The sequence below is a fragment of the Inquilinus ginsengisoli genome (genome assembly GCF_031453975.1).
GTDB lineage: Bacteria > Pseudomonadota > Alphaproteobacteria > DSM-16000 > Inquilinaceae > Inquilinus > Inquilinus ginsengisoli_A.
The window spans coordinates 444,076-633,008 of record NZ_JAVDPW010000004.1 but is presented as its reverse complement, the minus strand read 5'-3'; the positions used below and the strand labels follow the sequence as shown (position 1 = coordinate 633,008).

General features: G+C 69.8%; 156 protein-coding genes, 1 tRNA gene and 2 riboswitches (1 of these 159 running past the window's edge). Of the genes, 74 read left to right on the top strand and 83 right to left on the bottom strand.

Features of this window, described 5'->3' with window-relative positions:
• Window positions 1–138 precede the first annotated feature (138 nt).
• Window positions 139–813 carry a nitroreductase family protein gene (locus tag E9232_RS14455; RefSeq protein ID WP_309794854.1) on the bottom strand — a complete coding sequence of 225 codons (675 nt, stop codon included), beginning with the start codon at window positions 811–813 and terminating at the stop codon, window positions 139–141.
• A 65-nt stretch (window positions 814–878) separates the two neighbouring features.
• Entirely contained in the window at window positions 879–1,727 is an 849-nt protein-coding gene (ypfJ, locus tag E9232_RS14450; RefSeq protein WP_309794853.1) for a KPN_02809 family neutral zinc metallopeptidase, read from the bottom strand.
• Window positions 1,728–1,880: 153 nt separating this feature from the next.
• Here ypfJ and E9232_RS14445 point away from each other — a divergent pair, with 153 nt between their 5' ends.
• The 8 genes from E9232_RS14445 (at window position 1,881) to E9232_RS14410 (ending at window position 10,112) form a co-directional block, all read left to right on the top strand.
• Complete coding sequence (locus E9232_RS14445) at window positions 1,881–2,582, top strand: potassium channel family protein (RefSeq protein WP_309794852.1); 702 nt, start codon at window positions 1,881–1,883, stop codon at window positions 2,580–2,582.
• Window positions 2,579–3,718, top strand: a complete 1,140-nt coding sequence (locus E9232_RS14440) for a trypsin-like serine peptidase (protein WP_309794851.1) — start codon at window positions 2,579–2,581, stop codon at window positions 3,716–3,718. The genes E9232_RS14445 and E9232_RS14440 overlap by 4 nt, the downstream gene beginning before the upstream one ends.
• A 3-nt stretch (window positions 3,719–3,721) precedes the next feature.
• Window positions 3,722–4,978, top strand: coding sequence for a trypsin-like serine peptidase (locus E9232_RS14435; RefSeq protein ID WP_309794850.1), 1,257 nt, complete (start codon window positions 3,722–3,724; stop codon window positions 4,976–4,978).
• A 105-nt stretch (window positions 4,979–5,083) separates the two neighbouring features.
• The gene (locus E9232_RS14430) at window positions 5,084–6,232 is read left to right on the top strand and encodes an ATP phosphoribosyltransferase regulatory subunit (RefSeq protein ID WP_309794849.1); all 1,149 of its coding nucleotides are present in this window, start codon (window positions 5,084–5,086) and stop codon (window positions 6,230–6,232) included.
• An 18-nt stretch (window positions 6,233–6,250) separates the two neighbouring features.
• Window positions 6,251–7,543: an adenylosuccinate synthase gene (locus tag E9232_RS14425; RefSeq protein WP_309794848.1), complete on the top strand. Its 1,293-nt coding sequence runs from the start codon at window positions 6,251–6,253 to the stop codon at window positions 7,541–7,543.
• Window positions 7,544–7,562: 19 nt separating this feature from the next.
• The gene (locus E9232_RS14420; protein ID WP_309794847.1) at window positions 7,563–8,180 is read left to right on the top strand and encodes a phosphoribosyltransferase family protein; all 618 of its coding nucleotides are present in this window, start codon (window positions 7,563–7,565) and stop codon (window positions 8,178–8,180) included.
• A complete protein-coding gene (locus E9232_RS14415) occupies window positions 8,177–8,575 on the top strand; it encodes a VOC family protein (protein ID WP_309794846.1) in 399 nt (132 codons plus the stop codon). Before E9232_RS14420 ends, E9232_RS14415 begins: the two co-directional genes overlap by 4 nt.
• A gap of 496 nt (window positions 8,576–9,071) precedes the next feature.
• A complete protein-coding gene (locus E9232_RS14410) occupies window positions 9,072–10,112 on the top strand; it encodes a WD40 repeat domain-containing protein (RefSeq protein ID WP_309794845.1) in 1,041 nt (346 codons plus the stop codon).
• Window positions 10,113–10,183: 71 nt separating this feature from the next.
• Here the strand turns inward: E9232_RS14410 and rpoH are convergent, their stop codons facing one another.
• Window positions 10,184–11,068, bottom strand: a complete 885-nt coding sequence (gene rpoH / locus E9232_RS14405; RefSeq protein ID WP_309794844.1) for an RNA polymerase sigma factor RpoH — start codon at window positions 11,066–11,068, stop codon at window positions 10,184–10,186.
• Between the two features lie 87 nt (window positions 11,069–11,155).
• Window positions 11,156–12,220, bottom strand: coding sequence for an RluA family pseudouridine synthase (locus E9232_RS14400; RefSeq protein ID WP_309794843.1), 1,065 nt, complete (start codon window positions 12,218–12,220; stop codon window positions 11,156–11,158).
• On the opposite strand from E9232_RS14400, the gene E9232_RS14395 reads away from it, so the two are divergent.
• The 3 genes from E9232_RS14395 to E9232_RS14385 all read left to right on the top strand — a co-directional run bounded on the left by E9232_RS14395 (window position 12,213) and on the right by E9232_RS14385 (window position 13,729).
• Window positions 12,213–12,476, top strand: a complete 264-nt coding sequence (locus tag E9232_RS14395) for a hypothetical protein (protein ID WP_309794842.1) — start codon at window positions 12,213–12,215, stop codon at window positions 12,474–12,476. The genes E9232_RS14400 and E9232_RS14395 overlap by 8 nt on opposite strands.
• Window positions 12,477–12,505: 29 nt before the next feature.
• Complete coding sequence (locus E9232_RS14390; RefSeq protein WP_309794841.1) at window positions 12,506–13,582, top strand: threonine aldolase family protein; 1,077 nt, start codon at window positions 12,506–12,508, stop codon at window positions 13,580–13,582.
• A 71-nt stretch (window positions 13,583–13,653) separates the two neighbouring features.
• Window positions 13,654–13,729, top strand: a tRNA-Glu gene (locus E9232_RS14385).
• A gap of 201 nt (window positions 13,730–13,930) precedes the next feature.
• On the opposite strand, the gene E9232_RS14380 is transcribed toward E9232_RS14385, so the two are convergent.
• Window positions 13,931–14,818 (bottom strand): GntR family transcriptional regulator, encoded by an 888-nt coding sequence (locus tag E9232_RS14380; protein WP_309794840.1) that lies wholly within the window; start codon window positions 14,816–14,818, stop codon window positions 13,931–13,933.
• 186 nt (window positions 14,819–15,004) lie between these two features.
• Here E9232_RS14380 and E9232_RS14375 point away from each other — a divergent pair, with 186 nt between their 5' ends.
• From E9232_RS14375 to E9232_RS14360, 4 genes are read left to right on the top strand one after another with little or no spacing between them, the layout of a single operon-like run.
• Window positions 15,005–15,736 (top strand): ATP-binding cassette domain-containing protein, encoded by a 732-nt coding sequence (locus E9232_RS14375; protein ID WP_309794839.1) that lies wholly within the window; start codon window positions 15,005–15,007, stop codon window positions 15,734–15,736.
• A 28-nt stretch (window positions 15,737–15,764) separates the two neighbouring features.
• Window positions 15,765–16,745, top strand: a complete 981-nt coding sequence (locus E9232_RS14370) for a substrate-binding domain-containing protein (protein WP_309794838.1) — start codon at window positions 15,765–15,767, stop codon at window positions 16,743–16,745.
• A gap of 58 nt (window positions 16,746–16,803) precedes the next feature.
• Window positions 16,804–17,817, top strand: coding sequence for an ABC transporter permease (locus E9232_RS14365; RefSeq protein ID WP_309794837.1), 1,014 nt, complete (start codon window positions 16,804–16,806; stop codon window positions 17,815–17,817).
• Between the two features lie 42 nt (window positions 17,818–17,859).
• Window positions 17,860–18,873: a zinc-binding alcohol dehydrogenase family protein gene (locus E9232_RS14360; RefSeq protein ID WP_309794836.1), complete on the top strand. Its 1,014-nt coding sequence runs from the start codon at window positions 17,860–17,862 to the stop codon at window positions 18,871–18,873.
• A gap of 53 nt (window positions 18,874–18,926) precedes the next feature.
• Here the strand turns inward: E9232_RS14360 and E9232_RS14355 are convergent, their stop codons facing one another.
• Genes E9232_RS14355 through E9232_RS14345 form a run of 3 tightly spaced genes read right to left on the bottom strand, consistent with a single transcriptional unit; the run spans window position 18,927 to window position 22,238 of the window.
• Complete coding sequence (locus E9232_RS14355; RefSeq protein WP_309794835.1) at window positions 18,927–19,139, bottom strand: MEKHLA domain-containing protein; 213 nt, start codon at window positions 19,137–19,139, stop codon at window positions 18,927–18,929.
• Between the two features lie 36 nt (window positions 19,140–19,175).
• The gene (locus tag E9232_RS14350; RefSeq protein WP_309794834.1) at window positions 19,176–20,924 is read right to left on the bottom strand and encodes a thiamine pyrophosphate-dependent enzyme; all 1,749 of its coding nucleotides are present in this window, start codon (window positions 20,922–20,924) and stop codon (window positions 19,176–19,178) included.
• 51 nt (window positions 20,925–20,975) lie between these two features.
• Window positions 20,976–22,238: a LeuA family protein gene (locus E9232_RS14345; protein WP_309794833.1), complete on the bottom strand. Its 1,263-nt coding sequence runs from the start codon at window positions 22,236–22,238 to the stop codon at window positions 20,976–20,978.
• A gap of 697 nt (window positions 22,239–22,935) precedes the next feature.
• Between E9232_RS14345 and E9232_RS14340 the strand changes: the two genes are divergently transcribed.
• On the top strand, window positions 22,936–23,562 hold the full coding sequence (locus E9232_RS14340; RefSeq protein ID WP_309794832.1) for a hypothetical protein: 627 nt from the start codon (window positions 22,936–22,938) through the stop codon (window positions 23,560–23,562).
• A gap of 219 nt (window positions 23,563–23,781) precedes the next feature.
• On the opposite strand, the gene E9232_RS14335 is transcribed toward E9232_RS14340, so the two are convergent.
• Window positions 23,782–24,741 (bottom strand): helix-turn-helix transcriptional regulator, encoded by a 960-nt coding sequence (locus tag E9232_RS14335; RefSeq protein ID WP_309794831.1) that lies wholly within the window; start codon window positions 24,739–24,741, stop codon window positions 23,782–23,784.
• Between the two features lie 922 nt (window positions 24,742–25,663).
• Here E9232_RS14335 and E9232_RS14330 point away from each other — a divergent pair.
• Complete coding sequence (locus E9232_RS14330) at window positions 25,664–26,569, top strand: helix-turn-helix transcriptional regulator (protein ID WP_309794830.1); 906 nt, start codon at window positions 25,664–25,666, stop codon at window positions 26,567–26,569.
• Between the two features lie 19 nt (window positions 26,570–26,588).
• Here the strand turns inward: E9232_RS14330 and E9232_RS14325 are convergent, their stop codons facing one another.
• Window positions 26,589–27,680 carry a LacI family DNA-binding transcriptional regulator gene (locus E9232_RS14325; RefSeq protein WP_309794829.1) on the bottom strand — a complete coding sequence of 364 codons (1,092 nt, stop codon included), beginning with the start codon at window positions 27,678–27,680 and terminating at the stop codon, window positions 26,589–26,591.
• A gap of 269 nt (window positions 27,681–27,949) precedes the next feature.
• Here E9232_RS14325 and E9232_RS14320 point away from each other — a divergent pair, with 269 nt between their 5' ends.
• The 9 genes from E9232_RS14320 to E9232_RS14280 all read left to right on the top strand — a co-directional run bounded on the left by E9232_RS14320 (window position 27,950) and on the right by E9232_RS14280 (window position 51,119).
• On the top strand, window positions 27,950–28,885 hold the full coding sequence (locus tag E9232_RS14320) for a helix-turn-helix domain-containing protein (protein ID WP_309794828.1): 936 nt from the start codon (window positions 27,950–27,952) through the stop codon (window positions 28,883–28,885).
• An 831-nt stretch (window positions 28,886–29,716) separates the two neighbouring features.
• On the top strand, window positions 29,717–30,508 hold the full coding sequence (locus tag E9232_RS14315; RefSeq protein ID WP_309794827.1) for a SapC family protein: 792 nt from the start codon (window positions 29,717–29,719) through the stop codon (window positions 30,506–30,508).
• Window positions 30,509–30,576: 68 nt separating this feature from the next.
• Entirely contained in the window at window positions 30,577–31,710 is a 1,134-nt protein-coding gene (locus E9232_RS14310; RefSeq protein ID WP_309794826.1) for a helix-turn-helix domain-containing protein, read from the top strand.
• A gap of 718 nt (window positions 31,711–32,428) precedes the next feature.
• Window positions 32,429–46,594, top strand: coding sequence for a hypothetical protein (locus E9232_RS14305; protein WP_309794825.1), 14,166 nt, complete (start codon window positions 32,429–32,431; stop codon window positions 46,592–46,594).
• Between the two features lie 13 nt (window positions 46,595–46,607).
• Window positions 46,608–47,174 (top strand): invasion associated locus B family protein, encoded by a 567-nt coding sequence (locus E9232_RS14300; protein WP_309794824.1) that lies wholly within the window; start codon window positions 46,608–46,610, stop codon window positions 47,172–47,174.
• Window positions 47,175–47,222: 48 nt separating this feature from the next.
• On the top strand, window positions 47,223–47,861 hold the full coding sequence (locus tag E9232_RS14295; RefSeq protein ID WP_309794823.1) for a hypothetical protein: 639 nt from the start codon (window positions 47,223–47,225) through the stop codon (window positions 47,859–47,861).
• 46 nt (window positions 47,862–47,907) lie between these two features.
• Window positions 47,908–48,747, top strand: a complete 840-nt coding sequence (locus E9232_RS14290) for an OmpA family protein (protein WP_309794822.1) — start codon at window positions 47,908–47,910, stop codon at window positions 48,745–48,747.
• Between the two features lie 234 nt (window positions 48,748–48,981).
• A complete protein-coding gene (locus E9232_RS14285) occupies window positions 48,982–49,785 on the top strand; it encodes a hypothetical protein (protein ID WP_309794821.1) in 804 nt (267 codons plus the stop codon).
• 74 nt (window positions 49,786–49,859) lie between these two features.
• Window positions 49,860–51,119 (top strand): LacI family DNA-binding transcriptional regulator, encoded by a 1,260-nt coding sequence (locus E9232_RS14280; RefSeq protein WP_309794820.1) that lies wholly within the window; start codon window positions 49,860–49,862, stop codon window positions 51,117–51,119.
• An 84-nt stretch (window positions 51,120–51,203) separates the two neighbouring features.
• On the opposite strand, the gene E9232_RS14275 is transcribed toward E9232_RS14280, so the two are convergent.
• The 9 genes from E9232_RS14275 to E9232_RS14235 form a co-directional block, all read right to left on the bottom strand.
• Complete coding sequence (locus tag E9232_RS14275; protein ID WP_309794819.1) at window positions 51,204–52,217, bottom strand: ABC transporter ATP-binding protein; 1,014 nt, start codon at window positions 52,215–52,217, stop codon at window positions 51,204–51,206.
• Window position 52,218: 1 nt separating this feature from the next.
• Window positions 52,219–53,238, bottom strand: a complete 1,020-nt coding sequence (locus tag E9232_RS14270) for an ABC transporter ATP-binding protein (protein WP_309794818.1) — start codon at window positions 53,236–53,238, stop codon at window positions 52,219–52,221.
• Entirely contained in the window at window positions 53,238–54,122 is an 885-nt protein-coding gene (locus E9232_RS14265; RefSeq protein WP_309794817.1) for an ABC transporter permease, read from the bottom strand. Before E9232_RS14265 ends, E9232_RS14270 begins: the two co-directional genes overlap by 1 nt.
• 12 nt (window positions 54,123–54,134) lie before the next feature.
• The gene (locus E9232_RS14260; RefSeq protein ID WP_309794816.1) at window positions 54,135–55,085 is read right to left on the bottom strand and encodes an ABC transporter permease; all 951 of its coding nucleotides are present in this window, start codon (window positions 55,083–55,085) and stop codon (window positions 54,135–54,137) included.
• A gap of 30 nt (window positions 55,086–55,115) precedes the next feature.
• Window positions 55,116–56,795, bottom strand: coding sequence for a peptide ABC transporter substrate-binding protein (locus E9232_RS14255; protein WP_309794815.1), 1,680 nt, complete (start codon window positions 56,793–56,795; stop codon window positions 55,116–55,118).
• Window positions 56,796–56,872: 77 nt separating this feature from the next.
• Window positions 56,873–58,201: an NAD(P)/FAD-dependent oxidoreductase gene (locus E9232_RS14250; RefSeq protein ID WP_309794814.1), complete on the bottom strand. Its 1,329-nt coding sequence runs from the start codon at window positions 58,199–58,201 to the stop codon at window positions 56,873–56,875.
• A 37-nt stretch (window positions 58,202–58,238) separates the two neighbouring features.
• The gene (locus E9232_RS14245; RefSeq protein ID WP_309794813.1) at window positions 58,239–58,937 is read right to left on the bottom strand and encodes an SDR family NAD(P)-dependent oxidoreductase; all 699 of its coding nucleotides are present in this window, start codon (window positions 58,935–58,937) and stop codon (window positions 58,239–58,241) included.
• Window positions 58,938–59,189: 252 nt separating this feature from the next.
• Window positions 59,190–59,723 (bottom strand): MarR family winged helix-turn-helix transcriptional regulator, encoded by a 534-nt coding sequence (locus E9232_RS14240; protein ID WP_309794812.1) that lies wholly within the window; start codon window positions 59,721–59,723, stop codon window positions 59,190–59,192.
• A gap of 107 nt (window positions 59,724–59,830) precedes the next feature.
• Window positions 59,831–61,147 carry an NAD(P)/FAD-dependent oxidoreductase gene (locus E9232_RS14235; protein ID WP_309794811.1) on the bottom strand — a complete coding sequence of 439 codons (1,317 nt, stop codon included), beginning with the start codon at window positions 61,145–61,147 and terminating at the stop codon, window positions 59,831–59,833.
• 375 nt (window positions 61,148–61,522) lie between these two features.
• Between E9232_RS14235 and msrA the strand changes: the two genes are divergently transcribed.
• A complete protein-coding gene (msrA, locus tag E9232_RS14230) occupies window positions 61,523–62,140 on the top strand; it encodes a peptide-methionine (S)-S-oxide reductase MsrA (protein ID WP_309794810.1) in 618 nt (205 codons plus the stop codon).
• A gap of 42 nt (window positions 62,141–62,182) precedes the next feature.
• Here the strand turns inward: msrA and E9232_RS14225 are convergent, their stop codons facing one another.
• Both E9232_RS14225 and pobA read right to left on the bottom strand, forming a co-directional pair.
• Window positions 62,183–62,872: an endonuclease III domain-containing protein gene (locus E9232_RS14225; RefSeq protein WP_309794809.1), complete on the bottom strand. Its 690-nt coding sequence runs from the start codon at window positions 62,870–62,872 to the stop codon at window positions 62,183–62,185.
• Window positions 62,873–62,961: 89 nt separating this feature from the next.
• Window positions 62,962–64,134 carry a 4-hydroxybenzoate 3-monooxygenase gene (gene pobA / locus E9232_RS14220; protein WP_309794808.1) on the bottom strand — a complete coding sequence of 391 codons (1,173 nt, stop codon included), beginning with the start codon at window positions 64,132–64,134 and terminating at the stop codon, window positions 62,962–62,964.
• 166 nt (window positions 64,135–64,300) lie between these two features.
• On the opposite strand from pobA, the gene E9232_RS14215 reads away from it, so the two are divergent.
• Complete coding sequence (locus E9232_RS14215) at window positions 64,301–65,266, top strand: helix-turn-helix domain-containing protein (protein WP_309794807.1); 966 nt, start codon at window positions 64,301–64,303, stop codon at window positions 65,264–65,266.
• Here E9232_RS14215 and E9232_RS14210 read toward each other — a convergent pair.
• Window positions 65,185–65,979, bottom strand: a complete 795-nt coding sequence (locus E9232_RS14210; protein ID WP_309794806.1) for an SDR family NAD(P)-dependent oxidoreductase — start codon at window positions 65,977–65,979, stop codon at window positions 65,185–65,187. The genes E9232_RS14215 and E9232_RS14210 overlap by 82 nt on opposite strands.
• A 38-nt stretch (window positions 65,980–66,017) precedes the next feature.
• Window positions 66,018–66,731 carry an SDR family oxidoreductase gene (locus E9232_RS14205; RefSeq protein ID WP_309794805.1) on the bottom strand — a complete coding sequence of 238 codons (714 nt, stop codon included), beginning with the start codon at window positions 66,729–66,731 and terminating at the stop codon, window positions 66,018–66,020.
• Between the two features lie 120 nt (window positions 66,732–66,851).
• Here E9232_RS14205 and E9232_RS14200 point away from each other — a divergent pair, with 120 nt between their 5' ends.
• The 3 genes from E9232_RS14200 to E9232_RS14190 all read left to right on the top strand — a co-directional run bounded on the left by E9232_RS14200 (window position 66,852) and on the right by E9232_RS14190 (window position 69,930).
• Window positions 66,852–67,766, top strand: coding sequence for a LysR family transcriptional regulator (locus E9232_RS14200; RefSeq protein WP_309794804.1), 915 nt, complete (start codon window positions 66,852–66,854; stop codon window positions 67,764–67,766).
• A gap of 124 nt (window positions 67,767–67,890) precedes the next feature.
• On the top strand, window positions 67,891–68,952 hold the full coding sequence (locus E9232_RS14195) for a dipeptidase (RefSeq protein ID WP_309794803.1): 1,062 nt from the start codon (window positions 67,891–67,893) through the stop codon (window positions 68,950–68,952).
• 48 nt (window positions 68,953–69,000) lie between these two features.
• Window positions 69,001–69,930, top strand: a complete 930-nt coding sequence (locus tag E9232_RS14190) for a DUF1186 domain-containing protein (protein ID WP_309794802.1) — start codon at window positions 69,001–69,003, stop codon at window positions 69,928–69,930.
• Window positions 69,931–69,988: 58 nt separating this feature from the next.
• Here the strand turns inward: E9232_RS14190 and groL are convergent, their stop codons facing one another.
• From groL to E9232_RS14135, 11 genes are all read right to left on the bottom strand, one after another.
• Complete coding sequence (gene groL, locus E9232_RS14185; RefSeq protein ID WP_309794801.1) at window positions 69,989–71,620, bottom strand: chaperonin GroEL; 1,632 nt, start codon at window positions 71,618–71,620, stop codon at window positions 69,989–69,991.
• 28 nt (window positions 71,621–71,648) lie between these two features.
• The gene (locus E9232_RS14180; protein WP_309794800.1) at window positions 71,649–71,966 is read right to left on the bottom strand and encodes a co-chaperone GroES; all 318 of its coding nucleotides are present in this window, start codon (window positions 71,964–71,966) and stop codon (window positions 71,649–71,651) included.
• A gap of 327 nt (window positions 71,967–72,293) precedes the next feature.
• The gene (locus E9232_RS14175; protein WP_309794799.1) at window positions 72,294–73,157 is read right to left on the bottom strand and encodes an alpha/beta fold hydrolase; all 864 of its coding nucleotides are present in this window, start codon (window positions 73,155–73,157) and stop codon (window positions 72,294–72,296) included.
• A gap of 203 nt (window positions 73,158–73,360) precedes the next feature.
• Window positions 73,361–73,642, bottom strand: coding sequence for a hypothetical protein (locus E9232_RS14170; RefSeq protein ID WP_309794798.1), 282 nt, complete (start codon window positions 73,640–73,642; stop codon window positions 73,361–73,363).
• Window positions 73,643–73,997: 355 nt separating this feature from the next.
• The gene (locus E9232_RS14165; protein ID WP_309794797.1) at window positions 73,998–75,044 is read right to left on the bottom strand and encodes an ABC transporter substrate-binding protein; all 1,047 of its coding nucleotides are present in this window, start codon (window positions 75,042–75,044) and stop codon (window positions 73,998–74,000) included.
• Between the two features lie 31 nt (window positions 75,045–75,075).
• On the bottom strand, window positions 75,076–76,215 hold the full coding sequence (locus E9232_RS14160; protein ID WP_309794796.1) for an NAD(P)/FAD-dependent oxidoreductase: 1,140 nt from the start codon (window positions 76,213–76,215) through the stop codon (window positions 75,076–75,078).
• On the bottom strand, window positions 76,212–77,591 hold the full coding sequence (locus E9232_RS14155) for an FAD/NAD(P)-dependent oxidoreductase (protein WP_309794795.1): 1,380 nt from the start codon (window positions 77,589–77,591) through the stop codon (window positions 76,212–76,214). Before E9232_RS14155 ends, E9232_RS14160 begins: the two co-directional genes overlap by 4 nt.
• Window positions 77,588–77,872 (bottom strand): (2Fe-2S)-binding protein, encoded by a 285-nt coding sequence (locus E9232_RS14150; RefSeq protein ID WP_309794794.1) that lies wholly within the window; start codon window positions 77,870–77,872, stop codon window positions 77,588–77,590. Before E9232_RS14150 ends, E9232_RS14155 begins: the two co-directional genes overlap by 4 nt.
• A 13-nt stretch (window positions 77,873–77,885) precedes the next feature.
• A complete protein-coding gene (locus tag E9232_RS14145; protein ID WP_309794793.1) occupies window positions 77,886–78,680 on the bottom strand; it encodes an ABC transporter permease in 795 nt (264 codons plus the stop codon).
• Window positions 78,681–78,690: 10 nt separating this feature from the next.
• Entirely contained in the window at window positions 78,691–79,560 is an 870-nt protein-coding gene (locus tag E9232_RS14140) for an ABC transporter permease (protein WP_309794792.1), read from the bottom strand.
• Window positions 79,557–80,630: an ABC transporter ATP-binding protein gene (locus tag E9232_RS14135; RefSeq protein WP_309794791.1), complete on the bottom strand. Its 1,074-nt coding sequence runs from the start codon at window positions 80,628–80,630 to the stop codon at window positions 79,557–79,559. The genes E9232_RS14140 and E9232_RS14135 overlap by 4 nt, the downstream gene beginning before the upstream one ends.
• Before the next feature lie 187 nt (window positions 80,631–80,817).
• Here E9232_RS14135 and E9232_RS14130 point away from each other — a divergent pair, with 187 nt between their 5' ends.
• From E9232_RS14130 to E9232_RS14115, 4 genes are all read left to right on the top strand, one after another.
• Complete coding sequence (locus tag E9232_RS14130) at window positions 80,818–81,651, top strand: IclR family transcriptional regulator (RefSeq protein ID WP_309794790.1); 834 nt, start codon at window positions 80,818–80,820, stop codon at window positions 81,649–81,651.
• 142 nt (window positions 81,652–81,793) lie between these two features.
• Window positions 81,794–82,576 carry a creatininase family protein gene (locus E9232_RS14125; protein WP_309794789.1) on the top strand — a complete coding sequence of 261 codons (783 nt, stop codon included), beginning with the start codon at window positions 81,794–81,796 and terminating at the stop codon, window positions 82,574–82,576.
• A gap of 39 nt (window positions 82,577–82,615) precedes the next feature.
• The gene (locus E9232_RS14120) at window positions 82,616–83,659 is read left to right on the top strand and encodes a class I SAM-dependent methyltransferase (protein WP_309794788.1); all 1,044 of its coding nucleotides are present in this window, start codon (window positions 82,616–82,618) and stop codon (window positions 83,657–83,659) included.
• Window positions 83,656–84,366, top strand: coding sequence for a pseudouridine synthase (locus E9232_RS14115; protein WP_309794787.1), 711 nt, complete (start codon window positions 83,656–83,658; stop codon window positions 84,364–84,366). Before E9232_RS14120 ends, E9232_RS14115 begins: the two co-directional genes overlap by 4 nt.
• Window positions 84,367–84,370: 4 nt before the next feature.
• Here E9232_RS14115 and E9232_RS14110 read toward each other — a convergent pair whose 3' ends face one another.
• From E9232_RS14110 to E9232_RS14080, 7 genes are all read right to left on the bottom strand, one after another.
• Window positions 84,371–85,429 carry a sensor histidine kinase gene (locus E9232_RS14110; RefSeq protein WP_309794786.1) on the bottom strand — a complete coding sequence of 353 codons (1,059 nt, stop codon included), beginning with the start codon at window positions 85,427–85,429 and terminating at the stop codon, window positions 84,371–84,373.
• Window positions 85,426–85,872 carry a response regulator gene (locus E9232_RS14105; protein WP_309794785.1) on the bottom strand — a complete coding sequence of 149 codons (447 nt, stop codon included), beginning with the start codon at window positions 85,870–85,872 and terminating at the stop codon, window positions 85,426–85,428. The genes E9232_RS14110 and E9232_RS14105 overlap by 4 nt, the downstream gene beginning before the upstream one ends.
• Complete coding sequence (locus E9232_RS14100) at window positions 85,869–87,338, bottom strand: sensor histidine kinase (protein ID WP_309794784.1); 1,470 nt, start codon at window positions 87,336–87,338, stop codon at window positions 85,869–85,871. Before E9232_RS14100 ends, E9232_RS14105 begins: the two co-directional genes overlap by 4 nt.
• A 262-nt stretch (window positions 87,339–87,600) precedes the next feature.
• Window positions 87,601–89,184, bottom strand: a complete 1,584-nt coding sequence (locus E9232_RS14095) for a helicase HerA domain-containing protein (protein ID WP_309794783.1) — start codon at window positions 89,182–89,184, stop codon at window positions 87,601–87,603.
• Between the two features lie 116 nt (window positions 89,185–89,300).
• Window positions 89,301–90,188 (bottom strand): DUF72 domain-containing protein, encoded by an 888-nt coding sequence (locus tag E9232_RS14090; RefSeq protein WP_309794782.1) that lies wholly within the window; start codon window positions 90,186–90,188, stop codon window positions 89,301–89,303.
• A 135-nt stretch (window positions 90,189–90,323) separates the two neighbouring features.
• Window positions 90,324–91,499 (bottom strand): porin, encoded by a 1,176-nt coding sequence (locus E9232_RS14085; RefSeq protein WP_309794781.1) that lies wholly within the window; start codon window positions 91,497–91,499, stop codon window positions 90,324–90,326.
• A gap of 336 nt (window positions 91,500–91,835) precedes the next feature.
• Window positions 91,836–92,969 (bottom strand): porin, encoded by a 1,134-nt coding sequence (locus E9232_RS14080; protein WP_309794780.1) that lies wholly within the window; start codon window positions 92,967–92,969, stop codon window positions 91,836–91,838.
• Between the two features lie 403 nt (window positions 92,970–93,372).
• Between E9232_RS14080 and E9232_RS14075 the strand changes: the two genes are divergently transcribed.
• Window positions 93,373–94,962 carry a gamma-glutamyltransferase family protein gene (locus tag E9232_RS14075; protein WP_309794779.1) on the top strand — a complete coding sequence of 530 codons (1,590 nt, stop codon included), beginning with the start codon at window positions 93,373–93,375 and terminating at the stop codon, window positions 94,960–94,962.
• A gap of 162 nt (window positions 94,963–95,124) precedes the next feature.
• On the top strand, window positions 95,125–95,862 hold the full coding sequence (locus E9232_RS14070; protein ID WP_309794778.1) for a creatininase family protein: 738 nt from the start codon (window positions 95,125–95,127) through the stop codon (window positions 95,860–95,862).
• Here E9232_RS14070 and E9232_RS14065 read toward each other — a convergent pair.
• Window positions 95,835–97,601 (bottom strand): VanW family protein, encoded by a 1,767-nt coding sequence (locus tag E9232_RS14065; protein ID WP_309794777.1) that lies wholly within the window; start codon window positions 97,599–97,601, stop codon window positions 95,835–95,837. The genes E9232_RS14070 and E9232_RS14065 overlap by 28 nt on opposite strands.
• A gap of 176 nt (window positions 97,602–97,777) precedes the next feature.
• Between E9232_RS14065 and E9232_RS14060 the strand changes: the two genes are divergently transcribed.
• The 3 genes from E9232_RS14060 (at window position 97,778) to E9232_RS14050 (ending at window position 100,732) form a co-directional block, all read left to right on the top strand.
• A complete protein-coding gene (locus tag E9232_RS14060; RefSeq protein WP_309794776.1) occupies window positions 97,778–98,734 on the top strand; it encodes a GlxA family transcriptional regulator in 957 nt (318 codons plus the stop codon).
• Window positions 98,735–98,841: 107 nt separating this feature from the next.
• The gene (gene cdhC, locus E9232_RS14055) at window positions 98,842–99,765 is read left to right on the top strand and encodes a 3-dehydrocarnitine:acetyl-CoA trimethylamine transferase CdhC (protein ID WP_309794775.1); all 924 of its coding nucleotides are present in this window, start codon (window positions 98,842–98,844) and stop codon (window positions 99,763–99,765) included.
• A complete protein-coding gene (locus E9232_RS14050) occupies window positions 99,755–100,732 on the top strand; it encodes an L-carnitine dehydrogenase (protein ID WP_309794774.1) in 978 nt (325 codons plus the stop codon). Before cdhC ends, E9232_RS14050 begins: the two co-directional genes overlap by 11 nt.
• A 186-nt stretch (window positions 100,733–100,918) precedes the next feature.
• On the opposite strand, the gene E9232_RS14045 is transcribed toward E9232_RS14050, so the two are convergent.
• Window positions 100,919–102,040 (bottom strand): lipase family protein, encoded by a 1,122-nt coding sequence (locus tag E9232_RS14045; RefSeq protein WP_309794773.1) that lies wholly within the window; start codon window positions 102,038–102,040, stop codon window positions 100,919–100,921.
• Between the two features lie 150 nt (window positions 102,041–102,190).
• A complete protein-coding gene (locus tag E9232_RS14040; RefSeq protein WP_309794772.1) occupies window positions 102,191–103,111 on the bottom strand; it encodes a DMT family transporter in 921 nt (306 codons plus the stop codon).
• A 346-nt stretch (window positions 103,112–103,457) separates the two neighbouring features.
• Between E9232_RS14040 and E9232_RS14035 the strand changes: the two genes are divergently transcribed.
• From E9232_RS14035 to E9232_RS14020, 4 genes are read left to right on the top strand one after another with little or no spacing between them, the layout of a single operon-like run.
• Window positions 103,458–105,017: a sugar ABC transporter ATP-binding protein gene (locus tag E9232_RS14035; protein ID WP_309794771.1), complete on the top strand. Its 1,560-nt coding sequence runs from the start codon at window positions 103,458–103,460 to the stop codon at window positions 105,015–105,017.
• Window positions 105,014–106,000, top strand: a complete 987-nt coding sequence (locus tag E9232_RS14030) for an ABC transporter permease (protein WP_309794770.1) — start codon at window positions 105,014–105,016, stop codon at window positions 105,998–106,000. Before E9232_RS14035 ends, E9232_RS14030 begins: the two co-directional genes overlap by 4 nt.
• Window positions 105,997–106,974, top strand: a complete 978-nt coding sequence (locus tag E9232_RS14025) for an ABC transporter permease (protein WP_309794769.1) — start codon at window positions 105,997–105,999, stop codon at window positions 106,972–106,974. Before E9232_RS14030 ends, E9232_RS14025 begins: the two co-directional genes overlap by 4 nt.
• A gap of 47 nt (window positions 106,975–107,021) precedes the next feature.
• Window positions 107,022–108,023 (top strand): substrate-binding domain-containing protein, encoded by a 1,002-nt coding sequence (locus E9232_RS14020; RefSeq protein ID WP_309794768.1) that lies wholly within the window; start codon window positions 107,022–107,024, stop codon window positions 108,021–108,023.
• Window positions 108,024–108,244: 221 nt separating this feature from the next.
• Here E9232_RS14020 and E9232_RS14015 read toward each other — a convergent pair whose 3' ends face one another.
• Entirely contained in the window at window positions 108,245–109,276 is a 1,032-nt protein-coding gene (locus tag E9232_RS14015; RefSeq protein ID WP_309794767.1) for a LacI family DNA-binding transcriptional regulator, read from the bottom strand.
• A gap of 199 nt (window positions 109,277–109,475) precedes the next feature.
• Between E9232_RS14015 and E9232_RS14010 the strand changes: the two genes are divergently transcribed.
• The 4 genes from E9232_RS14010 (at window position 109,476) to E9232_RS13995 (ending at window position 117,817) form a co-directional block, all read left to right on the top strand.
• The gene (locus tag E9232_RS14010; RefSeq protein WP_309794766.1) at window positions 109,476–110,570 is read left to right on the top strand and encodes a hypothetical protein; all 1,095 of its coding nucleotides are present in this window, start codon (window positions 109,476–109,478) and stop codon (window positions 110,568–110,570) included.
• 204 nt (window positions 110,571–110,774) lie between these two features.
• Complete coding sequence (locus tag E9232_RS14005; protein ID WP_309794765.1) at window positions 110,775–112,025, top strand: glycerate kinase type-2 family protein; 1,251 nt, start codon at window positions 110,775–110,777, stop codon at window positions 112,023–112,025.
• 187 nt (window positions 112,026–112,212) lie between these two features.
• Window positions 112,213–114,921 carry a hypothetical protein gene (locus tag E9232_RS14000; protein WP_309794764.1) on the top strand — a complete coding sequence of 903 codons (2,709 nt, stop codon included), beginning with the start codon at window positions 112,213–112,215 and terminating at the stop codon, window positions 114,919–114,921.
• Between the two features lie 244 nt (window positions 114,922–115,165).
• Entirely contained in the window at window positions 115,166–117,817 is a 2,652-nt protein-coding gene (locus E9232_RS13995) for a hypothetical protein (protein ID WP_309794763.1), read from the top strand.
• Window positions 117,818–117,864: 47 nt separating this feature from the next.
• Here E9232_RS13995 and pdxR read toward each other — a convergent pair whose 3' ends face one another.
• From pdxR to E9232_RS13905, 18 genes are all read right to left on the bottom strand, one after another.
• Window positions 117,865–119,379: a MocR-like pyridoxine biosynthesis transcription factor PdxR gene (pdxR, locus tag E9232_RS13990; protein ID WP_309794762.1), complete on the bottom strand. Its 1,515-nt coding sequence runs from the start codon at window positions 119,377–119,379 to the stop codon at window positions 117,865–117,867.
• Between the two features lie 151 nt (window positions 119,380–119,530).
• Complete coding sequence (locus tag E9232_RS13985; RefSeq protein ID WP_309794761.1) at window positions 119,531–120,379, bottom strand: endonuclease III domain-containing protein; 849 nt, start codon at window positions 120,377–120,379, stop codon at window positions 119,531–119,533.
• A 246-nt stretch (window positions 120,380–120,625) separates the two neighbouring features.
• On the bottom strand, window positions 120,626–121,381 hold the full coding sequence (locus E9232_RS13980) for an SDR family NAD(P)-dependent oxidoreductase (RefSeq protein ID WP_309794760.1): 756 nt from the start codon (window positions 121,379–121,381) through the stop codon (window positions 120,626–120,628).
• A 25-nt stretch (window positions 121,382–121,406) separates the two neighbouring features.
• Window positions 121,407–123,017, bottom strand: a complete 1,611-nt coding sequence (locus tag E9232_RS13975; protein WP_309794759.1) for a GMC family oxidoreductase — start codon at window positions 123,015–123,017, stop codon at window positions 121,407–121,409.
• Window positions 123,014–123,835 carry a carbohydrate ABC transporter permease gene (locus E9232_RS13970; RefSeq protein WP_441721663.1) on the bottom strand — a complete coding sequence of 274 codons (822 nt, stop codon included), beginning with the start codon at window positions 123,833–123,835 and terminating at the stop codon, window positions 123,014–123,016. The genes E9232_RS13975 and E9232_RS13970 overlap by 4 nt, the downstream gene beginning before the upstream one ends.
• A gap of 9 nt (window positions 123,836–123,844) precedes the next feature.
• Window positions 123,845–124,726 carry a carbohydrate ABC transporter permease gene (locus tag E9232_RS13965; RefSeq protein ID WP_309794757.1) on the bottom strand — a complete coding sequence of 294 codons (882 nt, stop codon included), beginning with the start codon at window positions 124,724–124,726 and terminating at the stop codon, window positions 123,845–123,847.
• 196 nt (window positions 124,727–124,922) lie between these two features.
• Window positions 124,923–126,245, bottom strand: a complete 1,323-nt coding sequence (locus E9232_RS13960; RefSeq protein ID WP_374710616.1) for an ABC transporter substrate-binding protein — start codon at window positions 126,243–126,245, stop codon at window positions 124,923–124,925.
• Window positions 126,246–126,853: 608 nt separating this feature from the next.
• Window positions 126,854–127,402, bottom strand: coding sequence for a hypothetical protein (locus E9232_RS13955; protein WP_309794756.1), 549 nt, complete (start codon window positions 127,400–127,402; stop codon window positions 126,854–126,856).
• 160 nt (window positions 127,403–127,562) lie between these two features.
• Window positions 127,563–128,138 (bottom strand): hypothetical protein, encoded by a 576-nt coding sequence (locus E9232_RS13950; RefSeq protein ID WP_309794755.1) that lies wholly within the window; start codon window positions 128,136–128,138, stop codon window positions 127,563–127,565.
• An 11-nt stretch (window positions 128,139–128,149) separates the two neighbouring features.
• Entirely contained in the window at window positions 128,150–128,962 is an 813-nt protein-coding gene (locus tag E9232_RS13945; RefSeq protein WP_309794754.1) for a DUF899 domain-containing protein, read from the bottom strand.
• A gap of 231 nt (window positions 128,963–129,193) precedes the next feature.
• Window positions 129,194–129,637: an SRPBCC family protein gene (locus E9232_RS13940; protein ID WP_309794753.1), complete on the bottom strand. Its 444-nt coding sequence runs from the start codon at window positions 129,635–129,637 to the stop codon at window positions 129,194–129,196.
• Window positions 129,547–129,966 (bottom strand): ArsR/SmtB family transcription factor, encoded by a 420-nt coding sequence (locus E9232_RS13935; RefSeq protein ID WP_309794752.1) that lies wholly within the window; start codon window positions 129,964–129,966, stop codon window positions 129,547–129,549. Before E9232_RS13935 ends, E9232_RS13940 begins: the two co-directional genes overlap by 91 nt.
• A 259-nt stretch (window positions 129,967–130,225) precedes the next feature.
• On the bottom strand, window positions 130,226–130,978 hold the full coding sequence (locus E9232_RS13930; protein ID WP_309794751.1) for an ABC transporter permease: 753 nt from the start codon (window positions 130,976–130,978) through the stop codon (window positions 130,226–130,228).
• A 204-nt stretch (window positions 130,979–131,182) separates the two neighbouring features.
• Window positions 131,183–131,995 (bottom strand): ABC transporter ATP-binding protein, encoded by an 813-nt coding sequence (locus E9232_RS13925; RefSeq protein WP_309794750.1) that lies wholly within the window; start codon window positions 131,993–131,995, stop codon window positions 131,183–131,185.
• Window positions 131,992–133,011, bottom strand: coding sequence for an ABC transporter substrate-binding protein (locus E9232_RS13920; RefSeq protein ID WP_309794749.1), 1,020 nt, complete (start codon window positions 133,009–133,011; stop codon window positions 131,992–131,994). The genes E9232_RS13925 and E9232_RS13920 overlap by 4 nt, the downstream gene beginning before the upstream one ends.
• Before the next feature lie 11 nt (window positions 133,012–133,022).
• Window positions 133,023–133,463, bottom strand: a complete 441-nt coding sequence (locus tag E9232_RS13915; RefSeq protein ID WP_309794748.1) for a VOC family protein — start codon at window positions 133,461–133,463, stop codon at window positions 133,023–133,025.
• Between the two features lie 259 nt (window positions 133,464–133,722).
• The gene (locus E9232_RS13910; protein ID WP_309794747.1) at window positions 133,723–134,586 is read right to left on the bottom strand and encodes a helix-turn-helix domain-containing protein; all 864 of its coding nucleotides are present in this window, start codon (window positions 134,584–134,586) and stop codon (window positions 133,723–133,725) included.
• Window positions 134,587–134,766: 180 nt separating this feature from the next.
• Entirely contained in the window at window positions 134,767–135,480 is a 714-nt protein-coding gene (locus E9232_RS13905) for an SDR family oxidoreductase (RefSeq protein WP_309794746.1), read from the bottom strand.
• 154 nt (window positions 135,481–135,634) lie between these two features.
• Here E9232_RS13905 and E9232_RS13900 point away from each other — a divergent pair, with 154 nt between their 5' ends.
• Window positions 135,635–136,189 (top strand): TetR/AcrR family transcriptional regulator, encoded by a 555-nt coding sequence (locus E9232_RS13900; RefSeq protein WP_309794745.1) that lies wholly within the window; start codon window positions 135,635–135,637, stop codon window positions 136,187–136,189.
• 31 nt (window positions 136,190–136,220) lie between these two features.
• Here the strand turns inward: E9232_RS13900 and E9232_RS13895 are convergent, their stop codons facing one another.
• Window positions 136,221–136,961, bottom strand: coding sequence for a dienelactone hydrolase family protein (locus E9232_RS13895; RefSeq protein WP_309794744.1), 741 nt, complete (start codon window positions 136,959–136,961; stop codon window positions 136,221–136,223).
• A 209-nt stretch (window positions 136,962–137,170) separates the two neighbouring features.
• Entirely contained in the window at window positions 137,171–137,602 is a 432-nt protein-coding gene (locus E9232_RS13890) for a DoxX family protein (RefSeq protein WP_309794743.1), read from the bottom strand.
• A gap of 98 nt (window positions 137,603–137,700) precedes the next feature.
• Between E9232_RS13890 and E9232_RS13885 the strand changes: the two genes are divergently transcribed.
• Window positions 137,701–138,630, top strand: a complete 930-nt coding sequence (locus E9232_RS13885) for a LysR family transcriptional regulator (protein ID WP_309794742.1) — start codon at window positions 137,701–137,703, stop codon at window positions 138,628–138,630.
• Here E9232_RS13885 and E9232_RS13880 read toward each other — a convergent pair.
• Entirely contained in the window at window positions 138,614–139,759 is a 1,146-nt protein-coding gene (locus tag E9232_RS13880) for a winged helix DNA-binding domain-containing protein (RefSeq protein WP_309794741.1), read from the bottom strand. The two genes, E9232_RS13885 and E9232_RS13880, sit on opposite strands and share 17 nt — an antisense overlap.
• Before the next feature lie 191 nt (window positions 139,760–139,950).
• Between E9232_RS13880 and E9232_RS13875 the strand changes: the two genes are divergently transcribed.
• From E9232_RS13875 to E9232_RS13865, 3 genes are all read left to right on the top strand, one after another.
• Window positions 139,951–140,931: a S1C family serine protease gene (locus tag E9232_RS13875; RefSeq protein WP_309794740.1), complete on the top strand. Its 981-nt coding sequence runs from the start codon at window positions 139,951–139,953 to the stop codon at window positions 140,929–140,931.
• 13 nt (window positions 140,932–140,944) lie between these two features.
• Window positions 140,945–141,748: a DUF6597 domain-containing transcriptional factor gene (locus tag E9232_RS13870; protein ID WP_309794739.1), complete on the top strand. Its 804-nt coding sequence runs from the start codon at window positions 140,945–140,947 to the stop codon at window positions 141,746–141,748.
• An 86-nt stretch (window positions 141,749–141,834) separates the two neighbouring features.
• Complete coding sequence (locus E9232_RS13865) at window positions 141,835–142,188, top strand: VOC family protein (protein WP_309794738.1); 354 nt, start codon at window positions 141,835–141,837, stop codon at window positions 142,186–142,188.
• A 173-nt stretch (window positions 142,189–142,361) separates the two neighbouring features.
• Here E9232_RS13865 and E9232_RS13860 read toward each other — a convergent pair whose 3' ends face one another.
• Window positions 142,362–143,396 (bottom strand): LacI family DNA-binding transcriptional regulator, encoded by a 1,035-nt coding sequence (locus tag E9232_RS13860; protein ID WP_309794737.1) that lies wholly within the window; start codon window positions 143,394–143,396, stop codon window positions 142,362–142,364.
• Between the two features lie 159 nt (window positions 143,397–143,555).
• Between E9232_RS13860 and E9232_RS13855 the strand changes: the two genes are divergently transcribed.
• The 3 genes from E9232_RS13855 to E9232_RS13845 all read left to right on the top strand — a co-directional run bounded on the left by E9232_RS13855 (window position 143,556) and on the right by E9232_RS13845 (window position 147,852).
• Window positions 143,556–144,722, top strand: a complete 1,167-nt coding sequence (locus E9232_RS13855) for an acyltransferase family protein (RefSeq protein WP_309794736.1) — start codon at window positions 143,556–143,558, stop codon at window positions 144,720–144,722.
• A gap of 141 nt (window positions 144,723–144,863) precedes the next feature.
• A complete protein-coding gene (locus E9232_RS13850; protein WP_309794735.1) occupies window positions 144,864–146,129 on the top strand; it encodes an ABC transporter substrate-binding protein in 1,266 nt (421 codons plus the stop codon).
• A gap of 31 nt (window positions 146,130–146,160) precedes the next feature.
• Window positions 146,161–147,852 (top strand): acyltransferase, encoded by a 1,692-nt coding sequence (locus tag E9232_RS13845; RefSeq protein ID WP_309794734.1) that lies wholly within the window; start codon window positions 146,161–146,163, stop codon window positions 147,850–147,852.
• Here E9232_RS13845 and E9232_RS13840 read toward each other — a convergent pair.
• Both E9232_RS13840 and E9232_RS13835 read right to left on the bottom strand, forming a co-directional pair.
• Window positions 147,849–148,760, bottom strand: a complete 912-nt coding sequence (locus tag E9232_RS13840; protein ID WP_309794733.1) for a LysR substrate-binding domain-containing protein — start codon at window positions 148,758–148,760, stop codon at window positions 147,849–147,851. The genes E9232_RS13845 and E9232_RS13840 overlap by 4 nt on opposite strands.
• A 55-nt stretch (window positions 148,761–148,815) precedes the next feature.
• Window positions 148,816–152,715: a hypothetical protein gene (locus tag E9232_RS13835; protein WP_309794732.1), complete on the bottom strand. Its 3,900-nt coding sequence runs from the start codon at window positions 152,713–152,715 to the stop codon at window positions 148,816–148,818.
• Between the two features lie 302 nt (window positions 152,716–153,017).
• Here E9232_RS13835 and E9232_RS13830 point away from each other — a divergent pair, with 302 nt between their 5' ends.
• Window positions 153,018–153,209: a hypothetical protein gene (locus E9232_RS13830; protein WP_309794731.1), complete on the top strand. Its 192-nt coding sequence runs from the start codon at window positions 153,018–153,020 to the stop codon at window positions 153,207–153,209.
• On the opposite strand, the gene E9232_RS13825 is transcribed toward E9232_RS13830, so the two are convergent.
• Window positions 153,172–153,783 (bottom strand): acetoacetate decarboxylase family protein, encoded by a 612-nt coding sequence (locus E9232_RS13825; RefSeq protein ID WP_309794730.1) that lies wholly within the window; start codon window positions 153,781–153,783, stop codon window positions 153,172–153,174. The two genes, E9232_RS13830 and E9232_RS13825, sit on opposite strands and share 38 nt — an antisense overlap.
• A gap of 168 nt (window positions 153,784–153,951) precedes the next feature.
• Window positions 153,952–154,144, top strand: a riboswitch (cobalamin riboswitch).
• Between the two features lie 112 nt (window positions 154,145–154,256).
• Between E9232_RS13825 and E9232_RS13820 the strand changes: the two genes are divergently transcribed.
• From E9232_RS13820 to fdhA, 5 genes are all read left to right on the top strand, one after another.
• A complete protein-coding gene (locus E9232_RS13820) occupies window positions 154,257–157,223 on the top strand; it encodes a ribonucleoside-diphosphate reductase subunit alpha (RefSeq protein WP_309794729.1) in 2,967 nt (988 codons plus the stop codon).
• Between the two features lie 163 nt (window positions 157,224–157,386).
• Window positions 157,387–157,593, top strand: a riboswitch (cobalamin riboswitch).
• A gap of 122 nt (window positions 157,594–157,715) precedes the next feature.
• On the top strand, window positions 157,716–158,960 hold the full coding sequence (locus E9232_RS13815) for an aromatic ring-hydroxylating oxygenase subunit alpha (RefSeq protein WP_309794728.1): 1,245 nt from the start codon (window positions 157,716–157,718) through the stop codon (window positions 158,958–158,960).
• A 13-nt stretch (window positions 158,961–158,973) separates the two neighbouring features.
• Window positions 158,974–160,086 carry an FAD-binding oxidoreductase gene (locus E9232_RS13810; RefSeq protein WP_309794727.1) on the top strand — a complete coding sequence of 371 codons (1,113 nt, stop codon included), beginning with the start codon at window positions 158,974–158,976 and terminating at the stop codon, window positions 160,084–160,086.
• A 2-nt stretch (window positions 160,087–160,088) separates the two neighbouring features.
• Entirely contained in the window at window positions 160,089–160,346 is a 258-nt protein-coding gene (locus E9232_RS13805; protein ID WP_309794726.1) for a hypothetical protein, read from the top strand.
• A gap of 70 nt (window positions 160,347–160,416) precedes the next feature.
• On the top strand, window positions 160,417–161,607 hold the full coding sequence (gene fdhA, locus E9232_RS13800) for a formaldehyde dehydrogenase, glutathione-independent (protein ID WP_309794725.1): 1,191 nt from the start codon (window positions 160,417–160,419) through the stop codon (window positions 161,605–161,607).
• A gap of 82 nt (window positions 161,608–161,689) precedes the next feature.
• Here the strand turns inward: fdhA and E9232_RS13795 are convergent, their stop codons facing one another.
• Both E9232_RS13795 and E9232_RS13790 read right to left on the bottom strand, forming a co-directional pair.
• Window positions 161,690–162,106, bottom strand: coding sequence for an organic hydroperoxide resistance protein (locus E9232_RS13795; protein WP_309794724.1), 417 nt, complete (start codon window positions 162,104–162,106; stop codon window positions 161,690–161,692).
• Between the two features lie 10 nt (window positions 162,107–162,116).
• Complete coding sequence (locus E9232_RS13790) at window positions 162,117–162,662, bottom strand: helix-turn-helix domain-containing protein (protein ID WP_309794723.1); 546 nt, start codon at window positions 162,660–162,662, stop codon at window positions 162,117–162,119.
• A gap of 272 nt (window positions 162,663–162,934) precedes the next feature.
• On the opposite strand from E9232_RS13790, the gene E9232_RS13785 reads away from it, so the two are divergent.
• The 3 genes from E9232_RS13785 to E9232_RS13775 all read left to right on the top strand — a co-directional run bounded on the left by E9232_RS13785 (window position 162,935) and on the right by E9232_RS13775 (window position 168,439).
• Window positions 162,935–165,718 carry an ATP-binding protein gene (locus tag E9232_RS13785; RefSeq protein WP_309794722.1) on the top strand — a complete coding sequence of 928 codons (2,784 nt, stop codon included), beginning with the start codon at window positions 162,935–162,937 and terminating at the stop codon, window positions 165,716–165,718.
• Between the two features lie 289 nt (window positions 165,719–166,007).
• Window positions 166,008–167,138 carry a ribonucleotide-diphosphate reductase subunit beta gene (locus tag E9232_RS13780; RefSeq protein ID WP_309794721.1) on the top strand — a complete coding sequence of 377 codons (1,131 nt, stop codon included), beginning with the start codon at window positions 166,008–166,010 and terminating at the stop codon, window positions 167,136–167,138.
• Window positions 167,139–167,239: 101 nt separating this feature from the next.
• Window positions 167,240–168,439 carry an NAD(P)/FAD-dependent oxidoreductase gene (locus tag E9232_RS13775; protein WP_309794720.1) on the top strand — a complete coding sequence of 400 codons (1,200 nt, stop codon included), beginning with the start codon at window positions 167,240–167,242 and terminating at the stop codon, window positions 168,437–168,439.
• 4 nt (window positions 168,440–168,443) lie between these two features.
• Here the strand turns inward: E9232_RS13775 and E9232_RS13770 are convergent, their stop codons facing one another.
• The 3 genes from E9232_RS13770 to E9232_RS13760 all read right to left on the bottom strand — a co-directional run bounded on the left by E9232_RS13770 (window position 168,444) and on the right by E9232_RS13760 (window position 171,573).
• Window positions 168,444–169,610: an adenosylhomocysteinase gene (locus tag E9232_RS13770; protein WP_309794719.1), complete on the bottom strand. Its 1,167-nt coding sequence runs from the start codon at window positions 169,608–169,610 to the stop codon at window positions 168,444–168,446.
• 101 nt (window positions 169,611–169,711) lie between these two features.
• Window positions 169,712–170,602: a LysR substrate-binding domain-containing protein gene (locus E9232_RS13765; protein WP_309794718.1), complete on the bottom strand. Its 891-nt coding sequence runs from the start codon at window positions 170,600–170,602 to the stop codon at window positions 169,712–169,714.
• A gap of 17 nt (window positions 170,603–170,619) precedes the next feature.
• Window positions 170,620–171,573 (bottom strand): sugar-binding transcriptional regulator, encoded by a 954-nt coding sequence (locus E9232_RS13760; RefSeq protein WP_309794717.1) that lies wholly within the window; start codon window positions 171,571–171,573, stop codon window positions 170,620–170,622.
• Window positions 171,574–171,821: 248 nt separating this feature from the next.
• Between E9232_RS13760 and E9232_RS13755 the strand changes: the two genes are divergently transcribed.
• Entirely contained in the window at window positions 171,822–173,084 is a 1,263-nt protein-coding gene (locus tag E9232_RS13755; protein ID WP_309794716.1) for a L,D-transpeptidase family protein, read from the top strand.
• 91 nt (window positions 173,085–173,175) lie between these two features.
• On the opposite strand, the gene E9232_RS13750 is transcribed toward E9232_RS13755, so the two are convergent.
• The 3 genes from E9232_RS13750 to E9232_RS13740 form a co-directional block, all read right to left on the bottom strand.
• Complete coding sequence (locus tag E9232_RS13750; protein WP_309794715.1) at window positions 173,176–173,625, bottom strand: DoxX family protein; 450 nt, start codon at window positions 173,623–173,625, stop codon at window positions 173,176–173,178.
• An 87-nt stretch (window positions 173,626–173,712) separates the two neighbouring features.
• A complete protein-coding gene (locus tag E9232_RS13745) occupies window positions 173,713–174,180 on the bottom strand; it encodes a tetratricopeptide repeat protein (protein WP_309794714.1) in 468 nt (155 codons plus the stop codon).
• Window positions 174,181–174,234: 54 nt separating this feature from the next.
• Window positions 174,235–175,128, bottom strand: a complete 894-nt coding sequence (locus E9232_RS13740) for an MBL fold metallo-hydrolase (protein WP_309794713.1) — start codon at window positions 175,126–175,128, stop codon at window positions 174,235–174,237.
• A 563-nt stretch (window positions 175,129–175,691) separates the two neighbouring features.
• On the opposite strand from E9232_RS13740, the gene E9232_RS13735 reads away from it, so the two are divergent.
• From E9232_RS13735 to E9232_RS13710, 6 genes are all read left to right on the top strand, one after another.
• Window positions 175,692–176,798 (top strand): hypothetical protein, encoded by a 1,107-nt coding sequence (locus E9232_RS13735; RefSeq protein WP_309794712.1) that lies wholly within the window; start codon window positions 175,692–175,694, stop codon window positions 176,796–176,798.
• Window positions 176,799–176,806: 8 nt separating this feature from the next.
• A complete protein-coding gene (locus E9232_RS13730; RefSeq protein ID WP_309794711.1) occupies window positions 176,807–177,634 on the top strand; it encodes an FAD binding domain-containing protein in 828 nt (275 codons plus the stop codon).
• Window positions 177,631–180,330, top strand: coding sequence for a molybdopterin-dependent oxidoreductase (locus E9232_RS13725; RefSeq protein WP_309794710.1), 2,700 nt, complete (start codon window positions 177,631–177,633; stop codon window positions 180,328–180,330). The genes E9232_RS13730 and E9232_RS13725 overlap by 4 nt, the downstream gene beginning before the upstream one ends.
• Window positions 180,327–181,277 carry an antibiotic biosynthesis monooxygenase gene (locus E9232_RS13720; protein WP_309794709.1) on the top strand — a complete coding sequence of 317 codons (951 nt, stop codon included), beginning with the start codon at window positions 180,327–180,329 and terminating at the stop codon, window positions 181,275–181,277. Before E9232_RS13725 ends, E9232_RS13720 begins: the two co-directional genes overlap by 4 nt.
• A 176-nt stretch (window positions 181,278–181,453) precedes the next feature.
• A complete protein-coding gene (locus tag E9232_RS13715; protein WP_309794708.1) occupies window positions 181,454–182,500 on the top strand; it encodes a sugar phosphate isomerase/epimerase family protein in 1,047 nt (348 codons plus the stop codon).
• Between the two features lie 16 nt (window positions 182,501–182,516).
• Entirely contained in the window at window positions 182,517–183,827 is a 1,311-nt protein-coding gene (locus tag E9232_RS13710) for a Gfo/Idh/MocA family protein (RefSeq protein WP_309794707.1), read from the top strand.
• Window positions 183,828–183,839: 12 nt separating this feature from the next.
• Here the strand turns inward: E9232_RS13710 and E9232_RS13705 are convergent, their stop codons facing one another.
• Both E9232_RS13705 and E9232_RS13700 read right to left on the bottom strand, forming a co-directional pair.
• Window positions 183,840–184,439: a putative adhesin gene (locus E9232_RS13705; protein WP_309794706.1), complete on the bottom strand. Its 600-nt coding sequence runs from the start codon at window positions 184,437–184,439 to the stop codon at window positions 183,840–183,842.
• Window positions 184,440–184,530: 91 nt separating this feature from the next.
• A complete protein-coding gene (locus E9232_RS13700) occupies window positions 184,531–185,121 on the bottom strand; it encodes a GNAT family N-acetyltransferase (protein WP_309794705.1) in 591 nt (196 codons plus the stop codon).
• A 92-nt stretch (window positions 185,122–185,213) separates the two neighbouring features.
• Here E9232_RS13700 and E9232_RS13695 point away from each other — a divergent pair, with 92 nt between their 5' ends.
• Window positions 185,214–186,026: a hypothetical protein gene (locus tag E9232_RS13695; protein WP_309794704.1), complete on the top strand. Its 813-nt coding sequence runs from the start codon at window positions 185,214–185,216 to the stop codon at window positions 186,024–186,026.
• A 179-nt stretch (window positions 186,027–186,205) separates the two neighbouring features.
• Here the strand turns inward: E9232_RS13695 and E9232_RS13690 are convergent, their stop codons facing one another.
• Together E9232_RS13690 and E9232_RS13685 are read right to left on the bottom strand one after the other, a co-directional pair.
• The gene (locus E9232_RS13690) at window positions 186,206–186,661 is read right to left on the bottom strand and encodes a GFA family protein (RefSeq protein WP_309794703.1); all 456 of its coding nucleotides are present in this window, start codon (window positions 186,659–186,661) and stop codon (window positions 186,206–186,208) included.
• Window positions 186,662–186,754: 93 nt separating this feature from the next.
• Window positions 186,755–187,159: a VOC family protein gene (locus E9232_RS13685; RefSeq protein WP_309794702.1), complete on the bottom strand. Its 405-nt coding sequence runs from the start codon at window positions 187,157–187,159 to the stop codon at window positions 186,755–186,757.
• A gap of 88 nt (window positions 187,160–187,247) precedes the next feature.
• On the opposite strand from E9232_RS13685, the gene E9232_RS13680 reads away from it, so the two are divergent.
• The gene (locus tag E9232_RS13680) at window positions 187,248–187,952 is read left to right on the top strand and encodes a helix-turn-helix transcriptional regulator (protein ID WP_309794701.1); all 705 of its coding nucleotides are present in this window, start codon (window positions 187,248–187,250) and stop codon (window positions 187,950–187,952) included.
• Between the two features lie 28 nt (window positions 187,953–187,980).
• Here the strand turns inward: E9232_RS13680 and E9232_RS13675 are convergent, their stop codons facing one another.
• Window positions 187,981–188,933, bottom strand: the 3' portion of a protein-coding gene (locus E9232_RS13675) for an ABC transporter ATP-binding protein (RefSeq protein WP_309794700.1). 688 nt of this gene lie beyond the right edge of the window; the window shows 953 of its 1,641 coding nt (coding positions 689–1,641); the start codon falls outside the window, past its right edge; its stop codon occupies window positions 187,981–187,983.

Sequence of the window (188,933 nt, the reverse complement as noted above, 5' to 3'; positions counted from 1 at the left end):
CCGCCTCATTCCATTCCTGTCATGCCAGGGCTCGACCGTGGCATCCAGGGGCAGCCAGAGCGGTTCTCCGTGGCCCCTGGATTGCCCGGTCAAGCAATGACAGGAAGGGCCGGCCCGCTGGTGGTCCCAAGCCGACCCTCAGATCCAGCTCGCGATCTCTCCCAGCGGCTTCTTGAGGCCGCCGTGCCGCGGCACGGTGCAGCCCTCGACGGGATAGCCGACCACCAGCAGGATGGTCGGCTTCTCCGACTCCGGCCGGCCGCAGATCTCGTTCAGGAAGCCCATCGGGCTCGGCGTGTGGGTCAGGGTCGCCAGCCCGGCATGGTGCAGGGCGGCGATCAGGAAGCCGGTGGCGATGCCGACCGATTCCGGCACGTAGTAGTGCTTGGCGCGGCGGCCGTCCGGCAGGATGCCGAAGCGCTGGGCAAAGATCGCGATCAGCACCGGCGCCGTCTCCAGGAACGGCTTGTGCTCGTCGGTGCCCAAGGGCGCCAGGGCGTCGAGCCATTCCTGCGGCGCCCCGCCGCTGTAGAACTCCCGCTCCTCCACCTCCGCCGCCTCGCGGATCCGCCGCTTCACCGCGGGGTCCTCGATCACGGTGAAGTGCCAGGGCTGCAGGTTGGCGCCGGACGGGGCGGTGCCGGCCGCCAGCAGCGCCTGCTCGATCACCGCCCGCGGCACCGGCGTCGGCGCGAAGTCGCGCACCGTGCGGCGGCGGCGCAGGTCCTCGTGGAAGGCGCGGGCGCGGGCCTCCATCTCGTCGGGCGGATAGGCGCGATAGTCGGGCAGCGGCTCCAAGACGGGCGCGTCCATGGCAGGTCCTCCGAAATCTCTCCGGCGGACCGTGCCCCGCCGGGGCCGGGGCGGCAAGAGGCGCGCTACAGTGTCCGGGCGGAGAAGGTGTCGCAGGCGGTCGGGTCGCCGCGGTCGTAGCCGAGGCGGAACCAGCGGGCGCGCTGCTCGGCGCTGCCATGGGTGAAGCTGTCCGGCACGACATAGCCCTGGGTCTGCTTCTGCAGCGTGTCGTCACCCACCGCCGCCGCCGCCCGCAGCGCCGCCTCGACGTCGCCGGCCTCGATGAAATGGCCCTGCTGGTCGCCGCGCTTGGCCCAGACCCCGGCGAAGCAGTCGGCCTGCAGCTCGACCCGCACCGACAGGGCGTTGGCGTCGCCCCCGCTGCGGCGCTGGGCGTCGACCTTGCCCATGATGCCGAGCAGGTTCTGGACGTGGTGCCCGACCTCATGGGCGATGACATAGGCCGCGGCGAACTCGCCCGGTGCGCCGAAGCGCTGGCTCAGCTCCTGGAAGAAGGCAGTGTCGAGATACACCTTGCGGTCCCCGGGGCAGTAGAACGGCCCCGCCGCGGTGTCGGCCAGGCCGCAGGCGGACTGGGTGCGGCCGGAGAACAGCTCCAGCTTCGGCGCGGTGTAGCGGCTGCCGGCCTGGCTGAAGATGGTGCCCCAGGTGTCCTCGGTGCTGCCCAGCACGGCGGCGACGAACTGCGCTTCCTGGTCCGACCCGGCACCGACCGGGGCCGAGGCGGTCTGCGAGGTCGGGGCCTGCCCGCTGTCGAGGGTCTGCAGCAGCGCCGAGGGGTCGACGCCGAAGAACAGCGCCACCAGCACGACCACGATCGCGCCGACGCCGCCCACGCCGCCGATCGCCGCCGGGCGCATGCCGCGCCGGTCCTCGACATTTCCGCTGCGTCTCAGATCCTGCCACCGCATGGATGCCCTCCCTCGTCGCGCGCCTTGGGGAAACCCGCCGCGATCCGTCCCGGTTCCTATCCTATGCGACAGCGCCCGGTTTCGCGATCCGCCTTCGTTTCGCCCCGCTGTTCCGCTTAGGATGATGGATCGCTCCGTTCGGGATGAATCGTCTTGGCCCAGGCGTCCGTGATCACCGCCGCCCCCGCGCATCCGGTCATCCAGGACAAGAGCCTGAGCGCCCTGGTGTTCTTCGAGGTGCTGGCGATCTTCGTGTTCGGCCCGTTGGCCAGCATCCACGACGCCTCGCGCCACATCTTCGTCTTCAACTCCTGCTTCATCGTGCTGGCCGGGATCTTCGCGATCTCGCGCCACGCCCGGCTGGCGAAGACGCTGATCGGCCTCGGCCTGGTGCTGATCCCGCTGCAGCCGATCAGCCTCTATCTCGGCGAGATGTGGCTGACCTCGGCCTACATCCTGCTGTTCGTCGCCTTCCTCGGGCTGCTCAGCTGGATCATCCTGAACCATGTGTTCCGGCGCAGCCGGATCAACCTGCACTGCATCCTCGGCGCCATCGCCGTCTATCTCCATATCGGCCTGGTCTTCGCCCTGCTCGACACGCTGCTGGTGCTGCATGTCGGCGACACGGCCTATGTCTTCGCCGAGGCGCTGGAGGCCGAGCATGTCCGCCTGCTGTCGCGCATGATCTATTTCAGCTTCACCACCCTGACCTCGGTCGGCTACGGCGACATCACGCCGGTGTTCCCGCTGGCGCGGTCGCTGGCCAATCTCGAGGGGCTGTGCGGCCAGCTGTTCCCGGCGATCCTGCTGGCCCGGCTGGTGTCGATGGAGATCGAGACGAGGCACGCCGATTGAACCTGCGCCTGTTGATCGCCATCGCGCTGCTGGGCCTGGCCGCTGCCGCCCCGGCGGTCGCCGGGCCGAAGGTCGGCGCCAACAGCTGCCGCTGGGCCTTTGACGACCGCTGTGACGAGCCGGGGATCGGCTCGGGCGACTGCGCCGCCGGGACCGACACCGCCGACTGCCGTGCCGTGCGGGCCGGCGGCGACGACAGCTGCCGCTGGGCCAACGACCACAGCTGCGACGAGCCCAACATCGGCTCCGGCCTGTGTGGCGACGGCACCGATGCCAGCGACTGCCGGCCGCTCTACAGCAGGCGCAACCGCGACAACAGCTGCGCCACCGCCTTCGACGACATCTGCGACGAGCCCGGGACCGGCACCGGCCGCTGCAGCCCCCGCAGCGACACCGCCGACTGCCTGGGCCGCGACACGCCGGCCGGGATCCGCGACCACTTCTTCGGCCACGACCACCGCCGCCTGGCCCGGGCCGACCGCATGCCGTGGAGCGCCATCGGCGTGCTCAGCTTCGGCGAAGGCTCCTGTTCCGGCACCATGGTCGGCCGGCGGGTGGTGCTGACCGCCGCCCATTGCTTCATGCGCGACGACGACACGCTGGACCGGCCGCGCAGCTTCCGCGCCGGCCGGGTCGGCACCCGCGAGGTGGCCGAGGCCGGGGTGGCCGGCTTCTACATCCCGCCGGGCTTCCGCGAGGGGCGCAGCGGCGGCGGCGAATCCTGGTACCGGCTCGACTGGGCCTTCGTGCTGCTCGACGCCGACATCGGCGACGTCACCGGCACCATGGCGGTGCACCGGCTGAAGCCGGAGGACCAGGCCGACATCGCGGCCGGGCGCTGGGTCCGGGTGATGCAGGGCGGCTATTCCTGGGATGCGCCGAACCGGATGACCGAGCATGTCGGCTGCCGCATCGTCTCGCTGCGCCCCGACGACACGCTGCTGCACGACTGCGACATGACCAAGGGCGACAGCGGCTCGCCGATCTTCATCAAGCAGGGCGGCGGCTACGCCATCGTCGCGGTGGTCAGCCGCTTCTATGGCGGCGATGACGGGCAGCGCTCGGACTATCTCGCGGTCGACAGCCGGGCCTTTGAGAAGGCGCTGGCCAAATATGTGGGATCCCATGGCGGGTGAGCGGTGAGCCGACGGGCGGCTCTCGGCGCCGCGGCGGCGCTGGCGGTCCTGCTCGGCCTGGCCGGCCCGGCGGCCGCGGATGATTCCTGCCGCTGGGCCCGGGACGGCAGCTGCGACGAGCAGCGCTTCGGCGGCTCGGGCCAATGCGCCGCCGAATCCGACGATGCCGACTGCGCCGGCTACAAGACTGGCGACAACAGCTGCAAATGGGCGTTCGACGGCCAGTGCGACGAGCCCGGGATCGGCACCGGCGACTGCGACGAGGGCTCGGACACCACCGATTGCCGCTCCCTGCGTGCCGGCGGCGACGATGGCTGCCACTGGTCGCGGGACGGCACCTGCGACGAACCCGCCATCGGCACCGGGGTCTGCCCCGACGGCACCGACATCAGCGATTGCCGGCCGCTGTATCCCCGGCGCAACCACATCAACAGCTGCGCCACCGCCTTCGACGGAATCTGCGACGAGCCGGGGATCGGCACCGGGCATTGCGCCGCGCGCAGCGACACCGCGGACTGCCTGGGCCGGGACACCCCGGCCGGGATCCGCGACCATTTCTTCGGCCATGACGACCGCCGCATGGTCCGGCCCGACCGGATGCCGTGGACCGCGATCGGCGAGATCGCCTTCGACAGCGGCGGCACCTGCACCGGCACGCTGGTCGGCCGGCGGGTGGTGCTGACCGCCGCGCATTGCTTCTTCCGCGACAACGGCAAGCGCGACACGCCGGTCAGCTTCCGCGCCGGCCGCGACGGCGACGACAGCAAGGCCGAGGCCGGCATCGCCTCCAGCCTGCTGTCGCCGGACTACCGCAACGACAGCGATGACGAGGAGGAGGATCCGGGCTCCGCCTTCGGCACGGATTGGGCCTTCGTCCGGCTCGATGCCGATATCGGCGATGTCGCCGGCACCATGGCGGTCCATCGCCTGACGGCCAAGGACGAGGCCCTGATCGCGGCCGGCGCCTGGGTGCCGCTGATCCAGGCCGGCTACGCCTGGGACGCACCGGACCGGATGACGGCCCATTCCGGCTGCCGGGCCCTGGCGCTGCGCCGCGACAACACGCTCAAGCATGATTGCGACATGACCAAGGGCGACAGCGGCGGCCCGATCTTCATGAAGGAGGCGGGGGGATACGCCATCGTGGCCGTGGTCACCCGCTTCTTCCGCGACGGCGGCAACGACAACGCCTACCTCGCGGTCGACACCCGGGCCTTCGCCGACGCGCTGGCGAAGTACATCGCCGCGAACGGCGGATAGCGCGCGCCGCCGCCAACGGCGCATGGGGGGTGAGCGCGCGGCGAGGGGGCCGGGCGAGCTTCTTCGTTGCACCGCGGCCGCGAAGGCCCTAGCGTGCCGCACGCCATGACCGACGCGCTCCACGCCGCTCTTCTTCCCGAGGGTTTCTACGACGTCCTCCCGCCCGAAGCGGCTCAGGAGGCGGCGGTGATCGAACGCATGATGACGGTGCTGGGCGGTCACGGCTACGACCGGGTCAAGCCGCCGCTGGTCGAATTCGAGGACACGCTGCTGTCCGGCGTCGGCGCCAGCATGGCCCGGCACACCTTCCGCCTGATGGACCCGATGGGCAGTCGCATGCTCGGCCTGCGCGCCGACATGACGGTGCAGATCGCCCGCATCGCCCGCTCGCGTCTCGCCGCCGCGGCCCGGCCGCTGCGCCTGGCCTATGCCGGGCAGGTGATGCAGGTGCGCGGCACCCAGCTGCGGCCGGAACGGCAATTCGCCCAGGTCGGCGCCGAGCTGATCGGCGGCGCCCAGCCGGCCGCCGATGCTGAGGCGGCGCTGCTGGCGGTCGAGGCGCTGCAGGCGGTCGGCGTCGATCGCCTCGCCCTCGACCTGACCGAACCCACTTTGGTGCCGGCGCTGCTCGGCGCCCATGGCGTGGAAGGCGAGGCCGGCACCGCGCTGCGCCACGCGCTCGATCGCAAGGACGCCGCCGCCATCGCCCAGCATGGCGGTGCCGCCGCCGTGGCGCTTGGGGCGCTGCTCGCCGCCTCTGGCCCGGCCGACGCCGCCCTGGCCGCGCTCGGCGGCATCGACCTGCCGGCGGTGACCCGGCCGCTGCTCGACCGGCTGGCCGAGGTCGTCCGCCGCATCCGCGCCTCGGCACCGGAGCTGATGGTGACGGTCGATTTCGTCGAGCATCGCGGCTTCGAATATCACAGCGGCGTCGCCTTCACCCTGTTCGCCCGCGGTGCCCGGGGCGAGGTCGGCCGCGGCGGACGCTACCGCGCCAATGGCGCCGAGGGCGAGGAAGCCACCGGCTTCACCCTCTACATGGACACCGTGCTGCGCGCGGCCGCGCCGTCGACGGCGCCGCGCCGCGCCTTCCTGCCCTTCGGCACGGCGCATGGCGCCGGCGCGCCGCTGCGGGCCGAAGGCTATGTCACCATCGCCGGGCTGGAGCCCGGTGCCGATCCTCTCGTCGAGGCGCGCCGCCTCGGCTGCGGCTGGGTTCTGCGGGACGGCCGGCTCGACGAGATTCAAGACTAGTCAGTACGAGGTATTCCGATGGCGAACGTGGCCGTGGTCGGCGCCCAGTGGGGCGACGAGGGCAAGGGCAAGATCGTCGACTGGCTGTCCAGCCGGGCCGATGTCGTGGTGCGGTTCCAGGGCGGGCACAATGCCGGCCATACCCTGGTGATCGGCAACAAGGTGCTCAAGCTGTCGCTGCTGCCGTCGGGAATCGTCCGGCCGGGCAAGCTCGGCATCATCGGCAACGGCGTGGTGGTCGACCCCTGGGCGCTGCTCGCCGAGATCGAGCGGATCCGCGCCCAGGATGTCGAGGTCGGCCCGGAGAACCTGCTGCTGGCGGAGAACGCCGCGCTGATCCTGCCGGTGCATGGCGCGCTGGACCGGGCCCGCGAGGCGGCGCGCGGCGAGGGCAAGATCGGCACCACCGGCCGCGGCATCGGCCCGGCCTATGAGGACAAGACCGGCCGGCGCGCCATCCGGGTCTGCGACCTGGCCGACGAGGCGGCGCTGCCGGAGAAGATCGACAACCTGCTGGCGCACCACAACGCGCTGCTGCGCGCGCTGGGGGCGGACGAGGTGGACCCGGCCGAGCTGCTGGCACAGCTGCGCGAAGTCGCGCCCAAGATCCTGCCCTATGTCGGCGTGGTGTGGGAGCGGCTGGACGCGCTGAAGCGCGAGGGCAAGCGCATCCTGTTCGAGGGCGCCCAGGGCGCCATGCTCGACATCGACCACGGCACCTATCCCTACGTCACCTCGTCCAACACCGTGGCGGGGCAGGCGGCGGCGGGTTCCGGCATCGGGCCGAAGGGCATCGGCTATGTTCTCGGCATCACCAAGGCCTACACCACCCGCGTCGGCTCCGGCCCGTTCCCGACCGAGCAGGAGAACGAGATCGGCCGCCGGCTGGGCGAGCGCGGCCATGAATTCGGCACGGTCACCGGCCGGCCGCGGCGCTGCGGCTGGTTCGATGCGGTGATGGTGCGCCAGGCGGCGAAGACCGGCGGCATCGACGGCATCGCCCTGACCAAGCTCGACGTGCTCGACGGCTTCAAGACTCTGAAGATCTGCACCGGCTACGAGCTGGACGGGCAGGTGTTGCAGCATTTCCCCGCCGGCCAGACCGCCCAGGCGCAGGCCAAGGCGGTCTATGAGGAATGGGATGGCTGGGAGGAAAGCACCAAGGGCGCGCGCTCCTGGGCCGACCTGCCGGCGACGGCGATCAAGTACATCCGCCGGATCGAGGAACTGATCGAGGCGCCGGTGGCGCTGCTGTCGACCAGCCCGGAGCGCGACGACACCATCCTGGTCCGCGACCCCTTCGCCGACTGAGGCGGGGCCGCTCGCCGGCGTGGGCACGGATGATGCGATCGGGCGCGAACTGCGGGCGGCGGTGGCCGCCACGCGGGGGCATTTCCGCTACGAATCCGGCCATCACGGCGACCTCTGGCTCGACCTCGACGCGCTGTTCGTCGATGCCATCAGGATGCGCCGCTGGGCTGCGGCGCTGGTGGCCGAAGCGGCGTCCTGCGGTGCCGAGGTGGTCTGCGGCCCGCTGACCGGCGGCGCCCTGCTGGCCCGGGTGATCGCCGCCGAGCTGCATCTCGACTTCGTCCATGCCGAGCGCCACGTCGAAGGCGGCGCCGTGCGCTACCGCATCCCGGACGCGCTCGGCGCCGTGGTTGCCGGCCGGCGGGCGCTGCTGGTCGACGATGCGATCAATGCCGGCTCGGCGGTCGGCCTGACCCTGGCCGAACTCACGCGCCACAGCGCCATTCCGGCCGGCATCGCCTGCCTCCTCACCCTCGGCGAAGCCGCCGGGCGGATCGCGCGAGAGCACGGGGTGCCGCTGGTTCGTCTGGCGACGCTGGACCGCGGAATGTGGCAGGCTGGGGATTGCCCGCTCTGCGCCGCCGGCATGCCGCTCGAGGAGCAGGGGCTGGGAACAGGAGGGCAGGGATCATCATGACCCGCCAGCACATCGGCGCGATCACCCTGGTGGTCCGCGACTATGACGAGGCCAAGGCCTGGTACACCGGGGTGCTGGGCTTCGAGCCGGTGGCCGACACGCCGCTCGGCGACGGCAAGCGCTGGCTGCTGGTGGCGCCGCCGGGCGGGCAGGGGCCGTCGCTGCTGCTGGCCCAGGCCGCGACCCCGGAGCAGGAGAGCCGGATCGGCGACCAGACCGGCGGCCGGGTGGCTTTGTTCCTGCATACCGACGACTTCTGGCGCGACCACCGGGCGATGACCGCGCGTGGCGTGGTGTTCCGCGAGACCCCGCGCGAGGAAAGCTATGCCACCGTCGCGGTGTTCGAGGACCTCTACGGCAACCTGTGGGACCTGCTGCAGCCCAAGGCCGGATAGGCCTGCCCTGGGGCTATGCCGGCAATATGCTATGCTTGGACGGGTAGATGCAGGAGGTATCCGTGCATACGGTCGGTCCGGGGCTGTGGGGCTGCGCGGCGGCCCTGGCTCTCATTACCGGGGCGATTCTGCTGGGCGTGGTCGACCAGATTCGGTGGTTTCGCCGGCCACCGGGTTGGGCCCGGTCCCTCGCTTGCGTGTGCTTGCTCATCGCGACCGGCTTCGCGGTCTGGGCGGCGACGCGCTATTCGGATGTGCAAGTGGCCGCCGCGGGCTTCGGCCCCGGCTGGAACTGCCCCCCACTTCCGGGCGGAGGCGCTGTCGTCTGCTTTCGGGACAGACCGGCTGTGCCGCCGAACAACTAGGGCCGATCGACGCGGCTGCGAATGCCGTGCTGGAGATGAAAGCGGCCGGATAGAGAGGCCTGCCTCCCGGATTCACGAAAACGCCCAGAATCATCGGCAGGATCGTCCCGGGCGAGCTTGGGGGGGGCATCATGCGGGTCTGGAAGCGCGTCACGGTGGTGGCGCTTGCGGTCGCGGCAGTGGTCGGCGGCGTTTACGCCTGGGGAGAGGGGGCGTTCTGGCCCTGCGGGCCGATGGATCGCCTGGTGCAGGCCAGCGCCTGTCGCGTCGTCGCGGTGCTGGACGACCAGGATCTCGGCGTGCTGAGCCCGGCGCCCGATGGCACGCTGCTGGGGGTGGTGCGGCAGCCGGGGCTGGGCCGGGAGGCCACGCGCCCACAGGAGCTGCTGCGGATCGATCCCGCGACCGGGATGGTGCGATCCCGCATTCCGCTGCCGGATGTGCCAAAGGATGCGAGCTGGCTGGGCCTTGCGGTCTCGCCCTCGGGCGGCCTTGTCGCCGGCGGGTTCTTCGAGGGGCCGATCCAGATCATCGACAGCCGGACCGGCGCCACCCTCTCCAGCATCCGGCGCGGCGCGACCGGGCTGGCCTTCGTCGCCGACGACCGGATCATGATCGACATGGGCTGGGGCAGCTTCTGGGAGGGCCCGGGCGAAACGGCGGTGCTGTCGACCGCCGACGGCAGCGAGGTCGCGGGGACCGTGCCCGTCCCGGGATCGCTGCGTGCCACCGGCGTGTCTTCCGCCGTCTCGCCCGACGGCACCCTGGCGGCGGAGCATGTCGAGACCCGCGGCGACAGCGGCGTGGTCACCATACGCCTGGCCGACAATGCCCGCCGCAGCCTGTCGGGTCGGCTTCTGGTCGGCGCGCTGTCGACCTGGCGGGACAATGGCTCGCACCTCATCCCGCTGCTCGCCTTCAGCCCGGACGGACGGTCCCTGGCCGCCAGCTTCGACGACCCCGGTGTCTGGGGGCGGGAGACGGCGGCTCTGTTCATCTGGGATGTGGCGGACGGAAGGCTGCTGCGCCGGATGCCGACCCGGTCGCAGTGGCGGGACCTGGTGTGGAGCGCGGATTCGCGCAGCCTGATGGCCACCCGCTACACGCCGGACACCTACACCGGGCCGGTGAAGACCGGGGTGTCGGAATTGGCGCGGATCGATCTCGACTAAGTCGCGGCCGGCACAAACGAAAACGGCCGGGGCGATGCCTCGGCCGTCTCAGCCTCAATCCGATCCGTCGCTCAGTGGGCCAGCTTGGCCTCGACCGCGGCGTTGCGGATCGCCTTCTGCAGCTTCTCGAAGGCGCGCACCTCGATCTGGCGCACCCGCTCGCGGCTGATGCCGTATTCCTGGCTCAGATCCTCCAGGGTGGTTGGCTCGTCGCGCAGGCGGCGCTCGCTCAGGATGCGGCGCTCACGGTCGTTCAGGTGACCCATGGCGTCCTTCAGCAGCTGCTGGCGCTTGCCCAGCTCCTGCTTGTCGGCCAGCATCACCTCCTGGCTGTCGCGCTCGTCGACCAGCCAGTCCTGCCACTCGCCCTCGCCATCGACCCGCAGCGGCGCGTTCAGCGAATGATCCGGCGCCGCGAGGCGGCGGTTCATCGAGATCACGTCCTGCTCGGGCACCGACAGCTCGGTGGCGATCTTGGTCACCGTCTCCGGCTTCAGGTCGCCGTCCTCGATCGCCTGCAGCTGGCCCTTGAGCTTGCGCAGGTTGAAGAACAGCTTCTTCTGCGCCGCGGTGGTGCCCATCTTCACCAGCGACCAGCTGTGCAGGATGTATTCCTGGATGGCGGCGCGGATCCACCACATGGCATAGGTCGCCAGGCGGAAGCCACGGTCCGGATCGAACCGCTTCACCGCCTGCATCATGCCGACATTGCCCTCGGAGATCAGCTCCGAGATCGGCAGGCCGTAGCCGCGATAACCCATCGCGATCTTCGCCACCAGCCGCAAATGGCTGGTCACGAGGCGATGCGCCGATTCCGTGTCGCCATGCTCTCGCCACGCCTTGGCGAGCATGAACTCCTCCTGCGGCTCCAGCATCGGAAACTGACGGATTTCCTGCAGGTAGCGGCTCAGGTTGGATTCAGCGCCCAGCATGGGCAGACGCGATGCTTGTGCCATAAATCTTGCTCCCTCTCCGGCGCCCGGTCCCTGGGAGGGGCGGGCGCCCGCCGGATCAGAGTCCGGACACGCTCATAATACCCGACCTCAGTAGTCGGGTATACGGTCTTCCCCTGCGAGGGAGACGAGCAAATCTCGCATGTCTCCCGGAAGGGGCCTTGTGAATTCGAGTTCATTTTGATCCGCCGGGTGGCGGAAGCGTAACTTTGCCGCATGCAGCGCCTGCCGCGGGAAGCTGCGGGCCACATCGCTGCCGATGGCCGAGCGCGGCCGTCGGCCATAGACCTGGTCGCCGATCAGCGGGTGGCCGATCGAGGTCATGTGGACGCGGATCTGGTGGGTCCGCCCGGTGTCAAGCCTGCAGGCGACCAGGCTGGCCTCCAGCCCCGCCGGGCGCAGCACCTTGTAGTGGGTGCGCGCCGCCTTGCCGCCGGCCTTGACGATCGCCATGCGCTTGCGGTCGCGCGGGTCGCGGCCGATGGCGCCCTCGATCGCGCCGGCCGACGGGTTCGGCCGGCCCCAGACCAATGCGAGGTAGGTGCGCGACAGCGTCCGGTCGGCGAACTGGGCCGACAGTGCCTTGTGCGCGGCATCGGTCTTGGCCGCGACCATCAGCCCGCTGGTCTCCTTGTCCAGCCGGTGGACGATGCCCGGCCGGGCGACGCCGCCAATGCCGGAGAGCTCCCCGCCGCAATGGGCGAGAAGCGCGTTGACCAGGGTGCCATCGGGATTGCCTGCCGCGGGGTGGACCACCAGTCCGGCCGGCTTGTCGATGACGATGAGATGGGGGTCTTCGTACACGATTTCAAGGTGGATTGCCTGGGCCGCGGGCTCGGCCGCGACCGGCGGCGGCACCCGTATCTCGAAGGCCTGGCCGGGTTTGACCTTGACCGAGGCGTCTTCTACTGTCCGCTCGCCTTCCCAGACGCAGCCTGCGGCGATCAGCGCCTGCAGCCGCGACCGCGACAGGTCCGGCACGGCGACGGCCAGGGCACGGTCCAGCCGCTCGCCGGCGGCGTCCGGGCCGATCGTTACGGGAATGGCTGTGACGGGAATGGGCTCGTCCAAGGAAAGAGGTGTGCGGGTGCGTCTGGAAGCTGGTTCGTTGCGTGCGGTGAAGATAACCGTTTGGGCGATGCTTGTGGTGATCATCCTGCTCGCCGCCGTGGTTGTGGGGAAACTCGGTCTCCAGCTCTTCTCCGCGGGCCCGGCCAAGGCGCCGCCGGCCACACCCGCCGCGGCATCGGCCGCCCCGTCCGCACTGCCCTCCGGCAGCAAGATTACGACTATCATCCCTGTCGGCGACCGCGCAGTGATGCTGATCACACTGCCCGGCGGCGGGCAGGAGCTGCGCAGCCTCGACCCCAGGACCGGCGCCGCTGCCACCCTGCTGACCACCACCCCCTAGATCCGCTCGACCGTCCCGAGGATTCCGGCATGACCGATGTGATCAACCTCGCCAGCGACAACGTCGCCGGCGCCGCGCCCCAGATCCTGGCGGCGATCGCCCGCGCCGGCGACGGCCGCGCCCGCTCCTATGGCCATGACGACGTCACCCGCCGGATCGAGGCACGGCTGTCCGAGGTGTTCGAGCGCCGCGTCGCCGCCTTCCCGGTGGCCACCGGCACGGCCGCCAACGCACTGGCGCTGGCGACCTTCACCCCACCCTACGGCGCGGTGCTGTGCCATCGCGAGGCGCATATCGCGGTCGACGAATGCGGCGCGCCGGAATTCTACACCCATGGCGCCAAGCTGATCCTGGCCGAAGGCGACCACGGCAAGCTGACGCCGGCGACGCTGGAGGCGGCCTTCCCGGAAGGCTGGCGCGGCGACGTGCATCGCAGCCAGCCGGCGATGCTCAGCCTGTCGCAGGCGACCGAATCCGGCACCGTCTACACCCCGGCCGAGGTCGCGGCGCTGACCGACGCGGCGCGGCACCACGGGCTGGCGGTGCATATGGACGGGTCACGCTTCGCCAACGCGTTGGCAGGGCAGATGGGGGCAGGGCAGGGGTGTTCTCCGGCCGAGCTGACCTGGAAGGCCGGGATCGACGTGCTGTCCTTCGGCGGCACCAAGAACGGCTGCGTGATGGCCGAGGCGGTGGTGTTCTTCGACCCGGTCAAGGCGGCGGATTTTGCCCTGCGGCGCAAGCGCGCCGGCCACCTGCTGTCGAAGATGCGCTTCGTCTCGGCCCAACTCGAGGCTTACCTCGCCGACGATTTGTGGCTGGGCCTGGCGGCCAACGCCAACGCCCGGGCGCGGCAGCTGGCCGAGGGGCTGCAGGCGCTGCCCGGGGTGGCGCTGGAGCATCCGGTCGAGGCCAATGAGGTGTTCGTGCGCCTGCCCGCCGCGCTGGCCGCCGGACTGCAGCGGGAAGGCGTGATCGCGGCCCATTGGGAGGGCGAGGTCTGGCGCTTCGTCGGGGCCTTCGACACCACGGCCGAGACGATCGAGACCGTGCTGCAGCGGGCGCGAAGCTGTGTCGCACCGGATGCCGTCGCGGCCGCGGGGTAGGGCGTCACGAAAAGTTACGAAAACACCTTGCGTCGGCGCGCAGGCTCCCCTATATCCGGGCCCGCGCCTCAGTCCCCTTCGTCTAGAGGCCCAGGACACCGCCCTCTCACGGCGGTAACACGGGTTCGAATCCCGTAGGGGACGCCAACGCTTTCAACGACTTAGCCCCGCCTTCGTGCGGGGCTAAGTCGTTTTTGCCGCCAAATTGCCGTATGGGTGGTCCCATGCACGCCCGCTTCCGTCCATCGAAGGTCACCGCCTTCGTCGCCATGCTCGGCGACGAGATGAACAGGCGGGAATTCCTGGATTCCTCAATCCCGGTCGCCGCCGCCTGATCGGCATCGGCCGTCAACCGGCGGTCGAGCGGATCAGGGTTTCCTTCGCCGAAGTCAGATGGACGCGGCATGCGACCTCGACCCTGGAGGTGTCGCGGCTGAACAGGGCCTCGATGTAGGCGAGATGCTCGCGGATCGCGACCTCGTTGCGCTGCCGCTCGTCATGCTTTCGCCACTGATAATGGTAATGGAAGATCAGGGTGATGACGTCGTAGAAGCCGTCGATGAAGCGATTGGGTCCGGCCATGTTGATCAGCCGATGAAAGCGACTGTCGAGATCGGAGAAGTCATGGTATCGGCCGTCGATCTCGCGAAGCAGGGAGACATGTTCCTCGCGCAGGGCGCTGATCTTTCGCCACAGCGGTGAGCTTTCCGGCAACGCCGCGAACGTCATCGCCGACCGCAACTCGAACATCTCGCGGATCTCGAACAGGTCGAGCGCGAAACTCGGCGTGAAGCCCTGGAACACCCAGCCTGCATTCGGCCGCTTCTCGATAAGGCCGAAGCGCTGGAAACGGTTGAGAAACTCGCGGATCCCGGTGGTGGCGACGCCGAACTGGCGGGCCAGTTCCAGCTCGTTGATCGCCGTCCCCGCGTGGGCATCGCCCCGCAGCATCCATTCCATGAAGCGCTTCTCGATCTGCTCGGCCATCGGGATGGTTTCCGCTGCCGGAAACGGCTGCATCGCTGCACCACCCGAGCGGATGGTCCGCCGGCGCCCGGTTCCGGCCACGGTTCCTTGCTCGGCCAGCGCCGAGAGCACCTTGCGCACCGTTGTGCGGCTGACTCCGAGCTGCGCGCTGAGCATGGTTTCCGAAGGAAGCGCCTCCTCGTCTTCGAGCGCCGCGAGCAGGTCCAGGGCGTCGTTGAACGCGCGCTTGAATACCGTGTCCGTCTTCATGCCCGATGTTCTCCCGTCCTTGTCGATCTGTCCTTTAATCCATAAAAAACAATTTGACCGCAACTATAATTGGTTTTTCTGTATAAGGAACAAATAGCCATATCCTGGGGAGGAAAAAGATATGGTCGGCGCCAAATTTCGGCTGGTTTCGGTGAGCGCGTGAGCCCAATCCTCGAAGTCGCCGGGTTGCGCAAGAGCTTCGGGCCCGTCGAGGCGCTGCGCGGGGTCGACCTGCATCTCGACGCCGGGGAAGTCCTGGCCGTGGTGGGCGACAATGGCGCCGGCAAGTCGACTCTGATCAAGCATATCTCCGGGGTCTACCGGCCCGATGCCGGCCGGATGCTGTTGGCCGGAACGCCGCTTGACCTGTCCTCGCCACGCGAGGCGCGGCAACGGGGCGTCGAGACCGTCTATCAGGATCTGGCGCTCGCCGACGACCTCTCGATCGGCGCCAACATCTTCCTCGGCCGCGAGCCGATGCGACGTCTGTTCGGCTTTCTGCCAGTCGTGGACGAGCGGACGATCCGGCGCGAGACCGCGGATCTGCTGAAGCGGATCCGCAGCGAGATTCCGCCCGAGGCCCGGACCGTGGCGCGGCTTTCGGGCGGGCAGCGGCAGGCCGTCGCGATCGCGCGGGCGATCTATTGGAAAGCCAAGGTGGTGCTGCTCGACGAACCGACCGCGGCGCTCGCGGTCATGGAGCGCGAGCGCGTGATCCATCATACCCGCGACCTCGCCGCCCATGGCGTCGGGGTCATCTATATCGGCCACAACCTGGTCGAAATCCTGAAGGTTGCGGACCGCATCGCCGTGATGTTCCGCGGCCAGGTCGTCCACGTCACGCCGGCGGCAGAGACGGACCAGGAGACGCTCATCAAATACATGACCGGCTACAGCGAATCGAAGAAGGCAGCCTGAGTGCTGCACAAAACGGGGAGGAACCATGATGCGCAAGATGTTGCTGGCTGCTTCGGCGGCGATCTTTGCACTCGCGGGCGTGACGCCGGCGAGTGCCGAGGAAACGGTCGCGGTGATCGTGAAGGCGACCACCTCGGAATACTGGCAGTGGGTGTTCAAGGGAGCCGAGGAGGCCGGCAGGCAGCTCGGCGTCAAGGTCGACAAGCTGGGCACGCCCAAGGACGACGCCGCCGGCCAGATCGCCGTCCTCGAGAGTGCAGCGGGGACGAAGCCCGCCGCGATCGTGATCTCGCCGACAATCTTCGAGGCCCTCGGCGACCCGATCGCCGCGGTGACCGATACCGGGATACCCGTCGTCGTCATCGACTCCGGGGCGAAGACGGACAAATTCGCCGCCTTCCTCACGACCAACAACGAGGCCGGCGGCAAGGCTGCGGCTGAGGCCGTGGCGGCGTGCCTCAAGGAGCGGACCGGGAAGGCGGCGGGCAAGGTCGGCTATCTCACCGCCATGGCCGGTCACGAATCGTTGGATTCGCGTGACCGAGGCTTCGTCGAGGGCTTGAAGGCCTATCCCGACATCACCCTGGTCGGCAACCGGGTCGCCAACAACGAGGAAGCGGAAGGCATGACCCTGACCGCCGACATGCTGACGAAGGACCCGGACCTCGTCGGCCTCTTCGCGGACAACGCGCAGATGGGCACCGGTGCCGGCGCCGCGGTTGCCGAGCAGAAGCTCGGTTCGAAGCTCTGCCTGGTCGCCTTCGACTCCGATGCCGGGGAGCTGGAGCATCTCAAGGACGGCTCGGTCTACGCCCTGGTCATCCAGGATCCGTACATGATGGGCTTCGCCGGGGTCTGGTACGGCTACGCCGCCGCGCACGGCGTGCGCCTGCCGAAGAACGTCGACACCGGCGTCGGCACGGTGACGAAGGCGACCATGGACGACCCGAAGCTGGCCGGCCTGCTCGACGTCTCGAAGCGCAAGCTCGGCTCGTTCCTGGGCAACTGATCTGCCGCGGGCGGGGATTGCCGCAGCAATCCCCGCCCGCCTTCATCACGGAGGTCCGATGACGGATCAGCCCCTCCCGCAAATCCGCCCCGGGCCGCGCCTTCGCAGCGGCACGCCGGGCAGATCCCTTCAGGCGCTGCTCCGGCGCCTGCCGATCGAGACCTATGTCATCGCCTTCACGGTCGCATTGTGGGTCGCGCTGTCGCTGACCACGCCCAACTTCCTGACCGAAGGCAACATCAACAACCTGATGCGGCAGACGCCGATCGCGGCGATCGTCGCGATCGGCGTCATGTGCACGATCGTCATCGCCGGCATCGACCTGTCGGTGGGGTCGGTGGTCGCGTTCTGCGGCGTGGCTTTCGCCCAGATGTGCGGGCATGGCCTCGGCCTCGTGCCCGCCACGCTGCTGACCCTGGCGGCGGGGGCCGGGGTCGGGGTGGTCAACGCCGCCGCGATCGGCCGCCTGGGCATCCCTCCCTTCATCGTGACGCTGGCCGGTTTGCAGGTCTATCGCGGCCTGGCATTGCTGCTGGCCGGCGGCATGACGATCGGCGGCCTGCCGCCCGAGGTGAAGGAGTTCGCCCGCGGCACCACCGGCCTGCCCAATCTGTTCTGGGCGATGGTGGCGGTCGGGGTCGTGGTCCACTACCTGCTCCGCTTCACCCGGACCGGGCGTTACATGTATGCGATGGGCTCGAATGCCGAGGCCGCGCGCCGGCAAGGCATCGCTGTCTTCCGCATCACGCTGATCGCCTATGTGCTGAGCTCGGGACTCGCGGCCCTCGCCGGCATCCTGCTGGTCTCGCGCCTCAGCATCGCGTCCCCGTCCATGGCCAACGCCTATGAGCTGCAGGCGATCGCCGCGGCGGTGGTCGGCGGCGCCAGCCTGTTCGGGGGCAGGGGCAGCGTGCTCGGCACGGTGGTCGGCGCCATCCTCTTCACCACCATGAGCAATGCGGCGGTCCTGCTCGGCATCGACCCGTTCTGGGAGATGGTGCTGGAAGGCCTCCTGATCGCGCTCGTGGTCTATCTCGACAACCTGCAGAAGCGACGGCAGGCCGGGGCCTGAGTCCCAGGCCTCCGGTGCTCTCCCTCAGGAACGGACGAAGCCATGCGGGCAGTGATATGCCGGGCGCCCGGGGAATTGGCGCTCGAAGAGCGGCCGGAGCCCGAGCGGGGCGAGGGCGAGGTGCTGGTCCGGGTGCGCCGCATGGGGATCTGCGGCACGGACTTCCACATCTACGAGGGCAGCCACCCGTACCTCCAGTACCCCCGGATCATGGGACACGAGCTGTCCGGCGAGGTGCTGGAGGCACCCGGAGGCAGCCCGCTGGCGCCGGGCGACACCGTTATCGTCAATCCGTATGTCTCCTGCGGCACCTGCATCGCCTGCCGCGCTGGTAAGCCCAATTGCTGCGTCCAGATCGCGGTGCTCGGCGTGCATCGCGACGGCGGCATGTGCGAGACGATCGCCGTGCCGGAGCGCAACCTGTACCCGGCGGGCAGCCTCACGCTCGATCAGGCGGCGTGCATCGAGTTCCTGGCGATCGGTGCGCACGCGGTCGCCCGTTCCGGTCTTGGGGGTGGCGCCCGCACTCTGGTGATCGGCGCGGGGCCGATCGGGCTCGGCACGGCGCTGTTCGCCGGTCTGGCGGGGGGTGATGTCTCGATCATGGACCGCGAGGCCGACCGGCTCGCCTTCGCGCTGAAGAGCCGGATCGCGGCACGGGGCATCGGCGTCGGCGACGGGTCGGCGGAGCTGCTCCGCCAGGCGACCGAGGGCGACGGCTTCGACGTGGTCTTCGATGCGACCGGAAGCCGGGCCTCGATGGAGAGCGCCTTCGGCCATGTCGCCCATGGCGGCACGCTCGTGCTGGTCAGCGTGGTGGCCGAGACCATCGCCTTCTCGGACCCCGAGTTCCACAAACGGGAAATGACGGTCCTCGGCAGCCGAAATGCCCTGCGGGCGGATTTCGAGCGAGTCGTCGCCGCGATCGAAACCGGTCGCGTCCCGCTGGACCATCTCCTCACCCACCGGACCAGCCTTGCCGGAGCGCTCGCCGATCTCCCGCGCTGGGCCGGCCAGAAGAGCGGGCTCGTCAAGGCCCTGGTCGAGATCGGGTGATCTGCGCGAGGCGACCACCGTCGAAACGCACCAGCCCGGCATTCTCGCACCGGTCACGACCGAAACGTGCCGTTCAAAGTGTAGACGAAGCAAGGATCGGTGGCGGTGTCGTGCGCCAGCACGCAGAAGGGTGCGTCGCCATACAGCCAGCGCGCCTGCTCGGCGGCGTCGCAGCCGGTGCCCTCCGGCACCAGCGGTGCACCGATCAGCCGGGCATGGCTGCCGGCCAGGAGGCGGAGGAAGTCGGGATCGAGGGCTAAGCTCACGGGACCTGCTCCGGGACACGGGTCGGGGCGGTGTCGTCACAGGTTGTCGGCACGGGGGTTGATGCCGAGGATGTGCCCGGGATCGACCGGTACCGTGACCAGGGTGGAGCCCACGGCGCCGCGGTGATGGGCATCGAGGATGTCGTCCAGATTGGCGAGGTCGGGACGAAGCGAGGCCGAACGCCAGCCGCAGGCGCCGGCCATGGCGGCAAAATCCATCCGGGCCAGGCGGATGTGGCGGTGCGACGGCGGCGCGTCCGGGATGATCGTGTGCAGGCCCTGCTCGACGATGCCGTAGCTGGCATTGTCGAGCAGGAACAGCAGGATCCCGAGATCGCGGGCTTCCGCCAGATATCCCGCGAACAACCGGAAGCAGCCGTCGCCGGTGAAACCGACGACATGGCTCTCGGGCGCGGCGAGCTTGGCGCCGATGGCCAGGCCGAGCACGTTGCCCATGGCCGAGCCGCGATAGAGGGAAAAGAAGCGCGCATGCGGATGGGGGCGCTGGACGACGTATTGGCGGTCCTTGTAGGCCAGGCACACGTCGTCGAAGCCGATGGTGTTCGGCCGCCAGCGCGCATCCAGTGCCCGGAACAGCGAGGCCATGTCGGCATGGCCGGGTCTCGGGCCCCCGGGCCGGCGCGTGTTCAGGTCATCCGGCGCCGGCCCGGCCCGAAGGGTCTCCGGCGGCTGCCATTCGAGCCGGCCGAGCAGGGACCGGAGCGCCGCGTCCAGGGGGGCGACGAGCTGCCGACAGGCGCCGCCGGCGCGGTGCCCGAACCCGCCCTCGACCTGGCCGTAGCCGTCCGGGAGGCCGGTGAGGACGAAGGTGTCGCCGGCCGCATAGGGGGCCAGGTTGACCGTGTACTCGTCCGGGCAGGCCCCGAGCACCAGCAGGACGTCGTCCGCGCCGATGTCCTGCCAGAGTCGGATGGCCGCGTCGTTCCCGCCGAAGGAGATGTAGCCGTAGCCGCGACGATTGCCGCGCTCGACCCCGTTGGCGCCGTTGATGCTCCAGACGATGGGGGCTCCCAGGGCCTCGCACAGGCGAGAGGTCAGCTGCGGCGCGTCCGGGTAGCGGGCCAGCTCCTCGCCGGCGAGGATGACGACGCGCCGGCCGCGGATGCGCCGGCAGAACGCATCCGCGAACGCATCCGCTTCGGCCGATGCGAGCGCCGGATCCGGCTGCGGGGGCGCGCGATGCGGGGCCGCCGCCATCCTGGTCTTGAGCGCCCCATGGTCCAGGACGAGGACGACCGGCTTGCAGCGCTTCAGCTGGGCATGGGCCTGCTGAAGCTGCCTTTCCATGGTCGCGGCGTCGTCCAGCACGAAGACGCCATCCGGCAGCTCCGCGCGCAGCTGCGCCAGCATGTGGCTGCCGTGGCGGCTGGTGTCCTGCAGCGGGCACTGCCCTTCGGTCGAGTCCGGCGAGACCGGGACGATGTAGACCGCCGGGATGTCGTGCAGCTTGGCGTCGCTGAGCCCGCAGCCCAGCAGCTTGGTCGCGGCGCCCGTCGTCGCGATGCAGGCGCCGATGCGGCCGGACGCCAGATAGCTGCCGAGCGGCACGAAGCCGGAGGCATATTCGCCGAGCGACAGGAAGCGCATCCCGGCGGGCTCGTTGTGGTCGGCCGTATCCTCGCCTGCGTGAAGCGGGGGGAGCTTCTCAAGGAAGCGGATCGCGCCGCCGCCGGTGACGCCGGCACAGACCTCGATGCCCCAGGACTCTAGCGTTGCCACCAGGGACTCGTAGCCGGTTACGGTTTCCGTCAGATGAATATCCATGCGAACGCCTCGTATTCACGGAATTGTGATGCGACGAATAAGGGCCTCTGTTCAGGCCGGCAGCGCCGATTCCGTCGTGTTCTGCAAGACCAGGGAGCGCAGCTTGCTGTCGCTGCACACCGGCTCTTCCGACGCCGTCAGCTCCCGATAGATCGATTCGATGAGGCCGGGCGTCGGCGACAGGCCGAACGCCTCGATCTTCGCCTTGAGCGCATGCCGGCCGGAGTGGCGGCTGATCACCATCCGGCGCTCGGCGCCGAACATGTCCGGCTCCAGGAACTCATAGGTCTGGGGGTTCCGGATGATGGCGGCCTGATGAATTCCCGCGGCGGTGGCGAAAGCGTTCTCGCCGATGATGGCTTTGCCGCGCCCCATCGGCAGGTCGAGGCTCTCGATCAGAAGCCGGCAGGCGGCATAGAGCCGGCGGGCGTCGATGGTCGTCGATCGGTTGAAATGCGTCGGATGGGCCGTCAAGGCGGCGACGACCTCTTCCAGGGCGCAATTCCCGGCGCGCTCGCCGATGCCGCAGAGGGTCACCTGGATCTCGTCGATCCCCGCTTCGATGGCCGCGAGGGTGTTGGCGACGGCCAGGCCGAGATCGTCATGGGCATGCATGGCCAGCCTGACCTCCGGCGGCACATGCGCCCGCACGGTGTCGATCAGGGCCGGCACCCGGCCGGGCAGGAGGCAGCCGACGGTGTCGGGAATCAGGATCATCGTCGCGCCGGCCTGGGTGGCGACCTCGCACATCGAGCCGAGAAAGCCCGGATCCGCCCGGGTCGCATCCTCGGGGGCGACGCAGATGTCGTCGAAGCCGATTCGCCGGGCGAACTGTACGGCGCTCGCGATCTCATCGAGCGCCTGCTGGTACGTGATCTGGCGCTTGTGGAGGAGGTGTATCTCGGACGCGACGCCGAGGATTTCGATCTGCGCCGCCTTTGCATTCTCCAGGGCCTTGGCCGCACGCTCGATATCGGAATGGCTGGCGCGGGCGAAGGCGCAAATCTTCGTCTGCTGCACTTCATCCGCGACGGCGCGCACGGCGGCGAAGTCATGGTCCGAAGCCGCCGGGAAGCCTGCCTCGATCGTGTTCACCCCCAGCGCTTCCAGTTCGTGCGCGATGCGCAGCTTCTGCTGTAGCGACATGGCGTTTCCGGGAGCCTGCTCGCCGTCGCGCAAGCTCGTATCAAAGATCGTCAACGGCCTGTGAATTGAAGCTGTCGCCATGATCGGGTCCCCATTCAGGTCGTGATCTATTTTTCCAGTGGTTTCCGGGTCTGATTCATAGAACGCATATTTCTTCAATCGATTCATGTTAGGTCTAAAATACATAGTGGAATTATAGATAAATTCCTGATTGTCATAAGAAACATTCTATAGTTATTGGAAATTGATCCGTGTGAGCAGAGTTATCCGTTTTTCTTGTCTGGTATTATTTAAGTGATCGGAGTTTTAAGAGTAAAAATAATACTTATCTCAAAAAGTGCATCCAATTTTATCATAATAAGATAAAAGAGAAGGCGGGATTTGGAGTTTTATCGAAATCAATGCTATTATCATCGCAACTGTTTCCTGCCTATTATTGCGGCAGTCACGCCAAGGGAATTAAAAGTAAATTTGGGCGAGATTGCCGATGCCTCGTCCAGGTGGCCGTGGCTGTCATCGCCGGGCCGGGAAACCTCATCGTGAATGACCGATGCCGGGCGATCCCGCACGGGCGGCGTAAACGCCCGGATCTGCGGTGGCGCGATGCCCAAGATTGCGCCTTTCTCCCGCGCGCCATCCACCTTCCTCGGGCAGGCGCCATGGTCTCTGCGCTCCTCCCGAGTGCCAGGCGGGTTGAGCGGGATCTCTTGCCGCGTCCTGACGAATCCGCAGCGACGATGCCGGCAAGCATTCCGATGCACGGAGTATGAGACAATCTGCAGAATTTCGGACGTCGTCCCCTTTGCCCCCGCAGGTTCTGAATGAACAGAATTGTCCTTCAGCCTTTCTGGATCGCGGGAAGATCATGGAAAAAGAATGCGAGAACATTCTGGATCGGCCGAGTGAGGCGATCGCAGGCGACAATGTCGTTCGCTTCCCGCGCTTGAGTGCGATGTCGACTGTGGCGCTTCAGCAGCAGGAAGATTTCAGGCCGCACACCCGATCCGACTTCGGGCTGAGTGGCCAGGCCAGCCTCGCATTCTATCATCCTGACGGCACGATGAAGTCGGAGCTGTGGTTCAACGGAGATAAAGCCCACAGGGTCGATGGTCCCGCATATGTCCGCTATCGCCGGGACGGCAGCCGCCAGGAGCACTGGTATCGGGACCACCAGCGGCACCGTACCAATGGCCCTGCCGTTGTCGAGTGGGCAAGGGACGGCAGCATCCGGCAGGCCAGGTGGTGGATCGGCGGGACGGACATCACCACGGTGGCGGAGTTGTTCCTGGCCGAGACCGATGCCCATTGGCCGCTGGATGCTGCGGACGAGATCGCCCTCATTCGCCGATCGCTCGGCGAGCGGCAGGATGCCGACCAGGATGGCCTCCCGCCTGATCGGGTCATGAGCTGGGGGCCGATTCTGACGGCGTTATGCTTGGCCAGCTTCTTCTGGCTGCCGCTGTTCGTGACGGTTGCCCTGCTCTGGGCTTAGGCGGGACCGAATGCGTCGGGATGAGGCCGAACGGTTTCAATCGAGCCTGCCGCGCCGCCGTCGCGAACAGCGTGATCCCTCGACAGGAGACCATCGTTCCCTATAGCGGCCGTCACCCGTTGGCGGAGACCATCTCGTCGAGCTGATCCGGTGAGCTTGTCGCTCGCGGAGCTGGGCGACGACGCCGGAACACAGCGGATCGAGGCGCCCCGTCGATGCCTAGCGTTCGCTTCCTTTCGCGGCTTTCGCGCGCCCGGACCGCGGCGCCTGGCCGAAGTGTTTCTTGTAGAGCCTGTAGAACGTCGACGGATTGCCGAAGCCATGTTCGAGGAGGATCGTCGCCACCTTCTTCGTGCCGGATTCGAGGTCGCGACGGGCTGCCTCCAGCCGCAGGCCGGTGATGGTTTCGCGCAGGGAGATGCCCATGCGCTCGAAGAGGGCGTACAGCTTGCGGACCGAGATGTCGAAATGCTGCGCGATGAAGTGCGGTGAGAGCTCTCGGCTGCGCAGCTGCTCGTTGATGTACAGCTTGATCTGCTCATAGAACTGGCTGTCGCTGTCGTGCTGCATCGGCAGAGCCGTCCGAAGCAGGTATTCGCGGATGATTTCGATCAGATGATCGAAGGATGGAGGCTGCGAGATGCCGGCGAGATCTGGGCCGTGGCCGTTGATCGTCAGATCGTTGTGAAACCTGATATAGGTCGTGATGGCTTCGCTATTGACCATCGCGCTGGCTTCGATCTGAGGAAAGAGGGTCGAGGTGCCCTGGGCGATATGGAGCCAATCCACCAGGCAGCGCTGCTCGGAATCTCTCTCCAGGATCAGATCGAACTCGCAGCTGCCGTCGATGACGACGGCGGTGCCCGGCTTCAACCGGATGCTCTGTTCTTGGATGAGGAGCGCGCAATTGCTCTCGGCAGTGATGATGAGACAGTGGGGCGGCGCCGGGCGCGATCCGTTGCGGCGTCGGAGAATGCCGGGTGTGCACTGCAGCCGGAGCGAGCGGTAGTCGTCATCGACGATGCCGAGCTTGGCCGTCATCTTGAATGGCGCATCGGTCGTCGGCACGAAATCCGCATGCAGCAGGGGCTTGCAGAACTGCGACCGGAAGTAGTCGACCCCACCTTCGTACAGCATCGAACCGGATGTGGTGACGCGTCCGCCGCCGCGATCAGGCATGAGCATCTTCTTTCGTCACCAGGATGGCGGGAGAGCCGAGGGCGCCCGCATGGCAAGTGTCACCCCCGGTGGTCGCGACAGTTCAGGGCGGCGGAAGAGGAGAAGGAAGGGCCGAGACCAGCGCCACCATCCGTATACTGGGGTTGCTTGCGGCCTTCGCGGGCCTCGGGGTCGCGTCTCGCGCAGATGTATTGCCATATTATGCAGGGCATTGCCGTCTCGTGCAGAGCAGGGAGGGACCTGCATCGGAGGATCTGCATCCACGCCCTTTGGGCGGCCCATCCGGTGGTCCGTGGCCCGGAGGCACCTCGCTCCGTCCCGCTCCCGCGGCGATGCGAGTCGCTCATCCTTTGGCATGAGATTCGGCATGGCCGGAGCCGCGGGGTCGTGTGTTTTGTGTCGCGAGAGGACGTCTCTTCGGCCCCCTGGGGGTCAGGCACGGTTCCGCGGTCGTCCGTTCCGCAAAGCCAAGGCAGGCGAACTCATAAAGGCTTAGCGCTCGACGTGATGGAAGCGCTGTAGCGCTCTACGCTATACATTTGTGCTCTTTCATCGCCTAAAATATCGGCATTAATTCTCGCAAATGCCTGTCGAAAAATAGTTTGTGATTTAAATGAACTCCGATTAGTTATTCACCCGGTTGGGGGATAGAGTGGGGTTGTGAGGCAGCTGTTTGGTGGCAGGAAAGTAACTCCGGGGCGACAGCGGCAACTCAGGGGGCAACGGCGTCCTTCTATGGAGTGCGGGCGACGACGAATGCATCGCCGGCCCGAGATCCAGCCACGCAATCCAGCCCATCTCTGGTTCGGGCACGCACTGCCGCCCGGCATGGGGACGGATGCATCTCGATCCTGAGGTCCAATCCCGGCACGGGGGCAGGGCGACCATACCCTCCCGCGAGCAACACCCCGCAATGTGAGAGATGCGAGATAGCTCTGTCCGTGGATCCATCCTCTGTGCCGGCGCGGATGAGCACTATCAGCGTCTGTGTCAGCCGCTCCTCGACTCCCGGCTCGAGTCCCTGTCGGGGGAATTTGCCCCCGCCATCCTTCGCTTCGTCTTTGCCGGCGCCAACCGGGCCATTCACATCCGCTCCGGGCCGAGCGCAATCCGCCGTCCGGCTGGTCTCTGTGCCCGCTATGGAGACCACTATCTCGTGCTCGTGGCTTGGAGCGCGGGACTTCTGGTCGCAGGCGAGCGGCAATGGGCCCTCACCGCCGGCACGGTCGTCGCCATCGACGGCAATCTCGGATTCGAGTTGCTGTTGGGCGAGGCGACGGAGGAGAGGCATGTCGTGGACTGGCTGCACATCGCGGCCCCGGGCCCATCACGGCTGCGCGGGGCGGCGGGCTGCGTTGTCCTCGGCAGCAGCATGCTGGCGCAGTACGTGTCCAATCACGCGAGGCTTGCCGTCAAGGGCCTGAGCCCGGATGACCCGCTCGCCGAGAGGATCCCGGTCTTCGACTACATCGGACGAGCGCTCGAGGATTACATTGCCCGGGAGGGTCTCGGCGGAAATGACAGGCTGGAGCTGTTCCGCAGGATACGGCCGTTCATAGCGGACAATGTGAAGCACCCGTCGCTGGGGGCGGATCTGATCGCCCGCCGGTTCGGGATTTCGAAGCGGAAGCTATACAGCGTCATCAGCAGCAACGGTGCCTCGCTGCACGAAATGATCATGACCGAACGGCTGGAGGCCGCACATCGGGCAATCGAGGCCGGAGGGGAGAAGGTCACCAGCGTGATCCTGGATCACGGCTTTTCCAACGCCTCGACCTTCTACCGCAACTACAAGCGGCAATTCGGCCGGACGCCGCGGTCGGGATAGCGGCAACGGGCGCTGTGATCTATCTCTCGCTGCGCCCGCTGGGCGTGGCGGTGCTGGCGCGGAGAAGAAGCCGGCTCGGCACGGTGGTCTTGGGGGCTGGCATAGCGGCGCCGCCGAGAAGATCAAGCATGATCCGCGCGGCCTGGGCGCCGAGGTCTTCCGCCGGCTGCTCCAGCGTGGTCAGGGGCGGAACGCAGAACGCTCCGACCGCGGCTCCGTCGAAGCCGATGATGGATACATCCTCCGGTACGGCCACGCCGTTCGATCGGACCGTCCCGATGAAGGAGATCGCGGCATCGTCCGCGCAGCAGACGGCTGCAGTCGGGCGGCGTGCCAGCGCCAGCGCCAGATAGGCGTGCGCGGCTTCGACGCCGTTCTGAAAGCCTTCGTTGAACCCGAGATGCCCGCCATGGCGAATGACGGCCCGGTCGGACAGTCCGACCACCGCCAGGGCGTCCAGGAGGCCGGAGAAGCGCTCGACCTCGTGGTAATTGCCCGACTCGCCAGCGATGTAGAAGAAGGATCGATGGTCGAGCGCGATCAGGTGGAGAACACCTTCGCGCATGGCTGCCCGATCATTGGTGACCACGCTCGGTATGCCGGCCGCGCTGCGGTCCGTGAGCAGCGAGACCACCGGGATGCCCGCGTCGGCGAGAGACCGGCTCCCATATGCCGGCAGGTCCGCGGCGCCCAGGACGACCACGCCGCGGACCGTCCCGCCGAAGGCCAGGTCGACAACATGCCTCGCGGCGGCCGGGGAGTTGCGATTGGAGAATATGAGGTCGAATCCGCCTTCCGCCACGGTCGAGGCAAGCCCCTGCAGCACCGCAGGGATGATCTGGGACGCGCCGAAGATCATGCTGGGCCCCGGCAGGGCAGCCAGGACAATGGTGGACCTGCCCACCCGCAGGTTTCGGGCGGCGGTGTTGGGGATGTAGCCCAGCTGCTCGGCCGCGGCTGCAATCCGACGGCGCGTTTCCTCGTTGACCCTGCCGGGATTGGCGAGGGCGCGGCTGACCGTCGATGTCGCGACGCCGGCCAGTTTTGCGACATCAGTCATGCGCGGACTGGAATGCCATGCCTTGTCCGCCGCCTGCGCATGCTTATCCATCCATGCTCACCCGGGCCTGATTGTCCTGTCTCTCGCAACAATGCGTCACCGATCCAGAACGACGCAATTCAGCAGAAATCCGCGATCAATATGTCCGAAGATTAAGCTTGCTACCCGATCGACGTCCGCTATTCTCTGGCAATCGATTGCCGCACGTGGGTGGTATCGTTCCCTCTGCCAGCCGCTGCAGGCCAACAGACGTCCGGGTGTGTAGGCGACAGTGCCGGCCTGGGCGCGCCCCTCTTCAACGACCCGGATGGAACAGACCGATGCGCCAGCCCGCATCCCCCATCGTCACCAAGCAAGACAGCTCCATCTCCGGCTCGATCTTCTATGCGGATGCGGGAGCCTTCGCCCAGCAGGTCTGCGAGCCCGTCCTGGGCGCTGGCTTCCAGCCGGACGGCAGGGGGTTCCATGCCGCGGCCCGGTTCAGTCTCATCGACTGCAGCGGCGCCGTGCACCTGCGGATCAGTCCAGGCGTGCTCACGCGCCCCGGCGGCCTGTCCGCGAGCATGGGAGGGCACTTCCTGGTCATCGTCCTCCATGGCCCCGCCATTCTGGCGACAGGAGAGGAGAAGCGGCTGCTGCCGCCGAAATCCGTCGTCGTCATCGACGGCGATCTCGCATTCAGCTTGGCATTGTCGCAGGAAGACGCCGGCGGGTGCGTGGTGGACTGGCTCCAGCTGGGCAAGACCAAGCCGCCAGCCTTGGCAAAGGCGCCGGGCTATGCCGTGATGACGAGCCTCCCGTTGGCGGAGTACATCGTCGGCCAGGCCAGGCTTGTCGAGCCGGCAGGGGGCGACATCGGGCCGTGCCAGCGCGATATCCCGATCTTCGACTACATCGCCGCCGCGATCCGGGACTATATGGCGCAGATCGAAACCGAGGGCCCCGCCGGTGACCGCGGGCTGTATCGGAGTATCAGGGCCTTCATCGTCCAGACCGTGAAGAATCCGTCGCTTGGCGCCGATATGCTCGCGCGCGAGTTCGGCATCTCGAAGCGCAAGCTCTACAGCATCTTCTACGACAATGCCGCCTCGCTGCATGAGACGATCATGACGGCACGGCTGGAGGCGGCGCGGCGGGAACTCGAGACCGGCAGACAGAAGGTGGCGAGCGTGATCGTCGACTACGGCTTCTCGAACTCGTCTACCTTCTATCGCAACTACAAGCGCCGCTTCGGCACCGTCCCCCGCTCGCGGTAGGGAAGGTCTCCAGGATCAACTGTCCGCCGCGGCGATGTGGCGTGGAAAGAGAAGGCCGGCCTCCGGCCGCGGGTGGGCCCCGTCGACTCGGGTGCCGGCCTCCTAGTGCCGCGTGACAGCGAACGCGGCGCTGCCAAGAATTCCAGAAACTTGGGGCCGATAGGAGTGCTGATAGCATTTCGCCTGTTGCCATTTCTGTTTTATCCCCGGCGTCGCCTGCTATTCCATGTCTCAAATCGTGCAGTTATGGCAAAATCTATTCATATAAAATTGTAGTATAATTGCTGATGGCGATGGCTCGGTCGCAGCCCTGCCGGCCGCCTGGTGTCCGCGGTCGAGCCACATGCCGCATCAGCCGCATTCGGCAAGGGCCGGACATCGGCCAAGGGCTTGCAGCCCCAGAAGGCGCGCGGAGTTGCGCTGGTCGCGAGGTGAATTGCTTGAATTGGGAAAAGAGCCGCACAGGGCGGGAGGCGGAATCTTGCCACATGACCCAGTATGTCAGGCATGAAATCCCATTCAGCGTTCCATTGCCAGGCCGTGCGGCGCGGCGTTTGGGAGAGGCGTAGCGCAATGTCGAAAAGCACGGGGCCGCGGGTTCTTCCGCCCTTCCGCCGGGCATTTGAGGAGAGAGGGAGGGCCCGCCGCGGCGAGGGCTTCGATCGACACCATCCGATGGTCGTGCCGGCGTCACCCCGAGGCATCGGCCTGCGTCCGATGTCCTGAAGTCCCGGGCAAAGCCCTGAAGGAGCGCCGTGCTCCCCAGGGCTGACGTCCCGTCCGCCGCACGTCATCCCTTGTCGCCACCCCTTAGGGAATGAGGAAGTCCCGATGCCCGAAATCAGCCCGCCGTTCGGCTACGGCGCCCTGAAGCTCCTGGATCGGTCCGACCATGTCCGCCTGCTCGGGCCGGGGCAATTGCCGCCCTTCGTGAGCCAGTCGCAGATCGTGCCGCTGGCCTATGACGAGATCGTGTCGGCCGCCTGGCACTATCCGATCGTCTTCGTGCACGATCCGGCGGCCGACCAGTACAATGTGGTCGCCGTGATGGGCCTGTCCCGGAACCGCAACAGCTTCGGCGGCGACGGCGGATGGGACCCGGCGGCGTACCCTCCCGCCTATGTCCGGCGCTATCCCTTCTGCATGGCGTCGGTGGTGCGGGACGACAAGCCGGACCCCGACCTGCTGGTCTGCGTTGACGCCGACCACGTCTCGGAAGGGCCGGCGGAGGGCGCGGTTCGGCTGTTCCTCGATGACGGCCAGCCGACGCCGCGCTGGACCGCGATCGAAGGCTTCCTCGCGGCCTATGAGGCGGATCTGGCTGCCGCCCGCGCCTTCACCGCGCGGCTGGTGGAGCTGGACCTGCTCGAGACCTTCACCGCCAATGTGACGCGGGCGGGGGCAGAGCCGTTCTCGCTGACCGGCATGTGGCGGGTGAACGAGACGCGGCTGGCGGAGCTCGACGCCGAGACGGTCCTGGCCCTGCACCGCAGCGGCCATCTCGCCCGTATCACCCTGCAGCTGTTCTCGCTGCAGCGGTTCCACAACCTGCTGCAGCGCGAGGGAGAGCCGGCGGTGTCGCCGCCGGTGCCCGCCGCCGATCTGGCCGAAGCGGTCGCCTGAGCGGCCGTCGAAGTCCACAGCAGGATTCCTGCGTTTCCATGAATTGCTCGGTTCTCGGGGGATCTTCCGTGTCGCAAGAGTGGCAGGAACGAATTCAGCTCCACCCCTATCGCGATCTCATGCCGTGGCAGCCGCTGCCGACGGCGCCGGCGGGCTTCGGCGATCGGAGGCCGGCGGCCCCGCGCGGGATCTCCACGGCGGCCTATGCGCCGGAGGAGCAATTCGAGGCCTGGCGCTCCCATGTCGCCCCGTTCATGGATGTCGGGCTCCCGACCGGGACGACGCCTGCGGACGGCTTCCTCGCCGAATTCATGATCTGCAGCCTGGGCGGCATCGGGGTGGCTTCCGGGCGTGCGGACGCCTTCTCCTTCAGCCATGCCCCGGGTCCTTCGGCGCCTGGGCCGCGCCGGGCGCCGATCGGCTGCTGGCGCCTCATGCTGATGACGGAAGGGGAGATGTGGGTCGACAGCTCCGACCGTCACGCCCATGTCCGGCCCGGCGACCTGTTCCTGCTGTCCCTGGACGCGGCGTTCCGGGGTCGGGCGACCCGTCAGGCCGGGCTGTGCCTCACCCTGCCGCGGGACGCGTTCGTCGCCGCTGCCGCCGGCTTCGACAGGGCCTCTGGGGCCGTCCTGACCGGCCCCCTCGCGGCGCTTCTGGTCGACTACCTGCGCAGCCTCGAGGTGAGGCTGGTCGGCATGACGCCGGACGACCTGATGCAGGCGGGGCGGGCGACGGCCGAGATGCTGGCGGCCTGCATCCGGCCATCCCGCGACCCGTTGGAAGAGGCGCAAAAAGCGGTCGCCTCGGTCCTGTTCGACCGCGCCCGTTCCTACATCCAGGCGCATTTCGGCAACCCCGAGCTGACGCCGGAGCGCGTGGCGCAGGACCTCCGCGTCTCGCGCTCGAACCTCTATCGGGTGTTCGAGCAGGCCGGCGGGGTGTCGCGCTATATCCAGCAGTGCCGCCTGTTCGCCGCCCACGCCGCCTTGAGCAACGAGAGCGGACGGCGGATCCAGGACATCGCCTATGGCTGCGGGTTCAAGCTGGCATCGGATTTCACGCGGGCGTTCAAGCGGGAGTTCGGCTACAGCCCGCGCGGGGCCCGGGATATCAGGCGGACACATGCGGAACCGATGCCGCGGCTTCCCGCGGTCACCGCCGATTCGGATCTGGTCCCGGCCGTCGTGCCGGCAGAGTGAGGCGACGCCGCCGCTGCTCGCTCACTCTTGCGAGAGCATAGCGATCTGCGGCAGCGCGAGACTGCGGCGATAGACCTGGACGCCGAGATCCGGTCCGGCGGCGGCGTCTATAGAACATGTATCGACAAAGCAATCCATGGGACTGGCGTCCTGAGCTGCCCTTGCCCGCGGATGCCGCGCCTGCCCGACCGATGGGAATTTTCCTCAAATTGCAGTGACTTGTGGCGGCCGCGCCACGGTGCGGCCTTCCCGCACCGAAATGGGACGCCATGCCAATTATTGGGACGCTCAGCGGAGTGACGACAGCAGAGTCCTGATGAATTCTTCAAAAAGCCAGATGCCGGAAAAGATCGAAGAAACAAGGCCGTCCTGGGGATGCCGATTGGCGGAAACAGGCGCGTTTCTACTTCGATCTGTTCTGGTGCGGCGAAGGTAAGGGTGGCGGTCCGGGCCCCGTTTGGACGGGTGGCGTGGACCGGCGTCGCGCTCGGCGGTTGGCGGTTCTTCTTGCGGGGGAGGGAGTGGGATGACGCGATCGAATGATCGGTCCCTGGATGTGGAAACGGCAACACCGGGCCCGGCCAGGCCCAGTGCTGGCACGTCATCGGACGGGCCGGACATCCAACTCTCGATTCCACAGGGCGGCGGGACGGCATCGTCCGGATCCGCCGCGGCGGCGAGCTCTTTTCAGGCAGGCATTTCGGCGGGGGATGACATCATGAACGGCAACGATTACTCGGCCCGGAAGACCGTCCGGCATCACACCGCCCGATTCGCCAACAACTGGGTCGCGGGTGCCGCCGGGGGCGGCCGCTCCCTCCGCCGCCGGCTGATGGCGGCGCTGCGTCAGGCGCACCGCATGCTGGGCATGAAGCGCGACCGGCTGGGCCTCGGTGCCCTCGGCACCGGCGGCGCGGTCGGCTCCGCTAGCATCGCCGCATCCGGCACTGCGGCGGCGCCGGGCAGCATGCTGGCCGTCCTACGCCGGGCCAGGGGGCTCTATGCCGCCATTTCGCTGGCGACGCTGGTGGCGCAGCTGCCGACCCAGGCCTTCGCGCAGGCCATCCTGGGCCCCGGCAGCACCGCCCCCGCCGGCTCGACCGCCGTGGGCAACACCGCCACGGCGGTTGGCGGCCACTCCATAGCGTTGGGCACCAGCACCACCGCCACCGGCGATGGTTCGATCTCGATCGGCTATACCAACAGCACCAACGGCCTCAACGCGATCGCCATCGGCGTCTTCTCGAACGCGGTCGGCACCAACGCCCTCGCCCTCGGCGGGGCAGCCCACGCCTTCGCGGACGGGGCGACGGCGATCGGTGTCAACTCCACGGCAAGCGCCGGCGGCGCAGCCGCCTTCGGAAATACCTCCACCGCAAGCGGCGGGAATGCGACGGCGTTGGGCATCGCTTCGGTCGCCAGCGGCGGCAATTCGATCGCCGCTGGCGCCAGCGCCACGGCCAGCGCCGGCAGCGCGTCGGCCTTCGGCCCGGGCGCCCTCGCCAACGCCATTCAGGCGACGGCGCTGGGAAATGCGGCGCAAGCGACCGCCCAGAATTCCGTTGCGGTCGGGTCTTTGACCAAGGCCAGCGGCCTCTTCTCGGTGGCCATGGGCCTGTCGGCCAATTCGAGCAACAACAGCTCGATCGCGATCGGCTGGCAGTCGATCTCTTCCGCCGTGAACTCGATCTATCTCGGCGCGCGCACCGCCGCGGGATCGGGCGCCACGGCGGAGAGCGCCATCGGCATCGGCACCGATGTGACGGCCTCTGCCCAGGATTCGCTCGCCATGGGCCGCACCTCGAAGGCGACCGACGTTCGTACGATCGCCATCGGCGTGAGCGCCAATGCCGCGGCTACGGCCGCCATCGCGATCGGCCCGCTCGTCAACGCGACAGGCGCCTTCTCGATCGGCGTGGGCAACGCGGCCGTGTCGAGCGGAATCGGCTCGGTCGCGGCGGGCTCGGGTGCCCAAGCCACGGCCGACGCCGCTGTGGCTCTCGGCAACGCCTCGACAGCGAGCGCCACCCGCGCCGTCGCGTTGGGATTTGGCACTGATGCGACGGCCGCGAACGCCAGCGCGGTCGGCAACGGCTCGCAGGCGCTGGCGGCCTCGAGCGTGGCGCTGGGCGACACCAACACGGTGGCGGCGGCGGCCGGCCCCGGCTCGGTGGCGATCGGCCACAACTCGGCGGTGAACGGCGGCACGGGCGCGGTGGCGATCGGCGAGGGCCAGACCGTCACCGGCAACGGCGCGGTCGCGATCGGCGACCCGAACACCGTCAGCGGCACCGGCGCGGTCGGCATGGGCGCCAACAACACCGTCAACGGCACCGGCGCGGTCGGGATCGGCAACGGCAACACCGCGACGGGCCAAGGCTCGGTCGCGCTGGGCAACGCCAGCGGCGCGGCGGGCGCCGGCTCGCTCGCCCTCGGCGACGCGGCTTCGGCGGTGAATGCCAAGGACGTGGCGCTGGGTTCGGGCTCGGTGACGGCGGCGGCGGTCGCCACGCCCAGCACCGTGATCGGTGGCACCACCTACAACTTCGCCGGGGCGGCCCCGACCAGCACGGTCAGTGTCGGTGCGGCGGGGGCGGAGCGGACCATCACCAATGTGGCGGCGGGGCGGATCTCCGCGACCTCGACCGACGCGATCAACGGCAGCCAGCTCTTCGCCACCAACCAGTCGATCTCGGCCATCGCCGCCAGCACGCCGCTCCACTACTACAGCGTCAACAGCGCCACCCAGCAGGCGAACTATCTAAACGACGGCGCAAGCGGCGCCAACGCCATGGCGGCCGGTGTGGCGGCCACGGCGTCGGGCATGAACTCGACGGCGCTAGGCTCCCTCACGGTCGCAAGCGACGTCAATGCGGTCGCGGTCGGCACTTCGGCCAGAGCCACCGGACTCGGCTCCATCGGCGTGGGCTCCTTCGCCAATGCCGTGGGACCGAATTCCACGGCGATCGGTGTCGGCGCCACGACGGTGGCAACCAACGCGTTCGCCGGGGGAGTTTCGGCCAACGCCTCAGGCCTGAATTCCACCGCCATCGGCACAACGGCCAGCGCAAGCGCCGACTCCGCCATCGCCCTGGGCAATGCAAGCGCCGGTTCCGGCGCCGGCTCGGTGGCAATCGGCGCAGTGGCCAATGCGTCGGCAGACGGCGCCATTGCCCTGGGCACGACGGCCAACGCCACGGCGACCAACGCCACTGCGATCGGCAACGCCTCGCAGGCGCTGGCCGCCTCGACGGTGGCGCTGGGCGACACCAACACGGTGGCGGCGGCGGCCGGCCCCGGCTCGGTGGCGATCGGCCACAACTCGGCGGTGAACGGCGGCACGGGCGCGGTGGCGATCGGCGAGGGCCAGACCGTCACCGGCAACGGCGCGGTCGCGATCGGCGACCCGAACACCGTCAGCGGCACCGGCGCGGTCGGCATGGGCGCCAACAACACCGTCAACGGCACCGGCGCGGTCGGGATCGGCAACGGCAACACCGCGACGGGCCAAGGCTCGGTCGCGCTGGGCAACGCCAGCGGCGCGGCGGGCGCCGGCTCGCTCGCCCTCGGCGACGCGGCTTCGGCGGTGAATGCCAAGGACGTGGCGCTGGGTTCGGGCTCGGTGACCGCGGTGGCGGTCGGCACGGCCAGCACGGTGATCGGTGGCACCACCTACAACTTCGCCGGGGCGGCCCCGACCAGCACGGTCAGCGTCGGTGCGGCGGGTGCGGAGCGGACCATCACCAATGTCGCGGCGGGGCGGATCGCGATCGACTCGACCGACGCCATCAACGGCAGCCAGCTCTTCGCCACCAACCAGGCGATCTCGGCCATCGCCGCCAGCACACCACTGCACTATTACAGTGTGAACGACGGCGGGGTTCAGAAGCCGAACTACACCAACAACGGCGCGACCGGGCTCGATTCCATCGCGGCCGGCCCCGGGGCTTCGGCAACCGGAGCCTACTCGACCGCGATCGGCACGACTGCGCTGGCGACCGGAGACTGGGCGACGGCCCTCGGCCAGAACGCCAATGCGGCAGTCCAGCAGGCCACCGCCCTCGGCGCCGGCAGTCTCGCCAACGCCCAATTCGCGACCGCGACCGGCTTCCAGGCCATCGCGACGGGGGTGGCGTCCACGGCGACCGGCCTGCACGCCAACGCCTCGGCCCAGAACGCGATCGCGGTGGGCAACGCGGCCACCGCATCGGCAGCGGACAGCATCGCCGTCGGGACCAGCGCCGTTGCCACGGGGCCGTCGGGCGGCGCGATCGCGGTCGGCCCGAATGCCAACGCGACCGGATCCTTCACGACCGCGGTCGGCGCGGCCGCGCAGGCCAATGGCGATTGGGCGACGGCCTTCGGCCAGAATGCCAATGCGGGTGCCCAGCAGGCCACGGCCCTCGGCGCCGGCAGTCTCGCCGCCGCCAATTTCGCGACCGCGGCCGGCTTCCAATCCATCGCGACGGGAGTGGCGTCGACGGCGGTCGGCCTGCACGCCAACGCCTCGGCGGAGAACTCTATCGCGGTCGGCAACGCGGCCACCGCTTCAGCCACCAATGCCACGGCTATCGGCAACGCTTCGCAGGCGCTGGCCGCCTCGACCGTGGCGCTGGGCGACACCAACACGGTGGCGGCGGCGGCCGGCCCCGGCTCGGTGGCGATCGGCCACAATTCGACGGTGAACGGCGGCACCGGCGCCGTGGCGATCGGCGAAGGCCAGGTCGTCAGCGGCGACGGGGCGGTCGCGATCGGCGACCCGAACTCGGTGACCGGCACCGGCGCCGTCGGCATGGGCGCCAACAACACCGTCAACGGCACCGGCGCGATCGGGCTCGGCAGCGGCAACACCGCGACGGGCCAGGGCTCGGTCGCGCTGGGCAACGCCAGCAGTGCGGCCGGCGCCGGCTCGCTCGCCTTCGGCGACGCGGCTTCGGCGGTCAACGCCAAGGACGTGGCGCTGGGCTCCGGCTCGGTGACCGCGGCTGCGGTCGGCACGGCCAGCACCACCATCGCCGGCACGACCTACAACTTCGCCGGCACGGCGCCGGCCAGCACGGTCAGCGTCGGTGCGGCAGGCGCCGAGCGGACCATCACCAATGTCGCGGCCGGCCGGCTCTCGGCGACCTCGACCGACGCGGTGAACGGCTCGCAGCTCTTCGCCACCAACACGGCGGTGGACGACGTCGCCAGCCAGATCACGAACGTGAACGGCAAGCTGACGCACTACTACAGCGTCAATGACGGCGGCACAGCGGGCGCGAACTTCAACAACGACGGCGCCACCGGCGCCAATGCGCTGGCGGCGGGCATCGCGGCCTCGGCGACGGGGGTGGACACCACCGCGGTCGGCGTCTCCGCGATCGCTTCCGGTGACCGGGCTTCGGCGCTGGGCGCCCAGGCCAATGCCGCCGGCGCGCAGTCGGTGTCGGTCGGGTTCCTCTCCCGGTCCGCCGGCAGCCTGGCGGTCGCGGTCGGCAACAATACGCAAGCCAGCGGCGACTTCACCCTGGCGGCCGGCAATTCGGCGGTCGCCTCGGCGGAACAGGCCATCGCACTGGGCCATGGCGCGGGGGCAACCGGAGCGAAGTCGATCGCGCTGGGCGGCTTCGCGGCGGCGAGCGCCGACAACGCGCTCGCCCTGGGCAATGGCGCCACGGCCGGCGATGCCGGCGCGGTGGCGCTGGGCACGGGCTCGGTGACGGCGGCTCCGGTCGGCACCGCCAGCACGGTGATCGGCGGCACCACCTACGCCTTCGCCGGCGCCACCCCGACCAGCACGGTCAGCGTCGGCAGCGCCGGCAATGAGCGCACCATCAGCAATGTCGCGGCCGGACGGATCGCGATCGACTCGACCGACGCGATCAACGGCAGCCAGCTCTTCGCCACCAACCAGGCGGTCGAGGCGATCGCCGCCAGCAACCCCGTCCACTACTACAGCGTGAACGACGGCGGCACGCACGGGGCGAACTACATCAACGACGGCGCGACCGGCGCCAATGCGATGGCGGCCGGCATCGCCGCCACGGCGTCGGGCACTCAGGCCGTGGCGCAGGGCTATCAGGCGAACGCCTCGGGCGGCGATGCCGTTGCGCTCGGCACCAACACCAACGCTTCGGCCTCCAGCGGCATCGCGGTTGGTGCCAATGCCGTGGCCTCGGGGGTCAGCGGCTCCACGGCGGTGGGCGCCAACTCCAGCGCCAGCGCCAGCAACAGCCTGGCGGTCGGCGAGTTCGCCAACGCGTCCGCCGAGCTCGCCACGGCTGTCGGCCCCGGCGCCAACGCCACCGCCGCGAGTGCCACGGCCATCGGCGACGGCTCGCTGGCGACCGGCGGCAGCAGCATTGCGGTCGGCCGGATCAGCCAGGCGAGCGGCCTCAACGCCGTGGCCATGGGCGTCGGGACCAACGCAAGCGCCGACTCGGCCATTGCCTTGGGCAATGCGAGCACCGGTTCCGGCGCTTTGTCGGTGGCGATCGGCGCCTTGGCCAATGCGTCGGCAGACAGCGCCATCGCCATGGGCAATGCCGCCAGCGCGACCGCGAGTGCCGCGATCGCCCTGGGTGTCGGCTCCAATGCCTCCAGCGAATGGGCGACCGCGATCGGCACCAATGCGGTCGCGAGCGACCAGGGCGCCATCTCGATCGGCACCAACACCCAGGCTCTCGCCGCCACGAGCACGGTCCTGGGCACGTCCAGCATGGTGGCGGCCACGGCCGGCCAGGGTTCTGTCGCGATCGGCACCAACTCGCAGGTGCTGGGCGGCGCCGGGGCGGTGGCGATCGGCCAGGGCCAGGTGGTCAACGGCGACGGGGCGGTCGCGATCGGCGACCCGAACTCGGTGACCGGCACCGGCGCCGTCGGCATGGGCGCCAACAACACCGTCAACGGCACCGGCGCGCTGGCGTTGGGCAGCGGCAACACCGCGACGGGCCAGGGCTCGGTCGCGCTGGGCAACGCCAGCAGCGCTACGGGCGCCGGCTCGCTCGCCTTCGGCGACGCGGCCTCGGCGACCAACGCCAAGGACGTGGCGCTGGGCACGGGCTCGGTGACGGCGGCGGCGGTCGGCACGGCCAGCACCACGATTGCCGGCACGACCTACAACTTCGCCGGCACGGCGCCGGCCAGCACGGTCAGCGTCGGTGCGGCAGGCGCCGAGCGGACCATCACCAATGTCGCGGCGGGCCGGCTCTCGGCGACCTCGACCGACGCGGTGAACGGCTCGCAGCTCTTCGCCACCAACACGGCGGTGGACGACGTCGCCAGCCAGATCACGAACGTGAACGGCAAGCTGACGCACTACTACAGCGTCAACGATGGCGGCACGGCGGGCGGGAACTTCAACAATGACGGCGCGACCAGTGCGGGTGCCCTGGCGGCCGGCATCGGGGCCGTGGCGTCGGGCGGCCCGTCGACGGCGGTCGGCAATAACGCCGCCGCGACGGGCGGGACCACGGTCGCCCTCGGCAGCGGGGCGACGGCCACCGGCGGCGGCAGCGGCGCGGGCATGGCCCTGGGCACCGGCGCCAAGGCCATCGTGACGGCCGGCGACGGCTCGCCGATCGCCATCGGCCCGGGCGCGAATGCCAGCGGGGCCGCGGGCACGGTGCTTCCGGGCGGGTTCACCTCCTTCGAGGCGACCGCGATCGGCGGTTCCTCGACCGCGACGGGGGCCGGCAGCACTGCGGTCGGCGGCAACACCAACGCGACCGGGACCTGGTCCACGGCCCTCGGCCTGGCCTCCAGCGCTACGGCGGACCACGCCACGGCGGTCGGCGTCCTCGCCAACGCCTCGGCGGCGGACGCGGTCGCCCTGGGCAACGGCGCCACGGCCGGCGATGCCGGCGCCGTGGCGCTGGGCACGGGCTCGGTGACGGCGGCGGCGGTCGGCACGGCCAGCACCACCATCGCCGGCACGACCTATGCCTTCGCCGGCACGACCCCGACCAGCACGGTCAGCGTCGGCGCGGCGGGCGCCGAGCGGACCATCACCAATGTCGCGGCGGGCCGGATCGCGGCGACCTCGACCGACGCGGTGAACGGCTCGCAGCTCTTCGCCACCAACACGGCGGTCGACGACGTCGCCAGCCAGATCACGAATGTGAACGGCAAGCTGACGCACTACTACAGCGTCAACGATGGCGGCACGGCGGGCGGGAACTTCAACAATGACGGCGCGACCAGTGCGGGTGCCCTGGCGGCCGGCATCGGGGCCGTGGCGTCGGGCGGCCCGTCGACGGCGGTCGGCAATAACGCCGCCGCGACAGGCGGGACCACGGTCGCTCTCGGCAGCGGGGCGACGGCCACCGGCGGCGGCAGCGGCGCGGGCATGGCCCTGGGCACCGGCGCCAAGGCCATCGTGACGGCCGGCGACGGCTCGCCGATCGCCATCGGCCCGGGTGCGAATGCCAGCGGGGCCGCGGGCACGCTGCTTCCGGGCGGGTTCACCTCCTTCGAAGCGACTGCGATCGGCGGTTCCTCGACCGCCACGGGGGCCGGCAGCACTGCGGTCGGCGGCAACACCAACGCGACCGGGACCTGGTCCACGGCCCTCGGCCTGGCCTCCAGCGCCACGGCGGACCACGCCACGGCGGTCGGCGTCCTCGCCAACGCCTCGGCTGCGGACGCGGTCGCCCTGGGCAATGGCGCCACGGCCGGCGATGCCGGCGCGGTGGCGCTGGGCACGGGCTCGGTGACCGCCGCGGCGGTCGGCACCGCCAGCACCACCATCGGCGGTACGACCTATGCCTTCGCCGGCACGACCCCGACCAGCACGGTCAGCGTCGGCAGCGCCGGCAACGAGCGCACCATCACCAATGTCGCGGCCGGTCGGATCGCGATCGACTCGACCGACGCCATCAATGGCAGCCAGCTCTTCGCCACCAACCAGGCGGTCGAGGCCATCGCCGCCAGCACGCCGACGCACTACTACAGCGTGAACGACGGCGGCACGCACGGGGCGAACTACATCAACGACGGCGCCACCGGCGCCAATGCGATGGCCGCCGGCATCGGGGCTGCGGCGGCGGGGGCGAGCTCGGTTGCGACCGGCACAGAGGCCAGCGCGGGCGGCAATCAGAGCGTCGCGGTCGGCTACCAGTCCAATGCGAGCGGCCTGGAGAGCACGGCGCTGGGCTATCTGAGCCAGGCGTCGGGTGTCAACGCGACCGCACTCGGCAACCAGGTCACGGCCGCGGCCGACGGCAGCATCGCGATCGGGGCGAACACCGGGCTGGCCGTCGACGCGGCATCGACCAACGGCGTTGCGATCGGCTGGGGGGCGAAGGTCGCCAACGCTCCGTCCGCCATCGCCCTGGGCGACACGGCGAGCGCCGGGACTGCCGATGCGATCGCGTTCGGCCACGGCGCCACCGCGGCCGCGAATGCGGGCGATGTCGCGCTCGGCTCCGGCAGCACCACCGCAACGGCGGTCGGCACGGCCAGCACCACGATTGCCGGCACGACCTACAACTTCGCCGGCACGACCCCGACCAGCACGGTCAGCGTCGGCGCGGTCGGCGCCGAGCGGACCATCACCAATGTGGCGGCAGGGCGGATCTCCGCCACCTCGACCGATGCAGTGAACGGCAGCCAGCTGTTCTCCACCAACACCTCGGTCGACACGGTGAACACCAAGGTCGACAACATCAGCAACGGCGGCGGCATCAAGTACTTCCACGCCACCTCGACCCTGGCGGACAGCCAGGCGACGGGGACCGACAGCACCGCCGCCGGGCCCGAGGCGGTGGCCTCGGTGCAGGACGGCGTCGCGGTCGGCCATGGCGCGACCGCCGGTGTCAATGTCGGCGACGTCGCTCTCGGCTCCGGTAGCACCACCGCGGCGGTGGTGGCCACGCCGAGCACAACGATCGCCGGCACGACCTACGCCTTCGCCGGCACGGCGCCGACCAGCACGGTCAGCGTCGGCGCGGCGGGTGCGGAGCGGACCATCACCAATGTCGCCGCGGGGCGGATTGCGGCGACATCGACTGATGCGGTGAACGGCAGCCAGCTCTTCGCCACCAACACCTCGGTCGACGCGGTGAACACCAAGGTCGACAACATCAGCAACGGCGGCGGTATCAAGTACTTCCACGCCACCTCGACCCTGGCCGATAGCCAGGCGACGGGGACGGACAGCACCGCCGCCGGGCCCGAGGCCGTGGCCTCGGTGACGGACGGGGTGGCGGTCGGCCACGGCGCGACGGCAGGCGCGAATGCCGGCGATGTGGCGCTGGGCTCCGGCTCGACCACGGCTGCGGCGGTCGGCACGGCGAGCACGACGATCGCCGGCGCGAGCTACGCCTTCGCCGGCGCCACGCCGACCAGCACGGTCAGCGTCGGCGCGGTCGGCGCCGAGCGGACCATCACCAATGTGGCGGCCGGGCGGATTGCGGCGACCTCGACCGATGCGGTGAACGGCAGCCAGCTGTTCGCCACCAACACCTCGGTCGACACGGTGAACACCAAGGTCGACAACATCAGCAACGGCGGCGGCATCAAGTACTTCCATGCCACCTCGACCCTGGCCGACAGCCAGGCCTCGGGCACCGACAGCGTGGCTGCCGGACCTGTGGCGGTGGCCTCGGTGCAGGACGGCGTCGCGGTCGGCCATGGCGCGACCGCCGGTGCCAATGTCGGCGACGTCGCTCTCGGCTCCGGCAGCACCACCGCGGCGGTGGTGGCCACGCCGAGCACGTCGATCGCCGGCACGACCTACGCCTTCGCCGGCGCCACGCCGACCAGCACGGTCAGCGTCGGCGCGGTCGGCGCCGAGCGGACCATCACCAATGTCGCGGCGGGGCGGATTGCGGCGACCTCGACCGACGCGGTGAACGGCTCGCAGCTCTTCGCCACCAACACGGCGGTGGGCAGCGTCGCCAGCGAGGTCACGACCATCACCGGCAAGCTGACGCACTACTACAGCGTCAACGACGGCGGCACCCAGGGCGCCAACTACGACAATGACGGCGCCACCGGCACCAATTCGGTGGCGGCCGGTGTCGGCGCCGGCGCCACGGCGGCGAACGCGACCGCGCTCGGTGCCAACGCCTCGGCCAGCAATGCGGGTGATGTCGCGCTGGGGGCCGGCTCGGCCACGGCGGCCGCGGTCGGCACCGCCGGCGCGACGATCGCCGGCACCAGCTACGCCTTCGCCGGAACCACGCCGACCAGCACGGTCAGCGTCGGCAGTGCGGGCAACGAGCGGACCATCACCAACGTCGCGGCGGGCCGGCTCTCGGCCACCTCCACCGACGCGGTGAACGGCAGCCAGCTCTTCGCCTCCAACCAGGCGATCGACAATGTCGCCAGCCGGATCACGAATGTGAACGGCAAGCTGACGCACTACTACAGCGTCAATGACGGCGGCACCCCGGGGGCGAACTACGACAACGCCGGCGCCACCGGCACCAATTCGGTGGCGGCCGGCGTCGGGGCCTCGGCGACGGCGGCGAACGCCACCGCGCTCGGCAACGGTTCGCAGGCGCTCGCCGCCTCCACCGTGGCGCTCGGCGATGCCAACACCGTCGCCGCGGCAGCCGGCACCGGCTCGATCGCCGGCGGCCACAATTCGCAGGTGCTGGGCGGCACCGGCGCGGTGGCGCTGGGCGAAGGCCAGACCGCGAACGGCGACGGCGCCGTGGCGATCGGCGACCCGAACTCGGCCATCGGCACCGGTGCCGTGGCGGTCGGCGCCAACAACACCGCCAGCGGCACCGGCGCGCTCGCCCTCGGCAGCGCCAACACCGCGACGGGCCAGGGCTCGGTGGCTCTCGGCAACGCCAGCAGCGCGGCCGGGGCTGGCTCGCTCGCCTTCGGCGACGCGGCGACGGCCGGCAACGCCGGCGACGTGGCGCTGGGCTCCGGCTCGGTGACCGCGGCGGCAGTCGGCACGGCCGGCGCGACCATCGCCGGCACGAGCTACAGCTTCGCCGGCACCACGCCGACCAGCACGGTCAGCGTCGGCGCGGTCGGCGCCGAGCGGACCATCACCAATGTGGCGGCAGGGCGGCTCGCTGCCACCTCGACCGATGCGGTGAACGGGTCGCAGCTCTTCGCCACCAACCAGGCGGTCGACGGCCTGGCGACGACGGCCAATGCCGGCTGGAACCTGAGCGCGGATGGCGGGGCGACCAGCCAGAACATCGCGCCGGGCGGGACGGCGAGCTTCGCGGCGGGCAGCAACACCACGGTGACCCGTAGCGGATCGACGATCACCTACGGGGTGGTGGACACGCCGTCCTTCACCTCGGTGACGGTGGGCGGCACGACCTCGATCACCGGCGCCGGGCTGACCATCACCGGCGGCCCGAGCGTGACCACGGCGGGGATCGACGCCGGCAGCACCAAGATCATCAACGTGGCGCCGGGAACGGGCGGCACCGACGCGGTGAACGTCAACCAGCTCAATGCGATCGGCGATGTCGCCAATGCCGGCTGGAACCTGCAGGCCAACGGCGACGCGGCGACCAAGGTGGCGCCGGGCGGCACGGTGCAGTTCCTGAACGGCCAGAACATCGCTGTCACCCGGAACGGCACGAACATCACCGTGGCGACCACGCCGGCGCTCACGGCGGACAGCCTGACCCTGACCAGCGGGCAGGTGTTCGATGCCACCGGCCTGAACATGAACGGCACCGGCATCACCGGGCTGGCGCCCGGCGCGGTGAATTCGACCTCGACCGAGGGCATCAACGGCTCGCAGCTTTACGGCGTGTCGCAGAGCATCGCCACCCATCTCGGCGGCACCTCGATCGTCAACCCGGACGGCACCGTCACCGGGCCGACCTACAACATCCAGGGCAACGACTACACCACGGTCACCGACGCCTTCGATGCGGTGGACGGCAACCTGACCACGATCAACAACCAGCTGACCAACATCACCAACGGCGGCGGCATCAAATACTTCCACGCCAACTCGACCCTGGCGGACAGCCAGGCGGTCGGTACGGACAGCGTGGCGGTCGGGCCGACGGCCGTGGCCTCGGTGCAGGACGGCATCGCCATCGGCCACGGCGCGGCGGCCGGGGCGAATGCCGGCGACGTGGCCCTCGGCGCTGGCAGTGCCACTGCGGCGGTGGTGGCCACCGCGGGCACCACGATCGCCGGCAAGGCCTACAGCTTCGCCGGGGCGACCCCGACGAGCACCGTCAGCGTCGGCGTGCCGGGGGCGGAGCGGACCATCACCAATGTCGCCGCTGGCCGCCTCTCGGCCGACTCCACCGACGCGATCAACGGCAGCCAGCTGTTCGCCACCAACTCGGCGGTCAACATCCTGGGCACCCAGATCAACAACGGCGGCATCGGGCCGGTCCAGTACAGCGACGCCGCCACGCCAACGACCCCGAACGGCGGCAAGCCATCCCAGGACCTGACGCTGGTGGGTGCGGGCTTCGGGCCGGTCAAGCTGCACAATGTGGACAAGGGCGTGGTGTCCTCGACCTCGACCGACGCCATCAACGGCTCGCAGCTCCACGGCACGGCGCAGAGCATCACCAACGTGCTCGGCGGCACCTCGACGGTGAACCCGGACGGCACCATCACCGGGCCGACCTTCATCGTCCAGGGCAACAACTACAAGACGGTTTATGACGCCTTCGGCGCGGTGGACGGCAACCTGACGACCATCAACAACCAGCTCGACAGCATCAACGGCGGCGGCGGCATCAAGTACTTCCACGCCAACTCGACCCTGGCCGACAGCCAGGCGCTCGGGACCGACAGTGTGGCCGTCGGGCCGGCGGCCGTGGCGTCGACCGCCAACAGCGTGGCGATGGGCAACGGGGCGACGGCGAACGCGAATGCCGGCGACGTGGCGCTGGGCGCGGGTTCGAAGACCGCCACCGCGGTCGGCACCTCCAGCGCCTCGTTCAACAACTTCAACCTCTCGAACTTCGCCGGGGCCAACCCCACCAGCACAGTGAGCGTCGGCGATGTCGGCGCCGAGCGCACCATCACCAATGTGGCGGCGGGGCGGATCACGGCGACCTCGACCGACGCGGTCAACGGCTCGCAGCTGTATTCGCTGGCGACCGTGGTCGACAACTCGATCAGCGGCGGGGCGGGCATCAAGTACTTCCACGCCAACTCGACCCTGGCGGACTCCTCCGCCACCGGCACCAACAGCACCGCCGTCGGCCCGGCCTCGACCGCCAGCGCCACCAACGCGATCTCGATGGGCAACGGCGCGTCAGCATCCGCCAACAACGCGATCGCGATCGGCGCCGGGGCGCAGGCGACCAAGGCCAACTCGCTGGCCCTCGGCGCCAACTCGACGACGACGGCCAATCTGAGCGACGCGGCCTACACGCCGGTGGTCGGGACGAAGACCGCCGGTGTGGCCACGGGCGAGGTCTCGGTCGGCTCCTCGGGGTCGGAACGGCGGGTCACCAATGTCGCCGCGGGCTCAGCCGCGACCGATGCGGTGAATGTGAGCCAGCTGCAGGCGCTGTCGACGGCCTCGGTGAGGTACGACACCGACGGCTCCGGCAACCTCACCAACCGGATCACGCTGCAGGGCGGGAACTCGAATGCACCGGTCACGATCGGCAATGTCGCGCCGGGCGTGAACGGCACCGATGCGGTGAACGTCAATCAGCTGAACGGCGCCTTCGACTCGCTCAACGGCAAGATCAAGCAGGCGCGGCGGGAGGCCTGGCAGGGGGCGGCGATCGGTATCGCGGCATCGTCGCTGCAGTTCGACACTCGTCCGGGCAAGCTCAGCGCCGCGATGGGCGGCGGCATGTGGCACGACCAGGGCGCCCTTGCCCTGGGCCTCGGCTACACCGCCGAGACCGGTTGGGTCCGCGTGAACGCCCGGGCCGTCGAGAGCGATGGTGACTGGGGCGCCGGCATCGGCGTCTCCTTCACCCTCAACTGAGGGTGGGTGGCCGATGAGGCTGGCGGGATGCCTGGCGATAGTGCTGATGCTGATGGCGACGTCCGGCTCGGCCTTCGCGGTGGGGTGGATACGGTTCAACACCTATGCCGTGAAGCCGTCCGATGTCGCCATCCCCGACGGGGAGGAGCTTGGCAAGTACCGGCGGGTGGTCCAGCCGTTCAAGAACTGGATCCTGATCTGCGACGAGAGCCTGACGTCGAAGCGCCGGGTCTGCAACCTGACCCAGTCGATCGTCAACCAGGATGGGTCGGCCGTCTTCAACTGGTCCTTCGTGGCCACGGCGGACGGCCAGCCCCTGGTGGTGATGCGGGTGCCCGCCGCGGTCGGGGTGGGGCAGCAGATCGGGCTGGCGCTGGGCGACAAGCCGGACCGGATCGTCGCCCAGACCGACCGGTGCGACGGCACGTTCTGCACCGCCACGATCGCCATCGGCCGGATGCTGCGGCGGCACATCCAGGCCGGGACCGACTGCACCGTCTCCTACCAACTGCCGGAGGGGGAGGTCTCGTTCGAAGCTCCTCTCGACGGGCTGTTCCTCGCACTTTCGGCCATGAAATGACGCGGACGTGACTGCCTTCCGTTCGGTTTCTTGAAAAGGATGAATACGATGCGACTGACCAAGACGATTCTTCTCGGGGCTGCTTCGGTCGCGATCATTGTCGGCGTGATCGCCGGGGCCGATGTGATCGGCTACGCCCAGCCGCCGGTCCAGGTGGCTGATGCGAGCAAGTCCTCCTCCGCGGCGGCGGCAGCGCCGAAGGCGCAGGAGCAGGCGGCCCAGAACAAGCAGGGATCCGCGGCGCCGGCGGCTGCCCTCACCGTGTTCGAAGACCATGCCAAGCAGGCCAAGATCGGCGCCTGCGGCAACGTATTTGCCGCGCTCGGCCGCGGCGTCGCCGCCGATGCGAGCTACAGCGCGCAGAGCCAATGGAACACCAGCGCCGCCGACGCGCACTCGATCGAGGCGATCGTGGCCCTCAACGGCAGCCCGTCGACCCAGGGCTTGCCCGCGGCCGGCGTGGTCTTCGCGTCGCCGGTCGGTCGTTCCTGTGAAGGCACTCTCGTGCGGGTGACGCCGGTCAAGGCCAGCTGTCAGGCGGTGGGGACCGAACTCGTCAACCAGAAGGGCCAGACCGGTGCCATCGGCGAGCTGCCGCTGGTGACCATGCCCAACGGGGCACAGGTCATGCTGGTTCCGCTCGACGATAACTGCGTCGCGGTGACGAGCCTGCGGGCAGCGGGCTGATGGATCGCCGCCCGCGGCAGCGGCGGCCGGGATCAGGGAGATGAAGATGCTTCGAACGATCATTCTGGTTCTCACTTCCTGGGCCTGTCTCGCCGTCGTGGCCGCGGCGGCCGATCCGCCTCTGGCGCCGGCGCCGGCCGTGGTTGAGACGATCGATACCAACCGCAGCTACCTGGTGTTCTTCGACTTCGACAGTTCGAGTCTGACCCCGGAAGCCAAACAGGTCGTGGCCTCGGCTGCGGCTAGCGCGCTGCAGGGCGAGACCACTCGCATCGACGTCACTGGGCACACCGACCGTTCGGGCTCGATCCAGTACAATCAGGCCCTCTCGGTTCGTCGTGGCGAGTCGGTCCGTCGCGAACTGGTTGCTGACGGCGTTGCCGACAGCCTGATCGCGGTCAAGGGCGTCGGCGAGTCCGATCCGCTCGTCCCGACCGCCGACGGCGTCCGCGAGCCGCAGAACCGTCGCGTCGAGATCGTCCTGTCACCGACCGGGTCGGCGGCCGGGCAGAACCCCGGGATGAAGGGGATCTGGGGCGCCATCGCCTATTCGGCGCCAGACCAGAAGCGCGGCTTCTTCTGGGGCGCCGACAAGGCCGATGAGGCGAAGGAGATCGCGCTTCGGCACTGCGTGCACCGGGGCGGCAAGGACTGCCAGGTCGTCTCGCTGTTCCGCAATCACCGTCACTGGACCGACGACGACAAGAGCGGCTTCCCTTACGAGCATTGCGCCGCTCTGTCCGTCGGAAAGCCTCCTGCTGCCGGCCGGCCGGCATTCTGGGGCGCGGCCTCGGCGGAGACCCGACGGGAGGCCGAGGAGAAGGCGACCGCGATCTGCGGCGGCGATGCCCATGAATGCCGGATCCCCGAATGGGTCTGCACCTAGGCGTTCCAGGCGACATCGCTCCTGAAGCGAAGAGAGCCGAGGGCCGCGGCGGTGCCGCCGCGGATCCGCGGTGGTCGGGGCCATGATCCGAACTCCCCAGCGGATCATGGCCCTTTCTGCGTTCGGGCTGGGTGAAGCCTTGGGACGAGCCCGGACGGAGCGCCGGGCACATCCGGCGCGACAGCTCGAAGACACGCCCCATCCCGGATCAAGACAGGACAGCCGAGGCTTCCGATGCTCCCAGTTTCCGCCCTGCAGTCGATGAACGTGCTTCTGGCGACGCCCTGCTACATCTCGGCGGTCTCCATGAACTATGTGACGAGCCTGTTCGAGTTCACGCATGAGGCGATCCGGCTCGGGCTGCGCTCCTCCCTGCACATGCGCTCGGAGAGTCTCGTCCCCCGCGGCCGGAACGAGATCGTCAAGTTCTTCCTGATGAACGAGCAGTACACGCATCTGTTCTGGATCGACTCCGACATCGTGTTCCAGCCCGCGGCCGCGATCCGCCTCCTGCTCTCGGACCACGACGTCGCCGCCGGGATCTACCCGATCAAGCGCTTCAACTGGCCGCAGCAGGGCCTGCCCGCCGGCATGACGAAGGACGCCTTCGAGGCACTCTACACCGACTACCCGTTCAACCCGGTCGGCCTCGGCTCGGAACCGCTGGCCAAATTCGTCGGCGAGGAGGGCTTCGTCGAGGTGGCCGAGGCGCCGACCGGGTTCATGGTGATCAAGCGGCATGTGTTCAGCCGGCTGATGCAGCACTACCCGCGGCTCAACTACGTCCCCGACGGGCCGCCGAACAATCCGGAGGCGCCGTTCTATTGGCTGTTCTTCGACTGCATGGTGGATCCCGACACCAACCGCTACCTCTCCGAGGACTACGCCTTCTGCCGCCGCTGGCGGGACATCGGCGGCAAGGTCCATGCCGATCTCCAATCCGATCTGGGGCATCTCGGGCAGCATATGTTCCGCGGCAATTTCGCCGAGAGCGTCAGGCAGCGGGCCCATGATCCGCGGAACAAGCCTCAGATCTGAGGCGTCGGGAGAGACGGTTCCCGAGATCGACGCCGGTCAGCCGGAAGCGCCGGCGGCGGCAGAGCCGATGCGAGATGAAGTTCCTGGATTGTTGGACCTGCTTCGTGGCTATTATCCAGGCGAGGCGTTCCGGTGCTCCACCGATCCATGGCATTGGCCGATGGTCTTTGCCCGCGATGGCGTATCACCGTCCGAAAGCATGCAAGGCGGCGAGAAGAGGACGCATACGCAGGATTATGGGCAGGCGCCCGATAGACCATGAGACCTTCAGTCCCCTCATGCGCGATGTTGCGAAACTGGCCGACGTTGCGACCTCGACGGTCAGCCGCGCTCTCGCCAATCCCGGCCGGGTCAACGAGAAGACGCGCTGCCGGATCATCGCGGCGGTCGAGCAGCTCGGCTACGTCCCCAACGCCGCCGCCCGGAACCTGCGTGTCGGCACATCCGACATCGTCATGGCCGTGCTGTCGCAACCGGCGGTCGCCAACGACGCCTCGCAGATCATTCCCGAAGTGCTGCAGAGCGTTGCCTCGACCCTCGCGGACAGCGGCTTCAATCTCGTCATCGCCAGCCGTGGCCGTTCGGCGGCGACGGAGAAGCACATTCCCGACCTGGCGATCGGCGGCATCGTCCGCGGCGCGATCGTCCTGGGATCCACGGAATTGCCGTCCTATGGGCGGCGGTCGCTCGCCGGTGCGGGCATCCCGATCGTATCGCTGCTGGAGGACCGCAGCGCCGCCGGCATCCCGAGCGTGGTCGCCAACGACCGCGAGGCCATGCGCGAAGCCGTGCTGCACCTGATCGGCCTGGGGCATCGGTCGTTCTTCTACATCGCCGGGCCGGCCGGCAACTATCACGAGATCGAGCGGTTCGCCGGCCTCGCCGAGGCAGTGTCGGCGACCGGCCTTTCCGATCGGGCGATCATCCGTCACGAAGGTGCCCGTTCGTTCCAGAACGGCTTCCAGACCGGCATCGAAGCCGCCCGGGTGTATCTTGCGCTGAAGCGGCGCCCGACGGCGGCCGTCAGCTGCTGGGACGATGCCGCGATCGCCTTCATGGGCACGGTCCGGTCACAGCGCGTGGCGGTGCCCGGCGGCCTGTCGGTGATCGGATTCGACGGCGCCCCGGTCGGCGCGTTCTGCCAGCCGCCTCTGACCACGCTGCAGCAGCCGACGGCGAGCCTCGGCGCGAAGGCCGCGGAGATCCTGCTGGCGCTGCTGGATCGTGATGCCGCCGAGCCGCCGGTCAAGACGGTTCTGCCGTGCCGCCATCTCCTGCGAGCGAGCACGGCCGCTCCGAAGGGCGGCGCTCGCAAGGCTTCGAAACGACCCTGACGATCCCGTCCCGGGCCGAATGAGGCCGGGGCCCGCCGGGCGACCTCGGTCGCAATTCCATCGCCTCGGGCCAATCGATCGCCGTCACGTCGCTGTGAGCGGCGAGGCCAGCGACAGGTCGTCCCGCAGGCAGGCGGCGAAATGGCCGTCGCCGGTCGCGCGCAGCGGCGGGACGATCTCGGCGCAAACCGGCAGGACGTAGCGGCAGCGGGTGCGGAACGGGCAGCCCGACGGCGGCGCCAGCGGGCTCGGCAACTCGCCCTTCAGCAGGATGCGTGGGCGGCGCAGGGTCGGGTCGGGGATCGGGGCGGCCGACAGCAGCGCCTCGGTGTAGGGATGGCGCGGCGTCTCGAACAGCGCCCGGGTCGGCGCGATCTCCACGATCCGGCCGAGATACATCACCGCCACCCGGTCGCAGATGTGGCCGACCACGGCGAGGTCGTGGCTGATGAACAGCAGGGTCAGGTCCAGCCGCCGCTTCACCTCCATCAGCAGGTTGACGATCTGCGCCTGGATCGAGACGTCGAGCGCCGAGACCGGCTCGTCGGCGACCAGCAGCCGGGGGGCGGTGACCAGGGCGCGGGCGATGCCGATGCGCTGGCGCTGCCCGCCGGAGAATTCATGCGGGAAGCGGTCGGCGTGATGGGCCGACAGCCCGACCGTCTCCAGCGCCGCCCCGACCTTCGCCGCGCGCTCCGCCGCCGGGGGCGCGCCCTTCTGCACCGTGAGCGGCATGGCGACGATGCGGCCGACCGTCATGCGCGGGTTGAGCGAGGCGGCGGGGTCCTGGAACACGAACTGCAGGCGCGGGCGGATCGGCTTGAGCTGGCGGCGGCTCAGCGTGGTGATGTCGGTGCCTTCGAACAGGACACGGCCGCCGGTGGGGCGCATCAGCCGCAGCAGGGTGCGGCCCAGCGTGCTCTTGCCCGAACCGGATTCGCCGACCAGCCCCAGCACCTCGCCCTGGGCCATGGCGAAGGACACGCCGTCGACGGCATGGACCGCCAGCAGGCTGCGGCCGAACAGCGTGCCGCCGACCGGGAAGGACTTCCTGAGGTCCTGCACATCAAGGATCGGCGGGGAGGGTTGGTCCGTCATCTCACGCCCCCACCGCTTCGATCTCGCGCCAGAGATGGCAGCGCACCACCCGGCCGGCGCCGGCCTCCTCCAGCGCCGGGACCGTGGCGTCGCAGGCGCCCGGCCGGGCATGGGCGCAGCGCGGATGGAAGGAGCAGCCGGGCGGCAGGCGGCCGGGATCGGGGACGTTGCCGGGAATGGTCGGCAGCGCGCCGCCGCCGAAATCCAGCCGGTCGATCCGCGGCACGGCGCTGAGCAGCCCTTGGGTGTAGGGTATGCGCGGGTGCTGCAGCAGCCCGACGGCGTCGCCGCGTTCGACGATGCGGCCGGCATACATCACCATCACGCTGTCGGCGATCTCCGCCACCACGCCGAGATTGTGGGTGACGAAGATGATGGCCATGCCGGTCTTCGCCTGCAGCGCCTTCAAGAGGTCGATGATCCCGGCCTGCACCGTGACATCCAGCGCCGTGGTCGGCTCGTCGGCGATCAGCAGGCTGGGGTCGCAGGCCAGGGCCATGGCGATCATCACCCGCTGGCGCATGCCGCCTGAGAGGTGGTGGGGATAGGCGGCCAGCCGCCGCCGCGGCTCCGGGATGCCGACCAGCTCCAGCAGCTCCTCCGCCCGGGCCAGCGCCGCCTTGCGGCCGACGCCGCGGTGGAAGGTCACCGCCTCGGCGATCTGGTCGCCGATCCGGTGCACCGGATTCAGCGAGGTCATCGGCTCCTGGAAGATCATCGAAATCTCGTCCCCGCGCACCGCCTGCATCGCCCCGGCATCGAGGTCGAGCAGGCTGCGGGCCCGGCCGTCGCGCCCGATGAAGCGGACCGATCCCGAGACCGTGCAGCGCGGCGCCGGCGGCAGCAGCCGCAGGATGGCGAGGCTGGTGACGCTCTTGCCCGATCCGGATTCGCCGACCAGGGCCAGCGTCTCGCCGCGGCGCACCGTGAAGGAGACGTCGTTGACCACGGTCAGCGCGCCGCCCTCGCCGCGGAAGGTCACGGCGAGGTCGCGGACCTCGAGGATCGGGGCGTCCGTCATCACGAGTCCAGCCGGGCGTCGAGCGCGTCGCGCAGCCCGTCGCCGATGAAGTTGAAGCTGGCCACCGCCAGGGTGATGGCGATGCCCGGGACCAGGGCCAGCCAGGGGGCCGAGGTCAGGTATTGCTGGGCGTTGTTCAGCATGTTGCCCCAGCTCGCCGTGGGCGGCTGGATGCCGTAGCCGAGGAAGCTGATATAGGCCTCCATCAGGATGGCGCGGGCGACGGTCAGGGTGGCGGCGACGACGATCGGGCCGACAGCGTTGCGCAGCAGCTCGTCGACCATGATGCGGGCATCCGAGGCACCCATCATCTCCGCTGCCAGGGTGAAGTCGCGCTCGCGCAGGGTGCGGATCTGGCTTTCGACCACGCGCGCCACCTCCATCCAGCTGGTCGCGGCGATGATCAGGGTGATGGTGATCGGGTCGGGCTTCAGCAGCGCTGCCAGGGTCAGCAGCAGAAACACGGCGGGGAAGCACAGCATGGCGTCGACCAGCCGCATCAGCACGGCGCCGACCGCCCGGCCGTAATAGCCCGCCACGACCCCGATGGCGGAGCCGACCAGGGTGCTGATCACCATCGCGGCGAAGGCGACGGACAGCGAGATCCGCCCGGCCATCAAGAGCCGGGCGCAGAGGTCGCGGCCGAGCGGGTCGGTGCCGAACAGGTGCCATCCCGTCAGCGGTGGCGCAAAACGCGCGCGCATGTCGATGCGCAGATCGTCGAAGGGCAGCAGCCAGGGCCCGGCGACACAGGCCAGCACCAGCAGCAGGATGCAGGCGACGCCGATCATCGCCAGCCGGTGCCGGCGGAAGCGGCGCCAGCCGCGGTTGCCGGTGCGGCGGGCGGTCTCGGCGGCGTTCGGTTCGGCGACGGTCGCGGTCATCGTCCCGTCTCCTCAATCCAGCCGGATGCGCGGGTCGGCGACCGCGCAGAGGATGTCGGCCAGCAGGTTGCCGAGCAGCACCAGCAGGGCCGAGACCATCAGGATCCCCATCACCACCGGATAGTCGCGATAGCCGAGGGAATCGAGGAACAGCCGGCCCATGCCCGGCCAGGTGAACACCGTCTCGGTCACCAGCGCGCCGCCCAGCAGCGTCGGCAGCTCCAGCCCGGCCAAAGTGATCATCGGCAAGAGCGCGTTGCGCAGCGCGTGGCGGATCAGCACCCGCCTCTCCGGCAGTCCCTTGGCCCGGGCGGTGCGGATGTAGTCCTGGCCGATCACGTCGATCATCGAGGCGCGCATGTAGCGGCTCCACACCGCCACCTCGACCAGCGCCAGCACCAGGGCCGGCGCGATCAGGTGGTGCAGGAAGTCGAGCAGGGATTCGTCGCCGACCGTGTACATGCTGCCGGCCGGCAGCCATTGCAGCCGCACCGAGAACACGTAGATCACGACGAGGCCGAACCAGAAGGTCGGGATCGACAGCGCGACCATGGCGCCGACCGTCGCCAGCATGTCGGCGACCGAATAGCGCCGCACCGCCCCCATCACGCCGATCCAGGCGCCGAGCAGCACCGCGATCAGCACCGCCGTCGCCATCAGCTCGACCGTGGCGAAGAGATGCGAGCCGATGACCGAAAGCACCGGCGCCTGGTCGCGGTAGGACCGCCCCCAGTCGCCGGTCAGCAGCCGGCTGGCCCATTCCCAGTATTGCACCGGCAGCGAGCGGTCGAGGCCCATGTCATGGGCGATCTCGGCCAGCCGCGCCTGGGTCATGCCCGGAACCAGGGCGAATTGCGACAGCGGGCCGCCCGGGGTCAGGTGCAGGATCGCGAAGCCGATCATCGACACGAGCCAGAGCAGCAGCAGGCTCTGAAGCGCGCGGCCGAACAGGAAATGCGCCATGGCGTCCTCCGTCCCCGGGCGGCCGCCGCCTCAACTGGCCCAGTACCAGGTGCGGGCGTTCCAGCAATTCTCCTGGACGTTGACGTTGGGGGTGAAGCCGGTCAGGCCCTTCTTCACGCCCTGGACCATGGCGTATTGGAAGATCGGCAGGTAGGGCAGGTCCTTGCGCGTGAACTCCTGCATCTTGAAGTAGGCCGCCTTGCGCTTGGCCGGGTCGACCGTCGACGCACCCTCCGCCAGCAGCTTGTCGACATCCGCGCTCTCATACTGCGTGGTGTTCTGGCCGCCGCCGCCCTTGGCGCCGATCGAGCGGCTGCCGAAATAGTCGGTCGCATCCGGGTCAGGCCCGACCATGAAGTAGATGCCGACCATCGCGGTCTCGAACTTCGACTGCATCCAGTAGTCGCCCCACATCACCGCCGGGGGCAGGTTGTTGATGGTCATCTTGACGCCGATGTCGAGCCAGTTCTGCTGCAGCAGCTGCTGCGCCTGCTCGCGCACATGGTTGCCGGCGGTGGTCGAATTGACGAATTCGAGGCGCACGCCGTTCTTCTCGCGGATGCCGTCGCCGCCCGGAACCCAGCCGGCGTCGTCCAGGATCTGCTTGGCCTTGTCGGGGTCGTAGGCCTGCTTCGGCAGGTCCGGGTTGAACGCCCAGGACTGCTTCGGCAGGAAGGATTCGGACGGGGTCGGCAGGCCGTAATAGATGCTGTCGATGATGCTTTGCTTGTCCATCGCGGTGTAGAGGGCTTCGCGCACCGCCGGGTCCTGGAAGATCGGCAGTCCGCGGTTCAGCGCGATGTTCTCGATGAAGGCCTGCGGCACCGGCGTGACCTCGCGGTCGGCCAGGCCCTTGGCCTCCTCGTAATGGTCGGCGGTGATGCCCTGCAGGCCGATATAGTCGATGTCGCCGGTGGTGAACTGGGTGAACAGCACGGTCAGGTCGGGGATGTACTTGATCACCAGCCGCTCGAGATACGGCCCGTCCAGGTGATAGCCCTCATGCGCGGCCAGGGTGATGTGGTCGCCCGGCACCCGCTCGACCCATTTGAACGGCCCGGTGCCGACCGGCTTGGTGGCGAAGACGGACGCGTTCGGGTCGGCCTCGGTCTCCAGCAGGTGCTTCGGCACGATGAAGGTCCAGGACAGGATCGACGGATAGGGCGCGTAGGGCTTCTCCAGCTTCCAGGTCAGCTCGGTCGGGCTGACCACCGTCAGGTCGCGCACCAGCTCGTGCCCGGCGCGGCGGGCGGCACGGAACTTCGGGTTGTTGATCAGCTCGATCGAGAACTTGACGTCGTCCGCGGTGAACGGCGTGCCGTCATGCCATTTGACGTTGTCGCGCAGCTTGATCCGCCAGGTCAGGCCATCGGCCGAGACGCCGCCATTCTCCAGGGTCGGCACCTCGGCCGCCAGGTCGGGGATGAAATTGCCTTGCGGGTCGACCTGCCACAGCGGGCTGAACAGGTTGAAATAGACGCCCTCATCGACCTCGATGTGCAGCATCAGCGGGTTGAACACCGTCGGCTCCTGCGACAGGCCGATCACGGCCTGGCCGGTGGGTTTGGCCGGCGGCCCGGCAGCTCGGGCGGCCTTGACCCAGCCCCGGCCGGGGCCGAGCCAGACCGCCGTGCCGGCGGCAAGCCCCGCGGCCAGCACGCTGCGGCGGGTCGGGTGCGAAAACCGATGGTCCCTGGTCTCTCTGGTCATGGTGAAGCTCTCCCATATTCGTTGTGTCGCCAGGCCGGTGGGGGCAGGTCTTCGCCCGTCTCCCCACCGGCCGCCTGTCACACCCCGGCCATCGGCCTGGGCCTTGATCCGTCGGTGAAGCGCGAGAAGCGGAACGCCGTCGGGTCGACGATCGGCCGGGCGCCGGTCGCGAGGTCGGCGGCCAGGTGCCCGGCGGCGGGGCCGATGCCGAAGCCGTGGCCGGAAAAGCCGGTCGCCACCACCAGCCCCGGCACCGTGTCGACGGTCGAGATCACCGGCACCGCGTCGGGCGTCACGTCGATCAGCCCGGCCCATTCCTGAACCACCTTGGCCCCGGCGAAGGCCGGGAACTGCCTGGCCAGGTCGGCCATCGCCTGCCGCGTGTAGCGCCGGTCCGGCGCGGGATCGAGCACCCGGACCTGCTCATAGGGCGACGGCTGGTCCAGCGGCACTGGCGCCGCCTCCCGCCACTCCTGCACGAAGCGGCCGTCGACCCGCAGCTTCAGCGCCGACCATTCCATGCGCAGCGCCGGCAGGAAGTCACCGAAGAAGCGGAAGCTGTCGGGCACGATCGGCGAGACATTGGCGTTGCCGTTGGCGATGGTGTAGCCGCCGTCATGGCGCTTGCGGAAGGCGAACTGCTTCGACCACATCGCCGTCTCAGGCCCGCCCTCCAGCGGCGCCGTCCGCATCGCGCTGGACCGCACCTTCAGCTGCGGCAACCGCAGGCCGAGATCGCTGAGGAAGCGGCGCGACCAGGCGCCGCCCGCCACGATCACGCTGTCGCAGGGGATGCGGCCGCGTTCGGTGACCACGGCGGCGATGCGGCCGCCGGCGCGGTCGATGCCGCGGACGGCGCAATCGGTCAGTATGGTGGCGCCGGCCTGGCGCGCCGCGCGGGCGATGGCGGGGGCGGCGCGCTGCGGCTCGGCCCTGCCGTCGGAGGCGGAGTAGAGCGCGGCCTTCCAGCGCCCGCCGGCACCGGGCATCAGCCGGTCGAATTCGGCGCTGGAGATCAGCCGGGCGTCGAGCTGGTAGGGGCGGGCATGCTCCAGCCACGCCTCGTATTCCGCGATCTCCTGGTCGGTCTCGACCGCGAACAGGATGCCGGTCTGGCGGAAGCCGGTCTCGGCCTCCACGCTCCGGTTCATGTCCTCCCACAGCCGCATGCTCTCGATGATCAGCGGGATCTCGCGCGGATCGCGCCGGGTCTTGCGGCACCAACCCCAGTTGCGGCTCGACTGTTCGCCGGCGATGTGGCCCTTCTCGCACAGCGCCACCAAGACGCCGCGCCGGGCCAGGGCCAGCGCGGCGCTGGTGCCGATGATGCCGCCGCCGACGATCACCACATCGGCCCGGGCGGGCAGGGCGGCATCCGGCTCGACGCTGTCGACCTGCAGCCCCATCAGCGGCCTCCCCGTTTATCCATGGCAGGCATCGGGCTCACCAGCTGTCCTCCAGGGTCGAATTGATCGGGACCTCGGCGATGCTCGCCGTGCCGGGCAGGTCGAGCACGAAGGCGACGATGCGCGCCACGTCCTGCGGCTGGGTCATGCCTTCGGGCGGCCGGCTGGTGGCAGCGGCGGCCATATCGGTGGCGACGAAGCCGGGGCAGATCGCGGTGGCGCGCACGCCCTCGTCCCAGCCGGCATGGCGGATGGCGTGGGTCATGGCCAGGGCGGCGAATTTGCTGACGGCATAGAGGCCCGAGCCCGCCGATTTGACCCGCTTGCCCGACAGCGAGGCGATGGTGACCACCCGGCCATGGCCCGAGGCGACGAGATGCGGCCAGGCGGCCCGCACCAGGCGCAGCGGCGATTTGACGTTGACCTGAATCAGGTCGTCGAGGTCGGCGTCGTCGGCCGCGATCACCGTCTTCGGGATCATGATGCCGGCATTGGCGATGACCGCGTCGATCCGGCCGAAGCGCTCGGCGGTCGCTGCGACCCACAGCTTTTCCGAGGCTGGATCGCGGGCGTCGAAGCAGTGCGCCAGGGCGTCGGCGCCGGGCGGCGGGGTCAGCTGCGCCGGGTTGCGGGCGCCGAGGCTGAGCCGCCAGCCGGCGCGGGCCAGGGCCGCGGCGATCTCGGACCCGATGCCGCGGCTGGCGCCGGAGATCATTGCCACGCGGGCGTCAGTCATGGTGGCCTCCGTCAACGCCTGCCGTCAGAGACTCCCATTCCCCAGCCGAAACCCCACGAGTCCCCCCTCCCCTTGCGGGAGGGGGGTAGGGGGAGGGGGTTCTCTCCGAGTGAACCGATCTAGGCCGTATTGGGCCGGACTGAATGGCGGGGCAGGGTCCATACGCATTCACGCGCGGACGCGCGCAGACCCCTCCCCCTAGCCCCCTCCCGCAAGGGGAGGGGGGACTAAAAAGGAATGAAGCCGGAGAGGCTAGTCCACCGTCGGCGCCTGCTCGACGTAGTTCTCGTAGAGCTTGCGTAGGATGCGCAGCAGGTCGCCCTGCTCCCCTTCCGTCAGCACCGAGAAGAAATCGGCGGACTGTCGGCGGGCGACGGCACGGACGTCCTCCGCGACGCGCCGGCCCGTGTCGGTCAAGTACAGCTCCCGGGCCCGACGCTCGGTCGGCGAGACCTTCTGCTCGATCAGCCCGGCCTGCTGCATCTGCTCCAGCAGCCGCGCCATCGCCGAGCGGTCCTTGAGGATGAAATGGGCCAGCACCGACGGGCGGATGCCCGGGTTGCTGCCGACCAGCAGCAGGGTCGAGATCTTGCCGGTGCCGCCGGCCAGCGACAGCGTCTCGGTCTGCTCGTCCAGGTCCCGGCTGACCAGCAGGTTGACCGTGCGGACGTAGAAGCTGAGGAGATCGGTGAAGATGTCGAAGTCGATGTCCGAGAAGTCGATCGTCTTCGGGATCTGCGGGTTGCTGCGCGGGCGGGCGCGTCCATCGTTGCGGCCATTGGTCATGGCGGGCGCCATCGTCCTTGGTTGTGCGGTTCATGGCCAAATGACAGTTCCACATGGATCTGACAACCGGTGAAGCGGGAGGCGGTGAAGCGGGGGCGAAAGCAGGTTCAGAACGGTGGTGGGTCCAGGCCGTCGCGCCGGGCCAGCCGCTGGTCGCGCAGCCGCGACCAGGCCAGCATCACGCGCGGCATGAAGTTCATGTAGATCGGGGCGCGCTGCAGCCTCTCGACCGGCAAGGCGAGGTCGCCGGGCGGCGTCCCCGTGGCCCAATCGGCCAGCACCGCGCCCATCATCGTGCCGGTCGGCACGCCGCGGCCGGAATAGCCGAGCGAGGCGACCATGCCCGGCGCCAGCTCGAACAGCCGCGGGATCGTCCGCGGCTGCATGTCCAGCGCGCCGGACCAGTAGTACTGGAAGTCGACCTCGGTCAGCTGCGGCAGCAGCCATTGCAGCTTCCCGCGCATCAGCGCCTTGGTGTAGGCGGCGTCCCCGCCGCGGCGGCCTTCGACGAAGACCGAGGTCACCAGCCGGCCGTCCTTGTCGTATTTGTAGATTGAAGTGTCGCGGCGGCTGTCGACGACGGTGTTGTTCTCCGGCGCGATGGTCTTGCGCAGGTTGTCGCTCAGCGGCTGGGTCGCCAGCACGGCGACGCCGAGCCGTGTGAAGCTCTGCTCCAGCCCCGGCCAGAAGCCGGTGGTGTAGGCGCCGGTGCCGCAGACCACCTTATCGGCGACGACGGCGCCGGACGGGGTCTCGACCCGCCAGCGCCCGCCCTGGGCCTTGATGCCGGTGACGCGGGACCGGGTGAAGACCTGCGCGCCCTGGGCCATGGCGGCCCGCGCCAGGCCCCGGGCGTAGCCCAGCGGGTTGAGGTGCCCGCCCTCGGGGTGGAACCAGCCGCCGCAGAAGCGCGGCGACCCGGTGAGGCGCTGGGCCTCGTCGCGGTCGAGCAGCCGCGTCGCCTTGCCGATCTCGGCATATTGGCGGCATCGCCGCTCCAGCTTCGCCATGGCGCCGCTGGCATGCGCCGCCTGGATGTAGCCGGTCTGCACCGCCTCGCAGTCGATGCCGTGGCGGCGGATGATGTCGAAGGCCAGGTTGGCCGCGTTGGTCTGGCGCTCGATCAGGCGCGACGCGAAGGGTTCGCCCAGCATCCGTCGGATCGCCGGAATCTCATGGACATGGAAGGTCGGGGTGCAGTGGCCGGCGTTGCGGCCCGACCCGCCATGGCCGATCTGCTCGGCCTCCAGCACCACCGCCTCGACGCCGCGCTCGCCGAGATGCAGCGCGGTGGACAGGCCGGTGTAGCCGGCCCCGATCACGCAGACCGGCGCGTCGATGGTGCCGTCCAGCGGCGCGGTCTCCGGCGCGGCGGCCGCCGTGGCGAACCACAGCGACGGCTCAAGGGGCGTGTGCTGTATCATCTTCTCCCCGTGGCGGAAGAACTGACACAAATCACCGAAAGAAAAGGCTTCCTGCACAGGGCAGGGTATTCATGCCTTCTTTATCGGCATCGAATGATGAAAGAGCAGACAGTCGCACTCTGCCAAGGAAGGCCGGCCCGAGCGTCGTCCGGTTCTTCGAAATGGCGAAAATCATTGTGATCATCCACTGTGGACGGAGTCAAGTGTTGTCTCCACGGTGCCGCTTCATGCAGGGGAGGGGCCGTGAGGCCGCGCCCTGCTGATCGGGCGCTTTCACTCCGGGGCTTGTCCGGGCGGGTCTGCAACCACATCCTTTGCTGACGCGAACCGTCACCGCAGACCGGCGTTCCCGCCCGGCACCCTGGAGGTTTCGTCATGGGCTTGAAGATCGACCCCTGGTCCTTCCCCGATCCCGAGCTGGCCGCCACCGAGCAGGGCCGCCGCTCGATCGTGCTGGGCGGCGGCTGCTTCTGGTGCACCGAGGCGGTCTACTCCCAGCTCGACGGCGTGCTCTCGGTGCGGCCCGGCTATGCCGGCGACAGCAAGGACACGGCGGACTACCGCACCGTCAGCACCGGCCGCACCAACCATGCCGAGGTGATCGAGGTCGTCTACGACGCCGGCAAGATCGGGTTGGGGCAGATCCTCAAGCTGTTCTTCTCGATCGCGCACGACCCGACGCAGAAGGACCGCCAGGGCGCCGATGTCGGCCGCCAGTACCGCTCGGCGATCTTCACCGCCGATGGTGAGCAGAAGCGGGTGGCCGAGGCCTATATCGCCCAGATCGACAAGGCCGGCCTGTTCGATGACCCGGTGGCGACCGAGGTGGTGCCGCTGGAGGCCTTCTACGAGGCCGAGGAATACCACCACGACTACGCCGCCCGGAACCCGAACCAGCCCTATATCCGCGCGGTGTCCACCCCGAAGGTGGAGAAGCTGAAGAAGGTGCATGGCGACCTGCTGAAGGCCGGGGCGAAGGACGCAGCCCACTGACCGCACGGCGGCGGGATGGGGCATCCCCGTCCTGCCGCCGGGTCAGCATCCGCGGCGGGGGCAGAGATCCTGCAGCGGGCAGCGGTCGCAGGCCGGTGCCCGGACGGTGCAGACCGTCTGGCCCAGCGACTTGATCAGCCGGTGAAGCTCGTACAGCTCGTCGGCGGTCCAGCCTTCCGGGACCAGCCGCATCAGCCCGTTATGCCCGGCCTCATAGTCGGGCTTGGCCGGCAGCAGCCCCAGCCTTTCGCCGACCCGCAGCAGATGGGTGTCGACCACCAGTTCGCGCTTGCGCAGCGTGCTGAAGTTCAGGACCGAAGCGGCGATCTTGGGGCCGACCCCCGGCAGGTCGCCCAGCCATCGCATCGCCGCCTCCTCCTCCAGATCCGCCAGGAAGTCGAGGGCGAGGCCGCCGCTGCGGGCCACGATCATGCGCAGCGCCTGGGGCAGCTGCTCGGCCTTGCGCGCGGCGTGGTTCACCATCCAGATGGCGCGTTCGATCCGCTGCGGCGCCGCCTGCCGCAGAGCGTCCCAGGACGGATACCGGCCGTGCAGCTGCTCGAAGGCCCGGATCGACACCTCGTCCCGCGTCTTGGAGCCGAGCATGCTCCTGACGAGCTGGCTGACCGGATCGCGTCGCGGCTCGTCGCGGCAGGGACCGGCGCCGGCGCGCAGCCGGGCGCGGACCTTCGGCAGAAGCGGATCGTCGTCGAGCGGGAAGGAGAGCTGCATGGCGAAGCTCCAGGCCGACTATCCCTCCATGATAAGAACAAACAAGGAACGTATCTAGCGGAATCTCGTGCCGGCCGTCGCCGAGGTCGCTAGACCAGCGGCAGCCCGACATAGTTCTCGGCCAGCGTCGTCTGGGCGGCACGGGAGCCCTTGATGTAGGCCAGTTCCGCCTGCTGCAGCCGGCGCTCCAGCGGCCCGGTCCCGGGGAAGCGGTGGGTCAGGCCGGTGAACCACCAGGAGAACCGTTCCGCCTTCCACACCCGGGCAAGGGCGCGGGCGGAATAGCCGTCGATTCCGGCGGCCGACTTGTCCTGGTAGAACTCGGCCAGGGCCTCGGCCAGCATCACCACGTCCGACACCGCCAGGTTCATGCCCTTGGCCCCGGTCGGCGGCACGATGTGGGCGGCATCGCCGGCCAGGAACAGCCTGCCGTGGCGCATCGGCTCGGTGACGAAGCTGCGCAGCGGCGCGATGCTCTTCTCGAAGGACCGGCCGCGGGTCACCCCCGCCGCCGCCTGGGGGCCCAGCCGCAGGCAGAGCTCGTCCCAGAAGCGGTCGTCCGGCCAGTCCTCGATCCGGTCGTCCAGCGGGCATTGCACGTAGTAGCGGCTGCGGCCGGCCGACCGCATGCTGGCCAGGGCGAAGCCGCGCTCGTGGTTGGCGTAGATCAGCTCATGCGCGGCTGGCGGCACCTCGGCCAGGATCCCCAGCCAGCCGAAGGGATAGACCCGTTCGAACTCCTGGCGCACACCGTCGGGGATGCAGCCGCGGCTGACCCCGTGGAAGCCGTCGCAGCCGGCGACGAAGTCGCAGTCCAGCCGGTGCTCGGCGCCGTCCCGGCGCCAGGTGACATGGGGCCGGTCGGTCCCGATGTCGTGCGGCTGCACCTCCTCGGCCTCGAACACGATCGGCAGGCCGCGCTCCTCCGCCGCGTCGAACAGGTCGCGCATCACCTCTTGCTGGCCGTAGACCATGATGCCGGACCCGGTCAGCGCCTGCATGTCGATGCGGAACATCTCGCCGTCCACCGCCAGGTTGGTGCCGGCGTGGGGCAGCCCCTCGCGCCGCATGCGGGCGCCGACGCCCAGCCGGTCCAGCAGTTCGACGGTGCCCTGCTCCAGCACCCCGGCGCGGACCCGGCCCTCGACATAGTCGCGGCTGCGGCGCTCGACCACCACGGCGTCGATGCCGGCGCGGTGCAGCAGATGGGCCAGGACCAGCCCGGCCGGCCCGGCGCCGATGATGGCGATCTGGGTGCGCATTCCAAGGCCCTCCCGGAGTCCGTCCGACGGCGCGGCATCAGGGGCCGCGATCTCGGGGAAAGGCTAAGCGCGGGGGTGGCGAAAGCAATGGACGCGGCGGCAGATAAATTGGACATTTCTTCCCTCACGCCGCGCCCGAAGATCGGCGGTAGAAGGCAGGACCGTCATGCAAGCCCCTGTGATCCCGAACTTCTTCCTCTATGGCGAGGCGCCCAGGACGGTCGATGACCGCTTCCTGCATTTGGAGGCACTGGAGGATCGCAGCCGTCCCAGCGACTGGACCATCCGGGCGCATGCCCATGCCAACCTGAACCACATCTTCCACTTCACCCGCGGCGGCGGCGTGGTGCGGGCCGAGGGGCAGTCGATCCGGCTGCCGGCGCCGTGCCTGCTGCTGATGCCGGCCGGGGTGGTGCATGGCTTCGACTTCGAGCCGGAGACGGTGGGTTCGGTGCTGACGGTGTCGGACACCACGCTGCGCGAGCTGCTGCGGCGCGAGCCGGAGTTCCGGCCGCTCTTCGCCGCCCCGGCCGTGATCCCGGTCGTCGACCAGGGCTTCATCCTGGCCAGCCTGGGCCGGCTGTCGCGCGAGCTGGCGTGGCTGGCGCCCGGCCGCGCCGCGGCGGTGGAGGCGCTGCTGGTCGGCATCCTGGTCGAGGTGCTGCGCCTGGCGCAGGCGGGGGGAGGGGAGACGGCGGCGCCGGGGCCCCAGGCGCTGCTGGTGGCCCGGTTCCGCGAGCGGATCGAGGAGCGCTACCGCAGCCATGACGAGGTCGAGGACTATGCCCGGGCGCTGGCGGTCAGCCCGAAGCGGCTCTGGGCCGCCTGCCGCCGGGTGGCGGGCGCACCCCCGGCCCGGCTGATCCAGGACCGGCTGCTGCTCGAGGCCAAGCGGCTGCTGCTCTACTCCAACATCTCGGTGGCCGATGCCGGCTATGCCCTCGGCTTCACCGACCCGGCCTATTTCTCGCGGCTGTTCGCCAAGGAGACCGGCCTGTCGCCGCGTGCCTTCCGGCGCGGCGGCGACGCCCGGCCTCAGGCGGCCCAGCTTCAGACAATCGTATCGACCACGCCGCCATCGACCCGCAGCGCGGCGCCGTTGGTGGCCGAGGCCAGGGGCGAGGCAACATAGACCACCATGTTCGCGGTCTCCTCCGGCGTCGCGATCCGGGCGATGATCGAGGTCGGCCGGTGCGTCTGCACGAATTCGGCCGCGGCGGCCTCGACGGACTTGCCGGTCTTCTCCGCCACCTCCTTCATGAACCCCTTCACCCCCTCCGACATGGTCGGGCCGGGCAGCACCGAATTGACCGTGACGTTGGTGCCGCGGGTCAGCTTGGCCAGGCCGCGCGACACCGACAGCTGCGCCGTCTTGCTGAAGCCGTAATGCACCATCTCCACCGGGATGTTGACGCCGGATTCCGAGGAGATGAACACCACCCGGCCCCAGTTGCGCGCCAGCATGCCCTTGAGGTAGGCGCGCGACAGGCGCACGCCGGACATGACGTTGACCTCGAAGAACCGGGTCCAGTCCTCGTCCGGAATGTCGAAGAAGTCCTTCAGCTCGAAGATGCCGACATTGTTGACCAGGATGTCGACCTCCGGCACCGCCGCCACCAGCGCGGCGCAGCCCGCCGCCGTCGACACGTCGGCCGCGGCGCCGCGCAGGACGGCGCCCGGCACGGCGCGCTGCAGCTCGGCCACCGCCGCGTCCACGGCGGCGGGCTTGCGGCCGTTGACCACCACCTCGGCCCCGGCCCCGGCCAGGCCCTTGGCGATGGCGAAGCCGATACCGGTGGTGGAACCGGTGACGAGGGCGGTCTTGCCCGACAGGTCGATCTTCATGTGGACTCTCCGTGGTGTCGGTGTGGCGGCTGCAACCGTCAGACCAGGGCGCTGCCGCCGTGAATATAGACGATGCTGCCGGTGGCGTAGGGGTTGGTAATCAAAGCGAGGATCTGGGCGGCGATGTGCTCCGGCTGGCCGACCAAGCCTGCGGGCAGGGTGGCGGCGGCGCGCTCGTACATCGCCTGCCGCGCCTCCGCGGCCATGCGGTCGTAGAGCGGGGTCTCGACCAGTCCGGGCGACACGGTGTTGACCCGCACCGGCGCGAGCTCGAGGGCCAGGCCCTGGGCCAGCGCCTCCAGCCCGGCATTGATCGCGCCCTGGATCGCGGCGCCCTTCCGCGGCCGGATCGCCAGCACCCCGGTGACGAAGGTCAGCGACCCGCCGTCGCGGATGGGCGCGGCGCGGGCGATGCGGTAGGCGCCCCAGAATTTCGAGTCCATCGAGGCCTGGGCGTCGGCCAGCGGCAGCTCGCGCACCGCCGCGACCTTGGTCTGCGCCGCCGAGATCACGACATGGTCATAGGCCGCGCCGTCGGCGAAGAACGCCTCGACCGCGGCATCCGAGGTGGTGTCGAGCACCCGGCCCTGGCTGCCCGGGCCGATCGCGGCCACCGCGGCGTCGAGCTTGTCCTGAGACCGCGACGCCACCACCACGCCGGCGCCCAGCTTCGCCGCGGCCTGCGCCGTCGCCAGCCCGATCCCCGAGCTGCCGCCGACCACCAGCACCCGCTTGCCCGTCAAATCACTCATTCCGCTCTCCTGCTTCCAGCCGTGCCGGCCGTCCGACCCGTCACGTTTGAAGATCTGGACCTTCGGCGTCGCGGAAATAATACTCGGGATCGCGAAGCCACTCTTTCCGGATCGTTGACAATGCGGCCGATCGAAAACCTGACCGACATCACCGCCTTCGTCCGCATCGCCGCGGCGGGCAGCCTGTCCGCCGCGGCGCGGGACCTCGGCCTGTCGCTGGCGGTGGTGTCGAAGCGGCTGGCGCGGCTGGAGGCGGCGCTGGGCGTGCGCCTGGTCCAGCGCACCACCCGCCGCCTGAGCCTGACCGAGGACGGCGCCGCCTTCCACGAGCGAGCGCTGCGCATCCTGGCCGAGCTGGAGGCGGCGCAGGACGCGATCGGCGGCGACGGCCGGCCGCGCGGCCTGCTGCGGGTGACGACGACCGCGGCCTTCGCCCGCCGGCTGATCGCGCCCTGCCTCGGACGCTTTCACGAGCGCTATCCCGAAATCCGGGTGCATGTGATCGCCATCGACGCGGTGGTCGATCTGGTGCGGGACGGCATCGATATCGCCATCCGCCAGGCGGCCCTGCCGGACAGCACGCTGATGGCGCGGGAGCTGGGGCGCAACTGGCGGGTGCTCTGCGCGTCGCCCGACTACATCGCCCGGCGTGGCCGCCCGGCGACGCCGCAGGATCTGGCCGACCACCCCTGCATCACCTATGGCGACCCGCCGATGACGGTGTGGCAGTTCGCGCGCCGGGGCGAAGCCGCCGTGGGCACCATCGTGTCCGGCGCGATCATGAGCAATGACGGCGAGGTCGCGCATGCCGCGGCGCTGGCCGGCGCCGGCGTCGTGCTGAAGTCGATCTGGCACGTGGCGGAGGATTTGGCCGCCGGGCGGCTGGTCCGGATCCTCGAAGACTACGAGTCGCCGGCGTCGCCGCTACAGGCGGTCTTCCCCTCCGCCCGCCACCTCGCCCCCAAGACCCGTGCCTTCCTCGACTTCCTCGGCGCGGAGCTGCGCGTCGCGGCGGCGGGGCTGGGCACGCCCTGACCCGGCGCGGGGCGGCGATGTGACGGTTTCGCCCGGCGCCGCCTTGCCAGCCGGGGCGGGGGCTGCTCAACTCCTTTCCCCGCCCGGCCGATCCGCGGCCGGGGCCGACCACGACGGATCCTTGATGACCGAGCCCGCGCCCATCCCCGTCTTCGACGGGCACAACGACGTCCTGCTGCGCCTGCTGAAGGCGCATGCCGGCACGGCCGAAACCGCCTTCATCGAGGGCACGGAGACCGGCCATCTCGACCTGCCGCGGGCGCGCAAGGGCGGCTTCGTCGGCGGCATGTTCGCGATGTTCCCGCCACCGCTGAAGTCGTCCAGCGGGATGGACCGGATGCAGGGCGGCAGCTACGCCGTGCAGCTGCCGGCGGAGCTGGGGCTGGCCGACGCCCAGGCCTCGACCACCGCGATGGCCTCGATCCTGCTGCGGCTGGAGCGGGCAGGGGGTCTGACCGTCTGCCGGAGCGTGGCCGAGATCCGGGCCGCGGTGGCCAAGCAGTCGCTGGCCGCGGTGTTCCACATCGAGGGCTGCGAGGCGATCGACACCGATTTCCGCATGCTCGACCTGCTCTACGCCGCAGGCCTGCGCTCGCTCGGCATCGTGTGGAGCCGGCCGAACGCCTTCGGCCATGGCGTGCCGTTCGTGTTCCCCAGCACCCCGGACACCGGGCCGGGCCTGACCGATGCCGGCCGCGCCCTGGTCCGCGAATGCAACGACCGCCGCATCCTGATCGACCTGTCGCATCTCAACGAGAAGGGATTCTGGGACGTGGCCGAGCTGTCCTCGGCGCCGCTGGTCGCGACCCATTCCAACGCCCATTCGGTCTGCCCGCATGCGCGCAACCTGACCGACCGGCAGCTCGACGCGATCCGCGAGAGCCGCGGCATGGTCGGGCTGAACTTCGCCACCGCCTTCCTGCGTCCGGACGGGTCGATGAACGCCGACACCGACCTCGAGGTCATGGTGCGGCACCTCGATGCCCTGATCGAGCGGGTGGGCGAGGACGGGGTCGGCCTCGGCTCCGACTATGACGGCGCGACCATGCCGGCCCGCATCAAGGACGTCGCCGGCCTGCCGCACCTGTTCGAGGCGCTGCGCGCCCATGGCTACGACGACGCGCTGCTGCGCAAGATCGGCACGGAGAACTGGTACGGTGTCCTGGAGCGCACTTGGGGCCGCTGACATCGGCTGCCGCGCGACGTCGGAGGCCGGCGGGAGGAAAGGTGCATCATGACTGTGGACGAGATGATCCGGGATCTCGCCGCCGCGAACGGTGTCCTGCCTGCCGACGCCATGAACTGGGCCCTGGAGCATTGGGATGATGCCGGGCCCCGGTGTGTCGAATTCCTGGAACGCCACGCCGGGGGCGCACAAGGCTCCAAGGGCGTCGAAGACGCTCTCTTCTTCATTATCCATCTGGCGGGCGAGATGCGGGAGACCCGCGCCTTCCCGCATCTCTGCCGCATGATCCGGGGCCCCGAGGCGGAGCACATCCTCGGCGATGCCGACACCGAAACGCTCGGCGGGATCCTGATCAACACCTTCGACGGTGATCCGGCGCCCCTGAAGGCGGTGATCGAGGATGCGGGTGCCGGCGACTACATGCGTGACGCGGCACTGGACGCCCTGGCCTGGCACTGCCGCATGGGCGCCATCTCCGATGAAGAGATGAAGGCCTACCTGCTTCACCTCTACGAGCACATGCAGCCGCGGGATGAAAATGTCGTGTGGCTTGGCTGGGTCACGGCGGTTTTTTGCCTCGGCTACGAGGGCTTGGCGCCACGGGCGGAACGGCTTATCGACGATTTCCTGGTTCCGCCGGGATTCATGGAGGTCGAGGATTTCCATGACGAACTGCGTCGGACGTTGGACGACCCCGAGCGGATGGCCGGCTTCATCGACAACCACATCGGCCCGTTCGTGGATGCGGTCGGCACCTTGTCCACCTGGTCCGATTTTTCGGAGGACGACCAGGCGGAACTGGATAGCGGACTGGAGGAGGACGACGAGGACGGCGATCTGGACGACCTTCTGCTGTCGGACAGACTGCAGGTCCCGCTCCACAGTGAGCCGGTGACCGATCCGCTGCGGCATGTCGGCCGCAACGACCCTTGTCCGTGCGGCAGCGGCAAGAAGTACAAAAAGTGCTGCCTGCAGTAAGAGAGTGGCCGTCATCGGTGTTGGGTTCACCACCGGTGAACCCAACGGGACCCTCGCCTTAGAAGTCGTAGTCGCCGCCGCCCGGGGCGGCGGGGGCTGCCGGCTTCTTCTCGACCTTCTCGACGATCAGCGCCTCGGTGGTGATCAGCAGGCCGGCGACCGAGGCCGCGTCCTGCAGCGCGATGCGCACCACCTTGGCCGGGTCGATGATGCCGGCCTTCAACAGGTCGGCGAACTCGCCCTTCTGGGCGTCGTAGCCGCGGTTGATGTCGTTGCCGTCCAGCAGCTTGCCGACCACGATCGACCCGTCGCCGCCGGCGTTCTCGACGATCTGCCGCACCGGCGCCTGCAGGGCGCGGCGGACAATGTCGATGCCGACCCGCTCCTCGTCATTCGCCGGCTTCAGCTTCTCCAGCGCCTTGGCGGCATAGAGCAGGGTGACGCCGCCGCCCGGCACCACGCCCTCGGCGATCGCGGCGCGGGTCGCGTGCACCGCATCGTCGACGCGGTCCTTGCGCTCCTTGACCTCGACCTCGGTGGCGCCGCCGACCCGGATCACCGCGACGCCGCCGGTCAGCTTGGCCAGCCGCTCCTGCAGCTTCTCGCGGTCGTAGTCCGAGGTGGTCTCCTCGATCTGGGCGCGGATCTGGCCGATCCGGCCGTCGATCTCCTTGCGGGTGCCGGCGCCGTCCACGATCGTGGTCTCCTCCTTGGCGATGCGAACGCGCTTGGCGGTGCCGAGGAAGTCGAGGGTCACGTTCTCCAGCTTGATGCCGACATCCTCGGAGATCACCTGGCCCTTGGTCAGGACCGCGATGTCCTCCAGGATCGCCTTGCGCCGGTCGCCGAAGCCGGGCGCCTTGACCGCCGCGATCTTCAGCCCGCCGCGCAGCTTGTTGACCACCAGCGTGGCCAGGGCCTCGCCCTCGACATCCTCGGCAATAATCAGCAGCGGCCGGCCGCTCTGCACCACCGCTTCCAGCAGCGGCAGCAGCGGCTGCAGCGCCGTCAGCTTCTTCTCGTGGATCAGGATGTAGGGGTTGTCGAGCTCGGCGATCAGCTTCTCGGCATTGGTGATGAAGTAGGGGGAGAGGTAGCCGTGGTCGAACTGCAGGCCCTCGACCACGTCCAGCTCGGTCTCCAGGCTCTTGGCCTCCTCGACCGTGATCACGCCCTCGTTGCCGACCTTCTTCACCGCCTGGGCGATGATGCGGCCGATCTCGACCTCGCCATTGGCGGAGATGGTGCCGACCTGGGCGATCTCGTCATTGGTCGAGATCTTCTTGGCCCGGCCTTCGACCGCCTTGACCACGGCCTCGACCGCCTTATCGATGCCGCGCTTGAGGTCGAGCGGGTTGAGGCCGGCGGCCACCGCCTTGGCACCCTCGCGCACGATCGCCTGGGCCAGGACCGTGGCGGTGGTGGTGCCGTCGCCCGCGAGGTCGTTGGTCTTGGACGCGACCTCGCGCACCAGCTGGGCGCCGAGATTCTCGAACTTGTCGGAAAGCTCGATCTCCTTGGCGACGGTCACGCCGTCCTTGGTGATGCGCGGCGCGCCGAACGACTTGTCGATGACCACATTGCGGCCCTTGGGCCCGAGCGTGACCTTGACCGCGTTGGCCAGGATGTCGACGCCGCGCAGGATGCGGTCGCGGGCGTCGGCGCTGAACTTGACGTCTTTGGCTGCCATGATGGTGTCCTTGGTGTCGGGGGCGGGGTCAGGCGGCCTTCTTCGAGGCGCGCTTGGCGGCCTCGAACACGCCGATGATGTCGGTTTCCTTCAGGACCACGAGGTCGCTGCCGTCGAGCTTGATCTCGGTGCCCGACCATTTGCCGAACAGCACGCGGTCGCCGGCCTTGACGTCCAGCGGCTGCAGCTTGCCGGCCTCGTCGCGGAGGCCAGGGCCGACGGCGATCACCTCGCCCTCCTGCGGCTTCTCCTTGGCGGTGTCGGGGATGATGATCCCGCCCTTGGTTTTCTCGTCCTGGTCGATGCGCCGGATCAGGACGCGGTCGTGCAGCGGGCGGAAGGACATGGGGTGCTCCTGGAAGGTGAGGGAAGGCACGGAGCCCCGGCGCTCCGAGGGGAGGCGAAGGGCGCTTCCGGTTCCGGTGGGGAAGGGTGGGCGGCGATGCCGCCGGCACGCGGGAGGCGGGTCAGGTCGCCCGGCGACAGGGGCCGCGACACCACCGGGCCGGGCCCGTGGGGGCGGCCAGGGGTACGTCGTGGAGGCTGGCGAGAGCGGTCATCAGGCGAATCCGGCCGACGGCAATGGTGCCGATGCAGATCGGCATGTGGATAGCCTAGAAAATGTCATTTCAGTTAGTCAATATGAATTTTATAACTAAATACATATGTATATTCAGACTGCGGTCGCTTCGAGACCACCCAGGAAACCCAGAAGCGGCGGGATTGCGGCGGCCGCGGCGGTGCTCGAGAGGTTGTGGCCCAGCCCCGCGATCACCTCGATCCGAGCGCCTGGGATCAGCGCCGCCCCGGCCCGCGCGGCCTCGACCGGCACCACCGGATCGGCGGAGCCGTGGATGAACAGCGTCGGCGCGGTGATGCGGCGCAGCAGGTTGCTGCGGTCGCCGGCGGCGCCGATCGCCCGGATCTGGCGGGCGGAGCCGAGCGGGCAATAGCCTCGCGCCACCGCCGCGGCGATGCGGGCGCGCAGCTCCGCCTCCGGCGTCACCCAGGCATCGCCCTCGAACAGCGCCGCCTGGCGGGTGAACAGGTCGATGTCGGGGGCCCGCAGCAGTTCCGGCGGCCGCGCCGCGCCCAGCGCCTCGCGGATATGCGGCGCGGCCAGGACCCCGGCCTGCCCACCGGAGGACATCAGGCAGGTGAGGGACCGCACGCGGTCGGGGTGGCGGGCGGCCACGATCTGGGCGATCCGCCCGCCCATGGAATAGCCCAGCAGGTGGACCCGGCCGAGGCCCAGCGCGTCGATCAGCCCGGCCGTGTCCGCCGCCATGTCGAACAGGGTGTAGGGCGTGTCTGTCCCCTCCTGGTCGGACCGGCAGGGACCGAACTTGGCGGACAGGCCGGTGTCGCGGTTGTCGAAGACGACGACGTGATGGATGGCCGCCAGCGCCTCGATCAGCGCCCAGGGCCAGTCGATCAGCTGCTGCGCCAGGCCCTGCACCAGCAGGATCGGCGGCCGGCCGGGATCGCCGAACCGCTCGACCGCGAATTCCAGATCACCGACCGCAACCCGCGCCATGTCCCGCTCCTCAAACCGGCGGCGGCATGGTCGCGGAGCGCGGCCGGCGTGGCAATGGCCGAGACGGGATGGTGCGAAAGGGGTGTCAGAGCGCCAGGCGGCTCGCGGCCCGGACGCGCTCCTGCCGCACCGGCGCGGCCGCCGGGTCGGTCGACCGGTACTGGACGATCAGCGAAGGATCCATCCCCGGATTCTGCAGGGTTTTAAGGGCCGTCGATATATCTCGACTGGAACACCCCGAGGTCGCGCCGGAAGCTGTCGAGGTTGTAGTCGGAGACCCCCGAGGGCGGGGTGCGGTCATGCAGGATTGCGTGCAGGATGCATTCCTGCATGCGGCCCAGGCTGCCGCCCTCCCGCGCCGCTTCCATCGCCGATCGGATCCAGCGCGTCTCCTGGGGGTTCGGCGGAAAGCCGTCCTCCCAGTTCTGGCGCTGGATGCGGAGCCAGAAGTGCAATGTCTGTGCAAGGCTCCGGCCGTCGCTCATCATTGGGTCCGTCGTCGGCATTATCCTCACACAAGACACGGGCGGCCGATTTGTTCCGGCACCTCGGGTTTTGCGGCGCTGCTATGTTCCCTGGCCTCCGGCAGGAACCGCGCCGTTGCATCGGCGCGGGCGGGCCGTCTTGTCCGTCTGGAGGAGCATCCGGTCCTCCCACTCTCCTTGAGGTCGTGGCGAGAGTCCCACTCTCGCGGGACACTCCTTTCTACCTTCTATCCAACAGACAATTGCGAGGAGGCGAAGCCGACGAAGCAATCCATGGGCCCGCACGAGCGGCCCGATGGATTGCTTCGCTGCGCTCGCAATGACGGGGTGGGTGGCAAGGACGTAGGGTAAGCTCCTACTTCTCGACCGTCCGGTTCCAGCGGTCGTTCCAGTCGGGCCGGTGGGCGTTGATCTGGTCCCAGTCCAGCACGATGGCGTGATCGAGATAGCCGCGGAACTCGGTCAGCATCTTGGCGGCCTCCGGCGTCGCGCCCGCGACCTTGCTGTTGGACGGGATCTGGCCGCCATATTGCAGCGCCGGGTCCTGGGCCTGGACGCTCAGCAGGTAATGCGCCAGCTTCTGCGCCAGCGCCGGCTCAGTGTTCCCGGCGACGACGCACTGCGTCACCATCAGCAGCACGCCGCCCTCCTTGGGCTGGGCGTAGGCCACCGGGATGCCCTTGTTCTGCATGCCGGCGATGGCGGTCGGCGTCAGCGGGAAGATCGCGGCCTCGCCGGTCTGCACCATCTCCGACAGCTTGGCCGAGCTCGGGATGTACTCCAGCACGTTGGGGCCGATGGTGTCGGCCCATTTGCTGAAGCCCGGCTCGACATCCGCCTCGCTGCCGCCCTGGATGCGGTTGACCATCAGGAAGCCGTGCAGCCCGTAGGTGCTGCTCGACAGCGACTGGAACACCACCTTGCCCTCGAATTTCGGGTCGGCCAGGTCCATCCAGGAGGTCGGGGCCGGCCAGCCCTGCTCGGTGAACATCTTGGTGTTGTAGCCCAGGCCGGTCAGCCCCAGGGTCACGCCCGACGCCATGTCGTCCTTGATCCGGGCGGCGGGGTACAGCTGCTCCAGCACCGGGTCGGGCTCGGTCTTCTGGCACAGCCCCATGCCGATCGCCCGCACCATCACCCCGTCGTCGAGGAAGATCAGGTGCATCTGCGGGTTGTCCTTGGCCGCCGTCGCCTTGGCCAGGATCTCGGAGGAGGTGCCGGGCACCACCACGACCTTGACGTCGTTGGCCTTCTCGAAATCGGGGAAGACGTGTTCGGTGAACGCCTTCTCCATGTCGCCGCCATTCATGCCGATGTACAGCGTCTTGGTCTCGGCCGATGCGGCGCCCGAGGCCAGCAGCGCGGCGCTCGCCAGCAGGGCCGTCTTCATTCGTGCATTCATGGTGCTCTCTCCTGCTTGATGTGGTTGATGGTCACGCGGCGGGGGTTGCCGCCGCCGCTGCAAAGCGGCCGATGCCGAAGGCCTCGATCGGGGTGGTGCTGCGCCCGTCCCGCGCCAGCTCGGCCAGCACCTCGCCGACCGCCGGCCCGATCTGGAAGCCGGCGCCGGAAAAGCCGAAGCCGTGGATCAGCCCCGGCGTGGTGCGGCTCAGGCCCAGCACCGGGTTGCGGTCGGGGGTGTCGCCCTCGACCCCGCTCCAGAACCGGATGATCTGGGCGCCGCGCAGGGCCGGAAACAGCTCGGCCGCCTGCTGCAGCAGTGACGCGATGGCGGACCGGCCGGGCCGGGCCCGGTCGGCGTCCAGCGCATGGCCGCGGCCGCCGCCGATGACGCAGTTGCCGCGCTCGACCTGGCGGCCATAGATGCCGCCGCCCTCGACCCCGATGTTGACGTCCATCAGCCGGGGCAGGGGCTCGGTCACCGCCATGTTCGGGTGGCTCGACACCAGCGGCACCGGCTCGCCGAAGGATGCGGCGAAGCTTCCGGCCCAGGCGCCGGCGCAGTTCAGCAGCAGGCGGGACCGCACCTCCAGCCCGTCGCCGGCCAGCAGGCGGAAGCCCTCGCCGTCGCGGGCCGCCTCGCGCACCGGCGTCTGCTCGCGGATGTCGGCACCGGCCTGCCGTGCGGCCCGGGCGAAGCCGGGCGACACCAGCCGTGGATTGGCATGGCCGTCCGCCGGGCACAGCGACCCCGCAATGGCGCGGTCGCCCAGCCAGGGATAGCGGTCGCGGAAGGCGTTGCCGGTGATCAGTTCGAGGTCGAGGCCGAAATCCCGCACCCGGTCGCGATAGGCCTCCAGCGACGCCAGATCGGCCTCGCTGCGCGCCAATTTCAGGTGGCCGGAGCGGATGTATTCGCCGTCGATGCCGATGGTCTGCGGCAGGCGCTGCCAGATGGCGTGGGCGCGCTGGGACAGCGGGATCTGTTCCGGCGGCCGGCCCTGGCGGCGGACGCCGCCATAGTTCACGCCGCTGGCCTGGGCGCCGCAGAAGCCGCGCTCCAGCAGCAGCACCGACATCCCCATCCGCCGCAGCGCCAGCGCCGCCGCCGCCCCGGCAATGCCGCCGCCGATGATGGCGACATCGGTGGTCAGGCGTTCGGTGGCGGTCATGCCGCGCCCTCCGGCTCGTCCTCGATCGTGAGGGGGATCGGCTTGACCGGGGCCTGGCCGCGCAGGCGGCCGACGGCTTCGACCGGCACGCCGCGATGGGCGGCCAGGATCTCGGCGGCTGCTGCTCCGCACATCCGGCCCTGACAGCGGCCCATGCCGACGCGGCACAGCGCCTTCAGCCGGTTCAGCTCGGGCGGCCCCCAGCCGGCGGCGGTGGCGCGCAGGGTGCCGGCCGTCACCTCCTCGCAGCGGCACACCACCAGATCGTCCGGCGCCGATGCGGCCCAGCCGGCCGGCAACGGGAAGGCGCGCTCCAGCCCCTGGCGGAACCGGCCGATCGCGGCCAGCTTCGCCTCGATCCGGGCAGCGCGGGTTAGGTCGACCGGCCGGCCGAGATCCTGTAGCAGGGCCAGGGCGGCGCGCTCGCCCGCCAGCTCGGCGGCATCGGCGCCGGCGATCCCGGCACCATCGCCGGCCAGGTAGACGCCGGCGACGCTGCTGCGCCCGGCGGCGTCGCGCTCCGGCAGCCAGGCGCGGTTCAGGGCGTCGAAGCGGAAGTGGCAGCCGGCCAGGTCGGCCAGCTGGGTCTCCGACCGCAGACCATAGCCGAAGGCGACGGCGTCGCAATCGATGCGATGCTCGCGGGTGCCGTCGTGCCAGACCAGCCCTTCGACCCTGTCGGTGCCGAGGATGCGCAGCGGCCGGGCGCCGTGCCGCGCCGCCACGCCGCCGGCCTTCAGCGCCGCCATCAGCTTCAACCCCTTGGCCAGCACGGCCGGGCCGCGCAGCAGCCCGGGCAGGGCGGCGACCTTGTCGGCAAAGCGGGCAGTGTCCAGCACCGCGGCGACCTCGGCCCCCGCCTTGAGATATTGCGACGCCACCAGCGGCAGCAGCGGGCCGGTGCCGATGAAGGCGACGCGCCGGCCGATGCCGCAGCCCTGATACTTCAGCGCCAACTGGGCCGCACCCAGGCTGTAGGCGCCGGGCAGGGTCCAGCCCGGCATCGGCAGGATGCGGTCGGTGGCGCCGGTGGTCAGGATCAGGTGGCTGTAGGGCAGGCGGCTGCTGCGCCCGTCCCGCAGCAGGTCCAGCGCCCCGGCCTCGATGTTCCAGACCAGCGTCTCAGCCCGGTGGTCGATCGCCGGCGCCAGGCTGTCGATGGTCCGGTGCAGCGCCTCGGCCTTCGCCGCCTCGGTGCCGTACAGCGTCCTGGCGTCACGGGTGAAGCCGTCGGGCTGGCGGCGATAGATCTGGCCGCCGCCCTTCCTGGCCTCGTCCACCAGCACCGGCCGCAGCCCGGCCGCGGCCAGGGCCTCCACGGCGCGGATGCCGGCCGGGCCGGCGCCGACGATCACCGGACGGATCTCGCCGCTCATGCCGGCTCTCCGGTCACCAGCCGCATGCCCTCGGCGATGGCGGTGGAGCAGGCGCGGAAGCGGCGTCCGTCCTCGGTGGCCACCCAGCAATCCTGGCAGGCGCCCATCAGGCAGAAGCCGGCGCGGGGGTGCCCTGAGAATTCTGACCGCCGCAGCCGGTCGGCGCTGGTCAGGATCGCGGTCAGCACGGTGTCGCCGGCCAGCGCCGTGGCCGGGCGGCCGTCCAGGCGGAAGCGGATCTCGGGCCGGCCGGTCTCGGCCAGGCGGGTCAGGATGGGCATCGCGGGGATCCGGTCACTGGCGGCCGACCAGGATGCGGTCGAGGCCGTAGATGCGGTCGAGCACGACCATGGCGACGGCGGTGACGGCGACCATCAGGGCCGAGACCGCGGCCATCATCGGGTCGATCGATTCCGTCGCATACATGTACATCCGCACCGGCAGGGTGACGGTGGCGGGCGAGGTGACGAAGATCGACATCGTCAGCTCGTCGAAGCTGTTGATGAAGGCCAGCAGCCAGCCGCCGGCCACGCCGGGCAGGATGATCGGCAGGGTGATGCGGCGGAACACGGTGAAGGCGCCGGCCCCCAGCGACGCCGCCGCCTGCTCGGTCGACCGGTCGAAGCCGATCAGCGCGGCGATCACCAGCCGCAACGCATAGGGCGTGATCACCACGCTGTGCGCCAGCACCAGCCAGAAGAAGCTGCCGGCGGCGCCGAGCTCGGAGAACAGCTGCAGCAGCGCCACGCCCAGCACCAGGTGCGGGATCAGGAGCGGCGACAGGAACAGGGCGTTCAGCCCGTCGCGGCCGGGGAACTGGTAGCGGGTGGTGGCGATGCCGGCCGGCACCGCGATCGCGGTCGACAGCGTCGCCGCCATGGTCGCCAGCCACAGGCTGTTCCAGAAGGATTGCAGGAAGTCCGAATGGTCGAACACCGCCTGGAACCAGCGCAGCGAGACGCCCGTGGTCGGCAGGCTCAGCGTGTTCTCCGGCGTGAAGGCGACCAGGCAGACGATCACCAGCGGCGCCAGCATGAACGCCGCGACCAGGGCGTGGAAGGTGAGGGCGAAGGGGCCGTTGCGGGTCATCGGCGCCACCTCACCCGAGGCTCTTCCGGTACCGTCCTTCGACGATCCGGTTGTAGCTGAGCATGATCACCAGATTGGCCAGCAGCAGGATCACCGCGATGGCGGCGCCCAGCGGCCAGTTCAGCGAGTTCAGGTATTCGTCATAGACCACGGTCGCGACCATCTTCAGCCGCCGTCCGCCGAGCAGGCTGGGGATGGCGAAGGAGCTGGCGGCGAGGCCGAACACGATCAGGCTGCCGGACAGCAGACCGGGCAGCACCTGCGGCAGCACCACCCGGCGCAGCACCGTGCTGTGCGACGCGCCGAGCGACAGCGCCGCCTGCTCGGTGGCCGGATCCAGCTTCTGCAGCGAGGTCCAGACCGGGATCACCATGAAGGGCAGCATGACGTGGACCAGCGCCACCACCACCGCCGTCTCGGTGTAGAGCAGCCGGACGCGGCCGAGGCCGAGCGCCTGCAGCGCGTCGTTCACCAGGCCGGTGGGGCCTAGCAGCATGCTCCAGCCGAAGGCACGGACCACGACCGAGACCAGCAGCGGCGCCAGCACCACCAGCAGGAAGATCGACCGCCAGGGCTTTCGCATCCGGCTCAGCACATAGGCCTCGGGCGCGCCCAGCACGGCGCAGATCAGCGTGGTCAGCGCCGCCAGCCGGAAGGTGCGCAGGAAGATGCCGTAGTAGTAGGGGTCGGTCAGCACGGTCAGGTACTGGCCGATGGTCCAGGCATCCTGCACGCCGGTGGTGTGGTCGTAGACGTGGAAGGACAGGATCAGGGTCAGGACAAGGGGCGTGATCACCAGCGCCGCGAACAGCAGCGTCGCCGGCGCCGCCATCGCGGTGACCGCCAGGCGCGGGGTGGCGGCTCCCGTCGCGGCGCTCATTGCAGGGCCCCGGCGGCCTCGGCGTCGCGCAGCACCCGGATCATGCCGGGCGCCCAGTCGATGCCGGCCTTGGCGCCCTCGGCCAGCGGCTCTTCGCCCAGGTTCGGGGTCGCGACCAGCAGTTCCCCGACCGAGGTGTCGAGGTGGTACAGCCACTGGCTGCCCAGGAAGTAGCGGCGCGACACCGTGCCGGGCAGGCGGCCGCTGCCGGCGGCGCCCAACGCCAGCTTCTCCGGCCGCAGGCACAGCAGCACGTGGGCGCCGGCCGGCAGCCCGTCGCCGGGAACCTCCAGCGTGACCGCGCCGACCGCCACCCGGGCGGTGGCGCCGGCCTGGGCCACCACGCCGTCCAGCAGGTTGGCCTTGCCGACGAAGTCGGAGATGAAGCGGCTGCGCGGATGCTCGTACATCCGGTAGGGCTGGTCGATCTGGGTGATGCGGCCCTGCTCCATCACCACCACCCGGTCGCTGATCGACAGCGCCTCGGACTGGTCGTGGGTGACCATGATCGTGGTGGTGCCGGTGCGGCGCTGGATCTGGCGCAGCTCGAACTGCATCGCCTCGCGCAGCTTGGCGTCGAGGTTGGACAGCGGCTCGTCCAGCAGCAGCACCGGCGGTTCGATCACCAAGGCGCGGGCCAGGGCCACGCGCTGGCGCTGGCCGCCCGACAGGGCCCGGGGATAGCGGTCGGCGAGGTGGTCGAGATGGACCAGCGCCAGCGCCTCGGCCACCCGCTTCGCCCGTTCGGCCTTGGCGACGCCGCGCATCTCCAGCCCGAAGGCGACGTTGTCGGCCACGGTCATGTGCGGGAACAGGGCGTAGCTCTGGAACACCACGCCCAGGCCGCGGCGGTTGGGCTTCACCGTGGTCAGGTCCTGGCCGTCCAGCAGGATCCGGCCCGTGGTCGCCGGCACGAAGCCCGCGATCATCTGCAGCGTCGTGGTCTTGCCGCAGCCGGAGGGGCCGAGCAGCGACACGAACTCGCCGCGCTCCACCGTCAGGTCGAGATCCGCGACCGCCGCGACGTCGCCATACAGCTTCGAGATCCGTTCGAGACGGAGGAAGGTCATCGCTGTCTCCCTGGCACACCTGCGCGGTCGATCTTGGGTCCGTTGAACGGAAGGCGCCGACACGCCTTTCCAGAAGACTCTTTCGCCCGATCGAGTCAAGGAGACATTCCATTTTATTGGGAGTATTCTGATTCAGATTCCATATATCGGAATCAATGATGGTTGTGGCTATGCAGGAATTCCGGAAATGGTGAAGGCCGATGAACCTCTGTCTCCGGGCAAAAGCCTGCAGCGCGGCTTCGCCATCCTGCGCGCACTGGCCGAGGCGGGCGGCGAGGGGGCGAAGCTGATCCGCATCGCCGAAGCCACCGACCTGACCCAGGCGACGGTGCACCGGCTGCTGAAGGCGCTGGCAGCGGAAGGCATGGTCGAGCAGGACGAGCGCAGCCGGATCTACCGGCTGGGCATCGATTTCTTCGCTCTGGCGGCGCGGGCGGGCAACCCCAGCAGCCTGCGCGACCTGTGCCGGCCGGTGCTGCAGCGCCTGTCCGCCATGCTCGGCGACACCGTGTTCCTGCTGGTGCGCACCGGCTTCGACGCGCTGTGCCTCGACCGCAGCGAAGGCCTGTTCCCGATCCGCTCCCACACCGGCGACATCGGCGGCCGGGTGCCGCTCGGGGTCGGGCAGGGGGCGCTGGTGATCCTGGCCTTCCTGCCGGAGGCGGAGCGCGAGGAGGTGGTGCGCTTCAACGTCCCGCGCCTGGTCGGCCAGGGCGTCATGGACGAGGTCTACCTGCGCAGCGAAATGGCGAAGGTGCGCGCGGCCGGCTACGCCACGCGGCGGGACTTCATCCTGCCCGGCATGGGCGGCGCCGCGGTGCCGATCCTCGATCGCGACGGCCGGGCGGTGGCGGCGCTCAGCATCGGCACCATCTCCGAACGGCTGGGCGAGGACCGGCTGCCGACGGTGATCGAGATCCTGAAGCGCGAGGCCGACGCGATCGGGCCGCGGATCAACCCCTTCGACCCGGCCCTGCGCCGCCCGGCCCAGATGCTGGGCAGCGCCGCCATGGGCGGGTGAGGGACCGTTCTTTTTTTGTCATGCCACGGCTTGACCGTGGCATCCAGGGCGGCCAGAGCGGTTCTTCGTGGCCCCTGGATTGCCCGGTCAAGCCGGGCAATGACAGATAGAGTGTAGTCCCCACGATCCGAGGATCCCTCCGATGTCCCTTCCGCCCTTCGCCCCCGGTCCTGCCCGCCTGGCCTGGAGCCCGTCGCCGGAGCTCGGCGCGCTGGGCAAGGCCCACGGCGCGGTGCTGGTCCCGACCGGCGCGGTCGAGCAGCACGGGCCGCATCTGGCGACCGGCGTCGACATCTGGCTGGCAATGGCGGTGGCGCTGGGCGTCGCCGGGCGGGACCCGTCGATCCGGGTGGCCGAGCCGATCTCCTACGGCTCCTCGGCGCATCACGTGGCCTTCCCCGGCACCATCAGCCTGCGGCCGTCGACCTTTATCGCCATCGTGGTCGATGTCTGCCGTTCGCTGGCGCGCGACGGCTTCTTCCCGATCCTGCTGAACGGCCATGGCGGCAACCGCGGCGCGCTGCAGGTCGCGGTGTCCGAACTCGGCGCCGACGGCATCCGCAGCGCCGCCTTCTCCTATTTCGACCTGATCCGCGAGGATGCGGCGGCGATCCTGCCCGATGCCGACCAGGGCTGCGGCCATGCCTGCGCGCTGGAGACCTCGCTGATGCTGCACCTGTTCCCGGGATCGGCCCGGGCCGAGGCGATCCCGGCCGGCGGTACGCCGTCCTGCTGGCCCGACCCGCATCTCTATGCGTCCAGCCCGATCACGGTCTGGCGCGGCTTCGAGGAGATCAACCCGACCGGGGTGATCGGCCGCCCCGCCGACGCCACCGCGGAGGCCGGGGCCAGGCTCTACGAGGCCGCGGTGGCCTGTTCGCTGGCGGCGACGCAGCGGCTGCGCGAGACCTTCGCCACGGCGTGAGGCTTTCGTTTTCGGCCGCGATGTGCCACGGAGGCCGGCATGACCGATGATCCCGCCCTCGACACCCTGTTCCTGCCCTTCGACACCGAGGCCCTGGCCTGGCCGGCGGATGGCCGCGCCCTGTTCCTCGGCGCCCGCGCCGGCGCGGCGCTGGCCGGATACGCATCCCCTGCCCTGGCCTGCGAGCAGAGCGTCCGGCAGCACGCCACGGCGCTGGAGCAGGCGGGGCTGACCGTCTCGCCCGCGGTCGAAGGCCGCTTCCCGCTGGTGCTGGTGCTGCCGCCGCGGCAGCGCGAGGCGGCGCGCACCCTGCTGGCCCGCGCGCTGGACCAGGCGGTATCAGGCGCCGCCGTGGTGGTCAGCCTGGCCAACACCGACGGTGCCCGCTCGATCGAGGAGGATCTGGTCCGCCTGGCCGGGCCGGTCGAAAGCCTGTCGAAGAACCGCTGCCGCGTGTTCTGGGTCCGCCCGCAGGACGGCGCCGGCGACCTTGCGCTGCGCGCCGAATGGGCGCTGCTGGATGCGCCGCGCCCGGTGGCGGAGGGCCGCTTCCTCAGCCGCCCCGGCCTGTTCGCCTGGGACCGCATCGATCCCGGCTCGGCCCTGCTCGCCGCCCATCTGCCGGCGGACCTCAAGGGCCATGGCGCCGATCTCGGCTCGGGTTTCGGCACGCTCTCGGCCGCGATCCTGGAGCGCTGCCCCGATGTCACGGCGCTGGACCTCTACGACGCCGAGGCGCGGGCGCTGGACCTCGCCCGCCGCAACCTGGCACCCCTGGCCGGGCAGACCGCGCTCGACTTCCTCTGGCATGACGTCGCCGGCGGGCTGGCGCCGGGCCGGCGCTACCATTTCATCGTCACCAACCCGCCCTTCCATGACGGCGGCCGGGCCGACCGGCACGACCTCGGCCGCGCCTTCATCGCCGCCGCGGCGGCGGGGCTGAAGCCGAAGGGGCGGCTGTGGCTGGTGGCGAACCGGCACCTGCCCTATGAGGCGACGCTGGAAAAGGCCTTCACCATGGTCCGCAGCGTGGTCGAGGACGGTCCCTATAAGGTGATCGAGGCCGCAAAGGGCGTGCGATGAAGCTGGTCCGCCGCCTCGCCAATCTCGGTTACGGCAGCCGCAAGCAGGTCGAGGCGATGCTGCGCGACGGCCGCGTCACCAACGCCGCCGACGTGCCGTTCAACCCCGAGGCGCAGCCGGAGCACGAGGCGATCCGGGTCGATGGCGAGCCGCTCGACCCCCCGCCCGGCGCGGTGCTGATGCTGCACAAGCCCACCGGCTACACCTGCGCCACCGCCGACCCCGGCCGGGTGGTCTACGAGCTGCTGCCGCCCCGGTTCCGCCAGCGCAACCCGATCGTCGCGCCGGTCGGGCGGCTCGACCGCGACACCACCGGCCTGCTGCTGCTGACCGATGATGGCGTGCTGCTGCACCGGATCATCTCGCCCAAGGCCCGCATCCCCAAGGTCTATGAGGCGACGCTGGCGCAGGACCTCGCGGGGAACGAGGCGGAGCTGTTCGCCGCCGGCACCCTGATGCTGCGGTCGGAGAAGACGCCGCTGGAGCCGGCGGCGCTGGAGGTGCTGGGGCCGCGGCGGGCCCGGCTGACCCTGACCGAGGGCCGCTACCACCAGGTCCGGCGGATGTTCGCCGCGGCCGGCAACCGGGTCGAGACGCTGCACCGCGCGACCGTCGGCGGCCTGGCGCTGGGGGATCTGGCCGAGGGGAAGTGGCGGCTGCTGGACCCGGCCGAGGTGGCCTCGGTGTTCGGGCCGCCTGCGGCCTGACGACTCACGCCGCGAAGGTCAGCACCACCCGGGTCCCGGCGTGGCTGGGGTCGTGCAGCAGGGTCGCTTCCAGCTTGGTCGCCATCGCCTTGATGATCCGCTGCCCCAGCCCGGTCGATCCCGCCGGCGCCGGGCCGATGCCGACGCCGTCATCCTCGACCGTGATCTCGATCCGGGCATCGGGCAAAGCGCGCTGCACCACCCGGACCGGCCCGCCGCCCGCGGCGGGATAGGCGTATTTCAGCGCGTTCAGCACCAGCTCGGTGACGATGACGCCCAGCGCGATGGCCCGGTCGGGGTGAATCTCGACCGGCTCGGTCCGCAGGTCCAGCACCGACCGGGTGCCCTGGCCTTCGGTCGATCCGCGCAGGCTTTCCGCCAGTTCCTGCAGATAGCGGTCGAGCTCGATGGCGCTGACGGAGTCGGAGGTGTAGAGGCGGCGATGCGCCTGGGCGACCGCCATCACCCGGTTCTCCGCCTCGGCCAGCGCGCCCTTGATGTCGGGCGCACCCGACGCATTGGCCTGCAGCCGCAGCAACGAGGCGATCAGCTGCAGGCTGTTGCTGACGCGGTGGTTGATCTCGCGCATCAGCATGGCGCGCTCCTCGGCCAGCGCCTCGAAACGGTCGCGGGCGGCCCGGATCTCGGCCTGGTGGATTTCGTTCTCGCGCCGCAGCCGGGCGGCCTCCAGCGCGCCGTCGATCGCCGCCTGCAGCAGGGCGAAGAACTCGCCCTCGGCCGATTTGATCACATAGTCGGCGGCGCCGATCTTCAGCGCCGCCACCGCCACCCGGCTGTCCTGGTTGCCGGTGGCGTAGATCACCGGGGGCGGGTCGGGCCGCCGGCGGATCTCCTCCAGCGTCGCCAGCCCGTCCTGGCCGGGCATGGCATGGTCCAGCACCACGGCGTCGATGCCGCCCTGGTCGATGCGGGCCAGCCCCAATCCGCCATCGGTCGCGATCTCGACGACATAGCCGGCGCGGCCCAGCGTCCTTTGCGCCAGCCGGGCCAATCCCGGATCGTCGTCGATGTAGAGGATGCGGATGCCGGCAGCAGCCATCATGGAGTCTCGGGCACCTGGATGACGGAGAAGAACAGGCCCAGCTGCCGGATCGCGTTGGCGAAGTTCTCGTAGTTCACCGGCTTGGTGATGTAGACGTTGCAGCCGAGGTCGTAGCAGCGCTGGATCTCGACCTTGTCGTCGGTGGTGGTCAGGACCACGACCGGCGACAGCTTCAGATGGTCGTTCTCCTTGACCCGCCGCAGGATCTCGGTGCCGGAGATGTCGGGCAAGTTGAGGTCCAGCAGGATCAGCAGCGCCCTGCCTTTGTTCACCTCGCCGGATCCGTCCGGGCCGAACAGATGGGCCAGGCCGCTGGTGCCGTCGCGGAACGACATCAGTTCGTTGTGCACCCCGGCCCGGCGCAGGTTCTTCTCGATCAGGCGGGCATGGCCCTCATCGTCCTCGATCATCACGATGCTGACCGCGCGGCTGTCCTGGCTCATCTCGCTGCCCTCCGGTTGGGTTCGATCCATGTCTTGGGAAGGGTGACCCGGAACACGCTGCCGTGCCCCGGGGTGGAATCCATCGCGATGCTGCCGCCCAGCCGGCGGACCAGCGCGCGGACATGGGCCAGGCCGATGCCCTCGCCCGGCCGGTCCTGCGGGCCGGAGCGGCGGAACAGCTCGAAGATCCGGCCCCTGTCCTGCGGGTCGACGCCGCGGCCGTTGTCGCGGACCTCGTAGACCAGGCCGGCTGCCGTCGCCCGGCCGCTGACCTCGACCTCGCCCGGCACGCCGTCGCGCAGATACTTCAGGGCGTTGTCCAGCAGGTTCGAGAAGATCTGCTCCAGCGCCAGCCGGTCGCTGGCCAGGGCCGGCAGGGCGCCGATCCGGATCTCGGCGTTCCGCTCCTGGGCCTGGTGGGCCAGGCTGCCGGCGATGCCCTGCAGCAGCGCGGTGGCGTCGATCCGCTCGCGCTTGAACTCCCGCCGGCCCTGCCGGGCCAGGGTCAGGATGGCGTTGATCAGCCGGTCCATCTTGGCGATCGAGGTCTTGATGAAGCCCACCGCCTCGCCGAAATCCGCCTTCAGCGCCTCGTCCTCGCTTTCGTCGGCCGGTGCCGGCAGCTGGCCGCGCAGGGCCGCGATCCGGTCGAAGATGCCGTCGCGCACATGCTCCAGCTCGCTGGTGAAGCCCATGATGTTGACCAAAGGCGACCGCAGGTCGTGGCTGACGATGTAGGCGTAGCGCTGGATCTCCTCATTGGCCTCCTGCAGGTCGGCCGTCCGCTCCGCCACCACCGCCTCCAGCCCCTCATTGGCGTGGGCGAGCTCCTGCTGGATGGCCTGCAGCGCCCGGGTCGACCGCCGGAACAGGATGACGGCGACGGCGGCGACCGCGACGATGGTCAGCAGGCCGGCCAGGGTGATCGCCACCAGCCAGAACTGGGTATTGCGCGAGGTGGCGGACCGGTCGGTCAGCAGCCGCGCCTCCTCCGTCTTCATGCCCGTCAGGATGCCGTCGATCTGCGCGATCAGCTCACGTCCGCGCCCGGTCCGCACCAGGGTCAGCGCGCCGATGCGGTCGCCGCCATCGTACTGGCGAACGGCGTTGCGGAAGTTGGGCAGCCGGTCCAGCAGCGGCCGCAGGGTTCCGATCGCCTGCTGCTGCGAGGGATTGTCGCTGGTCCGGCCCTGGATCTCGTCGATCACGGCCGGGATCTGCGCCAGCGCCGTCTCGAAGGAGTCGGCGTATTGCTTGTCCTCGGTCAGGAGGTAGCTGCGCTGGGCGCCCTCCACCGTCTGTACCAGGAACTGCAGCTGGGTGATCCGGCCTTCCAGCTCGAGCGAATGGGCGACCCATTCCTGGTCCTCGCGCGACTGCTGCACCAGCCAGATCGACGCGACGCCGATCACCAGCAGGATGGCGAAGCCGAGGATGCCGAGGGTCAGGAGACTGTGTCTGGTCATGGAATCGGGGGACGTGTTGCCGCTTCGCTCTGGTGTATGGCACGCAACCGTATGAGGGTGCTGGGCCATTTGCCACAGGAAGATAAAACTCTCAACTATTCGCCGAGCTTCAGCCTTTTAGCCCACGCTATGCAATCTTGATCTGCTCAGCATTGCGGCCCGCGGCCGGTCGCGCAGAAATTATCAAATGTTTATTTCGGAATGTTGTGGAAATGCCGGCGGACGGGGTGCCAGGGGCAGGCCGGGATCAAGGCCCGCCCCGTCACTCGACTCTCGCTTCCGCCTCATCCTCGACCGGCAGGTCCGCGCCAGCCGGCGTCGTGTCCTCGATCTCGATCACGGCCACGGCTTCCGGCCCGTTCGGGTCGCCGGGGCCGGTCTCGCAGCCGAGGTCCGGGAAGGCCATGATCCGGTTGCCGCCGCGGCCGGCGGCGCGGCAGACGATGAAGCCGCGCTGCTCCATATAGGTCAGCAGCCGCCGGGTGCGGCCGACCGACTGGGTGCCGTAGGCCCGTCCGATGGTGGCGTCGGACGGGCAGGGCGCCGTCGCCAGCCCCGCCTTGACCAGCAGCAGGAAGATGCCCTGCATGTCCTCCGGCAGGTCCTTCGCCAGACTGGTGGCGCGCTGCCAGGCCGGGCTCTCCGCCGTCTCGGTGTCGACCCCGGCGCGGGCCACCGCCAGCCGGCCGCGGAAGCCGGCGAGGTCGAGCGGCCCGCCGCCGCCCCGGGGGCCGGCGAGCTTGCGGATCCGGCAGCGCACCAGGAAGTCCTGGTACAGCACCGCGACCGGGCGAAATGCCGAATCCTCCTCCGCCACCAGGTCGCGCAGCACCGCGTCGATCGCGGCGTCGCGCTCCGCCTGGGTCATCGGATCCGTCTCCTCCTCGGCCGCGGCGGCCGCTGGGTCGGGGCGGCTGCGGATCAACTGGGCCAGCAGCTCGGCGGTCGGCTGCGGCGCCGGCTGGCGCGGCAGCCGCGGCACCGGCGGCTCGACCTCGGCCGGCTTCAGGATCAGCTCGTGCAGGTCCTCGGCTGGCGCCTCCGGCATCGGCATCAACTTCGGGCTGGTCGACCGCGCGCCGGTCTCGACCGCGCCGATCTTGACCTCCAGCGGCCGCCGCGACAGGGCCGGGCCCAGCGCCACGAACTGGCCGCGCCCGAGGTCGCGGAACATCTCGGCCTGGCGCCGTTCCAGGCCCAGCAGGTCGGCGGCGCGCGCCATGTCGATGTCGAGGAAGGTGCGGCCCATCAGGAAGTTCGAGGCCTCGGCCGCGACGTTCTTGGCCAGCTTGGCCAAGCGCTGGGTGGCGATGACGCCGGCCAGGCCGCGCTTGCGACCGCGGCTCATCAGGTTGGCCATGGCGCCCAGCGTCGCCTTGCGCGCCTCCTCCGACACATCGCCGGCGGCGGCGGGGGCGAACAGCTGGGCCTCGTCCACAACCACCAGCACGGGGTACCACAGGTCGCGCTCGGCATCGAACAGCCCGTTGAGGAAGGCGGCGGCGCCGCGCATCTGGGCGTCGGCGTCGCAGCTTTCGAGGTTGAGCACGGCGGAGGTGCGATGCTGCCGGATGCGGCCGGCGATGCGGTGCAGGTCGGCATCCGACCGGTCGCCATCGACCACGATGTGGCCGAAGCGGTCGGCCAGGCTGATGAAGTCGCCCTCGGGGTCGATCACCACCTGCTGCACCCAGGGGGCGCTCTGCTCCAGCAGCCGGCGCAGCAGATGCGACTTGCCGGAGCCGGAATTGCCCTGCACCAGCAGCCGAGTCGCCAGCAGCTCCTCGAGATCGATCATGGCCGATGTCCCGTTGGACAGCGTTCCGATGTCGATTTGGACCGTCATCACCCCTCCGCAAACTCGGGCCGCGCCATCCTCCGGACGGCAGGACCGGGCATGGTCTATCACGACGGGAGACGGTCGGGGCAACCCGAAGGGACGGGGCAGGGTCCCGGCGCGGTTCAGCTGCCGAGACGGGACTCGACGCGGCGAATCAGGCCCCGGGCGTCCTCCGGCGCGCGCACCTTGGCGTCATTGTCGAAATAGACGAAGACGTCGCGCCGGGCCCGCTTCGGCCCGGGCCGGTCGATCACCCGTTCGGCGTCGTCGGGCTCGCGGCCGGTGGCCCAGGCGGCGACGCGGTCGGCCCAGCGGTCCAGCGACGCGTCGTCATAGCCGCTGACATACAGCTCCTCCGAGCCATGCAGGCGGCAATAGATGAAGTCGGCGGTCAGGTCCATGCGCCGCGGCCAGTCGACCGTGTCGGCGCAGACCAGTGCCACCTTGTGGCGCCGTAGCAGCCGGACGAAGGCGGGGTCGAGGAAGCTGTCATGCCGGATCTCGATGGCGTGGCGCAGCGGCCGGCGCCGGTCGGTCCTGGTCCAGGCCCGGCCGGCAAAGCGGTCATCGTGCCGGCGCGCCATCGCGGCCGCGGCCTCGGTGTCGTGCGGCAGCAGGGCCAGGAAGGCCTCGATCCGCGCCGCGTCGAAGCGGAAGCTGGGCGGCAGCTGCCACAGGATCGGGCCCAGCTTCGGCCCCAGCCGCAGCAGGCCGGAGGCGAGGAAGTTGGCCAGCGGCGTCCCGGCGTCGCGCAGCCGGCGGGTGTGGGTGATGTAGCGCGGGCCCTTGACCGCGAAGACGAAGCCTTCGGGCGTTTCCTCGGCCCAGCGGGCGTAGCTCTCCGGCCGCTGGCTGCCGTAGAAGGTACCGTTGATCTCGATCGACGGAAAGGCTTCGGCGGCGAAGGCCAGCTCCCGCTTCTGCGGCAGGCCCTTGGGGTAGAACACCCCGCGCCAGGGCCGGTAGGTCCAGCCCGAAATCCCGATCCGCACCCGTCCCGGCCTGGTCATCGCGATCCTCCCGAAAGGGAACGCCGCGGCCGCGGGGATGGTGCCGTCGTCTTTGCGACGGCGAACTCTCAAAAGAAAAGAGGGCGGCCCCTGGCGCCGCCCTCGAAGTCTGCTCGGTACAGTCCTGTCGTCGCCTCAGAAGGCGAGGACGACGCCGGTGGTGAGCGAGGTCTGCTCGAAGTCGCGGCCGACGCGGAACTCGTTCCGCTCGTAGGCCAGCTCGGTGAAGCTGTTGAGGCCCGGCGCGACGTTGTAGAGGAACGAGCCGATCACGCTGTGGTTGGTCTGCAGGTCGGTGCCGTTGGTGAAGGACGACGACAGGCCGTTGCCCTTCTCGGCGGTGGTGTAGGCGTAGCCGACCGAGACCACGAACGGGCCGGTGCCGTAGGAGATGTCGCCGGTGATCGAGTCGATCGCCTTGTCGGCGCGGAAGGTGCTGGCGAAATGCACCCAGTTCACGCTGGCGGCGATGCCGTTGGCGAAGCCGACCTGGCCGCCCACGGTGTAGGCTTCGTAGTCATGGTTGCCGCTGACGCCGTTGCCGTTGCCGGCCGAGGCGGCCAGGCGCACCGAGGTGCCGTCGAAGCTGTTGGCATAGTTGATGCCGGCAGTGACGACATTCTCGTAGCGGGTCGTGGCGTCGTTGGTCAGGTCGTTGATGCCGCCCGGACCGGCATGGTCGCTGGTGCCGCCGCCCGTGCCATGGCCGGACGCCGCCGCGTTCTTGCCGCCGGCGACCGGGGTGAAGTCGATGGCGAAGGAGAAGCCCGAGAAGCTCGGCGAGGAATACTTGACCTTGGTGTCCTTGCCGTTCAGCCCGCCGATGCCGTAGGTCGGGTCGACGGCGTAGAAGGTGTCGGACCCGCCGAACAGGTTGAACTTGCCGTCGAGGCCGTCGCCCCAGCTGGCGCCGAGGCCCAGCTTCGAATTCAGCGTGTCATGGGCGTAGACGTAGCCGATGTCCGCGCCGACATACGGCGCGTCGCCGAAGGTCAGGGTGCCGAAGCCGCCCTTGACGTAGACATAGGTGCGGTCGACGGTGACGCCGTTCTTGCGGTCGACATTGTTCATGCGGATGCGGGCGCCGTATTCCAGGCCCGAATCGGTCACGTTCTTGATGTCGAACTGCAACCGCGCGCCGGACACGAAGTCATAGTCGCGGTCGAGATTCTCAGAATCGGTGCGGGAAATCGAGAGGCCGGCCAGGAAGCCGACCCAGCCGTTCACCTTGACGCTGAGTTCGGCCTGGGCAGCACCGATCCCCGCCGTGGTGGCCGCCAGGCACACCCCGAGCAACAAAAACTTCCGCATTTTACTTCCCCTCGCATGTCGGGCTCAGCGCCGCCCGAGACGAAGCGCCGGCCCCCCAATACAGTTTGCGAGGCGGCTTATACGAAGCCGGGAGTTTTAAAATCAACCGCTGGCCGTCCAAAAGGACGCAATGTCTACAAATTTCACAAAATAGTAACGGGTCCGATGCCGTTGCAGTGGCGTCGGGTGATGACCCCTCCCGGGGGTAAGGCCCTGACCTGAGGGTCCCGGGCTATCGGCCGTCCGGAGCGGCGAGATGCGCCGGAGCCGGGCAGGAAGGAGGGCGGCCCCTGGCGCCGCCCTCTAGTCTGTTGGCGATAGGCTCTTGTCGTTGTCTCAGAAGGAGAGCGCCATTCCGGAGGTCAGCGTGCTCGCCTCGTAGTCGCGGCCGGCGCGGAACTCGTTCCGCTCGTAGCTCAGCTCGGTGAAGGTGTTGAGGCCCGGCGCCACGTTGTAGAGGAACGACAGGACGACGCTGTGGTTGGCCTGAAGGTCCGTGCCGTCGGTGAAGGACGACTTCAGCCCGTTGCCCTTCTCCGCGGTGGTGTAGGCGTAGCCGATCGAAGCCACGAACGGGCCGGTCGCGTAGGACAGGTCGCCGGTGATCGAGTCGATGGACTTCTTGGCGCGGAAGGTGCTGGAGAAGTGCACCCAGTTCACGCTGGCGGCAAAGCCGCTGGCGAGACCGATCTGGCCGCCGAAGCTGTAGGCCTCGAAGTCGTTATTGCCGCTGACGCCGTTGCCCGTGCTGGCCGAACCGGCGACGCGCACCGAGGTGCCGTCGAAGGTGTTGGCGTAGTTCAGGCCGCCGGTGACGATGTTCTCGTACCGGGTCGTGGCGTCGTTGGTCAGGTCGTTGACGCCGCCCGGCCCGGCATGGCCGTTGCCGCCCGCCACCGGGGTGAAGTCGAAGGCGAAGGAGAAGCCCGAGAAGCTCGGCGAGGTGTACTTGATCTTGGTGTCCTTGCCGTTCAGGCCGCCGATGCCGTAGGTCGGATCGAAGGCGTAGAAGACGTCGGAACCGCCGAACAGGTTGAACTTGCCGTCGAGACCGTCGCCCCAGCCGGCGCCGAGCCCAAGCTTCGAGTTCAGCGTGTCGTGGGCGTAGACATAGCCGATGTCCCCCGACGCGTATGGTGCGTCGCCGAAGGTGATCGTGCCGAAGCCGCCCTTCACGTAGACATAGGTGCGGTCGACGGTGACGTTGTTCTTGCGGTCGGCATTGTTGAAACGGATGCGGGCGCCGTATTCCAGGCCCCCGTCGGTCACGTTCTTGATGTCGAACTGCAGCCGCGCCCCGGACACGAAGTCATAGTCGCGATCAAGGGTGCCGGTGTCGGTGCGCGTGACGAATACGCCGCCCAGGAAGCCGACCCAGCCATTGATCTTGACGGCGATCTCGGCCTGGGCCGCGCCAATGCCTGCCGTGGTGGCCGCCAGGCACACCCCGAGCAGTAAAATCCTCCGCATAGCTCGTCCCCCCGTTCTAGCGGATATGATCGTCATGTCTTCACGACGGCATCAACCAACCCCCAGCGGATGCCGGCCGAATTTATGAGGGGTTCCAGGCAAAAGCAATCGAGATGTTATCTCAATTTCTCCGTTTCTCTGAGTTCATGAAATAAAGGCCGAGGTTAGACTCAGAGATATTATCAACATTCGAGAATGTATGTATAATAATACATGAGAGGTTGGATTTTGGCTTGCTATGTCGTGCCGAGATCGGAGCCTGCTCTGTGATCGGGCCGCCGGGGTTCGCCATCGCTCCGGCATGCCGATCGGGCAGTTTCGATCGACTTGCCCAAGGCCGGGTTGCCAAACCCTCCCAGCTGTCGATATCAACCACGGACGCGAAACCGAAAGGGCAGTGGGCATGCAACGGGATTTTGGCCAGCCGGGACGCTCGGCGCTGATCGCGGGCGAAGCGGCGATCGCCACCTCGCATCCGTTGGCCTCCGCCGCCGGGCTCGAGGTGCTGATGGATGGCGGCAACGCGGTCGATGCGGCGCTGGCCGCGGTCGCGGTGCAATGCGTGGTCGAGGCGCATATGACCGGCATCGGCGGCGACTGCTTCGTGCTGTACGCCCCCGCCGGGCGGGATGCGCTGGCGCTGAACGGCAGCGGCCGGGCGCCGCGGGCGGCGTCGGTCGAGGCGCTGCAGGCGGAAGGCCTGTCCGCCATCCCGCAGCGCAGCCCGCATGCGGTGACGGTGCCGGGCGCGATCTCGGCCTGGTGCCGGCTGCACACCGACCATGGGTCGCTGCCGCTCGACCGGCTGTTCGCCCGGGCCATCCTCTACGCCGAACAGGGCTATCCCGTGACCCCGCGCGTCGGTTGGGACTGGGCGCAGGAGGCGGACTTCCTGGCCGGCGACGCCGGCTGCCGCAGCGTCTTCCTGCCCGGCGGCCGGATCCCCAGCGTCGGCGACCGGTACGCCCAGCCGCTGCTCGGCGCCCGGCTGCGCGACATCGCGGCCAAGGGGGCAGGGGCCTTCTACGAGGGGGCGGTGGCGGAGTCGCTGGTCCGCTTCCTCAAGGCCCGGGGCGGGCTGCACACGCTCGACGATTTCGCCGCCGGCCGCGACGGGGCGAACTGGGTCGATCCCATCCGGCTCGACTATCACGGCACCGAGGTGGTGGAGTGCCCGCCGAACGGCCAGGGGCTGGCGGCGCTGATGATCCTCGGCCTGCTCTCCGGCACCGACCTGTCGGCCGAGATGCCGGAGGCCGACCGCATCCACCTGCTGGCCGAGGCGACCAAGATCGCCTACCACCACCGCGACGCGCTGATCGGCGACCCCGACCACCTGCCGCACGACCCGAAGACGCTGCTGTCCCCCGCCGTGCTCGACACGCTGCGCCGGCGGATCGACCCGCGCCGGGCGGGCGCACCGGCGCTGTGGACCGAGCCGGAACATCGCGACACGGTCTATCTCTGCGTCGTCGACCGCGACGGCAACGCGGTCTCCTTCATCAACTCGATCTTCGATGCCTTCGGCAGCGGGCTGCTCGACCCCGAGACCGGCGTGCTGCTGCACAGCCGCGGCGCGTCGTTCCGGGTCGAGGCCGGCCATCCCAACGCGATCGGCCCGGGCAAGCGGCCGATGCACACCATCATCCCCGGCCTGCTGCGCCGCCAGGGCCGCACCGCCGGCGTGTTCGGGGTGATGGGCGGGCACTACCAGGCGGCCGGGCAGGCGCAGTTCGTCTCCGCCGTGTTCGACCGCGGCCTCGACCCGCAGGCGGCCTTGGACCTGCCGCGCAGTTTCGCCTTCGACGGCACGCTGCAGCTCGAGCCCCGGATCGGCGAGGCCGTGGCCGCCGACCTCGCCGGCCGCGGCCATGCCGTCGACCGGCGGGCGGAACCCCTGGGCGGCGGCCAGGCGATCCTGATCGACCATGACCGCGGCGTGCTGATCGCCGGCTCCGACCCGCGCAAGGACGGCTGCGCGCTCGGGATTTAGGACCGGCTTTTCCTGTTGCTGTCATTGCCCGGCTCGACCGGGCAATCCAGGGGCCACCAAGAGCCGTTCTGGCCGCCCCTGGATGCCACGGTCAAGCCGTGGCATGACATCGAGAATTGTGCGCTGCCAAGACGCCAGACCAGTACCGGAAGGAACCCAAACGTGCAGCTACAGCTCAGCACCTGGCCGGAGATCGAGGCCTATCTGAAGGCCTCGCGCGGCGTGATCATGCCGATCGGGTCGACCGAACAGCATGGCCCGAACGGCCTGATCGGCACCGACGCGCTGTGCGCCGAAGGCATCGCCCGCGGCGTCGGCGACAGGACCGGGGCCGTGGTCGGACCGACCATCGGCGTCGGCATGGCGCATCACCACATGACCTTCCCGGGCAGCATGACGCTGAAGCCGTCGACGCTGGTGCTGGTGATCCGCGACTACGTGACGGCCCTGGCCGAGCACGGCTTCGAGCGCTTCCTGTTCGTCAATGGCCATGGCGGCAACATCGCCACCATCCAGGCCGCCTTCTACGAGATCTATTCCGACATGCGGACGCTCGGCCTGCCGCCGATCCGCTGCCGCCTGGTCAACTGGTGGGACAATGCCGGCGTCAACAGCCTGTCGAAGCAGCTGTACGGCGTGGCCGAGGGCAGCCACGCCACGGCCAGCGAGGTGGCGGTGACCCAGCATCTGTTCCCCGACCACATCAAGACGGCGGAGCTGGACCCGCCGATCGCGCCCACCGGCCGCTTCTACGATGCCGCGGATTACCGCCGCCGCTTCCCCGACGGCCGCATCGGCTCCAACCCCGGCCTGGCGACACCGGAGCACGGCAAGCAGTTCTACGACGCCGCGGTGGAGGCGATTTCGGGCACCTATGCGGAGTTCCTCGAGGAGGCCTGAAGCAGCGGCGCCGCGTCGCCCAGCGCCCGGCGCAGCGCCTCGTGCAGCGCCGCGGCGTCGTCCTCCGGCACCAGGGTGACGCCGGGGCCTTCGTCCAGGCCGCAGGCGGCGGTGGCGATCACCGGGATGCCCAGCGCCAGGGCGCGCAGCAGGGCGCGGGGCTGGTGCTCGACCACCGCCGGCAGGACCACGGCCGCGATCCGGCCCGGCCAGCCGCCGGCCGGCATCGGCCGCACCGCGACGCTGCGCCAGAACGGGGCGTTGTTCTCCCGCGCCCGGCCGCTGACCACCAGGTCGACCTCCAGCCCTGCGACCGCGTCGCGCAGGGCATAGGCCCCCTTGCGGCCCAGGGCCGAAGCCGGGAACAGGATCGTGCGTCCGCCGATCGCGGGCCGCGGCGCGCGGGAGACGTCGGGCAGCGCCCAATCGAGATGGACCGCGCGGTCGGCGAAGCGGGCGGCGATGCCGGCATGCGGGGTGTACAGCCGGGCCGCCGCCGCCAGCGCCTCGGCCTCCGCCGTGACGATCTCGGCCGGCGCCCGGAAATCGCCCAGGGTCGGGCTCTCGGGATGGCGGGACAGGGCGCGGTCCAGCCGGGCTTGCAGCGACGCCAGCGGCCAGCGCTCCATCAGCACGTCGAAGCTGCGGCCCTGCAGGCAGCCGTCGCGCCACAGATGCGGCAGCAGGCTCTGGCTCACCACCAGATGGGTGTGGCGATAGGACAGGCGCCTGACATAGGCGGCGGCCAGCTGCTGGTCATAGGCCAGCATCGCCCGCGGCAGCGCGCCCCCTGCAGCCGGCAGGCGGCGCAGGGCCCGGGCCCGCGACAGCGCGACCAGGGTGGCGCGGGTCTCTCCTCCCGCGAGCGCCGGCCAGGCGTAGCGGGCGCGGGACGGCCAGCGCATCGGCAGGAACAGCGCATCCTCCGGCCCCGCCTGCTCGCGCAGCAGTGCGGCGAATTCCGGCCAGCATGCATCGACCAGCCAGGCGGTCGGGCGTTTGGTCCGGGCCTCCCCTGCGGGCAGGTGGCGGATGCACTCCTCCTGGGCGCAGCCGACGCAGTCATGGGCCTTGTCGCGCGATCCCGGGAAGGCGACCACGACGCCGCGGTCCGCGGTGCCGTCCGCGCCGCGGAACCGGATCTCCAGCGCCTCGGCGGTCAGCCGGGCCTCGACCCGGAAGGCCTGGGGGCTGCGGATGCGCAGGTCGACATAGTTCCAGAACACGGTGGCGTCGCGCCCGGCGGCGGCGCGCGATCCCGGGATCAGCCGGCTGTGGGCATGGCGTTCGACGATCTCGAAGCCGGCCGCCAGAGCCGCCTCGTACAGGGCGTTGGACAGCTGGCACAGCCCGCCGCCGGTGTTGGCGATCAGGCAGCCCTCGCGCAGCTCGCGCCCGGCGACGAAGCCGCGCCGGCGCGAGGCCCGGCCGATCTGCCGCCAGAAGCTGAACACCGTGCCGGCCGGCACCTCGATGCCGTCGATGGCGCGGACCGCCAGGCGCAGGTTCTGGATCTTGCCGGCGGTCAGCAGGGTCTCCTGTGCCCCGCCGGGGCCGCCCCACAGCGGCGACCGGCTCTCGGCCACGACAGGGGCATCGCGCAGCGCCGCCGCCCGGGAATGGCGCAGCGGCCGGCCGCCCCGCATCTCGCGCAGCGTCCGGCAGGCGCGCAGGATCGAGGCCTTGGCCGTGAAGGCCAACGCACCCCAGCGCGACGGCACCCTCTGTTCCGCAGGCATCGCCCGACCTCCCGAACCGCCCCGCCGCCTCCGCCCGGGCCGTGGTCGGATTGAAGCGCCGGAAGATGGCCGAACGATGTCTGGCTGAGAGCGGTCCGGTGGCGAGCCTGCAAGGATCTTGACGTCGAGGGCCGATCGCTTGATGAAACACGACACAGTCATCGATCGGGTCCGCCATGACCGACGCCGCCCGCCATATCGGCTTCCTGCTGCTGCCGCAGTTCTCGATGATGGCCTTCGCCTCGGCGCTGGAGCCGCTGCGGGTCGCCAACCGGCTGTCGCGGCGCCAAGTCTATCGCTGGACCATCTTCTCCGCCGACGGCACACCGGTGCCGGCCTCGAACGGCCTGCCGCTGCCGGCCGATGCCGTGGCCGGCAGCGCCGACGACCTGCCGATGCTGATCGTCTGCGCGGCGTTCGAGCCGCTGGCCGCCGTCACCCCGGCGCTGACCCGCTGGTTCCGCCGGCTCGACCGCGGCGGCGCCGTGCTCGGCGGCATCGACACCGGCAGCTTCGCGCTCGCCGCGGCGGGGCTGCTCGACGGCTATCGCGCCACCGCGCATTGGGAGGCGCTGGACGGCTTCGCCGAGAAGTTTCCGCGGGTCGAAGCCCGCGCCTGCCTGTTCGAGACCGACCGCCGCCGCCTGACCTGCGCCGGCGGCACCGCGGCGCTGGACCTGATGCTGCAGATCATCCGCATGGACCATGGGCCCGGGCTGGCCGCGGCGGTGTCGGAGCAGTTCATCTACAACACCCTGCGCCATGCCGAGGACCGGCAGCGCCTGTCGATCCCGAAGCAGCTCGACATCCGCGATGCCAGGCTGGCGCGGATGGTCGAGATCATGGAGCGCAACGTGGCCAGCCCGGTCGCGGTCACCGCCCTGGCCCGCACCGTCGACATGTCGCCGCGCCAGGTCGAACGGCTGTTCGCCCAGCATCTCGGCAAGGGGCCGCAGGGCTTCTACCAGTCGCTGCGGCTGCAGCGGGCGCGGTCGATGGTGCAGTATTCCGACGATCCGCTGCTGGAGGTGGCGATCGCCTGCGGCTTCGGCAGCTATGAGCATTTCTGCCGCTCCTACCGCCGCGAGTTCTCGGTGCCGCCCAGCCGCGACCGCCGGGCGTCGGCGGCATAGCGGAAAGCATCAAGCCGGTGTCGCTCTCCATCAATGGCGGACGGGTCTTCCGAGCTTAGGCTTGCCTCGGGAGCCGGTCCGCCGGCGATACGGAGGGATGGCCGGCGATGGCCTTGCAGACTGAGATCAACCGGCGCGTCATCATCACCTGCGCCGTCACCGGCGCCGGCGACACGGTGGACAAGCACCCCGCCATTCCGGTGACGCCGCAGCAGATTGCCGACGCCGCGCTGGAAGCGGCCAAGGCCGGGGCCACCGTGGCCCATATCCACGTCCGCAACCCCGAGACCGGCAAGCCCAGCCGCGACCCGGCGCTGTATCGCGAGGTGGTCGACCGCATCCGTTCCAGCGGCGTCGACATCATCATCAACCTGACCGCCGGCATGGGCGGCGACCTGGTGATCGGGCCGCAGGACAACCCGACGAAGTTCGGCGCCGACACCGACCTGATCGGCGGCATCGACCGGCTGCCGCATGTCGAACAGCTGCTGCCGGAGATCTGCACCCTGGATTGCGGCTCGCTGAATTTCGGCGACGGCTCGCTGGTCTATGTCTCGACCCCCGACATCCTGCGCAAGCAGGCCAAGCGGATCCAGGAGCTGGGGGTGAAGCCCGAGCTCGAGATCTTCGACACCGGCAACCTGTGGTTCGCCCGCCGGATGGTGGAGGAGGGGCTGCTCGACGCGCCGCCGCTGTTCCAGCTCTGCCTCGGCATTCCCTGGGGCGTGCCGCCCGACCCGCGGATGATGCTGGCGATGCGCGACATGCTGCCGGACGGCGCGGTCTGGGCCGGCTTCGCCATCGGCCGGCTGCAGCTGCCCTTCGTCGCCCAGGCGGTGCTGCTGGGCGGCCATGTCCGGGTCGGTCTGGAGGACAACCTCTATCTCGGCAAGGGCGTCTTCGCCTCCAACGGCAGCCTGGTCGAACGGGCGCGCACGATCATCGAGGCGATGGGGTCGGCGGTGATGACCCCGGCCGAAGCCCGCACCCATCTCGGACTGAAGACAAGGGGCCAGGCCCATGCCGCGTGAGATCAGGACCTTCGGCGTTGTCGGTGGCGGCGTCATCGGCAGCGGCTGGGCGGCCCGGGCGTTGGCCCGCGGCCTCGACGTGGTCGCCTGGGACCCGTCGCCGAACGGCGAGAAAGCCCTGCGCGACGCCGTCGCCAATGCCTGGCCGGCCCTGACCCGGATGGGCTTGGCCGCGGGCGCGGACCCGGACCGGCTGCGGGTGCTCGGCTCGGCCGAGGCGGTGGCCGCCGCATCCGATTTCGTGCAGGAGAGCGCGCCGGAGCGGATCGAGCTGAAGCGCCAGCTGCACCATGCCATGGCCGGCGCGGCGCCGGCCGATGTCATCCTCGGCTCCTCCTCCTCGGGCCTGCTGCCGAGCGAGATCCAGGAGGGCGCGCGCCACCCCGAGCGCATCGTCATCGGCCACCCCTTCAACCCGGTCTACCTGCTGCCGCTGGTCGAGGTGGTCGGCGGCAGGCAGACGGCGCCGGAGACGATCAAGGCGGCCTCGGCCTTCTACGCCTCGCTCGGCATGAAGCCGCTGCATGTGCGCAACGAGATCGACGGCTACATCGCCGACCGGCTGCTGGAGGCGCTGTGGCGCGAGGCGCTGCACCTGGTCGCCGACGGCATCGCCACCACCAAGGAGATCGACGAGGCGGTGTGCTTCGGCGCCGGCATCCGCTGGGCCTTCATGGGCACCAACCTGACCTATCACCTTGCCGGCGGCGAGGGCGGCATGCGGCATATGCTGGAGCAGTTCGGCCCGGCGCTGGAACTGCCCTGGACCAAGCTGGTGGCGCCGAAGCTGACCGACACCCTGATCGACCGCATGGTCGAAGGCACCCAGGAACAGGCCGGCGGCTGGCCGATCAAGAAGATCGAGCGCTGGCGCGACGAACGCATCATCCGGATCCTGAAGACGCTGGAGGCGGCCGACCAGGACACCGGCCACCCGACCTACGATCCGCGGCCGGATACCGCCTGAGCCTGACGATGACGGAGGCCGCCTGCGCGGCCTCCCCACGGGATCCCCGCGCGAGCGGGGATCTCCGCACGGGGATCCCCGTCCCTCGCGGGGATTGAGGGTCGGGACGGCTGCGCCGCCCCGATCCGTGTTCGCCTGACTGCGCCCGGCCGGCCCCGATCCGGCCGGGCGCCTTTTCGTCAGGGGTCAGGCGGCGGTGGCCCGGCGCAGCTTCGCCGCCGCCGCGCCCAGCCTTGCGTCGTAGCGCGGGTCGCTCGCCACCGTGCGGTTGACCCGCGGCCGGCGGCCCAGCGTGGCCTGCGGCAGCTGTTCGGCCACGACCGCGGTGACCGAGGTGCCGCCGAGCAGGGCCATGTAGGTCTGGGTGTGGTGCTGCTGCATCGCCTCGTCGGCCCAGGGACCGAGCCAGTCGTTGCCGTCGGGCGCCAGCCAGGTGCCGGGCAGCTGGATGCTGTCGGGGATGTCGGCATAGGAGACGCCGCAGTCGATCAGCCACCAGGCGTAGCCGAAGATGGCGGCGGCGAAGCTGACCGGCGCCAGCAGGCCGGGCCCGACATCCTCGTAGATCCCCGGGATCTCGGCCAGCCGGGCCATCGCCATCGGCACCACGTCGAGCGTGTTCTGGTAGCAGCGCGCGGTGGGATAGGCGCTGTGGAACGCGTCGGCGAAGGCCTGGTTGCCGGCGGTCGGCCCGGCATAGGTGTAGGGCACGATGGTGGGCGACAGCCCCTGCTGCCCCAGCATCGCCTGCAGCCAGGGCGCCACCACGGTGGTGACGCAGCCGCCCAGGCTGTGGCCGGTCACCTGCATCGGCACCTGCTTGTTGGCCGCCGTGTCGTAGAAGCCGGCGAGGAAATCGACCAGCGACTGCCCGCCCGAGCTCATGCCGCCGATCTGGGTCAGCGCCGCGGCGGTGCCGGACGAGATCAGGACGTCGCTCGGGGCGGTCCAAGGCGGCGCCTGCTGGCTGTCGGCGCCGAGATCCTCGACGATCTGGTCCCACAGACCCTGCAGCGACACGTTCACATCGGTGCCGCGGACGACGACCGCCAGTGACAGGCAGGTCAGGCCGTTCGGCCCGGGCGCGTTGCGTGTGGCGACATAGACCAGATTGGCTTCGGCCGGATCCTGGGCCGGGCCCCAGGCCAGCGACCAGTCGCCGCCGCCCAGCAGGGGCCAGGCCAGCGGGAAGGCGCCCGGGATCGACGAAGGGGCGAGATAGGAGATCTGGCACAGCTGCAGCAGGCTGATGCTGGCGGCATCGGCGGTGGCGGAGGTCGTGGCCTTCGGGGTCAGGAGGTCGGTCATGGCGTTACCCCCGGGATCGAGGGGTGCACGCAGCCGCTCGCGTGCCGAAGATCGGCAGCTCGGAATACTATCATAATCAAATCCTCGATAAATAATAAAATTGAATATAAACAACGGGTTGAATATATCACGAACGCAATTGCGGGGAAACTACTTCACATGGGCGCGCAGCGTCCGGCCGCGGCGGCGCTCGCGGTGCATGATGTAGAGGCTGGAGGAGATCACGATCCCGGCGCCGACCACCACGAAGGGGTCGATGGCGTTGCCGAAGAACAGGCTGCCATAGGCCAGCGCCCAGATGATCATGGTGTACTGCATCGGCGCGATGGTGCTGGCCGGCGCCAGCGACAGGGCCCGCACCACCAGGAACTGGGCCGACCCCATGAACAGGCCGGCGGCGCCGACGCGCAGCACGTCGAACCAGGCCGGCAGCTTGAACACGAACAGGGCGATCGGCAGGCTGGTGGCCAGCAGCCCCAGCATCACCGCCGTCACCAGCACGGCGCGCTGCTCGTCGCGGCTGATCTTGCGCATGATCAGCACCACCCCGGCGCCGGTGAAGACCGAGCCGAGGGCCGAGAGATGGCCCAGCGTCAGCGCCTCGAAGCCCGGCCGGACCATCACCAGGATGCCGAGGAAGCCGACCACCACCGCGGCCCAGCGGTGGATGCGCACCTGCTCGCCCAGGATCGGGATCGACAGGATGGTCACCACCATCGGGGTGCAGAAGGCGATGGCGTAGACATCGGCCAGCGGCAGGGCGGAGAAGGCGTAGAAGCCGAAGATGGTGCCGATGCCGGCCAGGAAGCCGCGCAGCACGATCAGCCGGGGATGGGCGGCGCGCATCCGCCGGAAGCCGCCGTCGCGCCGCAGCATGATCAGGATCGGGATGCAGGCGAAGGCGACCTGCATCGGGATGATCTGGAAGATCGAATAGCTCGCGGTCAGGCCCTTCACCAGCGCGTCGCTGGAGGCGAACATGACGTTGGCGACCAGCGAGCACAGGATGCCGAGCAACGGCGTTTCGATGCCCGGCGCGGCGGCAGCGACCGGCTCGGGTGCAGGGGCCATCGGCTCATCGTCGCCGCGCCGCTGGAGTCGCATGGTGGTTTCGATCCCCCGAAGCGGGGAATCATTCGACCCTCCGCCCGTATGTCAGACATACGCCTCCCGGCCGGAAACGGGTGGTGAAAGCCGGAAGGTCTGGCATGCGCCGCCGCGGCCCCTGGCTCTGAAAACGTTTTAACAGTTGCGCAGGGAAGCCGGTGGGCGCCGTGCCATTCCACAATGCTAGGCCAAGCGCCACGCCAGATGTTGACGTTTACATGGATTCATCCAAGGATGCGGCAACAGTCTGATGAATAGGCGCCGCTGCCCATGGGGCGATCCCATGGTGAAGAGCGCCGAGGGGAGGGATGTGAGCACGCTGCCGCAGGCTTCGTCGGATCGGTTCGCAGCAGTGCCGAGCGCCGCCATGCCGGTGATCGCCGCCGAAGGCATCGGCAAGTCCTTTGCCGGGGTCGAGGTGCTGCGCAGCATCGACCTGGCCTTGGCCGGCGGCGAGATCCACGCTCTGCTGGGCGAGAACGGCGCCGGCAAATCCACCTTCGCCCGCATCCTGGCCGGGGTGCACCGGCCCAGCGCCGGCCGCCTGCTGCTGCGGGGCAAGCCGGTCGAGATCGGCTCGCCGCTCGAGGCGCAGCGGCTGGGCATCACCCTGATCCACCAGGAGCCGATCTCCTTCCCGCATCTGTCCGTGGCGGAGAACCTGTTCATCGGCGGCGGCTCGGGTGGGCCGTTCGGCCGGGTGCGCTGGCGCGACATGGCGGCCGAGGCACGCCGGCTGATGGACGGGCTGGGTGTCGCCATCGACGTGACGCGGCCGACCGGCGGCCTGTCGATCGCCGACCAGCAGATGGTCGAGATCGCCCGGGCGCTGGCCGCCGACAGCCGGCTGATCCTGATGGACGAGCCGACCGCGCCCTTGACCCCGCGCGAGGTCGAGACCCTGTTCGCCATCGTCCGCCGGCTGCGCAGCGAGGGCCGGGCCGTGGTCTTCATCAGCCACCGGCTGGAGGAGGTTCGGGCGCTGTGCGACCGGGTCACCATCTTCCGCGACGGCGAGCATGTCGCGACCGCCGCCGCCGCCGACCTGCCGGATGCCGAGATCATCCGGCTGATGATCGGCCGGCCGCTGAAGGCCTTTCTGCACAAGGAGAAGGCGACGATCGGCGCGGTTGCGCTGGAGGTCGAGCGGCTGGGCCGCGCCGGCCGCTTCTCCGACATCGGCTTCACCCTGCGCCGCGGCGAGGTGCTGGGCATGGCCGGGCTGGTCGGCGCCGGCCGCACCGATGTCGCGCGGGCGCTGTTCGGCATCGCCCCGGCCGATCGCGGCCGCATCCGGGTCAAGGGGCGCGAGGTGGCGATCGCCGATCCCGCCCAGGCGATCGGCCTCGGCCTCGCCTATGTGCCGGAGGACCGGGCGGCCGCGGGCATCTTCCGGGCGCTGCCGGTCGACCAGAACATCACCGCCGCGGCGCCGGGCAAGATCGCGCGGTACGGCGTGATCCACCCGGCGATGGAACGCACCGCGGCACGGCGGGCGATCGAGAAGCTCAGCATCCGGCTGGCCTCGCCGCGCCAGCCGATCGGCGAGCTCTCCGGCGGCAACCAGCAGAAGGCGATCCTGGCGCGCTGGCTGATGACCGACCCGGAGATCCTGATCCTGGACGAGCCGACGCGAGGCATCGACATCGGCGTGAAGGCGGAGTTCTACGACATGATCAACGCCCTGGCGGCGGACGGGCGGGCGATCCTGCTGATCTCGTCCGAGCTGCCGGAGCTGCTGACCCTGAGCGACCGCATCCTGGTGATGTCCGAGGGCCGGCTGACCGCGGAATTCGACCGGGCCGAGGCGACCCAGGAGGCGATCATGGAAGCCGCCGTGCCCCGCCGGCGGGTGGGGGCGGGGGCATGACGACTCTCACCCGCCTGCTCCTGGCGCGGGAGGCCGGCATCGTGGTGATGCTGGTGCTGTTCTACGCCGTGGTCGGAACCGTCGAGCCGCGCTTCCTGACCTGGGAGACCTTCCGCATCGTCCTGCTGGCCATCCCGCTGATCCTGGTGGCGGCGATGGGCCAGATGATGGTGATCGTCGCCCGCCATGTCGACCTGTCGATCGGCTCGATCCTGGGTTTCGCCGCCATCGCCGTCGGCATGGTGTTCCGCGACCATCCTGATGTGCCGATCTGGATCGGCTTCCTGCTGGCGATGGCGATCGGCGCCGGGCTCGGCCTGGTCAATGGCGCTATCGTCACCGGCTTCGGACTGCCGTCGATCATCGTCACCCTCGGCACCATGAGCCTGTTCCGCGGGCTGGTGTTCATCCTGTCCGGCGGCCGCCAGGTCGACCCCAACCACATCCCGCCGGCCCTGATCCGCATGGCCCAGACCTCGCCGATCGAGATCCCGTGGATCGTGCTGATCGCCCTGGCCGTGGCCGTCGCCACCCATCTGGCGCTGCGCCACCTGCGCTTCGGGCGCGAGATCTATGCCATCGGCTCGAACCCGCCTGCGGCGCGGCTGCGCGGCATCCGGGTGGTGCCGGTGACGCTGGCGGTGTTCGCCCTGTCCGGCGCCTGCGCCGGGCTGGCCGGGCTGCTCTACGCCGCCCGCTTCGGCTACGTGAACCCCGGCATCACCGGCGTCGGCTTCGAACTGACGGTGATCGCCGCCGTGGTGATCGGCGGGGTCAGCATCAATGGCGGCGCCGGCAGCGTGCTGGGCACGGCGCTTGGGGTGCTGCTGCTCGGCTCGGTCACCGTCGCGCTGCCGATCCTCGGCGTCTCCGGCTTCTGGCAGAACGCGATCTACGGCGCCATCATCCTGCTGGCGCTGGTGATCGACCGGTCGGTGCGCGAAGGCGGGATCGGCCATCTCCGGCGCCGGGGGCGGGCATGACGGTGCTGCCGATGGACCAACGACCCGCTTTCTCCTGGCGCCGCGCGCTGCTGCGGCCGGAGGTGATGACCTTCCTGCTGCTGGTGATCGCCGCCATCGTGGGCACCCAGCTGTCGCCCTTCTTTGCCGATCTCGGCTTCGTGCTGGAGAGTTCGACCTACACCATCGAATTCGGCATCGTCGCCCTGGTCCTGACCATGATCGTGATCTCGGGCGAGATCGACCTGTCGGTCGGGGCGATGATGGCGCTGTCCACCTGCCTGTTCGCGCTGACCGTCAAGGCCGGGCTGCCGCTGCCGGCGGCGATGGTGGTCGGGGCCGTGGCCGGCGCCGCCATGGGCGGGTTCAACGCTCTGCTGGTCACCTGGCTGCGGCTGCCGTCGATCATCGTCACCATCGGCACCATGACCCTCTATCGCGGCATCGCCCAGATCTTCGCCGGCGACCGCTCGATCGGCGGCTTCCCCGACTGGTTCGTCGGCATCGACTTCGCCGCGGTCGGCATCGTGCCGGTGCCGGTGATCATCTTCGTGGTGCTGGCGCTGCTGCTGGGCCTGCTGCTGGGCCGCACCGTGTTCGGCCGCCAGATCTACCAGACCGGCACCAGCGAGATGGCGGCGCGCCATGCCGGCATCCGGGTCGACCGGCTGAAGACCATCCTGTTCGTCGCCTCCGGCGTGGTCTCGGCCCTGGCCGGGCAGATGATGGCGTCGCGCCTCGGCTCGGTGCGCTACGACCTGGCCTCGGGCGGCGAGCTGCAGATGGTGCTGATCGTGATGCTGGGCGGCACCTCGATCTTCGGCGGCCGCGGCACCATCGCCGGCACCTTCCTGGCGCTGTGGCTGCTGGTGATCATCCAGACCGGCATGACCGTGGCCAACATCGCGATCGAGGCGCAGCTGACCGTGCTCGGCCTGCTCCTGATCCTGTCGATCATCGCCTCCAACGCCATCACCGCGGTGCGGCGGCGCTGACCCTCAATGAAACGTCAAACCCAAATCATCAAACGAGGAGGAACACCATGCCCCGGAAGACATTGCTCACCGCCCTGGCCGTCGCCGCCGGCCTGTTCGCCGGCACCGCCCTGGCCGCCGACCCGGTGAAGATCGTCTACATCCCCAAGAACACCGGGAACCCCTATTTCGACAGCATCATCAAGGGCTTCGAGGACGGCTGCAAAGAGCTTGGCTGCGAGTTCACCACGGTGGCGCCGGCCACGCCGGAAGCCACCTCGCAGATCCCCTTCGTCACCGCCCAGATCCAGCGCGGCGTCAACGTCATCGCGATCTCGCCGAACAGCCCGGACGCGCTGAACCAGATCTTCGACCGGGCGCGGTCGCGCGGGGTCAAGATCATCGTCGTCAACTCCGACGTGCCGGGCAACGAGGCGCATCGCGACGCCGCCATCCTGCCGGTCGACTTCAGCCAGACCGGGTCGGCCCAGGTCGAGCTGATGGGGTCGATGATCGGCTACAAGGGCGAGGTCGCGATCCTGTCGGCCACCACCGACGCGCCGGACCAGAATGTCTGGATCGCCGACATGAAGAAGACGCTGGAGACCAACGCCAAGTACAAGGACATGAAGCTGGTCACCACCGCCTATGGCGATGACGACCCGCAGAAGAGCACCACCGAGACCGAGGCGCTGCTGGCCAACTACCCGAACCTCGCCGGCATCATCTCCCCGACCACGGTCGGCGTCGCCGCCGCGGCCCAGGTGGTGGAGACGGCGGGCAAGGCCGCCAAGGTCCATGTCACCGGCCTGGGCACCCCGAACCAGATGCGCCGCTTCATTGAGAACGGCACGGTCACGGCGTTCCAGCTGTGGAGCCCTTACAATGAAGGCTGGCTGGCCTCGCATCTCGCGGTCGGCGTGATGGGCGGCAAGATCGAGCTGAAGTCCGGCGGCAGCTTCGACGTGCCGAAGCTCGGCACCATCAAGATCGGCGAGAACAACCAGATCCTGACCCAGTCGCAGCCGACCACCTTCGACAAGAGCAACATCGGCCAGTTCAACTTCTGAGGCGAGAGGGATCCCCGTTGTTTTGGATTGCCATTCCCGGGCTTGATCGATGGGTGCCTGGGGATGGCATGCATTTCGAATGCACCCCTTTCTTGTTATGCCACGGCTTGACCGTGGCATCCAGGGGCGGTCAGAGCGGCTCTTGGTGGCCCCTGGATTGCCCGGTCAAGCCGGGCAATGACAGTAAAAGTTGAGGCCTGCGCCTCAGGGGGTTCGGCAGGCTACCGCTTCCCCCTCGGTCGGCCGATCGACCCGTGCAGCACCACGCTGCTGCCCAGCAGCACCCGGCGCGGCGGGACGTCGAGGCCGTCGAGGCGCTCCAGCAGCAGCCGGGCCGCGGTGGCGCCGACCTCCGCCATGTCGCGGTCGATCACCGTGATCGGCGGGTCGACCAGCTCGGCCAGCATGCGGTCGTCGGCGCCGGCCAGCGACAGGTCGCCCGGGATGGCCAGGCCGAGCAGCCGGACGGCGCGCAGCACGCCCTGGAAGATCTCGTTGCCGCCGGCGATCAGCGCGGTCGGCGGTTTCGGCCCGGTCAGCAGGTCATGCGCCTCGGCCGCACCATACTCCGCGGTCTGGGCGCGCGACCGGATCAGGCCCTCGTCGACGGTCAGCCCGGCCTTGGCCGCCGCCTTGCGGAAGGCGTCGGCCCGGGCCCGGCCCGGCCGGATCTTCTCCGACGCGGTGATCAGCGCGATCCGCCTGTGGCCCTGCGCCGCCATCTGCCGCACCAGGGTCTCGATCGGCCGGGCATGGTCGCTGTAGACCACGTCCGCCGCCACCGGCACGTCGCGGTCCAGGATCACCAGCGGCACGCCGATCCGGTTCAGCCGGTCGATCACCGGCCCGTGGGTCTCGTCCGCCAGGGTGATGATCAGCCCGTCCATCTGGCGCTGCTGCGCCGCTTCGAGGAAGGCGAGCTCGCGGACCGGCGAGCGGTTGGAGGAGAAGGCGAACAGCATGTAGCCGCCGGCGGACAGCACCGCCTCGGCCCCGATGGCGACGCGGGAGAACACCTGGTTGGCCATGTCGGGGATCAGGAAGCCGATGGTCCGGGTGCGGCTGGTGCGCATGGTGCGGGCGGCGGCGTTGGGCTGGTAGCCGGTCTCCGCCATCGCCGCCAGCACCCGGGCCCGCGTCGCCTCCGCCACCCGGGCGCTGCCGCCGGCGACGCGCGACACGGTGCCGATCGACACCCCCGCCCGCGCCGCCACGTCGCGGATGGTCGATCGGCGGGCCGGGAAAACGTTCACAGAAGATGCCCTCGGGCGGTCGGCCATGGATTCTTCAATGCAGCGGCTGTGAATCATGAAACGCGCATCCGGCGGCCAGGGCAAGGACCGGCTGCGCAGGGCATTTGATGGTGACGTTTACACAGGCTCGCCCGACCCGCTGGATTGATGCTACGAAACCGTCCTGGCCGGCGAGGCGCTGCAGGAAGGCGACGGGACGATGATCGAGTTCGCGGTGGATACGGTCGGGGTGGTGTTCAACCCGGAGGGCGGGCATCTGCACGACGTCGCGATCCGCTGGAACGGGCGGGAGATCCGGCCGCTGCACCGCGCCCCCTGGGTCGACAGCGGCGAGGCGCTGCCGGACGACGTGCCGCTGGGCCTGCGAAACCTCGCCGGGGACTTCTTCTGCGCGCCCTTCGCCGACAGCGACATCGACGGCGCGCCCGGCCATGGCTGGACCGCCAACGGGCATTGGAACCTCGACGGCATCGACGAGGAGGCGGCCGGCGTCACCGCCCGCTTCACCCTGCAGGAGACCGTGTTCGGCGCCACCGTGCGCAAGGCGGTGACGCTGCGCCGCGGCCAGCCGATCGTTTATCAGCGCCATGTCTTCGAGGGCGGCAGCGGCGCGCTGCCGATGGCGCATCACGCCATGGTCCGGGTGCCCGGCGGGGCGGCGCTCAGCTTCTCCGACAAAGCCTTCGGCATCGCGCCGCCCGGCCCGGTCGAACCCGACCCGGCGCGCGGCCGCTCGGTCCTGGCCTATCCCCAGCGCTTCGCCGGGCTGGACCAGGTGCGGCTCGCGGATGGCGGCACGGCCGACGCCGCGCGCTATCCCTTCGCCGAGAACCATGAGGACATCGTGCTGCTGGCCGAGGCGCCGGGCACGGCGCTGGGCTGGTCGGCGGCGCTGGCCGCCACGGACGGGTTCCTGTTCTTCGGGCTGAAGGATCCGCGGCAGTTGCCCTTCACCATGCTGTGGATGAGCAATGGCGGCCGCGACTACCCGCCCTTCTCCAGCCGGCACCGCCACGTGCTGGGGATCGAGGAGGGCTGCATGTACCTGCATCTCGGCCACCGCGCCTCGATGGAGCCGAACCTGCTGAATGCAGAGGGCTACCCGACCGTGATCGCGCTCGCGTCCGAAGGCCGGGTCGAGATCGCCTACGCCTTCGGCGCGATCCCGGCCGAGCCGGGCTGGGACCGGGTCGAGGCCATCACCCGCAGCGCCGCCGGGCTGGACCTCCGCATCGCCGGCGGCCCGACCCTGGCCGTGCCGTTCGAGGCGGACCGCATCGGGCTTGAATTGTAGGTTGGGTTCGCGCTGGCGAACCCAACGCTGGCTCGATCTGTCCGATGTTGGGTTCGCGATTGCGAACCCAACCTACGCCTTCCTCTTTCTCGCAGGGTGGAAAGGCTTTCGGCCCTTGCCTGCGATTCAGGCTTGAACGGCGCCGTGTCCTCGCCTTCGATGGCCGGGCCCGGCCACCGGCCGATGTCGTAGGGAAGTGTGTCCATGCCCGCGGATCTGTCCGATCGCGTCCTCCTCGAGGCCCTGTTCCAGGCCGCGCTCAGCGCCGCCTATCCGGAGACGCGGATGGCGCATCTGCTGCCCCAGCCGCCGAAGGGCCGCACCATCGTGCTCGGCGCCGGCAAGGGCGCGGCGCGGATGGCCCATGCCTTCGAGACGCTGTGGCCGCACCCCTGCGAGGGCTTGGTCGTCACCCGCTACGGCCACGGCATGCCGACGCGGCGGATCGAGGTGGTCGAGGCGGCGCATCCGGTGCCCGACGCCGCCGGCCTCGCCGCGGCGCGGCGCATCCTCGACCTCGCGGGAACAGCGGGGCCCGACGACCTGGTGGTGTGCCTGATCTCGGGCGGCGCCTCGGCGCTGCTGTCGCTGCCGGCGGCGGGGTTGACCCTGGCGGACAAGCAGGCGGTCAACAAGGCGCTGCTGCGCTCCGGCGCGCCGATCCAGGAGATGAACGCGGTGCGCAAGGCGCTGTCCGCGATCAAGGGCGGGCGCCTGGCCGCCGCGGCCGCGCCGGCGCGGCTGGTCACCTATTTGATCTCCGACGTGCCGGGCGACGATCCCGGCGTGATCGGCTCCGGCCCCACCGTGGCCGGCGGCGCCGATCCGGCGACCGCACTGGCGATCCTGCGGCGCTACGACATCCCGGTCCCCGACGCGGTCGAGCGGGCGATCCGCGCCAATGCCGCCCCGGCGATGCTGCCGCCCGCGGCGCTGCACATGCTGGCGACGCCGCAGATGGCGCTGGAGGCCGCGGCGGCCAAGGCGCGGGAATTCGGGCTGACGCCGCTGATCCTGGGCGATGCGCTGGAGGGCGAGGCGCGCGAGGTCGGCCGGGTGCTGGCCGGCATCGCCGAGCAGGCGGCCCGGCACGACCAGCCGGCGGCGCGGCCCTGCGTGCTGCTGTCGGGCGGCGAGACCACGGTGACGGTGCGGGGCCACGGCCGCGGCGGCCGCAACGCCGAGTTCCTGCTGGCCCTGGCGGTGCAGCTGCAGGGCCACCCCGGCATCGCCGCCATCGCCTGCGACACCGACGGCATCGACGGGTCGGAGGACAATGCCGGCGCCTGGATCGATGCGGCGACGCTGGGCCAGGGGCGGGAGAAGGGGCTGGCGGCGGCCGACTACCTCGCCGGCAACGACGCCTACAGCTATTTCGCGGCGCTCGACCGGCTGGTGGTGACCGGCCCGACCCTGACCAACGTGAACGACTTCCGCGCCATCCTGGTGCGGTAGCGCCGGGGCGCATACACCGCGGCCATAAGGTCGACACGAAAGTGCAATGGATTGCTGCGTTTCGCGGGCCCGTGTACAAAGCACGAGGGCTTGGGGAACAGTATTTCTTTGTTCTTTTATTTCCGAATGTGGAGAAGATTCGGAAAGCCGGGCCATGTTCGCCATTGATTTCATCGGGGGGGTAGTCATGACGCGAATTTCGGTCGGCACCGGCAATATCGAGGGCAACCAGAGGGCCCAGGGCGCGTCGGTCTCGGGGGACGGCCGCTATGTGACCTTCGACAGCTATGCGAGCAACATGGTCGCCGGCGACGGCAACGGCTTGCAGGATGTCTTCCTGCGCGACACGCTGACCGGCACGACGACGCGGATCTCGGTGGACGCCGGCGGCGGCGACGCCAACAGCCAGGCGCTGTTTTCGAGGATCTCGGACGACGGGCGCTACATCATCTTCCACAGCACGGCGAGCGACATCGTCGCCGGCGACACCAACAGTGCCTCGGACGTCTTCCTGCGGGATGTCCAGACCGGCACCACACTCCTCGTCTCGGTCCCCGCCGGGGGCGGGTTGGGCGATTCGCATTCCGGCAATGCCGATCTCTCGGCCGACGCGCGCTATGTCGTGTTCAACAGCAGCGCGACCAACATGGTCGCCGACGACACCAACGCCGTGAACGACATCTTCATCCGCGACCTGCAGACGGGGACCACGACCCGTGTCTCGGTCGGCGACGATGAGGCGCAAGGCAACAACCAGTCGCTGAACGGCCGGGTCTCCGATGACGGCCAGCGCGTCGCCTTCGTCAGCAGCGCCAACAATCTCGTCGCGGGCGACACCAACTCGAAAGACGACATCTTCGTCCGCGACCTCGCGGCCGGGACCACCGAGCGTGTCTCGGTCGCCACCGACGGGACCCAGGCGAACGACTATTCGGACAATGCCGCGATCTCCGGCAACGGGCGCTATGTCGTGTTCGAGAGCGCCGCCACCAACCTGGTGACGGGCGACACCAACGCGGTCCGCGACATCTTCCTGCGCGACCTGCAGGCCGACACCACGGTCCGCGTCTCCGTCTCCGGCACCGGGGCCGAGGCCGATGCGGCGTCGAACGGCGCCGAGATCTCGAGCGACGGCCGCTACGTCGTGTTCTCGAGCCAGGCGTCCAACCTGGTGGCGGGCGACATCGCGGGAAAATACGACGTCTTCGTCAAGGACATGGTAACCGGCACGGTGACGCGTCTCTCCGTGGCGCCCGACGGCACGGAGTCCAATGGCGACTCCTTCGAAGCGAGGATCTCGTCCGACGGCAGCACCGTCGTGTTCCGTTCGAGCGCGACCAATCTCGACGTCGGCCCCGACACGAATAATGCCAATGACGAGTTCCGGGTCTCGCTCTTCGCCACGCCCAGGGCCGATCAGCTGATCGGCTCCGACGGCAACGACACGATCGACGGGCTGGCGGGCGACGACATCATCGCCGGAGGGCTGGGCAATGATACGCTGATCGGAGGGGACGGGGCGGACCGGCTGTTCGGCGGCGACGGCAATGACACGCTCAACGGGATGGCGGGCGACGACACGCTGCGCGGCGGGGCCGGGGGCGACACCCTCGACGGCGGCGACGGCTCGGACATCGCCAACTACCAGGGCTCGGCTGCGGCGGTCCAGGTCAGCCTGCTGGCCGGCGAGACCTCGGGCGGCGACGCCGCGGGCGACACGCTCATCAACATCGAGAACCTGTACGGATCGAGCTTCGACGACAGGCTGGGCGGCGACAACGGCCGCAACATCATCGGCGGTGGGGCCGGCAACGACACGCTTATCGGCTTTGACGGCGATGATGTCATGGCCGGGGAAGACGGCAACGACAATATCAACGGCGGCGATGGCAACAACCGTCTCACCGGCGGCGCCGGCGCCGACACGATCAACGGCGGCAAGGACATCGATTCAATCGATGCCGGCAGCGACAACGACATCGTCTTCGGCAACAACGGGAATGATGTGCTCTACGGCGGCGCCGGCGACGATCAGCTCGACGGCGGCGGCGAGAACGACGTGCTGGAAGGGGCGGCCGGGGCCGACGCGCTGAACGGCGATGACGGCATCGACATAGCCAGCTATGCCAGCTCCGCCGCCGGGGTGACCGTCAACCTGGCGACCGGCGTGGCCTCGGGCGGCGACGCCCAGGGCGACACCCTGCATCTCATCGAGAATCTGGTCGGATCGGCCGTGGCCGACACTCTGACCGGCGACGCCAACGCCAACGCGCTGGTCGGCGGGGCCGGGGACGACGTGCTCGCCGGCGGCGGCGGGGCCGACGCGCTCAAGGGCGGCGCCGGCATCGACACGGCGAATTACGCCGGCTCGGCCGCCGGGGTGACGGTGAACCTGGCCACCGGTGCGACCTCGGGTGGCGACGCCCAGGGCGACACCTTCAGCAGCATCGAGCAGGTGCTGGGCTCGGCGCTCGGCGACGCGCTGACCGGCGACGCCAACGCCAACACCCTGTGGGGCGGCGCCGGGGACGATGTGCTCACCGGCGGGGGCGCGGCCGATCTGCTGAAGGGCGGTGGCGGCAACGACACCTTCGCCTATGTCAGCGTGACCGACAGCACCGTGGCGGGCGCGGGGCGGGACACGATCACCGACTTCAGCACCGGCGACAGGATCGACCTGTCGGCGATCGACGCGGACGGCAAGCCGGCCAACGGCAACAGCAGCTTCACCTTCGCCGCCGGCGGCCTCACCGGCCAGGCGGGCGAGGTGGCGGTGGTGGCCCTCGCCAACGGCTACCAGGGCGTCTATCTCGACATCAACGGCGACAAGAGCCCCGACTCCATCATCGTCGTCCTGTCCGACCACGCCCTGGCCGCGGCTGATTTCGTGCTCTGATCCCGCCGCCCGCGGATCCGCCGGGGCTCCGGCCGGCCGCCGGTGCGGCGCGTTTGAGACAAACGCCGGGCGATTGCCGGGACCGGTCGGGGCGTGTAGAACGCTGTGGGTCCGGCGTGTGAACCCACGTCCATTTTTCATATAATTCTTGTTCGCATCATTTTGTTTTAATTTTGATTTTCCGGTGGCGCTTCCCCGTTGGGGCCCGTCATCGGCAACAGATTCGATGGGGAGGTCTTCCGTCATGACCGTCAATGCCAGCTCGCTCACCCGGATTTCGGTCGACAGCGGCGGTACCAGCGCCAACAACATCGCCACCGGCGGCGTCATGTCGGCCGATGGCCGCTATGTCGTGTTCCAGAGCACCGCGACCAACCTGGTCGGCGGCGACGTCAACGGCTTCTTCGACGTGTTCCTGCGCGACACGCTGACCGGCACCACCACGCTGCTCTCGACCGCGACCGGCGGGACGCAGGGCAACAACGTCTCCAGCGTGGCTGCGGTCACCGATGACGGCCGCTTCGTGTTCTTCAACAGCACCGCGACCAATCTGGTCGGCGGCGACAGCAACGCTGCCCTGGATGTCTTCATGCGGGACACCCTGACCGGCGTCACCACCCGGGTCTCGACCCTGTCCGACGGCAGCCAGGCCAACGGCGCGTCGCAGAATGTTGACGTCACCGGCGACGGCGCCTTCATCGGCTTCCAGAGCACCGCGACCAACCTGGTCGGCGGCGACAGCAACGGCTTCAGCGACGTCTTCGTCAAGAACCTGTCGTCCGGCGCCGTCACCCGCATCTCGGTGGCGGATGACGAGTCGCAGGCCAACGGCAACTCCCTGGTCGCCCGCCTGTCCGACGACGGCAACCGCGTCTCCTTCGTCAGCACCGCCAGCAACCTGGTGGCGACCGACAGCAACGGCGCCGTCACCGACGTCTTCGTCCGCGACATCGCCGCCGGCACCACCACCCTGGTCTCGGCCTCCACCGGCGGCGGGTCGGGCGATGCCGGGTCCTCCGGCGCCTCGATCTCCGGCAACGGCCGCTACGTCGTGTTCCAGAGCGACGCGACCAACCTGGTCGCCGGCGACACCAACGGCGCCACCGACATCTTCGTTCGCGACCTGCAGACCAACACCACCATCCGCGCCTCCGCCGCCGGCGACGGCGGCCAGAGCAACGACCTCTCGGGCCAGGCGGTGATCTCCGCCGACGGGCACTACGTCGTGTTCTTCAGCCTCGCCAGCAACCTGGTGCAGGACGACACCAACGGGCTCCGCGACATCTTCCTGAAGGACATGGTGACTGGGAATGTGACGCGCCTGTCCGTCGCCGCCGACGGGTCGCAGCTGAACGACCTCTCGAACACGCCCCAGATCTCGGCCGACGGGCACTACGTCACCTTCCAGACCCAGGCGACCAACACCGGAGTCGGCGCCGAGGGCAACGGCACCGGTTTCGACGTGTTCCGGGTCTCGCTGTGGGCCGATGCGGGCAACGACCGGATGCTCGGGTCGGACGGCAACGACACCATCGACGGCCTGGCCGGCAACGACATCCTCCTGGGCGGGTTCGGCGACGACTCCCTGCATGGGGGCCTGGGCGCCGACCAGCTCAGTGGCGGGGCCGGCATCGACACGGTGGACTATGTCGGGTCGTCGGCCGGGGTGACGGTCGACCTGATCCTGGGCACCGGCCTCGGCGGCGACGCCCAGGGCGACACGCTGACCGGCATCGAGAACGTCACCGGCTCCGCCCTGGCCGACAAGCTGTTCGGCGACGGCAATGCCAATGTCCTGCTCGGCGGCGAAGGGGACGACACCCTTCGCGGCGGCGCCGGGGGCGACACGCTGGACGGCGGCAGCGGCTCGGACTTCGCCAACTACCAGGGCTCGGCCTCGGCGGTGACGGTCGACCTGCTCGCCCACACCAACTCGGGCGGCGACGCCCAGGGCGATGTGCTGACCAACATCGAGAACCTCTACGGCTCCAGCTTCGACGACCATCTCAGCGGCGACAACAACCGCAACCTCATCGGCGGCGAGAACGGCGCCGACACTCTGGCCGGAAATGGCGGCGACGACGCCCTGAACGGCGAGAACGGCAACGACATCCTCGATGGCGGCGACGGCAACGACCGGCTCGTCGGCGGCGTCGGCGCCGACACCATCCATGGCGGCACCGGCAACGACTCGATCGATGCCGGCGCCGACAACGACACGGTTTTCGGCGACGACGGCAACGACGACATCTTTGGCGGCGCCGGCGACGACCAGCTGGATGGCGGCGCCGGCAACGACATCCTCGAGGGAGGGGCCGGCGCCGATGCGCTGACCGGCGGCGCCGGGATCGACACCGCCAGCTACGCCACCTCGGTCGCCGGGGTGACGGTCAGCCTGGCCAGCGGCACCGGGCTGGGCGGCGACGCCCAGGGCGACACCCTGACCGGGATCGAGAACCTGAGCGGGTCGGCCCAGAACGATGTCCTGACCGGCAACGAGAATGACAACTCGCTGTCGGGCGGCGCCGGTGACGACGTGCTGACGGGGGGTGGCGGCCGCGATCTGCTGAAGGGCGGCGCCGGCAACGACAGCTTCGCCTACACCAGCATCGGCGACAGCACGGTGGCGGCGGCGGGCAAGGATGTGATCCTCGACTTCTCGACCGGCGACCATATCGACCTGTCGGCGATCGACGCGGACGGCAACAGCGGCAACGGCGACACCGCCTTCAGCTTCATCACCACCAATTTCACCGGCCATGCGGGGGAGCTGCTGGTGGTGACGGCGGGGGCGGTCCAGGTGGTCTATGTCGACACCAATGGCGACCGCATCGCCGATCTTGGCATCAACGTCTACGCCGATCACCCGCTGACGGCGGCCGACTTCGTGCTCTGACCGGGGGGCCGGGCCTGCCTGCCGCCCCGGGCGGCCGGCGGGCCCGGTCAGCCGACGCCGGCGTGGCGGCGCGGGCTGTGCTGCTCCTCGCGGATCAGCCGCGCCAGCAGCTTGACGCCGGGATCGATGCGGTCGAGCGGGATCGCGGAATAGCCCAGGCGCAGGAAGTTCTCCGGCGGTACCGGATGGTCGAAGAAGACGCTCCCGGGATCGAACAGCAGGCCTTGCGGCGCCGCCGCGGCGGCCACCGCATCCATCGACACGCCCGCGGGCCCTTCGACCCACAGGGCGGACCCGCCGGTCGGCACCCGGAAGTCGACCTCGGGCAGATAGGTCCGCAGGCCCTCGGCGATGGCGGCGGCTCGATCGCGATAGGCCGCGATCAGTCGCTTGATCGACGCGTCGTGGTGGCCGAGCTGCAGGAACAGGGCGACGGCGCGCTGGTTGTTGGCCGGCGGGTGGCGCACCGTCAGCCGCCGCATCGCCCGCGCCTCGGCGATGAATTCCGGCGCCGCGACGATGTAGCCGAGCCGCAGCCCTGGGGCGAGGGTCTTCGACACGCTGCCGACATAGATCACCCGGTCGTCGCGGTCGAGCGCCCGCAGCGCCGGTGTCGCCTCGCCGACATAGGTCAGCTCGCTGTCGTAGTCGTCCTCGACGATCAGCAGGTCGTGCACCGCCGCCGCCTGCAGCAGCTCGTGCCGGCGCTCCAGCGGCATGGTCGCGTCGGTCGGGTTCTGGTTGCTGGGCTGGACGAAGATGACGTCGCAATCGGCGAAGATGCCGGAGGGCCGCAGCCCCTGCCGGTCCATCGGCAGGTTGGCGATGCGCGCGCCGTGCTGGCGGCAAAGGTTGCGCAGGTCGGGATAGCAGGGCTGTTCCAGCCCGGCGGTCCTGTCGCGGTTCAGCAGCAGGGCGGCGGCCAGATACATGGCGTTCTGCGCCCCGACCGTGACCAGGATCTGGTCGGGCGACACCCAGATGCCGCGGCGCGGCAGCACCCGTTTCTGCAGCTGCTCGATCAGCAGCGGGTCGTCGCTGTCGACATGGTCGCCGGCCCAGTCGCGGATGGCGACCGAGCGCAGCGCCATCTGCGCCACCTCGCGCCATTCCGCGGTCGGGAACAGGGTCGCATCGGGCTGGCCGAAGACGAAGGGATAGCGGTAGCTGTGCCAGTCGGCCGGCTTGGTGGTGACGTAGCGGTGGCGCGACGGCCGGCTCGCCAGCCGCCCGGCCCAGTCCGGCCGCCGCACCGGCGGGTCGGCCCGCACCCCGGTCGCCCGGGCGTTCTCCAGCGCGGCGGGGTCGACCATGTGCCGCGACCGGCTGCGCGCCGAGATGAAGCCTTCCTCGGTCAGCAGGTTGTAGGCCATGGTCACGGTGTTGCGGCTGATGCCCAGGATCTCGGCCAGCCGGCGCGACGACGGCAGCGGGGTCTCCGGCGGCAGTCGCCGGTCCAGCACCGCCTGGGCGATGGCGCCGCGCAGCTGAACCTGCAGCGTCAGGTCCGGCCGCTGCGTCAGCTTGACCAGCTGCCGCCACAGAATGTCGTCGGCAGCCAAGCATTTCTCCCGCGTCCGCGACCCCCGGTTGCATATGATCTTATTTCGACGCGCGACGCAATCTGGACCCATCCGTGGCGAGCATCCGGCTCCATCTGGCACCATCGATCGATTACATGCCGATCCGACCAGGATGGCGAACCTTCTCGGGTCAACCCAGAACGACGTGCTGAGGGGAGGGCTCGGCGACAGCACGGTGGCGTCGGCCGGCAAGGGTTCCCGCTGCCCCGGTCCCGGCGCCCATGGCGGGGTCCGGCCGGAGCGGGCCGAGCAGCGGCAGGTCCAGTTGCCGGATGCGGTGCGGCGGCGACGGGCGGATGCGGCCCCGGCTGGGGCACAGGTCGCGCACCGGGCAGCGCCAGCAGCGCGGCTGGCGGTCGGTGCAGCAATCCTTGCCCAGCCGCTTGACCAGCCAGTGGTGCCGCTCGATCCGGGCGGCGTCCCACGCCTCCGGCAGGATCGCCAGCAGCGGGTCGTGGGCGGCCTCGGCGGTCGCCCGGCGTGAGATCAGCCGCAGCCGCTTCACCACCCGGTGGTGGCCGGTGCTGACCGGCAGGGCGCGCATGTGCAGCCGGCTGAACAGCAGCACCGAGGCCGCGGTCTTCGGTCCGACCCCCGGCAGCCGTTGCAGCCAGGCGGAGGCGGCGGGGACCGGCAGCCCGGCCAGGAAGTCGAGCTCCAGCCGGCCGCGCTCCGCCCTCAGGGCGCGCAGCGATTCCTGCAGATGCAGCGTCTTCCGGTCCGGCCAGGTGGTGCGGCCGACCAGGCGTTCGATGACGGCGGGGTCGGCGTCGGCCAGCGCGTCCCAATGCGGGAAGCGCACGCGCAGCACGCGGATGGCGGCCAGCGCCGCCTCGTCCTCGGTCCGCGCCGACAGCAGCGCCAGCACCAGGATGTCGACCGGGTCCGGATACAGCCAGCGCGGCGGCGGCCCCAGGGCGGCGGCCAGCCGGGCGTCGAGCAGGGTCAGGAAGGCGGTGGCGGGCAGGGTGTCGGCCATGCCGGCAGATTAGAACATATCAGGAACAAACGCGACTCGAATCGGAAGCGGCACATCGGCTCACGCGCCCCTCTTCGTCATTGCGAGGAGGCGCAGCCGACGAAGCAATCCATGGCACCGTACGGGCTGCCCGATGGATTGCTTCGCTGCGCTCGCAATGACGGTAGAGGGAGAGGCTGATGCTCCGCGCTGGAGGTTCCGCTTCTCCGCGGGCCCCAGCCTCGCATCATCCCTGCGCCGCAACCGTCACCAGGCGGTGTAGCCGCCGTCAGGGCCCAGGATCGCGCCGGTGAAGAAGCCGGAGGCGTCGGCCGCCAGGAACAGGGCGGTGGCCGCGATCTCCCACGGCTCGCCGCAGCGCGCCATCGGCGTCATCTCGATCCACTGGTTGTACCACTCCGTCTTGGTGCGGCCGGCCAGGGTCATGTCGGTGGCGATGTAGCCGGGGGCGATGGCGTTCACCCGCACGCCGTGCGGTGCCCATTCGCAGGCCAGCGACTTGGTCAGCAGGTGCACCGCCGCCTTGCTGGCGTTGTAATGCGCCTGGCCCTGCGGCTTGTTGACGATGATGCCGGACATCGATCCGATGTTGATCACGCTGCCGCTCTTGGCCGCGACCATGTGCTTGCCGAAGGCGCGGGCGCACCAGAACACCGCGTTGACGTTCAGGTCCATGACCTTGCGCCATTCATCGTCGCTGGTCTCCAGCGCGTCGCTGTTGCGGGCCATGCCGGCGTTGTTGACCAGGATGTCGACCCGGCCCAGCCGGGCCCGGATGTCGTCGGCCGCCTTGGTCACCGCGTCGGGGTCGGTGACGTCGAGCCTGACGAATTCGCCGCCCACCGCCTTGGCGGTGTCGGTGCCGTTGTCGGCCAGGATCTCGGCCACCACCACCTTGGCCCCGGCCTCGGCCAGGGCCTCGCAGGTCGCCCGGCCGATGCCGCGCCCGCCGCCGGTCACCACCGCCACGCGGCCGGAAAGGTCGAATTTCTCGCGATACATGGTCGTCTCCTTGGGTCGAGGCAGGTCAGTTGGGGATCAGGTCTACCGCCCGGTCGGCGATCGCCAGCACCGGGGCGTTGGTGTTGCCGCTGGTCACCCGCGGCATGATCGAGGCGTCGATGACGCGTAAGGCGCCGATGCCGCGCACCCGCAGCATCGGGTCCAGCACCGCCATCGGGTCGCCGTCCGGCCCCATGCGGCAGGTGCCGACGGGGTGGTAGTTGGTCTTGACCGTCCGCCGGCAATGCGCCGCCAGCTCGTCGTCGCCGGTGGTGGCGTCGCCGGGGAAGATCTCGGATGTCACCATCCGCCGCACCGGGTCGGTGGCCAGCACCCGGCGGGCGTAACGCAGCCCGGCGACCGACAGGCGCAGATCCTCGTCGTCGCCGAAGAAGTTGCAGTCGATCAGCGGCGCATCGGCCGGGTCGGCGGAGCGCAGCGTCACCGACCCGCGCGCCTTCGGCCGCATCAGGCAGGCGTTCAGCGTCACCCCGTCGGTCGGCGCCACCCCGGTGACGTCGCGGTCGAGATAGACCGTCGGCACGCAGTACAGCTGCAGCTTGGGGTCGCTCTGGTCGTCGCCATCCGGATCGATGAAGGCGCAGGCTTCGACCCCGGTCGTGGTCACCGGCCCGGTCTTGAACATCAGGTACTGCAGCCCGGCCTTGAGCATCGGCAGGCCGCGGTCCTGGCCGAAATAGCCATAGGCGCCGTTGGTGGCGGCGACCACCGGCACCTCGTGATGGTCCTGCAGGTTGGCGCCGACGCCGGGCAGGTCGGCCTTGACCGCGATGCCGTGGCGTCCCAGCGAAGCGGCCGGGCCGATGCCGCTGAGCATCAAGAGCTTGGGCGAGGCGTAGGCGCCGGCGGCCAGGATGACCTCGACCCCGGCGAAGGCGCGGCGGCTCTGCCCGTCCTTGACGTAGTCGACGCCGGTGGCGCGGCCGTTCTCGACCAGGATGCGGGTGACCACCGCCTCGGTCTCGACCGTCAGCTTGGGGTCGCGCAGCACCGGGCCGAGGAAGGCGGCGACGGCGCTGCAGCGGCTGCGGGTGGCGGCGTCGATGGTGTGCTGCATGAAGCCGACGCCGGCCTGTTCGCCGCCGTTGAAGTCGGGGCGGTAGGGCACGCCCATCGCCTGCAGCGCCTGGACGAAGGCGCGGCTCATCTCGCAATGCTGGCCGAGATGCGAGACCTTCAGCGGCCCGTCCGTGCCATGCGCCGGGGCGCCGAGATGGTCGTTGCCCTCCTGCTTGACGAAGGACGGCAGCAGGTCGTCCCAGCCCCAGCCGGAATTGCCGCCGAGCTCGGCGTCCCAGCTGTCGTAGTCCGCGGGACGGCCGCGCATGTAGACCATGGCGTTGACCGCGCTGCCGCCGCCCAGCAGCTTGCCGGTCGGGATGATCGGCGCGCGGCCGCCCAGCTGCGGCTGGGGCACCGTCTCATTCAGGGTCAGGTAGGTGTCCTGGCCCAGGAACTTCATGTAGCCGGCCGGCATGTCCAAGAGGCGGCTGCCGCGCCGCCGGCCGGCCTCGAGCACCAGCACCCGGGCCCGCCGCTCGGTCACCAGCCGGCTGGCGACGACGCAGCCGGCGCTGCCGCCGCCGATGACGATGAAGTCGTAGCCTGGCTTCACTTCACCGCCCCGAAGGTCAGGCCGCGCACCAGCTGCCGCTGCGAGATCCAGCCCAGCACCAGGATCGGCGCGATGGCGAGGGTCGAGGCGGCGGAGAGCTTGGCCCAGAACAGCCCTTCCGGGCTGGAGAAGGAGGCGATGAAGGCGGTCAACGGCCCGGCATTCGCCGTGGTCAGGTTGATGCTCCAGAACGCCTCGTTCCAGGCCAGGATGATGGTCAGCAGCGAGGTCGAGACGATGCCGGGCAGGGTGGTGGGCAGGAGGATGTACAGCATCTCCTGCCACGACCCGGCGCCGTCGACCCGCGCCGCCTCCAGGATCTCGCGGGGATAGTCGCGGAAGTAGGTGTACAGCATCCACACCACGATCGGCAGGTTGACCAGGGTCATCAGCAGGACCATGCCGGTGACGGTGTCGAGCAGGCCGAGGTCGCGGAAGCCGAGATACATCGGCACCAGCACGCCGACCGCGGGCATCATCTTGGTCGACAGCATCCACAACAGGGTGCCTTCGGTCCGCTTGGTCGGGAAGAAGGCCATGGAATAGGCCGCCATGCCGCCGATGATCAGGCACAGGAAGGTCGACCCGAAGGAGATGTAGACCGAGTTCAGCGCGAACTTGAAGTAGTCGATCCGGGACTCGACGGCGGCGTAGTTCTCCAGCGTCGGGGTGAAGAAGATCGACGGCGGGGTGGCGAAGGCCTCGACCTCGGTCTTGAAGCTGGTCAGCACCATCCAGGCGATCGGGAAGAACAGGACCAGGCCGACGGTCCAGCCCAGGATGGTGACGCCGACCGCCTGGCTTCGACTTCTCTGCATGGCCATGGCTCAGGCCCCCTTGCGCAGGGTGCGGGCCAAAGCGCGCACCAGGAAGAAGGCGACGATGTTGGCCAGGATCACGGCGACCACGCCGCCGGCGGAGGCGTTGCCGACGTTGAACTGCTGCAGGCCGTTCCGGTAGACGAGGTAGGTCAGGTTGGTGCTGGCGTCGCCCGGCCCGCCATTGGTGGTGACCAGGATCTCGGCGAAGATCGACAGCAGGAAGATGGTCTGCACCATGATCACCACACCGATGGCATGCAGCATGTGCGGCAGCACGATGTAGAAGAACATCGCGATCGGCCCGGCGCCGTCGATCCGCGCCGCCTCGCGCTGCTCATGGTCCAGCGACTGCAGCGCGGTCAGCAGGATCAAGACGGCGAAGGGCAGCCACTGCCAGGCGACGATGATGATGATGGCGGCCAGCGGCGCCTGGCTCAGCCAGTCGATCGGCTCCAGCCCGACCGAACGCGCGACCCAGGTCAGCACGCCGGAGACCGGGTGCAGCATCATGTTCTTCCAGACCAGGGCGCTGACCGTGGGCATCACGAAGAACGGCGCGATGATCAGGACGCGGACGATGCCGCGGCCGGGGAAGGGCTGGTCCAGCAGGATCGCGATCAGCGTGCCGAACACCACGGTGATGGCCAGCACGGCGGCGACCAGGACCAGCGTGTTCTGGATCGCGCTCCAGAACGAGGGGTCGGTCAGCAGGTAGGTGTAGTTGTTCAGCCCTGCGAAGCCGCGCCGCGCCGGATTCATCAGGTTCCAGCGCAGGGTCGAGAAGTAGATCGTCGCGGCCAGCGGCACGAAGGTCCACAGCATCAGGATCGTGACCGAAGGGGCGAGGAGCAGCGTCGCCTTGCGCCGGCTCGAGGCGATGGCGGCCATGGCGTGCATCCTTTCCGGGCTGTGCGCGACAGGCGCGGGGGCGGAACTCTCGGCCCAATCCTCTCCCGTCATCCCCGCGAAAGCGGGGATCTCGTTGTGGCTTTACCGGAGAGATTCCCGCTTTCGCGGGAATGACGGTGGGAGGACGGGTCACGAAGCCCGGAGACCCCGAGGGGTCTCCGGGTGGAGGGAGAACCTACTTGTATCCGCCCTGGGTGATGGCGCGGTCGGCGGCGTCTTGCGCCGTCTTCAGCGCCTGGTCGACGGTGACCGAGCCGGCGAGGGCGGCGGCGATCTGCTGCCCGACCTCGGTGCCGATGGCCTGGAACTCGGGGATGCCGACGAACTGCACCCCGGTGTAGGGCACCTTCTCGACGGTCGAGTCGTTGGGGTCGGCGGTCTGGATCGCCTTCAGCACGAAGGCTGCGAAGGGGGCTGCCTTCTGGTACTCCGGGTTGGCGTAGGTCGAGCTGCGGGTGCCGGGCGGGACCACGGTCCAGCCGTCGCTCTTGGCCACCGCCTCGATGTAGGGCTTGGACGTGGCCCAGGCGATGAACTTCTTGGCGGCGTCCGGCGACTTGGTCGACTTCGGCACGGCCAGGGCCCAGGACCACAGCCAGTGGTTGCCCTTCGGCGACTTGGCGATCGGCGCCTGGGCAAAGGCGACCTTGTCGGCGACGGTCGAATCCTTCGGGTTGTAGAGATAGCCGGCGGCCGAGGTGGCATCGATCCACATCGCGCATTTGCCACTGGCGAACAAGGCGCGGTTCTCGTTGTGCCCGTTCGACGGCGCGCCCGGGGGGCCGTAGTTCTTCAGCAGGTCGACATAGAAGGTGATGGCCTCGTGCCAGGCCGGGGTGTCGATGGTCGGGTTCCACTTCTCGTCGAACCAGCGGCCGCCATAGGTGTTCACCAGCGGGCCGACGAAGGCCATGTTCTCGCCCCAGCCCGGCTTGCCGCGCAGGCACATGCCGTAGATCTCGTGCGAGGGATCGTGCAGCTTGGCCGCGAACTCCTTGATCTGGTCGTAGGTCGGCTGCTCCGGCATCTTCAGCCCGGCCTTGTCGAACAGGTCCTTCCGATAGAAGGTCATCGAGCTTTCGGCATAGAAGGGCAGGGCGTACAGCTTGCCGTCATGCGACAGCCCGTCGCGCACCGGCTTCAGCACATCGTCGAGGGCGTAGTCGGCCGGCAGATTGTCCATCGGCAGCAGCCAGTCCTGGCCGGCCCAGATCGGGACCTCGTAGGTGCCGATGGTCAGCACGTCGAACTGGCCGCCATTGGTGGCGATGTCGGTGGTGACGCGCTGGCGCAGCACGTTCTCTTCCAGCACCACCCAGTCGAGGGTGATGCCGCTCTCCTTCTCGAAGTCCTTCGAGAGGCGCTGCATGATGATCATGTCGGCGTTGTTGACCGTGGCGATGGTCAGCTTTTCCGCCGCGATCGACGCGGCCGACGACAGCAGCATCGCCAGCATTCCGGCGCCGGCCAGAATTTTGGACGTCTTCTTCCAGGGCATGAGGAGCCTCCTCGGGTTGTTTCCTCGGGCACGCCGCATCTTCGCGGTCTCGCTGTCTTCCGACGGGAAGCCACCACCGATGAGGGCGGCGGCGCCAGACGGTCGATCGGTTGAGATTTGTGATTCTGCTCAACCAATGAACATATGTTCAATCAGCGGCCAGCCGGAGTCAAGCGGAGAGGTGAGGGCGGGGCCGCCCGTGATTGCAGCGGTAACCACAAAATCCGGACGGCCCCCGGCGCCGGCCGTGCCCTCTACGGCGACACCAGCCCGGCCGACTTCGCCGGGATCCTGGCGGGCCCGGTACATTGCGACGAGCCGACCGAGGCGGCCCTCACCCCCTCGGCGATAACCAAGGAGCGTTTCGGCCGGGTGCCCAGGCACTATTTCCGCTGCCTGGAGGATCGGGCGATCTCGATCGCCGGGCAGGATTTCATGATCGCGGCGGTCGCCGCCGCGATGGGGAGCGGACCGCGACCCGCACCTTCGCCGCCAGCCACGGGCCCTATGTCTCGCAGCCGGACGGCCTCGCCGGGGCGCTGGTCGCCGCCGCCGGCTGAGCCGGCCGCGCGGGCCAGCGCCTCGGCATCGGTTCCGAGGAGCCCGCCTCAGCGGCTGGCGGTGACGCTCTGGGCCAGCAGCTGATTCCGGATCTCGACATGGGGATAGCCGACCACGGTGACCCGGCGGCCGCTGGCAAACTTGCCGGCCTGGCCGGGCGGCACCACCACGGTCCAAGCCTCGGTCGGGGTCTGCAGCCGGAACGAGGTCACGTCGTTGCGGTGGGTGACACCGCTGATCCCGCCGGTCACGGTGATCGGCGTGTTCGTCGCATATTCGCGCGGGTCGGCCGGCGCCGGCCCGCCGGCCACCGCCGAGACCGGTGGGTGGCGCGGGTCGGCTGCGACCGGCGACCGGCGCGGCTCCACCACCGCGGTGCCGGGCGGCACCGGATAGGGCATCGTCTTCTCCGGGACCGTCGTGGCCGGCATCGTCGTCGCCGATGGCCCGGGCACGACCACCTGCGGGGCGGGGGCCGGGGCGGTGACGGCGTTGGTCGTGGGGGCGGGGATGACGACCGTCTGGGCTCCGGCCGGCACTGCGGCCAGCACGACGGCCAGGACGGCGGCGGACGTTGCAAGGATGGCTTTGACCATGGCATCCATCTCCATCTTCGGCGCCGAGGCCCAGCGCGGCCGTGAGACCGGCCTGCCTCGGCGGCTTGGGGCGTGCGCACGACTATCCGACAGGCGCGCCCGGCCCGCACCTTAACAACACGCCATCTTCCCGGTTGGTTTCGTGGCCCCGCGACGGCGATCAGCGCGCCGGCCGGGCCGCCCGCCCGACCCATCGGCCCAGCAGTCCGCCGATCCCGCGCGCGACGCCGGCGGCGACCAGCCCGGTCACTGCCAGCATCGCCGCGGTGTGCAGGGCGATGGCGGCCAGGGCCAGGCCGAGGGAGGCGGTCAGCGAACCCATAGCGCTGCCCGACAGGCAGATCGGCACCAGCGCCGGCACCAGCATCAGCCCGGCGCCATGCGCCGTCGCCATCAGGAACGACCACAGGGTCAGCCCGGCGAGGCCGGCCTCCAGGCCGGGTGGAGGCTGTTGCCGGACGCCGCGGATCCGATGGAGCGCGGCCCAGCCCAGCAGGGCGACAGCGGCGAGGCTGAGCGGCCAGGCCGGGTCGACCACCAGCCCGGCCGTCGCCACCGCGCCGGCCACGACCGCGATCGACAGGACATGACCGATCGCGATCGGGACCAGCGCGCGCGGCACCGCGCCGCGGTGGCGCAGGCCGAGCGCCGCGGCGAGGGCCCAGCCGGTCGCCGGGTTGAGGCCGTGCCAGGCCCCCATCCCGGCCACCGCCAGCCAGGGCCACAGCGCCTGCATCGCCGTCGCCGTCAGGCCCAGGCGACGCTGACGGCCGGCGCCGTGGCCTCGGCCGAACCGCAGCAGGAGTCCAGCCGCTGCGGCGGCTGGTAGGTCGCACTGCGGTCGAGCGCCGGGCCGGTCTCGTAGCGGTCGTGGTGGCGCACCCAGGCCATGGTGAAGGCAAGGCCGTCCTCGTCGCGGCCCTTCGGCACCAGGTCGAGATAATTGTAGGCGGTCAGCTGCAGGTCGCCGCCGCGGCCATAAGACGAGTAGGTGTGGAACACCGTCCCGGCCTCGTCCCGGGCGAAGACGCTGGTGCCGGGCATCTCCTCGGCGGCGAAGGGCAGCTGGGCGTAGTTGTAGGGGATGGTGCCGCGGGCGGTCTGCTCCGGCGTGAAGGAGACGCCGAAGTCGTAGTTGAAGTCGCTGCCATGCGACGAGACCCATTTGAAGCGCCAGCCCATGCGGGCCTGGAACGCCCGGATCTCCGCCAGCGGCGCGCGCGACACCACCACCAGGGTCACGTCGCGCGCCGCCAGATGCGGCAGCACGCCGTCGAGGGTGTCGGCGAGGAAGGAGCAGCTGGGGCAGCCATGCTCCCAGCCCGGCGCCAGCATGAAGTGGTAGACGATCAGCTGGCTGCGGCCGGCGAACAGGTCGGCCAGGGTCTCGCGGCCCTGCGGCCCGTCGAAGACATAGGGCTTGTCGATCTCGACCCAGGGCAGGGCGCGGCGACGGCGGCTGATGTCGTCCCGGGCGCGGGTCAGGGCCTTCTCCTCGGCCAGCAGCGCCTTGCGCGCGGCCAGCCATGCGTCGCGGGAGACGGTTGCGTGCGGTTGCATCCTCGGATCCTCCGGTTGTCGGGTGAAGAGATGTCGAGATGGTCGAACGCGCCGGCCCATTTTCGACAATGGGGGTTGCCGCCGGTGCGGTGCCGTCATCGAGTCCGGGCGCAGGCCCGCTGCGGCATCGGCCGCCTTGGCGCGATGCCCGGATCGTTAACCGGAAATTTGAGCGTCAGGCCGGTCGCGGCTCAGCTGCGGCCGGCCTGGAACTGAGCGCGCTCCGCCGCGTCAGGCGGCGCGCGCCTCGGCGAGGGACTGTTCGAGCCGGTCGAGCGCGCCGCTCCAGCCGGTGCGGTGGTTGTCGCGGGCGGGCTCGTCGAAGAACTGCTCATGGGTCAGGATCAGCACGGTGCCGTCGCCGTCGGGGCGCAGCGTCAGGGTCACCTGCGACTCCCGCTCCGGCATGGTGCGCCAGGCCCAGCTGAACACCAGCCGCTCGTCGGGCACCACCTCCTTGTAGATGCCGCTGACATCGTGCCGTTCGCCGTCGGGGGTGCGGAAGGCGACGTGGAAGCGGCCGCCGGTGCGGGGGTCGGCCTCGGCGCTGATGGTCTCGGCACCCGCCGGCCCCCACCAGCGCATCATTTTTTCCGGTTCGGTCCAGGCGCCGTAGACCCGGGCGGGGGCGGCGGCGATGCGGCGCCGGATGCTGAGGCTGGGCTTGGTGAGCATGACTCCTCCTCGACAAAGGCGGCCAGTCGGTCGAGCTGTTCGGACCAGAAGCGCTGGTAGCGGCCCAGCCAGTCCATCGCCTGCTCCATCGGTGCGGCGGTCAGCGCACAGGCCACGGTGCGGCCGGTCTTGGTCCGCGTGATCAGCCCGGCATCCGACAGCACGTCGAGATGCTTCATCACCGCCGGCAGCGACATGGCGAAGGGCCGGGCCAGCTCGCTGACCGACAGGCTCTCCTGCTCACCGAGCCGCATGATCAGCGCCCGCCGGGTGGGATCGGAGAGCGCCGCGAAGGTGCGGTCCAGGCCGGGATCTTGATTGTTAACCATAAAGTTAAGTTATGGGTGTTTTGTGTCCGCTGTCAAGCGATATGAGGGGGCTTGTGGCACTTGATTCTTCTCGTGCGAGCGATGGGCCTTGCAGGAGCGCGATGCCGCCCCCTCCCTTGTCATGCCACGGCTTGACCGTGGCATCCAGGGGCGGCCAGAGCGGCTCTTGGTGGCCCCTGGATTGCCCGGTCAAGCTGGGCAATGACAGAGGGGAAGAAGCCTCGGCCGTGACAAAAGCGAGGCCCGCCCATCGGCCGCCCTACCGCACCCAGCGGCGGAAGCCGGTGCGCTCCACCAGCACCACCAGGCCGAACATCAGCAGCCCCATGGCGGCGGCGACGAAGACGGCGGCGAACAGGCGGTCGGCCTGGTAGTTGAAGGTGGCCTGGATGATCAGCGCGCCCAGGCCGGCATTCGACCCGATCCATTCGCCGACGATGGCGCCGATCACGCTGCCGGTGGCGGCGATGCGCAGCGCGGTGAACAGCATCGGCAGCGACCGCGGCGCCCGCAGCCGCCAGAACTGCTCCCAGCCGCTGGCCGACAGCACCCGCATCAGCTCGCGCTCATTGGCCGAGGCCAGGGTCAGGCCGCGCACCATGGCGATCAGGGTGGGGAAGAAGCAGATCACCGCCGCGATCACGATCTTCGGCAGCAGGCCCAGCCCGAACACCAGGATGAAGATCGGCGCCAGGGCCAGCACCGGGATGGTGTTGAGGAACAGCACGATCGGGAAATAGGCGGCGCGGACCGGCCGGGAATAGGTGAACAGGATCGCCAGCAGCACCGCCGCCACATTGCCCAGCAGGAACCCCAGCACGGCCTCCAGCGCCGTCGGCCCGGCATTGGCCAGCAGCAGCTGGCGGTCGGTCCACAGCTTGCCGAACACCGCGGCCGGCGTCGGCAGGATGTAGGCGGGCACGCCCAGCGCCGGCAGGCCGAACTGCCACAGCACCAGGATCGACAGCACGCCCAGCGCCGGCCACAGTGCCGCGAGGAGGCGGTCGATCATGGTTGGGGCCTGTTCGGCGGCCCGAACCCCCTCCCCCTGGCCCCCTCCCGCGAGGGGAGGGGGGACAAGAAGGGGGCGGGGAAGAAGGACAGGGTGGGGGCGCCGTTGAGATCGCTCCTCGACGACAGGAAAAACCGAGTCCCCCCTCCCCCTGCGGGAGGGGGTAGGGGGAGGGGGTTCGTGCAGCCAGGACCGGCCAGGTCGTCATCTCGCACTCCCCGCCGCCAGCAGCCGGCGCAGATGGGCGGCGACGGCCACGATCTCCGGCGCGTCGCGGTCGCAGCGGCCGTCCGAATCCTTCAGGGGCCTGAGGTCGACGATCTCCTGCACCCGGCCGGGATGGGCCGCCAGCACCAGCACCTGCTGGCCGAGATAGGCGGCCTCGGCGATGCTGTGGGTGACGAACAGGATGGTGGTGCCGGTGCGCCGCCACAGCGCCAGCATTTCGTCGTTCAGCCGGTCGCGGGTGATCTCGTCCAGCGCGCCGAAGGGTTCGTCCATCAAGAGGATGCGCGGCCGGGACAGCAGGGCGCGGGCGATCGCCACCCGCTGGCGCTGGCCGCCCGACAGCTGGTCCGGCATCCGCTCCGCCAGCCCGGCCAGGCCGAGCAGGGCCAGCAGTTCGTCGGTCGCCATCGGCTCGGGCCGGTTGCGCCGGCCGCCGCCGACCAGCAGCGGCAGCTCGATGTTGCCGCGCACGTCGCGCCAGGGCAGCAGGGTCGAATCCTGGAACACGAAGCCGATGTCGCGCCGCGCCCGGGCCTGCGCCGGCGGGCCGCCCAGCACGGTGATGGCCCCGGCCAGCGGCGCCAGCAGGTCGGCCACCACCCGCAGCAGGGTCGACTTGCCGCAGCCGGACGGACCGAGGATGGTCAGGAAGCCGCCGGCCGGCACGTCGAGGTCGACGCCGTCCAGCACCGGCAGCGCGCCGGCGCCGTGCGAATAGCCGATGGCCAGGCCCCTGGCGCTGATCGCGCTGCCGCTGATCGCGTTGCCGCTGTCCGGTGCCACCGTCACCCCAGCTTCGGCCGGTCGGCTTCGGTCATCTCCAGGATCGCGGTCGAATAGCAGTCCTCGGGTTTCGGCGTGCTGCCCTGGAACTGGCCGATGGCATCGTAGATCCGCACCTGCTCGGCGATGGCGTCGGGGTCGAAGCTGCCCCAGCCCTTGGACTTGGTCCCGGCGTCGAAGCTGAGCGACAGCACCAGCCCGATGGTCGCCTGCTCGGTCGCCCGGTCCAGCTGGGGATAGGCGTCGACCGTCAGGTCCACCGCCTCCTTGGGGTGCTCATGGGTCCAGGCCCAGCCCTTGGCCACGGCGCGCAGGAACTTCGCCAGCACCTCGGCATTCTGGGCCAGCGCCGTGTCGGTGGCGAAATAGACGTTGGAGTAGGAGGGCAGGCCGGTGTCCTTCATCATCAGGTCGATGCGGTCGGGCCCGATCACCGCCAGCGCCTGGGTGTTGGTGATCCAGCCGGTGACGGCGTCGACCTGGCCGGTCATCAGCGGCGTCATGTCGAAGCCGATATTGGTGATGTCCAGCTGCGACGGGTCGATCTTGTTCTGCGCCAGGATGGCGTCCAGCACGAAGCGGGCGGTGGGCTGGATGCCGATGCGCTTGCCGATCATGTCCTTGACCGTGCGGATCGGCGCCTTGGGCAGGGAATAGAAGGCGAAGGGGCCGGAGCGGTAGCCGCAGGCGATGATCTTGACCGGCACGCCGGAGGCGCGGGCCAGCAGCAGCTGCGCGGAATCGGAGAACTGGCCCAGCGCCGCCTGGCCGGTGACGACGGGCGGCACGGTGGCGGAGTTCGGGCCGCCGGGCGAGAACTCGACCGCCAGCCCCTCGGCCTCGAACAGGCCGCGCTTCAGAGCCACCACGTCGCCGATCTGGCCGTTGCTGATCAGCCAGTCGTACTTGACCACCACGGTGGCGGCCTCGGCCCGGCCCTCTGGGATCTTCAGGGCGATGCCGGCGCCGAAGGCGGCGATGCCGGCCAGGACGGCGCGGCGGTCGAAGGCGGTCCTCATCATGCGATCCTCCGTCACGCGGCCGGGGTGTCGACGTCGCCCACCGGGCCGCCGTCGAGCCAAGCATAGATCTCCCACAGATTGTCGTCCGGGTCGGTGAAATAGGCGCAGCGCGCGTTCCAGGCGTAGTCCTCGGGCGGGCGCTGGAACGGCACGCCCAGCGTGCTCAGCTCGACATAGACGGCGTCGACCGCGTCGGGCGAAGGCAGCTCGGCCGCGGCGCAGGCCTTGTGCACCTGCGGCGGGGCGCGGCGGTCGGACACGCCGGTGTGCTCGGCGATATGGCCGATCTCCCACAGCGCCAAGGTCAGCCCGGCGCCCTTGAAGTCGGCGAAGCCCGGGGCCCGGCGGCGCAGCCGGAAGCCCAGCTTGTCGACATAGAAGGCGATGGCGCGCTCCACATCCTCGACCAGGAAGCAGATGTCGGTGATCGGATGGGCCTGGGCGAAGGGCATCGGCGCGGTCTCCGGGTGGTGCTGTCCCGGATCATGGCGCGGCCCGCCGCCGGCGCTCTTTCGAAATCCTGCGCTTCCGTTGTCCGATCTTGCTCAGGCCCCGACCGTCCCCCTCCTTTGTCATGCCACGGCTTGACCGTGGCATCCAGGGGTGGCCAGAGCGGCTCTCGGTGGCCCCTGGATTGCCCGGTCAAGCCGGGCAATGACAGCTGGAGAGTTGCCGAGGGAAGAGCGGGCCAGCCTCGACCGGCCTCAGCCCTCAGCCCTCCGCCCGGTACCGCGCCGGGGTGGTGCCGGTGGCGCGGCGGAAGGCGGTGGAGAAATGGGCCTGGCTGGCGAAGCCGGCGCGGTAGGCGATCTCGGCCAGCGCCAGCTCGCGCCGCTCCAGCATCGCCTTGGCGCGCTCGACCCGCCGCGCCAGCACGAACTGATGCGGCGCGCAGCCGGTCGCGGCCTTGAAGGCGCGGCTGAAATGGAACGGGCTGAGATGGGCGATCGCGGCCAGGTCGGCCAGGCTCAGATCGCCATCCTCCAGCGCCGCCTCGATGTGGTCCAGCACCCGGCGCAGCCGCTCCGGCGACAGGGCGTCGGGCCGCTCGGGCCGCGGCGCCGGCCGGTGCGACAGCAGGCGCAGGGTGCAGGCGGCGAAGGCGATGCCCAGCTGCTCCGCCAGCAGCGGGTCGGTGGCGTCGGGGTGGCGGGCCAGCTCGGCCAGGGCCAGGGCGACATGGATGGTCACCGGGTCGGCCGCGACCAGCATCTCGGCATCCTCGAAATCCGCCGGCCCGACATCCTGGCCGATCCGGCGCCAGGTGTCGGGATGCTGGAAGATCGAGATGTAGTCGGCGCCATCGCCGTCGACGAACAGCGCCAGCCCGGCCGGCTGGACGCCCAGGGTCCAGCGCGGCCGGTCCGCCCGCAGCGTCGGCCCGTCGCCGATGCGGAAGGCATAGCGGCCGTGGCGGCTGCGGTTCAGCGACAGCCGGTGCAGCGTGCCGCGCGATTCCATCTGCCCGGCGTCGCTGCGATAGCACTCGACCATGACATCCGGCCGCGCCACCGCCGCATAATCGTGCAGCGCCGGGCGGCTGATGGCGAAGACCGTGGGATCCAGACCGTCCATCTCTTTCCTGCTCTCCCTGGCCGTCCCGGCGGGACGCCGCGGCTGCGGCGGCCCGAGGGGCCGGTCCGCGGCTTGTTCGGCCACGGTTCCGGTTGCCGTTCCTGTCCCGGAACGATGCAAGCAGCATGCCAGAAGGCGGACGGCGGGGGTATTGCCGGCGTGGTCCCGGCCCCCGTCAGCTCACCCGTGCGACGGCGGGTCGATATAGGCGGGGGTGGCGGTGGACAGCGACCGCTTCAGCGCCCGGGTGCTTTCGTCGGCCATGATCTCGCTCTCCCCGGCCTCCAGCGCCTCGTAGGTGTGGCGCGCGACATCCCTGGGATCGTTCTTCGGGATGTCCAGGCCCTTGGTCAGGTCGGTGTCGATGAAGCCGACATGCAGGGAGAGGACCTGGGTGCCCTGGGGCTTCAGCTGGACACGCAGGTGGTTGGTGTAGCTCCAGGCCGCCGCCTTCGACAGCGCGTAGGCCGTCAGGACCGGGTTCACCAGCCATGTCAGGTCGGACAGCACGTCGATGATGGCGCCGGGGCGGTTGCGCTCGAGGATCGGGGCGAAGGCCTGCGAAATGCGGACGATGCCGTAGAGGTTGGTCTCGAACAGGCGGCGCGACTGGGCCTCCAGCTCCGGGTCGAGCGCGCCGTTGGTGAGCGCACCGATGCCGGCGTTGTTGACGACCACCGTGACGTCCCCGCAGGATTCCGCGGCGGCGGCGATCGTCTGCGGGTCGGTGACATCAAGCCGCACCGGGATCAGCCCGGGCTCGGCGAAGCCGGTGGTGTCGCGCATGCCGGCATAGACCTTGGCGGCGCCGCGGGCCAGCGCCTCGCGGGCAAAGGCAAGGCCCAGGCCGCGATTGGCGCCGGTGACGAGAACGACCGATCCCCGAATGTTCATGGCAAGGTTCCTTTTGGCCGGCACCGGCTGCGATCTCGGTAAGGATCGGCCTCGTGCGGAGGCGATGATGACATATATTGCATGATGGCCATCATGCTTGACGCAAAACATGATGACCATCATGCTTCTCGTCAAGCGAATTTGTGGTGAGATCATGAGATACCCGGCCGCAGAAACCGCCGCCCGCCATGAGCGGATCCTGCAGGAAGCCTCGAAGCTGTTCCGGGAGCGTGGCCTCAACGGGGTCAGCGTTCCCGAGATCATGAAGGCGGCGCAGCTGACGCACGGGCCCTTCTACAACCACTTCGCGTCCAAGGATGCGCTGGTCGCGGAGAGCATCGACCACGCGATGGGGGCGATGCTGCGCGACATCGTGGCGATCGGCGAGTCAGCGTCGGCCCGGCAGCAGTTCTTGGACGGCTATCTGTCCCGGGAGCACCGGGACAACCGTGACGTGGGCTGCGTCATGGCCGGCCTGGCCAGCGAGGTGGTCCGCACCCCGCCGGCCAAGGGGGCGTTCACCCGGCACCTCAAGGGCATCCTGGGCGCCCTGTCGTCCAAATTCCTGTCGACCGGCAAGGGCGACACCCGGGCGGAGGCGGTCCGGACGGTGTCGATGATGGTCGGCGCCATGATCCTGGCCCGCGCCGTCGACGATCCCGCGCTGTCGGACGAGATCCTGGATCAGGCCCGGGCGGGTCTTCTGTAGCGTCGGCCCGCCCGGCCTGCCGCCGGAAGCGTTACGCCAGCGCCTCGTCGAACAGGGTCAGCAGGCGCGTCCAGTGCCGTTCGGCGCCGGTCTCATTGTAGACGCTGTGGTCGGGAACCGCCCAGCCATGGGCCATGCCGACATAGTTCTCGATGATGTGGTCGACGCCCCCGGTCCGCAGGGCCTCCGCCAGCCGGGCCGACTGCTCCGGCGGGAAGCTGTTGTCGACCCCGGCGACGCCGACATAGATTCGCGCCTTGATCCGGTCCGCCAGGCGGTGCGGGCTGTCCTCGGCTTCGCTGGCGAGATTGCCGCCATGGAAGCTGGCCGCCGCCGCGATGCGGTCGGGATAGGCCGCCGCCGCCGTCAGCGCGCGGGCGCCGCCCATGCAGTAGCCGACCGTGCCGATGGGGCCCGCGACCTTCTCCTTGTCGAACACGGCGAGGAAGGCGGCCGTGTCGCGCTTCGTCATCTCCTGGCTGGTGCCCTGGAGCATCTTCATGATCTGGGCGCGGGCGGTGTCGTCGCCGAAGGATGTTCCAGTGAACGGGCCATACGCCCCGAAGCGGTAGAACAGGTCCGGCACCAGCACGACATGGCCCGCATCGGCCAGGCGCTGCGCCATGCCGTAGAGCGACTCCCGCGGCCCCATGGCGTCCATGTAGAGGATGACCCCGCGAAGCTGCCCGTCAGGAACGGCGGCATTGTCGGGGCGGACCAGCATCGCCTTGGCGACTCCGTCCGCGGCATCGATCAGGATCTCTCGTCTCATCTGCCAATCCCCAAGGCCCGCCCCGGCCGTCGGAGGGCGCCGGCGTCGATGCGCCTGGCGACCCTGTGCGGGCTGGTGTCGCGATCATAGATGCGGCCGGTCCGGCGACCATAGAGGGCCGCGGCGACGCCGCCGATCCCTTTTCATGGTCGCGCGGGCCGGGCGCGGGCAAAGGTCGCATCCCAGGCGCCGGTCGGTCGCGCCGCAGATCAGCGGGTGGCGGGGACGCCGTCCTGGCTCGGCAGCGGGGTCGGGCGCAGGGCGTAGGCGCCGTCGCCGGTCAGGGACAGGGTCACCAGCGCCAGGATCCAGAACGCCGGGAATTCCCAGCCGCCATGCGGATTGTCGAAGAAGAAGCCGTTGGCGCCGTGCACGGTGGCGATGGCGCCGAGCAGGACCGGGATGCCGATCAGGGCGGCCAGCCGGGTCCACAGGCCGAGGATCAGGCTGATGCCGGCGACGACCTCGACCAGGATGGTCAGGTAGGCCAGGCCGGGCGGCAGGCCGAGGCTGCCGAAGAACTGGGCGGTGCCGGCCGGGGTGAACACGAAGACCTTCAGCCCGGCATGGGCGAGGAACCAGACGCCCAGCGCCACGCGCAGGAGCAGGGCGGCGAACGGGGCGGTGCGCGTGTCGATCATGGAGACCTCCAATGGTGGAGGCGCAAGATGATCTTCATTTGATCCGATGATAATCTGGTCATCTGGAAAGACACTTCGCTCTGAGAGGGTGAGATCACATGCTGGACCGGGTCACGGGGATGCAGGTCTTCGTCCGGGTGGCCGGGCTGGGCGGCCTGTCCGCCGCGGCGCGGTCGCTGGCGATGTCGCCGACCCTGGTGACCAAGCATGTCGCGGCGCTGGAGGAGCGGCTGGGCGTCAAGCTGCTGTACCGCACCACGCGCAAGGTCACCCTGACCGAGGCGGGCAAGCGCTACCTCGAGGGCGCCGAGCGCATCCTCGCCGATGTCGAGGAGGTCGAGGCCGCGACCGGCGCCGACCATGCCGATGTCCGCGGCATCCTGCGCGCCAATGTGCCGGTCTCGCTCGGCATGCGCGAGATCGCGTCGCTGATGCCGGAATTCGCGCGGCTGCACCCGTCGCTGACGGTCGAGCTCGGCCTCAACGACCGCGTGGTCGACCTGGTGGAGGAGGGGTGGGACGTCGCCATCCGCATCGGCATGCTGCAGAGCTCGACCCTGGTGGCGCGCAAGCTCGGGCCCTGCCGCATGATCGTGTGCGCCTCCCCCGGCTATCTCCGCCAGCACGGCGCGCCGGCCACGGTGGCCGAGCTGTCGCGCCATCCCTGCCTGGGCTACACCCTGTCGCGGACCATGGGGATCGACGCCTGGGCCTTCGGCCGGGCCGGCGACGTCGTGGTGCCGGTCACCTGCGCCCTGCGCGCCAACAACGGCGACGCGCTGGTGGCCGCCGCGGTCGCGGGATACGGCATCACCTACCAGCCGACCTTCCTGGTCGCCGAGGCCCTGCGCTCCGGCGGGCTGGTGCCGCTGGCGCTGGACCATCCGGGGATCGCCACCCACGACATCTTCGCGGTGCATCCGGCGACCCGGCGGCCGCCGGCCAAGGTCCGCGCCTTCATCGACTTCCTGGCGAAGAGCTTCGGCCCGGTGCCGCCCTGGGACCGGGACCTCAACCCGGCGGGGTGATCTTCACCTCGCGGCTGGCGGCGGATTCGGCGGCGAACTCCAGCAGCCGGGCGCCCTCCCGCGCCACGGCGGCGGCGGTCGTCTTCGACAGCGGTGCGAAGGGCGCGATCACCAGCGTGGCGTGGCCGCGCTGCTGCACGATCCGCCAGGTGCCGTGGATGAAGCCGTCGACCAGCAGGGTCGGCAGCACGGTGTTGCTGATGATGCGCGGCCGGTCCGCCGCGGCGATGACATGGTCGCGGTCGGCATGGGACAGGATCAGGTTGTCGAACTCGGGCAGGAAGCGCGGCGGCGCCGGCGTGTCGGCGGGCGGCCGCGGTGCCTCGGGCAGGTCGAACAGCTCGCGGCCCTGCTCGTCGCGGAAGCTCAGCAGCCGCGGCCGCAGCCGCTCGGCCACCTCCTGCAGCCGCGGCATCCCCGACCACACCTGCATGTCCTGGACGCTGGCCGGGCCGAAGCCGGCGAGGTAACGCAGGACCATCGCATCCGGCGCCGTGTCGGTCTTGAACGACCGGCGCAGCCAGCTCTCGGCCATGGCGCAGACCGGCAATCCGCCGAGGCCCCACAGGCCGCGCGGCGGCAGCTGCACCAGCGGCGCCAGGTTGCGCATGGCATAGCCCAGGGACTTGGCGTCGCGGTCGGGCCAGCGCTCCTGCAGCAGCCGGCCCAGCTCCTCCACCGTGCGTGGCTTGCTGGCCAGCATCCGGCGGCCGGCCGCCACCACCTCGTCCAGGTCCATCCCGGCCAGGCGCTTGCCATAGGGCGAGCCGGTGCGGAACGCCTGCTCCTGCACCGCCTGCAGCACCGGTCGCAGCGCCAGGCAGTCATCGGCGGTGACCAGGTGGATGGTCGAGCGCATCAGCGCGATGCGCACCGCGTTGCCGTCGCGGATCAGCGTGGCCAAATCCTCGGTGTCGAACCGCTCCAGCCGCGTCCACAGCCCGACATAGGGCGCAGTGGGCGACTGCGACTGCAGCCCGACCAGCCGCTCGATCGCCTCGGCGGCGGGTATGGCCCAGCGCTGCAGCAGCCCTTGCCGGGCCAGCAGGGCCCGGTTGCGGCCGCGCCGGTCGAGCACACCGCTTTCGCCGACCGCCCCTTTGGCGGCCGCCGTCGTGCCTTTCGCCATGCATCCCCTCGATCGTCCGGACCGGGCGCGACCGCCCTTCCGAGGGCACAGCCTGTCCTCGATCGCGGGCGCGAAACAAGCCCCTCCGCGCCGGCATGCCGCACCCGATTCCGTCGCGGGGCTTGCATCCGGCCCCGCATGGCGTCGACAATTGTCCATAGAGACACCCGCCCGATACCATGGAGGCCTGGATGGCCGACGGACCGGACGACTGGGAGGTGCCCGTCCGGGCACAGCCCCAACCCGACGACTACGTCTTCGATCTCGACCAGGCGCTCGACGCCGTGGTCGGCCTGACCGCACGCGTCCCTCCCGACGCCTTCACCGCCGGCACGCTGGGCACCGAGCGGTCCGGCAACGGCGTGGTGATCCGCGACGACGGCATCGTGCTGACCATCGGCTACCTCGTTACCGAGGCCGAGGAGGTCTGGCTCACCACCAATCGCGGCCGGGCGGTGCCCGGCCATGTGCTGGGCTACGACCAGACCACCGGCTTCGGCCTGGTCCAGGCGTTAGGGCCGCTCGGCGTGCCAGCGCTGCGGCCGGGCTATGGCCGTGCCGCGCCGCCCGGCACCGAGATCGTGGTCGCCGGCGCCGGCGGCCGTGGCCGTTCGCTGGCCGGGCAGATCGTCGCCCGCCAGGAATTCGCCGGCTATTGGGAATACCTGCTGGACGAGGCGATCTTCACCGCCCCGGCCCATCCCCATTGGGGCGGCACCGCGGTGATCGGCCCGGCCGGCGACCTGCTCGGCATCGGCTCGCTGCAGATCCAGCACCAGGCCGAGGGCGGCCGGGTGCTGCCGTTGAACATGGTGGTGCCGATCGACCTGCTGGAACCGATCTTCGACGACCTGATGACGCTGGGCCGCGCCGACCAGCCGCCGCGCCCCTGGCTCGGCCTGTTCGCGACCGATGCCGAGGGGCGGGTGGTGGTGGTCGGCTTCGCCGGCAACGGCCCGGCCCGGCGGGCGGAGCTGCGCGAGGGCGACGCGGTGCTGGCCGTCGACGGCGTCGAGATCGCCGACCTCGCCGGCTTCTTCCGCGCCGTCTGGGCGCTGGGCGAGGCCGGGGTCGAGGTGCCGCTGACGCTGGACCGCGAAGGCGACGTGTTCGACGTCCGCATCCGCTCCGCCGACCGCGCCCGCGCGCTGAAGGCGGCGAAGCTGCACTAGCACGGCGCATCCGGTGCCGCAGGACGATGGCATCCTGGCCCTCGCCAAACATGCCGGGACCTATCGCGAGGCCCGGCCCGCACCGGCGCTGGCCGACCATGTGCTGTGCCGCTGGACCCATGCCGCGCCGGACCGGGCCGGTCCGGTGGTGGTGGTTCCCGACGGCTGCGTCGACCTGATCTGGGCCGATGGCCAGTTGATCGTGGCGGGGCCGGACGTCACCGCGGCGATGCCGATGCTGCCCCCCGGCGAAACCCTGGTCGGCCTCCGCTTCCGGCCCGGCGCGGCCCACCGCTGGCTCGGCCTGCCGATGTCCGAGATCGTCGGGCAGCAGGTCGATCTCCAGGCCCTCCGCCGGCCCTGGGCGGCCGATCTCGTCGCCCGGATCGGCGATGCCGCAACGGTGACGGAGCGGGCGGCGCGGCTGGAGGACGGGCTGGCCCGTTTGGCTCCGGCGGTCGGCCCGCCGGCGCCGGAGATGGCGCTGGCCTTCCGCCTGCTCGGGCAGGGCGACGAAGCGGCGGGCCGCGGCGTCGGCGCGCTGCTCGACCGGCTCGAGATCAGCGAGCGTGCCCTGCGGCGGCGCTGCCACGAGGCCTTCGGCTACGGCCCCAAGACGCTCGACCGCATCCTGCGCTTCCAGCGATTCCTGGCGCTGGCCAGGGGCGGGGAGGGGCTGTCCGCCCTGGCCGCGGCGGCGGGCTACGCCGACCAGGCCCACCTGACGCGCGAGGCGCGGCGCCTGTCCGGCCTGACCCCGGCCATGATCCTGGCCCACGTCTCGGCCGGCCCGACCGCCGCCCGCCGGGCCGCCTGAACCGTCTCCGCCCGCCTGGCCGTTCCGTTCAAGACGTCGCTTCGCGGCCATGGCAGTGTCTTCGCGACAGCACGCAGGAGGACACCATGGCCGACCCGGGCAACGACCGCCGCATCGACTACATCGAGTTCGCCGTCGCCGAGATCCCGCGCTCGCGCGACTTCTACGGCCGCGTCTTCGGCTGGCGCTTCACCGATTACGGCCCCGACTACTGCGAGTTCAACGACGGCCGGCTGACCGGCGGCTTCGCCCATGGCGGGCCGATCAGCCCCGGCGGCCCGCTGGTGATCCTCTATGCCGCCGACCTCGCCGACACCCAGCGCCGGCTCGAAGAGGCCGGGGCCCGGATCGTCAAGCCGATCTATGCCTTCCCCGGTGGCCGGCGTCTGCACTTCCAGGACCCCGACGGCTACGAGCTGGCGGTGTGGTCGGACAGGTAGGGAGTGAACAGCGCTTCCAGATGCTCAGGCGTTGCGGGTCACCGCGCCTGCCCCTCATCGTCATTGCGAGCGCAGCGAAGCAATCCATCGGGCCGCTCGTGCGGGACCATGGATTGCTTCGTCGGCTTCGCCTCCTCGCAATGACGAGGGAGGGAAGGCGTTAGGGGCCTGGACTACCCCTTCGGCGCGGCGGTGCTGCCGCGGATGATCAGGCTGTAGGGCACGGTGACGCCGCGCTTCGGCCCGTCCAGGCCGGCCAGGCGGTCGGCCAGCAGGCGCATCGCGGCATGGCCCAGCTGCCGCGCCGGCTGGTCGATCGTGGTCAAAGGCGGGTCGTAGGCGGCGGCGAAGTAGATGTTGTCGAAGCCGACGATCGAGATGTCGTCCGGTACCTGCAAGCCCGCCTGCTTGATCGCGCGGATGGCGCCGATGGCGATCTCGTCGCTGCCGCAGAACACCGCGGTCGGCGGCTGCGGCAGGGCCAGCAGCGCCGCCATCTGCTCCGTCCCGGTCGGGATCGAGAAGGTGCCGTAGCGCACCAGTTCGGGCTCCAGCGCCAGCCCGGCCTCGGCCAGCGCGTCGGCATAGCCCTGGAACCGCTTCGGCGTCGCCGTGGTCGGCAGGCTGCCGCCTATATGGCCGATGCGGCGGTGCCCCAGCCCGATCAGGTGGCGCGTCGCCTCGCGCCCGCCGGCCTGGTTGTCGATCTCCACCACCGGCACGCCGCTGGTGACGATGCGCTCGATCACCGCCACCAGGCGCCGGCGCAGGGCCGGGGCCTTCAGCGTCTCCGGCAGCGCCCCGCCCAGGATCAGCATGCCGTCGACCGCGCCGGTCAGCAGCTGGCGCGCGTGGTCCTCCGCCCGCGCCGGGTCGCCGGCGGTGTTGCCGATCAGCACATGGAAGCCGGCGGCCACTGCCGCCTCCTCGGCGCCCAGCAGCACCGCGGCGTGGAACGGGTTGGCGATGTTGGGCACCAGCACCAGGATCTGCCGCGCCTCCTGCAGGCGCAGGCTGCGGGCCATGCGGTTGACGACATAGCCGGTGTCGCGCACCGCCGCCGCCACCCGCTCGCGCGTCTCCTCGGTCACCCGGGGCGATCCGGCCAAGGCCCGGCTGACCGTCGCCACCGATACGCCGGCGATGCGGGCGATGTCGGTCATGCGCGGGCGGCCGGCCTCCGGCGCCAGGCTGCGGGCCCGGCTCACCGCCGGCTCTTTGAGGTCTGGATCATGTTTCCGACCATGCCTCGGAACGGCGATGCGGCCAAGGGGGGCGGGCTGGGGTCTGCCGCGCGCCGCGGACACCTTTCCGCCATCCTGATCTGCAGCATGGGTGCGGGGGATTCGTCCGGAGCGGGAGGGGACATGCGCGACGGCGGCCGGAACGACGCCATCGACGGGCTGCGCGGGATGTCGATCATCCTCGTGGTGCTGTTCCACATCCAGCTGCGCATCCCGTTCGAGCAGGCCGCGATCGGCGCCGCGCTGCCGCGCGAGCTGTTCAATGTGCTGTTCCGCAGCGGCTACTACGGCGTGGTCGTCTTCTTCACCATCTCCGGCTTCCTGATCACCTCCTCTTCGATCCGGCGCTGGGGCGCGCTGGAGCGGGTGCCGGCCGGCGCCTTCTACGGGCTGCGGTTCGCCCGCATCGTGCCCTGCCTGGCGCTGCTGCTGCCGGTGCTGGCGGCGCTGCACCTGGCCGGGGCCGACGGCTTCGTGATCGAGACCGTGTCGCTGGGCCGGGCCGTCTTCGCCGCGGCGACCTTCCACCTCAACTGGCTGGAGGCCGCGACCGGCTACCTGCCCGGCGCCTGGGACGTGCTGTGGTCGCTGTCGGTCGAGGAGGCGTTCTACCTGTTCTTTCCGCTGATCTGCCTCGCCGCCCGCCGCGGCTGGGCGGTCGCCGCCGTCCTGCTGGCCTTCGTCATCCTCGGCCCCTTCGCCCGCACCGCCTTCACCGCCAACGAGATCTGGGCCGACAAATCCTACCTCTCGGGGGCGGACGGCATCGCGCTGGGCTGCCTCGCCGCCTATGCCGCGCACCGGCTTCCCATCGGCAGGGCGGCGTCCCGCGCCTGCCTGGCCGGCGGGCTCGTGCTGGTGCTGCTGGTCTTCGTGTTCCGGCGCCAGACCTTCCAGCTCGGCCTGACCGAACTGGGGCTGAACGTGACCCTTCTGGGGATCGGCGTGGCGCTGCTGCTGGTGGCGCTGCGCGGCCGGTCCTTCGCCGGCGGCTCGGAGTTGTGGCTCCTGACCGCGCCGGTCCGCTGGTTCGGCCGCAACAGCTACGAGGTCTATCTGACCCATATGCTGGTGCTGACCCCGCTGGCGCCCCTGTTCGCCGCGACCGGCCAGGCAGCCGACCTGGCGCCGCTGTGGTTCCTCGGCCTGCTGCTGCTGTCGGGGCTGCTGGGGGACGTCGTCGCCCGATTCTATTCCGAGCCGCTGAACCGGACGATCCGGGCACGCCTGGCCGGCGCGATGCCGCCGTTCGACGCCCCGCGACGGAGGCCGGACGCCGCGGCCCGATGACCATTCCGAAAGAGACCGACACAGCCTTGACAGCCGCTCCTCCCCACGGCATCGTCCGGTAACCAACTGGTTACTTGCCGATGACGGCACGCCGTCCTCGACGATGATTTCCGTTCAAGAAAAGATGACAGGGAGGCGCCGATGCATCGCCGATCCGTGCTGAAAACTGCCCTGGGATTGGCCGGGGCGCTGCCCTTTGCCGGCATGGCGCGCGCCGAGGCGGCGCGGCTCCGCGTCACCTGGTGGGGCGGCGACGACCGGGCCCGCCGCACCCAGGAGCTGATGAAGCTGTACCAGCAGCGCAACGCCGAGGTCGAACTCCTGGGCGAGGTCAGCAATGCGGAATACTTCACCAAGCTCGCGACGCAGATCGTCGGCGGCAACGCCCCCGACATTTTCCAGCTCGAGCCCAACAGCTTCGCCGATTTCGTCCGGCGCGGCAGCGCGCTCGACCTCGGCGGCCTGATGCCCAGCCCGATCGACGCCAGCGGCTTCGGCAGCGGCATGCTCGATCTCTGCTCGGTCGACGGCAAGGTCTGGGGCATTCCCCATGCCCTCAACTCCTTCGGCCTGATGTACGACAAGGACGCGTTCGCCAAGGCGAACGTGCCTCCGCCCGACGACAAGACCAGCTGGGACGACTATGCCGACCGCATGGTCGCGCTGACCAAGGCGGCGGGCCGCGACCAGTACTGGGGGTCCTGCGATGCCAGCGGTTACAGCTACGCCTTCCAGGTCTGGCTGCGCCAGCGCGGCCGCGACCTGTTCACCGCCGACCAGAAGCTGGACTTCGGCAAGGACGATGCGGCCGAATGGTTCGCCTATTGGGACCGGCTGCGGCAGCGCGGGGGCTGCGTGCCCGCCGACATCGCCGCCACCAGCCCGGATTCGACGATCAACCTGATGCCCCTGATCCAAGGTAAAGCGGCGACCAGCCTGGCCTTCTCCAACCAGATCGTCGGCATGCAGGCCACCACGCAGGTGCCGCTGGCCGTGACCATGTTCCCGAATGGCGGCCCCGGCGCGAAGCCCGGGCAGTTCTACCGGCCTGCGACCAGCTGGTCGATCTTCACCCGGTCGAAGAACCCCGAGGCGGCGGCACGCTTCATCAACTTCTTCGTCAACGATCCCGAGGCTGGCAAGATCCTCGGGGTCGAGCGCGGGGTGCCGATGAGCGCGGCGATGCGCGCCGCGATCCTGCCGACGTTGAAGCCGGTCGAGCGGGCCCAGGTGGACTACATCGATGCCATCGCGGACAAGGTCGGCCCCTATCCGCCGCCCCCGCCCAAGGGGTCGCAGCAGTTCGGCCGGCTGATGAAGCGCGCGGCCGATGCGGTGGCCTTCGGCAGCGTCTCGATCGCCGACGGCGCCGCCAGCCTGGTCGAGGATGCGAACGGCATCCTCTGACCGCCTCGCAGCCCGAAGAAGGACACGAGCCTTGGCCGCTTCAGACCCGCCGGACACGATGCGCCACACCACGGCGGAGTTCGACGCGCATCCCTGGCTGTTCGAGCGTCACGCGACGGCCGGGCAGCGCCGTGAGCAGGAGGCCTTCCTCGCCGAGCTGGCGCAGCGCCTGGCGCTGCGGGTCGGCGAGGCCTGCTTCCTGTCGCCCAAGGCGCATATCTACCCGGACAGGCTGACGCTGGGGGACCGCTGCATCATCGCCGCCGGGGTGCGGGTGCATGGCGAGCTGGCGGCTGGCGATCATTGCTCGCTGAACCTCAACGCGTCGGCGATCGGCACGGTGCGGATGGGATCCTGGGTGCGGGTCGCGGCCGGGGCGGTGCTCGCGGGCTTCGACCATGTCTCCGAGGATCCCGAGACGCCGATCGGCCTCCAGGGCGTGTCGTCCAAGGGCATCGAGATCGGGGACGACGTCTGGGTCGGCGCCAATGCGGTGGTCACCGACGGGGTCCGGATCGGCAGCCATTGCATCATCGCCGCCGGCGCGGTGGTCACCCGAGATGTGCCCGACTACGCCCTGGTCGGGGGCAATCCCGCCCGGCTGATCCGCGACCGCCGCAGCCCGCGCAAATCCGCCGGCAAGCACCCGGCCGCGACGTCCCTCCAGGCCTTCGATGCGCAGATCCTCGAAGATTGGCCCGGGATCCTGGCCGCCCATGTCGCGGCGGCGCCCGGACCGGCGTCGCATTACCATGATCCGCGCAACCGCGGGAATGCGCCGTTCCGCGCCGATTGCGACGCCATCCAGATCGCGGCGATGTTCGGCGCGGTGCCGGCGCCCTTCTCAGGCCCGGACTGGGTCGCCCGTCTCGCGGCGCTGCAGGATCCGCAGTCGGGGCTGTGCTTCAATCCGGACACGCCCGATTCCGTCCGCCGCCAGCCGCCGCCCGAGCCCGGCGGCGACAACCTCTACAACATCCTGTGCGTCGGCTACGCCCTGGAATGCCTCGGCGCCGCCTTCCCGCACCCGATCGCCTGGGCGTCGCGTCTCGATCCCGCGACGCTGCAGCGGGCGCTGGACGGCCTTCCCTGGGCGGAGCGCGGCTGGTCCTCGGGCGCCTGGGTCGACGCGCTGGGCACCGCCTACTGCTTCAACGCCCGGTCCTTCGACGATCCGGGCGAGCTCGCGACCCTGATCGGCTGGCTGACCACCCGGGCCGACCCGGTGACGGGCCTGTGGAGCGGGCCGACCGGCGACGACTGGCTGCAGCCGGTGAACGGCTTCTACCGCCTGACGCGGGGGACCTACGCCCAGTTCGGCATCCCGCTGCCCTATCCCGAGCGGACGATCGACGCGGTGCTGGCCCATCTCCGCCGCAACGGGCGGTTCGAGCGCGCGGGCTTCAACGCCTGCAACGTCCTCGACGTCGTCCACCCCCTGATGCTCTGCGCCCGGCAGACGGCGTATCGCGAGGCGGAGATCGCGGATGCCATGCGTCACTTCCTGGGCGCCGCGATCCGGCACTACACGCCGCGGCAGGGCTTCGCCTTCTCCCGCGACGAGGCGCCCGGCCTGCAGGGGACCGAGATGTGGCTGTCGATCATCGGCCTCATCCTGGTGCATCTCGGCCTGGCCGGGACGGTCGGCTTCCGGCTGGCCGGCGTCCATCGCTGGGAACCGGCGCTGCCGATCGGCCAGATCCGCTGGCCGGCCCGAGACTAGCTCCACACGCCGGAGACAGGCCGCGCGCGCTTGACCGTCAGCTCCGCCTCCAGCCAGGCGCGGAACAGCTGCACCTTGCGCTGCCGCGCCTTGGCCTCGGTGGTCACGAACCAGTAGGCGATCTCGGTCGGCGCTGCGGTGGGGAAGGGGCGGACCAGCCGGCCGTCGGCCAGGGCGTCGGCGGCGATCAGCTGCCAGGCCATGAACACGCCCTGTCCGGCCAGCGCCGCCTCGATCGCCGGGATCGGGTCGGTGTAGGACGGGCCCGACAGGCGCGGCGGCGACGTCACCCCGGCCGCCGCGAACCATTCGGCCCAGGAGATCAGCGATCCCTCGTCGCGGATCACCGGCACGTCGCCCAGATCGGCCGGGCTGCGCAGCCGCGCCGCCAGCGACGGGGCGCAGACCGGGAACACGGTCTGGGGGATCAGCCGCTCGGCCATCACCCCCGGCCAGCCGCCACGGCCCATGCGGATGGCGCAGTCGACATCGCTCGAGGCCAGGTCGATCGCCGCCGCGGTGGCGATGAAGCGCAGCTCAATTTCCGGGTTGGGGCCGGTGAAGCGGGACAGCCGCGGCACCAGCCAGCGCGCGGCGAAGGCCGACCCGGCGGTGACGGTCAGGATGCCGGCGCGTTCGGCCGCCAGGGCGCCGATGGCATCGGCCAGCATGCGGAAGCCGGCGTCCAGCATCGGCCGGATGCGCAGCAGGTCGGGGGTCGGCACAAGGCCGGCGGGGGTGCGCTCGAATAGCAGCAGGCCCAGCCGCGCCTCGGCCCGCCGGATGTGTTGGCTGACCGCACCGGGCGTCACCCCGAGTTCGGCCGCGGCGACCGACAGCGACCCGCCGCGCGCCACCACGGCGATGGCGCGCAGCGCGTTCAGCGGGATCGGGAAGGGCGAGGCCATCCCGCCTGTTTATCGGAGGGTGGGACGATTCACCACTCCCCGCCGGTCCGCTCCGCTACTTCGGATGCAGCGGCACCTGCTCGTACTGCTCGAGGTCGAGCAACTGCTGCTTCGGAATATCCTGCACCGGCGCGTTGATCGAGGTCTGGTCCAGCAGGGTGGCGACGGTGTTGGCCTGCCGCGGCGTCCAGGCGTTCATCACCGCGATCGCCTGCTCCCGGCTGTTGCCGAGGGCCTCGAGCGCCTTGAGGATCGCCGGAGGGGAGCCTGGTGCCCGCTTCGGCGTGTTGGCCGGGTCCCGGGCCACCAGCAGGGCGGTCTCGCGCTTCACCCCGGCCGCGGTCAGGGCGCGGATGTTGGCGTCGTCATAGGCCGGCACCGTGACCATGCGCGACTGCAGCGACCGCACCAGCTCGCCCGGTATGTCCTTCGGCGGGGTGCCGGCCTTGGCCTGCACCGCGAGCTGGTTGAGGCTGTCGGCGACGCCGCCGGCCTGCTCCGGCGTCCAGGAATTGACCACCGCGGCCATGTCCGCCTGGGAATAGCCGAGCTTGGTGAAGGTCGCGGTCAGCGCCGTGACCGGGTTGGTGTCGCCCTCGGACTCGCCCTGGGTCACGCTGGCGGTCACCAGGCCGGCGATGTCGCGGCGGACGCCCATGGCGGTCAGCCGCCGGGCGTCGGCACCGTCGTATTGTGGCAGCGGCAGGCCGTTCTGCCTGGCGAAGTCGACGAAGCCTTCGGCCAGCTTGCCCCCGGAATCGGTGCGGTAGGATTTGGCGAAATCGGCGACCCGCCCGGCCTGCTCCGGCGACCAGGAGTTCATCACCTGGGCCATCTCCGCCTGGGAGTAGCCGAGATAGGAGAAGCCCTGCTGCAGCACCTGGCCGGCGGTGACGCGCTTGGGGTCGGGGGTCGGCCAGGCCGTGGTGCCCAGCTCCTTCGCGATCTCGTCGCGCACCCCCATCGCCTTGAACTGGCCGACATCGGCATCGCCGTAGCGGGGCATCGGGATGCCGTTCTTCGGCGCCCAGTCCAGCACCGCCTGGGTCACGTTCTCCGCCGTGTGGCGCTTGTAGTACTTGATGTAGGTGGCGATCTTGTCGGCTTGGTCCGGCGTCCAGCTGTTCATCACCGCGGCCATGTCCTTGGCGGTGTAGCCGAGGTTCCAGAACGCGGCCATCAGGATCGGGCCGGCGCTGCCCTGGTCCGACGTCGTCGCCAGGGTGTGCAGGCCCAGCTTGTCGGCGACGTCGCCGCGGACCCCCAGCGCCTTCAGGAAGTCGGCATCGGCGCCGTCGAACTCATGCGCCTTGTCCGCCAGGCTGGCGAAATAGTTGATGCCGGAGGCGATCACCATCAGCGCCGCGCCGACGCCGGTCCAGAAGGCGACGCCCCGGGTCGCCAGGAAGCCGAGCAGGCCTTCGGCCCCGGCGCCGCCGGCGGCCACGGCCGCCGTGGATTCCGCGCCGACGATCTGGAAGCCGGGCGCCGAGAGGAAGGCGAGGTCGCCGGCGACGCTGAAGGCATAGCCGACGCTGTGCACCCAGCCGGTGTTGGGCTTGCCCATGTAGCCGAAGACGTTGACGGTGTCGGCGAAGACATAATAGGCGTCGCCGGTGTCCCGCAGGATGGCGCCGGCGATGCCCTTCAGCAGGCCCTTGGTGGTGGCGCTGGCGGCCATGTGGTCGATGCGCCCGGCGGCCGCGTTGTAGGCCTTGTTGAGCGGGGTGTTCGGGCGCCCGGTCGCATCCGTCCCGAAGATCTGCTTCCGCAGCTCCGGCGATATGCCGGCATTGGCCGCGGCCGACAGCGACATGGAGGCATGCACCGGGACGTAGACGGCGTCGACCAGCTTGTCGACGAAGGCGGTGCTGTTGAGCGCGCCGGACAGGCATTCCGCCGCGTTCCGGGCGAACAGGTACGAGCTGGTCGCCGCCGAGAACCGGCCAAGGACGTTCGAGCCCTTCAGCAGCTGCTGCCCCCGGGCCGAAAGCTGGTCGGTCTTGCCGGCGAGCAGGTTCTTGTAGTCGCCGGGGGGCATCGACCGCTTGAGCTGCTCCTGCAGCCCGAAGGTCAGCAGCAGCCGGTTCGACCGCAGGAACCAGGTCGGGTTGGTGTGCTTGGGTTCGCGCGGCGCGGCGGCCAGCAGGGTCTGGGCGTCGGTCGGCGGCAGCATCGGCCCCGGCACGGTGTAGTTCTTGATCTTGCCGGTCTCGAAACCTTCGACGTGCTTGAGCGTCCCGCCATAGAGGGCGAGCGCCCGGGTGATGCTGTCGGAGCGTTCGTTCAGCCAGGTGGTGCGCTGGCCGTCCTGCTCCAGCGTGTTCGCCTTGTCCGGGTGATCGGCCAGCAGCTTCTGGATCGCCGCCGCCTGGTCCTCGGGCGACAGGGTGCTGCCCCAGGTCTGCAGCGGCACGCCGATGAAGTCGCCGTCCTTCAGCGTCTTCTCCTCATGCGCCTTGACCGTGCCGCTGAAATTCTCGAGGCCTTTGGTCGCGGCCCACAGGATGGCGTCGCGCATCGGCGCCGGGTTGTTGTCGCTGATCCTGGGGCTCTTCTCCTGGCCGGCCAGCTGGTCCAGCCGGACGGTCATGGCCAGCGACAGGGTGACGTTCCCCTCCTCTCCGGCATGGGCCAGCAGCTCGGGAAGGTTCATCATGTTGAGCGGGTTGAGATGGTCGCCCGTGACCTCCTCGCTGCGCAGCTTGTCGACCATATGCCCCGCCAGGGCGTCGACCGCGGCCTTGCCCTGGCCCGGCGCGTCACCATCGCCACAGACCACGTTCTGGCTGGCCTGGGCCAGGTCGCTGATCACCTTCTTCGCGTCCTTGAGGTCGGGCCCCGGGCGCCATTTGGCGACCTCGTCGACGCAGCCGCGCGCGATGGCGCTGACCCGCGGGTCGCTCATCACCTGGCCGCCGAGGATCGGCATCGTCCGGTTCGTGTCGGTCAGCTCGGCCAGCTTCGCCGCGGCGGCCTTGGCCCCGTCCTTGCCGCCCTTGCCCCAGGCCGCCTCGATCTCGCGGATCGGCCGTTCCAGGAACACCTCCTGGTGGGCCTCGCTGAAGCCCTTCTGCACCGCCGCCAGATACTGCGCGGTGTCGCCGCCGGCATAGGTCTTGTAGACGCCGGTGAGATGGGTCATCGCCGCCACCAGGGCCTGCGGCTCCGGGGTGTCCTTGGCGGTGCTGTCGGCCGCGGCGATCACCCGCTGTCTGACCAGGGCGGTGACGTCGTCGTACTTGCCGTCGGCGCCGAGCTTCTGCACCGCGGCGGCGCCGTCCGCCGTCCGGTCGTCGACCTTCCACTCGTTCAGCTTCTGCGCCTTGGCGGTGCGGATCGCCTCCTGGAACACCGGATCGTCCGGGGCCCGGGCCGCGATCGGCTGGATCAGCGCGTCGAAGTCCGGCGCGCTCTGCTCGGTCGCGGCGTAGTCGATCTCCTGGGCCACGACGGCGGCCAGGTCGTCCTTGGTCAGCTGGCGCTCGTAATCCGAGATTTTCGGATCGGACGCCTTGGCCAGCAGCTGCCGCTGCTGGCCGAGATAGCCGAGCCGGGTCTCGTCCAGCACGATGACGGTGTCGTCCGCCTGCAGCCTGCGGTCGGCGCCGGGCGCCGCGGCGGGGCGGTTGCCGAAGGGCAGGGGGTCGAGCTTGGGCGTGGCCGGCAGCTGCGCGTGGAGCGCGTCGTTGTCGGTGAAGTCGAAGCCCTCGTCGCGGATGAAGATGCGGAACGGCCAGGCCTCTCCGACCTTGTGCTCGTTGATCCCCAGCGGCTTGGCGCCGGGCGGGAACGGGCCGAGCGCGGGCGGTGCGTCGGTCGGGGCGGCGGGAGCCTGGGCGGGCTGGGCCGGGGCCTGCTGCCGGGCCAAAGCGAGCGACTGCTCGAAAGAGGGGGCATCGCGCCTGAGGGTGCGCCAGGGAGGGGGCGGCTGACGCGTGACCGGACCGACCATGGGGCATCTCCTTTGCAGGGGATTTATGGTGTTTCGTTTTGCTCTTGGCGGCTGATTGATTGTTTCGCGTGATGCGCGAGAGGCCGCGACCCGAAAGCGGCAGTTCTGTGAAAACACATTCGATCGGTGAAGGTTTCAGGACAGCGGTCATATTTCGGACCGGATGCCGCCGGCGGCCGCGCACACCGGGAGCGTCAGACATCGCACTATAGAGATTTTCTATAGTCATGGAGAGACGCTGTCCCTCCTAGGCGGGCGCGCGCCGCCCTATCTATGGAGAATGTCTGGTCCAGGAGGCCATCATGACACTCTTCTCGTGGCGACGCTCCCAGCGGCGTGATCCCGACGGCGCCGAGACGCTGCTGGCGATGACCCCGCGCCAACTGGCGGATCTGCCCTTCTGGGTCGAGCCGCCGCAGCCCGACTGCGCCGAGGACGGGCCGGCCCGCCGGCCGGTCACACCCCGAACCGCGCCGCGGCGTCTGCCAGCCTGACCGTCAGCAGCGGCCGCAACCCGGCCAGCATCGCCAGCGGCCCGGTGGCCGGCAGGTCCCAGGTGGCGCCGCCCAAGCCCAGGCAGCCGGTGGCGCGGGACCGCGTCGCCACCACCTGGCCGTCCCCCGGCTGCAGCGTGAGCAGCCGGACCGGAAGGCGGAAGGGCAGGGTGCGGCCCGCCCGGTCGTCCGTGGTCGCGACCGGGCCGTCGGCATCGGCCAGGGTGGTGCGGCCGGCGGCGGTCTCGAACCGGCCCAGCCGCTTCGGGATCGCCCACAGCGCCCGGCCGCCGGCCAGCGAGGCCGGGCTGTCGACCCAGGCGGCGGTGACGGTGGCGCCGAACCGCCAGCCCAGCCGCACCGGCACCGCGACCACCAGCTCGCGATAGGCCAGGTCACCCCGGTCGTCCCAATCCGCCCGCACCGTCAGCAGCAGCGCCGTGCCGCCCCAGCCCAACGGCCGGGCGCCGGACGGCAGCGGCCCCGGCAGGGCGTTGCGCGGGATCCGCCACAGCGCCGCATCGAGGGTGCCGCGCAGGCGCCAGGGCGGCGCTGGATAGGGGGGCTGGATCATGCCGTTTCGGTGTACAGCAGGCAGCCCGGGGGCTCCATGCCGAAGCGCCGATGGGGCCGGATCGGACCGTTGAATCCGGGATTGCATCCGGGCCGTCAAAAACGAACTTGGATTGCGAGTTTTGCGACCTCACCAACTAGGTATTGACGTAGACCGCCATAAAGACGTCAATATCTAGACATCACGGGCGCTACAGGGAATCCGGTGCGCTATTCGTCGGCAAGGCCGGAGCTGCCCCCGCAACTGTAAGCGGCAAGGCTCTTTCGTCGTCTTGAGTCACTGGTGGGGCAACCTGCCGGGAAGGCGAGACGGAAGGGTCGATACCGCGAGCCAGGAGACCGGCCCGTGATCGTGAAGAACGTCCTCGGGCGGGGTGCCTCGATGGTGCGTCAGTCGGATTGCGTCGGCTTGCCGACGCTATTGTCGACTCCGCGTCATCGGCCCAAGCCCCTCTACATCTATGGGGTTAGCCGATGTCAGCCATCCAGGAAACCGACCGCGCGCTCGCTGGCGCACCTGCCGCCCCCGCCGCGCCCCGTGCCGCCTCGAATCAGAAGGCCGCCGAACCGGCCTACCAGGTGATCCGCCGCAACGGCGCGGTCACCGCCTTCGACGCGGCCAAGATCTCGGCGGCGCTGACCAAGGCGTTCCTGGCGGTCGAAGGGTCGGGCGCCTCGGCCTCGCGCCGGGTGCATGACATCGTCGAGGAGCTGACCGGCCAGATCGCTGCGGCGCTGACCCGCCGGGCCGACCACGGCCGCACCTTCCACATCGAGGAGGTGCAGGACCAGGTCGAGCTGGCGCTGATGCGCGGCGAGCACCACAAGGTCGCCCGGGCCTATGTCCTGTACCGGGCCGAGCGGGCGCGCGAGCGGGCGGCGGCCGCGGCACGGGTCGAGGCCTCGCCGGTGGCGGCGGTGCTCAACGTCACCGCGGCCGACGGCAGCCGCGCGCCCCTGGACCAGGCCCGCCTGGTGCGGCTGGTCGAGGAGGCCTGCGCCGGCCTCGCCGACGTCGCGGCCGAGCCGGTGCTGACCGAGACCCGCCGCAACCTCTATGACGGCATCAGCGAGGCCGAGCTGGCCCTGGCGCCGATCATGGCGGCGCGCACCCTGATCGAGACCGAGCCGAACTACAGCCAGGTCAGCGCCCGGCTGCTGCTCGACCTGCTGCGGCACGAGGCGCTGTCCTTCGTCCATGGCCGGCCGACCCGCGCCACCCATGCCGAGATGGTCGAGGGCTATGCCGAATACTTCCCGGCCTATGTGAAGAAGGGCATCGCGGTCGACCTGCTGGACCCGGAGCTGGCGCGCTACGACCTGAAGAAGCTCGCCGCGGCGCTGAAACCGGAGCGCGACCTGCAGTTCCAGTTCCTCGGGCTGCAGACCCTGTACGACCGCTACTTCCTGCAGACCGAGGGCATCCGCTTCGAGCTGCCGCAGGTGTTCTTCATGCGCGTCGCCATGGGGCTGGCCGCGCGGGAGATCGACCGCGAGGCGCGGGCGATCGAGTTCTACGACCTGATCTCCTCCTTCGATTTCATGTGCTCGACCCCGACGCTGTTCAACGCCGGCACGCCGCGGCCGCAGCTGTCCTCCTGCTTCCTGACCTCGATCGCCGACGACCTCGACGGCATCTTCAAGGCGGTGAAGGACAACGCGCTGCTGTCCAAATACGCCGGCGGCCTGGGCAATTCCTGGACCCGGGTGCGCGGCCTGGGCGCCCATATCCGCGGCACCAACGGCCAGTCGCAGGGCGTCGTGCCGTTCCTGAAGGTCGCCAACGACACCGCCATCGCGGTCAACCAGGGCGGCAAGCGCAAGGGCGCGGTCTGCGCCTATCTCGAGACCTGGCACGTCGACATCGAGGAATTCCTCGACCTGCGCAAGAACACCGGCGACGATCGCCGCCGCACCCATGACATGAACACCGCCAACTGGGTGCCGGACCTGTTCCTGCAGCGGGTCGAGGCCGATGGCGCCTGGACCCTGTTCTCGCCGGACGAGGTGCCCGACCTGCACGACCTCTACGGCCCGGCGTTTAAGACCGCCTACGAGGCCTATGAGGCCAAGGCCGCCCGCGGCGAGATCCGCGTGCACAAGCAGGTCCGCGCGCTCGACCTGTGGCGCCGTATGCTGACCATGCTGTTCGAGACCGGCCACCCCTGGGTCACGTTCAAGGACCCCTGCAACATCCGCTCGCCGCAGGGCCATGTCGGCGTGGTGCACTCCTCGAACCTGTGCACCGAGATCACGCTGAACACCTCGGATGACGAGGTCGCGGTCTGCAATCTCGGCTCGATCAACCTCGCCAACCATGTCGGCGAGCGCGGCCTGGACCGGGCGCGGCTGGAGCGCACCATCCGCACCGCGATGCGGATGCTGGACAACGTCATCGACATCAACTTCTACACCATCCCGGAAGCCCGCCGCTCCAACCTGCGGCACCGCCCGGTCGGGCTCGGCATCATGGGCTTCCAGGACGCGCTGCAGGCGCTGCGGCTGCCGATCGCGTCGGACGAGGCGGTGCGCTTCGCCGATGAGAGCATGGAGGTGATCAGCTATCACACCATCGCCGCATCGGTGGAGCTGGCGGCCGAGCGCGGGCGCTACCCGTCCTTCGAGGGCTCGCTGTGGAGCCGCGGCATCCTGCCGATCGACTCGATCGAGCTGCTGGCCGAAGCCCGCGGCGGCGTGCTGGAGATGGACCGCTCCAAGACGCTGGACTGGGACGGGCTGCGCGATCGGGTGCGCAGCACCGGCATGCGCAACTCCAACACCATGGCGATCGCGCCGACTGCGACCATCTCCAACATCTGCGGCGTGGCCCAGTCGATCGAGCCGGCGTTCCGCAACCTCTACGTCAAGGCCAACATGTCGGGCGATTTCACGGTGGTGAATCCCGGCCTGGTGCGTGATCTCAAGGCGCTCGGCCTGTGGGACGAGGTGATGATCTCGGACCTCAAGTATTTCGACGGCAGCCTCGGCGCCATCGACCGGGTGCCGGACGACCTCAAGGCGCTGTACGCCACCGCCTTCGAGATCGATGCCAGCTGGTTGGTCGAGGCGGCGTCGCGCCGGCAGAAGTGGATCGACCAGGCCCAGTCGCTGAACCTGTATATCGCCAACCCCAACGGCAAGAAGCTGGACGCGCTGTACCGGCTGGCGTGGAAGCGCGGCCTGAAGACCACCTACTATCTCCGGGCGATGAGCGCGACCCATGTCGAGAAGTCGACGCTGAAGGGCACCGACGGCAAGCTGAACGCCGTCGCCAGCGCGCCGGTCGCCGCGGCGCCGGCTGCGGTCGCCGCGGCGCCGATCGTGGTGGTGCCTGCTCCGGTGGTGGCCACCTCCGCCTTCGGCACCGACGACCTGACGATGGCCGACGGCGCGCCGATGGTCTGCCCGATCGACGACCCGACCTGCGAAGCCTGCCAGTAACCGCTGGACTCACCACCATGGCGGCCGGTCCTCACCAGGGCCGGCCGCCATTTTTTATGTCCGTCGCGCCTCCGCGTCCGAAAACCGCTTCGTCTTCCCCGCCCGTGTCGCCGGCCGGAAAGGGAATGTCGCTTTCACGAGCCTCGACCGGCCGGGGGCATGCTTCAATCGGGATGTTCAAGGTGCCGCTGGCCTGGGAGGTCCGGCGGAGAATTGGGAAGCCGGTTCAACGCCGGCGCTGCCCCCGCAACGGTGGCGGAGCACGTCGTCTCGACCGAGACCACTGGGCGACGCAAGCCCGGGAAGGTGTCGAGACGGTCCGAAAGGACGGCTCCGAAGCCCGGAAACCAGCCTTGGGCATGGTGAACTCGACTGATCGCGGTGGGCGGTCAAGAGGCAGTGTGCAGCGGGCCGGTCCCAAGACCTGACGGGCGCGCACCATTCCCTCCTCTCGCCCATCCGACCAGTCCTTCGAAGGCCCGGGGACGGACGATGGACGCGCGCGACACGATGCTGAGGCTGCTCCGCAGCCACCGGGACGGCTTCAGCCTTGAACAGCCCTTTTACACCGACCCGGATTTCTTCCGGCTCGATATGGAGATGATCTGGTACCGCGACTGGCTGTTCGTCGGCCATGATTGCGAGCTGGCGAAGCCGGGCCAGTACTTCACGGTGCAGGTCGGCGCCTATCCGGTGGTGCTGGTGCGCGACCAGGGCGGCCGGATCCGCGCCTTCCACAACGCCTGCCGGCATCGCGGCAGCCGCGTCTGTTCCGCGCAGAAGGGCACGTCGGCCCGGCTGGTCTGCCCCTATCACCAGTGGACCTACGACCTCGACGGCAGCCTGCTGTTCGCCCGCCAGATGGCCGATGGCTTCGACAAGACCCAGTACGGGCTGAAGCCGGTCGCCTGCGAAAGCGTCGGCGGCTACATCTTCATCTGCCTGGCCGACCAGCCGGCGGATTTCGCGCCGTTCCGCGCGCTGATGGAGCCGTATTTCCTGCCGCACCGACTGGCCGATGCCAAGATCGCCTTCGAGAGCACCATCATCGAGAAGGGCAACTGGAAGCTGGTCTGGGAGAACAACCGCGAGTGCTATCACTGCGTGGCCAACCATCCCGAGCTGTGCAAGACCTTCCCCGAGGCGCCGAACGTCACCGGCGTCGCCGGCGCCGACAGCGACCCCGAGATGGTGGCGCATTGGGCCAAGTGCGAGGCGGCCGGCCTGGAGGCGAAGTTCCGCATCGACCCGGCCGGGCAGTTCCGCGCCACCCGGGCGCCGCTGCTGCGCGACGCGGTCAGCTACACCATGACCGGCAGGCGGGCGGTGAAGCGCGGCCTGTCCGACCAGGTCACCGCCGACCGCATCGGCGCGCTGATGCTGTACCACTACCCCACCACCTGGAACCACGTGCTGATCGACCACGCCGTGACCTTCCGGGTGCTGCCGATCAGCGCCACCGAGACGGCGGTGACGACCAAATGGCTGGTCCACAAGGATGCGGTCGAGGGCGTCGACTACGACCTGGCCGAGCTGACCCATGTCTGGACCGAGACCAACGACCAGGACCGCCGGATCGTCGAGGAGAATGCGTTCGGCATCCAGTCGCCATCCTACGAGCCCGGCCCCTATTCCGAGATGCATGAGGGCGGGGTGATCCAGTTCGTCGACTGGTACACCCGGTTCATGGAGCCGCGCCTGGCCGAGGGCAGCAAACCGCGCCTGCGGGTCGCGTGAAGGGGAGGCGGTCGTGAACGCAGTGACGGGGGATCTCCCGCTCTACCGCCATCTCGACCAGATGGTGCCGTGGAACGACCGGCTCCAGGTGCTGGAATGCGTCGGCGTGTTCGACGAGGCGCCGGAGGTGAAGACCTTCACCTTCCGCTCCGACAACCAGACCTGGTTCCGCTACCAGCCGGGCCAGTTCGTGACGCTGGAGCTGCCGGTCGGCGACGAGCTGGTGATGCGGACCTACACGCTGTCGTCCAGCCCGTCGCGCCCGTTCTCGATTTCCGTCACGGTCAAGGCGCAGCCGGGCAGCATCGGCACGCGCTGGATGTTCGACCATCTGACGCCGGGCACCCGCATCAAGGCCTATGGGCCGGCCGGCGACTTCACCCATCACAACCACCCCTCCGGCAAGTACCTGTTCATCTCGGCCGGGTCCGGCATCACCCCGATGATGTCGATGCTGCGCTGGCTGAACGACTGCGCGCCGTGGACCGATGTCGCCTTCGTCAACTGCGCGCGCCGGCCCGAGGACATCATCTTCCGCAAGGAGCTGGAGCTGCTGGGCAGCCGCATGCCCGGCCTGTCGCTCGGCTTCCTGATCGAGGAGCGGTCGTCGCGCGAAAGCTGGTTCGGCCATATGGGCCGGATCGACGCGGTGCGCATGCCGCTGCTGGTCCAGGATTTCCGCGACCGCGAGGTGTTCTGCTGCGGGCCGGACCCGTTCATGCGCGCGGTGCGCGAGATGCTGGGCGCCGCCGGCTTCGACATGGCGCATTACCACCAGGAGAGCTTCGGCGCGCCGCCGCCCGAGGCCCCGGCCGCGCCCGTCACCGAGCCCCTGGAGGGCGTGCCGGGTGAGCCGATCGTGGCGCCGACGCCGGTCCGCTTCGCCCTGTCCGATGTGACCGGCGACTGCCTGCCGGGCCAGACCGTGCTGCAGACCGCCCGGGCCTCGGGCGTGCGCATCCCCGCGGCCTGCGAACTCGGCCTGTGCGGCACCTGCCGGGTGAAGAAGCTCTCCGGCACCGTCGAGATGAACCACAATGGCGGCATCCTCGACCACGAGATCGAGGACGGCTTCATCCTCGCCTGCTGCTCCAAGCCGCTCTCGGCCATCGAGATCGAGGCCTGACCATGAGCGGCAGAAGCGTCGCGCCCGTCAGCCGGCCCTGTCCACGGATCGCGGAGGCGGTCTCGGCCCTGCCGCCGCCGGAGCAGGTGTTCCTCGACTGGCTGATGTGGCTTCCGGCCGATGCGGATGTCGAGGCGGCGGCGCGGCGCGAGATCGCCCGGCTGGACCGGCGGATGCCGCTGGCCGCGGAGGCGGAGCACCTTCGCCTGCTGTTCCAGGCCGTCCTCGGCGACGGCCCGCGAGCGAGTTCGACCCTCTAGCCGGACCCAGGGGGACGCGTCTCCCCGGGCCCGGTTCAAATCACGACAGAGTCCTTGGGAGGAGACGAAGATGAGCAAGAACAGAGGCGTGGTGTATCTCGGGCCCGGCAAGGTCGAGGTCCAGGACATCGACGACGCCAGGCTGGCAGCCCCCAGCGGCCGCAAGATCGGCCACGCCGTCATCCTGAAGGTGCTGTCGACCAACATCTGCGGGTCGGACCAGCATATGGTCCGCGGCCGCACCACGGCCCCGGCCGGCCTCGTGCTCGGCCATGAGATCACCGGCGAGGTGATCGAGACCGGCGCCGATGTCGAGATGCTCGAGGTCGGCGATGTCGTCTCGGTGCCGTTCAACGTCGCCTGCGGCCGCTGCCGCACCTGCCGCTCGCAGGACACCGGCGTCTGCCTCACGGTCAACCCGGCCCGCGCCGGCGGCGCCTATGGCTATGTCGACATGGGCGGCTGGATCGGCGGGCAGGCGCGCTACGTCACCGTGCCCTATGCCGATTTCAACCTGCTGAAGTTCCCGGACCGCGACCGGGCCATGAGCAAGATCCGCGACCTGACCATGCTGTCCGACATCCTGCCGACCGGCTTCCACGGCGCGGTCAAGGCGGGCGTCGGCGTCGGGTCGATCGTCTATGTCGCCGGCGCCGGCCCGGTCGGCCTGGCGGCGGCCGCCTCGGCCCGCATCCTCGGCGCCGCCGTGGTCATGGTCGGCGACTTCAACAAGGAACGGCTGGCCCATGCCAGGAAGGTCGGGTTCGAGCCGATCGACCTGTCGGCCAGCGACCGCCTCGGCGACATGATCGCCCAGGTGACCGGCAGCAACGAGGTCGACAGCGCGATCGACGCGGTCGGTTTCGAAGCGCGCGGCCACAGCGGCGGCGAACAGCCGGCCATCGTCCTGAACCAGATGATGGAGATCACCCGCGCCGCCGGGTCGATCGGCATCCCCGGACTGTACGTCACCGAGGATCCGGGCGCGGTCGACGATGCCGCGAAGGTCGGCAGCCTGTCGCTGCGCCTCGGCCTCGGCTGGGCCAAGGCGCAGTCCTTCCACACCGGCCAGACCCCGGTGCTGAAGTACAACCGTCAGCTGATGCAGGCGATCCTGCACGACCGGCTGCCGATCGCGGATATCGTCAACGCCCAGGTGATCTCGCTGGAAGACGCCGCCCGGGGCTACGAGAGCTTCGACCAGGGCGCCGCCAAGAAGTTCGTGCTCGACCCGCACGGGGTGCTGCCGAAGGCGGCGTAAGCCGGAGCGGGCGGGGAGGGCGCGCCTTCCCCGCCCGCGCTCAGCTCTCGGTGCGCGCCGCGGTCGTCGTCATGATCTCTGCCTAGACCAGGTTGATCTCGACGCCGATGTTGCCCCGGGTGGCCTTGGAGTAGGGGCAGGTCTGGTGCGCGGCATCCACCAGCGCCCGGGCGATGTCGGGCTCCAGCCCCGGCAGGCTGACGTTGAGGCGGGCCTGGAGGAGGTAGCCGCCATCCGCGGTGCCCAGGTCGACTTCGGCGTCGACGGCCAGGTCGGCCGGGAGGGCGATCTTCAGCTTGCGGGCGGCCAGCCCCATCGCACCGATGAAGCAGGCGGACCAGCCGGCGGCGAACAGCTGCTCCGGATTGGTGCCGCTGCCCGGGGTGCCGGGCGACGACAGCATGATGTCCAGGCGGCCGTCGGAGCTGCGGGACGCGCCGTCGCGGCCGCCGGTGGTGTGGGTCTTGCCGGTGTACAGCACGGTTTCGATCGGGGTCATGGCGAGATCCTTAGAAGCGATTGACGGAAACGAGGGGGTCGGCCGCCGGGGCGGGGCTGCGGCGCCTGGCCTTGGCATGGGCATCGGTGAGGTTGCGCCGGCGCCAGGCGCTCGGGGGTTCTCCCACCCAGCGCCGGAACAGCCGCGACAGATGCGCCTGGTTGGCCAGGCCGCAGGCCAGTGCGATGTGACTCAGCGGATCCTCCGTGGTCAGCATCAGATGCCGGGCCAGGTCCAGCCTCAGCCGGATGATGTGCATGTGCGGGGTGGTCCCGAAGCTGGCCTTGAAGGCCCGGCAGAAATGGCTGACGCTGAGCGAGATCTGGCCGGCCAGCATCTCGACGGACAGCGGGCGCTCCAGGTGCTTTCTCAGATAGCGGTCGATCTTGTGCTGCTGCCACGGGGCCAGGCCGCCGCGAACGCCTGCTCGTTCGGCCGCCGGCCCGGTGAGGTGCGTGACCAGCCGCAGGGCCGCGGCATGCGCCGCTTCCGGGTTCAAATCCATCGCGCGGCGGACGTCCTCGAGCAGGTCCTCGGCTGGCGATGTGCGGTCCATGATCGATGCTCCCGTCGGCAGGTTGCGGGCGCATCCAAGCAGAGGCCGGGGGGAAACACCTGTTATGGCTTGCGAAGGGTTGTGAGCAGCCACCTGCCGGGGCGGCCGCCGCAAGGTGACGCAGGGCGTAGGGGGCGTGAGAAATACGGGCTAGGATGCGGTCGGGTTGGGGTGGGCACGGAAGCGGGCGAATGACGACAGGGCCGTCGAGGCAGGCCAGAGATGTGATCTCCTTCGGTCCTTTCAGCCTGGTCGTCAGCGAACGGCTGCTGATGAAAGACGGCGTCCCGGTCGAACTGGGTGCACGGACGCTCGACACGCTGATCGCCCTGGTGTCCCGGCCCAACGAGGTCATCGGCAAGCGGGAGCTGATGGCCGAGGTCTGGCCCGACGTCATCGTGGAGGAGGGCAGCCTGCGGTTTCACATCGCCGGCCTGCGCAAGGCGATGGGCGACGGCCGGGACGGGGCGCGATACATCGCCACCCTGGCCGGCCGGGGCTATTGCTTCGTCGCGCCAGTCTCGCGGTCGGCCGACAAGGCCGAGGGGGCGCCGCCCGCCGCCGCCCCGGTCCCAGGCGCCACCTTCCTGCCGGCCCGCCTGGCGCGGATGGTCGGGCGGGAGGAGGGGGTCCGGACGCTGTCGGCCCAACTCGCCGCGTCGCGCTTCGTCACGGTCGTAGGCCCCGGCGGGGTCGGCAAGACCACGGTCGCGGTGGCGGTCGCGCATGAGGTGCTGGAGGGCTTCGCCGGGGCCGCGCTGTTCGTGGATTTCGGGATGCTGAGCGATCCGGCCATGGTGGCCGCCTCCGTGGCCTCGATGCTGGGAATGCCGATCCGGTCCGACGATCCGGCCCCCAGCCTGATCGCCTTTCTGCGCGACCGGCATTTCCTGCTGATCCTCGACAATTGCGAGCATGTCATCGAGGCCGCCGCGACGCTGGCGGAGCGGCTCTTCGCGGCCGCGCCGCAGGTCCATATCCTGGCCACCAGCCGCGAAGCCCTCCGGGTCGAGGGCGAGCAGGTCCACCACCTGGCGCCGCTGGCCTGTCCGCCGGACGATCCGGGGCTGACGGCGGCGGCGGCCCTGGCATTCCCCGCCACCCAATTGTTCGTGGAGCGCGCGACGGCCAGCGGCGCCCGCCTGGACCTCGGCGACGCGGATGTCGCGATCGTCGCCGGCCTCTGCCGGCGGCTCGACGGCATGGCGCTGGCGATCGAACTGGCCGCCGGGCGGGTCGGGGCCTATGGCCTGCAGCAGACCGTGACCCTGCTCGACCAGCGCCTGAGCCTGCTGTGGCCGGGGCAGCGCACCGCGCCGGCGCGCCAGAAGACGCTGCAGGCCACGCTGGACTGGAGCTACGGGCTGTTGTCCGAGCTGGAACGCGTCGTGCTGCGCCGGCTGGCCGTGTTCGTCGGGCACTTCACGATGGAGGCGGCGCTGGCGATCGTGACCAGCCCGACCGTCGACCAGGCCCTCGTGTTCGGCGCCATCGACAGCCTCGTCGCCAAATCGATGGTCGCGACCCGCCCGGTCGGCGCCATGATGCGTTACCGGCTGCTGGAGACGACGCGCGCCTACGCCCTCGACATCCGGGTCGACGACGCCGAGCTCGCCGATCTGGCCCTGCGCCACGCCACCTACTACCGGCGCTGGCTCGATCGGGCCGAGGCGGAATGGCCGACCCTGCCGAACGCGGCGGAGCGGGTGTACCGCCTCAGCGGCCTCGGCAATGTGCGCGCGGCCCTGGAATGGTGCTTCGGCGCCAATGGCGATGTCCGGGCCGGAATCGGGCTTGCCGCCGCCGCCGCGCCGATCTTCCTGGCGATGTCCCTGCTGACCGAATGCCTGCGCTGGTCGCAGCGGGCGATCCTGGCGCTCGATGACGCCACCCGCGCGGGGACGGAGGAGATGCATCTCCAGGCGGCGTTGGGCATGTCGCTGATGTTCACCCGCGGCAGCGCCGAAGAGGCGCGGACGGCGCTGAACCGTGGCCTCGCCATCGCCGAGGATCGCGGCGACGCCTTCGACCAGCTGCACCTGCTGGGCCCGCTGCACATGTTCCATGTGCGCATCGGGGATTTCCGGTCCGCCGTGCGCTACGCCCAGCGCAGCGCCGCTGTCGCCGCCACCACCCAGGATCCCGCCGCCGTGGCGCTGGCCCATTCCCTGCTGGGCATCGCGCTCCATTTGACCGGCGACCTCGACGATGCCCGCGCGGAGCTCGAGGCCGCGGTGCAGCACGGGCCGCGCTCCCACCGCACCAGCCAGATCTATCTCGGCTTCGACCACCACAGCTGGGCCGGCATCGCCCTGGCCCGGACCCTGTGGCTGCAGGGCCACCCGGACCAGGCCGTGGACCGGCTGCGCCGGACCGCCGGCGACGCCCAGCGCATGGTCCATCCGGTCACCCTGTCCGTCGTGCTGAATTGGGCGATCTCCATCTTCTTCTGGACCGGCGATCTCCGCAGCGCTGAGGAGTATATGGGCCGGTTCATCGCCCATGCCGAATCCCAGTCCATGGGACCCTATCTCGCGGTCGGGCGCGGCTACGGGGGCGAGATGGCCATCCGCCGCGGCGACGCGGAAAGCGGAATCGCGCATGTGCGGGGCTGCCTGGAGGAGCTCCACGCGGCGCGCTACGAGCTGCTGACCACGGCCTTCAACCTGTCGCTCGCCCAGGGGCTGGCGGCGACCGGCCGGGTCGCCGAAGGCATCGCGCTGCTCGACGAGACGGCCCGGCTGGTCGAGGCGAATGGCGACCACTCCTACATGCCGGAGCTGCTGCGGGTGAAGGGCGCCCTGCTGCTCGCGATGCCGCAGCCGATGCCCGACGCGGCGGAGGCGTGCTTCCGGCAGTCGCTCGAATTGAGCCGCCGCCAGGCCGCCTTGGCGTGGGAGCTGCGCACCGCGATCGACCTGGCGGCGCTGCTGGCCGCGCAGGGACGGCCCGCGGACGCCCGGGCGCTGCTGCGGCCGGTGTTCGATCGCTTCGGCGAGGGCTGGGACACCGCGGACCTGCAGGCTGCCGCGCGCCTGCTGGCGACCCTGGGCTAGCCCGGCCTGGCCGTGACCCTGTGTCCCTGATCGCGGCCCCCATATCCAGCGCAACGCGCGCCGGAACACACCACCTATAGTAATTCTTGGCTCCGGCTTTGCTTGTGGGCGCCGTCAAATTCCCCTAGTGTCCGGGGTTCAGATTCGAGGGGTGTGGGCGTCGAAAATCCACGGCTCCGAGCGAACCGACTCCATCAAGTTTCGAAGGCTGCGTTGATGCTCACGTCCAGGCCCAGGCCCGCGTCGCCGAGCGTTCTGCAATGCAGCTGAGCACGGGAAGACAGCGCACATGACGATGCTCGACTGGTCCGATTCCACCACCGCTGCGCCGGCACGGTCCGCGCCGGTCGCCGACGCGCCCGTGGGCCTCGCCACCGGCCTCGGCTCGATCGACCGCAGCGGCGGGCGCGTCAGCATCGACGACAAGGCGATGATCAACTGCCGCGCCGATGTGAACCAGCTGCTGCCGATGAAGTACCGCTGGGCGTGGGAGAAGTACCTGTCCGGCTGCAACAACCACTGGATGCCGACCGAGGTCTCGATGCAGGCCGACATCGCGCTGTGGAAGTCGCGCGACGGGCTGACCGAGGATGAGCGCCGGTCGGTGAAGCGCAATTTGGGCTTCTTCGCCGCCTCGGAATCGCTGGTCGCCAACAACATCGTGCTGGCGATCTACCGCCATTTGACCAACCCGGAATGCCGCCAGTACCTGCTGCGCCAGGCCTTCGAGGAGGCGGTGCACACCCACACCTTCCAGTACATCGTCGAAAGCCTCGGCCTGGACGAGGGCGAGCTGTTCAACATGTACCGCGAGGTGCCGTCGATCACCGACAAGGCGGCCTGGGCACTGCAATACACCCAGAACCTGGCGGACCCGGACTTCCACACCGGGACGCCGGCCTCGGACCAGGCGTTCCTGCGCGACCTCGTGGCCTTCTACGTCGTGTTCGAGGGCATGTGGTTCTACACCGGCTTCGCCCAGATCCTGTCGCTCGGCCGGCGCAACAAGATGGTCGGCATCGCCGAGCAGTACCAGTACATCCTGCGCGACGAGTCGATTCACCTGAACTTCGGCATCGACGTCATCAACCAGATCAAGATCGAGAACCCGCACCTCTGGACGCCGGCGTTCCAGGAGGAACTGCGGCGGATGCTGGCCGAGGCCTGCGCGCTCGAGGTCGCCTACGGCCGGGACACCATGCCCCGCGGCTTCCTCGGCCTGAATGCCGGGCTGTGCGAGCAGTACATGCACGTCATCACCAACCGCCGCTGCGCCCAGATCGGCCTGGCCCCGGTGTTCCCCGAGACTGAGAACCCGTTCCCCTGGATGTCCGAGGCGATGGATTTGAAGAAGGAGAAGAACTTCTTCGAGACCCGGGTGATCGAGTACCAGAACGGCGGCGCCCTGACCTGGGAGTAAGAGACCGTCCGGAAACGGGCCGGCGCATTCGGCCGAAGGACGGCGTTGCCTCCCACCCGGATCGGGCCTAGCGTTCAGGCCGGACCAGCGGGGGCGGGGGCATGCAGCGCATCTTGATCCTGGGCGCGGGGTTCGCCGGGCTGTGGGCCGCGGCCGGCGCGGCGCGGGCGCTCGACGCCCTGGGCGTCGGGCCCGACCGGGTCGAGGTGACGCTGGTCAATCGCGATGCCTGGCACGGCATCCGGGTGCGCAACTACGAGGCCGACCTCGACGCGATCCGCGTGCCCCTGGCCACCGTGCTCGACCCGATCGGCGTGCGCCTGGTCGACGGCGAGGTCACGGGCATCGATCTGGCGCAGCGCAGCGTCCGGTGCATGGTCTCTGGGACGGACACGGCGCTGCCCTATGACCGCCTGGTCTTCGCGCTCGGCAGCGGCCTCGCCCGGCCGGCGATCCCGGGGCTCGCCGAACACGGCTTCGACATCGACACCTTCGCCGGTGCCCGCCGCCTGGCCGACCATCTGGCCGGGCTGGACGGCCAGCCGGCATCGCCGGGGCGCGACACCGTCCTGGTCGTCGGCGCCGGCCTGACCGGGATCGAGGCCGCGACCGAGATGGTGGACCGGATCGGACCATCGGGCCGGGTGATCCTGGCCGACCATGCGCCGCAGGTCGGCTCCGACATGGGCGACAGCGCCCGGCCGGTGATCGAGACCGCCCTGGCCGCGCTGGGTGTCGAGACCCGGATGGGCGTGTCGGTCGCGGCGGTCGATGCCGGCGGGGCGACGCTGTCGACCGGCGAGGTGATCCCGGCCGCGACCGTGATCTGGTGCGCCGGCATGCGGGCCAGCCCGTTGACCGCCCAGTTCCCGGTGGAGCGCGACCGGCTGGGCCGGCTGCCGGTCGACCCGACCCTGAAGATCATCGGCCTCGGGGCCGAGTTCGCGGTCGGCGATTCGGCGCGGGCGATGGTCGACGACAGCCGCGCCTCGGTGATGTCCTGCCAGCACAGCCGGCCGATGGGCCGCTTCGGCGGCCACAACGTGGTCGCCGACCTGCTCGGCCAGCCGCTGCTGCCGATGCGGATCGAATGGTACACCACCATCCTCGACCTCGGTTCCTGGGGCGCCGTCTACACCGAGGGCTGGGACCGGCAGGTGGCGGCGCAGGGGGCGGCGGCGAAGCAGACCAAGCAGATCATCAACCGCCAGCGCATCTACCCGCCGCTGACCGGCGACCGTCGCGCCATCCTCGATGCCGCCGCCCCGGTGATCCAGGCGCCGCCGCAGCGGTTCCGCTGAGCCCCTACCGCGCCAGGTCGAGATAGGCCGTCGCCACCGCGGCATCGATGTCGGCCGGCACCGGCACCACGCAGGCTTCGGCGCCGACCCCGCCGCGGGCCACCCGTTCCAGGCAGCGGGCCTGCAGCGCGAAGCCGAGATCCATCGATTCCACCGTGTTGCCCAGCGGCCGCGGCCCGGCCAGGTTGGCCATGTGGCCGCCGCCGAGCAGGTGGATGCGGCGCCCGTCGGCCAGGCGGAACGTCTCGATCCCCTCGGCCTCGTAGCGCTCGATCTCGACGGCACTGGCCCGCAAGCCGGCGGCATCGATCTCGTCGGGGAAATGGCCGCCATTCATCAGGATCGCGCCGTCCTTGAGCAGCGCGAGGTCGGCGGCGGTGACGATGCCGGGATGGCCGGTGACCGTCACCAGGATGTCGGCCGACCGGATGGCCTGGTCGCGCAGCGGGGTGGCGAAGCCGTCGAGATGCGCCTCCAGCGTCGTCACCGGGTCGATGTCGACCACGCTGACGCCGGCGAAGGCGTTGCGGAAGCAGGCGGCGGTGCCCTTGCCGCAGGCGCCGTAGCCGAAGACGGTGACGCGTTTGCCCTGGGTCGAGCGGTTGGTGAAGCGCAGATAGCTCTCGAACAGGCTCTGGCCCACCGCGTGGCGGTTCTCGGCGAACTGCTTGATCGGGCTGTCGTTGATCACCAGGACTGGCATCGCCAGCGCGGCGCGCATCGGCACCAGCCGGGTGCGGCCCGAGGTGGTCTCCTCCGTCCCGCCGCGCAGGCCGGGATAGCGGCGGCCGGCGACCCGGGCGAACAGGTCGCCGCCATTGTCCAGCAGCAGGTCGGGCTGTTCGGCGATGATGGCGTCCAGGCTGGCCGCATGCTCGGCGGGGTCCGTCGTCTGCGTCGCGAAGACGGTGACGCCCTGGGCGCGCAGATGCTCGACCGTTTCGGGCTGGGTGCTGTTCAGGTTGCCGGTGCAGACCAGGCGGGCGCCGCCGAGGCCCAGCGTGGTCAGCAGCGCCACGGTCTTGGGCTCCAGATGGATGCCGGTGCCGATGGTCAGCCCCTCGAACGGCCGGGTGGTCAGGAACTCGGCCGCGGTGGCGCGCAGCAGCCGGCAGCTCCGCCCCACCCAGTCGATGCGGGTCGATGGCGCGGCGGGCGTGGTCTCGGCCATGGCGGTCTCTCCTCGCGGTCGGTCGTCGCGGCTGTGTAGCCCGCGCCCGGTGTGCCGCCCATGGACATAAGCCTGCCCGGAAGGGCAGGAAATCTGCCGTGTCAGCCCTGAGCGCCGGCCGCCAGCAACCAGCCGGCCAGCGCCGCCAGCGGCGGGGACGCCGCATCGGCCGCGCGGCGGCACAGGCTGTAGCCGGCGGGGCGGCGGGTGAAGCCCCAAGGCGCCGCCAGCCCGCCCCGGGCGATGTCGTCCTCCACCGCGGTGCGCGGCGCCACGGCGACGCCGAGGCCGGACCGCGCGGCGCCGATCGCCAGCAGCAGATCCTCGAAGGCCTGCATCCGGGCAAAGCGCACCGGCGGGGTGCCGCTTTCGGTGAACCAGTCGTCCCACAGCGTCGGCGCCGAACGGCTGGTCAGCCCGGTCGCCGCCGCCAGTCCGGCCGGCCCCGCGGCCAGCCCCAGCCGGGACGCCAGCTCCGGCGCCGCCACCGGGCCGAACTCGTCCTCCATGAAGCGCGTCGCCGTGATGTCGGGGGAAGGGCGGTACTCCCCGCCCATGATCACGGCGTCCAGCTCCGGGTGCCGCGACAGCGCCTCGACCACGGTCATCGGCATGATGTCGATCTCGACCTGGGGCAGCGCCGCCTGCAGCGCGGCCAGCCGCGGCATCAGCCACCACACTGCGAAGGCGGAGGGCACGCCGAGCTTCAGCCGGCCGCGGTGCCCGGCGTCGAGCTCGGCCGAGGCCCGGGCCAGGATGGCGAAGGCCTCCGCCACCGCTTCGGCATAGGCGCGGCCCGGCTCGGTCAGCACCAGGCTCCGGCCGTCGCGGCGGAACAGGGCGGTGCCGAAATGCGCCTCCAGCGCCGCGATCTGCTGGCGCACGGCGCCGCGCACCACGCCGAGATCCTCGGCCGCCTTCAGGATGCTGCCGCAGCGGGCGACGGCCTCGAAGGCCCGCAACGCGTTCATCGGGGGCAGCAGGTGCGGCATGGGCGCGTCCCGGGCGGTCAGCCCAGCTTCACCAGGGCCGAGGCCGCGGTCTCGTCGGTGATCAGCCCCTGCAGCATGCCGCGCCGCAGCACGGCATGGATGGTCGGCACCTTGACCGTGCCGCCGGCGATCGCGACGGCCGGGCGCCTGGCCACCGCGTCCAGCGACAGGCCGATCACCCGGTCGCGCAGTGGCGAATCCAGGATCCGGCCCTCGGCGTCGAGGAAGTTGCCCAGCACCTCGCCGATCGCCCCGGCCCGGCGCAGCACCTCGTACTCGTCGCGCGAGATCACCTTGTCCTGCAGCACCGGCGCGGTGCCGTCGAGCTGGCCGATGCCGATCAGGATGGCATCCGCCCGCGCCGCCAGCGCCATGATCTCGCGGAACGGCTTCTGCCCCTCCAGCACCCGGCGGTCTTCGGCGGTCTCGGCGATCAGCGGCGCCGGCATCAGGAAGCGCTGGGCGCTCAGCCGGTCGCCCAGCCGCATCACCACGTCGAACGGGTTGTAGGAGGAATCGCGGGCGATGTTGCCGGTGACCGAGACCACCTGGTGCTGCGGCCGGGGCGACGACGCCATCTCCTCCACCGCGGCGCGCACGCTGCGGCCGTTGCCGACGCCGATCACCAGCGCCGCCTCGGTGTCGACCAGCCGCTCGATCCAGGTCGCGCCGGCGATCGCCAGCGCCGGCAGGTTGGCCTGGCCCGGCGCCATCGGGTCGGCCGGCACCACCTCGCAGAAGCGCAGGCCGTGGCGGCGGGCGATGCGCTCGCCCAACTCCATGCAGGCCGCGATCGGATGGTCGATGCGGACCTTGACCATGCCCTCCTGTACCGCGAAGGCCAGCAGCCGCTGCGCCGCCATGCGCGAGACGTTGAGGCGCCGGGCGATCTCGTCCTGGGTCAGGCCCGAGACATAGGACAGCCATGCCGCCCGTGCCGCCTGATCGCGCTTCCTGTCGGCCTGGTCCATCCCCGGCATCCGCCATGGTCCCACGCCGCTCGAACCGGCGCTTCCCCACAGATGTCCATCAATCCGGTGGTCGAGCGCAACGGTGGCGTGCAGGGATCGCGGATCATGGCCCTCGGACCTGCGGCGATGATGCACAGCCCGGCAGGCGTCCCGGCGGTTGACGTTCCCGTGACGGGAGGGTCGAATCCATGGCAAAGATCGGGAGTCCGCCCTCCTTGAGTCGCGGGCGGAGACGGAAGGGGAAGACCATGATTCGTTGGGCGCTGGTTCTGGCGGTGGCGCTGGCGCCGCATCTGGCTGTGGCCGGCACGCGGCCGACACCGGTTCCGGCCGAGGACCATGTCCATGCGGTGCTGCGCGCCGCGCTGGAACGGGCCGAGGCGGCGGACCGGGCACCGCTGTCGATCCCGCTCGGCGCCACGCTGAAGCCCGCCGCGGTCGACCCCCGGGTGCCGATGCTGCGCGAACGCCTGGACGCCGTCGGCATCACGCTGCCGGCGCCGGCCATGTCCATGCCGGCCGTGCCGGCGACCCCAGCCGCGAGCGTCGTCCAGATCAGCACGTCTCCGGCCGCCATTCCCGCGGCCGAGAGCGCCCAGGCCGGCGAGGCCCAGCCCGGCGCGACCGAGGCGGTGGCGACGTCGGAGGACCTGATCGGCCCGGTGGCACCGGCCACCCTGGTCTATGACGAGGAGCTGACCCAGCGGGTGAAGCTGTTCCAGTCGCGCTGGGGCTTGCGCGACGACGGCGTGGTCGGCCGCCGCACCTTCCGGGCGCTGAACTTCACCCCGGCGGACGAGGCCCAGGCGCTGCGCCAGACCCTGGCCCGCTACGCGCCGCCGCCGGCGCGCGGCAAGTCGATCACGGTGAACGTGCCGACCGCCGAGATCATCGCCTTCGAGAACGGGGTCGAGGTGATGCGCACCCGCGCCGTGGTCGGGTCGCCGCTGACCCAGACGCCGATGATCCAGACCAACATGATCGCGGTGAAGTACAACCCGGACTGGACGGTGCCGCCCGGCCTGACCAAGAAGTACAAGGCCCTGATGGCCGCCGGCAAATATGACGAGATGCGCAAGCACGGCGTGGTGGTGAAGACGCCGGAGGGCCAGACCTTCGACCCGGCGCAGGTGCCGCCGGATGCGGTCGGCACCATGGGCTGGAAGTTCTGGCAGCCGCCGGGCGACGCCAACGCGCTGGGCCTCTTGAAGTTCGAGCTCGACAACGACCAGGCGATCTATCTGCACGACACCAACAACCGCACGCTGTTCGCCACCGACAACCGGGCGGTGTCGAATGGCTGCATCCGGGTCGAGGACTATCTCGGCCTGGCCGCCTGGGTGCTGGGCATCGACACCATCGCGGTCGAGCGCGAGATTGCCCTGGGCACCACCCATTACGCCCGGGTGAACCGCATCCCGGTGCGGATGACCTACTACATGGCCTATCCCGACAAGACCGGCGGCATCCGCTACGGCGAGGACGTCTACAGCATGGCCGAGGGCAGCTAGGCGGGGGCTATCGCCGTCCGGTCTCCTCCGGAACGGACATTTCCGGCAGTCCGATCGGCCCGAACCGACGGAGATGAGTCCGGCCGTCGATCTACCGATCCTCGAGGGTCAGGCGCCCGGCCGGGATCATTCTTCTGCCCCACAGCCGATCCAGGGACCATGCGCCCGCTCCCCTGACCACGATCACCAGCATCCCGCCTGCAATCGCGAGATCCTTCTCGAAGTGCAGAAGCTCGTTCCGTGTCGTGAAATCGGAATGGAACCCGAAAGCGGTGGCGAGGCAGAACAGGCCGAGGGCCAACGCGCCCAGCCGCGCGTGCCATCCCAGGGCCAGCAGCAACCCGGCCCCCAGCTGCAGCACAATGGTCAGCGCCATCGCATAGGCCGGCACCCCGACCTTGCTCATCGCCGCGGCCGCTGCGGCGAACCCGGTCGAAAGCGTGATTGCCTCATGGATGAAGATCAGCGACAGCAATAGCCGGGCGAGCAGCAGCAGGCCGTCCTCGCACCGGGTGCGGATCATCTCGATAGACCGGACCATCGGTTCCTCGCAGCAAATCGTGGGAAGGCGGGGTGGGCAGACAGCCCACCCCGGGGTGGGCGGCGGCGCCGCCCACCCAAGCGGCAGTCAGTCCACTGCCTTGCCGCCGGCGATCGCCTTCTCCAGATCCTCGCGTTCCTCGCAGCCGCTCGGGCACAGCTTCTCGAGGGCGGCGAGCTGTTCGTGTGCCTTGTCCATATGGCCGGTCTCGACATAGAGCTCGCCCAGATATTCGCGGGCGGGCTTGTAGTCGGGCTGAAGGGACAGGGCCTTGTTGTAGTAGGTCAGGGAGGTGTCGAAGTCGCCGGTCTTGCGCAGCGTGTATCCCATCAGATTGTAGATATCCGCTTCCTGCGTATCCTCGGCGAGACCCCGCAGTTCCTCCAGGGCGGCCTTGTAGTTCTTGGCCTCGATCTTGGCGCGGACGGAGGTGAGATCGACGCTGCCGGTCGAGGTGTCGTCGTCGACGGCATAGGCCGCGTTGGAGTAGAGGGCGGGAGCCAGCGACAGGCTGCTGAGCACCGCCAGGGTGATCAGATAAGTCTGCTTGCGCACGGTGGTGTTCCTTGAAAGGTCGAGGATTGGGAAAGGGTCAGGCCCGGAAACGGGTCAGGACTGGATGACGGGCGAGAAGGTGTAGGCGTTGCCGTCCTTGGCGAAGGCGCCGGCCCCGGGGAAGGGGAAGTGCGCCCCGCAGATCGCCATCTTGTCGGAGATGGCGCGGTCGATGATCCGCCGCCGGGTGGTGATCGCCAAGGGGCCGTCCTGGTCGTAGGCGCCCTGCCAGTCCGGGTGCGGGGCGAGCAGCGCCGGCACATACATCGTGTCATTCGAGACCATCAGCTGGTCCTTGCCCGAGGTCACCAGGAAGACCGAATGGCCGGGCGTGTGGCCGTAGGCGTCGAGGATCTGGACCCCGGGCGCGACCTCGGCGCCGGTTTCGACCAGTTTCCAGTTCTTCCAGGTCGGGAACACATCCGCGATGCGCTTGCCGGCCTGGCGCCGGCCCTCCGGCAGCTTCTCGACCCGGCCGGGCTCGGTCCAGAACTTGTACTCGACGCTGTTGGTCACCAGCTCGGCGTCGGGGAACACGGCGTTGTTGGTGCCCTTTTCCATCAGGCCCCAGACATGGTCCGGATGGAAATGCGAGATCAGGATGGTCTTGATCTGGCTGCGGTCGATGCCGGCGGCCTTCATGTTGGCGGGCAGGTGGGTGGCGTTGGCCTGCCACTGCCCGACGCCGGATCCAGCATCGATCATGATGTGGTTGTCGCCGATCTTCAGCACGATCACGGTGAGCGGGATCGGCATGAACTCGGTCGTCAGCCCCGCCTTGGCGAGCGCGGCCTTGGTCTCGTCGACGGAGACGTCCTTGATGAAGCTCGGGTCGTGCGGCTTGCGCCAGATCCCGTCATAGACCGCCGTCACCTCGATCGAGCCGACCTTGTATTTGTAGAAGCCCACGGTCGGCTCCAGCGGGGTCTCCGCGCGGGCTTCGCCCACGAATGCCAGCGGCTTCGTCAATCCCCAGGCGGCCGCAAGGCCTGCGCTTGCCAGGACACCCCGGCGAGTCATGTTGAACATCTGTCTTCTCCGGTGAGCGGGTGGCGCTCAGTGATCCGTGTCGCCGCGCTCAAGCGATGGCGTGGCTGTCAACGAGATCAGTGGCCATGCCGCTTTATTCCCGCGTCCGGGAAAAAGACGATCGGCACCGGCCGGGCCAGGCTGCTTCAGGGTCGCGCTGTTCGGTCGTGGCACCGCATTCGCCCTTGCGTTCAACGATCCGGTGTCCCGTCCGGTTCATTGCGACGCGGTCCGGTCTCCGAGGAGAATTCTGCGACGCGGAACCGCAGAACCTCTGGATCTGGGGAAGACGCGCCGCCCAGGCGGTCCAAATGGGTCAGAATGCAAACCGTACCTAGCAATGCGGGTGCGACACGTGCAAATTCTTGGTACTGATCAGTCATTATTTCGCCTTGGATCCCACCAGGGTCTCGTTAGACCAGCCGAACGCTTTGCCGGATATCCTCCGGGTATTTCATACGATATTATTCAGGGGGCATTCCGTGTCCGTTGCCAAGATTACGTGTCGCTGCGCCGGCGTGATCGTCGCCCTCCTCTGGGCATCGGCACCCATCCATGGGCGCGCCGACGAATTGCCGTCCTTCATGGGGCCGATCGCAGGCGTCCAGGCGACCACTCCGGCGGAGACCGCCGAACGGAACGTGCTGGCGCTGAACACCGCCATGTTCGAGCTGTACGGCGATGCCGCCCGCGTCTTCCAGGCCAACATCCTGGCCAAGCACCCGGTCATCCTGGCGATGTTCTCGGGCGGGGGCGGCCGGCTGATCCTCTACCGGCCGGGCATGGCTCCGTTGAACGCGCCCCCGGTGCCGCTGGTATACCAGTTGATGAAGTCCACCGGGCACAGCACGATGGCGCTGACGCAGATCGTCGCGCCCTATGTCGACAATCCCGGCAACACCTCCTGGCTCGGGCCGATGCGCGCCTTCCGCAGCCGCATGCAGTCCGCGCTCGACACGCTGGACGCCACGGACATGCCGCAGGCCTGGCGCGAGACGGTGCGGACGATCCTGGCCAACAATATCGGCTTCATGGATGACTGCATCGCGAAGGGGACCGTGACGATGGCCGCGCTCCAGGCCTTCGCCCACACCCAGGCGCCGGAGTTGAAGAAGGTCGTCGCCTGGGCAGCCCAGACCCAGGTGGCGCATTGGATGGATGTGCTCGCCGACTGGAAGGCGACACTGGGCGCCGACTGGGACAAGACCTACGCCGCCAGCAACACGATCTACGTGGCCCGGCAGAACAACGTCCTGTTCAGCGTGCTGGCGCAGTTCTTCGGGGCGCAGGCGATCAACGACCGGCTGCTGCTGATCGAGACCGTCTCCTTCACCTCGACGCCGGAGGACATGCTGGAATCGGTGACGCGCATCATCGCCGACCGTTCGGTGGGCAGCCTGTTCTTCGGCAACTACCACCTGATGGACTACGAGCTGATGGGCGGCGACGCGCGTCAGGCGATCATCGCCGAGACCGGCCGGCGCGGCATGCAGGCCGTGCTGCCCCCCGTCGTGCCCTTCGGGTCGAACCAATGGCCCATGCTGGTCACCGCCGGCCCGGGCGCCGCCTCCCTCGCCGACCTGCCCTGAGGCGCGCCATGGACATCGGGACCATCACCACCGTGCGCCGCCCGCATTCCGCCGAGGACATCGCGAATTGGCGGCCTTCCTACGCCTGGCTCGCCGGCGGCACCTGGCTGTTCTCCGAGCCCCAGCCGGACACCGACACGCTGATCGACCTGCATGGGCTCGGCTGGCCGGAGCTGGAGGCCGGGCCGGACGGGCTGACGATCGGCGCCACCTGCCGCATCGCCACGCTCTACCGCTTCGCGGCGCCGGAGGCCTGGGCCGCGGCGCCCTTGTTCCGGGCCTGCTGCGAAGCGTTCCTGGCCGGGTTCAAGATCTGGAACGTCTCGACCGTCGGCGGCAATCTCTGCATGTCGCTTCCGGCCGGGCCGATGATCTCCCTGACCGCGGCGCTGGACGGCATCTGCACGCTGTGGCCGCGCGGCGGCGCCCCGCGACAGGTGGCGGTCACCGACTTCGTCACCGGCAACCACGCCAATATCCTGGGGCCCGGCGAGCTCCTGCGGAGCATCCACCTGTCGGCGGCGGCGCTGTCGCGGCGGGCGGCGATGCGCGCCGTGTCGCTCACCAAGCTGGGCCGTTCCGCGGCGCTGGTCATCGGCACCAGCGGCGACGGCGGCGACCTGCATCTCTGCATCACCGCCGCGACCGACCGCCCGGTCCATCTGCGCTTCGCCGCAATGCCCGACGCCGTAGCCCTGCAGGCGGCCCTGGACGCACAGGTTCCCGAGGCGCGCTGGTTCGCGGACGTGCACGGCTCGGCGCCCTACAAGCGGCATGTCGTGCGGCACCTCGCCGAGGAGGTTCGGCGCGAACTCGTCGACGGGGGCCGGCCATGAGCTGCATCGTCGACGGCCGGCCGATCGATGCCACGCCGCTGCCGGGCCAGTGCCTGCGCACCTTCCTGCGGGACCAGGGCTCCTTCGGCGTCAAGAAGGGGTGCGACGCCGGGGATTGCGGCGCCTGCACGGTGTGGCTGGACGGCGAGCCGGTGCATTCCTGCCTGATGCCCGCCTTCCGCGCCGACGGCCGGCAGGTCACCACCATCCAGGGCCTCGGCGACGGGGATGCCCTGCACCCGATGCAGCAGGCCTTCATCCAGTCCGCCGGATTCCAGTGCGGCTTCTGCACGGCGGGGATGATCATGACCGCCGCCGCGCTGGACGAGACGCAGCGCGGCGACCTGCCCCGCGCCCTGAAGAACAACCTGTGCCGCTGCACCGGCTACCGGGCCATCGCCGATGCGATCCACGGCATCGGCGCGGCGCAGGAGGACGTCGCCGGCGAGGCCTGCGGCGCCAGCCTGCGCAACCCGTTCGGCCGGGACATCGTGACCGGCCGCGCCGCCTACACCATGGACGTGGCGATGGCCGGCCTGCTGCACATCAAGGTGCTGCGCTCGCCCCATGCCCACGCGCGCATCCGCGGCATCGACCGCAGCGCCGCGGCGGCGATGCCGGGGGTGGTCGCGATCTTCACCTGGGAGGACGTGCCGCGCCGGCTCTACAGCACGGCGACGCATGAGGACCACCTGGTCGACCCCGACGACACCTATATGCTGGACGACGTCGTGCGCTTCGTCGGGCAGCGCGTGGCGGCGGTGGTGGCAGAGACCGAGGCGGCAGCGGCCGCGGCCTGCCGCGCGCTGGTGGTGCAGTACGAACCATTGACCGCCGTGTTCGACCCGGAAGTCGCGATGCAACCCGGCGCACCGGTGCTGCACGACCGGGGCGTGACCGGCGGCAGCAACGTCTACGCGCGGATCCGGGGCGAGGTGGGCAGCGTCGCCGCCGGCTTCGCGGAGGCCGAGGTGGTGCACGAGGCGACCTATTCCACCTCACGCGTGCAGCACGCGCATCTCGAGACCCACGGCTCGATCGCCTGGCGGGACGCCGAAGGGCGGATCCATGTGCGCACCAGCTCGCAGGCGCCGTTCATCGTGCGGCAGAAGCTGAGCCACGTCTTCGCGCTGCCGGTCCAGGACCTGCACGTGTTCACCGGACGGGTGGGCGGCGGCTTCGGCGGCAAGCAGGAGATGATCACCGAGGATCTCTGCGTGCTCGCCGCGCTGAGGACCGGGCGGCCGGTGAAATGGGAATACACGCGTGAGGAGCAGTTCACGGCGGCGACCACGCGGCACCAGATGACCACGCGGGTGAAGCTGGGCGCACGACGCGACGGCACGCTGACCGCGATCGACCTGCGGGTCGTCTCCAACACTGGCGCCTATGGCGGCCATGCCAGCGAGACGCTGGCGGCGTCCCTCGGCACGCCGATCTCGGCCTATCGCAGCCCCAACAAGAAGGCGGACGGCGCCGCGGTCTACACCAACATCGTGCCGGGCGGCGGGTTCCGCGGCTACGGCGCCTCGCAGACCACCTTCGCCGTCGAGGCCGCGATCGACGACCTGGCGCGGACCCTCGGCATCGATCCGTTCGCGATCCGCCGCCGCAACATGATCCGCCCGACCGACTGGATCGAATCCATCTGGTCGGAAGCCTCCGACGTGGCGTTCGGCAGCTACGGCCTCGACCAGTGCCTGGACCTGGTGGAGCACGCGCTGGCCAGCGGGCGCGGGGCGCCCAGGCCGGAAGGCCCCTTCTGGGCCGAGGGCACGGGCGTCGCGATGGCGATGCTGGAATGCGGGCCGCCGACGGAGCACCGGTCGGGGGCGGAAATGCGGCTGACGGCGGATGGCGGCTACCACCTGGCCGTCGGCTCCACCGAGATGGGCAACGGCTCGGTCACCGCCCACCGGCAGATCGCAGCCGAACTGCTGCAATGCCGCGCCGGGCAGATCGACATCGACATCGCCGACACCGACCGCACGCCGTACGACACCGGCACCTTCGCCAGCACCGGCACGGTGGTCGCCGGCCAGGCCGTGGCCCTCGCTGCGGCGGCGCTGCGCGATTCGATCCTCGACTACGCCGGCCGGCACGCCGGGGCGGACCGCGCCGCCTGCCGGCTGGAGGCGGAGGCCGTGGTGTGCGGCAACCACCGCATCCCGCTCGCCGCGCTGCACGCGGCGGGCACCGCCGACGGTCACCGCTTCGTCGCCCGGCGCAAGGCGTACCTCACGCCGCGCAGCGTCGCCTTCAACGTCCACGGCATCCGATTGGCGGTCCACCGCGCGACCGGCGAGGTGCGCATCCTGCACAGCGTGCATGCGGCCGACATCGGGCGGCTGATCAACCCCATGCAGTGCCGCGGCCAGATCGACGGCGCCATCGGCATGGCGATCGGCTGGGCGCTGTGCGAGCACATGGTGCATGACGATGCGGGGCGGGTGGTCAACCCCAGCCTGCGCAACTACCGCATCCCATCCTTCGCCGACATTCCGGCGAGCGAGGTGATGTTCGCCGACACCTATGACCGGATCGGCCCGCTCGGCGCGAAGTCCCAGGGCGAATGCGCGATCAACCCGGTGGCGCCGGCCATCGCCAACGCGCTCGCCGACGCCACCGGCGTGCGCTTCGCGCACCTGCCGCTGACGCCCGACCGGATCTACGACCAGCTCGGCGGCGCAGAATGACGGCCATGATCGAGGACCCGGTCACCGTCATCGTCCAGACCCGCACCCGGCCGGGGCAGGAGGACGCCTTCGGGCGATGGCAGGCCCGCATCAGCGCCGCGGTCGCCGAGCAGCCGGGCTTCCTCGAGCAGTCGGTGATGCCGCCCAACCCGCCGGCCCAGCCGGATTGGGTGATCCTGCAGCGCTTCGGCACGCAGTCGGGCGCAGTGGCCTGGCTGCGTTCGGAGCGCCGCCAGGCCCTGGTGGCCGAGGCCCAGGGCCTGCTGGCCGGGCTGGACGACGTGCACCTGGTGCGCGACGGCGTCCGCGGGGCGCTGCCCGCCCCGGCCTCCGCCGTGATCGCCACCCGGGTGAGGCCGGGGCAGGAGGCGGCGTTCCGGCGCTGGGAGCAGCGCATCGCCGCCGCACAGGCCCGCGCGCCCGGCTTCCAGGGCTATCGGTTCGAGCCGCCGGTGCCAGGCGTGCAGGACGACTGGCTGGCCGTCCTGCGCTTCGACAGCGAGGGCTCGCTGCAGGCCTGGCTGGAGTCGCCGGAACGGCATGCGCTGCTCAACCAGTCCACGGCCTTCACCGAAACGTTCCACACCCGCATCGTGCGGACCGGCTTCGACTCCTGGTTCGCGGGAAACGGCACCCGTCAGGCGCCGTCGGCGTGGAAGCAGAACATGGTGGTGATCGCGCTGCTCTACCCGGTCGTCTTCCTGTTCGGCGCCATGGTGCAGACACCGATCCTGATGCAGTACGAGGGGCTGCCCTTCTGGTTCGCGCTGTTCATCGGCAACGTCGTCAGCGTCCTGCTGCTGGCACGGCTGGTGCCTTGGATCGGGCGGCTGCTCGCCTGGTGGCTGACCCCCGGCGAGCGGACGGGCTGGCGCCGCGACGCGGTGGGTGCGGGCCTCATGGTCGGGATCTATGCCATCTGCCTGCTGGCATTTTCGCAGTTCTAGAATCCCCGACATGGTGCATGCGCCGTCTGATGTGGTGAGTATGGTCCCTGCGTCGGCCCCGTTGGCTGCGAGCTCGTCGATGGCGCGGCCGAAGCGGCCTGGAGAGGTTTGAGACGCTGACCGGGCAAACCGGCAGTCAAAGAATGCCTGCACGACTTCAGATCTGGGAGGATCCGATGGCCAACAATTTTCCGAAACTGCACAATGCCGCCTGGCCGGGAATCGTCGGCAAGGGCGGCGAGTCCGAGCCCATCATTCCGCTCGATACGCTCCTGCGCCTGACCGCCGACGCCGAGGTCGACGGCGTCAGGTTCGACGGAATCGACCTCTTCATCACCGACCCGCATGTGTCGATCGACAGCGATCAGGATGCGGTCAAGCGGATGGCCGACCATATCGCCGGCTATGGGCTGAAAGTGGGCTCCTTCGTCGCGCCGATCTGGGGTGGCGCCGGCGGCGGATCGGCCATGGGTTCGGCCGACGACCGCAAGCGCTTCGTCGAGCAGGTCCGGAAAGCCTGCGCCATCGGCCGGCAGATGCGCGAGCTCGGCATCCGCCCCACCGGCGGAATCCGGATCGACTCCTCCGTGGGCGTCGAGGCCTGGGACCGGGATCCGGAAGGCAATACCCGGTTGATCGCCCGGACCTTCTCGGAAGCGGCCGACATCGCCGAAGATCATGGCGAATTCCTCGTCGCCGAGGGCGAGATCTGCTGGGGCGGCATGCATTCCTGGCGGGAAATGGTGAAGCTGCTCGAGCTCGTCGATCGCCCGGGCGTGGTCGGCTTCCAGGCCGACATGGCGCATTCGATGCTCTACACGCTGGGCTATAACGCCGAGCAGGATCGCATCCTGCCCAAGGATTTCGACTGGTCCGATCAGGCGACGCTCGACGCCGCCTACCGGACGGTCGCCGATGCGCTCCGGCCCTGGACGATGGATTTCCACGTCGCGCAGAATGACGGCACCGTGTTCGGCTCGGGCGACCATGAGAAGACCGGCCGCCACTGCCAGGTCACGGACCCGAACGGCAAGCTCGATATCACCAGGCATGCCGGGTATTGGCTGCGCGACGGCGACGGGACCCTGACCAGGCGGATGCGCCATATCTGCTGGGACGGCTGCATGTTCCCGAATGCGGTGATGGAGGACCAGAAGACCTGGAATGCCGTGCTCGGCGCCATGATCAAGGTCCGCGACGCCCATGGCTGGCGCGAAGACTGAAAGCGGGGAAACGAAAATGGCCAAGACACTCAATGTCGGCATGGTCGGCTACGGCTTCATGGCGCGGGCCCATTCCAATGCCTGGGGCAAGGTCTCGCAGTTCTTCGACACCGGCTATCGGCCGGTCCTGAAGGCCGTCGCGGCCCGCAATGGCGAGAAGGCCAGGGCCTTCGCGCAGATGTGGGGCTATGAGGGGGTCGAGAGCGACTGGCGCAAGCTGATCGAGCGTAGGGATATCGATGTGATCGATATCTGCACGCCGAACGACAGCCATGCCGAGATCGCGATCGCGGCGGCCAAGGCCGGCAAGATGGTGACCTGCGAGAAGCCGCTGGCCCGCAGCGCCGCCGAAGGCCTGCCGATGGTGCAGGCGGTCGAGAAGGCCGGCGTGCCGAATATGGTCTGGTACAATTACCGCCGCGTGCCGGCGGTGAGCCTGATCAAGCAGATCGTCGACCAGGGCCTGCTCGGCAAGATCTATCACTACCGCGCGAAATTCCTGCAGGACTGGACCATCTCACCCGACGTGCCGCAAGGCGGCGCCGGGACATGGCGGCTCGATGTCGACGCGGCCGGTTCGGGCGTGACCGGCGACCTGCTCGCGCACTGCATCGATACGGCGATCTGGATCAACGGTTCGATCAGGAACCTGACCGCCATGACCGAAACCTTCGTCAAGCAGCGCAAGCATGCGCTGACCGGCAAGGTGCGGCAGGTCGGCATCGACGATGCCGCGGCGGTGCTGACCCATTTTTCGAACGGCTCGCTCGGCACCTTCGAATCCACCCGCTACGCGCGCGGGCACAAGGCGGCCTATACGCTGGAAATCAACGGCGAGAAGGGCTCCTTCGCCTGGGATCTGCACGACCTCAACCGTCTCGCATGGTTCGATCATCGCACGCCCGGCGCACTGCGCGGCTGGACCTCCATCCTGGTCACGGACGGCGAGCACCCCTATCTCGGCAAATGGTGGGTGCCGGGGCTCATCATCGGCTACGAGCATTCCTTCGTGCACCAGGTCGCCGATTTCCTGCAGGGCCTTGCCGATGGCAAGCCGGCCGCGCCGACCTTCCGCGACGCGCTGGAGACGACGGTCGTTTGCGACGCGATCATTGCTTCGGGCAGAACCGGCAAATGGGTCGATGTCGAGGCGCCCCGGCCAGCCAAGGCGCAGAAGGCCAAGGGGTCAAAGCCCGCCGCTGCCCCCAAGGCGGGTCCCTCCAAGGCGGCGCCCGCGAACGCTGCCAAGCCTGCGGCAAAGGGGGAGAGCGCTGTGTCAGCCAAGTCGAGTGCGAAGGGAAAGAAAGCCCGGCGGGCGCCGTCTTAGGGCACCGCTTCGTCACGGAGTGGCGGCGCCGCCGGCAGCCCCGGCGGGGATGGTCCCGGTCGCCTCCGCCGTCGGGTCCGGCTTGCTGCCGCGGCAGAAGGCGCAATAGATGTCCGTGTACTGGTGGTTCGCCGTCTCCAGCTCATCCAGGATCTCGGACAGCGGGACGCCGACCTGGCCCTTGAAGTCGAACCGGGACCGGATGGTGATGATGTCGTAATCGACCAGGCCGCGGGAATAGCTGACCGTGTGATAGTTCTCGTTCTTGCCGTTGTGCTTGCGCCAGAAGGACAGTTTGCTCTCGTAATCCGTGTTCGTGTATTTGGTGAGCAGATATTCCGGGCAGTTTTCCGGCGTCAGGGTCTGGTTCACGGTCCGGTCGATGAAGCTGCTCAGGCCCAGGTCGTTCACGACATGGCCATGGGGCACGAAGAAGTGGAGGTTGGGCACTGTCGCGGCGCCCTTGCGCTTCATCGGCTTCTTCGGGTTGATCAGGGTGCCCATGCCATGCGCGGTGATCAGGGCCGTCGGGGCCGCCGGCGAATTCGCTCCCTTTTTCCAGACGTAGAGATACTTCCCGATCTCGACCTTCGCCACCGCGTCATCGGTCATCGCGTCGCCTTCCAGCAAGAGGGAGACCCATCTATGGCGGCGCCGATGACCGGATGATTGCGATCGATGTCTTTCCGATTACGGTCGTAATTCACGCGGGCCCGGCGGCCGCCGGCGCCAGCACCCGGGTGACCAGCCAGCGATCCTTGCCCAGGCGGCGCACCCGTTCGAAGCCCTGGCGTTCGAACAGCGACAGCGTCGCATTGTGCAGGAAGGACGACGAGACCGACCGGCCCGCCGCATCCTCCGGATAGCTTTCGACCGTGCCGCCGCCGAGGCGGGCGATCTCCCGCAACGCGCCCTCCAGCGCCGCGGCCGCGACCCCCCGGCCGCGATGGGTCCTGGCGACGAAGAAGCAGGTGATCCGCCAGTCCGGCAGGGCGGTGAAGCCCTCGCGATAGGCCTTCTTGTGCTTGATGTTGGTCAGCTCCTCGGCCGACCCGAACTGGCACCAGCCGACGCAGGCCGGGCCGTCGAACACCAGGGCGGCGTGGGCGCGGCCGTCGCGCACCCGGCGCTGCTTCATCTCCCGCCGCTCCGCGACGCTCTCCGCCCGCCTGGCGCCCTCCGGGTGGAAGTTCAGGCACCAGCAGCCGCCCCAGACGCCATTGTGCCGTTCGACCAGGTCGGCGAAGGCCGGCCAGGTGCTCTCGTCCAGAGGTTTCACGCAAAAGCCTGCCATGACCGCCCCCTTCGGTTGCCGGTCGGGTGAACACGCCGGGTCACACAATGTGCACTATCTTTAATTCGCGATCCTAGTTCATGATATGTTCCATGGACAAGCCGCAGACCGCCCGGACGCAGGAGGCCGCTCCCCAGGAGGATCGGGCGGCGCGGCATCTGCGGCTGCTGGCCCGGGCGGCCGAGATCCAGATGGAGGTGATGGAGGCGACCCGCGACGAGGCGGTGCAAAAGCCTCAGTCCGGCATCGACTATTGCCAGCGCATCGCCGTCGCCACCCGCTCACTGCGGTTGACCCTGCTGCTGGAGGAGGAGATGGCCCGGCCGCCGGAGGAGCGTGCGGCGGCACTGGCGAAAGCCAGGCCTGCGGCATCGCCAATGGCCAACTGGCACGAGAAGAACGCGACGTTGGGTGTCGCCCCAGTGGCTGTCGAGGCGGCTGTCGAAAGGACCGAGAGCGAGGCGGCCAGCTGCCTCCGCGCCGAGACCGTCGAGCGGCCGGAACGGCACGAGCGGCTGGAGCGTCCGGAGGTGGTGGAGCGGGTCGAGCGCTGCCCGATGCCGAAAGCCCGGCCGACCGTGGTGCCGCGGTGGGCGTGGCACCACGAGCGGGTGAAGCTGGCCGTCGTCTCGGCGGCCGATGACGGCAGCGGGAGCGAGGAGAGCGACCGCCTCCATGCCAGGGTCTGCCAGCGGCTGGAGCAGCCGGAGGTGGCGGAGATGATCGAGCGCAGCCCGGCGCCGGAGGCGGTGGCCCGGCTGTGCCGGGAGCTCGGCCTGCCGCCGGAGGCGGATCGATGGCTCGAGCTGGCGGATGAGATGCTGGAGGAGGAAGGCTTCATCCCCGAACCGGAGGCGCCCCCCGCCACCCCCGCCCGCCAGGCCGAGGCGCCGGATACGGGGTAGGGGCGTCGCCTCTCCCGCCCCCTCCCTCGTCATTGCGAGGAGGCGAAGCCGACGAAGCAATCCATGGTCCCGCATGAACGGCCCGATGGATTGCTTCGCTGCGCTCGCAATGACGGGAAGGGGGACGGCGGGAGACGCAACGCGAAGGCTGGTGCCGAGAAGCTGCCCAGCTTCCTGTCTCAACCCCCCATCACCGGCGCGCCGATCAGCCGATAGAATTCATCCGCCCGCGGTGGACCCTCCGGCCAGGCGGGGACCGCCGGCTCGAGCTTCAGCCACGGCTGCTTGCGGATCGTCCACATATGGGCGGCCAGGGTCAGGCGATGGCTGTTGTCGAAGCTGCCGGCGCGGATCACGACCCGGCCGGGGCGCGAACTGTTGGTGTTCCAGACCCGGGTGAAGCAGATGGGGCAGGCCATCTGGTACGAGATCCGCAGGCCGTCGGCGCTGGGCAGGTCGAACTGGCCGACCGGGCCGGTGCCTTCAAACCGATCCTGCGCCACGATGGCCTGCTGGCTGAAGGCGCTGCCGCTCCAGGTCTGGCAGTCCAGGCAGTGGCAGGCATAGGTCAGGGGCAGACGGTCGGCGTCGAGCCGCCACCGTACGGCGCCGCAGCGGCACCCTCCTTCGATCACATCTTCCTCCCCGAGCGTCATCCGCGCGGCGGCGAGAATGCGGGATCGGGACGGGGATGGGAATGCGTCCCGGCGGCAAGGCCTGTTTCGCCGCTATGCCGACCGCGAAGCGAAGCGGCGTTTCGCAGCCTCGGATGTCGGCATGTAGAGAGAGACGGCGTTGCCCTCCGGGTCTCGGAACTGAAACGTCGTATTGCCCCACGGCATGGTCTTCAGGCCATGCACAAGGGCGACATTGTCCTCCAGGCGAGAATATTCGGACTGGATGTCCTCGACCTGCAATTCGATGAAAAGGCTGCGATTGGCTGCCGGTGCGGCGCTGCCTTCCTTCCACAGCGCCACGGTCTCGACGGCCCCGATGGCCAAGGTGGCGCCGGGCATCACGATCTCGGCAAAAACCGGCGCAAGCCATTGCGCTCTGAGCCCCGTGACCATCTCGTAGAAAGCAACCATCGAGCCGATGTCGGCGGCAATGATCCTGACCGATGCGAATTTCATGGGAGACCCTTGTTTCAGCGACCTCGCCGGCCGCCGGGATCTTGTCGCACAGCCTTGTTGCCACCATCCTGGCAGCAGGAGTCAGCACATGCGTCGAGCCGATCGTCTCTTTCAAATCGTCCAGATCCTGCGTCGGACGAGGTCGCCGATCACCGCGGCGGCGATTGCGGAAGAGCTCGAGGTTTCGAAGCGTACCGTCTACCGCGATATCGGCGACCTGATCGGCCAGAGGGTTCCGATTTCCGGTGAGGCCGGGTTCGGCTACCGGTTGGATCCGGATTTCGACATGCCGCCGCTCATGCTGACGCCCGACGAAATCGAGGCCGTCATGTTGGGCGCGCAATGGGTTGCCGGACATTCCGATGCTCTCATCGCAAATGCGGCGCGGGATGTCGTCGCGAAGATCGCCTCCGTCATTCCAGAGACTTTGCGGCCCTTCATCGTCGAGCCGAGCATGGGCGTCAGGCCGGTGTTGCCGCCGCCGGCCGAAACCATCGACATCGCCGATCTCCGATGGGCGATCCGTGCAGGCCGCAAGCTCGAGCTGCAATACCGGACCGAGGCCGGGGAGATCACCGACCGGACGGTATGGCCGGTGATCCTCGGCTATGCCGAGACCAGCCGCCTGCTCGTGGCCTGGTGCGAGCTCAGGCAGGATTTCCGGCATTTCCGCACCGACCGCATGCTCGCGGCCAGCGTATCCGATATCCCCATCGGCCTGCGCGCCGGTGAACTGCGCCGCCGATGGCAGACATGGCGGGAGGAGCAACTGCCGAACAGGCATGGGCGGTGACGAAGGGTCGTCAACCCGTCGCCCGCCCTCACGCTGCCGCGATGCGCCGGCCCTTCAGCTCGAAGCCGCCGCCGTCCAGGCGGTGCAGCGACGGGGCCGCGGCCAGCAGCTCGCGGGTGTAGTCGTGCTGCGGGTGGTCGAACACCGTGTCGCGCGGCCCGGTCTCGACGATCTTGCCCGACTGCATCACCGCCACCCGGTCGGCCACCTGCTCGACCGCGCCGAGGTCGTGCGACACGAACAGGCAGGCGAAGCCGTAGCGCTCCTGCAGCGACCGGAACAGCTCCAGGATCTGCTTCTGCACCGTCATGTCCAGCGCCGAGACCGGCTCGTCGGCGATCACCAGCGCCGGGCGGCGGATGATCGCCCGGGCGATCGCCACGCGCTGGCGCTGGCCGCCCGACAGCTGGTGCGCGTAGCGGCCGGCATGCTCCGGCGACAGGCCGCAATCGGCCAGGGTCTCGGCCAGCCGGTCGGCCTTCTGCCTCGCGCTCATCTCCGGCGCCAGCCGCAGCGGCTCGGCCACGATGGCGCCGATCTTCATCCGCGGGTCGAGCGAGGAATAGGGGTCCTGGAAGATCATCTGGCAGTTCAGCCGGTGGTCCCGCGCGCCGGGGCCCCGCCCGCCATGGACCTCCTGGCCGCGGAACAGGATGCGGCCGCCGGAGGGCTGCTTCAGCCCGATGATGGCGCGGCCCAGCGTGGTCTTGCCGCTGCCGCTGCCGCCGACCAGCGCCAGGGTCTCGCCGGGATGGATCGCCAGGCTGACCCCGTCCACCGCCCGCTTGGCCGCGCTGCGCGAGAACAGGCGCTGCCGCCCGGCATGGTCGATGGTGACGTTCTCGACCGCCAGCAGCGGCACCGTCCGGTCCACCGGCGGGCGGGCCGGGCCGCGCTTGGGCAGGGCGTCGAGCAGCCGGCGGGTGTAGTCGTCGCGCGGGTGCAGCAGCACCTGCTCGGTCGGGCCGCCGTCGACGGCGC

What these genes read in the sequence shown, in the direction of transcription:
- E9232_RS13995 (WP_309794763.1), top strand. Translation starts at nt 115,166, where the DNA reads ATGACCGTCAATGCCAGCTCGCTCACCCGGATTTCGGTCGACAGCGGC.
- E9232_RS13730 (WP_309794711.1), top strand. Translation starts at nt 176,807, where the DNA reads ATGGACATCGGGACCATCACCACCGTGCGCCGCCCGCATTCCGCCGAG.
- E9232_RS14225 (WP_309794809.1), bottom strand. Translation starts at nt 62,872, where the DNA reads ATGCAGCTCTCCTTCCCGCTCGACGACGATCCGCTTCTGCCGAAGGTC.
- E9232_RS13795 (WP_309794724.1), bottom strand. Translation starts at nt 162,106, where the DNA reads ATGACCCCGATCGAAACCGTGCTGTACACCGGCAAGACCCACACCACC.
- E9232_RS14305 (WP_309794825.1), top strand. Translation starts at nt 32,429, where the DNA reads ATGAACGGCAACGATTACTCGGCCCGGAAGACCGTCCGGCATCACACC.
- E9232_RS13725 (WP_309794710.1), top strand. Translation starts at nt 177,631, where the DNA reads ATGAGCTGCATCGTCGACGGCCGGCCGATCGATGCCACGCCGCTGCCG.
- E9232_RS14080 (WP_309794780.1), bottom strand. Translation starts at nt 92,969, where the DNA reads ATGCGGAGGATTTTACTGCTCGGGGTGTGCCTGGCGGCCACCACGGCA.
- E9232_RS14255 (WP_309794815.1), bottom strand. Translation starts at nt 56,795, where the DNA reads ATGACCAGAGAGACCAGGGACCATCGGTTTTCGCACCCGACCCGCCGC.
- E9232_RS14205 (WP_309794805.1), bottom strand. Translation starts at nt 66,731, where the DNA reads ATGAGTGATTTGACGGGCAAGCGGGTGCTGGTGGTCGGCGGCAGCTCG.
- E9232_RS14250 (WP_309794814.1), bottom strand. Translation starts at nt 58,201, where the DNA reads ATGGGGCTGCAGGTCGACAGCGTCGAGCCGGATGCCGCCCTGCCCGCC.
- rpoH (WP_309794844.1), bottom strand. Translation starts at nt 11,068, where the DNA reads ATGGCACAAGCATCGCGTCTGCCCATGCTGGGCGCTGAATCCAACCTG.
- E9232_RS13710 (WP_309794707.1), top strand. Translation starts at nt 182,517, where the DNA reads ATGGCCAAGACACTCAATGTCGGCATGGTCGGCTACGGCTTCATGGCG.
- ypfJ (WP_309794853.1), bottom strand. Translation starts at nt 1,727, where the DNA reads ATGCGGTGGCAGGATCTGAGACGCAGCGGAAATGTCGAGGACCGGCGC.
- E9232_RS14360 (WP_309794836.1), top strand. Translation starts at nt 17,860, where the DNA reads ATGCGGGCAGTGATATGCCGGGCGCCCGGGGAATTGGCGCTCGAAGAG.
- E9232_RS14025 (WP_309794769.1), top strand. Translation starts at nt 105,997, where the DNA reads ATGACGGTGCTGCCGATGGACCAACGACCCGCTTTCTCCTGGCGCCGC.
- E9232_RS13885 (WP_309794742.1), top strand. Translation starts at nt 137,701, where the DNA reads ATGCTGGACCGGGTCACGGGGATGCAGGTCTTCGTCCGGGTGGCCGGG.
- E9232_RS14210 (WP_309794806.1), bottom strand. Translation starts at nt 65,979, where the DNA reads ATGAAGATCGACCTGTCGGGCAAGACCGCCCTCGTCACCGGTTCCACC.
- E9232_RS14120 (WP_309794788.1), top strand. Translation starts at nt 82,616, where the DNA reads ATGACCGATGATCCCGCCCTCGACACCCTGTTCCTGCCCTTCGACACC.
- E9232_RS14100 (WP_309794784.1), bottom strand. Translation starts at nt 87,338, where the DNA reads ATGACCAGACACAGTCTCCTGACCCTCGGCATCCTCGGCTTCGCCATC.
- E9232_RS13785 (WP_309794722.1), top strand. Translation starts at nt 162,935, where the DNA reads ATGAAAGACGGCGTCCCGGTCGAACTGGGTGCACGGACGCTCGACACG.
- E9232_RS14075 (WP_309794779.1), top strand. Translation starts at nt 93,373, where the DNA reads ATGCAACGGGATTTTGGCCAGCCGGGACGCTCGGCGCTGATCGCGGGC.
- E9232_RS14065 (WP_309794777.1), bottom strand. Translation starts at nt 97,601, where the DNA reads ATGCCTGCGGAACAGAGGGTGCCGTCGCGCTGGGGTGCGTTGGCCTTC.
- E9232_RS14370 (WP_309794838.1), top strand. Translation starts at nt 15,765, where the DNA reads ATGCGCAAGATGTTGCTGGCTGCTTCGGCGGCGATCTTTGCACTCGCG.
- E9232_RS14390 (WP_309794841.1), top strand. Translation starts at nt 12,506, where the DNA reads ATGACCGATGTGATCAACCTCGCCAGCGACAACGTCGCCGGCGCCGCG.
- E9232_RS13900 (WP_309794745.1), top strand. Translation starts at nt 135,635, where the DNA reads ATGAGATACCCGGCCGCAGAAACCGCCGCCCGCCATGAGCGGATCCTG.
- E9232_RS13960 (WP_374710616.1), bottom strand. Translation starts at nt 126,245, where the DNA reads ATGCCCTGGAAGAAGACGTCCAAAATTCTGGCCGGCGCCGGAATGCTG.
- E9232_RS13715 (WP_309794708.1), top strand. Translation starts at nt 181,454, where the DNA reads ATGGCCAACAATTTTCCGAAACTGCACAATGCCGCCTGGCCGGGAATC.
- E9232_RS13755 (WP_309794716.1), top strand. Translation starts at nt 171,822, where the DNA reads ATGATTCGTTGGGCGCTGGTTCTGGCGGTGGCGCTGGCGCCGCATCTG.
- E9232_RS13940 (WP_309794753.1), bottom strand. Translation starts at nt 129,637, where the DNA reads ATGCTCACCAAGCCCAGCCTCAGCATCCGGCGCCGCATCGCCGCCGCC.
- E9232_RS13685 (WP_309794702.1), bottom strand. Translation starts at nt 187,159, where the DNA reads ATGAAATTCGCATCGGTCAGGATCATTGCCGCCGACATCGGCTCGATG.
- E9232_RS14150 (WP_309794794.1), bottom strand. Translation starts at nt 77,872, where the DNA reads ATGCCCATCCTGACCCGCCTGGCCGAGACCGGCCGGCCCGAGATCCGC.
- E9232_RS14265 (WP_309794817.1), bottom strand. Translation starts at nt 54,122, where the DNA reads ATGACCGCGACCGTCGCCGAACCGAACGCCGCCGAGACCGCCCGCCGC.
- E9232_RS14090 (WP_309794782.1), bottom strand. Translation starts at nt 90,188, where the DNA reads ATGACCAGGCCGGGACGGGTGCGGATCGGGATTTCGGGCTGGACCTAC.
- E9232_RS14295 (WP_309794823.1), top strand. Translation starts at nt 47,223, where the DNA reads ATGCGACTGACCAAGACGATTCTTCTCGGGGCTGCTTCGGTCGCGATC.
- E9232_RS13880 (WP_309794741.1), bottom strand. Translation starts at nt 139,759, where the DNA reads ATGGCGAAAGGCACGACGGCGGCCGCCAAAGGGGCGGTCGGCGAAAGC.
- E9232_RS13830 (WP_309794731.1), top strand. Translation starts at nt 153,018, where the DNA reads ATGACACTCTTCTCGTGGCGACGCTCCCAGCGGCGTGATCCCGACGGC.
- E9232_RS14215 (WP_309794807.1), top strand. Translation starts at nt 64,301, where the DNA reads ATGCAAGCCCCTGTGATCCCGAACTTCTTCCTCTATGGCGAGGCGCCC.
- E9232_RS13850 (WP_309794735.1), top strand. Translation starts at nt 144,864, where the DNA reads ATGCATCGCCGATCCGTGCTGAAAACTGCCCTGGGATTGGCCGGGGCG.
- E9232_RS14340 (WP_309794832.1), top strand. Translation starts at nt 22,936, where the DNA reads ATGGAAAAAGAATGCGAGAACATTCTGGATCGGCCGAGTGAGGCGATC.
- E9232_RS14415 (WP_309794846.1), top strand. Translation starts at nt 8,177, where the DNA reads ATGACCCGCCAGCACATCGGCGCGATCACCCTGGTGGTCCGCGACTAT.
- E9232_RS14195 (WP_309794803.1), top strand. Translation starts at nt 67,891, where the DNA reads ATGACCGAGCCCGCGCCCATCCCCGTCTTCGACGGGCACAACGACGTC.
- E9232_RS13895 (WP_309794744.1), bottom strand. Translation starts at nt 136,961, where the DNA reads ATGAGACGAGAGATCCTGATCGATGCCGCGGACGGAGTCGCCAAGGCG.
- E9232_RS13805 (WP_309794726.1), top strand. Translation starts at nt 160,089, where the DNA reads ATGAGCGGCAGAAGCGTCGCGCCCGTCAGCCGGCCCTGTCCACGGATC.
- E9232_RS14170 (WP_309794798.1), bottom strand. Translation starts at nt 73,642, where the DNA reads ATGAGCGACGGCCGGAGCCTTGCACAGACATTGCACTTCTGGCTCCGC.
- cdhC (WP_309794775.1), top strand. Translation starts at nt 98,842, where the DNA reads ATGGCCTTGCAGACTGAGATCAACCGGCGCGTCATCATCACCTGCGCC.
- E9232_RS14140 (WP_309794792.1), bottom strand. Translation starts at nt 79,560, where the DNA reads ATGAGCGCCGCGACGGGAGCCGCCACCCCGCGCCTGGCGGTCACCGCG.
- E9232_RS13950 (WP_309794755.1), bottom strand. Translation starts at nt 128,138, where the DNA reads ATGCAGGCGCTGTGGCCCTGGCTGGCGGTGGCCGGGATGGGGGCCTGG.
- E9232_RS14160 (WP_309794796.1), bottom strand. Translation starts at nt 76,215, where the DNA reads ATGACCGCCACCGAACGCCTGACCACCGATGTCGCCATCATCGGCGGC.
- E9232_RS14280 (WP_309794820.1), top strand. Translation starts at nt 49,860, where the DNA reads ATGAAGTTCCTGGATTGTTGGACCTGCTTCGTGGCTATTATCCAGGCG.
- E9232_RS14010 (WP_309794766.1), top strand. Translation starts at nt 109,476, where the DNA reads ATGATCGAGTTCGCGGTGGATACGGTCGGGGTGGTGTTCAACCCGGAG.
- E9232_RS14285 (WP_309794821.1), top strand. Translation starts at nt 48,982, where the DNA reads ATGCTCCCAGTTTCCGCCCTGCAGTCGATGAACGTGCTTCTGGCGACG.
- E9232_RS13770 (WP_309794719.1), bottom strand. Translation starts at nt 169,610, where the DNA reads ATGGCCGAGACCACGCCCGCCGCGCCATCGACCCGCATCGACTGGGTG.
- E9232_RS14000 (WP_309794764.1), top strand. Translation starts at nt 112,213, where the DNA reads ATGACGCGAATTTCGGTCGGCACCGGCAATATCGAGGGCAACCAGAGG.
- E9232_RS14425 (WP_309794848.1), top strand. Translation starts at nt 6,251, where the DNA reads ATGGCGAACGTGGCCGTGGTCGGCGCCCAGTGGGGCGACGAGGGCAAG.
- E9232_RS13905 (WP_309794746.1), bottom strand. Translation starts at nt 135,480, where the DNA reads ATGAACATTCGGGGATCGGTCGTTCTCGTCACCGGCGCCAATCGCGGC.
- E9232_RS13985 (WP_309794761.1), bottom strand. Translation starts at nt 120,379, where the DNA reads ATGGCCGACACCCTGCCCGCCACCGCCTTCCTGACCCTGCTCGACGCC.
- E9232_RS13790 (WP_309794723.1), bottom strand. Translation starts at nt 162,662, where the DNA reads ATGGACCGCACATCGCCAGCCGAGGACCTGCTCGAGGACGTCCGCCGC.
- E9232_RS14020 (WP_309794768.1), top strand. Translation starts at nt 107,022, where the DNA reads ATGCCCCGGAAGACATTGCTCACCGCCCTGGCCGTCGCCGCCGGCCTG.
- E9232_RS14060 (WP_309794776.1), top strand. Translation starts at nt 97,778, where the DNA reads ATGACCGACGCCGCCCGCCATATCGGCTTCCTGCTGCTGCCGCAGTTC.
- E9232_RS14105 (WP_309794785.1), bottom strand. Translation starts at nt 85,872, where the DNA reads ATGAGCCAGGACAGCCGCGCGGTCAGCATCGTGATGATCGAGGACGAT.
- E9232_RS14040 (WP_309794772.1), bottom strand. Translation starts at nt 103,111, where the DNA reads ATGGCCCCTGCACCCGAGCCGGTCGCTGCCGCCGCGCCGGGCATCGAA.
- E9232_RS13935 (WP_309794752.1), bottom strand. Translation starts at nt 129,966, where the DNA reads ATGGTTAACAATCAAGATCCCGGCCTGGACCGCACCTTCGCGGCGCTC.
- E9232_RS13815 (WP_309794728.1), top strand. Translation starts at nt 157,716, where the DNA reads ATGGACGCGCGCGACACGATGCTGAGGCTGCTCCGCAGCCACCGGGAC.
- E9232_RS14430 (WP_309794849.1), top strand. Translation starts at nt 5,084, where the DNA reads ATGACCGACGCGCTCCACGCCGCTCTTCTTCCCGAGGGTTTCTACGAC.
- E9232_RS13840 (WP_309794733.1), bottom strand. Translation starts at nt 148,760, where the DNA reads ATGGCCTCGCCCTTCCCGATCCCGCTGAACGCGCTGCGCGCCATCGCC.
- E9232_RS14125 (WP_309794789.1), top strand. Translation starts at nt 81,794, where the DNA reads ATGTCCCTTCCGCCCTTCGCCCCCGGTCCTGCCCGCCTGGCCTGGAGC.
- E9232_RS13875 (WP_309794740.1), top strand. Translation starts at nt 139,951, where the DNA reads ATGGCCGACGGACCGGACGACTGGGAGGTGCCCGTCCGGGCACAGCCC.
- E9232_RS14325 (WP_309794829.1), bottom strand. Translation starts at nt 27,680, where the DNA reads ATGGATAAGCATGCGCAGGCGGCGGACAAGGCATGGCATTCCAGTCCG.
- E9232_RS14365 (WP_309794837.1), top strand. Translation starts at nt 16,804, where the DNA reads ATGACGGATCAGCCCCTCCCGCAAATCCGCCCCGGGCCGCGCCTTCGC.
- E9232_RS14190 (WP_309794802.1), top strand. Translation starts at nt 69,001, where the DNA reads ATGACTGTGGACGAGATGATCCGGGATCTCGCCGCCGCGAACGGTGTC.
- E9232_RS13855 (WP_309794736.1), top strand. Translation starts at nt 143,556, where the DNA reads ATGCGCGACGGCGGCCGGAACGACGCCATCGACGGGCTGCGCGGGATG.
- E9232_RS14115 (WP_309794787.1), top strand. Translation starts at nt 83,656, where the DNA reads ATGAAGCTGGTCCGCCGCCTCGCCAATCTCGGTTACGGCAGCCGCAAG.
- E9232_RS13965 (WP_309794757.1), bottom strand. Translation starts at nt 124,726, where the DNA reads ATGGCCGCCATCGCCTCGAGCCGGCGCAAGGCGACGCTGCTCCTCGCC.
- E9232_RS13775 (WP_309794720.1), top strand. Translation starts at nt 167,240, where the DNA reads ATGCAGCGCATCTTGATCCTGGGCGCGGGGTTCGCCGGGCTGTGGGCC.
- E9232_RS14330 (WP_309794830.1), top strand. Translation starts at nt 25,664, where the DNA reads ATGCGAGATAGCTCTGTCCGTGGATCCATCCTCTGTGCCGGCGCGGAT.
- E9232_RS14165 (WP_309794797.1), bottom strand. Translation starts at nt 75,044, where the DNA reads ATGAATGCACGAATGAAGACGGCCCTGCTGGCGAGCGCCGCGCTGCTG.
- E9232_RS13700 (WP_309794705.1), bottom strand. Translation starts at nt 185,121, where the DNA reads ATGGCAGGCTTTTGCGTGAAACCTCTGGACGAGAGCACCTGGCCGGCC.
- E9232_RS13695 (WP_309794704.1), top strand. Translation starts at nt 185,214, where the DNA reads ATGGACAAGCCGCAGACCGCCCGGACGCAGGAGGCCGCTCCCCAGGAG.
- E9232_RS14275 (WP_309794819.1), bottom strand. Translation starts at nt 52,217, where the DNA reads ATGACGGACCAACCCTCCCCGCCGATCCTTGATGTGCAGGACCTCAGG.
- E9232_RS14200 (WP_309794804.1), top strand. Translation starts at nt 66,852, where the DNA reads ATGCGGCCGATCGAAAACCTGACCGACATCACCGCCTTCGTCCGCATC.
- E9232_RS14290 (WP_309794822.1), top strand. Translation starts at nt 47,908, where the DNA reads ATGCTTCGAACGATCATTCTGGTTCTCACTTCCTGGGCCTGTCTCGCC.
- E9232_RS13750 (WP_309794715.1), bottom strand. Translation starts at nt 173,625, where the DNA reads ATGGTCCGGTCTATCGAGATGATCCGCACCCGGTGCGAGGACGGCCTG.
- groL (WP_309794801.1), bottom strand. Translation starts at nt 71,620, where the DNA reads ATGGCAGCCAAAGACGTCAAGTTCAGCGCCGACGCCCGCGACCGCATC.
- E9232_RS14145 (WP_309794793.1), bottom strand. Translation starts at nt 78,680, where the DNA reads ATGACCCGCAACGGCCCCTTCGCCCTCACCTTCCACGCCCTGGTCGCG.
- pobA (WP_309794808.1), bottom strand. Translation starts at nt 64,134, where the DNA reads ATGCGCACCCAGATCGCCATCATCGGCGCCGGGCCGGCCGGGCTGGTC.
- E9232_RS14300 (WP_309794824.1), top strand. Translation starts at nt 46,608, where the DNA reads ATGAGGCTGGCGGGATGCCTGGCGATAGTGCTGATGCTGATGGCGACG.
- E9232_RS13910 (WP_309794747.1), bottom strand. Translation starts at nt 134,586, where the DNA reads ATGGACGGTCTGGATCCCACGGTCTTCGCCATCAGCCGCCCGGCGCTG.
- E9232_RS13835 (WP_309794732.1), bottom strand. Translation starts at nt 152,715, where the DNA reads ATGGTCGGTCCGGTCACGCGTCAGCCGCCCCCTCCCTGGCGCACCCTC.
- E9232_RS14240 (WP_309794812.1), bottom strand. Translation starts at nt 59,723, where the DNA reads ATGACCAATGGCCGCAACGATGGACGCGCCCGCCCGCGCAGCAACCCG.
- E9232_RS13970 (WP_441721663.1), bottom strand. Translation starts at nt 123,835, where the DNA reads ATGCAGAGAAGTCGAAGCCAGGCGGTCGGCGTCACCATCCTGGGCTGG.
- fdhA (WP_309794725.1), top strand. Translation starts at nt 160,417, where the DNA reads ATGAGCAAGAACAGAGGCGTGGTGTATCTCGGGCCCGGCAAGGTCGAG.
- E9232_RS14135 (WP_309794791.1), bottom strand. Translation starts at nt 80,630, where the DNA reads ATGACCTTCCTCCGTCTCGAACGGATCTCGAAGCTGTATGGCGACGTC.
- E9232_RS14350 (WP_309794834.1), bottom strand. Translation starts at nt 20,924, where the DNA reads ATGGATATTCATCTGACGGAAACCGTAACCGGCTACGAGTCCCTGGTG.
- E9232_RS14455 (WP_309794854.1), bottom strand. Translation starts at nt 813, where the DNA reads ATGGACGCGCCCGTCTTGGAGCCGCTGCCCGACTATCGCGCCTATCCG.
- E9232_RS14410 (WP_309794845.1), top strand. Translation starts at nt 9,072, where the DNA reads ATGCGGGTCTGGAAGCGCGTCACGGTGGTGGCGCTTGCGGTCGCGGCA.
- E9232_RS13720 (WP_309794709.1), top strand. Translation starts at nt 180,327, where the DNA reads ATGACGGCCATGATCGAGGACCCGGTCACCGTCATCGTCCAGACCCGC.
- E9232_RS13705 (WP_309794706.1), bottom strand. Translation starts at nt 184,439, where the DNA reads ATGACCGATGACGCGGTGGCGAAGGTCGAGATCGGGAAGTATCTCTAC.
- E9232_RS14030 (WP_309794770.1), top strand. Translation starts at nt 105,014, where the DNA reads ATGACGACTCTCACCCGCCTGCTCCTGGCGCGGGAGGCCGGCATCGTG.
- E9232_RS13955 (WP_309794756.1), bottom strand. Translation starts at nt 127,402, where the DNA reads ATGGTCAAAGCCATCCTTGCAACGTCCGCCGCCGTCCTGGCCGTCGTG.
- E9232_RS14050 (WP_309794774.1), top strand. Translation starts at nt 99,755, where the DNA reads ATGCCGCGTGAGATCAGGACCTTCGGCGTTGTCGGTGGCGGCGTCATC.
- E9232_RS14155 (WP_309794795.1), bottom strand. Translation starts at nt 77,591, where the DNA reads ATGAGCGGCGAGATCCGTCCGGTGATCGTCGGCGCCGGCCCGGCCGGC.
- E9232_RS13780 (WP_309794721.1), top strand. Translation starts at nt 166,008, where the DNA reads ATGACGATGCTCGACTGGTCCGATTCCACCACCGCTGCGCCGGCACGG.
- E9232_RS14345 (WP_309794833.1), bottom strand. Translation starts at nt 22,238, where the DNA reads ATGAATCGATTGAAGAAATATGCGTTCTATGAATCAGACCCGGAAACC.
- E9232_RS14270 (WP_309794818.1), bottom strand. Translation starts at nt 53,238, where the DNA reads ATGACGGACGCCCCGATCCTCGAGGTCCGCGACCTCGCCGTGACCTTC.
- E9232_RS14380 (WP_309794840.1), bottom strand. Translation starts at nt 14,818, where the DNA reads ATGAAGACGGACACGGTATTCAAGCGCGCGTTCAACGACGCCCTGGAC.
- E9232_RS13930 (WP_309794751.1), bottom strand. Translation starts at nt 130,978, where the DNA reads ATGATCGACCGCCTCCTCGCGGCACTGTGGCCGGCGCTGGGCGTGCTG.
- E9232_RS14180 (WP_309794800.1), bottom strand. Translation starts at nt 71,966, where the DNA reads ATGTCCTTCCGCCCGCTGCACGACCGCGTCCTGATCCGGCGCATCGAC.
- E9232_RS13760 (WP_309794717.1), bottom strand. Translation starts at nt 171,573, where the DNA reads ATGGACCAGGCCGACAGGAAGCGCGATCAGGCGGCACGGGCGGCATGG.
- E9232_RS14245 (WP_309794813.1), bottom strand. Translation starts at nt 58,937, where the DNA reads ATGACTGACGCCCGCGTGGCAATGATCTCCGGCGCCAGCCGCGGCATC.
- E9232_RS13865 (WP_309794738.1), top strand. Translation starts at nt 141,835, where the DNA reads ATGGCCGACCCGGGCAACGACCGCCGCATCGACTACATCGAGTTCGCC.
- E9232_RS13765 (WP_309794718.1), bottom strand. Translation starts at nt 170,602, where the DNA reads ATGCCGCACCTGCTGCCCCCGATGAACGCGTTGCGGGCCTTCGAGGCC.
- E9232_RS14110 (WP_309794786.1), bottom strand. Translation starts at nt 85,429, where the DNA reads ATGATGGCTGCTGCCGGCATCCGCATCCTCTACATCGACGACGATCCG.
- E9232_RS13920 (WP_309794749.1), bottom strand. Translation starts at nt 133,011, where the DNA reads ATGATGAGGACCGCCTTCGACCGCCGCGCCGTCCTGGCCGGCATCGCC.
- E9232_RS13945 (WP_309794754.1), bottom strand. Translation starts at nt 128,962, where the DNA reads ATGCAACCGCACGCAACCGTCTCCCGCGACGCATGGCTGGCCGCGCGC.
- E9232_RS14085 (WP_309794781.1), bottom strand. Translation starts at nt 91,499, where the DNA reads ATGCGGAAGTTTTTGTTGCTCGGGGTGTGCCTGGCGGCCACCACGGCG.
- E9232_RS14320 (WP_309794828.1), top strand. Translation starts at nt 27,950, where the DNA reads ATGCGCCAGCCCGCATCCCCCATCGTCACCAAGCAAGACAGCTCCATC.
- E9232_RS13825 (WP_309794730.1), bottom strand. Translation starts at nt 153,783, where the DNA reads ATGATCCAGCCCCCCTATCCAGCGCCGCCCTGGCGCCTGCGCGGCACC.
- E9232_RS14235 (WP_309794811.1), bottom strand. Translation starts at nt 61,147, where the DNA reads ATGATACAGCACACGCCCCTTGAGCCGTCGCTGTGGTTCGCCACGGCG.
- E9232_RS14315 (WP_309794827.1), top strand. Translation starts at nt 29,717, where the DNA reads ATGCCCGAAATCAGCCCGCCGTTCGGCTACGGCGCCCTGAAGCTCCTG.
- E9232_RS14045 (WP_309794773.1), bottom strand. Translation starts at nt 102,040, where the DNA reads ATGACCGACCTCCTGACCCCGAAGGCCACGACCTCCGCCACCGCCGAT.
- E9232_RS13890 (WP_309794743.1), bottom strand. Translation starts at nt 137,602, where the DNA reads ATGATCGACACGCGCACCGCCCCGTTCGCCGCCCTGCTCCTGCGCGTG.
- E9232_RS14175 (WP_309794799.1), bottom strand. Translation starts at nt 73,157, where the DNA reads ATGGCGCGGGTTGCGGTCGGTGATCTGGAATTCGCGGTCGAGCGGTTC.
- E9232_RS14335 (WP_309794831.1), bottom strand. Translation starts at nt 24,741, where the DNA reads ATGCCTGATCGCGGCGGCGGACGCGTCACCACATCCGGTTCGATGCTG.
- E9232_RS13980 (WP_309794760.1), bottom strand. Translation starts at nt 121,381, where the DNA reads ATGTATCGCGAGAAATTCGACCTTTCCGGCCGCGTGGCGGTGGTGACC.
- E9232_RS13915 (WP_309794748.1), bottom strand. Translation starts at nt 133,463, where the DNA reads ATGCCCTTCGCCCAGGCCCATCCGATCACCGACATCTGCTTCCTGGTC.
- E9232_RS14130 (WP_309794790.1), top strand. Translation starts at nt 80,818, where the DNA reads ATGGTGAAGGCCGATGAACCTCTGTCTCCGGGCAAAAGCCTGCAGCGC.
- msrA (WP_309794810.1), top strand. Translation starts at nt 61,523, where the DNA reads ATGGGCTTGAAGATCGACCCCTGGTCCTTCCCCGATCCCGAGCTGGCC.
- E9232_RS14260 (WP_309794816.1), bottom strand. Translation starts at nt 55,085, where the DNA reads ATGGCGCATTTCCTGTTCGGCCGCGCGCTTCAGAGCCTGCTGCTGCTC.
- E9232_RS13680 (WP_309794701.1), top strand. Translation starts at nt 187,248, where the DNA reads ATGCGTCGAGCCGATCGTCTCTTTCAAATCGTCCAGATCCTGCGTCGG.
- E9232_RS13820 (WP_309794729.1), top strand. Translation starts at nt 154,257, where the DNA reads ATGTCAGCCATCCAGGAAACCGACCGCGCGCTCGCTGGCGCACCTGCC.
- E9232_RS14005 (WP_309794765.1), top strand. Translation starts at nt 110,775, where the DNA reads ATGCCCGCGGATCTGTCCGATCGCGTCCTCCTCGAGGCCCTGTTCCAG.
- E9232_RS14400 (WP_309794843.1), bottom strand. Translation starts at nt 12,220, where the DNA reads ATGATCACCACAAGCATCGCCCAAACGGTTATCTTCACCGCACGCAAC.
- E9232_RS14095 (WP_309794783.1), bottom strand. Translation starts at nt 89,184, where the DNA reads ATGACGGTCCAAATCGACATCGGAACGCTGTCCAACGGGACATCGGCC.